Origin of the sequence: Micromonospora coxensis, from assembly GCF_900090295.1 — a bacterium.
GTDB lineage: Bacteria > Actinomycetota > Actinomycetes > Mycobacteriales > Micromonosporaceae > Micromonospora > Micromonospora coxensis.
Genome location: NZ_LT607753.1, coordinates 6526866 through 6757551 on the forward strand (window position 1 = coordinate 6526866; position 230686 = coordinate 6757551).

The 230686-nt window shown below is 71.9% G+C and carries 201 protein-coding genes and 5 pseudogenes (2 of these 206 only partly in view); 125 read left to right on the forward strand and 81 right to left on the reverse strand.

What is annotated here, in order from left to right; genetic code table 11:
* The 6 genes from GA0070614_RS28935 to GA0070614_RS28960 all read right to left on the reverse strand — a co-directional run.
* Positions 1-353, reverse strand: partial view of a protein kinase domain-containing protein gene (locus GA0070614_RS28935; protein ID WP_088978916.1) — the 5' portion only. It extends 1261 nt beyond the left edge of the window; only the first 353 of its 1614 coding nucleotides appear in the window; the start codon lies at positions 351-353; its stop codon lies off the left edge, out of view.
* Positions 334-720, reverse strand: coding sequence for a hypothetical protein (locus tag GA0070614_RS28940; RefSeq protein ID WP_088978917.1), 387 nt, complete (start codon positions 718-720; stop codon positions 334-336). Before GA0070614_RS28940 ends, GA0070614_RS28935 begins: the two co-directional genes overlap by 20 nt.
* Positions 721-1042: 322 nt before the next feature.
* Positions 1043-2032, reverse strand: a complete 990-nt coding sequence (locus tag GA0070614_RS28945) for a BtrH N-terminal domain-containing protein (RefSeq protein ID WP_088978918.1) — start codon at positions 2030-2032, stop codon at positions 1043-1045.
* The gene (locus GA0070614_RS28950) at positions 2029-2886 is read right to left on the reverse strand and encodes a MerR family transcriptional regulator (RefSeq protein WP_088979732.1); all 858 of its coding nucleotides are present in this window, start codon (positions 2884-2886) and stop codon (positions 2029-2031) included. The genes GA0070614_RS28945 and GA0070614_RS28950 overlap by 4 nt, the downstream gene beginning before the upstream one ends.
* A gap of 146 nt (positions 2887-3032) precedes the next feature.
* A complete protein-coding gene (locus GA0070614_RS28955) occupies positions 3033-3710 on the reverse strand; it encodes a response regulator (RefSeq protein WP_088978919.1) in 678 nt (225 codons plus the stop codon).
* A complete protein-coding gene (locus tag GA0070614_RS28960) occupies positions 3707-4936 on the reverse strand; it encodes a sensor histidine kinase (RefSeq protein WP_197701364.1) in 1230 nt (409 codons plus the stop codon). The genes GA0070614_RS28955 and GA0070614_RS28960 overlap by 4 nt, the downstream gene beginning before the upstream one ends.
* Positions 4937-5166: 230 nt before the next feature.
* Between GA0070614_RS28960 and GA0070614_RS28965 the strand changes: the two genes are divergently transcribed.
* Positions 5167-7350 carry an MMPL family transporter gene (locus GA0070614_RS28965; protein WP_088978920.1) on the forward strand — a complete coding sequence of 728 codons (2184 nt, stop codon included), beginning with the start codon at positions 5167-5169 and terminating at the stop codon, positions 7348-7350.
* Positions 7351-7499: 149 nt separating this feature from the next.
* On the opposite strand, the gene GA0070614_RS28970 is transcribed toward GA0070614_RS28965, so the two are convergent.
* Positions 7500-7871, reverse strand: coding sequence for an ArsR/SmtB family transcription factor (locus GA0070614_RS28970; protein WP_088978921.1), 372 nt, complete (start codon positions 7869-7871; stop codon positions 7500-7502).
* 157 nt (positions 7872-8028) lie between these two features.
* Here GA0070614_RS28970 and GA0070614_RS28975 point away from each other — a divergent pair, with 157 nt between their 5' ends.
* A complete protein-coding gene (locus GA0070614_RS28975) occupies positions 8029-8580 on the forward strand; it encodes a hypothetical protein (RefSeq protein ID WP_088978922.1) in 552 nt (183 codons plus the stop codon).
* 118 nt (positions 8581-8698) lie between these two features.
* Here GA0070614_RS28975 and GA0070614_RS28980 read toward each other — a convergent pair whose 3' ends face one another.
* Both GA0070614_RS28980 and GA0070614_RS28985 read right to left on the reverse strand, forming a co-directional pair.
* A complete protein-coding gene (locus GA0070614_RS28980; protein WP_231933428.1) occupies positions 8699-10270 on the reverse strand; it encodes a family 43 glycosylhydrolase in 1572 nt (523 codons plus the stop codon).
* An 86-nt stretch (positions 10271-10356) separates the two neighbouring features.
* Positions 10357-11874 carry a glycoside hydrolase family 27 protein gene (locus GA0070614_RS28985; protein ID WP_231933789.1) on the reverse strand — a complete coding sequence of 506 codons (1518 nt, stop codon included), beginning with the start codon at positions 11872-11874 and terminating at the stop codon, positions 10357-10359.
* A 703-nt stretch (positions 11875-12577) separates the two neighbouring features.
* Between GA0070614_RS28985 and GA0070614_RS28990 the strand changes: the two genes are divergently transcribed.
* The 3 genes from GA0070614_RS28990 (at position 12578) to GA0070614_RS29000 (ending at position 17831) form a co-directional block, all read left to right on the forward strand.
* On the forward strand, positions 12578-14659 hold the full coding sequence (locus tag GA0070614_RS28990) for a family 43 glycosylhydrolase (RefSeq protein WP_088978925.1): 2082 nt from the start codon (positions 12578-12580) through the stop codon (positions 14657-14659).
* 435 nt (positions 14660-15094) lie between these two features.
* A complete protein-coding gene (locus tag GA0070614_RS28995) occupies positions 15095-17104 on the forward strand; it encodes a putative bifunctional diguanylate cyclase/phosphodiesterase (protein ID WP_172892527.1) in 2010 nt (669 codons plus the stop codon).
* Between the two features lie 25 nt (positions 17105-17129).
* Positions 17130-17831 (forward strand): VOC family protein, encoded by a 702-nt coding sequence (locus GA0070614_RS29000; protein WP_088978927.1) that lies wholly within the window; start codon positions 17130-17132, stop codon positions 17829-17831.
* A gap of 256 nt (positions 17832-18087) precedes the next feature.
* Here the strand turns inward: GA0070614_RS29000 and GA0070614_RS29005 are convergent, their stop codons facing one another.
* Positions 18088-18393, reverse strand: coding sequence for a glutaredoxin family protein (locus GA0070614_RS29005; RefSeq protein WP_088978928.1), 306 nt, complete (start codon positions 18391-18393; stop codon positions 18088-18090).
* Between the two features lie 154 nt (positions 18394-18547).
* On the opposite strand from GA0070614_RS29005, the gene GA0070614_RS29010 reads away from it, so the two are divergent.
* Together GA0070614_RS29010 and GA0070614_RS29015 are read left to right on the forward strand one after the other, a co-directional pair.
* Positions 18548-19990, forward strand: coding sequence for an MFS transporter (locus GA0070614_RS29010; protein WP_088978929.1), 1443 nt, complete (start codon positions 18548-18550; stop codon positions 19988-19990).
* A gap of 215 nt (positions 19991-20205) precedes the next feature.
* On the forward strand, positions 20206-21468 hold the full coding sequence (locus GA0070614_RS29015; RefSeq protein WP_157745120.1) for an LVIVD repeat-containing protein: 1263 nt from the start codon (positions 20206-20208) through the stop codon (positions 21466-21468).
* 157 nt (positions 21469-21625) lie between these two features.
* Here the strand turns inward: GA0070614_RS29015 and GA0070614_RS29020 are convergent, their stop codons facing one another.
* The gene (locus tag GA0070614_RS29020; protein ID WP_088978931.1) at positions 21626-22507 is read right to left on the reverse strand and encodes a transglutaminase-like domain-containing protein; all 882 of its coding nucleotides are present in this window, start codon (positions 22505-22507) and stop codon (positions 21626-21628) included.
* A 385-nt stretch (positions 22508-22892) separates the two neighbouring features.
* Here GA0070614_RS29020 and GA0070614_RS29025 point away from each other — a divergent pair, with 385 nt between their 5' ends.
* The 22 genes and pseudogenes from GA0070614_RS29025 (at position 22893) to GA0070614_RS29130 (ending at position 44387) form a co-directional block, all read left to right on the forward strand.
* Positions 22893-23696, forward strand: coding sequence for a sugar phosphate nucleotidyltransferase (locus tag GA0070614_RS29025; protein ID WP_088978932.1), 804 nt, complete (start codon positions 22893-22895; stop codon positions 23694-23696).
* 5 nt (positions 23697-23701) lie between these two features.
* A complete protein-coding gene (locus tag GA0070614_RS29030; protein ID WP_088978933.1) occupies positions 23702-24694 on the forward strand; it encodes an alpha/beta hydrolase in 993 nt (330 codons plus the stop codon).
* The gene (locus tag GA0070614_RS29035; protein ID WP_088978934.1) at positions 24691-26037 is read left to right on the forward strand and encodes a nucleotide sugar dehydrogenase; all 1347 of its coding nucleotides are present in this window, start codon (positions 24691-24693) and stop codon (positions 26035-26037) included. The genes GA0070614_RS29030 and GA0070614_RS29035 overlap by 4 nt, the downstream gene beginning before the upstream one ends.
* A 60-nt stretch (positions 26038-26097) precedes the next feature.
* Complete coding sequence (locus tag GA0070614_RS29040) at positions 26098-27030, forward strand: 3-oxoacyl-[acyl-carrier-protein] synthase III C-terminal domain-containing protein (RefSeq protein WP_088978935.1); 933 nt, start codon at positions 26098-26100, stop codon at positions 27028-27030.
* Positions 27030-28391 (forward strand): preATP grasp domain-containing protein, encoded by a 1362-nt coding sequence (locus tag GA0070614_RS29045; protein WP_088978936.1) that lies wholly within the window; start codon positions 27030-27032, stop codon positions 28389-28391. The genes GA0070614_RS29040 and GA0070614_RS29045 overlap by 1 nt, the downstream gene beginning before the upstream one ends.
* A complete protein-coding gene (locus tag GA0070614_RS29050) occupies positions 28388-29641 on the forward strand; it encodes a type III PLP-dependent enzyme (protein ID WP_088978937.1) in 1254 nt (417 codons plus the stop codon). The genes GA0070614_RS29045 and GA0070614_RS29050 overlap by 4 nt, the downstream gene beginning before the upstream one ends.
* On the forward strand, positions 29638-29904 hold the full coding sequence (locus tag GA0070614_RS29055) for an acyl carrier protein (protein ID WP_088978938.1): 267 nt from the start codon (positions 29638-29640) through the stop codon (positions 29902-29904). The genes GA0070614_RS29050 and GA0070614_RS29055 overlap by 4 nt, the downstream gene beginning before the upstream one ends.
* Positions 29905-29907: 3 nt before the next feature.
* A complete protein-coding gene (locus tag GA0070614_RS29060) occupies positions 29908-30876 on the forward strand; it encodes a beta-ketoacyl-[acyl-carrier-protein] synthase family protein (RefSeq protein WP_088978939.1) in 969 nt (322 codons plus the stop codon).
* Entirely contained in the window at positions 30825-31466 is a 642-nt protein-coding gene (locus tag GA0070614_RS29065; RefSeq protein WP_088978940.1) for an acyl-CoA dehydrogenase family protein, read from the forward strand. The genes GA0070614_RS29060 and GA0070614_RS29065 overlap by 52 nt, the downstream gene beginning before the upstream one ends.
* Complete coding sequence (locus GA0070614_RS29070) at positions 31459-32610, forward strand: acyl-CoA dehydrogenase family protein (RefSeq protein WP_088978941.1); 1152 nt, start codon at positions 31459-31461, stop codon at positions 32608-32610. Before GA0070614_RS29065 ends, GA0070614_RS29070 begins: the two co-directional genes overlap by 8 nt.
* Positions 32607-33992 carry an MATE family efflux transporter gene (locus GA0070614_RS29075; RefSeq protein WP_088978942.1) on the forward strand — a complete coding sequence of 462 codons (1386 nt, stop codon included), beginning with the start codon at positions 32607-32609 and terminating at the stop codon, positions 33990-33992. Before GA0070614_RS29070 ends, GA0070614_RS29075 begins: the two co-directional genes overlap by 4 nt.
* A 5-nt stretch (positions 33993-33997) precedes the next feature.
* A complete protein-coding gene (locus GA0070614_RS29080; RefSeq protein WP_231933430.1) occupies positions 33998-34798 on the forward strand; it encodes a 4'-phosphopantetheinyl transferase family protein in 801 nt (266 codons plus the stop codon).
* 32 nt (positions 34799-34830) lie between these two features.
* Positions 34831-35733, forward strand: a complete 903-nt coding sequence (locus GA0070614_RS29085) for a hypothetical protein (protein ID WP_088978943.1) — start codon at positions 34831-34833, stop codon at positions 35731-35733.
* 55 nt (positions 35734-35788) lie between these two features.
* A complete protein-coding gene (locus GA0070614_RS29090; RefSeq protein ID WP_088978944.1) occupies positions 35789-36070 on the forward strand; it encodes a phosphopantetheine-binding protein in 282 nt (93 codons plus the stop codon).
* A 40-nt stretch (positions 36071-36110) separates the two neighbouring features.
* Positions 36111-38517 (forward strand): annotated as a pseudogene (locus tag GA0070614_RS29095) (SAM-dependent methyltransferase).
* A 6-nt stretch (positions 38518-38523) separates the two neighbouring features.
* Complete coding sequence (locus tag GA0070614_RS29100) at positions 38524-39636, forward strand: alpha-hydroxy acid oxidase (protein WP_088978945.1); 1113 nt, start codon at positions 38524-38526, stop codon at positions 39634-39636.
* A gap of 51 nt (positions 39637-39687) precedes the next feature.
* On the forward strand, positions 39688-41760 hold the full coding sequence (locus GA0070614_RS29105) for a glycosyltransferase family A protein (RefSeq protein ID WP_088978946.1): 2073 nt from the start codon (positions 39688-39690) through the stop codon (positions 41758-41760).
* A gap of 53 nt (positions 41761-41813) precedes the next feature.
* Complete coding sequence (locus tag GA0070614_RS29110; RefSeq protein ID WP_088978947.1) at positions 41814-41999, forward strand: hypothetical protein; 186 nt, start codon at positions 41814-41816, stop codon at positions 41997-41999.
* Positions 42000-42004: 5 nt separating this feature from the next.
* The gene (locus tag GA0070614_RS29115) at positions 42005-42931 is read left to right on the forward strand and encodes a hypothetical protein (protein ID WP_088979734.1); all 927 of its coding nucleotides are present in this window, start codon (positions 42005-42007) and stop codon (positions 42929-42931) included.
* A gap of 180 nt (positions 42932-43111) precedes the next feature.
* Complete coding sequence (locus tag GA0070614_RS29120; RefSeq protein WP_088978948.1) at positions 43112-43573, forward strand: SRPBCC family protein; 462 nt, start codon at positions 43112-43114, stop codon at positions 43571-43573.
* Positions 43570-43920, forward strand: coding sequence for an ArsR/SmtB family transcription factor (locus GA0070614_RS29125; RefSeq protein ID WP_088978949.1), 351 nt, complete (start codon positions 43570-43572; stop codon positions 43918-43920). The genes GA0070614_RS29120 and GA0070614_RS29125 overlap by 4 nt, the downstream gene beginning before the upstream one ends.
* 23 nt (positions 43921-43943) lie before the next feature.
* The gene (locus tag GA0070614_RS29130) at positions 43944-44387 is read left to right on the forward strand and encodes an SRPBCC family protein (RefSeq protein WP_088978950.1); all 444 of its coding nucleotides are present in this window, start codon (positions 43944-43946) and stop codon (positions 44385-44387) included.
* Between the two features lie 102 nt (positions 44388-44489).
* Here the strand turns inward: GA0070614_RS29130 and GA0070614_RS29135 are convergent, their stop codons facing one another.
* Positions 44490-45539, reverse strand: coding sequence for a saccharopine dehydrogenase family protein (locus GA0070614_RS29135; RefSeq protein WP_088978951.1), 1050 nt, complete (start codon positions 45537-45539; stop codon positions 44490-44492).
* Positions 45540-45610: 71 nt separating this feature from the next.
* Between GA0070614_RS29135 and GA0070614_RS29140 the strand changes: the two genes are divergently transcribed.
* The 4 genes from GA0070614_RS29140 to GA0070614_RS29155 all read left to right on the forward strand — a co-directional run bounded on the left by GA0070614_RS29140 (position 45611) and on the right by GA0070614_RS29155 (position 50714).
* Positions 45611-46573, forward strand: a complete 963-nt coding sequence (locus tag GA0070614_RS29140; RefSeq protein ID WP_088978952.1) for a helix-turn-helix domain-containing protein — start codon at positions 45611-45613, stop codon at positions 46571-46573.
* A gap of 201 nt (positions 46574-46774) precedes the next feature.
* On the forward strand, positions 46775-47068 hold the full coding sequence (locus tag GA0070614_RS29145; protein WP_088978953.1) for a hypothetical protein: 294 nt from the start codon (positions 46775-46777) through the stop codon (positions 47066-47068).
* 165 nt (positions 47069-47233) lie between these two features.
* Positions 47234-48445 carry a low temperature requirement protein A gene (locus GA0070614_RS29150; RefSeq protein ID WP_088978954.1) on the forward strand — a complete coding sequence of 404 codons (1212 nt, stop codon included), beginning with the start codon at positions 47234-47236 and terminating at the stop codon, positions 48443-48445.
* Positions 48446-48596: 151 nt separating this feature from the next.
* Entirely contained in the window at positions 48597-50714 is a 2118-nt protein-coding gene (locus GA0070614_RS29155; protein ID WP_088978955.1) for an AfsR/SARP family transcriptional regulator, read from the forward strand.
* Positions 50715-50780: 66 nt separating this feature from the next.
* Here the strand turns inward: GA0070614_RS29155 and GA0070614_RS29160 are convergent, their stop codons facing one another.
* A complete protein-coding gene (locus GA0070614_RS29160; RefSeq protein WP_088978956.1) occupies positions 50781-51335 on the reverse strand; it encodes a murein hydrolase activator EnvC family protein in 555 nt (184 codons plus the stop codon).
* 218 nt (positions 51336-51553) lie between these two features.
* Between GA0070614_RS29160 and GA0070614_RS29165 the strand changes: the two genes are divergently transcribed.
* Complete coding sequence (locus GA0070614_RS29165; RefSeq protein ID WP_088978957.1) at positions 51554-52285, forward strand: alpha/beta fold hydrolase; 732 nt, start codon at positions 51554-51556, stop codon at positions 52283-52285.
* A 344-nt stretch (positions 52286-52629) separates the two neighbouring features.
* Here the strand turns inward: GA0070614_RS29165 and GA0070614_RS29175 are convergent, their stop codons facing one another.
* From GA0070614_RS29175 to GA0070614_RS29185, 3 genes are all read right to left on the reverse strand, one after another.
* A complete protein-coding gene (locus tag GA0070614_RS29175) occupies positions 52630-53181 on the reverse strand; it encodes a hypothetical protein (RefSeq protein ID WP_231933432.1) in 552 nt (183 codons plus the stop codon).
* Between the two features lie 109 nt (positions 53182-53290).
* Positions 53291-53749, reverse strand: coding sequence for a DUF1801 domain-containing protein (locus GA0070614_RS29180; protein ID WP_088978959.1), 459 nt, complete (start codon positions 53747-53749; stop codon positions 53291-53293).
* 98 nt (positions 53750-53847) lie between these two features.
* Positions 53848-54303 carry a carboxymuconolactone decarboxylase family protein gene (locus GA0070614_RS29185; RefSeq protein WP_088978960.1) on the reverse strand — a complete coding sequence of 152 codons (456 nt, stop codon included), beginning with the start codon at positions 54301-54303 and terminating at the stop codon, positions 53848-53850.
* Positions 54304-54467: 164 nt separating this feature from the next.
* Here GA0070614_RS29185 and GA0070614_RS29190 point away from each other — a divergent pair, with 164 nt between their 5' ends.
* From GA0070614_RS29190 to GA0070614_RS29200, 3 genes are all read left to right on the forward strand, one after another.
* Positions 54468-56714 carry an ATP-binding protein gene (locus GA0070614_RS29190; RefSeq protein WP_231933433.1) on the forward strand — a complete coding sequence of 749 codons (2247 nt, stop codon included), beginning with the start codon at positions 54468-54470 and terminating at the stop codon, positions 56712-56714.
* Positions 56715-56820: 106 nt separating this feature from the next.
* A complete protein-coding gene (locus GA0070614_RS29195) occupies positions 56821-57045 on the forward strand; it encodes a hypothetical protein (protein WP_157745121.1) in 225 nt (74 codons plus the stop codon).
* Positions 57046-57116: 71 nt separating this feature from the next.
* Positions 57117-58046 carry a diacylglycerol/lipid kinase family protein gene (locus GA0070614_RS29200; RefSeq protein WP_088978963.1) on the forward strand — a complete coding sequence of 310 codons (930 nt, stop codon included), beginning with the start codon at positions 57117-57119 and terminating at the stop codon, positions 58044-58046.
* An 18-nt stretch (positions 58047-58064) separates the two neighbouring features.
* Here GA0070614_RS29200 and GA0070614_RS29205 read toward each other — a convergent pair whose 3' ends face one another.
* Entirely contained in the window at positions 58065-59096 is a 1032-nt protein-coding gene (locus GA0070614_RS29205) for a GlxA family transcriptional regulator (protein ID WP_088978964.1), read from the reverse strand.
* A 71-nt stretch (positions 59097-59167) separates the two neighbouring features.
* On the opposite strand from GA0070614_RS29205, the gene GA0070614_RS29210 reads away from it, so the two are divergent.
* Positions 59168-60526 carry an APC family permease gene (locus tag GA0070614_RS29210; protein ID WP_088978965.1) on the forward strand — a complete coding sequence of 453 codons (1359 nt, stop codon included), beginning with the start codon at positions 59168-59170 and terminating at the stop codon, positions 60524-60526.
* 338 nt (positions 60527-60864) lie between these two features.
* Positions 60865-63534: a pectate lyase family protein gene (locus GA0070614_RS31570; protein ID WP_408630789.1), complete on the forward strand. Its 2670-nt coding sequence runs from the start codon at positions 60865-60867 to the stop codon at positions 63532-63534.
* A gap of 73 nt (positions 63535-63607) precedes the next feature.
* Here the strand turns inward: GA0070614_RS31570 and GA0070614_RS29220 are convergent, their stop codons facing one another.
* Both GA0070614_RS29220 and GA0070614_RS29225 read right to left on the reverse strand, forming a co-directional pair.
* Complete coding sequence (locus GA0070614_RS29220; protein WP_088978967.1) at positions 63608-63817, reverse strand: hypothetical protein; 210 nt, start codon at positions 63815-63817, stop codon at positions 63608-63610.
* 134 nt (positions 63818-63951) lie between these two features.
* Positions 63952-64266, reverse strand: coding sequence for a rhodanese-like domain-containing protein (locus GA0070614_RS29225; RefSeq protein WP_088978968.1), 315 nt, complete (start codon positions 64264-64266; stop codon positions 63952-63954).
* Positions 64267-64436: 170 nt separating this feature from the next.
* On the opposite strand from GA0070614_RS29225, the gene trxA reads away from it, so the two are divergent.
* From trxA to GA0070614_RS29260, 7 genes are all read left to right on the forward strand, one after another.
* Positions 64437-64805, forward strand: coding sequence for a thioredoxin (gene trxA, locus GA0070614_RS29230; protein ID WP_088978969.1), 369 nt, complete (start codon positions 64437-64439; stop codon positions 64803-64805).
* A 268-nt stretch (positions 64806-65073) separates the two neighbouring features.
* A complete protein-coding gene (locus tag GA0070614_RS29235; protein ID WP_088978970.1) occupies positions 65074-65820 on the forward strand; it encodes a DsbA family protein in 747 nt (248 codons plus the stop codon).
* Positions 65817-67169, forward strand: coding sequence for a cytochrome c biogenesis CcdA family protein (locus GA0070614_RS30815; RefSeq protein WP_088978971.1), 1353 nt, complete (start codon positions 65817-65819; stop codon positions 67167-67169). Before GA0070614_RS29235 ends, GA0070614_RS30815 begins: the two co-directional genes overlap by 4 nt.
* Positions 67166-67561 carry a BlaI/MecI/CopY family transcriptional regulator gene (locus tag GA0070614_RS29245; RefSeq protein ID WP_088978972.1) on the forward strand — a complete coding sequence of 132 codons (396 nt, stop codon included), beginning with the start codon at positions 67166-67168 and terminating at the stop codon, positions 67559-67561. The genes GA0070614_RS30815 and GA0070614_RS29245 overlap by 4 nt, the downstream gene beginning before the upstream one ends.
* Positions 67558-68565, forward strand: coding sequence for a M56 family metallopeptidase (locus GA0070614_RS29250; protein WP_088978973.1), 1008 nt, complete (start codon positions 67558-67560; stop codon positions 68563-68565). Before GA0070614_RS29245 ends, GA0070614_RS29250 begins: the two co-directional genes overlap by 4 nt.
* A 59-nt stretch (positions 68566-68624) precedes the next feature.
* A complete protein-coding gene (locus tag GA0070614_RS29255) occupies positions 68625-69899 on the forward strand; it encodes a M48 family metallopeptidase (RefSeq protein ID WP_088978974.1) in 1275 nt (424 codons plus the stop codon).
* A 226-nt stretch (positions 69900-70125) separates the two neighbouring features.
* Positions 70126-70617 carry a hypothetical protein gene (locus GA0070614_RS29260; protein ID WP_088978975.1) on the forward strand — a complete coding sequence of 164 codons (492 nt, stop codon included), beginning with the start codon at positions 70126-70128 and terminating at the stop codon, positions 70615-70617.
* Positions 70618-70729: 112 nt separating this feature from the next.
* Here GA0070614_RS29260 and GA0070614_RS29265 read toward each other — a convergent pair whose 3' ends face one another.
* The 3 genes from GA0070614_RS29265 to GA0070614_RS29275 all read right to left on the reverse strand — a co-directional run bounded on the left by GA0070614_RS29265 (position 70730) and on the right by GA0070614_RS29275 (position 73131).
* Positions 70730-71302: a hemerythrin domain-containing protein gene (locus tag GA0070614_RS29265; RefSeq protein WP_088978976.1), complete on the reverse strand. Its 573-nt coding sequence runs from the start codon at positions 71300-71302 to the stop codon at positions 70730-70732.
* Complete coding sequence (locus GA0070614_RS29270; RefSeq protein WP_197701365.1) at positions 71295-72509, reverse strand: hypothetical protein; 1215 nt, start codon at positions 72507-72509, stop codon at positions 71295-71297. The genes GA0070614_RS29265 and GA0070614_RS29270 overlap by 8 nt, the downstream gene beginning before the upstream one ends.
* A 97-nt stretch (positions 72510-72606) precedes the next feature.
* Positions 72607-73131 carry an STAS domain-containing protein gene (locus GA0070614_RS29275; protein ID WP_157745122.1) on the reverse strand — a complete coding sequence of 175 codons (525 nt, stop codon included), beginning with the start codon at positions 73129-73131 and terminating at the stop codon, positions 72607-72609.
* A gap of 423 nt (positions 73132-73554) precedes the next feature.
* Here GA0070614_RS29275 and GA0070614_RS31360 point away from each other — a divergent pair, with 423 nt between their 5' ends.
* The 10 genes from GA0070614_RS31360 (at position 73555) to surE (ending at position 84014) form a co-directional block, all read left to right on the forward strand.
* Complete coding sequence (locus tag GA0070614_RS31360) at positions 73555-73692, forward strand: DUF4383 domain-containing protein (RefSeq protein ID WP_231933434.1); 138 nt, start codon at positions 73555-73557, stop codon at positions 73690-73692.
* Positions 73693-74144: 452 nt separating this feature from the next.
* Positions 74145-75125 (forward strand): ABC transporter substrate-binding protein, encoded by a 981-nt coding sequence (locus GA0070614_RS29285; RefSeq protein WP_157745124.1) that lies wholly within the window; start codon positions 74145-74147, stop codon positions 75123-75125.
* The gene (locus GA0070614_RS29290; RefSeq protein WP_197701366.1) at positions 75122-76129 is read left to right on the forward strand and encodes a FecCD family ABC transporter permease; all 1008 of its coding nucleotides are present in this window, start codon (positions 75122-75124) and stop codon (positions 76127-76129) included. The genes GA0070614_RS29285 and GA0070614_RS29290 overlap by 4 nt, the downstream gene beginning before the upstream one ends.
* Positions 76126-77100: an iron chelate uptake ABC transporter family permease subunit gene (locus GA0070614_RS29295; RefSeq protein ID WP_157745125.1), complete on the forward strand. Its 975-nt coding sequence runs from the start codon at positions 76126-76128 to the stop codon at positions 77098-77100. The genes GA0070614_RS29290 and GA0070614_RS29295 overlap by 4 nt, the downstream gene beginning before the upstream one ends.
* On the forward strand, positions 77097-77891 hold the full coding sequence (locus GA0070614_RS29300; protein WP_088978981.1) for an ABC transporter ATP-binding protein: 795 nt from the start codon (positions 77097-77099) through the stop codon (positions 77889-77891). Before GA0070614_RS29295 ends, GA0070614_RS29300 begins: the two co-directional genes overlap by 4 nt.
* A complete protein-coding gene (locus tag GA0070614_RS29305; RefSeq protein ID WP_088978982.1) occupies positions 77888-79612 on the forward strand; it encodes an ABC transporter ATP-binding protein/permease in 1725 nt (574 codons plus the stop codon). Before GA0070614_RS29300 ends, GA0070614_RS29305 begins: the two co-directional genes overlap by 4 nt.
* Positions 79609-81351 (forward strand): ABC transporter ATP-binding protein, encoded by a 1743-nt coding sequence (locus GA0070614_RS29310; RefSeq protein ID WP_088978983.1) that lies wholly within the window; start codon positions 79609-79611, stop codon positions 81349-81351. Before GA0070614_RS29305 ends, GA0070614_RS29310 begins: the two co-directional genes overlap by 4 nt.
* A gap of 223 nt (positions 81352-81574) precedes the next feature.
* A complete protein-coding gene (locus tag GA0070614_RS29315) occupies positions 81575-82045 on the forward strand; it encodes a hemerythrin domain-containing protein (protein WP_088978984.1) in 471 nt (156 codons plus the stop codon).
* A 198-nt stretch (positions 82046-82243) separates the two neighbouring features.
* Entirely contained in the window at positions 82244-83194 is a 951-nt protein-coding gene (locus tag GA0070614_RS29320; RefSeq protein WP_231933435.1) for a 1-phosphofructokinase family hexose kinase, read from the forward strand.
* Positions 83184-84014: a 5'/3'-nucleotidase SurE gene (gene surE / locus GA0070614_RS29325; protein ID WP_088978985.1), complete on the forward strand. Its 831-nt coding sequence runs from the start codon at positions 83184-83186 to the stop codon at positions 84012-84014. The genes GA0070614_RS29320 and surE overlap by 11 nt, the downstream gene beginning before the upstream one ends.
* Positions 84015-84099: 85 nt before the next feature.
* Here the strand turns inward: surE and GA0070614_RS29330 are convergent, their stop codons facing one another.
* The 3 genes from GA0070614_RS29330 to GA0070614_RS29340 all read right to left on the reverse strand — a co-directional run bounded on the left by GA0070614_RS29330 (position 84100) and on the right by GA0070614_RS29340 (position 85669).
* A complete protein-coding gene (locus tag GA0070614_RS29330) occupies positions 84100-84330 on the reverse strand; it encodes a hypothetical protein (RefSeq protein WP_088978986.1) in 231 nt (76 codons plus the stop codon).
* A 74-nt stretch (positions 84331-84404) separates the two neighbouring features.
* A complete protein-coding gene (locus GA0070614_RS29335; RefSeq protein WP_088978987.1) occupies positions 84405-84821 on the reverse strand; it encodes a RidA family protein in 417 nt (138 codons plus the stop codon).
* Positions 84818-85669 carry an NAD(P)-dependent oxidoreductase gene (locus GA0070614_RS29340; protein WP_088978988.1) on the reverse strand — a complete coding sequence of 284 codons (852 nt, stop codon included), beginning with the start codon at positions 85667-85669 and terminating at the stop codon, positions 84818-84820. Before GA0070614_RS29340 ends, GA0070614_RS29335 begins: the two co-directional genes overlap by 4 nt.
* Positions 85670-85749: 80 nt before the next feature.
* Here GA0070614_RS29340 and GA0070614_RS29345 point away from each other — a divergent pair, with 80 nt between their 5' ends.
* Positions 85750-86646 carry a LysR family transcriptional regulator gene (locus tag GA0070614_RS29345; protein ID WP_231933436.1) on the forward strand — a complete coding sequence of 299 codons (897 nt, stop codon included), beginning with the start codon at positions 85750-85752 and terminating at the stop codon, positions 86644-86646.
* 29 nt (positions 86647-86675) lie between these two features.
* On the opposite strand, the gene GA0070614_RS29350 is transcribed toward GA0070614_RS29345, so the two are convergent.
* The 9 genes from GA0070614_RS29350 to GA0070614_RS29390 form a co-directional block, all read right to left on the reverse strand.
* Entirely contained in the window at positions 86676-86993 is a 318-nt protein-coding gene (locus GA0070614_RS29350; RefSeq protein WP_088978990.1) for a hypothetical protein, read from the reverse strand.
* Between the two features lie 20 nt (positions 86994-87013).
* Positions 87014-89167, reverse strand: a complete 2154-nt coding sequence (locus tag GA0070614_RS29355; RefSeq protein WP_231933437.1) for a M43 family zinc metalloprotease — start codon at positions 89165-89167, stop codon at positions 87014-87016.
* Positions 89168-89541: 374 nt separating this feature from the next.
* On the reverse strand, positions 89542-89814 hold the full coding sequence (locus tag GA0070614_RS30420; RefSeq protein ID WP_157745126.1) for a hypothetical protein: 273 nt from the start codon (positions 89812-89814) through the stop codon (positions 89542-89544).
* Positions 89815-90017: 203 nt separating this feature from the next.
* Positions 90018-90383 (reverse strand): DUF4190 domain-containing protein, encoded by a 366-nt coding sequence (locus GA0070614_RS29360; RefSeq protein WP_088978991.1) that lies wholly within the window; start codon positions 90381-90383, stop codon positions 90018-90020.
* A 2-nt stretch (positions 90384-90385) separates the two neighbouring features.
* Entirely contained in the window at positions 90386-90778 is a 393-nt protein-coding gene (locus GA0070614_RS29365; RefSeq protein WP_088978992.1) for a hypothetical protein, read from the reverse strand.
* Positions 90775-93237 carry an ATP-binding protein gene (locus tag GA0070614_RS29370; protein WP_088978993.1) on the reverse strand — a complete coding sequence of 821 codons (2463 nt, stop codon included), beginning with the start codon at positions 93235-93237 and terminating at the stop codon, positions 90775-90777. Before GA0070614_RS29370 ends, GA0070614_RS29365 begins: the two co-directional genes overlap by 4 nt.
* Before the next feature lie 86 nt (positions 93238-93323).
* Complete coding sequence (locus GA0070614_RS29375; RefSeq protein ID WP_088978994.1) at positions 93324-94142, reverse strand: ribonuclease HI; 819 nt, start codon at positions 94140-94142, stop codon at positions 93324-93326.
* A gap of 126 nt (positions 94143-94268) precedes the next feature.
* Complete coding sequence (locus GA0070614_RS30425) at positions 94269-94874, reverse strand: hypothetical protein (RefSeq protein ID WP_157745127.1); 606 nt, start codon at positions 94872-94874, stop codon at positions 94269-94271.
* Positions 94875-94961: 87 nt separating this feature from the next.
* Positions 94962-95495 (reverse strand): DUF4352 domain-containing protein, encoded by a 534-nt coding sequence (locus GA0070614_RS29390; RefSeq protein ID WP_088978997.1) that lies wholly within the window; start codon positions 95493-95495, stop codon positions 94962-94964.
* 212 nt (positions 95496-95707) lie between these two features.
* On the opposite strand from GA0070614_RS29390, the gene GA0070614_RS29395 reads away from it, so the two are divergent.
* From GA0070614_RS29395 to GA0070614_RS29415, 5 genes are all read left to right on the forward strand, one after another.
* Positions 95708-97828 carry a hypothetical protein gene (locus tag GA0070614_RS29395; protein ID WP_088978998.1) on the forward strand — a complete coding sequence of 707 codons (2121 nt, stop codon included), beginning with the start codon at positions 95708-95710 and terminating at the stop codon, positions 97826-97828.
* A complete protein-coding gene (locus GA0070614_RS29400; RefSeq protein ID WP_231933438.1) occupies positions 97825-99486 on the forward strand; it encodes a class I SAM-dependent DNA methyltransferase in 1662 nt (553 codons plus the stop codon). Before GA0070614_RS29395 ends, GA0070614_RS29400 begins: the two co-directional genes overlap by 4 nt.
* Positions 99479-100732 (forward strand): restriction endonuclease subunit S, encoded by a 1254-nt coding sequence (locus GA0070614_RS29405; RefSeq protein ID WP_157745128.1) that lies wholly within the window; start codon positions 99479-99481, stop codon positions 100730-100732. The genes GA0070614_RS29400 and GA0070614_RS29405 overlap by 8 nt, the downstream gene beginning before the upstream one ends.
* A 17-nt stretch (positions 100733-100749) precedes the next feature.
* The gene (locus GA0070614_RS29410) at positions 100750-103920 is read left to right on the forward strand and encodes a type I restriction endonuclease subunit R (RefSeq protein WP_231933439.1); all 3171 of its coding nucleotides are present in this window, start codon (positions 100750-100752) and stop codon (positions 103918-103920) included.
* A gap of 88 nt (positions 103921-104008) precedes the next feature.
* Positions 104009-105898: a GmrSD restriction endonuclease domain-containing protein gene (locus tag GA0070614_RS29415; RefSeq protein WP_088979002.1), complete on the forward strand. Its 1890-nt coding sequence runs from the start codon at positions 104009-104011 to the stop codon at positions 105896-105898.
* A 112-nt stretch (positions 105899-106010) separates the two neighbouring features.
* Here the strand turns inward: GA0070614_RS29415 and GA0070614_RS29420 are convergent, their stop codons facing one another.
* Together GA0070614_RS29420 and GA0070614_RS29425 are read right to left on the reverse strand one after the other, a co-directional pair.
* A complete protein-coding gene (locus tag GA0070614_RS29420; protein ID WP_088979003.1) occupies positions 106011-106217 on the reverse strand; it encodes a DUF397 domain-containing protein in 207 nt (68 codons plus the stop codon).
* Entirely contained in the window at positions 106210-107100 is an 891-nt protein-coding gene (locus GA0070614_RS29425; protein ID WP_088979004.1) for a helix-turn-helix domain-containing protein, read from the reverse strand. Before GA0070614_RS29425 ends, GA0070614_RS29420 begins: the two co-directional genes overlap by 8 nt.
* 265 nt (positions 107101-107365) lie before the next feature.
* Between GA0070614_RS29425 and GA0070614_RS29430 the strand changes: the two genes are divergently transcribed.
* Entirely contained in the window at positions 107366-107653 is a 288-nt protein-coding gene (locus tag GA0070614_RS29430) for a DivIVA domain-containing protein (RefSeq protein ID WP_088979005.1), read from the forward strand.
* Positions 107650-107901: a hypothetical protein gene (locus tag GA0070614_RS29435; protein WP_088979006.1), complete on the forward strand. Its 252-nt coding sequence runs from the start codon at positions 107650-107652 to the stop codon at positions 107899-107901. The genes GA0070614_RS29430 and GA0070614_RS29435 overlap by 4 nt, the downstream gene beginning before the upstream one ends.
* Before the next feature lie 60 nt (positions 107902-107961).
* On the opposite strand, the gene GA0070614_RS29440 is transcribed toward GA0070614_RS29435, so the two are convergent.
* On the reverse strand, positions 107962-108447 hold the full coding sequence (locus GA0070614_RS29440; RefSeq protein WP_088979007.1) for a hypothetical protein: 486 nt from the start codon (positions 108445-108447) through the stop codon (positions 107962-107964).
* A gap of 1034 nt (positions 108448-109481) precedes the next feature.
* On the opposite strand from GA0070614_RS29440, the pseudogene GA0070614_RS31725 reads away from it, so the two are divergent.
* Together GA0070614_RS31725 and GA0070614_RS29450 are read left to right on the forward strand one after the other, a co-directional pair.
* Positions 109482-109556, forward strand: a pseudogene (locus GA0070614_RS31725) (hypothetical protein); the annotation flags it as partial.
* A 330-nt stretch (positions 109557-109886) separates the two neighbouring features.
* On the forward strand, positions 109887-110903 hold the full coding sequence (locus GA0070614_RS29450; protein ID WP_231933440.1) for a mechanosensitive ion channel family protein: 1017 nt from the start codon (positions 109887-109889) through the stop codon (positions 110901-110903).
* Between the two features lie 246 nt (positions 110904-111149).
* Here the strand turns inward: GA0070614_RS29450 and GA0070614_RS29455 are convergent, their stop codons facing one another.
* A complete protein-coding gene (locus GA0070614_RS29455) occupies positions 111150-111449 on the reverse strand; it encodes a hypothetical protein (protein WP_231933441.1) in 300 nt (99 codons plus the stop codon).
* A gap of 220 nt (positions 111450-111669) precedes the next feature.
* On the opposite strand from GA0070614_RS29455, the gene GA0070614_RS29460 reads away from it, so the two are divergent.
* Complete coding sequence (locus GA0070614_RS29460) at positions 111670-112353, forward strand: TMEM175 family protein (RefSeq protein ID WP_197701369.1); 684 nt, start codon at positions 111670-111672, stop codon at positions 112351-112353.
* 205 nt (positions 112354-112558) lie between these two features.
* Here GA0070614_RS29460 and GA0070614_RS29465 read toward each other — a convergent pair whose 3' ends face one another.
* The 3 genes from GA0070614_RS29465 to GA0070614_RS29475 all read right to left on the reverse strand — a co-directional run bounded on the left by GA0070614_RS29465 (position 112559) and on the right by GA0070614_RS29475 (position 115436).
* The gene (locus tag GA0070614_RS29465) at positions 112559-113401 is read right to left on the reverse strand and encodes an aldo/keto reductase (RefSeq protein ID WP_088979008.1); all 843 of its coding nucleotides are present in this window, start codon (positions 113399-113401) and stop codon (positions 112559-112561) included.
* Positions 113402-113682: 281 nt separating this feature from the next.
* The gene (locus tag GA0070614_RS29470) at positions 113683-114285 is read right to left on the reverse strand and encodes a response regulator transcription factor (RefSeq protein ID WP_088979009.1); all 603 of its coding nucleotides are present in this window, start codon (positions 114283-114285) and stop codon (positions 113683-113685) included.
* On the reverse strand, positions 114282-115436 hold the full coding sequence (locus tag GA0070614_RS29475; RefSeq protein WP_088979010.1) for a sensor histidine kinase: 1155 nt from the start codon (positions 115434-115436) through the stop codon (positions 114282-114284). The genes GA0070614_RS29470 and GA0070614_RS29475 overlap by 4 nt, the downstream gene beginning before the upstream one ends.
* A 107-nt stretch (positions 115437-115543) precedes the next feature.
* Between GA0070614_RS29475 and GA0070614_RS29480 the strand changes: the two genes are divergently transcribed.
* The 3 genes from GA0070614_RS29480 to GA0070614_RS31730 all read left to right on the forward strand — a co-directional run bounded on the left by GA0070614_RS29480 (position 115544) and on the right by GA0070614_RS31730 (position 117839).
* Positions 115544-116425 carry an ABC transporter ATP-binding protein gene (locus GA0070614_RS29480; protein ID WP_088979011.1) on the forward strand — a complete coding sequence of 294 codons (882 nt, stop codon included), beginning with the start codon at positions 115544-115546 and terminating at the stop codon, positions 116423-116425.
* Between the two features lie 26 nt (positions 116426-116451).
* Entirely contained in the window at positions 116452-117171 is a 720-nt protein-coding gene (locus GA0070614_RS29485) for an ABC transporter permease (RefSeq protein WP_088979012.1), read from the forward strand.
* 188 nt (positions 117172-117359) lie between these two features.
* On the forward strand, positions 117360-117839 hold the full coding sequence (locus GA0070614_RS31730; RefSeq protein WP_408630721.1) for a GPP34 family phosphoprotein: 480 nt from the start codon (positions 117360-117362) through the stop codon (positions 117837-117839).
* On the opposite strand, the gene GA0070614_RS29490 is transcribed toward GA0070614_RS31730, so the two are convergent.
* Both GA0070614_RS29490 and GA0070614_RS29495 read right to left on the reverse strand, forming a co-directional pair.
* Positions 117779-118624, reverse strand: coding sequence for an LLM class flavin-dependent oxidoreductase (locus tag GA0070614_RS29490; RefSeq protein WP_231933442.1), 846 nt, complete (start codon positions 118622-118624; stop codon positions 117779-117781). The two genes, GA0070614_RS31730 and GA0070614_RS29490, sit on opposite strands and share 61 nt — an antisense overlap.
* A 147-nt stretch (positions 118625-118771) precedes the next feature.
* The gene (locus GA0070614_RS29495) at positions 118772-119791 is read right to left on the reverse strand and encodes an aldo/keto reductase (protein ID WP_088979014.1); all 1020 of its coding nucleotides are present in this window, start codon (positions 119789-119791) and stop codon (positions 118772-118774) included.
* A 156-nt stretch (positions 119792-119947) separates the two neighbouring features.
* On the opposite strand from GA0070614_RS29495, the gene GA0070614_RS29500 reads away from it, so the two are divergent.
* The 5 genes and pseudogenes from GA0070614_RS29500 to GA0070614_RS29520 all read left to right on the forward strand — a co-directional run bounded on the left by GA0070614_RS29500 (position 119948) and on the right by GA0070614_RS29520 (position 124382).
* Positions 119948-120529 (forward strand): TetR/AcrR family transcriptional regulator, encoded by a 582-nt coding sequence (locus GA0070614_RS29500; protein ID WP_088979742.1) that lies wholly within the window; start codon positions 119948-119950, stop codon positions 120527-120529.
* A 184-nt stretch (positions 120530-120713) separates the two neighbouring features.
* Positions 120714-121319 (forward strand): annotated as a pseudogene (locus GA0070614_RS29505) (transposase); the annotation flags it as partial.
* A 233-nt stretch (positions 121320-121552) separates the two neighbouring features.
* Positions 121553-122326, forward strand: a complete 774-nt coding sequence (locus GA0070614_RS29510; protein WP_088979743.1) for an arsenate reductase/protein-tyrosine-phosphatase family protein — start codon at positions 121553-121555, stop codon at positions 122324-122326.
* A 12-nt stretch (positions 122327-122338) separates the two neighbouring features.
* Positions 122339-122734, forward strand: a complete 396-nt coding sequence (locus tag GA0070614_RS29515) for a VOC family protein (protein ID WP_088979015.1) — start codon at positions 122339-122341, stop codon at positions 122732-122734.
* A 532-nt stretch (positions 122735-123266) separates the two neighbouring features.
* A complete protein-coding gene (locus GA0070614_RS29520; RefSeq protein WP_088979016.1) occupies positions 123267-124382 on the forward strand; it encodes a MerR family transcriptional regulator in 1116 nt (371 codons plus the stop codon).
* Between the two features lie 318 nt (positions 124383-124700).
* On the opposite strand, the gene GA0070614_RS30825 is transcribed toward GA0070614_RS29520, so the two are convergent.
* The 4 genes from GA0070614_RS30825 to GA0070614_RS29540 form a co-directional block, all read right to left on the reverse strand.
* A complete protein-coding gene (locus GA0070614_RS30825; protein ID WP_197701370.1) occupies positions 124701-127529 on the reverse strand; it encodes a hypothetical protein in 2829 nt (942 codons plus the stop codon).
* A 33-nt stretch (positions 127530-127562) separates the two neighbouring features.
* Positions 127563-128843 carry an extracellular solute-binding protein gene (locus GA0070614_RS29530; protein ID WP_088979017.1) on the reverse strand — a complete coding sequence of 427 codons (1281 nt, stop codon included), beginning with the start codon at positions 128841-128843 and terminating at the stop codon, positions 127563-127565.
* 93 nt (positions 128844-128936) lie between these two features.
* A complete protein-coding gene (locus tag GA0070614_RS29535) occupies positions 128937-129857 on the reverse strand; it encodes a carbohydrate ABC transporter permease (RefSeq protein WP_088979018.1) in 921 nt (306 codons plus the stop codon).
* Positions 129854-130648 (reverse strand): carbohydrate ABC transporter permease, encoded by a 795-nt coding sequence (locus tag GA0070614_RS29540; RefSeq protein WP_231933443.1) that lies wholly within the window; start codon positions 130646-130648, stop codon positions 129854-129856. The genes GA0070614_RS29535 and GA0070614_RS29540 overlap by 4 nt, the downstream gene beginning before the upstream one ends.
* A 248-nt stretch (positions 130649-130896) precedes the next feature.
* Here GA0070614_RS29540 and GA0070614_RS29545 point away from each other — a divergent pair, with 248 nt between their 5' ends.
* Positions 130897-132054, forward strand: coding sequence for a mandelate racemase/muconate lactonizing enzyme family protein (locus GA0070614_RS29545; RefSeq protein WP_088979020.1), 1158 nt, complete (start codon positions 130897-130899; stop codon positions 132052-132054).
* On the forward strand, positions 132051-132935 hold the full coding sequence (locus GA0070614_RS29550; RefSeq protein ID WP_088979021.1) for a dihydrodipicolinate synthase family protein: 885 nt from the start codon (positions 132051-132053) through the stop codon (positions 132933-132935). Before GA0070614_RS29545 ends, GA0070614_RS29550 begins: the two co-directional genes overlap by 4 nt.
* 51 nt (positions 132936-132986) lie before the next feature.
* On the opposite strand, the gene GA0070614_RS29555 is transcribed toward GA0070614_RS29550, so the two are convergent.
* Positions 132987-133781: an IclR family transcriptional regulator gene (locus GA0070614_RS29555; RefSeq protein ID WP_088979745.1), complete on the reverse strand. Its 795-nt coding sequence runs from the start codon at positions 133779-133781 to the stop codon at positions 132987-132989.
* 93 nt (positions 133782-133874) lie between these two features.
* On the opposite strand from GA0070614_RS29555, the gene GA0070614_RS29560 reads away from it, so the two are divergent.
* From GA0070614_RS29560 to GA0070614_RS29570, 3 genes are read left to right on the forward strand one after another with little or no spacing between them, the layout of a single operon-like run.
* Positions 133875-134597 carry an SDR family NAD(P)-dependent oxidoreductase gene (locus GA0070614_RS29560; protein WP_088979022.1) on the forward strand — a complete coding sequence of 241 codons (723 nt, stop codon included), beginning with the start codon at positions 133875-133877 and terminating at the stop codon, positions 134595-134597.
* Positions 134590-135480: a sugar kinase gene (locus GA0070614_RS29565; RefSeq protein WP_088979023.1), complete on the forward strand. Its 891-nt coding sequence runs from the start codon at positions 134590-134592 to the stop codon at positions 135478-135480. Before GA0070614_RS29560 ends, GA0070614_RS29565 begins: the two co-directional genes overlap by 8 nt.
* Positions 135477-136076, forward strand: coding sequence for a bifunctional 4-hydroxy-2-oxoglutarate aldolase/2-dehydro-3-deoxy-phosphogluconate aldolase (locus GA0070614_RS29570; protein WP_231933444.1), 600 nt, complete (start codon positions 135477-135479; stop codon positions 136074-136076). Before GA0070614_RS29565 ends, GA0070614_RS29570 begins: the two co-directional genes overlap by 4 nt.
* Before the next feature lie 19 nt (positions 136077-136095).
* On the opposite strand, the gene GA0070614_RS29575 is transcribed toward GA0070614_RS29570, so the two are convergent.
* A complete protein-coding gene (locus tag GA0070614_RS29575) occupies positions 136096-137043 on the reverse strand; it encodes an SMP-30/gluconolactonase/LRE family protein (RefSeq protein ID WP_088979024.1) in 948 nt (315 codons plus the stop codon).
* Positions 137044-137304: 261 nt separating this feature from the next.
* Between GA0070614_RS29575 and GA0070614_RS29580 the strand changes: the two genes are divergently transcribed.
* Positions 137305-138495 (forward strand): glycoside hydrolase family 16 protein, encoded by a 1191-nt coding sequence (locus tag GA0070614_RS29580; protein WP_231933445.1) that lies wholly within the window; start codon positions 137305-137307, stop codon positions 138493-138495.
* 635 nt (positions 138496-139130) lie between these two features.
* Here the strand turns inward: GA0070614_RS29580 and GA0070614_RS29585 are convergent.
* Entirely contained in the window at positions 139131-140063 is a 933-nt protein-coding gene (locus GA0070614_RS29585; RefSeq protein WP_172892530.1) for a DeoR/GlpR family DNA-binding transcription regulator, read from the reverse strand.
* Between the two features lie 219 nt (positions 140064-140282).
* On the opposite strand from GA0070614_RS29585, the gene GA0070614_RS29590 reads away from it, so the two are divergent.
* The 12 genes from GA0070614_RS29590 (at position 140283) to GA0070614_RS29645 (ending at position 155515) form a co-directional block, all read left to right on the forward strand.
* Positions 140283-141224, forward strand: a complete 942-nt coding sequence (locus GA0070614_RS29590) for a carbohydrate kinase family protein (protein ID WP_088979748.1) — start codon at positions 140283-140285, stop codon at positions 141222-141224.
* Positions 141221-142108, forward strand: a complete 888-nt coding sequence (locus GA0070614_RS29595) for a hypothetical protein (RefSeq protein WP_197701371.1) — start codon at positions 141221-141223, stop codon at positions 142106-142108. Before GA0070614_RS29590 ends, GA0070614_RS29595 begins: the two co-directional genes overlap by 4 nt.
* 2 nt (positions 142109-142110) lie before the next feature.
* On the forward strand, positions 142111-143511 hold the full coding sequence (locus GA0070614_RS29600; RefSeq protein WP_088979027.1) for a hypothetical protein: 1401 nt from the start codon (positions 142111-142113) through the stop codon (positions 143509-143511).
* A gap of 25 nt (positions 143512-143536) precedes the next feature.
* Positions 143537-144838 (forward strand): ABC transporter substrate-binding protein, encoded by a 1302-nt coding sequence (locus GA0070614_RS29605; RefSeq protein WP_088979028.1) that lies wholly within the window; start codon positions 143537-143539, stop codon positions 144836-144838.
* A 128-nt stretch (positions 144839-144966) separates the two neighbouring features.
* Positions 144967-145830: a carbohydrate ABC transporter permease gene (locus GA0070614_RS29610; protein WP_197701372.1), complete on the forward strand. Its 864-nt coding sequence runs from the start codon at positions 144967-144969 to the stop codon at positions 145828-145830.
* A gap of 10 nt (positions 145831-145840) precedes the next feature.
* Positions 145841-146656, forward strand: coding sequence for a carbohydrate ABC transporter permease (locus GA0070614_RS29615; RefSeq protein WP_088979029.1), 816 nt, complete (start codon positions 145841-145843; stop codon positions 146654-146656).
* Positions 146653-148986, forward strand: coding sequence for a glycoside hydrolase family 31 protein (locus GA0070614_RS29620; RefSeq protein ID WP_088979030.1), 2334 nt, complete (start codon positions 146653-146655; stop codon positions 148984-148986). Before GA0070614_RS29615 ends, GA0070614_RS29620 begins: the two co-directional genes overlap by 4 nt.
* Positions 148979-150058, forward strand: coding sequence for a M24 family metallopeptidase (locus tag GA0070614_RS29625; protein WP_088979031.1), 1080 nt, complete (start codon positions 148979-148981; stop codon positions 150056-150058). The genes GA0070614_RS29620 and GA0070614_RS29625 overlap by 8 nt, the downstream gene beginning before the upstream one ends.
* A 15-nt stretch (positions 150059-150073) precedes the next feature.
* Positions 150074-151495: an NAD-dependent succinate-semialdehyde dehydrogenase gene (locus GA0070614_RS29630; protein ID WP_197701373.1), complete on the forward strand. Its 1422-nt coding sequence runs from the start codon at positions 150074-150076 to the stop codon at positions 151493-151495.
* Between the two features lie 21 nt (positions 151496-151516).
* Positions 151517-152284 (forward strand): sulfite exporter TauE/SafE family protein, encoded by a 768-nt coding sequence (locus GA0070614_RS29635; protein WP_197701374.1) that lies wholly within the window; start codon positions 151517-151519, stop codon positions 152282-152284.
* Positions 152281-153801, forward strand: a complete 1521-nt coding sequence (glpK, locus tag GA0070614_RS29640; protein WP_088979033.1) for a glycerol kinase GlpK — start codon at positions 152281-152283, stop codon at positions 153799-153801. The genes GA0070614_RS29635 and glpK overlap by 4 nt, the downstream gene beginning before the upstream one ends.
* Before the next feature lie 7 nt (positions 153802-153808).
* The gene (locus GA0070614_RS29645) at positions 153809-155515 is read left to right on the forward strand and encodes a glycerol-3-phosphate dehydrogenase/oxidase (protein WP_408630790.1); all 1707 of its coding nucleotides are present in this window, start codon (positions 153809-153811) and stop codon (positions 155513-155515) included.
* Positions 155516-155844: 329 nt separating this feature from the next.
* Here GA0070614_RS29645 and GA0070614_RS29650 read toward each other — a convergent pair whose 3' ends face one another.
* Together GA0070614_RS29650 and GA0070614_RS29655 are read right to left on the reverse strand one after the other, a co-directional pair.
* Positions 155845-156501 carry a response regulator gene (locus tag GA0070614_RS29650; protein WP_088979035.1) on the reverse strand — a complete coding sequence of 219 codons (657 nt, stop codon included), beginning with the start codon at positions 156499-156501 and terminating at the stop codon, positions 155845-155847.
* Entirely contained in the window at positions 156498-157631 is a 1134-nt protein-coding gene (locus GA0070614_RS29655; RefSeq protein WP_088979036.1) for a sensor histidine kinase, read from the reverse strand. Before GA0070614_RS29655 ends, GA0070614_RS29650 begins: the two co-directional genes overlap by 4 nt.
* Positions 157632-157818: 187 nt before the next feature.
* Here GA0070614_RS29655 and GA0070614_RS29660 point away from each other — a divergent pair, with 187 nt between their 5' ends.
* On the forward strand, positions 157819-158295 hold the full coding sequence (locus tag GA0070614_RS29660; protein WP_088979751.1) for a DUF6326 family protein: 477 nt from the start codon (positions 157819-157821) through the stop codon (positions 158293-158295).
* Positions 158296-158442: 147 nt separating this feature from the next.
* On the opposite strand, the pseudogene GA0070614_RS29665 reads toward GA0070614_RS29660, so the two are convergent.
* A pseudogene (locus GA0070614_RS29665) lies at positions 158443-158868 on the reverse strand (low temperature requirement protein A); the annotation flags it as partial.
* 414 nt (positions 158869-159282) lie between these two features.
* A complete protein-coding gene (locus GA0070614_RS29670) occupies positions 159283-159726 on the reverse strand; it encodes a DUF305 domain-containing protein (protein ID WP_088979038.1) in 444 nt (147 codons plus the stop codon).
* A 290-nt stretch (positions 159727-160016) separates the two neighbouring features.
* Between GA0070614_RS29670 and GA0070614_RS31575 the strand changes: the two are divergent.
* The 3 genes and pseudogenes from GA0070614_RS31575 to GA0070614_RS29685 form a co-directional block, all read left to right on the forward strand.
* Positions 160017-160355 (forward strand): annotated as a pseudogene (locus GA0070614_RS31575) (DUF421 domain-containing protein); the annotation flags it as partial.
* A gap of 180 nt (positions 160356-160535) precedes the next feature.
* Positions 160536-161192, forward strand: a complete 657-nt coding sequence (locus tag GA0070614_RS29680; RefSeq protein ID WP_088979040.1) for a hypothetical protein — start codon at positions 160536-160538, stop codon at positions 161190-161192.
* A 183-nt stretch (positions 161193-161375) separates the two neighbouring features.
* On the forward strand, positions 161376-161891 hold the full coding sequence (locus tag GA0070614_RS29685; protein ID WP_088979041.1) for a DUF421 domain-containing protein: 516 nt from the start codon (positions 161376-161378) through the stop codon (positions 161889-161891).
* 42 nt (positions 161892-161933) lie between these two features.
* Here GA0070614_RS29685 and GA0070614_RS29690 read toward each other — a convergent pair whose 3' ends face one another.
* The gene (locus tag GA0070614_RS29690; RefSeq protein ID WP_088979042.1) at positions 161934-162158 is read right to left on the reverse strand and encodes a hypothetical protein; all 225 of its coding nucleotides are present in this window, start codon (positions 162156-162158) and stop codon (positions 161934-161936) included.
* Between the two features lie 226 nt (positions 162159-162384).
* On the opposite strand from GA0070614_RS29690, the gene GA0070614_RS29695 reads away from it, so the two are divergent.
* Both GA0070614_RS29695 and GA0070614_RS29700 read left to right on the forward strand, forming a co-directional pair.
* Positions 162385-163314 carry a mechanosensitive ion channel domain-containing protein gene (locus GA0070614_RS29695; protein ID WP_088979043.1) on the forward strand — a complete coding sequence of 310 codons (930 nt, stop codon included), beginning with the start codon at positions 162385-162387 and terminating at the stop codon, positions 163312-163314.
* Positions 163315-163345: 31 nt separating this feature from the next.
* Positions 163346-164539, forward strand: a complete 1194-nt coding sequence (locus GA0070614_RS29700; RefSeq protein ID WP_157745131.1) for a DUF2254 domain-containing protein — start codon at positions 163346-163348, stop codon at positions 164537-164539.
* A gap of 484 nt (positions 164540-165023) precedes the next feature.
* Here the strand turns inward: GA0070614_RS29700 and GA0070614_RS29705 are convergent, their stop codons facing one another.
* Genes GA0070614_RS29705 through GA0070614_RS29715 form a run of 3 tightly spaced genes read right to left on the reverse strand, consistent with a single transcriptional unit; the run spans position 165024 to position 167007 of the window.
* Positions 165024-165656 (reverse strand): class I SAM-dependent methyltransferase, encoded by a 633-nt coding sequence (locus tag GA0070614_RS29705; protein WP_088979045.1) that lies wholly within the window; start codon positions 165654-165656, stop codon positions 165024-165026.
* Positions 165653-166336 (reverse strand): TIGR04282 family arsenosugar biosynthesis glycosyltransferase, encoded by a 684-nt coding sequence (locus GA0070614_RS29710; RefSeq protein WP_088979046.1) that lies wholly within the window; start codon positions 166334-166336, stop codon positions 165653-165655. Before GA0070614_RS29710 ends, GA0070614_RS29705 begins: the two co-directional genes overlap by 4 nt.
* Positions 166333-167007 (reverse strand): glycosyltransferase family 2 protein, encoded by a 675-nt coding sequence (locus tag GA0070614_RS29715; protein ID WP_088979047.1) that lies wholly within the window; start codon positions 167005-167007, stop codon positions 166333-166335. The genes GA0070614_RS29710 and GA0070614_RS29715 overlap by 4 nt, the downstream gene beginning before the upstream one ends.
* A gap of 145 nt (positions 167008-167152) precedes the next feature.
* On the opposite strand from GA0070614_RS29715, the gene GA0070614_RS29720 reads away from it, so the two are divergent.
* Entirely contained in the window at positions 167153-168568 is a 1416-nt protein-coding gene (locus GA0070614_RS29720; RefSeq protein ID WP_088979048.1) for a hypothetical protein, read from the forward strand.
* Between the two features lie 47 nt (positions 168569-168615).
* On the opposite strand, the gene GA0070614_RS29725 is transcribed toward GA0070614_RS29720, so the two are convergent.
* Positions 168616-169677 (reverse strand): NAD-dependent epimerase/dehydratase family protein, encoded by a 1062-nt coding sequence (locus GA0070614_RS29725; protein WP_088979752.1) that lies wholly within the window; start codon positions 169675-169677, stop codon positions 168616-168618.
* 318 nt (positions 169678-169995) lie between these two features.
* Here GA0070614_RS29725 and GA0070614_RS29730 point away from each other — a divergent pair, with 318 nt between their 5' ends.
* Together GA0070614_RS29730 and GA0070614_RS29735 are read left to right on the forward strand one after the other, a co-directional pair.
* Entirely contained in the window at positions 169996-171288 is a 1293-nt protein-coding gene (locus GA0070614_RS29730) for a molybdopterin-dependent oxidoreductase (RefSeq protein WP_088979753.1), read from the forward strand.
* Positions 171281-171775: a hypothetical protein gene (locus tag GA0070614_RS29735; RefSeq protein ID WP_088979049.1), complete on the forward strand. Its 495-nt coding sequence runs from the start codon at positions 171281-171283 to the stop codon at positions 171773-171775. The genes GA0070614_RS29730 and GA0070614_RS29735 overlap by 8 nt, the downstream gene beginning before the upstream one ends.
* Positions 171776-172352: 577 nt before the next feature.
* Here GA0070614_RS29735 and GA0070614_RS29745 read toward each other — a convergent pair.
* On the reverse strand, positions 172353-172610 hold the full coding sequence (locus tag GA0070614_RS29745) for a transcriptional regulator (RefSeq protein ID WP_088979050.1): 258 nt from the start codon (positions 172608-172610) through the stop codon (positions 172353-172355).
* 355 nt (positions 172611-172965) lie between these two features.
* On the opposite strand from GA0070614_RS29745, the gene GA0070614_RS29750 reads away from it, so the two are divergent.
* Entirely contained in the window at positions 172966-173304 is a 339-nt protein-coding gene (locus tag GA0070614_RS29750) for a hypothetical protein (RefSeq protein WP_231933446.1), read from the forward strand.
* A 438-nt stretch (positions 173305-173742) separates the two neighbouring features.
* On the opposite strand, the gene GA0070614_RS29760 is transcribed toward GA0070614_RS29750, so the two are convergent.
* Genes GA0070614_RS29760 through GA0070614_RS29770 form a run of 3 tightly spaced genes read right to left on the reverse strand, consistent with a single transcriptional unit; the run spans position 173743 to position 175490 of the window.
* The gene (locus GA0070614_RS29760; RefSeq protein ID WP_088979053.1) at positions 173743-174492 is read right to left on the reverse strand and encodes a hypothetical protein; all 750 of its coding nucleotides are present in this window, start codon (positions 174490-174492) and stop codon (positions 173743-173745) included.
* Positions 174493-174510: 18 nt separating this feature from the next.
* Positions 174511-174828, reverse strand: coding sequence for a hypothetical protein (locus GA0070614_RS29765; protein WP_088979054.1), 318 nt, complete (start codon positions 174826-174828; stop codon positions 174511-174513).
* Positions 174825-175490 (reverse strand): hypothetical protein, encoded by a 666-nt coding sequence (locus GA0070614_RS29770; RefSeq protein WP_157745132.1) that lies wholly within the window; start codon positions 175488-175490, stop codon positions 174825-174827. The genes GA0070614_RS29765 and GA0070614_RS29770 overlap by 4 nt, the downstream gene beginning before the upstream one ends.
* A gap of 864 nt (positions 175491-176354) precedes the next feature.
* On the opposite strand from GA0070614_RS29770, the gene GA0070614_RS29780 reads away from it, so the two are divergent.
* The 5 genes from GA0070614_RS29780 to GA0070614_RS31735 all read left to right on the forward strand — a co-directional run bounded on the left by GA0070614_RS29780 (position 176355) and on the right by GA0070614_RS31735 (position 180946).
* Positions 176355-176750, forward strand: coding sequence for a GntR family transcriptional regulator (locus GA0070614_RS29780; RefSeq protein ID WP_088979057.1), 396 nt, complete (start codon positions 176355-176357; stop codon positions 176748-176750).
* Positions 176747-177646 carry an ABC transporter ATP-binding protein gene (locus GA0070614_RS29785; RefSeq protein ID WP_088979058.1) on the forward strand — a complete coding sequence of 300 codons (900 nt, stop codon included), beginning with the start codon at positions 176747-176749 and terminating at the stop codon, positions 177644-177646. Before GA0070614_RS29780 ends, GA0070614_RS29785 begins: the two co-directional genes overlap by 4 nt.
* Positions 177643-178620, forward strand: coding sequence for an ABC transporter permease subunit (locus GA0070614_RS29790; protein ID WP_088979059.1), 978 nt, complete (start codon positions 177643-177645; stop codon positions 178618-178620). Before GA0070614_RS29785 ends, GA0070614_RS29790 begins: the two co-directional genes overlap by 4 nt.
* Positions 178621-178852: 232 nt before the next feature.
* The gene (locus tag GA0070614_RS29795; RefSeq protein WP_157745133.1) at positions 178853-179836 is read left to right on the forward strand and encodes a hypothetical protein; all 984 of its coding nucleotides are present in this window, start codon (positions 178853-178855) and stop codon (positions 179834-179836) included.
* Positions 179837-180370: 534 nt separating this feature from the next.
* Positions 180371-180946, forward strand: coding sequence for an SLATT domain-containing protein (locus GA0070614_RS31735; RefSeq protein ID WP_408630722.1), 576 nt, complete (start codon positions 180371-180373; stop codon positions 180944-180946).
* Positions 180947-181861: 915 nt separating this feature from the next.
* Here the strand turns inward: GA0070614_RS31735 and GA0070614_RS29800 are convergent.
* Positions 181862-183076, reverse strand: a complete 1215-nt coding sequence (locus tag GA0070614_RS29800; protein ID WP_088979061.1) for an MFS transporter — start codon at positions 183074-183076, stop codon at positions 181862-181864.
* A gap of 292 nt (positions 183077-183368) precedes the next feature.
* Here GA0070614_RS29800 and GA0070614_RS29805 point away from each other — a divergent pair, with 292 nt between their 5' ends.
* Positions 183369-186632: a BTAD domain-containing putative transcriptional regulator gene (locus GA0070614_RS29805; RefSeq protein ID WP_231933447.1), complete on the forward strand. Its 3264-nt coding sequence runs from the start codon at positions 183369-183371 to the stop codon at positions 186630-186632.
* 49 nt (positions 186633-186681) lie between these two features.
* Positions 186682-187323 (forward strand): NAD(P)H:quinone oxidoreductase, encoded by a 642-nt coding sequence (gene wrbA / locus GA0070614_RS29810; RefSeq protein WP_088979063.1) that lies wholly within the window; start codon positions 186682-186684, stop codon positions 187321-187323.
* A gap of 372 nt (positions 187324-187695) precedes the next feature.
* Here the strand turns inward: wrbA and GA0070614_RS29815 are convergent, their stop codons facing one another.
* The 14 genes from GA0070614_RS29815 to GA0070614_RS29875 form a co-directional block, all read right to left on the reverse strand.
* Positions 187696-188187 (reverse strand): PaaI family thioesterase, encoded by a 492-nt coding sequence (locus GA0070614_RS29815; RefSeq protein ID WP_088979064.1) that lies wholly within the window; start codon positions 188185-188187, stop codon positions 187696-187698.
* Entirely contained in the window at positions 188093-189844 is a 1752-nt protein-coding gene (locus tag GA0070614_RS29820; RefSeq protein ID WP_088979065.1) for a beta-ketoacyl synthase N-terminal-like domain-containing protein, read from the reverse strand. The genes GA0070614_RS29815 and GA0070614_RS29820 overlap by 95 nt, the downstream gene beginning before the upstream one ends.
* A 3-nt stretch (positions 189845-189847) precedes the next feature.
* The gene (locus tag GA0070614_RS29825; protein ID WP_088979066.1) at positions 189848-190933 is read right to left on the reverse strand and encodes a branched-chain amino acid aminotransferase; all 1086 of its coding nucleotides are present in this window, start codon (positions 190931-190933) and stop codon (positions 189848-189850) included.
* Complete coding sequence (locus GA0070614_RS29830) at positions 190930-192219, reverse strand: beta-ketoacyl-[acyl-carrier-protein] synthase family protein (RefSeq protein WP_172892531.1); 1290 nt, start codon at positions 192217-192219, stop codon at positions 190930-190932. Before GA0070614_RS29830 ends, GA0070614_RS29825 begins: the two co-directional genes overlap by 4 nt.
* Entirely contained in the window at positions 192212-194326 is a 2115-nt protein-coding gene (locus GA0070614_RS29835) for an oxidoreductase (RefSeq protein WP_088979067.1), read from the reverse strand. The genes GA0070614_RS29830 and GA0070614_RS29835 overlap by 8 nt, the downstream gene beginning before the upstream one ends.
* Complete coding sequence (locus GA0070614_RS29840) at positions 194319-195137, reverse strand: SDR family oxidoreductase (RefSeq protein WP_088979068.1); 819 nt, start codon at positions 195135-195137, stop codon at positions 194319-194321. Before GA0070614_RS29840 ends, GA0070614_RS29835 begins: the two co-directional genes overlap by 8 nt.
* The gene (locus GA0070614_RS29845; RefSeq protein ID WP_088979069.1) at positions 195134-196279 is read right to left on the reverse strand and encodes an acyl-CoA dehydrogenase family protein; all 1146 of its coding nucleotides are present in this window, start codon (positions 196277-196279) and stop codon (positions 195134-195136) included. Before GA0070614_RS29845 ends, GA0070614_RS29840 begins: the two co-directional genes overlap by 4 nt.
* Before the next feature lie 58 nt (positions 196280-196337).
* On the reverse strand, positions 196338-199289 hold the full coding sequence (gene aroA, locus GA0070614_RS29850) for a 3-phosphoshikimate 1-carboxyvinyltransferase (protein ID WP_088979070.1): 2952 nt from the start codon (positions 199287-199289) through the stop codon (positions 196338-196340).
* Positions 199290-199299: 10 nt separating this feature from the next.
* Positions 199300-200133, reverse strand: a complete 834-nt coding sequence (locus GA0070614_RS29855; protein WP_088979071.1) for an SDR family oxidoreductase — start codon at positions 200131-200133, stop codon at positions 199300-199302.
* A 58-nt stretch (positions 200134-200191) separates the two neighbouring features.
* Entirely contained in the window at positions 200192-200443 is a 252-nt protein-coding gene (locus GA0070614_RS29860; RefSeq protein WP_088979072.1) for an acyl carrier protein, read from the reverse strand.
* Between the two features lie 18 nt (positions 200444-200461).
* Positions 200462-201601, reverse strand: coding sequence for a radical SAM protein (locus tag GA0070614_RS29865; protein ID WP_088979073.1), 1140 nt, complete (start codon positions 201599-201601; stop codon positions 200462-200464).
* The gene (locus GA0070614_RS29870; RefSeq protein ID WP_088979074.1) at positions 201601-202347 is read right to left on the reverse strand and encodes a Phenylacetic acid catabolic protein; all 747 of its coding nucleotides are present in this window, start codon (positions 202345-202347) and stop codon (positions 201601-201603) included. Before GA0070614_RS29870 ends, GA0070614_RS29865 begins: the two co-directional genes overlap by 1 nt.
* A gap of 162 nt (positions 202348-202509) precedes the next feature.
* The gene (locus tag GA0070614_RS30440; RefSeq protein WP_157745135.1) at positions 202510-202695 is read right to left on the reverse strand and encodes a hypothetical protein; all 186 of its coding nucleotides are present in this window, start codon (positions 202693-202695) and stop codon (positions 202510-202512) included.
* A gap of 44 nt (positions 202696-202739) precedes the next feature.
* Positions 202740-204572, reverse strand: a complete 1833-nt coding sequence (locus GA0070614_RS29875) for an AMP-binding protein (RefSeq protein ID WP_088979075.1) — start codon at positions 204570-204572, stop codon at positions 202740-202742.
* A 186-nt stretch (positions 204573-204758) separates the two neighbouring features.
* Between GA0070614_RS29875 and GA0070614_RS29880 the strand changes: the two genes are divergently transcribed.
* From GA0070614_RS29880 to GA0070614_RS29890, 3 genes are all read left to right on the forward strand, one after another.
* Positions 204759-205991, forward strand: a complete 1233-nt coding sequence (locus GA0070614_RS29880; RefSeq protein WP_157745136.1) for a cytochrome P450 — start codon at positions 204759-204761, stop codon at positions 205989-205991.
* Between the two features lie 163 nt (positions 205992-206154).
* A complete protein-coding gene (locus GA0070614_RS29885) occupies positions 206155-208053 on the forward strand; it encodes an ABC transporter ATP-binding protein (RefSeq protein WP_088979077.1) in 1899 nt (632 codons plus the stop codon).
* Entirely contained in the window at positions 208053-209849 is a 1797-nt protein-coding gene (locus GA0070614_RS29890) for an ABC transporter ATP-binding protein (protein ID WP_088979755.1), read from the forward strand. The genes GA0070614_RS29885 and GA0070614_RS29890 overlap by 1 nt, the downstream gene beginning before the upstream one ends.
* A gap of 57 nt (positions 209850-209906) precedes the next feature.
* Here the strand turns inward: GA0070614_RS29890 and GA0070614_RS29895 are convergent, their stop codons facing one another.
* Complete coding sequence (locus tag GA0070614_RS29895; protein ID WP_088979078.1) at positions 209907-211625, reverse strand: condensation domain-containing protein; 1719 nt, start codon at positions 211623-211625, stop codon at positions 209907-209909.
* A 1416-nt stretch (positions 211626-213041) separates the two neighbouring features.
* The gene (locus tag GA0070614_RS29905) at positions 213042-215174 is read right to left on the reverse strand and encodes an amylo-alpha-1,6-glucosidase (RefSeq protein WP_088979080.1); all 2133 of its coding nucleotides are present in this window, start codon (positions 215172-215174) and stop codon (positions 213042-213044) included.
* A gap of 147 nt (positions 215175-215321) precedes the next feature.
* On the opposite strand from GA0070614_RS29905, the gene GA0070614_RS29910 reads away from it, so the two are divergent.
* The 6 genes from GA0070614_RS29910 to GA0070614_RS29935 all read left to right on the forward strand — a co-directional run bounded on the left by GA0070614_RS29910 (position 215322) and on the right by GA0070614_RS29935 (position 223050).
* Positions 215322-216314, forward strand: coding sequence for a LacI family DNA-binding transcriptional regulator (locus GA0070614_RS29910; RefSeq protein ID WP_088979081.1), 993 nt, complete (start codon positions 215322-215324; stop codon positions 216312-216314).
* 46 nt (positions 216315-216360) lie between these two features.
* A complete protein-coding gene (locus GA0070614_RS29915; protein ID WP_088979082.1) occupies positions 216361-217608 on the forward strand; it encodes a sugar ABC transporter substrate-binding protein in 1248 nt (415 codons plus the stop codon).
* A 65-nt stretch (positions 217609-217673) separates the two neighbouring features.
* Complete coding sequence (locus tag GA0070614_RS29920) at positions 217674-218804, forward strand: carbohydrate ABC transporter permease (protein ID WP_088979083.1); 1131 nt, start codon at positions 217674-217676, stop codon at positions 218802-218804.
* Entirely contained in the window at positions 218801-219682 is an 882-nt protein-coding gene (locus GA0070614_RS29925; RefSeq protein ID WP_088979756.1) for a carbohydrate ABC transporter permease, read from the forward strand. The genes GA0070614_RS29920 and GA0070614_RS29925 overlap by 4 nt, the downstream gene beginning before the upstream one ends.
* 148 nt (positions 219683-219830) lie before the next feature.
* Positions 219831-220784 (forward strand): FAD-dependent oxidoreductase, encoded by a 954-nt coding sequence (locus GA0070614_RS29930; protein WP_088979084.1) that lies wholly within the window; start codon positions 219831-219833, stop codon positions 220782-220784.
* Between the two features lie 430 nt (positions 220785-221214).
* Positions 221215-223050, forward strand: a complete 1836-nt coding sequence (locus tag GA0070614_RS29935) for a PQQ-binding-like beta-propeller repeat protein (protein ID WP_088979085.1) — start codon at positions 221215-221217, stop codon at positions 223048-223050.
* Between the two features lie 130 nt (positions 223051-223180).
* On the opposite strand, the gene GA0070614_RS29940 is transcribed toward GA0070614_RS29935, so the two are convergent.
* Complete coding sequence (locus GA0070614_RS29940) at positions 223181-224440, reverse strand: Gfo/Idh/MocA family protein (protein WP_088979086.1); 1260 nt, start codon at positions 224438-224440, stop codon at positions 223181-223183.
* Between the two features lie 150 nt (positions 224441-224590).
* On the opposite strand from GA0070614_RS29940, the gene GA0070614_RS29945 reads away from it, so the two are divergent.
* The 6 genes from GA0070614_RS29945 to GA0070614_RS29975 all read left to right on the forward strand — a co-directional run.
* Positions 224591-225832 (forward strand): ABC transporter substrate-binding protein, encoded by a 1242-nt coding sequence (locus tag GA0070614_RS29945; protein WP_088979087.1) that lies wholly within the window; start codon positions 224591-224593, stop codon positions 225830-225832.
* A 64-nt stretch (positions 225833-225896) separates the two neighbouring features.
* Positions 225897-226796 carry a carbohydrate ABC transporter permease gene (locus GA0070614_RS29950; RefSeq protein ID WP_088979088.1) on the forward strand — a complete coding sequence of 300 codons (900 nt, stop codon included), beginning with the start codon at positions 225897-225899 and terminating at the stop codon, positions 226794-226796.
* Positions 226793-227692, forward strand: a complete 900-nt coding sequence (locus tag GA0070614_RS29955) for a carbohydrate ABC transporter permease (RefSeq protein WP_088979089.1) — start codon at positions 226793-226795, stop codon at positions 227690-227692. The genes GA0070614_RS29950 and GA0070614_RS29955 overlap by 4 nt, the downstream gene beginning before the upstream one ends.
* A complete protein-coding gene (locus GA0070614_RS29960; RefSeq protein ID WP_088979090.1) occupies positions 227689-228699 on the forward strand; it encodes a hydroxyacid dehydrogenase in 1011 nt (336 codons plus the stop codon). Before GA0070614_RS29955 ends, GA0070614_RS29960 begins: the two co-directional genes overlap by 4 nt.
* Before the next feature lie 88 nt (positions 228700-228787).
* Positions 228788-229669, forward strand: coding sequence for a Gfo/Idh/MocA family protein (locus tag GA0070614_RS29970; RefSeq protein ID WP_157744843.1), 882 nt, complete (start codon positions 228788-228790; stop codon positions 229667-229669).
* Positions 229670-229815: 146 nt separating this feature from the next.
* Positions 229816-230686, forward strand: the 5' portion of a protein-coding gene (locus GA0070614_RS29975) for an NAD-dependent epimerase/dehydratase family protein (RefSeq protein WP_088979091.1). 146 nt of this gene lie beyond the right edge of the window; only the first 871 of its 1017 coding nucleotides appear in the window; the start codon lies at positions 229816-229818; the stop codon falls past the right edge of the window.

The following is a 230686-nucleotide window of genomic DNA, read 5'->3' on the forward strand; positions in this document are numbered from 1 at the left end:
GGCCCACCTCGCAGGGCCTCCCGCAGCGAGCCGGGCACGTACTCCAGCACCAGCATCGGTGGTTCGTGCGGTGCCTTGTGAGCCGAGATCGCGGTGACGATGTTGGGATGCCGTCCCAGTTGCAGCCAGAGGAAGCACTCCCGCATGAAGCGGGCGACGTCATCCTCCGTGGAGAACAACTGGGGGCGAAGCCGTTTGACCGCGACGACTCCGTCGTCGTGAACGGTGCTCCTGCACAGGTAGACGAGCGACATTCCGCCGGCCAACACCCGTTCCGGGGTCAGCCCGGTCAGGCGGACCCGAGGGTTGTTCTCGGGCCGCTCCTGCGGCGCCTCAGGTGAGAGTGCCATCATCGGCGATACCGGCCGGACCGGGCGGGCTGGGCACGCTGTAGAACGACTTGCCGAACTCCCAGTGCGCCAGGACCTGGTCCTCGGCCTCGATCTGACGGGCGAGATTTCCCAGGCTGCCCCGGAGGACCCGCGCGATGTTCTGTAGCTCCACTACGCTCACATCGTCCTGTTTGGAGCGCTGCACGATGAGATCTGCGGCGCCGAGGCAGGAGGACGTTGTCGCGAGCGCCATGCGCAGCCGCTCTTGTTGGGCCGCCACCCGGCTGCGCTCGGTCGCCGCCTTCCGGCGCTGTTCGACGTACACCCATACGGCGAAGGCGGCTGAGGCGAAGCCGACGATCGCGGCCAACACGTTCAACACGTCCACCTGGTTCTGCCGCTCCTCACCTAGCTCATGCGGTGCCGGATTCGGGTTTGTGACGCAGCCACAAAGCTTTCACGATCGGCACACTGCGCCGCTCGGATGGTCATCATTACGACAGCAGCAGGACCCCGAGGGGCTGAGCGGGGCGTCGTGGTGCAACGACGGATCGGACATGGCGCAGGCGCAGGCGCCGGGCGACGCTCGTTCGGGTCGGAACCCGGGAGGTGGGCCGCGCCCTTGCCTGCGGGGCGACGCGTCGGGATGTGAGGATCCGCACGTGCCGAGATAGCGGTGTCCAGCCAGATGTTGCCGCGGCAGGTGGTGGTCATCCGGCGTGCACGCCGGTCAACACTCGCATGGCACGGTGCTCCCGGTCGGCGAGGTCGGTGAGGACCGCCGAGGCGCGGGTCAGCCGGTCCGGGTCGCCGGTCTCTCCGGCGGCCGTGATGTGGCCGGCGACCTCGGTCCACAGCGGGGCGATCTCGGCGTACATCCGGTGCCCGAGGCGGAGGTTGTCGTCGTCGACGATCGTGGCGCACTCGGCGAGGAAGTCGCGGTACATGGCGCGGAACAGGGCGCCGCCGGTCCCGCCGTGCTCCATCAGCGACGCGGCCAGCGGGAGGTCGCGTGCCGGGTCGGCGGCGCGCTCCAGCCACCGCGTCACCTGGCGGGCCGCCTTGCCGATGCCCCGGTGGCCGAGGTTGGCGATGGGCGGGTTCAGGAAGGCGTGCGCGGTGTGCCGGACGGCTGTCCGGATCGGGCCGTCCAGGCCGGGCCTCTCGGCGGGGCCGACGAGGGTGTACGACAGGTTGCGGGCCGTCATCGGTCCGCGTTCGGCGCGGGCTCGTGCCAGGCTCGGCAGGGTGGTCGACACGGCGCCGCCCTGCTGGGCGGTGTCGATCAGGTAGGCGTGGGTGTCGTCGTAGCCGTACATCGCGACGAAGTGGCCCCCGAAGTGGACCTTCGTGGTGAAGTAGTCCAGGTGGTAGGAGTCGAGCTGGAGACCGACCGGCCGTCCGGCGGTCAGGGCGGTGGTGACGTTCTGCCATGCCCGGCGGGGCGAGGCGGTCTCCTGGACGTGCAGGGTCAGGCCCAGCCGCTCGGCCACCGTCCGGGTGATCGTGGCCGGCCTGGTACGGCCGCCGAGGAACGGAAAGTCCATGTTCTTGGCGTCCCAGTAGACGAAGCTCAACCCTTCGCCGAGGCCGAACAGCATGGGCTCGGACAGGTCGACGCCCTCGTGGCGCAGCAGGGCGCCGAGCGTGGTGGTCTCGCAGTGTCGTCCGCCGGGGAACGCCACCTTCTCGATGATCATCTGACTTCCTCGTCTGTTGGTCGGGCCGGGCCGGACCGGGGCCGGACCGGCCAGGCGATCTCCGTACGGAGCGCGGCCGCAGGTACGCCGGACGCGGGCGCGACGAGGTAGCGCTCCTCGGCCGGGCCCGCCAGCACCCGGTCCTGCTCGGCGATCCACCGCCCCAGTGACCGGTAGGCGGTGTCGATGGCGTCGTAGCCACCCTCGTGCACGGTCGCGGCGAGCAGGCAGGCCGGCAGCTCCCCGGCCGCGACCGTCGCGGTCGTGCGGGGCGCTCGCGCCACGGGCACGAACAGCTCGACCTCCACCTCCGCCGCGTCGAGGTCGTCGCCGAGGTAACGGGTCCCGGCCGGCCCCGCCGGGGCGATCCCCTGCTCGGCGAGGCCGGCGAACAGCCGCGCGAACCCGGGCGCCAGCACCTCGCCCAGCCCGCTCAGCGGGGTACGCACCAGCATGCGGGCGGTGGGCTGGGCGGCGCGCCACCGTTCGTACACCTCCAGCCAGCCCGACATCCGCCCCGGCTCGGCCAGCACCACCTCCAGCCGTCCGGCGATCTCGTCGAGCCGGGCCGCCCGTGCGGCCACCCGTTCCCGGTGCCGCGCGATGACCGCGCCGGCCTGCTCCGGGCTGTCGGCCGCCAGGATCTCGGCGATCTCGGGCAACGGCACCTCCAACTCTCGCAGCCGTCGGACCAGCCCCGCTCGCGGAAACTGGTCGACGCTGTACCGGCGGTAGCCGGTGTCCGGATCGACGCTCGCCGGGACGAGCAGACCCAGCCGGTCGTAGTTACGCAGCACCCGTACGGACAACCGGGTCGCTCGCGCGAACACCCCGATCGGCATGAAGTCCGTCACCGACACCTCCGACAGCCTCGACCCTCCCCTCGGGGGAGAGTCAACCCGGCCCGGTCCCCGCGGCACCGGCCACGGAACGAATCATGGCGCACCGAGTCCGGTGAGCCAGGCGCCGACCGCGCGTGCTCCCGGCGACCCCGTCCGGCTCATCGGCCGATGTCGTGGTCGCCGGCCTTGACCAGGCCGCTCTCGTACGCGAAGACGACGACCTGGGTGCGGTCGCGCAGGCCGAGCTTGGTGAGGATGCTCGACACGTGCGACTTGACGGTCGCGGGTCCGATGAAGAGCTGTCGGGCGATCTCGGTGTTGCTGGCTCCCCGGGCGACGGCGACCATCACATCGCGCTCCCGGTCGGTGAGTCGCTCCAGCCGACGCGAGACGGCCGGGGCGACGGTGTGGTGCTCGGTGAACCGGCCGATGAGCCGCCGGGTGATCGACGGCGCCAGCAACGCCCCGCCGTCGGCCACGGTGCGCACGGCGGTGGCGAGTTGGTCGGCGGGGATGTCCTTGAGCACGAAGGCGCTCGCACCGGCGCGTAACGCCTGGTAGACGTACTCGTCCGGGTCGAACGTGGTCAAGATCAGCACCCGTACGTCCCAGTCGGCCTCGGCCAGGATCCTGGAGGTCGCCTCCAGGCCGTCCATCTCCGGCATCCGGATGTCCATCAGGATCACGTCCGGACGATGCCGGCGGGCCGCCTCGATCGCCTCGACTCCGGTCCCGGCCTCGGCCACGACGGTGATGTCGCGGTGGACCCGCAGGACCATCGCGAAGCCCCCGCGCACCAGCGCCTGATCGTCGACGACGAGCACCCGGATGCTCACGTCGGCTCACCGGTGATCGGCAGCCGGGCCCGTACCCGGAACCCGCCTTCCGCCCGCGGCCCCACCTCGAGGCTGCCGCCCAGCAGCAGTGCCCGTTCACGCATCCCGACGATGCCGTGGCCGGTGGCCGAGGCGCCCTCCGGCTCGGACCCGAGCGTGCTGCCGCGACCGTCGTCGCGTACCTCGATGACGAGCGCGGCCGGCTCGGCGCGCAGCCGGACCTCGGCGCGGGCGCCGGGACCGACGTGCTTGAGCACGTTGGTCAGCGCCTCCTGGACGATGCGGTACGCGGACAGCTCGGTGCGGGCCGCGAGCCTCTCCGGCAGCGCGTCCGTCACCAGCGTGACGTCGACACCCGCACGGCGGATCTGCTCGACGAGGCGGGGGAGACCCGTGAGTCCGGGCTGAGGGCCCAGGCCGTCGCTGTCGCTCTCCGGGCGCAGCACGCCGAGCAGATGACGCAGCTCGTCGAGCGCCTGACGTCCCGCTTCCTCCACCGCTCCCATCGCTTCGTGGGCAGCCTGCGGGTCCTCGGCCGCGACCGCCCTGGCCGCGCTGGCCTGCACGGTCATCAGACTCACCCGGTGGGCGACCACGTCGTGCAGCTCCCGCGCGATGCGCGACCGCTCCTCGGTGACGATCCGGCGGGACTCGGCCTGCTGGTCCCGCAGCAGTTGAGCGGCGCGTTCCTGGCGCAGCCGCAGGCGACGCCCGACATACCAGGCCCCCACCATCACGACGCCGCCGGTGACGACCTCGCCCACCGGGGTGGGGCGGGTGAGGCCGTCGACGACGACCAGGGCGACGGCCGCGGCAAGGCCCAGGTGGTTCCACCGGTCGGGGGCGCGGTACCGCCCGACGCCGTACAGGGCGACGATCGCCACCCCGCCCAGGTCCGCATAGCCGGTTCCGAGCGTCGTCGTCCAGGCGAGCACCGCCACGCCCAGCACCAGCGTGGGCGCCCGCCGGCGCCAGTACAACGCCGCGCCGGCCAGGGCGAAGATCAGGAGAGCGGGAACCGGGACGTCGCCGACACCTCGGACGGCGATCGTGTCGCCGGGGCCGTCCACCAGGAACACCGTCGCGAGGCAGACCAGCACCGCGAGGACGCCGTCGGCGACGCGCGGCCAGCGCGCGAACGGGCCCCGGAACCCCTTGGAGGTGCTTCCGGGCGCCGTACGGAAGGGCAGTTTCGCACGGCTCGCCGGCACTGCGTCAGCGGACACCGGCTCACCGTACGGGAGGGCCGACGTCGTGGTCACCCGCCGTCGGACGCATCCCGGCCTCCGCCGCGAGGCGGAGGCCGGTGGCGGATCCGCCCGCCAGGAACCCGCCCCACGGGGGATCACCGCACCCTCTGCGGGCGGGCGACAGCACCGGGTGCCGACGCGCACAGTCGACAACCACGGCGCGGTACCCGATGAGCGGGCGCCGCCTGTCGCACAGGAGCGCTGCCATGAATCAGCTCGTCCGCCGCGTCGGTGACGCGAGCGCCCGTAGACCGAGGCTCACGATCGCCGTCTGGGGGCTGCTCACCGCAATCGTCCTGGCCTTGGCCGGTACGCTCGGCGGTCCGTTCGTCGACGACCTCGTCGCTCCCGGCAGTCAGAGCGAGAAGGCCGTGGAACTGCTCGAGGAACGCTTTCCCGACGCGTCGCGCGGCAGCGCCATGGCGGTGTTCGCCGTACCGGCGGGACAGCGCCTCGAACAGCACCGACCCGCCGTCGACGCCGCGGTCGCCCGGATCGCCGACCGTGCGCACGTCACCGCGGTGGCCGATCCCTTCACCACCGGCGCGGTGTCCCCGGACGGACGCATCGGCTACGCCGTGATCACCTTCGACAGGTCGGCGGCGGAGGTCGACCCGCAGACACTCGCCGCGATCGTCGACGCGATGGGCCCGGCCCGGGACGCCGGCGTCGTGGCGGAGCTGGGTGGCGACGCCGCGTTCATCAACGCCGAGACCCAGACGTCCGGCGCGGAGCTGGCCGGCCTGCTGGCCGCGCTGGTCGTCCTGGTCGTGGCGTTCGGTACGGTCGTGGCCGCACTCGTCCCGGTCCTGCTGGCCCTGGTGGCGGTCGCCACCGGCATGGGCGCCATCGTGCTGCTGACCGGTGTCATGGACGTCTCCACCGCGGCGCCGACGATCGCCGCGATGATCGGGCTCGGTGTGGGTATCGACTACGCCCTGTTCATCGTGGCCCGCTACCGCGAGAACCGGGCCGCCGGCCAGGAGAACCGCCTCGCGCTCTCCGACGCCATGGGCTCGTCGGGCACCGCCGTCCTGTTCGCCGGCGGCACCGTCGTCGTCGCCATGGCCGCCCTCACCCTGACCGGGGTGGGTTTCCTCGCCTCGATCGGCCTCGGCACGTCGCTGGTGGTGCTGTTCGCCGTGGCGACCGCCCTCACCCTGCTGCCGGCGTTGCTGTCCCTGCTCGGCGAACGTATCGACGCGGGACGGCTCGGACGGCGCCGCCGGGCGACCAGGCCGGTCCAGGACACGGTGTGGTGGCGCTTCGCCCATCGCGTCTCCCGCCGGCCATGGCCCTATCTGGCCGTGGCCGCCACCGCGCTGCTCGTGCTCGCCGCCCCGGCGCTGCAGATGCAGACGGGTTTCCCGGACGCCGGCGACGACTCGACCGGCACCACCCACCGCCGCGCCTACGACCTGCTGGCAGCGGGCTTCGGCCCCGGTGTCAACGCCCCGCTGCTGCTCGTCGCCGACCTGCGCGCCCCGGGCGTCGACCTCGAGACCATCCCGGAACTCTCCCGGCGCGTCGCCGCCGACCCGGGCATCGCCACGGTCGGCGAGCCGCGGATCTCCCCGGCCGGGGACACGGCCGTGCTGCCCGTGCTGCCCACCACCGCGCCATCCGACGCCGCCACGGCCGACACCCTCGCCCGGGTGCGTGACCTCGTCCCCGGCAATGTCGCGGTGTCGGGCCTGACCGCCGTGACCGACGACCTCACCCGTCAGCTCGCCGACACCCTGCCGATCTTCGTCACCGTGATCCTGGCCGCGTCGTTCCTGCTGCTGATGGTGGTGTTCCGCTCCATCGCGGTGCCGCTGAAGGCCGTCACGGTGAACCTGCTGTCGATCGGTGGCGCGTACGGTGTCGTGGTCGCCGTCTTCCAGTGGGGCTGGTTCAGCGACCTCTTCCGGCTCGACGGGACCTATCTGATCGTCTCCCCGATGCCCACGATCTTCTTCGCGGTGCTCTTCGGCCTGTCCATCGACTACGAGGTGTTCCTGCTCTCGCGCATCCGCGAGGAGTACGACGCCACCGGCGACAACACCCGGTCGGTGGCGCGCGGCATGGCGGGCACCGGGCGGGTGATCACCTCCGCTGCGCTGATCATGACGGTGGTGTTCCTCAGCTTCGTCGCCAGTCCCTCCCCGCTGACCAAGATGATGGGCCTCGGACTGGCCGCGGCGATCGTGCTCGACGCGACGATCGTCCGGATGGTGCTGGTCCCGGCGACCATGGCGCTGCTGGGCAACGCGAACTGGTGGCTTCCCCGCTGGCTCGACCGGCGACTGCCGCACGTGAGCGCGGACCGCGTCGACCTCCCACCGCCACCCGGGCCCTCGTCACCTGACTCACCCGTGGCTGCCGCTTCGATGCACGTTCCCGGGTAGTGGTCCGGGTGAGTCCGCCGGGTCGCCGGTGAGGTGGCCCGGCGACCGCGTCGCCCGGTCGTCCACGGTGACGCGGCGGTGGAGCGCCCGCCGCCACACCGCCCCCGGCCCCGGCACCGCCGCCGTGAGTGCCGCTCCGGCGGCGTCGCTCAGCGTGCCTTCTTCGTCGCCCGCTTGCGCGGCGGTGTCAACAGGTCGGCGATCGCCGCGATCGCGGCCGGCACGATGCGGTAGTACGCCCACACGCCGCGCTTGTCGCGCTCGAGCAGACCGGCCTCGGTGAGGATCCGGAGGTGATGACTCACGGTCGGCTGGGAGAGCCCGAGCGGCGCGGTCAGGTCACTCACCGACGCCTCGCCCTCCGGAGCGGACTGGATCAGACTGAGCAGTCGCAGCCGGGCCGGGTCGGCGAGGGCCTTCAGCACACCGGCGAGCCGCTCGGCGTCGGCACGCTTGATCGGCTCACCGGTCAGCGGCGAGATGGTAGGCGAAGCAGTTCTGGCAGTTCCCACGGCACCCATCGTTGCACCCACCGCATCGATTGACCGGCGGTTCCGGCACCGTGTCGCCGTCAGTTCACAGATGAGAAGCCGCACCGACCGGTGACTTGCCGCCGTGGCACACACTGGGCGGCACCGCCCGCCACTGCCATCGGCGGGCCCGGCAGCAGGAGCCGCCATGCGGGTCAGAACCATCGTCTCCGCCGTCACCGCCCTCACCGTGGCGCTCACGGTGACGGTGCTGCCAGCCGGTCCGGCGGCGGCCGACACCGCCCTGGACAGCTGCTACGACTCGACCCCCGCGCAGCACCAGGACCCCGCCGCCTGGTTCGCGCCGGGGCACCGGCAGACGCCGTGGGCGTCGCCCATCGGCATCGTCCACGGCGACGCCTTCCGGGTGAAGGCGCAGGGCAGCGTCCGGATCGACGCGTGGGGCACCACCAAGAGCATCGCCGGCGAGCTGCCGGCCGCGCCCACCGCCGGCGGGTGGCCGGCGCCCGGTGCGCCCCGGTACGCGCTCATCGCCCGGGTCACCGGCGGTTCGATGTGGGTGAAGAAGACCAGCCGGAGCTACGGGCCCAGCTCGTGGTTCCCGGTCGGCACCGACAGCGGCTGCATGCTGTTCTCCGGCAACGGTGACCCGGCGCCGCAGCTGGTCTTCACCGTCAACGACGACAACCTGGGCGACAACGGCGGCGGCGCCGGTGTGGTCGTACAGCAGTGGTTCTGAACCGGCCGGCGGGCTCCCGGCCGGGCGTCGAGAGGCGGGGCGGCGCGACGGGACGACACCGACGTGACCCCGGCCGACCGCCCCGGCCGGGATCACGTCGGGGTGTCACCGCCCACGCTCAGCCGCGCGACCTCTGCAGGCGTACGGCGCCGTTGCCGGCGTCGAGGAAGCGCCACTGTTGCCAGGCGGCGCCGTTGCCGGTCCACTGGCCGATCACGGCGAGGTCGTCGAGGTGGGGTTGCTGGACGTCGACGACCTGCCCGCTGTTGCCGTTGGTGATCCGGTACGCCGTCGCGGCGCCGCCACCGCCGAACTGCCACCAGTTGATGTTGAACAGGCTTCCGCTGCCGCCGGCGAACCGCAGGTACAGGTCCCGGGTGCCGGTGGCGCCGCCGACCGCGCAGGTGGTGGTCGTCCAGTTCTGCCAGCCGCCGGTGCCGGTGACGGCGCAGGTGCCGACGGTCGGGCCGCCGGGGCTGTCCAGCCGCACCTCGATCCGGCCGCCGGCGGTGGCGGAGGCGACCCGCGCGGAGAAGGAGGTCGCGCCGGCGCCGAACGCGACGCCCTTGACCTTGATGTAGTCGCCGTTGTCGATCCAGCCGACGTTCATGCCGCCCTCGCCGGCCGGTTCGGTCTCGATGCCGGACCCCCAAGCGATCGTCTCGGCCTCCTGGCGTACGTACGGGTCGAGCGTGCCCACCTGCGGGGCGCCCGCGGTGGTCATGGTGATCGTCGGGAACATGCCGTTGGCCCGGTAGGTGAAGCGCTCCACCGCGACGGAGCGGGTGTAACCGCCACCGCCGGGCAGGGCCCCGTTGTGGTAGAAGAAGTACGATCCGCCGTTGAAGTCGATCACGCCGGCGTGGTTGGTGAAGCTGCTGCCCTGTCGGGGCATGATCGTCCCCCGGTAGGTCCACGGCCCCGTCGGGCCGGGCGCGGTCGAGTAGGCGAGGAACTCCGCGCAGCACTCCGCGGCGAAGACGGTGTAGTAGAGCCCGTTGCGCTTGAAGACCCACGGCCCTTCCTCGTAGAGGGTCGGGCGGCTGGGGTTGCCGGTGCGGGCGCCGAAGCCGGCGGTGGTGAGCGGGATCCGGGTCGGGCCGCCGGAGAACGAGATCATGTCCTGGTTCAGGCGCACGTACCACAGGTTCGGGTTGCCCCAGTACAGGTACGCCTGGCCGTCGTCGTCGATGAAGGCGTGCGGGTCGATCTCGCCGTTGCCGACCAGGGGCCTGCCGATGGCGTCGCGGAAGGGGCCGGTCGGGCTGTCGGCGACGCCGACCCCGATGACCATCTGCCCGTTCGAGCGTTGCCGCACCGGCACGTACCAGTAGAACTTGCCGTTGCGGGGGATCACGTGCCCGGCCCAGGCGTGGGCGTCCGCCCAGGAGAAGGTGCCCAGGTTCATCGGCGAGCCGTGGTCGGTCCAGTTCACCATGTCGGCGGAGGAGAACACCCGCCACTCGCGCATGGTGAAGTACGTGGAGCCGTCCTCGTCGCGCCCGGTGTAGAGGTACACCCGGCCGTTGTGCACCATCGGCGCCGGGTCGGCGGTGTAGAGGTGTTGGACGATCGGATTGTCGGCCCGCGCGGGGCCCGGGAGCAGGGCGACGGCGCAGATCAGCGCGGCGAGCGCGGCGACGACCGACCGGAGTGTCGTTCCGGCCCGGCGTGCGACTGTCGGCGTCAAGGCGTACCTCCACGGTGTCGTGAGCGATGTCCGGGTCCGGTGATCAGCGGACGGTGGTCGCGGGCGGGTGCTGCGTGGGCCGCCGGTCATACCCGGGTCCACCGCTGGTTGGCGCCGCCGTGGCAGGACCAGAGGATCACCGTCGTGCCGTTCGCGGTGCCGCCGTTGGTGACGTCCAGGCACAGTGCGGGGAAGCGGCCGTTGCTCACCGTGCCGTTGCCGTTGAACGTCCACTGCTGGTTGGCGCCGCCGTGGCAGTCCCAGATCTGCACCCGGGTGCCGTTGGCCGCGTCGGTCGGCACGTCCAGGCACTTGCCGAGGATCCGGAGGGTCTGGCCGTCCCGGCTGATCTGCTGGTTGGCGTTGCCGTGGCAGTCCCAGATCAGCGTCCCGGTGCCGTTGGCGGTGCGGGCGTTGTCGACGTCCAGGCACCGCCCGGCCGACTCGCTGCGCAGTCGGAACGTGGTGGGGGCCGGTGGGTCGGTGGTGCCGCCGCCGCTGACCCGGTACACCACGGTGCCGTGCGCCGGGACGCTCGCGGAGATGGCCCCGGTGGTGGTGGAGGTGGCGTCGGTCCACGCGTCGCGCAGGGTGAACGAGGTGCCGGTCTTGCCGATCGCCGCCGCCGTCGTGGAGATCGTCGTGGTGGCGCTGCCCTGGTTGAACAGGGCGACCGCGACGTCACCGTCGGCCAGCCGCTTGGCCAGGACCCGCCGGGTGCCGTCGTGGGACACCTGGACCGCCTGCCGGCCGAGGCTGTCCTGGTCGATCGCGACGAGGTTCCGGTTCTTCAGGATGCGCAACGTCGCCGCGTCGGCCGAGCGCAGGTCGTTGCCCATCATCAGGGGCGCCGCCATCATCGCCCAGAGCGCGAAGTGGCTGCGCATCTCGGTGTCGGTCATGCCGCCGTTGCCGACCTCCAGCATGTCCGGGTCGTTGAACCCGCCGGGTGCGGCGTAGCCGGCAAGTGGCACGTTGACGTCGACGATGTTCTGGATGCCCATCGGGTAGCCGTTGGTCTGGCCGGTGTTCCACGCGTTGGTGATGTCCTCGGTGGTCCGCCAGAGGTTCGCCACGTCGTTCCAGTTGCGCTGCGGCCCGGTCTTGGCGTGGATGCTGTTCGGGTTGATGCTGTAGACGATGGGCCGGCCGGTGGCCGCGAGCGCGTCGCGCATGATGCCGAACCGGGCCACCTGGTCGTCGATGGATCCGGTGGGGGAGCACCAGTCGTACTTCAGGTAGTCCACGCCCCAGGCGGCGAACTGCCGGGCGTCCTGGTACTCGTGACCGAGGCTGCCGGTGGAGCCGGGGAAGGCGTCGAAGTACTGGGCGCAGGTCTGGTCGAGCGGCGCCTGGTAGATGCCGAACAGCAGGCCCCGGGAGTGCAGGTAGTCGCCGAGGGCCTTCATCCCGCTCGGGAAGCGCTGCGGGTGGGCGCGGAGGTTGCCCTGCGCGTCCCGGTTCGGGTCGAACCAGCAGTCGTCGACGACCACGTACCGGTAGCCGAGGTCGCGCAGGCCGTTGCCGACGATCGCGTCGGCGGTCTGCCGGATGAGCGTCTCGTTGATGTTGCAGCCGAAGGTGTTCCAGGTGTTCCAGCCCATCGGCGGGGTGCGGGCGACGCCGTTGTCCAGCGCCTGCGCGATGCCGGGGGACACGATGGTCCCGGCGGTGGTCGAGGCGAGTGTCACCGCCAGCACCCCCAGGACGGCGGTGAGCCATCTGCTCGGTCTACCCACGTGCTCCTCCTCGTCGATTCGTCGGTGTTGGTGGCCGGCTCCGGAAGTGGCCGGCGTGGGCCGGCGGACGCGACGGCTGCGTGCCCGGCGCGGCTCGCCGGCGGTGACAGTGGTGGCCGGGCGTCGGCGGGGACGACGACGTCGAGTCGTGCCGGTCGTCGTCCGGCGGACCCTGGCGACCGGCTGCCCTGACCGGTCGCGCCTGGCGATGGCAAGCATGTTAGCGCTGACATCCATCAATGTAAATCGATGGCGGGCGGGGTGTCCTGAGGTGGTGAGCCTTCCGGAGCGGCATTCGTCCGCGCCGGTCGTGACCGTACGCGCGCCTCGGCCGCCGACGTGATACGCCTTGACTAACGGCATGTTATCGCTCACAGTCGATGGACGGGTTGGTCGGCGTCGACGGCGAGCCGGGCCGGAGGCTGATCCGGCGCCGCCGTCCCGCCATGCGCCTCCTGGGCAGGGGCGCCACCCCGTCAGCGATCACACCTCACGGGCCGCCACCCCGGCCGGTCCGGGCGCCCGGATGGCGCCCCGTGGATCCCGTCCCTGTCAGCGAAGGAGAGTCATGGTTGCCATCGGTGGGCTCCCGCGGGCCGTGCCGCGTCGACGCGGATGGCGGTGGCGGGTCGCTGCCGCCGCCGCGGCGATGGTGACGGCTGGTGCCCTGGTGGGCATCGCGCCGTCGCCGGCGTCGGCGGCGACGGTGGATACGAACGCCTGGTACGTGTTGGTGAACCGCAACAGCGGCAAGGCCCTCGACGTGTACAACCTCGCCACGAACGACGGGGCGCGGATCACCCAGTGGTCGCGCAACGACGGGTACCAGCAGCAGTGGCAGTTCGTCGACTCCGGCGGCGGGTTCTACCGGTTGAGGTCGCGGCACTCGGGCAAGGTGCTGGACGTCTACAACTTCTCCACCGCCAACGGCGCGAGCATCGTGCAGTGGGCCGACCACAACGGGACGAACCAGCAGTTCCGGCTGGCGGATTCGGCCGGCGGGCACGTGCGGCTGATCAACCGGAACTCGAACAAGGTGGTGGAGGCGCAGAACGCCTCGACCGCCGACGGCGGCAACATCGTGCAGTACGACGACTTCAACGGCGCCCACCAGCAGTGGCAACTGGTCCGCGTCGGCGACACCGGCACCCCGGGCGGCACCTTCACCAACCCGGTCGTCTGGCAGGACTTCGCCGACGTCGACATCATCCGGGTCGGCGACGTCTACTACATGTCCGCCTCCACCATGCACTACTCGCCCGGCGCGCCCGTGCTGCGGTCCTGGGACCTGGTGAACTGGGAGTTCGCCGGACACTCGGTGCCCCGGCTGGACTTCGGATCGAAGTACGACATGGCCACCGGCAGCCAGGCGTACGTGGACGGCATCTGGGCCTCGACGTTGAACTACCGGCCCAGCAACCGGACCTTCTACTGGGCCGGCTGCATCGACTTCGCCCGGACGCACATCTACACCGCCTCGGCCGTCGACGGCGCCTGGAGCCGGCACACCACCATCCCGAACTGCTACTACGACGCCGGGATGCTGATCGACGACAACGACACCATGTACGTCGCGTACGGCAACGGCACGATCAGCGTGGCCCAGCTCTCCGCCGACGGGCGTACCCAGGTGCGGGCCCAGCAGGTGTACCAGACGCCGTCGAGCATCGGCACGCTGGAGGGGGCCCGGTTCTACAAGCGCAACGGCGCCTACTACATCTGGCTCACCCGACCGGCCAACGGCCAGTACGTGCTCAAGAGCACCAACGGTCCGTTCGGCCCCTACGAGCAGCGGCAGGTGTTGTTGAACATGCCGGGCCCGATCGCCGGCGGCGGGGTGCCGCACCAGGGCGGCCTGGTGCAGACCCCGAACGGCGCCTGGTACTACATGGCCTTCACCGACGCGTACCCGGGCGGCCGGATGCCGACGCTGGCGCCGATCACCTGGACCAGTGACGGCTGGCCGCAGGTGCAGACGGTCAACGGCTCCTGGGGCGCCAGCTACCCCGACCCGCTGCCCCTGCGCCCGGTCAAGCCGCTCACCGGCACCGACACCTTCCCCGGCACCACCCTCGGGGTCCAGTACGAGTGGAACCACAACCCGGACAACGCCCGGTGGTCGGTGAACAACGGCCTGCGCCTGCAGACCGCCTCGGTGACCAACGACCTCTACCGCGCCCGCAACACGCTGACCCACCGGATCCAGGGGCCCACCTCGACCGGCACCATCGAGCTGGACTACTCCACCATGCGCGACGGCGACCGGGCCGGGCTGGCGATGCTGCGCGACACGTCGGCCTGGATCGGCGTCAGACGCGACAACGGCGCCACCCGCGTGGTCATGACCAACGGCCTGACCATGGGCGCCGACTGGAACACCACCGGCACCGGCACCGAGATCACCGGCGCCCCGGTGTCCGGCGGGCGGATCTGGTTGCGGGCCAACGCCGACATCCGGCCCGGCGCGGGCCGCCAGGCGCGGTTCTCGTACAGCACCGACGGGGTCACCTTCACCCCGCTGGGCAACGCGCTGACCCTCAACAACGCCTGGCAGTTCTTCATGGGCTACCGGTTCGGCATCTTCACCTACGCGACACAGGCACTGGGCGGAGCGGTGACGGTGCGCGCGTTCACCCTGACCACACCCTGACCCCGGTCACGGCCCCGGGGGCGTACGGCGGCGCCGGGATCCGCCCGGGACGCGCCGGGGGAGGAGCGCTCCGCTCCACGGCGCAGGGCCGTACCGGTGCCGACAGGCCTGTCCGCGCTCGCGACAGCAGGCAACGGGCCTCTCGGCGGTCCTGCTCATGCCACCGTCATCGGAGTCCGCCGGCCTCGGCCCGTCGCTGCGCCCGCCAGACGCCGGCCACCGGCTGCGATCAGCGCACCCGGTCCGACGTCCACCGCGGGCGCGGCGGCCCGCCGAGGCATGGCACATCCATCCGGACGTCGCAACCCCTACTCGTAGCGATGCATGGCTCGCGTCGGCGGCTGCGGTGGGTAGACTGCCCGTCGCGCCAGGATGACCGTCCGTTGGTGGTCGTCGGTCTACGCCCGTTCGGCGAAGGAAGTGGGTGGCCCACAGGTGAGCACCTTGCCGGCACTCGCGGCGGACACCACCTCCACCGCCCTGGCGATCATCGCCCCCGACGGCCGGTGTCTCTGGTGCAACCTGGCCGGTCGCCGGCTGCGCGCCCGGCTGGAGGACCTGCCCCTGGGGCAGGTCGAGCCCGGCGAGTCCGCTGTGGAGCTACCCGTGCAGGGCTCCGACGGGGCGACCCGGTGGTTGCAGGTGCGCTGCCAGGGCGTGGAACACGAGGGACAGCCGCTGCGACTGTACGAGCTGCGCGACGTCAGCGCCGAGCGCCAGGAACGCGACCGGGGGCGCAACTACCGGTGGCGGCTGGCCCACATCGAACAGCTGGCCAAGGTGGGCACCTGGGAGTGGGACGTGCTGACCGGCGTGGTCGTCTGGAGCGACGTGCTGCTGCAGATGTTCGGCCTGCCACCCGGCACGAGTCTCGACTACGACGCCTACCGGCAGATGCTGTACCCGGACGACGTCGCCATGATCGAGCAGACGCTCGAGACGGCGCTGCGCACCGGCGGACCGTTCTCCTACACCCATCGGATGTACCTGGCCGACCGCGTGACGTTGCGGGTCTTCGAGTGCTACGGCGAGGTCTTCACCGACCCCGCCGGGGCGCCGGTGCGGGTGCTGGGCACCGCCCACGACATCACCGCGACGCAGCGCGTGCAGGACGAGCTGACCCGGCTGGCCGAGCGTGACCCGCTGACCGACCTGCCGAACCGGCGCGCCCTGCTGGCCCGCCTCGACGACCTGCTCGCCGAGCCACGGGAACGGCCCGGAGCGCTGCTGCTGATCGACATAGACAACTTCAAGGACATCAACGACGTGCACGGGCACGCGGTGGGCGACGACGTGCTACGCCTGCTGGCCCGGCTGCTCCTGCGCGAGCTGCCCGCCGGCACGGTGCTCGGCCGGCTGGGCGGCGACGAGTTCGCCGTCGTCCTGCCCGGGGCGTACGCCGAGGACGCCCTCGCCATCGCCGACACGCTGTGCAACGCCACCGTCCGTACCCCGGTGCCGTTGGCCGGCACCGGACTGCGGGTGACCCTGAGCATCGGGGCCGCGTCGCTGGAGCCCGGCGACACCCGCGACACCATGCTCGCCCACGCCGACCTCGCCCTGTACGAGGCGAAGAACGCCGGCCGCAACCGTGCCCGGCTGTACCTGCCGGAGCAGTACCGGCACGCCGTGCAGCGCGTCAACGTCGTGACCCGGGTCCGCAAGGCCCTCGACGAGAACCGGATGCGCCTCGACGCCCAACCGATCATCGACCTCTCCACCGGGGACGTGGTCAGTCACGAACTGCTCATCCGGCTGCGCGACGGCGAGGAACCGACCCTGTCGCCGGCCGAGTTCCTGCCGACGGTCGAGCGTGACGACCTCATCGGCGACCTCGACCGCTGGGTGGTGGCGACCGCCACGGCGGCGCTGGCCCACCCGGCGGCGATGGCGGCGCGGATGCGCTTCGACATCAACATCTCCGCCCGCTCCCTGGAGTTGCCCGGCTTCGGCGACTGGGTGGTGCGGACGCTGCACGCCGCCGGCATCGAGGCGAGCCGGCTGGGCCTGGAGATCACCGAAACCGCGGCGATCACCAACGTCGCCGCGGTACGGCACCTCGCCGGCACCCTGCGCGACGCCGGCTGCCGGCTGAGCCTGGACGACTTCGGCGCCGGCTTCGGCTCGTTCGCCTACCTCAAGCACCTGCCCTTCAGCACCGTCAAGATCGCGGGTGACTTCGTGCGCCAGGCCGACCACGGCGGCGCCGACCCCGTGCTCATCGACGCGATCGTCCGCGCCGCGCACGGCCTGGGCATGCGCACCGTCGCCGAGTCGGTCGAGCACGCCGGGCTGGTGCCGGCGCTGCGCATGCTGGGCGTCGACGCCGGGCAGGGCTACCACCTCGGACGGCCGATCCCGTTGGACGAGTTGCTGTGCCGGGATCCTGACGAGTGGCGACGCGCAGCACGGCCGAGGCTGTCCATAGGGCATCCTGAAGCCTGATCAGCCGTCGGTTTTGGAGAATCAGGTGAACGCACCCCGCACGTCGCCGGTCCCCGCCGGCGCCGAACTCGTCACGGACGACCTCGACGCCGCCCGCTCCTTCTACCGTGAGTTGCTCGGCTGGACGTACACCGACACCGCCGACGGCTGCGTCGCGGTCGCCGACGGGGCGCCCGCCGCCGCGCTGCGGTCCGGCCCCGCCCCGGCCCGTTGGTGGACCCTCTTCGGCGCCGCCGACCCGGCGGCCGTGCACGCCGCGGCCCGCCAGGCCGGGGCCCGGCTGAGCGGCGACGAGGTGCACGACCCGCTCGGCGGGAGCTTCCAGCTGCGCGCCGGGGTGACCCCGGTGGTCCCCGGTCCCGGCCGGCCCTGCTGGTACGAGTACATGACCACCGACCCGGGCGCGGCCGACCGGTTCCACGCCGACGCCCTCGGCCTGCGCGCCGACCTGCCGCCCGGCGCCCCCGACGACTCGTACGCCCTGCTCACCGCCGGCGGCGCCCCCGTCGCCGGCCGCCTCGCGACACCTGCGCCGCTGGACACCCTGCTCCCCGCCGGGTGGATGCTCTACCTCGCCGTGGCCGACCCGGACGACGTCGCCGAGCGGGCCCGGCAGCAGGGCGGGCGACTGCTGGTGCCACCGCGAGACGTGGTGACCGGCCGGGTCTGCGCGCTCGCCGACCCGACCGGGGCGGTCTTCACCGTCATCCGACCGGCGGGTGGCTGACCACCGCGCCACCGACCGTGCCGCCCGGCACGGTCGATCGACACGGCGACCCCGTCGACGCTGAACCCGATCCGTCCGAGGGTGCCGATCCGGTACCTGCGCACCGCGCAGAGCCGGCGCGGTGTCCACGGGCGACGTTCAGCGCGTACGGGACACCCCTGGTCCGGCCGGCTCCTCGACGGTGGACAGGCCCGGCGACCGGTCGCGGGCCGGCAGGGCGGACGGGTGCGCCGCCGGCATGTCGGGACCCGGCGGGTCAGCCGGCGAGGTCGCCGACCGGGCGGGCGGCGCGGGCCAGGTGCGCCCGGAGCTGGTCGTCGGTGGGCTCGACGAGGAAAGTGCCGTCGGGCCACAGCAGGGTGGGGACCCGTCGCGCCCCCTGCTGGAGTCCACGGACGAGTTCGGTCGCGGCCCGGTCCTCGTCGAGGTCGACGTAGTCGTAGGCGATGCCGGCGGCGTCGAGCAGGGCGCGGCTGCGTCGGACGTCGGGGCACCAGCCGGTGCCGTACACCACCAGTTCGGGCTCGGCCTCGATCCGGTGCGCGGGGTCTCGGGTGGGCATGGCGGCACAATACCCCTCCCCGGTATTCCGGTTCAAGTCCCAGAGGTTACGGCGGCAGCTGCCATGGGCGATGGAGTCCTTGACAGCGCATACGGGTGGGGGGTATCAATCTGTCGTTACCCATACCCCCTAGGGGTACTAAGGAGTGATTACGATGTCATCCGCCCCGAAGCGCTGGTGGGCCCTCGGACTCATCGCCCTCGCCCAGTTCATGGTCATCATGGACACCTCGATCATCGGTGTCGCACTACCACGCATCCAGGAGGATCTCGGCTTCTCACCGGAGAACCTGTCCTGGGTCTTCAACGCCTACGTCGTCGCGTTCGGCGGCCTGTTGCTGCTGGGCGGCCGGCTGTCCGACCTGCTCGGCGCCCGGCGGATGTTCGCCGCCGGCTGGTTGGTCCTCCTCGTCGCCTCGGCGGTCGCGGGGCTCGCCGACACCGTCGCCGTGGAACTGGCCGCCCGCGCCGGACAGGGCGTCGGGGCAGCGCTGATCGCCCCGTCGGCGCTGACCCTGCTGATGACCCTCTTCGGCGCCGACCCGAGGGAGTTGACCCGGGCGCTGGCCCTCTACGGCGCCGCCGCGCCGGCCGGTGGCACCGCCGGGGTCTTCCTCGGTGGCGTCATCACCGAGTACGTCAGCTGGCCCTGGGTCTTCTACGTCAACATTCCGGTCGCGGCCCTCGCGTTGCTGGCCACCCCGGTGCTGATGCCCGCCGGTGGGACGCGGCGCGGCTCGCTGGACGTCGTCGGCGCCCTGACGGTGACCGTCGGTCTCGGTGCGGCCGTCTACGGCATCGTCCGGGCTCCCGAGGTCGGCTGGACCTCCGGGCAGACCTGGCTCGTCCTGATCGGAGCCGTCGTCGCGCTGGCCACCTTCGTCGCCGTCCAGGCGGCCCGCCGCGAGCCGCTGATGCGCCTGTCGATCTTCCGCGCGCCGAACCTCGCCGCGGCCAACGTCGCCCAACTGCTGCTCGGCGCGGCCTGGATCCCGATGTGGTTCTTCCTCAACCTCTACCTGCAGCAGGTGCTCGGCTACCGCGCCTTCCCCAGCGGTGCCGCCCTGCTACCGATGACGATCCTCATCATGGTCGGCATGATCGCGCTCGCCCCACGGGCCATCGCCCGCTTCGGCGCGAAGCCCATGGTGGTCACCGGCCTCGCGGTCCTCGCCGTCGGGCTCGGCTGGCTCGCCCTGGTCCGCCCGGACGGCTCCTTCGTCGTGGACGTCCTGCCGGCCTCGCTGGTCGCCGCGTCGGGCATGTCCCTGGCATTCATCCCGTCGCTCGGCATCGCCATCTCCAGCGCCCGCCCGGAGGAGGGTGGCCTCGCCTCGGGCATCGTCAACACCAGCTACCAGGTCGGTTCCGCGCTCGGCCTGGCCGCCATGACCGCCCTCGCCTCGGCCGCCGGCGCCGACCGGCTCGGCGACCTGCCCGCCCTCACCGACGGTTACTCCACGGCGTTCGTCGGCGCCGGGGCCGTCGCCGCCGCAGGCGCCGTCCTCGCCGGACTCACCCTGCGTACGCCGAGGCGGCAGCCGGTGGGGAAGGCCGAGCCGGTCGAGGAGCGGGCCCAGGTCGCCGGAGGGCGGTGACCTCCGGTCGCCGGCTGGCGGGGGCGACCGGACTCCGGTCACCCCCGCCGGCCTCGACGTACCAGGGCTAGCGACGGACCTGAATATTGGACAGTGTGACGCTGGCAGCGTGATCGCGCCATGTGGCGACACGCCCGACGTGAGGGGACGCCGTGCGGAGACCTTCCCGAATCCGATCACTCGCACTCGGCGGCGCAGCGCTCCTGCTGGCCGTGATGTCGACTCCCGCCCACGCACACGAGCCGTGGGACGACGGGGCGGTGCCCCCGCCCCCGCCCAGCAGCCCTGCCGACGGCTACAGCCGCGACATGCACCTGCTCGCCACCGCCGGCCACACCGGTGGCGTCAACTCCGACCTCGCCTTCGCCGGCGACCTCGTGTTCGCCGGCCACTACGGTGGGTTCCGCGTCCTCGACATCTCCGAGCCCGGCGCGCCCCGGGAACTGGCCGACGTGCACTGCAACGGCCCGCAGGGCGACGTGTCGGTCTGGGGTGACCTGCTGTTCCTGTCGGTGGACACCCCGCAGAGCACGCCTGGCTGCGAGGGCTCCCGCAACGTCACCGCGTCCACCCCCGGGGCGTGGGAAGGGGTGCGGGTCTTCGACGTCAGCGACCCGGCCGCGCCCCGCTTCCTCCAGGCGATCCGCACCGACTGCGGCTCGCACACCCACACCCTCGTCCCGCGAGGTGACGGCGGCACCTACCTCTACGTCGCCTCCTACCCGCTGAGCGCCAGCGCCATCGGCCCGGACTGCCGGGCGCCGTTCGAGCGGATCTCCGTCGTCGACGTGCCGGGTGACGACGCCACCGCCGGCCTCGCCGCGAAGGTCGTCGCCGAGCCGACCGTGACGGGGGTGGACCGGTACGCCGGCGCCTCGGGAGACTTCTTCGCCTGCCACGACATCCAGGTGCTGACCCCACGCCACCTCGCCGCCGCGGCCTGCCTCTCCCAGGGTCAGCTGTGGGACATCAGCGACCCCCTGGCGCCCCGGGTGACCGCGAACATCGACACGCCGGACGTCGACATCTGGCACAGCGCGGCGTTCACCCACGACGGGAAGCACGTCACCTTCGGCGACGAGTACTTCGGCCCGGCGCGGGAGCCCTTCGGCGCGATCTGGACCTACGCCGTCGACGACCCCCGTACGCCCCTGAGCCACCTGCGCATCCCGCGCGCCGAACCCAGCACCTACCACAACTTCAACTACGTGCCCGTCGCCGGCCGCAACATCCTGGTCTCCTCCGCGTACGGCTCGGGAACCTCGGTGGTCGACCTGACCGATCCGCGCGCTCCGAAGGAGATCGCCTTCTACGACATGCGCTCCAACCAGTGGTCGACGTACTGGTACAACGGGCTGATCGTCGCCAACGACATCTCCCGGGGCGTGGACGTGATCCGGTTCAGCGGTCGGGAGACCGCCGGCGCGCGCCACCTGCCGATGCTGAACCCGCAGACGCAGACGTTTTTGCTCGACTGACAGCACCGCCGGAAGCGGGCGGGTGCCCTGGCATCCGCCCGCTTCCGTACCCGGACCGCTCTCGGGCGTTCGGCGCGCGCCGGATGTTCACCGGTGCCGCCGCCGACAGGGCCGGGCAACTCGGCGACGGGCGGGCGTGCGGACGGGCCCGGTGGCCTCAGAGCTGCTCGGTGCGCTGCCGCAGCGAGTTGAAGACCTTCTGCGGCACGTGCAGCCGCTGGTCGGCGAAGAGTTCGCGCATCTCGTCGAAGGAGGCGTCCGGGTCGCGGCTGAACCCGGCGATCCGGTCGAACAACGCCAGCTGCTCGTCGTCGAGCTGCTCGTCGGGGCCCGGCTGGGCGCCCCAGACATCCCACGGCAGCAACTCCACCTTGTTCAACGCGGCGAGGTCACGCACCAGGTCCCCGGCGACGAACCACAGCCCCCGCATGTTCGCCAGTTCGATGCCGAACAGTTCGGGATCGACGCCCTCGGTCCGGCAGCGCCGCCAGGCGTCCCCGGCGACGAGGAACGCGTCCCGGGGCACGTCCAGGTGGTCGTGCGGGAAGGAGAGCTTGGCCCGCCAGACCTCGTCGAGCTGCGCGTCGACCAGCACCCACCGCTGCTGGTCGGTGTTCCAGTACTCGCAGACCCAGTGGTCCTCGAACTTCCCCGGGATGAAGTAGGCGCCGAAGCCGCACCGGGCCCGGGCCGGGATCCCGTGGGCCCGCAGCAGCGACACGAGCAGCAGGGTGTAGTGGTGGCACCGGCCGGCCAGTCGTCGCTCGGCCGGACGCTCGACGGTGAGCGGCCGGTTGTCGAGCGCCAGGATCTGGTCGAGCTTGCGCTCCGCGGGTCGGATGTGGATCTCTTCCTGGCGCTCCTCGGGGATCTCCGCCCCGTAGAAGTCTCCCGCCACCGCGTCGTACACCACGAGGTGCTGGACGGTGCGGACCAGCGTGTCGAGGTGCGAGGGCAGTCCGTCGAGAGTGGCCAGGTGGCGTCCCACCGCGCTCATCTCCGACGGTCGCGAGTAGAACTCGAGCATGTGCCGATCCATGAGCCCGACTCCTTGCAGTCTCGAGGGCGCGCCGTCGGTCACCGGGCCGAAGCGCTGAACCGGAGTCGATCGGCGTCGGACTGAGCCGGCGCCGGAGCGGACCGAAGCGCGGGCACGATCTGGAACGTACCCAAATCAGACCTTACTCCCGATCGATGCCTCGCGGGTGGATTCCCCCCGCGCGTCGGCGCTGCCGCCGGGGGTGCGGGCGGGTGGATCGCCGCGTCGCCCGCGTTGCTCTGCTGAGCACTTCGGTGATACCCCGCACCAAGTCGTCCTACACGGGGACGAGCCAGGAAAACCGACGCAATACGCGAGATGCCGCGCTCGGCGGCCGGGTGGCACGGTGGGCGCAGGGTCCACCATCGATGGGAGGCCACCGGCCATGCACGCAATCGTCCTGGTTGGCGGGAAGGCCACACGCCTCTGGCCACGTACCCGGTCGCAGCCGAAGGCACTCGTCAAGATCGGGCAGTACCCGATCCTGGAGATCATCATCCGGCGGCTGCGGGACTGCGGGTTCGACCGCATCACCCTGTGCATCGCCCACCTCGGCGAGATGATCAGACGGGAGTTCGGTGACGGCCGCCATCTCGGCGTCACCGTGGACTACTGCACCGAGGAACGCCCCCTCGGCACCGCCGCGCCGCTGCACCTCGTGCCGGAATGGACCACACCGGCGGTGGTGATGAACGGCGACATCCTCACCACCGTCGACTTCGCCGACCTGTACCGACGACACACCACGAGCGGGAACCTGCTCACCGTGGCGTACCACCAGAGCGTGCTGTGCGCCGGCGTCGGCGTGCTCCAGGTACGCGACGGTCTGGTCCAGCAGATCTGGGAGAAGCCGCACGTCGAGTGGAACATCAGCGCCGGGGTCTACGTCGCCGACCCACGGGTGCTCGACTACATCCCCCGCAGCGACGCCGCCGACATGCCCGGCCTGATCAACGCCCTGCTCGCCGACGGCCGGCAGGTGACCGGGTACGGCTTCCGTGGGCAGTGGTACGACATCGGCACGCCGTTCCGCTACCAGAAGGCGATGAAGGAGTTCCTGGCCCACCCGGACCGGTACCTCACCGCCGACGCGTCCCGCCGGGCCAACGGCGCCGGGCACCGGGTCGAGGTCGCCCTGGAGCCGGACGGGGACCGGCTGTCCGTCGCCGAACTCTCCCCCTGGAGTTGACCGCGATGGCGCTGGATCCGTACACCGAGGGCGTCCGGCGGCTCATGTCCGCGGCGTACCCCGACGTGGGTGGCGCGGTGACCGACGCCGCCGAGGCCCGCCGCCGGCACGAGCGCGCCCGGTTCCCCCGGGGCCCGCACGTCGGCGAGGTCCGCGACATCGTCATCCCCGGCACGCCGGACGTGCCGGCCCGCGTCTACCGGCCGGCGGAGGCCGGGCCGACGCCACCGGTCGTGGTCTACCTGCACGGCGGTGGATTCGTCCTGTGCGACCTCGACTCGCACGACGGGATCTGCCGCATCCTGGCCGACGGCACGCCGGCGATCGTCGTCTCGGTCGACTACCGACGTGCCCCCGAGCACCCGTACCCGGCGGCGGTCGACGACGCGTTCACCGCCGTGCGCTGGGTGCACGCGGTCGGCGCGGCGGCGCTCGGCGGTGACCCGGACCGGATCGCCGTCGCCGGGGACAGCGCGGGCGGGAACCTCGCCACCGTGTGCTGCCTGCGCGCGCGCGACACCGGCGGCCCGCCGATCCGCTTCCAACTGCTCGTCTACCCGGTGACCGACTGCCTCGCCGACTGGTCCGACGACCCGGACGGGCAGCTCATGACCAGCCGGCACATGCGCTGGTACGTCGCGCAGTACCTGTCCGAGCGCGCGCACGGCGAGCAGGCGTACGCCTCGCCGCTGCGCGCCGGCAGCCTCGCCGGACTGCCACCGGCGTTCGTCCTGACCGTGGAGCACGACCCGCTGCGTGCCGAGGGCGAGGCGTACGCCGCCCGGCTCGCCGCCGACGGCGTCCCCGTGCAGGCGCACCGGGTGACCGGGCTCTTCCACGGCGCGTTCGGCCTCGGCGCGCTGCTGCCGGCGGCGCGCCGGTGCGAGGAACTCGCGTGCGACGCGTTACGTGCCGGCCTGGCCGCGCCGCACGACCTGACCACACCGACCGGTCCCGAGCCGGGCCGGATGAGCCAGCCGAGAAGGGTGGGCAGATGAACCCGCACAGCGAACCGGGGCCGGTGGCCGTCATCGGGCTCGGCTACGTCGGACTGACCTTGGCGGTCTCGCTGGCCCGGGAGGGGACACCGGTCATCGGCGTGGAGGCCGATCCGGCGGTCCGCGCCGCGCTGGCACAGCGCCGCAGCGTCCTGTTCGAACCCGGTGTGGACGACCTGCTCGCCACCCTGCCGGCCGACCGGTTCACGGTCACCGACCGGCTGCCCGACACCCCCGTGCGCGCGATCGTCATCTGCGTCGGCACCGCCGTCGATCCGCACACCCGGCGGCCCGACCTGCGGCACCTGGAGGCCGCGGTGGAGCAGATCGCCGCCCATGTGGACGAGGAGACGCTGGTGGTGCTGCGCAGCACGGTGCCGGTGGGCACGACCCGCAGCCTCGTCCTCGCCCGGCTGCGGGCGCGGGGGATCGCCCACCCCCTGCTCGCGGTCTGCCCGGAGCGCACCATCCAGGGTCGCGCACTGGCCGAACTGGCGGCGCTGCCCCAGGTCATCGGCGGTCTCGACGAACGATCCGCCCGCCGGGCGGCCGACCTGCTCGGCCGACTCGCCCCGGACCAGGTGATCGTGTCCGGCCCGGAGGCGGCCGAGATGGTGAAGCTGGTGTGCAACGCGCACACCGACCTCATCTACGGATTCGGCAACGAGATGGCGCTGATGGCGCACTCGCTCGGCGTCGACGCCCACGAGGTGATCGACGCGGCCAACCTGCGCTATCCCCGGCCCGACCTGTCCCGGCCCGGCTTCGTCGGCGGCAGTTGCCTGACCAAGGACCCGTACCTGCTGATGCACGCCGCGGACCGGGCCGGCTACCACCCCCCGATGGTGGCGGCGGCGCGGGCCGTCAACGAGCGGCTGCCGCTGTTCGCCGTCGAGCAGCTGCTCGACGGGCTCGCCACGGCCGGGCGCGACGCCGCGCAGGCCCGGGTGCTGGTCTGCGGCATCGCGTACAAGGGCTCACCGGAGACCGACGACATCCGCGGCTCGGCGGCGGTCGAGGTGGCCCGGGCGCTGCGCGGCCGGGTGGCGCAGCTGCGCGGGCACGACTTCGTGGTGGCGCCCGAGCGGATCGGCCGGGCCGGATTCACGCCGGTCGGCCTCGACGACGGCCTCACCGACGTCGACGCGGTGCTGCTGCTGGTCGACCACCCGGGCTACCGGCAGGCGCTGAGCCGGCGCGTGCTGCGCGAGCGGCTGCGCCCGCCGGCGGTCGTGTTCGACATGTGGGGGGTGCTCGCCGAGGAGCTGGCCGGCGCCGACGACATCGACTACCGACGCCTGGGCGTGCCCGGCCGCACGCGCGGCACCCCCGTCGCGGTGTAGGCCGGGCCCGCGCGGAACACCGGCACCCGAGACGGACGCGACCCGACGAGAGGACGGACCATGACGGCGCTGGAGGAGGTCTCCACCCACCTGCCGGCGGAGCGGACGCCGGTCGCGCAGATCCTGACCGAACTCGACCACAGCCCGGCGCAGATCGGGCTCTACCGGCGCTACTACGGCTTCGCCGAGGTCCGCCGGGACCCCCGGGCCACCGTCGGCGACCTGCTGCTGGCCGCCGCGCGCAAGCTGGAACACCTGCGGGGCCGCGAGGAGCAGGTGCGCTACCTGGCGTACGCCCCGACGATCCAGCTGGCCGCGCCGTACCCGACCGACGTCCTCGGCCAGGTCCGCGACGCGCTCGGCCTCACCCACGCCGCCGCGTTCTCGCTGACCCAGCACGCGTGCGCGTCCGCCCTGCTGGCCGTGGACGCCTGCGGGAAGCTGCTGGCCGCCGACGGCGACCCGGACGCGCTGGCGCTGGTGCTCGCCGGGGAGAAGACGTTCACCCGGGTCACCCGGCTGATGCCGAACTCGGCGGTGATGGGGGAGGCGACCGCCGCCGTCCTCGTCCGGCCCGGCGGCGACCGGGACCGGGTGCTCGGGTACGCGACCCGTACGTACAGCGAGTTCCACGTCGGCCCCTTCGAGCCACCCGACCTGGCCGCGCGCTTCGACGAGCTCTACCCGACGGCGCTGGCCGAGGTGATCGAGGCGGCCCTGGACGCGTCCGGACTGACCGCCGCCGAGCTGACGCTCGTGCTGCCGCACAACGTCAACAAGATGTCCTGGTACCGGGTCGCCCGGATGATCGGGCTGCCGGTGGAGCGGATCCTGCTCGACAACGTGCCCGTGCTCGGCCACTGCTTCGGCGCCGACCCGTTCGTCAACTACCGCACCGCGCAGGAGCTGGGACGGTTGGACCCCGGCGACCACTATCTGATGACCTCGGTCGGCGTCGGCGCGACCTTCTCGGCGATGGTGTTGCGGCGCTGATGACGATGACCGAGGACTTCCGCGCCACGCTGCGCACCGCGCTGACCGGCCGGCCCGACACGCCGCTGGTCCTGCTCGGCAACTTCGAGGTCGAGGACGAGTGGGCCCGCACCGAACGGGGCCTGCCCCGGCTCACCGTGGGTGGCTCCGGCCGGGCCGTGGTCAACCGGATGGACGAGTTCGCGCTGCTGCTCGCCGCCGAGGGCGACCGGGTGGTGCTCAAGGCCGCCCCCGACCCCGACCACCTCGCCCAGTTGGCGGAGCTGGGCCTCACGCTGCCGCACATCCTGGTGCCGCGCGCGCAGGATCCGCAGCGTACGGTCGGCGCCGACGCGCTCGCCGACGACGCCCTGGTCGCGATGCTCGGCACGCTGGGTCGCGCCGGCTTCCGGCTCGCGCCGCACGGGGTCTCCGCCGTCGAGGAAGAGCTGTCCGGTCGGGCGGGGCTGCCGCTGGCCGCGCCGTCCGCCGCGATCTGCAAGGCGGTGAACAGCAAGGTCTACAGCCGCCGGCTCGCCACCGACCTCGCGCTGCGGCAGCCGCCGGGGCGTACCTGCGTCACCCTCGACGAGTTGGCGGACGCGCTCGCCTGGGCGGCCCGGGTGATCGACGCCGGCGGTCGGGTGGTGGTCAAGGACGCGTTCGGTGTCTCCGGCAAGGGCATCACCGTGGTCGACGCCGGCCGCCGGCTCGACCAGGTACGGCGGATGGTGCACTCCCGGGCCGCCCGCAGCGGCCGCACCGACGTGGCGCTCGTCGTCGAGGAGTGGGTGGCCAAGCGCACCGACCTGAACTACCACTTCGTGGTGGGCCGCGACGGCACGGTCAGCGTCGACTTCGTCAAGGAGGCCCTGACCGACGACGGCGTGCACCAGGGCCACCGCTTCCCGGCCCGCCTCAGCGCGACCCAGGTCGCCGAACTCGTCGCCGCCGCCGAGGCGATCGGCGGGCGGCTGGCCCGCGACGGCTACTTCGGTGTCGTCGGCGTCGACGCCATGGTGGACCCGGACGACGGCCTGTATCCGATCGTCGAGATCAACGCCCGCAACAACATGTCCACCTACCAGATCGTGGTGCAGGAGCGGCTCGTGCCGCCCGGCGCCGAGGTGCTGGCCCGGCACTACCCGCTGCGGACACCCGGGCCGCTGCCGTTCGCGGCCCTGCGCCGGCTGCTCGACGGTGTCCTGCTCACCCCGGGCCACCGGACCGGCCTGGTGGTGACCGCCTTCGCCACGGTCAACGCCGCCCCGCCGGACGGCCGCCTGTACGCCCTGCTCGTGGCCGACACGACGGCGCGGTTGACCGCGCTCGACGCCGAGGTCACCCGGCGCCTGACCACCGTCACCGAGGAGACGAGATGACCGACCACGCCGCGCTGGCCGAGGAGTACGGCACCCCGCTGTTCGTCTACGAGGCCGACACGATCGCCGCGCAGTACACGGGCCTGCGGCAGCGGCTGCACCCGGCGATGGACGTCTTCTACTCGCTCAAGGCCAACCCGAACCTGGCGCTCTGCGGCCAGCTGCGCGCGCTCGGCGCCGGCGCCGAGGTGTCGTCGCTGCTCGAACTGACCACCGCCCGCGAGGCCGGCGTGCCGCCGGGCGACATCGTCTTCCCCGGTCCCGGCAAGAGCCGCGAGGAGATCGCCGCCTGCCTGGACGCGGGGATCTACGCGATCATCTGTGAGTCGTTCGAGGAGCTGGAACTGGTCGACGAGCTGGCCCGGGAACGCGGCGTCCGGGCCCGGGTCGCGCTCCGGGTCAACCCGGCCTTCGCCGTCAAGGGCTCCGGCCTGACCATGGGCGGCAAGCCCCGGCAGTTCGGCATCGACGAGTCGCAACTGTTCGCCCTGCCCGGTCTGCGCCTGGCCCACCTGCGCGTGGTCGGGGTGCACGTCTACCTGGGCACCCGGATCCTCGACGAGGCGGTGATCGCCGAGAACACCCGGCGCATCCTGACGCTCGCCGAGCGCCTCGCGGCGCACCTGGACTTCCCGCTGGAGTTCGTCGACGTCGGCGGCGGGCTCGGCGTGGCCTACTTCGACGGCGAGCGCGACCTGTCCGTGGCGCGCCTCACCGACCTGGTCAACCCGGTGGTCGCCGACTTCCACGACCGGCACCGCTCCACCCGGCTGATCATGGAACTCGGCCGGTACCTCGTCGCGCCGGCCGGCACGTACCTGGTCCGGGTGCGGTACGTGAAGACCTCGATGGGTGAGCGCTTCGCGGTCACCGACGGCGGCACCCACCAGCACATGGCGGCGGTCGGCATCGGCTCGTTCGTCAAGCGCGACTTCCCGCTGCGCCTGCTCGGCCGGCCCGCCGACGGCCCGCTCGCCCGGTGGACGGTGACCGGCCCGCTGTGCACCCCGAACGACACCCTGGCCCGGGCCGCCGAGCTGCCCGACCTGCGCCGGGGCGACCTGCTCGGCGTGCTCCGCTCCGGCGCGTACGGCCCGAGCGCCTCGCCGACGCTGTTCCTCGGACACGGCCATCCCGCCGAGGTCCTGGTGCGCGACGGCGTCGGGCACCTGATCCGGCACCGCGACCAGGTGGCGGACCTGCTCCGCCAGCAGAGAAGCCTCGTCACCACGGGAGGAGACCCACGATGACCACAGCCGACATGGACCGCGACCAGCTCGCCGAGCGGACGGTCCGGGTGCTGGCCGGCGTGGTGCAGCGCGACCCGCAGACGCTGCACCAGGACACCCGGCTCTTCGCCGACCTCGGCATGGACTCGACGAACGCGCTCGAACTGCTGATGACGCTGGAGGACGAGTTCGGTTTCGAGTTCGACCCCGAGACGCTCGAGTCGCGGCACCTGGAGACGGTCGGCTCCCTCACCGACTACATCGTCGAGCAGGCGGGCGGCTGAGCCGTGTACGTCACCGGGGACCACGCGCCGCACGCGCACCGGCCGGTCGACGCGGACACGGCCCGCTCGACCGGGCGGCGCGCGCCGCGCGCGCCGCTGCGGCTGGCTCGGGTGATCACCGACCCGGCCGGCGCCACCGGCTCCGGTGGCCGCTACAGCCCGGCGCTGGCCGACTACCTCGCCGACCTGGCGCGACTGCACGGCCTGCGCCGAGGGCCGGACGACTTCGCGGGCGTCGCGCGCACCACCTTCACCGACCTGGTCCGCCCGCTGGTGACCGAGGTCGCCGACGCGCCCGTCGACCTGATCGTGCTCGCCCACGTCACCCCCGACGCCGAGCCGGGCTGGCCGGCGAGCTTCCTGACCGGCGCCCTGCCGGGCGAGCCGCTGGCGTTCGCGGTGGCCGACCAGGGGGTCGCCGCGCCGTTCACGGCGCTGCGCGTCGCCGCCGCGTACGCCCGTGCCGACCGGTTCGAGCGGGTGCTGGTCGTGCTGCTGGACCAGGGCACCTTCCTCACCGCCGGGCCGCCGCCGCAGGTCGGCGCTGGGCTGGTCGCGCTGGTGCTGGACCGGGGCGGCACGCTGGGGGAGATGTCCACCCGGGTCGTCGCGGGGGTGCCGCCACCGCGGGCCCGGTCCGTCCTCGCGTCGTCGCTGGCCGACTTCGCCGGCACGCTGGTCACCGGCGCCGCGCTGTCCCCGCCGGACGGACCACAAGGGACCGCGCCGGGCCCGGTCGGGCTACCGGGGAGCGGGCTCGGCCCGGTCGGGCTGCCGGAGACCGCGCCCGGCCCGGTCGGGCTACCGGGGAGCGGGCTGGGCCCGGTCGAGCTGCCGGGGACCGGGCTCTGGCGGGAGCTGACCGACCGGCTGGCCGGCGGCGGGCCGGTGGCGCTCGCCGACTACGACCCCGCCGCCCGGTGCCTGGGGATCTGCGTCGTGGCGCCGCCGGACGCGGAGCCGGCGTCGTGAGCGCGCACGGCTGGCGGCGGTGCCGGCAGGTGGCCCGTACCGGGAGCGTCGCCGACGCCCTGCGGGTGATCGGCCCGCACCGCACGGGGTGGGGCCGCCACCTCATCGTTCCGGCCGGCCCGGACCGGCCGCCCGCCGTCGCCGACCCGCTGCTCGCCGCCGAAGGGCTCGCCGTGGTACGCCGAGCGGCCGGCCCGCACCCGCCGGGCGCCGCCGAGGTGGCCGCCGCGCGGGAGGTGACGCTCGCGACGGCCTGGCTGCGGCTGGGGCTCTCCGAGCGGCTGCTCGACGACTGTCTCGGGTACCTGCACGGACGCACCACCGGCGGCGAGCCGCTGATCGGCCAGCAGTTGGTCCGCGGCGAACTCGCCGAGATCCGGATGGACCACCTGGAGGTCGCCGCCGTGCTCGACGACGCGCCACCGAGCGACGCCCAACTCCTCGACGCGCACCGCCGGATCACCGGCGCCGACCGGTCGCTGCTGCGCCTGCTCGGCGCGAGCGGCTTCGTCGCCGACGGCCCGGGCCGGATCGCGTACGTCTCCGAACTGCTCGCCGACGCGTACGCCGGAGGGGACCGCGATGTATGAACTGGACGGACGGCTGACCGCGCTGCGTACCCTGGCCGCGGACTGGGCCGGCGACCTCGCCACGGTCGCGACGGACCTCGACCACGACCCGGACGCCGTGCACCGCGTGCTCGACACGCCGGTGATGCGCCACCTCGCCACCGCCCGGTACGCCCCGAGCGCCGACACGCCGCCGCTGACCGCTGCCGGGCACCGGTTCCACCTGGACAGCGTGCTCGAACAGGTAGTGTTCTTCGAGGAACTGGCCGTGGTCGACGTCGGCGCCGTCCTCGCCGCTCCCGGAGCGCCGATGGCCGGCCCGCTGGTGGACCTGCTGGGGGACGAGGAGCAACGTGAGTGGCTCTTCGCACAACTGCGCAGCACACCGACCTGGGTCTTCTTCGCGCTCACCGAGCCGGCGCACGGCTCCGACGCCGCCGGTCTGACGACCCGGTTGGACCCGGACGGCGACGGCTTCCGGCTGACCGGCGTCAAGCGGTACGTCGGCAACGCCCCGCGCGCCCGGCTCGGCGTGGTCTTCGCGCGGGTCCGGCCCGGGCCGCTGGGCCTGCGGGCGGTGCTGGTCACCGCCCCGGCGCCAGGTCTGACGATCGAGGCGCTGCCCACCATCGGGCTGCGCGGCGCGGCGCTCGGTGCGATCACCATGTCGTCGGTCCCGATCGCCGAGGACCGGGTCCTCGGCCGCCACCTGCCCGCCAGCCGGCGTGGTGTGCTCGGCTGGGTGCGCGTGTTCAACCGCATCCGCCCCCGGGTCGCCGCCATGGGGATCGGCATCGCCCGCGCCGCCTGCGAGTACGTGCGCGAACACCGGCGGACCCTGCGGACGGCCGAACGCGACCGGCTCGACGCGCTGTGCCGACGCGTCGAGTCGGTCCGACAACTCAACCTGGCCGCCGCCACGGCGGTGGACGCCGACCCGGCGGACGGCCGGCTGGCCTCCGCCGCCAAGGCCCGGGCCGCCCGGCTGGCCGAGGACGTCACGCTGGCCGGCCTGGAGTTCTTCGGCCCCGGCGCCCGCCTCGACCACCCGCTGCTCGGCAAGCTGGCCCGCGACGCCCGCGGCGTGGAGTTCATGGAGGGCGCGTCGAACGTGCAGAAGCTGATCGTCTCCCGAGACCTGATCCGGAGGGGTCGTCCGACATGACACACGAGACCTGGGACGTGCCGGGCGCGAACGGCGCCTCGGTGCGACGGGCCATCGTCCGACTGGCCGTCCCGATGGCGTTCGCCGAGGTGGCGGGCCTGGTGGTGCTGGTCGGCGTGATGGCGCTGATGGGCCGGATGGGCGAGGAGGCGCTCTACGTCCGGGCGCTGTACCTGCCGATCGGCCACCTGTTCATCGCGGTCTACGTCGCCTTCGGCTTCAGCAACCAGGTCGCGGCGGCGATCAGCCGGGGGCGGGGCCGACCCGAGGACGTCGCGCCGATGGCGATGAGCTTCGTGCGCATGTGGGCGGTGGCGTCCGTGGTGCTGGTGGCCGCCACCCTGCTGGCCGCCCCGCTGCTCGCGGACGCCTTCGACGTGCCGGACGCCTCCCGGCCCGACTTCGTGGCGTTCCTGCGCTGGATGGCGGTGGCGGAGCTGCTCCAGGTGGCCTCGATCCTCTGCTCGTCCAGCCTGCGCGGCTTCGGGCACGCGGGCGCCGGCGCCGCCGTGGTGGTGGTGAGCGCCGTCGTGCAGTTCGCCGGGGTGGCCCTGCTCGGGCTGGCGGCCGGGATGGGCGCGATGAGCGTCCCGCTGTCCATCGCGGTGGGCGCGGTCGTCGGCGCGCTGCTCGGGGTGGGGCTGATGCGCCGGCACGGCCTGATCCGCTTCGGCGCGGAGCTGACCCGCTGGCACCCGGAGTCGGTGCGCCACATCCGGTCGGTCGGCCTGCCGGTGGCCACCACGCAGCTCATTCTCTTCGGCGCCAACTTCGGTCTGCTCTGGGTGCTCGGCGACTTCGGCCCGCGGGTGATCGCCGGCTTCTCCAGCGCGGTGACCCTGCAGTTCCTGGTGCTGATGCCGGCGATCGTGCTGGGCTCGGCGACGGCGATCGTGCTCAACCAGCAGCGCGGCGCGGGACGCGCCGACTGGCTGCCGGGCACCATGCACCACGGGCTGGCCATCACGGTCGGGGTCTACCTGCTCGTCTCCGTCGTCATGTGGGCCGGCAGCGACCTGTTCGGCCGGCTGATGACGGACTCGCCGGGCATCGCCGACCAGACCGCGCTGTACCTGAGCACCGTCGGCCTCACCTACGTCCTGATGGGACCGGTGCTCACCTCGCTGACGGTGATGGAGCAGATCGGCTCGGGCCTGCTCGCGGTCGTGCTGAACCTGGTGTACTTCGCCGCGATCGTCGTGATCGGCGCGCTCGTCGTGGCGGCCGTGCCGGAGCCGGTGGCGCTCTACCGGACCATCGCCTGGTGCAACCTCGCCGGCGTCGTCGTGGTGCTGGCCGGTCTGCACGCGGTGCGCCGGGCGAGCCGGCTGCCGGCTCCCACCGGGCCGGCCCCGGCGCCGGTCGGTGGTGGCCCGGCATAACCGGCGTGCACCCGACGCGCGGGGTCTGCGGCGAGTCCGTCGCAGGCCCCGGCCCGTCCACGCCGTCCGACGGGGTGGTCCACCTCTGGCCGATCGCGCTGGACCAGCCGCCGTCGGTGGTGGCGGCGCTGCACGCCAGCCTGGACCCGGGGGAGCGCCGCGCGGCGGACCACGGCGACGCCGCGCTGCACCGCCGGTTCGTCGTCGCCCGGGGCGTGGCGCGGGCCGTGCTCGGTGCGTACCTGGACCGGCCGGCGGCGTCGCTGCGCTGGTCGACCGGCCGCTGGGGCAAGCCGGCCCTGGCCGACGCGCCGGCGCTGCGCTTCAACCTCGCGCACACCGCCGATGTCGCGGTGCTCGCGGTCAGCGGAGGACGCCCGGTGGGCGTCGACATCGAGCGTCGACGGCCCGAGCTTCCCGCCGTGGCCCTCGCCGAGCGGTACTTCCCTGCGGTCGAGCGGGATCTCGTCCGTACCGGTGGCCGGGACGCCTTCCTGCGCCTGTGGACCCGCAAGGAGGCCTGGACCAAGGCGGCGGGGGACCGGATGGGGCGGGGTCTGGCCCTGCCGGTCGCCGGCGCCGGCCCCGTCCTGCCGGTGCGGGACCCGACCGGGCGGATCCCCGGGAGTTGGCTGTTGCACGACCTGCCGGCCCCGCCCGGGTACGCCGCCTGCGTCGCGCTCGCCGGGGCCCTGCCGGTCCGTCCACTCTGGCCTGCCACAACCGTTTCGACATCACCATTCTGGCATTTAAACATCCCGGATCGGTGTTTCTTTCACGTTGCGGAGCCCTTCTGTCCGACGTGACGACTCCTTGTCCGGATGGCAGGATCGGCGACATGGCGCTTCGTTATCTCGGCAACGGCCCCTATTGCACGGCGAACTCGCTCTCCATCATTTTCGGGGATGACGGACCGGGGCCCGCGACAATTGAGGTGCTGACCGGCTCGCCGTATGGGATTTCCATTCACGGCGATGACGAGCACACATATTTCACGCCGGACCGGTGGAATCCGGAGTTCGGCATGACCAGGGCGCTCGACCTGCTCGGGTGGGAGTGCGACCGCAGCGCCGGCTCGGCCGACGACGCCGTCGCGGTCCTGCGCCGGGCCAGCCGGGAGTCGCCGGTGCTCGTCGGTCCGGTCGAGATGGGGCTACTGCCGTACATCCCCGGTCTCGGCCGGGCGATCGGCGCCGACCACAACGTGGTGGTCGTCGGCATGGAGGGCGACCTGGTGCGGGCGCACGACGTGCAGGGCTGGCCGTTCGTCACGATGCCGCTGGAGAGCCTGCTCAAGGCGTGGCAGGCGGACACCTTCGCGTACCGGGTCGAGGCGTACGCGGTGCGCGCGAACTTCCGTCGCTCCCGGCGGGTCGACCCGCACACCGCGCTGCGCCGGTCGCTGCCGACCGCGATCGACCTGCTGGACGGGCCGGCGTCGGCCGCCGCCGCCGAACGGTCGGCGCGGATCGTCGAGGCCGGCCTGACCAACATGCAGTACAAGTACCTGGTCGAGTACCAGGTGCAGGCCGGCGCCCGGCGCCTCGCCGACGCCACGGTGCTGCTGGAGGAGATCGGATGCCGCCGCGCGGCAGCGGTCACCGACCGGCAGGCCCTGTTGATCGGCTCGCTGCAACTGCAGCTGGTGACGCACCAGACGGCCCAGGCGGCGGCGACCTTCCGGGAACTGGCGCCCACCTATGCCCGGCTCCGACGGGCACTGATCGAGGATCTCGATTAGCCGCGCTGCGGACGGCGCGAATTCGGAGATTCAATCCCAGCGAAAGGTTGGTTTCATGTCCACGTCCATGGCACAGGATTCCGCCGCCCTTTCCGCCGCCATCGGAAAGGTGATGGGCGACGTTCTCCAGCGCGGTGCGCTGGCCCCGAACGACGATTTCTTCGACAGTGGCGGCGATTCGCTGCGCGCCATTGAAGTGCTGCAGCGGATGGTCTCCGCGGACGGAATTCCGTCCGCCGTCGGATCGACCGACATGCAGGCGATCCTGCTGGAGGAGATCTTCGAGAAGCCGACGCCCTCGGCACTGGCGGCGGTGGTGAGTGAGCACCTGCGCTGACCGACGACCCGCCGACCGGCCGGCTACCGAGGGAGGGTGGATGTTCATCGAACCGCGTGACGCCCACGCGCCCGCCGTGCGGGTGGCCACGCCGGGCGGCGCCGGGACCGACACCAGTTGGGCGGCCCTCCGCGACACCGCCGCGGCCGTGTCCGACCGGGCCCGACGGCTGCGCCGCGACGCCCCGGTCGTCGTGGTGGTCGACGGGACGGCGGAGAGCATCGCGACCGTGCTCGGCCTGGTCGACGCCGGCGTGGACGTCCTGCTGCTGGAGGAGCGCAGCTCGCACCTGGCCGATCCGCGGTCACCGGTGCACCGCCTCGCGAGCCCGGCCGTCATCGGCCCACCGTCGATGCCGGACGCCTCGACGCCGCACGGGCCGGTCCGGCTCAGCTACGAGGCGGTGCGGCAACCGGGCCGGCTGCCTGCCGGGGCGGTCGGCGGATCGGCCGGGGCGACGACTCCGAGCCGTCCCGGCGAGATCCTGCAACTCACCTCGGGCTCCACCGGTCAACCGCGTATCGCCCGGCAGACCCTCGACAACGTGCTCGCCGGCGCCCGGGCGTACTGCGAGCTCTTCCGGATCACCGGCGCGGACGTCGTGCTGGTCGCCGTGCCGGTGGCGCACTCCTACGGCCTGGCCGGCACGCTCGCCGCGCTGCTCTCGCAGGCGCTGCTGGTCACGCTGCCCCGGTTCAGCATCCGGTCGCTGGTCGCCGGGCTGGACGAGGGAGCGACCGTGCTGCTCGGCACGCCGCTGCTCTACAAGCTGCTGGTCCCCGTGCTGGCGGCGCGACGACGACCGACCCGGGTGCGGACCGCGCTGTCCGCCGGCGGGCCGCTCGACGCCGACACCGCCGCCCGCATCGGTGACCTGCTGGGCAGCCCGATCCGGCAGATCTACGGCATCACCGAGGCGGGACTGGTCGCCTGCGTGCCGCAGGCGCTCACCGACTGGCCGGCCGGGTCGGTCGGGCCCGCCGCCCCCGGCGTCACCCTGCGCATCGAGGGTGAGGCCGCCACCGACGCGGCGGACCCGACGGCGACCACCGGCGTCGGCGGACCGGCCCGCACCGGCCGTCTCCTGGTGCGCACCCCGGCGCTGTTCCGCGGCTACTGGGGCACACCGGAGCGGGGGCTGACCGACGACGGCTTCTACGACACCGGCGACGTCGTCCGCCTCGACGCGGACGGGCACCTGTTCGTGCTCGGCCGCAAGGACAGCTTCGTCAACGTCGGCGGCCGCAAGGTGAACCCGCGCCGCGTCGAACAGGTGCTCACCGGGCACCCGCACGTGCGGGAGGCGTTCGTCTACGGCGCGGAGCGGCCCGACGGCGAGCAGGAGATCCACGCGGCCGTGGTGCTCGACCCGGCCAGCACGGCCGAGGAGGTGCTGGCGCACTGCCGGGCCGCCTCGCTGATGCCGTACGAGGTGCCGCACCACGTCCACACCATCGACCGGCTGCCGCGCAGCGGCATGGGCAAGGTCGACCGGCAGCGGCTGCTCGCCCTGGTCGCCCGGCCCTCGCCCGGCCCGGCAGCACCCGTCCATCCGTGAGACACACCTACCTGGGGGTGACCCGATGACCACCACTGCTTCCCGCGAACCGCGCAGCATCGACGGAGTCGGCGAGACCGCGCTGTGGATGGCCGCAGCCCGGGCCCGCGAGAGCCGGCGACCCGACCGGCTCTTCGAGGATCCGTACGCCGAGAAGCTCGCCGGCCCGCGCGGACCCGACCTGCTGCGCTACTACCACACCTCGCGCGGCGCGGACACCGGCAACCCGTACCTGGCGATCCGGCACCGCTGGTTCGACGAGTTCCTGCTCGAGTCGGCGACGCCCGGCTGCCAGGTCGTCGGGCTCGGCGCCGGGCTGGACACCCGCGCCTACCGGCTGGACTGGCCGGCCGACACCGTGCTGTACGAGGTGGACAAGGCCGCGGTGCTGGCGTACAAGGCCGAACACCTGTCGGCGGGCGACGACGCGGCGCGCTGCGAGCGCCGGCTGGTGCCGGCCGACCTCAGCGAGGACTGGCTGGCCGCGCTGCGCGAGGCGGGCTTCGACCCGCAGCGCCCCTCCGTGTGGTTCGCCGAGGGCGTCTTCTTCTACCTGCCCGAGGAGAAGGCCGCGCAGGTCCTGCGCGACGTGCAGGGCGTCTCGGCGCCGGGCAGCCGGATCGCCATCGACGTCATCGGCACCGGCATCTTCCGGTTCCCGTACATGCAGGACTACCTGCAGCGGCTGGCGGACGCGGGCGCGCCGTGGCGGTGGGGCACCGACGACCCGGCGGCCTGGATGCGCGCCTGCGGCTGGACGGCGGACGCGGTCCTCGAACCGGGCAACAAGGGAGCCAGCTTCGGCCGGTGGAGCGAGGACGCCTCACCGCCGGACGTGCCGAACCTGCCCCGGATCTACCTGATCAGCGCCCGCCCGGGCACCGACTGACCGGTGATGGCCCACGAACCTGCGGCGGCGGCCGGGATCGCCAGCGTGGACGACCTGCGCCGACTGGCCCGTGCGAGACTCCCCGGCCCCGTCTGGGACTACGTGACCGGCGGCGCCGGGGAGGAACGGACGGTCCGGGCCAACCGCGACGCGTTCCGCCGGCTCACGCTGCTGCCCCGGGTGCTCGTCGACGTGGCCGCGCGGGACCCGCGCACCACCGTCCTGGGCACCGGGGTGGCCGCGCCGGTCGGCATCGCGCCGACGTCGTACCAGAGCCTCGCGCATCCGGACGGGGAACTGGCCACCGCCCGGGCCGCCGGCTCGCGTGGTCTGCTCGACGTGGTGAGCGTCTTCTCCAGCGTGTCGCTGGAGGACGTCGCCGGGGCGGCCACCGGACCGCTGTGGTTCCAGCTCTACTGCCTGCGGGACCGGGGGGTGACCCGGGAGCTGGTGCAGCGGGCCGCCGCGGCCGGCTACCGCGCGCTCGTGCTCGGCGTCGACCTTCCGGTGATCGGCTACCGAGACCGGGACATCCGCAACCGGTTCCAACTGCCCCCCTCGGTGGCCCCGGTCAACCTGCCGGCCGACGTCGCCCCCGGCGGCAGCGTCCTGGACGAGCTGAACCGGGCCCTGGTGGACCCGGCGCTGACCTGGCGCGACGTCGAGTGGATCCGGGAGATCAGCCCGCTGCCGCTGGTGGTCAAGGGGATCGTCGCCGCCGACGACGCCGACCGGGCCGCGCGCATCGGCGCCGACGCGGTGCTGGTCTCCAACCACGGCGGACGGCAACTGGACGGCGCCCCGGCGAGCATCACCGCGCTGCCGGACGTGGTGAGCGCGGTGGCCGACCGGTGCGAGGTGTACCTCGACAGCGGCGTCCGCCGGGGCACCGACGTGCTGGCGGCGGTGGCCCGGGGCGCCCGGATGGCGTTCGTCGGCCGCCCGGTCATGTGGGGGCTGGCCGCCGGCGGGGAGGACGGGGTGCGCGCCGCCCTCGACCTGTACCTGACCGAACTCGACCTGGCCATGGCGGTGTGCGGGTGCCCGGACGTGCCGAGCATCGGGCCGCACCTGCTCGGGCCGACCGACCCGCCGGGCGACCGCCCGGCCGACAGGTAGGACGACCGCGTCCCGACGGACCGTCGTGCCGACGATAGCGAGGGGTTACTGGTGGATCCGTTTGTCCGTACGGCCGACAAGGCGCCGTACCACCGTCTGTGGACCGAGCAGAACCAGAGCCAGCCGCCGGAGACCGCCATCGACAGTCCGCTGCTGACCCTGGAACACACCTCGGACGTCAACCCGCTCGAACCCGAGCAGGTCAGCGAGGCCCGGCGGGTGCTGCGACAGCGCCGCGCCCTCGTCGACGGCTCCCATGCCGAGCTGCGCGAGTCGGTGATCCAGGGCCAGCGGCACGTGGTGGAGCGGTTCCTCGCCGGCCGGCGGGCCCGCTTCGGCATCGCGCAGAGCCGCCCGCTCGACGACGTGCCGGCGCTGGTGCGCGAGGGCCGCGACATCTTCATCGTGGTCAAGTTCATGGACGAGCGGCCCCACCTCGCCGCCACCCTGGCGTCGCTGGTGCACCAGCGCGACGTCGACCTCGGCCGGGTGGTGATCCTGGCGGTGGACGGCAACTCGACCGACGGATCCGACACGGTCGTGGCCGACGCCATCGCGCGCAACCCCAGCGCGGCGCGCATCGCGTACCTCAACCAGAGCATGCCGGGCGCCGGCAACGCCGCCCGGCTCGGCATCGACACCTGCATCGCCACCGTGTACGAGATGTGCCGCGCCGACGGCCGCTGGGACCGGCTGCAGACCGCGACGATCGCGGTCTCCGACGGCGACACCGTCTACCACCCGTCCACGGTGGGCACGATCCGGCGGATGCTGGACGAGGACCCGACGGTCGACGCCGTCATGCCGTTCCTGACCTACAAGTTCACCGCCGCCCTGCGGTTGTTCCAGGACTACCGGCCGGCGGACCCGGAGGAGCTGCGCCGGTGCGCCGCCGGCACCGAGCCCGTCCCGGTCGACGTGGACCTGTCCGACCTGCACGCGCACCGGGCGCTGCCGCGCGCCGGCCGGCGGACCGACGGGGAGACCGTGCGGCTGACCGGCGCCGACGGCACGACGGTGAGCGTCGGGCTGTCGGCGGTGGACCCGTACGGGCGGCGGTTCGGCGTGCTCGCCGACCGGGCCGGCCGGCGCGGGTACCTCTTCGAGGACCGCAACCTGGTGCTCGCCGAGGCTCCGGTCTCCGGCTTCGACGCCGCCCTGGTCTTCCTGGAGAACGGTGGGGTCCGGCCGGACGAGAAGTGGCGCTGGCACACCGTGATCGGCCACGACCTCTTCCTGTACTGGTCCTTCGCGGGCATGGGGCTGCCGGAGCGCATGGTCTTCCCGGACACCAGCGACGCCCTCAAGACGGCCCGGGTGTGGAGCCTCGCCATCGGTGGGCAGCACCAGCTCCGCAGGCCGGGGCTGCGCATCGCCACCGGCAGCGACTACCAGTCCGGGCGGGTCCTGCAGGCGGTCGGCTGCACGGTGCGGCTCGGGCCGGCCGAGGTGTTCACCGAGACGGAGACCGACCGGCTGATCAAGATGATCCGCAACTTCGTCCGCCGGCAGTCGGTGTTCTACGGCGAGACGCGCAGCGCCGCGCTGGAACGCGCCACCGGCCTGTACGTGCACATGACCCGGATCCAGAACGAGATCGAGCGGGAACTGCGCGACGACTACGACGACGAGGTGTTCGCGCAGACGGCGTTCCCGGAGCGGGTGATCTTCCCGCTGCGGTGGATGCTGCAGAACGCCGTCCGGTACGCCGCGCACGGCGAGCCGGAGCACGAGACCGTCCGGGCCCGGGTGCTGCGGGTGATGTTCCGGCCCGACACGGCCGCCCGCATCGACCGCGACCTTCTCACCCCGGCCGCCCTGTCGGCGGTGGCCGACGCCACGTACCACCGGAAGCAGGAGCTGGCCGAGCGGGTCGCCGAGGCGATCATCACCGACCACTACGTGGAGATCATGGAGTTCTACCAGGCGACGCTGCGCGACTTCTTCGCCGCCCACGAGGTGCCGGAGCGCTGCTGGGCGTGGCTGCTCGACGGGGTGGGCGAGTCCCGCAACGCGCTGCGGGAGCAACCGCCCAAGGTGGACCCGGCCGCGGTCTGGGACGGCGCGGAGTTCGACATCGACGTCGCCCGGGGCCAGGTCGTCGGGCTACGGGAGCGACGCTGACGGGGATCCGGGGGACCGTCGGCGATGGACACGACGACAGGACAGGAGGAGCCATGAGGGCGGTTGTCACCGCCGGCCCCGACGGCACGCGGGAGGTCCACGACGTGTCGACCTCCGGCCCGGGGTCGGGGCAGGTGCGGATCAGGGTGCCGGCCGGCGGGCGGCCCGCCGTCGCGCCGGCGGACCGGGTGGTCGACGACCACGCGTCGCTCCCGGCCGGCCGCGGCGGGCGACGGTGACCGGCATGGTGGTCCGCTACGTCGGCGACGGTCCGAACTGCTACGCCGCCGCGCTGACCATGGCGCTCGGCCCGGCCGGTCCCGGTCCCGCCGCCATCGAGGTGCTCACCGGATCGCCGTACGGCCTGTCGCTGCACGGTCCGGACCTGCCGGTCTTCTCCCCGGCGGGGTGGAATCCGGAGATCGGCGTCGCGGCGGCGCTCGACCTGCTCGGCTGGACCTGCGAGCGGACCAGCGGTTCGGTCGACGAGGCGATCGCCCGCATCGCGCGGGCCACCCCGACCGATCCGGTCGTCACCGGCCCGCTCGAGATGGGGTTGCTGCCGCATCATCCCGGCCTGGGGCAGGCGATCGGCACGGAGCACTACCTCCTGGTCCTCGGGCTGGAGGGCGACGTCGTCCGGATGCACGACCCGCGCGGGTTCCCCTACGCGACGCTGCCCCTGGACTCGCTGCTCGCCGCGTGGCAGACCGACGCGTTCGTGTACCCGGTGGAGCCGTTCATCACCCGTAGCAGGTTCCGCCGGGCCCGCGAGGTCGACCTGGCCACCGCGCTGCGCGCCTCGCTGCCCGCGGCGCTGGGGTGGCTCACCGGCGCGGACGCCGCGTCCACCGCCGAACGGATCGCCCGGATCGTCGAGGACGGGCTCACCGACTCGCAGTACAAGTACCTCGTGGAGTACACGGTCAGCGGGGGCGCCCGCCGGCTCGGCGACGCTGCCGTGCTGCTCGCCGAGATCGGGTGTGTCGGCCCGGCCCGGGTCCTGGAGCACCAGGCCCGCCTCGTCGGAGCCCTTCAGCATCCGCTGGTGGCCGGGGACCGGGCCGCGGCGGCCGCGCTGTGGCGGGAGCTGGCGCCCACCTACGCGCACCTGTGCGACGAGTTGTCGCGGGTCCCGGCGGGGGGCCCCGCCGTGGCGGCCCCGTCCTGACGCCGCCGTACCTGCCGCAGGTGGTGGCGCCGGGCCTGATGCGGCGGAGGCGGCCGATTGCTGCCGGCGGCCTCCGCCCTCACCGCTCCGAGCCGTACCCGACCTAAGTGCAACCGATGGTTGCGTGAGGCGCCCTGCCCGGGTAGCGTCATGCGCAACCAAACGTTGCAGGAGGGTGTCATGGAGTACGGGACCATCGAGCGCGAGATCTACGTCGAGGCGTCGCCCGAGATCGTCTTCGAGGTGGTGAGCAGCCCCGAACACCTCAAGCAGTGGTGGCCCGACGACGCCCGGTACGACCCGACACCCGGCTCGACCGGGGAGATCGTCTTCGGCGACCGCGACGCCGGCGGGACGGTGGTGCCGTTCACCGTCGTCGACGCGCAACCGCCCCGGATGTTCGCGTTCCGCTGGACGCACCCGGCCGACCAGGTCGCGGCGGAGGGCAACTCGCTGCTGGTCACCTTCGCCCTCACCCCGTCCGGCAGCGGCACCCTGCTGAGGATGACCGAGACCGGCTTCCGCGAGATGGGCTGGGAGGCCGCGCTGCTGGAGCAGCAGTACCAGGACCACGTCAGCGGCTGGGACTTCTACCTGTCCCGGCTGGCGCCGTACATCGGGACCCTGGAGCTGCGGCCATGAGCACCACCCTGGCCCCGGAGGTCGACGACGACCTCTGGTCCGCGATCGGGGACCCGACCCGACGCCGGATGCTCGACCTGCTGCTCATCGAGGGCGACGGCACCGCGACCACGCTGAGCCAGCAGATGCCGGTCACCCGTCAGGCGGTGGCCAAGCACCTCACCGTCCTCGACCGGGTCGGCCTGGTCCGGGCGACGCCGGCCGGCCGGGAGAAGCGGTACCAGGTGGACGACGCCCAGCTCGCCCGCGCGGTGGCCCAACTGGCGTCGGTCGGATCCACCTGGGACGCCCGACTGCGGCGGATCAAGCGGATCGCCGAGGCGATCCAGCGCACCCGACAGGACTGACGACGAGATCGAGGAGAACCGAGATGGTGGACATCCTGCACAGGGTCGGGGTCGAGACCCCGACGACGGAGAAGGTCTACGACGCGCTGACGACCGTCGAGGGCCTGGCCGGCTGGTGGACCGACGACACGAAGGGCAGCGCGGACCTCGGTGGCGTCCTGGAGTTCCGGTTCCCGGCCGGTGGCTTCGACATGGAGGTCGTCGAGCTGAGGCCGTCCGAGCGGGTGGTGTGGCGGGTCGTCGGCGGCCCCGAGGAGTGGATCGGCACCACGATCGACTGGCAGCTGCGCCGTGACGGCGACTACACGATCGTGCTCTTCCGGCACCAGGGCTGGCGGGAGCCGGTCGAGTTCATGCACCACTGCAGCACCAAGTGGGGCACGTACCTGATGAGCCTCAAGTCGTTGGTGGAGACCGGGAAGGGCGCGCCGGCGCCACACGACGTGCGCGTCAGCGACTGGGACTGAACCGGAATCCGCGCGACCGGCTCCGGCCGACCCCGCCGACGGGGAACCGCCCCGCCGGTGGGGTCGGCCGACGCGGCGCGGCGTGCCGAGGGCGCGGGCGACCTAGCCGATGTCGAGGGTCAGGTGTCGCGGGCTGAGTGATCCCAGGAAGTCCCGCGCGTCGAAGAGCGCCCCGGCGGCGAAGACCCCCGCCGGGGCGTCCGGGCCGGTCAGGACCCGATGGGTCGCCTCCACCACCAGGGGCGCGGTGACGGCGTAGATGTCCTGGCCGCGGGCCACCGCGCGACGCGTCTCGCCGGCACGAGCGACGACCACCTCGACGACGAAGGTCTGTGCCGACCGGCCCTGCTCGTCGACCGCCACCGGCGGCGACGCATCCGCGGCGCGCAGGTCGGCGACCGCCGCCACCGACATGTACGTGCGGATGTCGGGCGTCTTCAGGTGCGTGGGGATGGTGGCGCTGTCGGCCATCGTGAACTCCGCGACGACCGCCTGGGTTCCGGTCGGCGCCGGAAAGGTCCACTGGGTGACCGGCGCCTCGCCGGTGCGGTACCGCATCCGGTGGTCGGCGTAGACGACCCGCCGGCCGTCGCGGCGCCGGGCCGAGACCTGGCCCGTCACCCGGGTTCCCCGGGTGGGATGCCAACTGCTGAGCGCGTACGCGATGCTGATCCGGTCGGCCGCCGGCCAGTCGTCCATCGCCGCGGTGGCCAGCAGGTCGCCCAGGCCACCGTAGAAGGCCATCGCCGGCACCACCACGACTCCGGCGTCCCGGGCGGGCCCGGCGTATCCGGCGAACGTGTCGGCGACGGCCTCGAGTTCGGCCGCGACGTCCAGGTAGGGGATCCGGGCGCGCAGCGCGGCGTCGAGCACCGGGGCGGACGTCGAGGCGAAGGGCCCCGCGCAATTGATCACCGCTGCCGCGCCGGCCAGGGCCCGGTCGAGCGAGGCCGGATCGTCCACCGACGCGGGCCGTACCTCCGAGCCGGGCTGCGTCGTGGCGAGGGCGTGCAGCCGGTCGGCGTCGCGGCCGGACAGGATCGGGACGAAGCCGCGCCGTCGAAGCTCCGCGACGACGAACCGGCCGGTGTGCCCGTACGCGCCGACGACGGCGACGACCGGGTTCGATACCTTCGTGTTCTGCGTGGTCACGACGTCCAGCTTCGTGATCGCGACGACGGCGTGCCAGTGGCCGCAACGACATGCCCCGTACAGTTTCGGACATGCACTCGGTAGCGCTGGCGGTCGCCGACGGAACGCCGCTGTTCGAACTCGCCGCCGCGTGCGAGGTCTTCGGCACCGACCGTGGCCTCGCCGATCCGTGGTACGCCCTCACCATCTGCGGCCCGGACGACGACGCCGAGGTGGGCGGCTGGTTGCGAGCCGGCGTCCGGCACGGACTCGACACCCTCGCCACCGCGGACACCGTCATCGTCCCGTCCATCCGCGACGTCGACGACCCGCCGCACACCGGACTGGTCGACGCCGTCCGGGCGGCCCACGAGGGCGGGGCGCGGGTCGTGTCGCTGTGCACCGGCGCATTCGTCCTGGCCGCGGCCGGCCTGCTCGACGGGCGACGCGCCACCACCCACTGGGCCCACACGGCCCTGCTGGCCGCGCGACACCCCCGGGTGCGGGTGGACCCGGACGTGCTCTACATCGACGACGGCCGCGTCCTGACCTCCGCCGGCAAGGCCGCCGGGATGGACCTCTGCCTGCACATCGTCCGGACCGACCACGGCGCGGCGGTGGCCAACACGCTGGCCCGTACCCTGGTCGTGCCGCCACACCGGCCGGGCGGGCAGGCCCAGTTCATCCCCGCCCCGCTGGCGCAGAGTCGGGAGCCCGTCCTCGCCGACCTGCTGGCGTGGGTGAGCGCCCGGCTCGACCAGCCCCTGACCGTGCAGGACCTGGCCCGGCAGGCGAACATGAGCTCCCGCAACCTGGCCCGGCACTTCCACGCCGTCACCGGCACCAGCCCGCTGCGGTGGCTGCTGACCCAGCGGGTGCACCGCGCCCAGGAGCTGCTCGAGACCACCGACGCCGGCATCGAGTCGATCGCCGTCCGCACCGGCATGGGCACCGCCACCACCCTGCGCCGGCACTTCCACCGCCTGCTCGGCGTACCGCCCGAGGCGTACCGTCGCACCTTCCGATCGACCGGACCTCCCGCCCGCTCGGGGTGACGCGGCCGCCGTCCGCCGGCCCGACCGCGCGTCGACCGGCTGCCGCGAATCTTGCCACCGCGCGGATGACGCGGCTGCCCACCCTCGCACCGTGGCCAGGATCCGGCCGGCCGTTGCGCTTCGCGCTCAACCGGGCCGGGTGGCTGCCCGCCTGACGTGCGCGGGATCAGCCGGCGCCGGCCCGCGTGCGATCATGCCGTCATGAGTGGCGACGTACCTCCCGAGGTCAGCGCCCTGGCCATCAACGTCACGGTCCCCGAAGAGCTCCGCTGGACCGACACGCGACGCGGCGAGGAGTTCCAGCTGACCACACTCAACGTCCGGCTGCTCCCGGACGGGCGCCTCGCGGCCAAGGCGTACGGCCGACCGACCGCCGGCGGCCGCGGCACGTACGTCTCCTTCCCCCTGCCCGACCGGCCCGAGCTGGCGGCCCTCGTCGACCAGGCCGCCCGGCGCGCGGGCGCGATGTGGGCCGCTCACCGCGGGCTCGGCTGACCGCCCGACGACCGGGTTCGGGCGGGCGGCGGACCCGGGGGGCGCGGCAGGCGCTCCGGGACCATCGTGGTGACCGGAGGTCCGCAGCCGGACACGCCGACTTCCACCGGGTGGACCACGGCGAAGTGCGCGTGCCGCCGGGACGGCAGCCGGGAGCATGGCGGCATGGGGCGTCGGAGAGGGGGAGCGCGGGACCTGCTGGAACGCCGGGAGAAGGTGCGGCAGGCGAACTTCCTGGAACTCTTCGTCGACCTGGTGCTCGTGTTCGCCCTCTCCGGGGTGGTGGGCCGCGTCGTGCGGGACATCACCGCCGAGTCGCCGGTCGTGCGGTGGCGTTCCCTGGTGTACCTGCTGGTGCTGTCCATGCCGCTGATCTGGTTGTGGATCACCACGGCACACATCACCAGCTGGTTCGACCCTCGCCGCCGCAAGATCCAATGGGTGGTGCTGGCCAGCGCGTTCGGTCTGCTGGTCATGGCCTCCGCGTTGCCGGGCGCGTTCGTCGACCGGGGGTGGGCGTACGTGGTCCCGTACGTGGCCCTGCACTGCCTGCGTCCGCTGGTCCTGCTGCCCAGTGTGGCCGGACACGCTCTGCGCGACCTGTACCTGCGGTCGCTGCCCTGGTGCGCGGGCGTGGGCATCCTCTGGTTCGTCGGCGCGACCACCGCCGGCGGCGCCCGCGCCGTCCTGTGGGCGCTCGCCGTGACGATCGACATCGTCGCCGCCCAGCTGCGGTGGCCGCTGCCGGGCAGACCCCGCCCGCCGGTCAGCGCCTGGGCCATGGACAGCGGACACCACCTGCCCGAGCGCTACCAGCAGCTGCTGATGATCGCCCTCGGCGAGACCGTCCTGGCCGCCGGGGTCACCTTCACCAACCAGACGATCACCCCGGCGACCTCGGCGGGGCTGGTGGTGGCGTACCTGTCCACGGTCCTGCTCTGGCGCATCTACTTCTACCGCTCCGGGCAGGTCCTCGCCGACGCCGTCGCCGCCGCGACGGACCGGCTGGCCGCCGGGCGTGCCACCGGCATCGCCCACGTCGTCATGGTCATCGGCATCGTCACCACCGCGGTCGGCTACGAGATCGTGCTCACCCACCCCGGCGATCCGCCCGAACAGGCGTGGCTGGCGGTGATCCTCGGCGGGCCGGCGCTGTTCCTCTACGGCCGTATCCGCCTGGAACGGGTCGTGTTCGACCGGCTGTCGTTGCGGCGGGTGGTCGCCATCGCCACCCTGGCCGTCGCGTCCGTGCCGCTGTACTTCGCCCCGCCGCTGGCCGCCGCGGTGGTGGCCGCGCTCGTGCTGACCGGCGTCGCGCTCGCCGACGCCCAGCACGCCGCCGGCCGACCGCCCGAGGCCCCCTCCCCGGCGCACTGACCGGCTCGGACGGCGCACGGGCGCGACCGGCGCGTGCCGGAGCCCGGGGAACGGGTCGGCCCCGTGAGCAGGTCGACATCGACGGTCTTCACCGTCGACGTGGTATACCAGCGGTAGGGATGACGTCACTGGCAGGCTGGTCGAAGACGACATGACGGAACCGTCGACGCTGTGGTGCGCCGTTCTGGGTCCGCTGCTGGTCCAGGTCGGCCCGGCACCCCTGAGCCTGCCGGGCAAGCGCCAACAGGCCCTCCTGGCAGCCCTCGCCCTGCAACCGAGGGTCCACCTGCCCGCGAGAGCGCTGTCCGCCCGGGTCTGGCCCGACGAGAGCGACCCCCCGGACGCGGCGCTGCACGTGCTGGTGCACCGGGTGCGTCGGCGGCTCGCGGCGGCGGATCCCGGGGCGGCACGACTGCTCCGCCACTCCGCCCGCGGCTACCTGCTCGACCTGCCTCCCGGCGGCAGCGACCTGGACACCTTCCGCGACCACGCCCGGCGGGCCCGCACGGCGGGGGTGGACCATCCGGCCCTGGCGGCCGAACACGCGCGCCGCGCGGTGGAGCTGGTCCGTGGCGAGCCGGGTCAGGAGCTGTGGCCGGACCCGCAGCGCTGGCCGGAGGTGCGGGCGGTGGGTGAGGAGATCACCGAGGTACGCCGGATCGGGCTGCAGGCGCGGCTGCGTACCGGTGACCATCTCGCCGTGCTGTCCGAGCTGACCGCCCTGGCCCAGCGTGAACCCCTCACCGAATGGATCCACGACCTGCTCCTCAGGGCCCTGTACCTGGCCGGGCGGCAGCACGAAGCGGTCACGGCGTACGCCCGCTTCCGGGCCGCGGTCGCCGCCGAGCTGGGTCTGAGCCCCGGACCCGGGATCAGCGCCACCTATCGGATGGTCCTCGGCCACCATCCGGCGCTGCTGCCGGCCGGCCCACCCACCGCCCACCCGGGCAGGGCGCCGGGTCCCGGGGTGGGCCCCCGGGCGACGGTCACCGACTCCCCGCTGCGCGACAGCATGCGGGCGCTGGACCGGGCCGGTGACTTCGCCGCCGCGCAGGGCGGCTACGACCAGGCCGTCGACTGCTATCGGAGCCTGCTCGGCCTGCAGGCCGAACCGGCCGAGCGGGCCCGGATCCTGCTGCGCCTGGGCGAGGCCCGATACCACGCCTCCGGCACCGGGCACGAGGAGCTGGCCGGGGCCGCCGCGATCTTCCACCGCGACGGTGACCTGTCACGGGCGGCGGAGGCCCTGTCCTGGCGAGCCCGCGCCCGGTGGCTCATCCCCGACGACGCCGACCCGGTCGGCCCGCAACTGGCCCGGATCCTCGACCTCGTCGATCCTCGCCGGCCCGGACCGGCCGGTACGGCCGCGCTGGTCAACGCCTGCGGCCTGCTCGCCGTGACCGGCCAGCCGCGGGCCGCCCGGCGGGCCGGACTGCTCGGCCTGGCCTGGGCACGCCGCCTGGCGCTCACGCCGCTGGACCTGCGGGCGCGCAGCAACCTGGCGATGATCGCCGTGGACGACGGTGACCTGGGCGCGGTGGACGAGCTCGCCGCCGTCCTGGCCGCCTACCGGTCGCGGGGGGTCTGGGTGCCGCCGGCGCTGCTGGTGACCCTCGCCGACGCCGAGGAGCGGGCGGGGCTGCTCAGCGCGGCCCGGGCGCACCGCTCGGCGGCGATGCGGGTGACCCGGTCGCGGGGCGCCACCGCCGACCTCGCCTGGCTGGAGGCCGAACAGATCCGGGAGTCCTTCCATCGCGGCCGGTGGCAGGAGGCGACGGACTCGGCCCGGGCGTTCCTGGCCGGCCCGCAGCAGGAGCACCGCATGGCCGGGGAGGTGCACCTCGTGGTGGGCCGCATCGCCGCCACCCGGGGCGACCTGTCCTCCGCCCTGCGGCACGCCGACGCCGCGGTGCGGCTGGCCCGCCGTGGTGGCGGCCGGTCCACCCTCGGCCCCGCGTTGACGCTGCGCCTGCACCTCGCCGTGCTCACGGGCCAGCCGGCGGCGCGCGTGCGGGCACTGCGCGACGAGGTGCTGGGCACGATCGAGGGACGGTCGCTGACCGCGAGCTTCGGCGCTCAACTGCCCCTGGCGCTCGCCGCCGCCGGGCTGCGCACCGCCGACCTCGCCGGACACCGACCGGCGGACTCCGCCTGGCGGGACGCCCTGGACGCCGTGCTGGCCGGGGAGCCGGACCGGGCCCGTGAGCGGTACGAGCGGCTCGGCAGCTCCGGCGACGCGCGGCAGGTCGCCGGGGCCTTCCCGGCCTGAGCCGTGCCGGCCCACCACGCGCGCCGGTCCGGGCGGTCGACGCGGCGACCACCCGGACCGGGTCTTTCAGTTCAGGCCGACGAAGTCGAACGGGATCGACGTGTTGCGCGTGACGCTCTGGCCGCAGGTGCCGGCCGAGTTCCACACCTGCGGCGAGTTGTAGCGCAGCATCTCGAAGTGCAGGTGGGTGCCGCCGATGCCGGGCGGGGACACCCCGCCGGTGTAGCCCATGTAGCCGATGCCGTCGCCACGGTTGAAGTACTCGCCGACCCGCATCCGGGAGACGTAGCCGTCCATGTGCGCGTAGAGGGTGCTCCAGCCGTTGACGTGGGAGATGATCACGTACTTGCCGTACCCACCCGGATCGGTGCCGATGAAGCTGACGCTGCCGCTGTAGGCGGCCGACACCACCGACCGGTAGTTGCCGGCGATGTCGTAGCCGTCGTGGTTGTCGTAGCCGGGGCACCGGTCGTTGACCTTGCTGGTGATGACACCGGTGGCGGGCCACTTGACCGCGCCGTAGGCGGCCTGGGCCGGCGCGATCACGGCCGTCGAGCCGACGCCCACCGTGGCCACCGCGAGAGCGACGGTGGTGAGCAGTCGAAGGAATGTACGTCGCATCGAGGATGTGCTCCTTCCAGCCGGACCAGGGATGGCCGATGCGCGCGCTACATCGACGGCGTCACCATAGAGCGGCCCCGCTTACGTCCGACTTACATCTGCGGGCGGCCCGACCGAGCGAGACAGTTGGCCGCTCGGGCACCGTCCGAAATCTCCCTTGATCGTGATCGGGGCCGCACCGCTAAGGTCGGCCGGACGGTAGAACATGGGGGGAACTGATGACGGCAGTGGATGCAGTGCCCATCGTCTTCGTCCACGGCACGCGCTTCAGCGCGGGACAGTGGAGCATGCAACTCGCCGCGCTCCGGGACGAATTCCCGGTAGTCGCCGTCGACCTGCCCGGCCACGGGAAGCGCTCGGCGCAGCCCTGGAGCCTGAGCAGCGCGACCGAGATCATCGCCTCCGCGGTGGAGTCGCTCGACCGCGGGCCGGCTCTGGTCGTCGGGCACTCGCTCGGCGGATACGCCGCGCTGGAGTTCGCACGGCGTCGCCCGGAGAGATTGCGCGGGCTGGTCCTCGCGGGAGCCAGCGCCTCCACCCGCAGCCCCTGGGCCGCGCCGTACCGATGGGTCGCCGGGCTGGTTGCTCGGATACCGGCGGATCGGCTGGCCCGGTGGAACGACCGGTTGCTGCAGCGGCTCTACCCGCCGGAGGTGGTGGAGGCGACCATCCGTTCCGGCTACGCCTTCCATACCCTGCCCGCAGCCTGGGACGAGGTACTGGGACGCTTCGACGCGGGTGCGATGCGCTTCGTGGAGGCTCCGGTACTGATCCTCAACGGCGAGAAGGACACCGTGTTCCGGGCCGGTGAGGCGGACTTCGCCCGCGCACATCCCCACGCCCGCGTCGAGGTGATCCCGCGAGCGAGACATCTCGCGAACTTCGACGCCCCGGACGCCTTCACTGATGCCGTCCGCCGCTTCGCTCGGCAGCTCACTGCCGTCAGCTGATCGCACCGGCACCGAGATCCTGGCCCGCTGGATCCCCGCGTGCTCGGCCACAAGGCGACGAACCACATTGGAGTGCCAGACGGCGACGACACCGTCGAGGTGAGGGTGGTAGCGACGCAGCTCGGCTTCGCAGCGCCGCGTCCTGGGGTCCTGCCGAGATCGGCGGTCGCCGCCTGGTCAGGTGTCGTCGTGGTCGCGGCCGAGGGTTCGGCGTGGGCGCGCGTCGCGACGCCGGTGAGGATCTCGGCGAGCAGCGGGTAGCTGCGCGCCGCGGTGGTCGACGGCCGGTGGATCACCCGGGGACGCCCTCGCCGGAGGGGCGCGGCCCGCGTCGGGCGTCGGGTTCAGCGGTGGCGGGCCAGTCGCTCGACCTCGGCCAGACCGGTGACGAGATCGCACTCGTCGTCGGTCAGCTTGATCAGCGCCTTGGCCGCCTGGGCCTGCGCGGTGGTGGGCAGCGTGCCGGCGAGCAGATCGGGCAGTACCAGCTCGTAGCCCACCCGGGCCCGGGGCGAGTACCGGTGACGGCCCCGCGCCACCGCCGTCGCCACCCGCAGCCCGTGCTCGTTGCCCGGCGGGACGTGCGGCCGGTCGACCTCGCGCGCCCCGAACCGCATGCGGTGGTGCAGCTCGCACGTCTGGCAGCTCACCGGCCCCCTGGTCAGGGGCGACGCGCAGGCCGGGCAGGTCAGCCGGTCGAGGGCGGCGTCGACCGTCCGCCAGTCGTACCCGGCCGGATCGTCCACGACGAGCCGGGCCACCTCGATCTCGTCGGCGCTGCCGGGGGTGACGTCGAGGTCGGCCAGCAGGCGGTGCCACGACTGGCGCAGCTCGACCTCGATGGTCGCGACGACCCCGGCGAGCAGCGGACTGCGCCATCCGGTCACGATGCTCATGGTGGCAGCCGCCCCTGCGCGTCGCGAGCCGTTTGCCGCCGTGGCCCGCCTCGGCGCGCGCTGCCCGGGGTCGGCCGACGCCGCGCGGCGCCGGCCGACCCGGCGATCGTCAGCTCACCGCCTGCCGCACCAGCGCGCCGATCCTCGCCTCGTCATCGGCGGTCAGCGCCGTCAGGGCGAACGAGGTCGCCCACATGGCGCCCTCGTCGAGGTTCGCCTCGTCGCTGAAGCCGAGGGTGGCGTACCGCGTCTTGAACTTCGCCGCGCTCTGGAAGAAGCAGACCACCTTGCCGTCGCGGGCGTACGCGGGCATCCCGTACCACAGCTTCGGCGACAGGACCGGCGCGTTGGCCTTGATCACGGCGTGCAGCCGCTCGGCGATCGCCCGGTCGGAGTCCGACATCTCGGCGATCTTCGCGAGCACGTCGACCTCCGGATCCGGCTTGGGGCCGCGCCGCGCGCGCGTCTTCAACTCCGTGGCGCGTTCCTTCATCGCGGCGCGCTCCTCGTCGGTGAAACCGTCGTACTTCTCGCTGCTGGCGGCGGTGTTCTTCGTCGTGTTCGACATGACGTCCTCTTCCTGTCGGTTCTGGCTACGGGGTGGTGCTGGTCAGTGGGTCAGGTCCGCCGTGGCGGTTCGGCCCCGGCTGCCGGGCTCGATCGATGTCACCACGAGCCCGCCTGCTGGCGGGTCGGCGCGTTGAGCCGGTTGACGGCGTTGGTGTTCGCGATGGCGAGCAGCAGCGCCGCCAGCTCAGTCTGGTCGAAGTGCGTGGCGGCCACGTCCCACAGCCGGTCCGGCACCGGGTCCGGCCGGTCGGCGAGCCGGGTCACCGCCTCGGTCAGGGCCAGCGCGGCGCGCTCCTCGGCGCTGAACCACGGCGTCTCCCGCCACGCGGCGACGGCGTGCACCTGCTCCGTGGACGCCCCGTGCCGGCGGGCCTGGTGCGCGCCCCCGGCCACGCACGGTCCGCAGCCGTTGATCTGGCTGGCCCGCAGGTGGCTCAGCGCCAGCAGCCTGCCGTCCACCCCGACGCCCGTGACGGCCCGGTTCACCGCCGTCAGGGCCTCCATCGCCTCGGGGATCAGCACCGCCGGGTGCGGCATGCGCTCGGTCGACATCGCTCCTCCTTCGTCACCGGTGTTGCTGACGGGAGTCATCCGACCATCGGCGGGCCGGCGCCCGCGCGGTCCGTGGGACACCGTGGGACAGCGGAACCGGGGCTGAGCAGCGCGAACGCCGCACCGTTCCGGTCGTCGACGGCGGGACGGGTACGGTGTGCCACGTGTCCAGCCCCCAGGAACAGCTGGTGGCCCAACTCTCGCGGATCAAGGAGCTGAGTGGGCTCAGCCTGCGCGCCCTCGCCCGACAGGCGGGACTGAGCAGTTCGTCGCTGTCGCGGTACCTGACCGGTCGGCTCGTGCCGCCCTGGGACGCCGTCGTGGCGCTGTGCCGGGCCGTCGGCCGTGACCCCCGGCCCCTGCGCGCGGTGTGGGCCGAGGCGTCCAGGGCCGGCGCGGCGCCCGCCCCGCGCCGCAACGACCTGCCCGCCGACCTGTTCGACTTCACCGGGCGGGAGGCGGAGGCCGCGCTGGTCGAAGAGCTGCTGCGGGCCGTCGGCGCGGTCGCGATCGACGGCATGGCGGGGGTGGGCAAGTCGAGCCTGGCCGTGCACGTGGCCCACCGGCTCGCGCCGACGTATCCCGACGGCGGGCTCTACCTCGACCTGCACGGCTTCACTCCGGGCCAGGAGCCGCTGACGCCGCAGGCCGCGCTGGGTCGCCTGCTCGGCGCGCTGGACGTCCCGCGTCCCCCCGAGGACGCGGCCGCACGCGCCGCGCTGTGGCGCTCGGAGCTGTCGCGCCGGCGGGTGCTCGTCGTGCTCGACAACGCGGTCGACGCCGAACAGGTGCGTCCGCTGCTGCCCGGCGCGGGGAAGTCCGGGGTCCTGATCACCAGCCGCCACCGGTTGGTGAGCCTGGACGGGGTGCCGCCGGTGGCCCTGGAACCCCTGGCCGACACGGACGCGGCGCGCCTGTTCGCCCGGGCGGCCGGACTCGCGCTCACCGGAGAGGACGCCGCCGGCCAGGTGCTGCGACTGTGCGGCGGGCTCCCGCTGGCGTTGCGGATGGCGGGGGCGCGGCTGCGCCACCGTCCCGGCTGGACGGTGGCGGTGCTGGCCGAGCGGCTGCGCGACACCGCCAACCGCTTCGACGCGGTGTTCGGCATGTCGCTGCGCCAACTCGATTCCGCCCAACGCCGCGTGTTCCGGCTGCTCGGCGTCCTGCCGGGCGCCGACGTCGACGCCGCGGCGGTGGGCGCGCTCACCGACCTGCCCCCCGGACGGGTCGACGCGGCGCTGGAGGAACTCGTCGACGCCCACCTGCTCCAGGAGCCCGCACCCGGGCGGTACCGGATGCACGACCTGATCCGCCGCTACGCCGCCGACCTCGCCGCCGACGAGGAGCCACAGGCCGACGCCGCCCTGCGCCGGGTGCTGAGCCACTACCTGGCGCAGGCCGTCGCCCACGACGAGACGCTGCCCTCGCCGCACCGCCGGCGACCCGCACCGGGCGACCCGGCGAAGGCCCTGGCCTGGTTCGACCTCGAGTACGTCAATCTGGTGCCCTGCGTCGACGCCGCCGTCCGGCTCGGCATGGACGAGGTGGTCGCCGAGCTGCCCCGGGCCATGCGGGTCTGGTTCTTCCGCCACCGGGGCACCGACGACCAGGTGCGCCTGCTCGACGCCGCCGCGGCGGCCGCCGCACGCCTGGGCCGCGACCAGCAGCACGCCTCGCTGCTGGCGGACCTCGGCTTCGCCCACGCCGCCGCCGGGCGGCTCACCGACGCGCTCGCCGCCTACGAACGGGCCGCGCGGTGCGCGTCGGACGACGACCTCGCCGCCGCCCTGGCGCTGCGCCTCGGCTTCGTACGCCGCGACCTCGGTGACCTGCCGGCGGCGCAGGCGCAGTTCCGGCGGGCCCGTGACCTGTTCGACGGACTCGGCAACCGCGCCGGGCAGTCACAGGCGCTGGCCTTCGACGGATGGGTGACCCTGCACCTCGGCCGGCCCGGCGAAGCCGTCGAACTCGCCCGGGCATCCGTCGCGCTGGCCGACGGGCCCGCCCGGATCACCGGGCTGGTCACCCTCGGTGTCGCGCTGACGCCCGACGACCCGGCGGAGTCGCTGCGCACGCTGCACGACGCGTTACGCCTGTCCGAGCAGCACGACCTGGCGCACCAGCAGGCGTGGTGCCACAGCCACCTCGGCGTCGCGCTGCGCGTCACGGGCTCGCCCGAGCAGGCGCTGGAGCACCACCGGCGCGCCTGCGAGCTGCTGGAACCGTTGGCCGAGGTGCAGCTGGAGATCGACGTCCTGTACGCCTACGCCGAGACGTGCCGCGCGGTGGGCCGCCACGAGGAGGCGCTGACGCTGCTCGACCGGATCATCGAGTTCGCGCGTCGGCTGGACCGGCCGTACGACGACGAGCGCGCCCGCGCGGCGCGGGAGACCGTGCTGGCCGCCCGCTGACCCGGCGGCGCGGTGACGCCGGCGGGTCGGGCTTTTGCCGGCGGCGATCGTGGGTATACGCCGCGGGCAGTTGCCGATCGTCGTGCCGCAGCGGAGGAGGCCTGTGATGGCTGTTCGTGCGTCCGAGCTGGCTGCCATGGTCATGATCGGCGACGGCGTCCTCGGCACGGTGATGCCCGAGCGTCACGTCTCCCGCTGGATCCTCGGGCCACAACGGTGGCGTCCGATGCGCGTCTTCGCCGAACGTCCCGCCCTGACCCGGGCCCTCGGCGCCGTCGAGGCCGCCGTCGGGATGTGGTGGGCGGCCCGGCTCCCGGCGACCTCGCGCTGAGGACCCCGCCTCTCCCGCCACCGGCCCCGTGAGGGCGGAAGCCGGCGTCCGTACGGATAGGGTCGGGCGCTGTGCGGACCAAACAGGAACTGGGTGCGGCGATCCGGCGGGAGCGGCGTGCCGTGCTCGTCGTCAACGCCCACTCGCGGCAGGGCCGCCGCCACTACGACGCCGTGCGGTCGCGGCTGCTCGCGGCCGGGTTCGACCTGCTCGGTGCCTACCCGGTCGAGCGTCCCCGCGAGCTGGAGCGCCACCTCGCCGCCGCCGCCGACCTCGAACCGGACCTGCTGGTCGCCGGCGGCGGCGACGGCACGATCGGCACCGCCGCGCGGCTGCTCGCCCACCGCGACATCGCGCTGGGCCTGCTGCCGCTGGGCACCACCAACAACTTCGCCCGCACCGTCGGTGTCCCGCTCGACCTCGACGCGGCCGTCGCGGTCCTCACCGACGGCACGGTGGTCGACGTCGACCTCGGCCTGGTCGGGGACATGCGCTTCACCAACCACGTCGGCATCGGCCTGTCCGCCGACATCATGCTCCGTACGCCGCCCCGGCTGAAGAAGGTCGTCGGCCGGCTCGCCTATCCGCTCACCGCGCTGGCGCTGCTCGCCCGGCACCGGCCGCTGCGCGCCACCGTACGCGCGCAGGGACGCGAGCACGAGTTCCTCACCCACCAGCTCTACGTGGCCAACGGCGGCTACCACGCCGGGCGGCCGATCACCGCCGACGCGGACGCCGACGACCGGCTGCTGGTCGCGTACCCGGTGGGCGGGCCGACCCGTCGGGGGCTGCTGCGCGACACGGCGCGCAACGCGACGACCGGGCATCGGCGCACCCTCGGCGACGAGCCGTTCCTCGCCGTCGGTCAGCTCTGGCTCGACACCGACCGGCCGGCGCAGGTCGAGGTCGACGGTGAGCCGTACGGCCGGACGCCGATCCGGATCGGCCTGGATCCCAACGCCCTGCGCGTCATGGCGCCCGCCGGCACCCTCGACCGTTAGTGACGGGGCACGTCCTCGTCAGCCCGCGGCACTGTCCGAGCGAAGGGCGGCCAGCGCCTGCCCGTCCGGGGCGGCGTGGTCCGCCGTGGCGGCGGCCCGGTACCGGAACACGTGCCGGTACGTGCGAGGGCTGACGCCGCTGACCCGACCGAAGTGCTGACGCAGGTTCGCGCCCGAGCCGAAGCCGGTGCGGTGCGCGATCCGCTCCACCGAGTCCTCCGTGGTCTCCAGCAGCTCCTGCGCCAGCCGCACCCGCTGCTCCAGCAGCCACTGCAGGGGAGTGGTGCCCAGCGTCTCCCGGAACCGCCGGGCGAAGGTGCGCGGGCTGAGCTTCGCCTGGCGGGCCAGGTCGTCGACGGTCAACGGCTGGTCGAGGCGGCTGCGGGCCCACTCCAGCGCCGGGCCCAACGCGTCCGGCGGCACACCGCGCACCGGCGGCGGCGGGTACTGCGCGTGCTCCCCGGCCCGATGCGGCGGCACCACCATCCGCCGCGCCACCTCGGCGGCGACCGCCGCGCCGTGGTCGCGGCGCACCAGGTGCAGGCACAGGTCGATCGCGGCGGCCGTCCCGGCGGAGGTGAGGACGGCGCCGTCGTCGACGTACAGCACCCGGGGATCGAGGTCCACCAGCGGGTGGCGCGCCGCGAAGTCCTGCGCGTTCATCCAGTGGGTCGTCGCCCGGCGTCTGTCGAGCAGGCCGGCCGCCGCCAGCACGTACGCGCCGGTGCAGAGGCCCACGATGCGGCTGCCCCGCGCGTACGCCACCCGCAGCGCCTCGACCAGGTCGGCCGGCGGATCGAGCTGGGTGGCCCGGGCGAGGGCCGGCACCAGCACGGTGTCCGCCTCGACGAGAGCGTCCAGGCCGTACGGCGGGTCGAGCCGGCCGCCCCCGCTCATCCGCAGCGGTCCCGGTGCGGCCGCGCACAGGCGCAGCTCGTACCACGGGTCGACGATGTCCCGGCGGTCGGTGCCGAACACCTCCTGCGGCACCGCCAACTCGAAGATCGGCAGATGGTCGGTCACGGCCACCGCGACGACGTGCCCTGCCATGGCAGAAACGTAGCGCAACCCGGCGCGAATCGGCCTGTCCCGCCCCGGCCGCCGCGCGCGAGGGTGATCTCATGGTTGACACACCCGCGCCGGGAACGACCGGTCGACTGACCGCCGCGCAGGGCGCCGCCCTGTACGTCGGCGCCGTGCTGGGCACCGGAGTCATCGCCCTTCCCGCGCTGGCGGCCGAGGCCGCCGGACCCGCATCGCTGCTCGCGTGGCTGCTGCTGGTGCTCGTGTCCGCGCCGCTCGCGGCGACCTTCGCGGCGCTCGGCGCCCGCCACCCGGACGCGGGTGGCGTCTCCACGTACGCCCGGATGGCCTTCGGCGCGCGCGCCGCAGCCGTCGTCGGCTGGTGCTTCTACTTCGCGGTGCCGCCCGGCGCCGCCGCCGCGGCGCTCTTCGGCGGCGCGTACGTCGAGGCCGCCGTGGGCGGCGGCACCACCACCGTGGCGGTCACCGCCGTGCTGCTCATGGTCGCCGTCACCACCACCAACGCCGTCGGCGTCCAGCTCGCCGGCCGGGTGCAGCTCGCGCTGGCCGGTGTCCTGGTCACCTTCCTGCTCGTCGCCGTGCTGCTGTCCCTGCCGCACGCCTCGACCGGCAACCTGCGGCCGTTCGCGCCGCACGGCTGGACGGCGATCGGACCGGCCGCCGCGCTGCTGGTCTGGAGCTTCGTCGGCTGGGAGGCGATCACCCACCTGACCGCCGAGTTCCGCCGCCCGGCCCGCGACCTGCCCAGGGCCACCGCCGCCGCGGTCGTCGTGGTCGGCGGGCTGTACCTCGCGGTGGCCGCCGCCATCGTCGCCGTCCTCGGACCGGCCGCCGCCGAGGCCGACGCCCCGCTGGGGGAGCTGTTCGCCGTCGCGCTCGGCGGTGACGCCCGATGGCCGGCCGCCGCAGCCGCGCTGCTGCTCACCTTCGGGGCGATGAACGCCTACTACGCCGGTGCGGCCAAGCTCGGCGCGGCCCTCGGCCGGGACGGGGCGCTGCCGGCCTGGCTGGCCCGCGGCGACGTGGCGGGTGACGTGCCCCGGCGCAGCCTCACCGTCAACGCCGGACTGTCCTTCCTGGCTCTGCTCGCGGTGCTGCTCGCCGCCGTCGGCCCTCGCCCGCTGGTGCTGCTGACCACCGGCTCCTTCGTCACGGTGTACGCCGTGGGCGTCGCGGCGGCGCTGCGACTGCTGCCGCGCCGCAGCCGGACCTGGTACGCCGCCGTGGCGACCGTCGGCGCGGTGCTCTTCCTGCTGGTGATGACCGGTGTCTACCTCGTGTGGCCGCTGGTCGTCACCGGCGCGGCCCTGCTCTACCTGCGACTGTCGGGGCACCGGACCTCCGGTGCCGCGGCGCCGGTGTCCACTCCCGGCGGGGCGGCCGAGGGCGGGGTCGGCACGCGGACCGCGCCGGTCGGCTCGACCGACGGGACCTGAGGGATCGGGGGCTGCCGGCAGCCGTCTCCGGCGGCATGCTCGGGCGCACCGAAGGACGGGCAGAACCGTCAGCGCCGCGCCTACACGAAGCCGCGGATACTGGCGCTCGTCGATCTGCAACAAATCTGCACGTCACAAACCCTTGCCTCGCCGGTAAGCGCTTTCCTAGCCTGTGTTACATCGATGTTAATCCTTGTCCGGGCAAGAGCCAGATTCGAAGTCACGTGCGGCGTGGGGTTGTAGGGCCCAGCCCTCCCGACGTGCTCACTCCAGAGGAGTCCACAGTGAGATCGAAGGCGAGACTCAAGCTCGTTGCGGGCGGGACCGCGGTCGCCGCGGTGACGGCGGTCAGCGCGATCCTGGCGGTGCCGCAGGCGTCCGCGGCGACCGGCGGCGTCACCGGCTTCGCGACGCAGAACGGTGGGACGACCGGTGGCGCCGGCGGGCAGACGGTGCGCGCCACCACGGGGACCCAGATCCACGCGGCCCTGTGCAATCGGGCCAGCAGCAGCACCCCGATCATCATCCAGGTCGAGGGGACCATCAACCACGGCAACACCAGCAAGGTGTCGGGCGGAAGCTGCAGCACCGCGGACGGCGTGATCGAGCTGAAGCAGATCAGCAACGTCTCGATCATCGGCGTCGGCAGCGGGGCGGTCTTCGACCAGCTGGGCATCCACATCCGCGACTCGCGCAACATCGTCATCCAGAACGTGACCGTCCGCAACGTCAAGAAGTCCGGCTCGCCCACGTCCAACGGCGGTGACGCCATCGGCATGGAGAGCAACGTCCGTAACGTCTGGGTCGACCACGTCACCCTGGAGGCCTCGGGCGGGGAGTCCGAAGGCTTCGACGGCCTCTTCGACATGAAGGACAACACCCAGTACGTGACGCTGTCCTACAGCATCCTGCGCAACTCCGGCCGGGGCGGACTCATCGGCTCCAGCGAGAGCGACCGCTCCAACGGCTACGTCACCTTCCACCACAACCTGTACCAGAACATCGACTCCCGCACGCCCCTGCTGCGCGGCGGCATCGCGCACATCTACAACAACCACTACGTCAACCTGCACGAGTCCGGCATCAACTCCCGCGCCGGCGCCAAGGCCAAGGTCGACAACAACTACTTCAAGGACTCCAAGGACGTCCTGGGCACCTTCTACACCAGCGAAGCCGGCTACTGGCAGGTCAGCGGCAACACCTTCGACAACGTGACCTGGTCCAGCCGCAGCGGCGACAACAACCCCGCCGGCCCCAACCCGCAGTCGAACACCACCGTCAGCATCCCCTACACCTACCGCCTCGACGCGGCCAACTGCGTACCGAACGTCGTCAGCCAGACCGCCGGCGCCAACAAGGGCCTGCGGGTCTCCGACGGCAACTGCACGCCGCAGACCCCGCCGCCCACCACCCCGCCGCCCACCACCCCGCCGACCACGCCACCGCCCACCACCCCGCCGCCCACCACCCCGCCGCCCGGCACGCCTGGCGGCACCAACCTCAGCCTCGGCGCGGGCGCCGACGGCTCCAGCAAGGCCGACGGGACCAGCTACGGCAACGTGCGTGACGGCGACATGAGCACCTACTGGTCGCCCTCCGGTTCGACCGGCCGTATCTCGATCAAGTGGGGTTCGTCCACCCAGGTGGGCGCGATCAACATCCGGGAGGCGGCCGGCGCCGTCGGGGCGATCGGGTCTTGGAGGGTCGTCAACAACGACAACGGCGTCGTCCTGGCCACCGGCAACGGAGCCGGCGTCATCACCTTCACGCCGACCTCACTGAAGAAGATCAACTTCGAGATCACCAGCGCCAACGGCACCCCGCGGGTCGCGGAGTTCGAAACCTACAGCTCGACGACCACCCCACCGACCACTCCGCCGACGACGACCCCGCCGCCCACCACGCCCCCGACGACCCCGCCGCCGTCGAGCAACGCGCTGTACGTGGCACCGAACGGCACCGACAGCGCCGCCGGCACGGAATCCAACCCGACGACGCTCACCTCCGCGATCACCCGGATCGCCGCCGGGGGGACGATCTACCTGCGCGGCGGCACCTACCGCTACTCCCAGACCATCACCATCGGCCAGGGCAACAACGGCACCTCGAGCGCACGCAAGAACATCTTCGCCTACCCGGGCGAGACCCCGATCCTGAACTTCTCCGCACAGAGTGAGGATCCGGCGAACCGCGGGCTCGCCATCGGCGGATCGTTCTGGCACATCCGCGGCATCGTCGTCGAGCGCGCCGGGGACAACGGAATCCTCCTCGCCGGCAACAACAACATCATCGAGCGTACGGTGACCCGGCACAACCGCGACTCGGGTCTCCAACTGTCGCGACTGATCGCCAACGCTCCCCGTGACCAGTGGCCATCGAACAACCTCGTGGTCAGCTCCGTCTCCCACGACAACGTCGACTCCGACGGCGAAGACGCGGACGGCTTCGCCCCGAAGCTCACGGTCGGCCCTGGCAACGTCTTCCGGTACACCGTGGCCCACAACAACATCGACGACGGGTATGACCTCTACACCAAGAGCGACACCGGCGCCATCGGCGCGGTCACCATCGAATCCTCTCTGGCCTACGGCAACGGCACTCTCAGCAACGGTGGCCAGGCCGGGGCCGGTGACCGCAACGGCTTCAAGCTCGGCGGTGAGGACATCGGGGTGAACCACATCGTCCGGGGCAACATCGCCTACGACAACGGCAAGCACGGATTCACCTACAACCGCAATACCGGCACGATGACGGTGTCGAACAACGCCGGAATCGGCAACGCCGAGCGGAACTTCAACTTCGACGGCGGCTCTTCGGTGTTCCGGAACAACACCTCCTGCGACAGCGGGGCGAACGACCGGATCGTCGGCAACTCCGACAGCTCGAACCAGTTCTGGTCCGGCTCCGACGGATCCCGGTGCTCGGCGTACTCCGGCGCCCTGGGCTGGTCCTTCGCCTCGGACGGCCGCCTAGTCGTGACCTTCGGGGGCAGGCCGGTGACGCCGTGACCATTCCACTCACCGCCCCGTGAACCCCGGCGGGCAGGACAGCCGACGGCGCTGTCCTGCCCGCCGGAGCGTGTCAGCTCATCTTCACCCCCGGGTGGTTCAGGGTTCGAGGCCCTGGCGGCCTTCGCGTCGACGCGTCACAGCCCACCACCGTTGTCCGGCCGACCCGCAACTCGCGGGCGTTCTGGCCGACGACCCATCCGCGGTGCACGGCGTCGCTGTCGCTGTCGATCTCCAGCCGCGGCACCACGTCGGGGTTGTGGGCGAGGATCTCGGCTTCCACCCGTGAGACGGAACCTGCCCGGGGTGGACGAGGCAGGACCGGCTCCCGGCTCGCCGTCGGGTTGCTCGCGGCCGAGGCCGAGCGCCGGGACGGGGCCGCGTCCGTTCAGGCTCCCTGATCGCAGGGTCAGAGGCTCACGTGTCCGTTCCCGTCACGACGGCGCGTCCGCTGCGGACCCACCCGCCGGTGCCGCCGGCGACCGACCGGGCGTCGATGCCGGCACGGGCCAGGAACTGCGCTGCGGCCAGGCTGCGGTTGCCGCTGGCGCAGATGACGTAGACCGGGCGGTTGCGGGGGAGAGCCGCGACCGTCGCCGGTAGTTGCCCCAGCGGCACCGGGCGGGCACCCGGCACGTGACCCTCGACGTATTCGAACGGTTCCCGCACGTCCACCACGACAGCGCCGTCGGCGTGCGCGGCGGCGAACTCCGCCAGGTTGACCTCTCGCATCTCTTCCTCCGCTCTGTATACCCTGGGGGGTATATCTCGACCATAGCGCGGTAGGTCGGCCCGCCATTGCTCCACGGGTTGCGGCGGTGAGCGACGCAACCTCCGGGAATGTATACCCCCCAGGGTATGCTGCCTGAGTTGGAAGCCAGTGCCGAAAGCGGAGGTTGGACATGGGTAGCGTGGCGCTCAGCAGCGGAAACTTCGAGCAGACCGTGACCGGCGACGGAATCGTGCTGGTCGACTTCTGGGCGAGTTGGTGCGGCCCCTGCCGCAGCTTCGCGCCCGTGTTCGAACGGGCCAGCGAGAAGCACCCGGACATCGTCTTCGGCAAGGTGAACACCGAGACGGAGCAGAGCCTCGCTGCGGCGGCCCAGATCCGGTCCATTCCGACGCTGATGGCCTTCCGGGACGGCGTGCTGGTCTTCTCCCAGCCGGGCGCGCTGCCGGCGCACGCTCTGGAGCAGGTGATCCAGGCGGTCCGTGACCTGGACATGGACGAGGTGCGGACCAAGATCTCCGGAGCGTCGTCCAGTCGGTGACGCCTCGGCCGACGGCAGGGGTGCGGGTCGTCACCCGCCCCTGTCGGAGGCTGTCGCGACCTCGCCGCATGTCGTCACCGCCACCAGCGCCGTGGGCGTCATCGCCGCACTCGGGTCAGCCGGGTGCGCTGGCGCACCGGGCTGATCTTCGGCGTGGCCGGCGCCTGCGCGGGCGCCCGGCGGATGCGAGTGCCCCGCGCCCGTCCACTAACCGGCCTAGTACTATCCGTCATAGTACTAGGTTTCCTAGTGCTGGACTGGAGGAGACATGCAGCGCCCCGGAACGCCATCGCGCACCGCCCGGCAGACGCCCCCGATCCGCCGGACGGCCGGCTGGCTGGCACCGGTCGTGGTCATCGCCATCGTCGCGGTCCTAGCGATCCTCGCCCGACCCGCCGACGAACCGGCGGACCCGGTCGGCGGCACCGCCGCCGCAGGATCCGGCGGTGGGCAGCAGGCGAACCCCTTCGCCGGCCTGGCCCGGCGCACCCCCAACGATCCTGTCGCGCTCGGGAAACCGGACGCGCCCGTTGTGATCGTCGAGTACGCCGACTTCCAGTGCCCGTTCTGCGGCCGCTACGCCCGCGAAACCGAACCCAGGCTGATCCGCGAGTACGTCGACCAGGGCCTGGTCCGCATCGAGTGGCGCGACCTGCCGTACCTGGGCGCACAGTCCCACGACACCGCCGCCGCCGCGCGGGCCGCCGCCGAACAGGGAAAGTTCTGGCAGTTCCACGACGCCGTGTACGCCAAGGAGCGCCGGGTCAACGGCGGGTCCCTCAACGACGCCGCGCTACGCGACATCGCCGCGCGACTCGGTCTGGACCTGGCCCGCTTCGACGCCGCCCGGGCGTCCGCCGGCACCCGCGACGCGATCGACCGGGACATCCAGGAGGCCACCTCGATGGGCATCACCGGCACCCCGGCGTTCATCGTCGGCGACACTCCCGTCATCGGCGCCCAGCCGTACGAGGCGTTCAAGCAGGCCATCGACAAGCAGTTGGACACCCAGTGAGCGACATCGGCTACCTCGCCGCCCTGCTCGGGGGAGTGCTCGCCCTGCTCAGCCCGTGCAGCGCGATGCTGCTGCCCGCCTTCTTCGCGTACGCCTTCCAGAACCCGCGGCAACTGCTCGCCCGCACCGGCGTCTTCTACCTCGGCCTGGCGGCGGTCCTCGTACCGCTCGGAGTCGGATCCACCGCCGTGGCCGGCGCGTTCTTCCAGCACCGCGACACCCTGATCCTGCTCGCCGGATGGGCGATCATCATCCTCGGCATCGTGCAACTGGCCGGCAAGGGCTTCGCCTTCGCCCCGGCGCAGCGGTTGATGGGACGGATCACCGGCGACTCCGCGCTGTCGGTTCTCGCCCTCGGCGCGGTGTACGGACTGGCCGGCTTCTGCTCCGGTCCGATCCTCGGTGGCATCCTGACCGTCGCCGCCACCTCCGCGCAGCCCGCGGCCGGTGGTGCCCTGCTGGCCGTGTACGCCCTCGGCATGACCGTCCCGCTGCTGCTGCTCGCCCTGGTCTGGGACCGGTGGCGCATCGGCGAGCGCCGGTGGCTGCGCGGCCGGCAGTTCTCCGTGGGCCGGCTGCGTCTGCACACCACCTCGACCATCTCAGGCCTGCTCTTCGTCGCCCTCGGCGTGCTCTTCCTGGTCTTCGACGGCACGGCGGGGCTGGCCGGCGGATTCGGCCTGACCGACCTCGAGGGCGCCGCCCAGGAGTGGGTGACGACAACCGTCGGCGGGATGTCGGACCTGGCGCTCCTGCTCGCCGTCGCACTCGGCGCGCTGGGAGTCCTGGTGTACCGGTGGCGTCGCGCCCGACCCTCCGCCGCGAGCGTTTCCGCCCCTGCCGTGAGCGTCGCATCGGATATCGTCGCCTGGCCCGCGCGCAGGTGGGTGGCGGCGGTGCTCGCAGCGGTGGCCACCGTCGTCGTGATCGCCGTGCCGACCGATTTGATCGATACTCCGTTCTTCAGCCGCGACATGGCCGTGACCTGGTGGGCATGGCCGGTGCTGCTGGTCACCGCTGTGCTCTCCGGACTGCTCGTGGCGACCTACGTCGCACCGGTCGCCGGCACCGGCGATAGGCCGAGCGGCGGCAGCGGGTCCCGCACCGGCGTGACCGGGGCGACCCTGTCGCTGTTCGCCGTCGGCTGCCCGGTCTGCAACAAGATCGTCCTGCTCGCGCTCGGTTACAGCGGCGCGATGAACTGGTTCGCCCCCGCGCAGCCGGCACTTGCCGCGGCCTCCGTCGTCCTGCTCGGCTGGGCGTTGCGGCGCCGGCTGCGTGGCGAACGCGCCTGCCCGGTCCCCGCCCGGCCGGAGCCGGCCACGGCCGGCGGTAGGGTCGCCCCGTGAACAGGCCAGGACGACAGGACTCCGGCGGCGACCGACCGCTGGGCCCGCTGGAGACCGCCGTGATGAACGTCCTGTGGGCGGCGCCCGGCCCGCTCACCGTCCGGCAGATGGTCGACGCGCTGGCAGAGCGCGACCTCGCCTACACCACGGTGATGACCGTCCTGGACAACCTGCACCGCAAGGGCTGGGCGGACCGCGACCTCGCCGGCCGCGCCTACCGCTACCGCCCCAGGGCCACCCGCGAGGAGCACGTCGGGCAGGTCATGGCCGAGGCGCTCTCCACCGCCGCCGACCAGCACGCCGCGCTGGCCCGGTTCGTCGACGCGATGACTCCGGCCGAGGCGGCCGCCCTGCGTGAACTGCTCGACCAGCGCCGGGAGGCAGCCCCGTGACCAGTCTGATGCTGCTGGGCTGGGCGGCCGTGGTCGTGGCCCTCGCCCGCCCCGCCCTCACCGCACCGCGACTGGCCTCCCTCCCGCGACTGACCATCGGACTCTGGCTCGGTGCGGAACTCTCCGTCACCGTCGCCGTCCTCACCGCCGGGCTGCTCGTCGCCGTACCACCGGCTGCGCTCGCCGCCGGTCTGGCCGGCATCATCGCCGCCTGTGCGCAGGCACTGGCGAGCCTCGGCGCCCCGAACGGCACGCTCGCCGTGATCGCGTTGCTCGCCACCACGGTCCTCGCCGCCCGCCTCGCGACCAGCCTGGCCATGACGTTCGCCGGGGCGCGCCGCTGGCGTCGCCGCCACCTCGCCGCGCTGATGCCCCTGGCCGACACCGATGCGGGCGACGGGTGGACCCTGATCGAGCACGCCACACCCGTGGTCTACTGCCTGCCCGGCCGCCCCGGCCAGGTCGTCGTCACCAGCGCCGCCCGCGACGCCCTCACCGCCGACGAGTTCGCGGCCGTACTCCGGCACGAACGCGCTCATCTCCGCGGCCGGCACCACGTCCTCGTCGCCCTCGCCGTCGCGTTCCACCGCGCGTTGCCCGGGCTGGCGATGGCCGGCACCGCGGAGGCGGAGATCCGTCGGCTGGTGGAGCACCTGGCCGACGACCGTGCCAGCGAACGCCACGGCCGGCACGCCGTCGCCACCGCCATCGTGCAGCTCGCCGACCGTAGCCCTCAGCACGCCCTCGGCGCGGGCACGGGCGCCGTCGACCGGGTACGTCGGATGCTCGCCCCGCCGGTCCGTCCCCGGGCCCTGCACCGTCTCGTCGCCGCAGGCGCCCTCGGACTGCTGCTGGCCGGACCGCCGACGGTGGCGGTGGCGTCCGCCGGCCTGACCGTGCACGACGCGACCTGTTCGCACTCGCCGTCCCCGGCGGATGAGCCCGGCGCCACCGGTGTGGCCGCGGGTGCCGAACCCGGTGCCGAGACATCTAGCCAGGAGTAGGCCAACACAAGCCGAAGGGCCGGTTCCCGCCAAGATCCGTACCGGCATGATCGGCGACCGTGACGATCAACACCGCCGGTAACGAATGTCCCCGCTGCGGGCAGGCGACCGTGTCGATCCGCGAGGCGGTGCCCTGGTGTGCCGCCTGTGAGTGGAACCTCGACACCTTCGACCGGGCCGGGCGGACGCCGGAGTTCGGCTGGGCCTGGATCGACCGCGGCACCTACCGACTGGCGGCGCGACTGACCCGCCAGCAGTACGCGGCGCTGGTCGACCGACCGCTGGAGTCGTCCGGCCTCGGCCTGGCCGGCGTGGTGACCGCGGTGGCGTCGATCCTGCTCACCGTCGGGGTGGCCGCGCTGGCGGCGACCGGGGTGTGGCTGCTGTTCGCCTTCGCGTTCCCGAACATCGCCGTCGTGGCCGGCGTCGCCATGATCGGCCTGGCGGTGGCGTTGCGGCCACGGTTCGGCCGTCTCGCCCCCGACGTGGACGTCCTCTCCCGTGAGCAGGCGCCGGGGCTGCACGCGTTGGTGGACGAGGTCGCCGCCGCCGTCGGTGCTCCGCTGCCGCACGTCGTCGCGGTCGACGACTCGTTCAACGCCTACACCACCTCGGTCGGGCTGCGCCGGCGGCGGGTCCTGGTGCTGGGGCTGCCGCTGTGGGGCGCGTTGGACGGCCAGGCGCGGGTCGCGCTGCTCGGGCACGAGTTGGGCCACTTCGTCAACGGTGACGTGCGGCGGCTGCTGGTCACCCAGCCGGCGCTGACCATGCTCGGCAACGCCGCCGACCTGTTCCGCCCGGGGCACGCCTCGGCCGGCGGCGGCATCATCGAGATGATCGGCGACGCGCTGGGCAGGATGCTGTCCTGGACGATGTCCCGCCTGCTGTTCGGCGCCCACCTGCTGCTGGTGGTGACCGCGCTGCGCGACAGCCAACGGGCCGAGTACCTGGCCGACGAGATGGCGGCTCGGGCGGCCGGCACGGACGGCGCCACCCGCATGCTGGACACCCTGTTGCACGGCGACGCGGTGTTGCAGGTCGTCCGGCAGTCGTGCCGGGACGGTGCGGGACCGGCGACCTGGCGGGCGGGTGTCGGCCGGTCGCTGACCGCCGCCGCCGACCGGCTCCCGTTGCTGCGCCAGCTCTCCATCCGCGAGCGGACCTCGTTGTTCGCCTCGCACCCACCGCAGGGTCTGCGGCACCGGATGCTCACCACCCGGGTCCGCCAGGACCCCCGGGCGAGGCTGACCGAGACGAGGGCGGAGCAGATCGACGCCGAACTGGCGCGGCACTACGAGCAGGTCGGCCGTCAGCTCGCCTGGGCGGGCGACTGATCCCTCGATCGTCTCCGCGCTCGGCACTGCGGAAGGCGGGGGAGCATGCTGTCCTCGGACAGCATCTCGATGTCCTCGGTCAAGGCCGCGACGCCGTCCTCGTCCGGTGCCCGCCGGTCGTGACGACCTGTGAGATTCGACCCGGGGACGCGGCTCGCCGGGAGCCGTGTCGGGAAACCGCCACGGACGTGCGTCGATGCGGCGATCGGCCGTAGTTTGCGGGGCCATGAGACGCACACTCGCCCTTGCCGTCGCGACCGCGGCGCTGGCGTCCGTCATCGTCCTTCCCGCCACCGCCGCCCACGCCGCGCCGGACGGCCTCGCCTGCGCCGCGGGGGGCAGCTACAGCCGCGTCGTTGACGGCACGCCGACCACGTTCTGGCTGGTCGGCTCCGTCAGCACCTATCGGTACTGGCACGTCGTCGACGCCACCTCCGACACCTATCGGCGCAGCTACGTCGTACGGTGCAGCGGCGACACCATCGTCACCGCCACGGATCTGGCCGTGACCGCCACCGGCGGTGATCGCTGCGGCAGCACCTCGACCACCCAGTACCAGTACGTCGGCGCGCGGACCGGCCTCGAGCCGAATCCGGGCTGGCCGGGGTTCAACCTGGAGTACGAGTACCACTACTGGCACGTGAAGCGCTGGGTGTGGTCGGGAATCCGCGGGTACTGGACCTACGACCACTCCGAACTCGCCCGCTGCCTCGTCTGAGAAGCGTCGGACATGCCACCCGGCGATGGTGGCGGCGGGGCCCGGCTGCTCGGCCCGGCCGGCGGGCCGAGCAGCGCGGGCGGGTCGCCGGCCCGGCCGGACCCCTACCGGTTCAGCTCTTCGACGGCTTGCGGACGGCGTCGCGGACCCGGTCGATGACGGCCAGGGCGGGACCGGCCGCCAGGTTGCCCTTGGCCGTCTGGGCGCGGGGGTGTGGCCGCGTCGGCGCGGTCGCCTCGGCGGCGCGGACGGCGGTGGCGAGGCTGCGCAGCCGGTCGGCCGGCACGTGTTGGCGTAGTCGGGGGAACTCGTAGCGCTCCTCGTAGCGGGCGTGGGTGAGCACGGCGTCGCGCAGCAGGATGATGCCGACATCGAAGCCGTCGGCGTCCACGCCGCCGGCGATCAGCGTCTTCAGTGTCTCCTTGGCCTGCCGCTCCTCGTCGAGGCGCTCGTCGACCATCGCGTCGCCCCCGCCGCCGGGCAGCGTCCGGGCGAGGGGGTGCACGACCTCCTCCTCGGCGGTCTCGTGCGCGGCGAGCAGCTTGACCAGGTCGTCGAAGGCGTCCCGCCGGGTGCTGCCGATGACCAGCAGGAAGAGCTGCTCGATGCGGGCGTGCTGGGCCAGCAGCAGGTCGACCACGTCCTCCTGTGGTCCGGGCGTGGCCGGGGCGTCGGTGTCAGGCATGGCTGCCTCCCCGGGCGCGCAGACCCTGCACCGGGTGCGGCCCCTCGGTCTCGATGCGGTACTCGTCGCCGAAGCGTTCCCGGTGCATGTCGACGACCTGCTCGCTGGGGGGCTTCTGACCGTCGTGCAGTTGCTGTTGCATCCACTCGAAACGCTCGTGGGCCTCGGTGACGTAGCCCTCGCCGAGCTTCGTCGCGTCGATCTGGGTGGCCAGCAGGTGCCGCAGGTACTCCTTGTTCGGCTCGAAGGTCAGCGGCTCGGGCAGGCCGGCGCTGCCGACGATCTCCTCCGGCTCCCGGCCGTCGTGGCGGCGCAGGAGGTCGGCGGCCTGTTGGAGGTGGGCCAGCTCCATCTGCAGGTGCAGCTCCCAGACCGCCTTCACCTTCGGGTCGGTCTCCTGCTGCAGGAAGGAGTAGTAGAGCCAGCACTCGTTGTACTCGTGGGTCAGCAGCCGCTCCCACCAGTTCTCGCCCGGGTCCAGCAGCGACTCGTAGTGGGTGACGTGCTCCTGCTCGATGAGGCTGATCTCCTGGTAGAGCTGGCGTGCGATCGGCTCCATGTACTGCGGGCCGACGTTCATGTAGTAGAACATCACCTGCTGCTCGGCCGAGAGGATGGTCAGCGCGTTCAGCTTGGAGCGCGGGTCCACCGAGTTGCGGTCGTACGGGGTGCGGACCTCGTCGAACGGGTGCCGGTGCTCCTGCGCGGTGGGCCGGCCCGGCATCACCTCGGTCAGCCCGTCGACGATCTTCTCGGCCTTGCGTCGCTCCACCATCTCGTACAGGTTGGCGTAGCGGTAGAGGTGGTCGAAGTCCTCCAGCACGCCGAACTCGTACGCCTGCCTGAGGTAGTCGTCGGGTTCGTGCCGGGCCACCCAGGCGGTGAGGTCGACGGCCACCTGCTCGTAGCCGAGCGTCGTCTCCAGCACGCTCGCCACGCCGGGCAGCAGCCAGTTCACCACACGCTGCTGCTGGCTCTCCACGTACCGCACGTACGCCAACTGGCGGCGGACGTCCTGGTCCGGGCAGTTGCGGGCAAATTGGTGCTGGAAGTTGATCGCCTCGACCTCGATGCCGTTCATCGTGATGATCCGGCAGCGGGTGTAGGGGTCGACCGCCTCCGGATCGATCGGCTCGACGTCGAGTTCGCGCCAGTTGCGGATCTGGCTCTCCAGGGCGATGCCCTTGTGGTCCAGTGGATTGAACATCATGTCTCCGTTCGCGTCGGGGTGCGCTTCGTGGTTCCTACCCGGACCATCGGCGAGGAATCACCCAAACCTGATCCTCTTGCGCGAACTGTGCAGGTCACCGCAAAGTCGTGCGGTGCTCGGTGAACTTGACGCCGGCGAAGGGGACCCGGGCCGCCGGGCGGCCCCGGCCGCCGGCCGGGCGGGGCAGCGGTGCGCGGGTGACCACCGGCGCGATCGGCGCCGCCGAGGGCGCGGTGACGCCGAGTTCGAGGTGCGATCTGACGCCGGTCACGCCCAGGACGTACAGCACGAAGGACGAGGCCCGGCCCACGGCCAGCCGCCCGCCGACCGCGGTGACCAGCTCGTGTGCGTGTAGCAGCGCACTGATCCCGTGCGCGCCGAAGTACGTGACGGCGGACAGGTCGAGGGTGACGGTCGGTGCCGTCGCGCGGCAGAGTGACTCCACCAGTTCCACGAGCAGATGCGCGTTGCTCATGTCGATCTCGCCGCTGACGGTGACCACCGTGGCCGATCCGTCGCAGCTGTACGACAGCGACATGATGGGCTCAGGGAGCGGTCCCGGCGGGGTGCGGGAGAGGTGCTGGCCCTCGGTCGACGAGGGGAAGGGGTCTGCCGGCATGACGCCTCCGCGTGGACCGAGGATGACCCGTCCACCGAAGCCGCGGCAGCGAGGGTCCGAGCGGGGCGCGCTTTTTGACCCGATCATCTGCTACCCGAAGGAGCGGGCCGTACACGCGTGAGCGCCGACTACCTGGACCCGGACGGGCCGCGGTGTGCCGGGCATGGTCGGCCGGGGCGGGGGTAGGTCGACACCCGGGATCGGGTGAGGCCGGGACATGGCGGGATCGTGGTCGCTCGGCCCGGATGCCGGCGCTCAGGCGGAACGCCGCTCGGATCCATCCGGCTTTCGGCCGACCGGTCGGGGGACATCAGTCGCACCGTCTCCACTGGAGGTAACGATGGTCAACAGGTCCCGCTCCGGCACCACGAGCGCCGGCAGACACCCGGTCCGCACCGCCGCGCAAGCCGTCGGTGGGTCTTCGTGCTGGTCGTCGACGACGACAGCGGGGCCGACTTCGTGCCGCTCAACAACGCCGACAACTGGCTGCACCTGTTCCTCGGCCTCGGCATGATCGCGCTCGGGATCGCGTTGACCCGCCGCCCCGCCGACCGGCGCTGACCAACGCCGTCGACAGCGCCGGTCGCTGACCGACCCCGCCCGCCCGACCTCGCCGGATCCTGCTGCGCGTCCCCCCGCCACCCCTCCGGGTGGCCAGTAGTGGGAACTCCTCCTTTACCCCCCAGGGTCATGATGCCGGGTGGGGCGGTGGCCGGGGCGGGGGTGGGCTGCGGCTTCCTGGTCGTGTCCGATCGTGCGGGCGGCGGGCCGAAGCCGAGGGGCGCCGGGCCGGGCCTGCGTCGCCGCGACGCCTCACCCCTCGACGGTACGACGTGCTGCCGGATCCCGGCTTCGCCATCGTCGTCTCCGGGGACGGGGTACGGCGTCGGCGGAACCGTCGTCCGGACCGGTCCCGCCGGAGGCGGACGCAGGGGTCGTACCGCCGCCTTGCCCAAACAAATGAAAACCATTATCGTTCCGGCTTGTTTCGTCCACTACCGGAAGCGCTGGTCGTGTCTCGTCATCGCCACCCCCTCACCGCCCTGCTCATCGCCGCCCTCGCCCTCACCGGCTGCGCCGACGCCGAACCCACCTCGACGGCCACCCCGAGCGTGCCCTCCGCACCACCCGTGGAACAGGTCACCCACCGGCTGAGCGTCACCGACGTCCGGGGCACCACCGTCACCCTCAAGGCCACGCCGCAGCGGATCGTCTGCCTCACCGGACTCTGCGACGACGCGCTTGTCGAACTCGGCCTCACCCCCGCGGCCACGACCACACCCAAGCTCCTGCGCCACCCCGGCTACCTCGGCGCCGCCGGCGCCTCGGTGCCGGCGCTGCCCGGCATGTTCGGCAACGAGGACGTCGCCTCCGTCGCCGCCGCCAAGCCCGACCTGGTCATCGGCCTGGCCGGCGTACACGACCAGCTCCGGCCAGCGATCGAGAAGTTCGCACCACTGTGGCTCGTCGAGGTGAAGACCTACGAGGACTCGGTGCGCTACCTGCGTGACATCGCCACGCTCACCGACCGGGGCCCGCAACAGGTCGGCGCCGAACAGCGGTTCCGCGACCGGCTCGCCGCGGCCCGGGCCACCGCCGCCGAGAAGGGCCTGGGCCGGACCACCGCGCTGGCGATGTACGGCGGCACCTCGATCGGCGTGAACACCGCCGACGACCTGCTCGGGCACCTGCTCTCCCAGGTCTTCGACTACCCGTGGCCGAGCAAGGGCGGCGGCTTCGACACCGCTCAGGCGTACAGCGTGGAGGAGATCCTGGCCCGCGACCCGGACATCGTGTTCATCCAGTCGTTCACCTTCGGCCCCGACGCGAAGACGGTCACCGCCCAGTACGCCGAGCATCCGGTGTGGAAGCGCATCCGCGCCGTGCGCGACGGTCGCGCCCACGAGGTGCCCGCGGAGCTGTGGGCCTCCGGCCGCGGCACCCGGGCGTTGGGACTGGTCCTCGACGAGGCGGTAGCCAAGGCCACCGCGTGAGCACCACCGGACACGCGCCACCCGCCTCCGGCGACACCGTCGCCGCGGCACCGCCCCGGGGCCTGCGCCGCTGGCCGGTACGCGTCGCACTGCCGGCGGCCCTGGCCGCGGCCGTCGCGCTCACCCTCGGCCTCGGCCTGCCCGCCGACCCCGACGTCGCGGGGGTGGTGCTGTGGGAACTGCGCACGCCCCGGCTGCTGCTGGCGCTGCTCGGTGGCGCCGCCGTCGCGGTGGCCGGGCTGCTGATGCAGGCCGCGCTGCGCAACCCGCTGGCCGTACCCGAACTGCTCGGCGTCTCCACCGGCGGTGCGCTCGCCGCCGCCGTCGTGGTGGTCTGGGCGCTGCCGGTCCCACCGGCGGCGCAGCCCGCGGTGGCGCTGGCCGGGGCGCTCGGCGGCGGCGCGCTGTGCCTGACCGCCGCCGGCGCCGGCCGAGGACCCGGCGCGGTCCTGCTCATCGGCGCGGCGATGTCCACGGCCCTGCAGGCGGTGCTGCTGGCGGTGCTCGCCGCCGCCGACCGCCTGCAGTACGACATCCTGTTCCGCTACCTGGTCGGCAGCCTCACCGGAATCACCTGGGAGCACGCCCGGCTGACCCTGCCGTGGCTGCTGCTGTGCGGGCCGCTGGTCCTGGCGGCCGTGCCCTCCCTCGGCGTGCTGCGCCTCGGCGACGAGGCGGCCACCGCGCTCGGGCTGCACGTCGGGCGGGCCCGCGTCGCGGTGCTCGGCCTCGCCGCCGTCCTGGTCGCCGCCGTCGTCGGACCGTGCGGTCCGATCGCCTGGATCGGTTTCGTCGCCCCCCACGTGGCCCGGCGCATCCGCCCGGACGCGGACGCGCGTGCCCTGCTGCCCTGGGCGGCGGCGTTCGGCGCGTTGTTCACCACCGTCGCCGACCTGGCGGCCCGGCACGCCTTCGCACCCGCCGAGACCCCGCTCGGCGCCTGGACCGCCGCCGTCGGCATCCTCGCCGGCCTGGCCCTGCTGCGTCGTCGGAGCCGTTCGTGAGGTGGTGGTGGGTGGGGGCGGCGCTGCTCGTGGCAGCAGCCGCGGAACTGGTGGTGGGTCGGGGCGTCGACTGGCCCCGGCTGGACCCGCTGGAGCAGCGCATCCTCGTCGAGTTGCGGCTGCCCCGGCTGGTCACCGCGCTGCTCGCGGGCGCGGGGCTCGGCGCGGCGGGGCTGCTGCTGCAGGCGGTGCTGCGTAACCCGCTCGCCGCGCCGGAGCTGACCGGCGTCAACCCCGGCGCGGCGCTGGGTGTGCTCAGCGGCATCCAGTTCGGCCTGGTTCCCGCCGACTCGGCGGCCGGGGCGCTGCTCGCCGCCCTGCTCGGCGGCGCTGCCGGCGGCACCCTGATGTGGCTGCTGGCCCGCGACGGCTCCCCGGCCCAGGTCGCCGCGTACGGGTTGCTCGGCTCGGCGGCGCTGGCCGGGGTCACCACGCTGCTGCTGGCGTACCAGCCGGGCCGGTTCGGCAACGTGCTGCGCTGGCTGGTCGGCGCGGTCGACGGGCGGGTCTGGGCGCACGTGCGTACGGCGTGGCCGTGGCTGGCCGTGGCGCTGCTGCTGGCCTGGCTCTGCTCCGCCGCCCTGGGCGTGCTCGCCGCCGGTGACGGGCACGCCGCCGCCCTCGGGTTGCCGCCCCGGCCGGTACGCGCCCTCGGCCTGGCCCTGGCCGTCGCCCTGGCCGCCGGCGCGGTGGCCCTGGCCGGAGCGCTCGCCTTCGTCGGGCTGGTCGTCCCGCACGTCGCCCGCGCCCTGTGCGGGGGCGACATGCGTCGGGCGTTACCGGCCGCCGCCCTGCTCGGCGCGACCACGGTCGTCGGCGCGGACGCGGCCGCGCAGGCGCTCACCGTGCTGGTGCAGTCCGGGTCGGCGGGACAGCGGCTCGGGGTGCCCGCCGGCGCGGTCACCGCCCTGCTCGGAGCGGCGGCGCTGGTCGTCGTCGCCCGCCGCTCGCCGCACGTGGAGGTGTCGTGACCGAGGTCTTCACCGTCGAGCAGGCCCGCTACCGCTACCGGGACCGGGTCGTGCTCGACGGGGTGTCGCTGACCGTCCGGGCCGGGGAGTGCGTCGCGCTCGTCGGACGCAACGGATGCGGCAAGTCCACCCTGCTGCGGCTGCTCACCGGCGCGGACCGGCCCGCCGACGGGAGGGTGCTGCTGCACGGGCGTCCGGCGCACGCGCAGCGGCGCCGTGACGTCGCCCGGCAGGTCGCGGTCCTGCACCAGCAGTTGCCGCCGGTGCCCGGGTTGACCGTCCGGCAGCTCGTCGCGCAGGGCCGCTACCCGCACCGGGGGCCGCTGGGCATGCTCTGGCGGCCGGAGGACGCCGAGGCGTCCGCCGCGCTCGCCGCGACCGGGGTGGCCGGGCTGGCCGACCGGCAGGTCGACACGCTCAGCGGCGGCGAGCGGCAACGTGTCCGGCTCGCGCTGGCCCTCGCCCAGCGCACACCGGTGCTGCTGCTCGACGAGCCGACCGCCTTCCTCGACGTGCGCCACCAGTTGCAGGTGCTGTCGCTGGTGCGCCGTCTGCACGCCGAGCGGGGGCTGACCGTGGTGACGGTGCTGCACGAGCTGGACCACGCCGCCCGGTTCACCGACCGGGTGATCGCCCTCGCCGGTGGCCGCGTCGCCGCCGACGGGCCCCCGGCCGACGTGGTCACCCCGGCGCTGCTCGCCGACGTGTTCGGCGTACGCGGGCGGGTGCTCGCCGACGCGCACACCGGGGCCGTGCGGGCGCTGGCCGACGACCCGCTGGAGCAGCCGTGATCGTGCATCGGGAACTGGTGCGGCTCGCCGGTACGGTCACCCGCCCGGTCGTCGGCTGCGCGGCGCTGGGCCTGGCGGTGTCGGCGGCGTACGTCGGTCAGGCGCTGCTGGTCGCCGGCGCGTTGGCGGCGGTGGCCCGACGGGACCTGGCCGCCGCCGCTCCGTTGCTGGCCGGGGCGCTCGCGGTGATCGTGGCCCGGGCGGCGCTGCTGTGGTGGCGTGAGGTGGCCACCGTGGCCGCCGGCGCCCGGATCAGGGCCCGGCTGCGCGACCGCCTGGTCGCCCGGCTCGCCGAACTGGGCCCGGCCTGGCTCACCGGCGCCCGCACCGGCCGCGCCCAGGCCACCCTCGTCGACGGGGTGGAGGGGCTGGACGCCTACTACCGCCGCTACCTGCCCCAGGTGCTGGTCACCATCACCGTGCCGACCGCCCTGGTGGCCTGGCTGGCCACCGTCGAACCGGTCGCCGCCGCGCTGCTCGGCACGGCCGTGCTGCTGGTGCTCACCGTGCCCCGCGTCTGGGACGCCACCCTGCTGCGTCGGGGACGCGGCCGGTGGGCGGCGTTCACCGCGCTGGCCGCCGACGTCCACGACACGTTGCAGGGCGCGGCCACGCTGCGGGCCTTCGGCGCGGTCGACCGGATGCGGCAGCGGATCCGGGCACGCACCCACGACCTGCACACCACCACGATGGCGCAGCTGCGCCTGTCGCTGATCGAGAGCGGGATCAGCGCCCTGCTCGTGCAGGCCGGACTCGCCGCCGCCGCCGTGGCCGCGGCGGTCGCCGCCTACGCCGGCCGCGCCGACGCGGCCACCGTCTTCCTGGTGCTGCTGGTCGCGGTGGAGTGCTTCCGGCCCGTACGCGACCTCGGCGCGCACTGGCACGCCGGCTACCTCGGCGTCACCGCGGTCGACGGGCTGACCGAGCTGCTGCGCACCCCGGCCACCGTCGTGCACCACGGCCACGTCGACCGCCGGTTCGACCACCCGCCCGCCGTCACCTTCGACGCGGTCGGGCACCGCTACCCCGGCCGGCCCGAGCCGGCGCTGCGGGACGTGACCCTGCGGCTGGCCCCCGGCGAGACCGTCGCGGTCGTCGGTCGCTCCGGCGCCGGCAAGTCGACCCTGGCCAACCTGCTGCTGCGCCACCTCGAACCGGACACCGGGCGGATCACCGTCGACGGCCACGACCTGCGCGAGCTCACCGCGGCGACGCTGCGCCGCACGGTCACCGTGGTGGCGCAGGAGACGTACCTGTTCCACGGCTCGGTGGCCGACAATCTGCGGCTGGCCCGCCCGCAGGCCAGCGACGCCGAGCTGACCGCCGCCGCCCGTGCCGCCGGCGCCCACGACTTCATCCAGGCGCTGCCCCAGGGGTACGCCAGCCCGGTGGGGGAGCGCGGCAGTGCCCTCTCCGGCGGCCAGCGGCAACGCCTGGCCATCGCGCGGGCGTTGCTCGCCGACACCCCCGTGCTCGTCCTCGACGAGGCCACCTCCAGCGTGGACAGCCGGCAGGAGGCCGAGATCCTCGGCGCGCTCGCCACGGCCACCCGGGGACGGACCTGCCTGGTCATCGCCCACCGGCTGGCCGCCGTGCGGCACGCCGACCGGATCGTGGTGCTCGACCGGGGCCGGATCGTCGCCTCCGGCCGCCACGGCGACCTGCTGACGTCCTGCCCCGTGTACGCCGACCTGGTCGCCGCCGGGCAGGTGACCGGATGAGCGACCGGCCGACCGTCACCCGGCGGCCCGGTGCGCTGCGCCGGCTGCTGCCGGCCATCGCCGGGCACCCGGCGGCGTTCCGGGGCACCCTGCTGGCGAACCTCGTCGGGCAACTCGCCGGCCTCACCGCGGCCGTGTCGGGAGCCGCCCTGGTCGGCCGCGCCGTGGCCGGCGACCCCACCCCGCTCGGTGTGGTCACGGCCGTGCTCGGCGCGCTGGTCGCGATCGTCACGGTGGTGACCTGGTGGGAGATGTACGTCTCCCACGACCTCGCCTACCGCGTCCTGGCCGATCTGCGCACCCGCGTGTACGACGCGATCACCCGGATCGCCCCCGGCGGCCTCGGCACACGCCGCAGCGGTGACCTGGCCACCGTCGCGCTGTCCGACATCGAGACCCTGGAATGGCTGTTCGCGCACACCATCGCGCAGCTGCTCACCGCCACCGTGGTCCTCGTCGCCGGCACCGCGCTGGCGGCCTGGATCGACCCGTGGCTGCCCGCCGTGGTGCTGCCCGCCGCCGTGCTGGTCACCGTGACACCCTGGCTGCTGCGCCGGCACGCCGACCGGCACGGCAGCCGGGTGCGGGCCGCCACCGCCGCGCTGACCGCCGACATCGTCGACACCGTGCAGGGACTGCGGGAGTTGACCGTCTTCGGGGCGCTGGAGCAGCGCCGCGCCCACCTCGCCGCCCGTACCCGACAGCTCGGGCGGGCGCAGCGACGCAACGCCGCCCGCGCCGGCCTGGAGACGGCGCTGATCGACGCGCTGGTCGCCGCCGCCGGGGTCGCCGCGTTGCTGGTGGTGCTCGACGGTGTCCGCGCCGGACGCCTCGACGTCGCCGCCGCGCCGGTGGCGCTGGTCCTCGCCGGCGCGGTCCTCGGCCCGGCCAGCCAGGTGGCGCTGCTGCTCAAGGAGGCCGGCACCCTGCGCGCCGCCGCCGACCGGATCGACGCCCTGCTGCAGGCGCCCACCCCGGTTCCCGCACCGGCCCGACCCGCACCGGCGCCCGGCGGTGGCGACGTGGTCTTCGACGACGTGCACTTCGGGTACCTGCCCGACCGGCCGGTGCTGCGCGGCGTCTCCTTCGTCGTCCGGCCCGGCGAGACGGTTGCCCTGGTGGGGGCCTCCGGCGCCGGCAAGTCCACCTGCGTCCACCTGCTCCTGCGTCACCACGACCCGAGCGCCGGCCGGATCACCGTCGGCGGCGTGGACCTGCGCGACCTCGACGACGCCGACCTGCGCCGCACCGTCACGGTGGTGCCGCAGGACGTGCACCTGTTTCCCGGCTCGATCGCCGACAACATCCGCCTCGGCCGGCCGGACGCCGCCGACGCCGAGGTCCGCGCCGCCGCCGACGCCGCCCAACTCACCGCGTTCCTCGACACCCTGCCCGCCGCCGCCGACACCCCGGCAGGGGAGCGGGGAGCTGCCCTGTCCGGCGGCCAACGGGCCAGGGTGGCCGTCGCCCGGGCCCTACTCACCGGCGCGCCGGTGCTCGTGCTCGACGAAGCCGCCGCCAACCTCGACACCAGCACCGAAGCCGACCTGGCCGCCGCCATCGACGCCACCCGCGCCGACCGGGCCACCCTGGTGATCGCCCACCGGCTGTCCACCATCGACCGCGCCGACCGGGTCGTCCTGATCGACGGCGGACGGGTCGTCGCCACCGGCACGCCGGAGGAGCTGCGGGAGCGGGGTGCGTGGAGCGGGCTCATGGATCCGCATCGAGTCGGATGAGCGGGGTGCGCATCCCGAGTGTGCCGGCGGGGCAGCCCGACGGGCAGCCGGGAAGTGACGGTGTCCTGATCCGGCATCACCGCCTACCCGCCCCCTGCGGATCGAGGTTTGGCGTTAGGCTGGGCCACAGCGTCGCGTACCGGTGGCAGGCCGTGTCAGGTATGGAGGCGCCGGACCGAAGGGAGCACAACGATGATGACCGTTGTCCCTTCGCTCTTCACCGGTGAGTGAGAGCGAGAAGACCAGGCTGATCGCCTGGAGCCACGAGTTACGCACCGTCCACGGCAGGCTGCGCGAAGCGCTGACCGTGACCCAGCAGGCCCTCGCCGCCGGGGCGGCGGTCGAAGCAGCGACCAGGGATCTCCTGCTGTTCTGTCACGGGTTCTGCGCCGCGCTCACCGCCCACCACGAGGGCGAGGATCGCCACCTGTTCCCGGCGATCGCCGAGCAGTACCCCCAGCTACGGGACACGCTGCGCTATCTGCAGCAGGACCACTCGATGATCGCTCATCTGCTGGGCGGGCTGCAGGCCGCCGTCGCCCGGGGTGCCCCGCCCGCGGAGCTGCACCGGCACCTGGAGGGCGTGGCGGCGATCATGGAGTCGCATTTCCGGTACGAGGAACGTCAACTGCTGACCGTCCTGGAGACGCTGGCACTGGACGCCGATCCGCAGGTGGTGCTGGGGCCGCTGTGAACGCCTCGCACACGGCGCGCGCGACCCGGAGGGCAACGAGTTCTGCATCGCGTAGGGCGCGAGCGGCGTCGACCGGACGGTGCCGCACGTCCACACGTTTCGGGACGGGCTCGGTGCAGCGCATGGACGTCCGCGAGCACGCGGCGTAGCCGCAGCTCCGAGGGGTTGGCGGGGCGAGGTCGGGGGCAGTAGGGGGCGATGGACGAGAAGGTGATGGTGTTCGCGCCCGCGCCCCTGTTGACCGTGACGATCGAGCAGCAGGCCGACGCGGTCGAGCTGCACCTGCACCCCGGCGGGCAGGGGGTGTGGCAGACCCGCATGATCAGCGCCCTCGGCACGCCGGTGACCCTCTGTGTGGCGCTCGGTGGTGAGGTCGGTGACGCGCTGCGCAAGCTTCTCGCCGACGAGAACGTGTCGGTGCGGGTGGTCGAGCGGCAGTCGGGCACCGGCTGGTACGTGCACGACCGACGCGACGGCTCCCGGACGGAGATCGCCGAGGACCCGGGTGCGCCGATGGTCCGCCACGACATCGACGAGCTGTACACGGTGACGCTCACCGAAGGGCTACGCGCGCCCGTGAGCGTGCTGAGCGGCCCCGCCGACCCGGGTGTGGTGGACCCGGACATCTACCGTCGGCTCGCCTCGGACCTGAGCGCCAACGGCGGGACCGTGGTGGCGGACCTCTCCGGCGATCACCTGACGGCGGTGCTGGCGGGCGGCGTCGCCGTGCTCAAGGTCAGCCACGAGGAGCTGATCGACGACGGGCACGCCGACGACGACAGCGTGGCGGCGCTGCTCACCGCCGGCCGCCGGCTGCAGAAGCAGGGCGCGAGGACGGTGCTGATCAGTCGGGCGGGGGAGCCGACCCTGGCCCTGCTCGACGACGGTACGGCGCTGCAGGTGCACGCGCCGCCGTTGGAGCTGGCCGACCACCGGGGCGCCGGTGACTCGATGACCGCCGGGGTCGCGGCGGTGCTCGCCCGCGGCGGCGACCTGCGGGAGGCCCTGCGCGTCGGCGCCGCCGCCGGGGCGCTCAACGTCACCCGGCACGGGCTCGGCACCGGCCGGGCCGAAGCCGTGCGGGAACTCGCCGGCTGGGTCCGCCTCACGCCGCTGGACGACGCCCCGGGCGGCGACGATGACCGCTGACCGACCGGCCCGCGTCCTGGTGACCAACGACGACGGGGTGCACGCCCCCGGCATCCGGTGGCTGGCCCGGGCGGCGTACGAACGCGGCCTCGACGTGGTGGTGGCCGCGCCACGGTCGGAGGCGAGCGGGATGAGCGCCGCCCTGTCCGCGGTGACCGACGACGGGCGGGTGGTGTTCACCCCGGCGGAGCTGGCCGGGCTGCCGGAGGTGCCGGCGTACGGGGTCGCCGCCTCGCCCGCCTACATCACCGTCCTGGCCGTGCTGGGGGTGTTCGGGCCGCCCCCGGAGCTGGTGCTGTCGGGCATCAACCGGGGAGCCAACGCCGGCCACGCGATCCTGCACTCCGGCACGGTGGGCGCGGCGCTGACCGCCGCCAACAACGGCGCCCGCGCCTTGGCCGTCTCGCTGGACGTGCTCTCCCCGGCGGCGGCGAGCGCCGGCAGCGGCGGCGCGGCCATCGCCGTGCTCGACACGGTCGACGACGAGACCCGCCACTGGTCGACCGCCGCCGACCTGGCCGGAGATCTGCTGCCCTGGCTGCGCGACGCCGACCTCGGCACGGTGCTCAACCTCAACGTGCCCGACCTGCCGGCCGCCGAGGTGGCGGGGCTGCGCCAGGCCACCCTCGCCCCGTTCGGGCAGGTGCAGGTGACGGTCGCCGAGAGCGGCCACGGCTACGTGCGGACGACGATCGAGGAGAACGGCGCCCGGCACGTGCCCGGCACCGACCTGGCCTGGCTCGCCGACGGGTACGCCGCCGTCACCGCGGTCCGGGCCCTGGGACACCTGCCCGGGGTGGAGCTGCCGGTCGGGGCCTGACGTCGACCGTTTCCGGCCAGGCGCGGGCTGGTCGTGCCCGTGGCGCCCCGCCGCCCGGATCGGCGGCGGGGCGGGCGGTGTGGGGTCAGGCTTCGTCGGCGGCGCGGTCGCGGTCGGCCTCGGCGTCGGCCCGGCCGACCGGAGAGCCGTCGCTGTCGCGGGTGGCTTCGGAGAGGTCCACGTCGGCGCCGGCGCGGGCGGCGTCGGCCGCGGCGTCGTCCGCGCCGACGATCTCCCCACCGGCGGTGGCGTCGTCCTTCTCGGTGAGTTCTCCGGCAGCGGCCAGCGCGACCGGCACGTACCTGGGTTCGGTCATCTCGTCCTCCTCGGACTCGTCCCTTCCTCTCATCGCTACCCGGGACGGCGTCCGGCACACAGGGGCGGTGAACGTCAGCGCACCGCCCCACCTGATGCGGCGGCGGTCACCTCGACCTCCAGCACCGCCCCTTCGAGGAAGAGCCTGCTCACCTCCACCGTGGTACTGGCCGGTCTGGCGTCCGGGAAGTACCGGCTGCGGACATCGGCGTAGCCGGCCAGGTCGGCGAGGTCGGTCATGAAGGTGCGCACGTGCATGACGTCGGCGAACGTGGCGCCGTGCGCGGCCAGCAGCGCACCGATCAGCTCGAAGATCCGTTCTGTCTGTGCGCGTACGTCGCCGGGGGCCACGACGGTGCCGGTGTCGTCCACGGCGACCTGGCCGGAGAGCACGAGCAGCGCGCCGCCGGGCAGGGCGAGACGGGCCACGTGGGAGAACCGGTCGCCGAACGGCGCCGACACGGTCGCGGGGTTGTCCAGGGTGACGGTCACGGTCGCTCCTCGTCGGGGGTGGTGGCATCGCGGGACGGCGCGTCGGTGAGGGTGGCGAGGTCGGCGTCGGGCCGGGGCACGGCGGTCAGCATCGCGGCGGTGGCGCTCAGGACGGGTGCCGGCACGTCGCCGAGCGCGTCGAGGGCGAGCCGGGCGTCCTTGGCGGCCAGCGCGACGGCGAACGCGGCGTCGGTGGCGCTCGCCCGGGCGACCGCGCCGCGGAGTGGTCCGGTGGCCAGCGCGTCGCAGGCCGTACGACGGTCGACGCCCACCGCGTCCGCCACCGCCAGTGCGTCGGCGACCGCCGCGACCGCCGTGACGAGGGCGGTGTTGAGCACCAGCTTCATCGCCGCGCCGGTGCCGGGGCCGCCGCAGCGACGCAGCGTGCCCAGGTTCTCCAGCACCGGTGCGACCCGGTCGACGGCCGCCTCCGTACCGCCGGCCAGGACCACCAGACGACCTTCCTGCGCCGCGCCCGCGCTGCCCGCGACCGGCGCGTCCACCAGAGGGACGCCCGAGGGGAGGCGTGCGGCCAGTTCCCGGACGGCCGACGGGCCGATCGTGGACATCTCCACCAGGTGAGCGCCGGTCCGCAGGGCCTCCAGCGCCCCGTCGACGCCGAACAGCACCTCCTGGACGGCGGTCGCGTCGGTGAGCATGGTGATCACTACGTCGGCGTCCCGGACGGCCTCCGCCGGGTCGGCGGCGGCTCGGGCGCCGGCCTCGACCAGCGGTGCGGTGCGCGCGGCGGTGCGGTTCCAGACGGTGAGCCGGTGCCCGGTGGCCAGCAGCCGACGGCCGAGCGCCGTGCCCATGGTCCCCGTACCCAGCAGTGCGATGGCGTTCATGACCGGCGACGCTACGGCGATGCCATCCATGCGACCAGCGAATGTTTGTCATCCCTGCCATTCGGCACGAGCATGGGTGCGTGCAGCCACACACCCTCCGGGTCTTCCGCGCCGTCGCCGAGCACGGCTCCATCAGCGCTGCGGCGCGGGCCCTGCGCTACACCCAGTCGGCGGTGTCCCGGCAGATCGCCGCGCTGGAGGTCGATGTCGGACACACCCTGTTCGACCGGTTGCCCCGTGGCGTCGCCCTCACCGAGCACGGCCGTTGCCTGCGCGACCATGCCGCGGCGGTGCTCGACCGCCTCGACGCGGCGCGTCGGGACCTGGCCGCGCTGGACGACCTGTCCGCCGGCCGGCTGCGCGTCGGCGCGTTTCCCACCGCGGTCGCCGCGCTCGTGCCGCGTGCCCTGGCGACGTTTCGGTCCGAGCATCCCGACGTGGCCCTGTCCCTGGTCGAGGGGCTGACGCCCGGCCTGGTGGCACGCCTCGCCGACGGCGACGCCGACGTGGCCGTGCTCAGTGCCGCACCGGATCAGCCGCTCGACAGCGCACGCGTCGACCTGCACCACCTCCTCGACGAGGCGCTGCTGGTGGCGGTTCCCCGGACCCACCGGTTGGCCCGCCGACGTACCGTCCGGTTGCGGGACCTGGCCGACGACGCGTTCATCGCCGGTTCGGCCACCGCGGAGGAGACCCTGCTGCGCGCCACACTGCCCGCCGGCTTCCGACCCAGGATCGACATCGTGGCCGCCGAATGGACCGGCAAGCTGGGCTGTGTGGCGGCCGGCCTGGGCGTCGCCCTGGTCCCGGCCCTGGCCGTCCGGGCCACCCCGCCCGATCTGGCGCTGCTACGGCTGCATCCCGACGACGCCTCCGTCCGGCGGGTCTTCGCCGCCACCGTTGCCGGTCGCAGCCGGTCACCGGCGGTCCGACGCTTCCTCGCCCACCTCGACGCGGCGGCGGCCGGACTCAGGTGAAGGACACGACCACCGGTGACGCCCGCCGGTCACTCCTCGTCGTCGCCGATGCGGACCTCGAGCCGGTCCGGCTCCAGCCGGACGATCTCCATCCGCCGGCGGGCGCCGGCGGCGGTGTCGACCCGGATCGGCCCCTCCGGCGGGCAGCGCCACCGGCCGGGCCGGCGCTCGTTGGCGTCCCCCCGCCCGATCGGCCGGTCGACGAAGGTGCCGTCGGCGTGGAACTCCATGCCGTCGCGGCCCCGCGCCGGGGGGAAGTCGTGCTCGGCCGGCCGGTACACCCGGACGCCCTCGTGGTCCTCCTCGAAGGAGTGCGTCCAGTGCCTGAGCAGCCGCTCGTCGGACATGCTGGTCCCCTTCCGCGTCGTCATGGGTGCGACATGGCTCCTGTTGCCCCCAGGGCGCGTCGCCACTCCGGGACCAGACCCTCGATGACCGAGCGGGTGGGGGCGGCACCCAGGTTCTCGGATGACGTGGCCGACGGCAACCACGACCGGCCGTCCCACCACTTGTGGTGCAGCGCCGAGTCGGCGCCGGTGACGAGGACGTCGAGGCGGTCCGGCCCTGAGCGGACCACCTGCGGGTCGCCGACGCAGACGCCGCCGAGGCATTCGTAGGCGGTGGGGGAGGGCTGCCACGCGGTGCCGTCCCACCACTTGTGGTAGAGCGCGGAGTCCGCGCCGACCATGAACACGTCGAGGCGGCCACGGCCGTCGGCGACGACCTGTGGATCCCCGACGCAGACGCCGCCGAGGCATTCGTAGGTGGTGGGGGAGGGCTGCCAGGCGGTGCCGTCCCACCACTTGTGGTAGAGCGCGGAGTCGGCTCCGACGACGAACACGTCGAGGCGGTCCGGTCCCCGGGAGACGGCCACCGGACGACCGGCGCAGATCCCCCCGAGGTTCTCGTAGCCGATGGGCGACGGCTGCCAGGCGCCGCCGTCCCACCACTTGTGGTGCAGCGCGGAGTCGGCTCCGACGACGAACACGTCGAGGCGGTCCGGACCCCACGAGGCCAGCGCCGGCTCCCCGGCGCAGATCCCGCCCAGGTGGACGTACCCGTCGGAGGACGGCTGCCAGGCGCTGCCGTCCCACCACTTGTGGTAGAGCGCCCGGTCCACGCCCCGGACCAGCACGTCCAACCGACGGGGATCCCAGCTGACGACGGCCGGATCGCCCAGGCACGCGCCGCCCAGACGCTGGAAGTCGGTGCTGGAGGGCGCCCAGCCGCTGCCGTCCCACCACTTGACGTACAGCGCCCGGTCCGTGCCGCGGACCAGCACGGCGAGGCGGTCCGGGCCGAGGCCGACGACGCGGGGAGTGCCGAGGAAGGTGCCCCCGAGGTACTCGTAGTCCAGGATCGACGGCGCCCACCCGCTGCCGTTCCACCACTTGTGGTACAGCCCCGAGTCCAGCCCGGTACGGAAGGCGTCCACCCGCCCCACGGCGGTGGCCGCGACCGGCGCGGCGGGGGTCGCGGTGCGCTCCGCGGCGACCAGGGACGAGCGGGCGGCGTCCAGGCACGCCTGCATCCGGGCCGCCTGTCCCTTCGTGAACATCATCATCGCCGCGTCGTCGACGTAGTCCATGTAGTTGACGAACAGGTCGCCGTGGGGGCCGTTGTCGCAGCTGACCTTCGGAAAGGTCGGCTTGCCGTTGTTGGGGCCCGCCTGGTTGGGCGTGTCGTCCACCTCGTCGGTGCCGCCGCAGCCGGTGCCGTCGTCACCCCAGATGTGGAACAGGTTGAGGTAGTGGCCCACCTCGTGGGTGGCCGTGCGGCCCAGGTTGAACGGCGCGGCGGCGGTGCCCGTGGTGCCGAATGCCGTGTACGTGACCACCACGCCGTCGGTCTGCGGCGGCCCGCCGGGGAACTGGGCGTAGCCGAGCAGCCCGGACGCCAGCCGGCACACCCACAGGTTCAGGTACCGGGAGGCCGGCCAGGCGTCCGCGCCGCCAGTGGCCGCCGACTTGACCCCGTCGTCGTCGGGGGAGAACGACTCCCGGGAGGTCCGGGTGCGGGTGATGCCGGTGGTCGGATTCCCCTCCGGGTCGACGTCGGCGAGGTGGAACTCGACGCCGACATCGGCGACCAGCTCCCGGAACACCTCCGGCACCCGGTTCACGTCCGGGTTCGTCGCCCGGAAGTCGGCGTTGAGCACCGCGATCTGGCTGTGGATCTGCGCGTCGGAGACGTTCTGGTCCTCGGTCTGCCAGACCACGTGCACGACGACGGGGAGGCGGGCCACGCCCGTGCGCAGCGGCCCGGCTCGCCCGGTCACCAGCGTCCGGGTGTTGTTCTCTATCACGGCCCGGGCCCGCTGGTACTCCGGGAACTGGTTCAGCAGCCGCCGATGGATGTTCATGGTGGCGCACCAGTGCGGCGAGGGCTGCGCCCCGCCGCCGCCGGCGCCGCCACCTCCACCGCCGGCCCCGCCACTGCCGTCGGGGGACATTCCGGCCATGCCTGCCGTGCCGCCGCTGCCGGGTTCCGCTGCGGCGGGCGGCGCACCGGGCGAGGTCATCCGGTCCCTGATCGACCTACCGTCCGGGCCGGTAGGAAACGGTCCGCCCATGGTGGCCCCCTCGTCGATGGAACGCCTCTTTCAATCGATGCTAAATTCCTCATCTTTCCGGTCGCAGGCGATCAGGGAATCGGCGGCCGGCGCCGCGGGCGCCATTCGCAATTTCCTTCCAGGTGCCAAATCGGGCTGCCGCAAGGGGCCGCTGCGGGCTGAGGCCGGAAAGTCGGCTCGGCGGCACACGTGCCTGGTCGGGAAGCGTCGCCATCTCGCCGACTGTCCCGATTCGCAATTGGCTGCGGAACGGATGAATGCGTGGTTGCGCCCTGTCGACGCGGTTGTCGCCCACCCAGGCAGGCCGGTCGCGCCCCCACACATCATTGATCCGCGAATCGGGCGGCGAAATTGCGGTCGTCGATGAGACGGTGCCCGATCGTACGGCCACGCCGGACGTTGTCGTCGGCGGATTCACGGTGGAGTTCGAGGTCGACGCCGTCGTGGGTGACGAGCGACTGCAGCGGACGGGGTGCCGGATGACGGATCTCGCCGTCGTAGAGGTGGCGCAGTGGCAGGGCTCGGGGTCTCCGACGGCGCGAAGGCTCCGACGCGGAGCCGCCGAGCTGGCCGCGCTGATCTCTGCGGGCGAGCACGTGGGGATCGACGTGAGCGACGAGCCCGGTACGGCCCGCGACGGGGTCGCCGCCTTGGACGTGCTGGTGCGGACCTGTCCGCGGTGCGCGCCGCCCGGACGACGATGCTCGCCGGGCTCGTCGGTGCCGTCGCTCCCCTGGTCGACAGGAGCCGGCCGCACAGCCCGTAGCGGAGGGGATGAACGCGGGCCTCGCCACCACCGTCACGGGGTGGAGGTCGGGGTGGCGGCACCGACCACACCACCGAAGAAGACCATGACGGTGAAGAGGACCATCGGGGCGACGAAGACGTACCCGAGGACCAGCCCCGCCACCGCCATGCCGCGGCCGGACCTGCGACCGTCGCGGGTCTCGTGCAGCCCGACGTGACCGAGGACGACGGCGAGCAGGCAGGGCAGCCCGAACAGGCACCAGCCGCCGAGCACACCGAGGATGCCGAGCACCAGAGCGGCGGTCGCGGTGCCCGAGGTGGGGGCCACCGCGACGAGGACCGGCGGCGGGTAGGGCGGCAGCGGCGGGTAGGCGACGGCGGGCACCGGCAGAGGGCGGGTGGGGTCGGGGTGGGTCATCGTCAGGTGTCCTCTCCGAGTCGGGTGAGCAGGGCACGCACCTCGGCGTGCAGGCGGCGCAGCTCCGCGGCGGTCGGCGCCAGCTCGTAACAGTGGTGGTGGGTGGCCGCAGACAACGTCGCCGACGCGTAGGCGACGCGGCGAGCCACGTCGCGGCCGGGACCGAGCCGGCCGCAGAGCATCAGCTGCTTGGCCCGGCTCTGCCGGCACGCGGCGACGGCCGGGCGGACCCGCCGCCAGTACGCGTCGACGCCGCGTTCCAGGGCGAGGCGGAGCAGGCACGCGCACGCCCGTGGCCACCACCCGGCGGTCACCGCGTTCGCCCCCAGCGGCCCGGCCCCGCGCAGCAGTTGGTCGGCCGCCGCCAGGCAGGCGGCCGGCGTCGGCGCGCTCACGCCAGCACCTTCACCAGGGCGCGGGCGTCGGTGACCAGGCCGGGCAGGTCCGTCAGATACGCCCCGTGCACTCCCTCCCGGCACGCCCGGTACGCCCCGACGACGGCCGCGCCGTGCCGGCCCAGCCAGCCGAGCACGTCGCCGCCCCGGTCGGCGTCGTCGAACACGGCGAGCGCGACGATCGTGGTCAACCGGCGAGACGCCGCCACGATCGCCGACTCGATGGCGTCGTGGGGCATCCCGGCCGGCACCCGGCTGCGCCAGATGCGCTGGTGACAGGCCGCTTCGACCGCCGTACGGCACAGCTCGGCCACCACCGGTCCGCGAACTTCGGCCGGCACGTCGTCGGCACGGGCCAACGCCCACGCGTCGTCGAGGTGCCGGCTGACCGGGTCGGCGCCGGCGCGCAGCGTCACCACCGACCGTTCGGCCCGCCGCACCTCCACGATCCGGGCGTTGCCGAGGTCGAGGCGGCCGACCGCGTCGGGCAGCCGACCGTCGTGGGTGAACACCACCACCTGCCGGTCCTCGGCCAACTCGGCCAGGACCCGGGCCAGGCCGTCCACCTTCGACGGGTCCATGCTCTGCACCGGGTCGTCGATGACCACGAACCGCAACGGCGACTGCGCCGCACACCCTCGGGGCAGGAACACCGCCAGCCCGAGGGCCTGCAACTCACCCTGACTCATCACGCCGAGCGCCGCGCCGTTGTCGGCGCCGTCCACGCTGACCGGGAACACCACCCGCCTGCGGGTGTTCGACCCGGCCAGGGTCATCGCCCCCAGTTCGACGTTGCTCTCCTGCCGCAGCCGCTGCCAGATCCGCTGCGAGTGCGCCGCGAACGGCCGGATCCGCTCGTCGCGCACCGCCGCGCCGGTGTCCTTCAGCCACGCCCGCGCCGCCTTCAGCCGGGCCAGCGTCGCCTCGGCCGCCGCCAGCGCACCGGCGGCGCCCAGCCAGGCGCGCAGCTGCCCGGCCGCCGCCCGCCAGCCGGTGTCCCGCTCCCGCAGGACACCCGCCGCGTACGCGCGGGCCGCGTCGGCCGCCGCCACCAGCGCCGGATACCGCGCCTGCAGGTGGTCGGCCAGCTCCACCGGATCCCCGGGTACGCGCCGCAGCTCGGTCACCGCCTCGGTCAGCGCCCGCAGCGCAGTGGCCTCCCCGTCGGCGCTGCCCTCTGCGGCCGGCCTCCGGTCTTCGGCGACGGGCAGCGGAAGGTCGTCGATCAGGTGGTGCGCCTGCCGCAGCAGAGCGGTCAACCGGGTCGACGCGGCCTGCGCGGCCAGACTGCGCCGCTGCAGCGCGGTGACCGTCGCCTCCGCCTCGACCCGCCAGCCACCGTGCAGCGCCCCGCTCCGGCACACCGGGCACGGCCCGTCACCGGCGTCGGCGTGGTGTTCGAGGGCGAGGCGCAGCAGCTCCGCGCCGCGCAGCGCCGCCCGGGACCGGCCCCCGTCGTGGCGCACCACGTCCGCGACGGCGTCGCGCAGCTCCCGCGCGAGCCGGGCCACCTCGTCCACCCTCGGCACCCTCAGCTCGGCGAGCTGCCGGCAGCGGCGTACCGCCTCGTCGGCGCCGTCCTCGTCGGGCTCGTCGAGGATCGCGGTCAGCGCCGGCAGGTCCGCCGGACCCCGGCGGCGCAGCAGGACGGCGGCCCGCGCCGCCCGCTCGTCGGCGACGCCGTCCAACGTGGCGGCCAGGGTGGCGCGCTGTCCGCGTACCTCCTTGATGCTGGCCTCGTGCGGCCCGGCGGCGCGCAGCAGACGCCGGTCGGCGTCGGTGACCGCGTCGAGGCCGACGATCGCGAACAGCGCGTCGAAGAGCTGGCTCTGCGTGCCGGCGGCGAGCCGGCCCAACTCGGCGGCGGTGAGGAACGGCCGGTACAGCTCCAGCGGCCGGTCCAGACCCAGCTCGGCGAGGCCGGCGTGCCGGCCGGCGGCGCTGGTGACGGTGACCTCGGCGTCGGCCAGGTCGGCGTCGGACCGCCAGGCGCGGGTGATCACCGTGGGGGTGGGCACCCCGTCGACGTGCAGCGCGACCGAGATGCGGCACGGGTCGGGGGTGTGCAGGTTGCGCCAGCCGGTACGCCACACGCTGGTCTTCTCCGCCCAGCGGGCGCTGTCGCCGGTCAGGGCCAGCTCGACGGCCTCGGCGAAACTCGACTTGCCGGAGCCGTTGCGGCCCACGACCAGGGTGAGCCCCGGTCCGGGGTGGATGTCGAGGGTGCGTTGCGGCCCGACGCCGCGGAACCCGGCGACGGTGATCGACTTCAGCCACACCTGCCGCTGCTCGGCGTGGCCGGTGGCGGGCGGGTCGAGGCGGGTGGGCGTGCCGGCGAGGGCGGCGGCCAGGTCGTCGTCGCCGCTGAGGGCGGCGAGGACCAGATCGGCGACGTCGGCCGGTACGGCGGGGTCGGCGGCGAGCCGGTCGAAGACCAGCTCCAACACGGGTTCGGTCATGAACGCTCTCCAGTCGCGGTGGAGGGTGAGTCGTGGAGGCTCCGCGGGCCCGCCGACGTTCGCGGCGTCGACGAGCTCGAACTGGGTCAGACGGCGGCGGTGGCGTGCCAGTCGTGCAGGAACGCCTCGGCCAGGGCACGGGCCCGGGGGCGCAGGTCGAACGTCTCCACCTGCCGGCGGCGGGCCATGTGCGACAGGGCGTCGGCGGCCTCGTTGAGCGGGTGACCGCTGTGCCCCTTGACGTGGGCGAAGACCAGGTCCGGCCGGGCGGCCACCTGCCCGGCCAGCCGCACCAGGGTCGGCTGGTCGGACCAGCGGCGTTGCCGCAGGCTGTAGCCGGCGGGCATCGCGTCGGTCTCGCCGGCCTGCCAGCGGCGCAGCCACCGGACTCCGGCCAGGCTGTCCAGCAGCACCGTCATACCGACCGGCGGCTGCTCGTACGCGGTCAGCAGGAAGTCCACCGCCCGCAGTTCGTTGATCAGAACCCGGGACACCCCGGTCGGGTCGAGTCGGCCGGTGCCCCTGCCGAGCAGCCCGTACCGGCCGTCGCTGGCCAGGTAGCCGATGCCACCCGCGCGGCCCTTCCAGCTCGCGTCGGTCGCGGCGACCAGCGGCGCCGCCGTGTGGGTCCACTGGGTGATCCAGCCCCGGCCGCGCTGGCTGCTCTGGGCCGGCTTGCGGTGGGTGTCGTGGGCGGCGGCCAGCGTCTCGGCGGTGTCGAGCAGGTCGGCGGCGCTGGCGAACTCGTCGTAGCGGGCGGCGGTGACGGCCAGGATCACCGCGTCGCCGATGCGCTCGCAGTCGGCGCAGCGGGTGGGGCGGGTGTAGGCGCGCAGGGCGGCGGCGCGGTCGTGCAGGGTGGCGGGGAGCAGGGTCAGGCCGTGGAGGAACTCATCGGGACGCACGACGCCTCCTGACGTCTCGGGGAGGATGTGTGCTGCGGCGGGTGGCGCAGCGTGGGGGAGCTGTCGAGGCGCTACCGACTTGATGGCGTGGATGGATCGGCCAGTCGGGTGGGGCGGCGCAGGTAGCTAGAGTTCGGCGACGTCGGTCACGACAGCGGTCAGCTTGTCGCCGGAGCGCCTGGTGCTGCCGTGCTCCTCCTGCGGAACGGAGGCGGTGTCGCCGGTGACTTCGAACGTGTTGATCATCGGGTCCTCGCCACCGCGTACCTCGTAGGTGACCTCGTACGTCTTCGCCGGGTCCAACCCGCTGCCGGTGTAGGTGACGTCGATCCGGTAGCTGATGTTGCAGCCGGCGCTGCCGAAGCACTGCTTGCGCAGCACCTTCACGGCGAGCTTGAAGTCCTTCTTGGTGGGCTCGTCGTACAGGGCGAGAGTGGGCGTGGGAGCCATGGTCGTCGCGGCGGCGGTGGTGGGCGCGACGGTCGTCGACGCGGCGGAGGTGGGGCTGGCCGACATGGGGGGACGACCTCCGGCGGCGGTGTCGGTGTCGTCACCCGACAGCGCGGCGATCCCGACACCCCCGCAGCACAGGGCGACGATCAGAGCGGCACCGCCAACTGCCCACGCCTTGACGTTGCTGGCCTTCCTACCGGGCGCCGGCGTGACGGCGGGCTTGATGGGGGAGGGCGCGGCGGACTGGTCGGCCGGCGGCGGGGTGGTCGGGTCGGACATGGCGAGGCTCCTCCAGGGTGTGAACAGGTGGGGGGTGTGAACAGCCGGGGCGGGCGACCTGCCCGCCCCGGAGCGGACGGGGAGCGGTCAGCCGAGCGCCACGTCGACGCCGCCGGAGAACGGCGAGTCGTGCAGCTCGAGCTTGGCGAGCTTGACGTTCTTCGGGATGTCGAAGACGACGACGCCGGTGACCTGGTTGCCGGGGTTGATCTCGTTGAGGAACGTCTCGGCGTTCTTGTTGGCGTAGATGGCGGCCCCGCCGTCGGCGGAGTACTCGGTGCCGTCGGCCGCGTACGCCTTCTGGCTGCTGCCGTCGAACATCTGCGATTCCTTGCCGATGTTCTTGACGTTGATCGTGACCAGGCAGAACTGGCCCTGCGCCTTCTCGCCGAGCACGCTGTCGCCGACCTTGGCGACGCCGCACTTGGTCGACTTGACGGTGAACTCGAACTTCCCGTCCCGGGCCGGCTGGCCGATCTTCGCGGTCTTCGCCGCCTTGTCGTCGCCCTTGGCGGCACCGTCGCCACCGCTCGAGCTGCTGGTCTCGTCGGTGGAGCCGGCGCCGCAGCCGAGTGCCACGAGGGCGGCGGCGGCCAGAGCAAGGGCGGTCGTCCTACGCATGATGAGCTCCGATTGCAGAAGGGATGCGGCGGCTCGGATCGGCCGTCGCTGATGCCGATGAATCACAGCAGCCCGTTGCCGGCGAAGGCGAGCGGATTGCGATGCGTACTCTGGTAACCCGGGTTATCAACACGGGGCCTAGAGAGCCGGTGCGCCGACGTTTACTGTCGACTCATTCGCCCGCGTGATCGTCGAGTGCAAGGAGGTGACCAATGGCCGGCACCACGGACCTCATCTCCCTGCCCGAGATCGCCGAGCTGGCCGGGGTGCAACGCCCCGTCGTCACCACCTGGCGTCGCCGCTACCCGGGATTCCCCGCCCCGGTGCAGACGGACCGTGGGCGGCCACTGTTCAAGGCGCACGAAGTCGTCGACTGGCTGGTCGACACCGGTCGCGCCGAGCGTCGGTCCATCGAGCCGGACCTCCGACTGCACGTGCTCTCGTGTCTGGCACTCCAGACAGGGGCGCCGTCAGGCGCCGGCCGGCGTCGGGCCCTCACACCGCAGGAGCTGGTGAGTCTCACGACCGCGCTGATCTGCCTGCACCACCTCGACGACGAGCCGCTACGCCCCGACGGCTACACCGACCGGCACGTCGTCGAGGCGCTCCGGGAACGCGCCGCCGAGGCCGACTGGGACGACGAGTTGCTCCGGTCCGAGATCGAGGCACTACCGCCGGACGCGGCCTGGCTGGCCGGGGTGGTGGACGAGCTGATCGAGGCAGCATGGGGCACCGCGCAGGCGTACGAGCGGGTCCTCGCCGCCCGGCACCGCTTCGGCGTGCCGCAGCTCTACGAGGACGCGGTCGTCCCGCAGTTGGCCCGTCTGATGGTCGAGCTCTCCGGCGTTCGGGAGCACGCTGATCTGCACGGCCTCGTCCAGGTCGCCGATCCGCACGCGGGCACGGGCGACCTGCTGATGGCAGCCCGGCAGGCACTCGGGGAGCACGAGCCGGTCATGTTCGCCGCCGAGGCCGACCCGTTGCTGGCCCGCCTCGCCCGCCGCCGGCTGGTGGTGCACGGCGTCTCGCGAGGCAGTTGGCAGCTCGACATCGCCGCAGGCCGGCCGTCGGGCTCGCCCGCCGCCGACGTGGTGCTCCTGCGGCTGCCCTACCAGCCGGCCGAGGCGCGCACCGATCTCGATCCATTCGCCGAGCTCGTCGAGGTGACCAAGGCGCTCGCGCCGGGGCAGACCGCAGTGGTGTTCGGCCCCGCCGAGCTGCTCGTCGGCGCGCTGCCGCCCTACAGGCCGGCCGCCCGCTCCCGCAACGAGCTGCTGGCCACCGGGAGAGTCGAGGCAGTCGTCCAGCTCCCCGGCGGGGTCATGCCCTTCCGGCCCGGCTACCAGAGCGCGCTGTGGGTGCTCAGGCACGAGGAGACGCCCGAGTGGCAGGGGCGGGTCCTGCTGGCGGACATCTCCGACCGGCCGCTCACCGATCGCGTGGTCGAGGACCTGGTGGTCGACGTCGCCACCTGGCGGCGCGAGGGGCACCGGCCCGACCAGCACCTTCGGGCGTACGCCAGTCAGGTGCGGATCGCGGACCTGACGGTGCCCCGACGCCCGCTGACCGCTCGCCGGCCCGCCACGCTGCGTGAGCTGGCGTACGACGGACGGGTGACGGTCGCGGAGCTGGCCGACACGGAGGCCGAGCTCGACCGGCTGGCCGATCCACGCCGCCGGCTGCGCACGCACGTGGCCGCGCGGGACGAGATCCACCGGGCGCCGACGAAGTCCATCGCCGCGCTCGTCCGGGACGGCCATCTCGCCCTGCTCAAGGGCAGCCGGATCGCCGCCGACCACGTCGGCACCGACGGCCACATCCGGGTGATCGGGCCGCCCGAGTTGGCCGCCGGCGCCCGGATCGGCGCCCGCCGGATCGACCGGGCCGTCTTCGCACAGCGGTATCCTCGTGCCCGGCTGACCGAGCCCGGGGACGTCCTGGTGACGGTGACGCCCCGACTGCGGGCATACCGCGACGAGCAGGGCTTCTCGGTTGTCGACTATCCGACGCGGGTCCTCCGCATCCGCCCGGACGGTCGCGACCAGTTCACGCCCCGGGTGTTGGAGGCACTTGTCAACGCCGTGCAGAAGCAGCGACCCAACGGCGCGGTGCGCGCCGCGACCCGGCTGGCTGACCTGCAAGTTCCGCTGCTACCTACCGCCGACGTGGCGCGCCTCGACGCGCTGCTCGCGGCGATGGAGGCGCGCCGTAACCTTGCCCGCCGTGAGCTCGACCTGCTCGACGACCTCGGGCGTCGCGCTGTGGCCGGGCTCACCGACGGCACCCTGACCATCACCGAGGGTCCGCCGCTGGCTGGACCACCCCCATCGTGACCAGCAAGACTGATCGCACCGCACGAACGGATACGAGGAGCACCATGCCCCCCAGGAAGAGGGCGGCCGGGCAGAACGCACTGCCCGGCATGCCGACCATGGCCGACCTTCGCGACACCCTCTGGAAGGCCGCCGACAAGCTCCGCGGCTCGATGGATGCCGCGCAGTACAAGGACTTCGTCCTGGGCCTGGTCTTTCTCAAGTACGTCTCCGACTCGTTCGAGGAGCGGCGCGCGCAGATCAAGCAGGAGGTGCTCGATCAGGGCATCCCCGAGGCCCGGGTGGACGCCTTCCTCGACGACGTCGACGAATACACGGGCCACGGCGTGTTCTGGGTACCGGCGGAGGGCCGCTGGGGGCACCTGGCGGAGCGGGCCAAGGGCGGCGAGATCGGGCTGCTGCTCGACAACGCCATGGACGCCATCATGAAGTCCAACCCGGCGCTGCTCGGCGTGCTGCCGAAGATCTTCAACCGCGAGAACGTCGACCAGCGGCGGCTCGCCGAACTGGTAGACCTGATCAGCGACGCCCGGTTCACCGGCCACGGCGACCGGCCCGCGCGCGACGTGTTGGGTGAGGTCTACGAGTACTTCCTGGAGAAGTTCGCCCGGGCCGAGGGTAAGCGCGGCGGCGAGTTCTACACCCCGCGCAGCGTGGTCAAGCTGCTGGTCGAGATGCTGGAGCCCTACTCGGGCCGGGTCTACGACCCGTGCTGCGGATCGGGCGGCATGTTCGTGCAGGCCGAGAAGTTCGTGCTCAGCCACACGGGCCGCCGCGACGACATCGCCGTCTACGGCCAGGAGTCGAATGAGCGCACCTGGCGGCTGGCGAAGATGAACCTCGCCATCCACGGCATCTCCGGCAACCTCGGGCCGCGCTGGGAGGACACCCTCCACGCCGACAAGCACCCCGACCTGCGCGCCGACTTCGTGCTGGCCAACCCGCCGTTCAACATGTCGGACTGGGCGCGCAGCGTCGAGGACCCGCGCTGGCGCTACGGTGTGCCGCCGGCGGGTAACGCCAACTTCGCCTGGCTCCAGCACATCGTGGCGAAGCTCGGGGAGCGGGGGACGGCGGGCGTGGTGCTCGCCAACGGCTCGATGTCGTCGAAGCAGTCGGGCGAGGGTGAGATCCGGGCGGCCATGGTCGAGGCGGATCTCGTCTCGTGCATGGTGGCGCTGCCGCCGCAGCTCTTCCGTACCACCCAGATCCCGGCCTGCCTCTGGTTCTTCGCCAAGGACAAGGGACCGCAGGGCGCGAAAAGGCTCGCGGACCGGCGTGGTGAGGTGCTCTTCATCAACGCGCAGAACATGGGCACGATGGTCGACCGCACCGAGCGCGTCCTGACCGAGGAGGACATCGCAAGGATTGCCGGCGTCTATCACGCATGGCGCGGCACGGCGTCGGCCCGGACCGATGATCGGAAGTACGAGGACGAGCCTGGCTTCTGCTACTCGGCGACTCTGGACGCGATCCGCGAACACAATCACGTTCTTGCCCCTGGTCGCTATGTCGGAGCCGCCGAGGTCGACGCCACGGGTGAGGAACCTCTTCCCGAAAAGATCGAGCGCCTAAAGAAGGATCTGTACGCCCTCTTCGATGAGTCGGCTCGGGTGGAGCAGGTTGCTCGTATGCAGCTGGAGCGCCTTGATGTCTGAGTCATTCCGGAGGATTCGAGCTGCCGATCTAATCTCCGCCGGCCTCCTTCGCGTCGAGGACGGTAACCATGGAGAGTATCGGCCTCGCCGGGACGAATTCTCAAATGTCGGGACGGCATTCATTCGTGCGGCCGATCTAACTGCTTCGGGCATCAACTTCGCTGGGGCGGAGAAGATTAACGAAGCGGCGCGATCGCGTATCCGTAAGGGGGTTGGCGCACCCTGCGACACAATCCTTTCTCACAAGGGGACCGTCGGTAAGGTCGCCTTCGCCTCGGCTGATTCTCCTAATTTCGTCTGTTCACCACAAACCACAGTCTGGCGAAGCTTGGATCATGCGGAAATAGATCCGAGGTTCCTTTTCTATGAGTTGCAGGCTAGTGGCTTCCAGGGTCAATTGACGGCCCTAAAGAGTGAGTCTGATATGGCTCCCTATGTGTCCCTAACCGAGCAGCGTAAGCTTTGGCTTTCGCTACCGCCTGTTCCAGTGCAAAGGGCAATCGCAGAGATGCTCGGCGCACTGGACGACAAGATTGCCGTTAACGAGCAAATCTCGCGAACGGCTAGCGCGCTTGCTTCCGTCTATGGTCAGCAGTTTCTCTCACGGGCTGACGGCGATTACGTAACGCTCGGGGAGGTCGCAGACATTGCCAAGGGCGTCTCGTATCGAAGTGCTGACCTTGAAAGTGGTAATGACCGACTGGTCACGCTGAAATGCGTTGGGCGTGATGGTAGGTTTCAGGTTGAAGGATTGAAGCGCTACTCGGGTGACTATAAGCAATCCCAAGTCGTCAAGAACGGTGACATCGTCGTTGCTCAGACCGATCTGACTCAACGGGCTGAAGTCATCGGTCGACCCGTCCGCGTCTCCGTTTCTGGTCATGCCGGCCGCCTTGTAGCGAGTCTCGACCTCGTTGCCGTGAGGCCGGGCCCATATTTGTCGCGTGAGACCTTGCTCGCTCTTCTCTCGACGCAAGCATTCCGCGAGCACTCGCTTTCATATTGCAACGGCACGACGGTTCTTCATATGGGAGCACGAGCCCTTCCGGAGTTCCGGTTCCGGCTACCATCCAACAAGATCGTTGAGGCAGCCACTGACGTAATGGCTCCTCTCCTTAGCCGATCAGACGGCGCGCGGTGGGAAGGCAAGGCGCTGGCAGATCTGCGGGATACCTTGCTACCAGGGCTGATGTCGGGAGCGATCCGGGTGCCGAGCGCCGAGAAGGCAGTGGAGGACGCCATATGACCCCGCATCTGCGTGATATGACCGAAGCGCAGTGGGAAGCGTTGGCGCTGGATGCAATGGCCGAGATGGGCTGGGAGTTCGCAGCCGGATCCTCGATCGCGCCGGGAACTGGTGAGCGGGAGTCGTGGGCGGAGCTGATCCTGCCCTGCCGGTTGCGCGACGCCGTCGCCCGGCTCAACCCGCAGCTTCCACCCGCCCAAGTCGACGAGGCGGTCGCCCAAGTGCTCAGCGCCCGGTCTCGTGACGCCGTCACCGAAAACCGCCGGCTGCACGAGCTGATGGTCAAGGGCATCCGGTCCATCGTCTACACCGACCGGCACGGTGCCGAGCACAACCCGACCATCCGACTGGTCGACTTCCGCGACGAGGCCGCCAACGACTACCTGGTCGCCAACCAGGTGACCGTCACCGAGGGCGACCACAAACGGCGGTTCGACGTCGTCTGCTACCTCAACGGCCTGCCGGTCGGGATGGTCGAGCTGAAGAAGGCCGGCGACGCGTACGCCGATCTGCGGGGTGCCCACCGCCAGGTCAGCACCTACGTCGAGGAGTTGCCGTTGGCCTTCCGGGCCAACGTCGTCTGCGTCGTGTCGGACGGCATCACCGCTCGCTACGGGACCGCCTTCACGCCGTTGGAGCACTACGCGCCGTGGAACGTCGACGAAAATGGCGAACCGGTGCCGCAGCCGCCACAGAGTGACGACGACCTGGCGCTGAACCTGGCCCTGTATGGGCTGTTCACCCCGCGCCGGTTCCTGGACCTGCTGCACGGCTACGTCGCCTTCGCCGAAGCGCGGGGCGGGGCGCTCAAGCGCATCGCCAAGCCGCACCAGTATTTCGCGGTGGAGAAGGCCGTCCGCAAGACCGTCGAGGCGACCCGCAGCGACGGGAAGGCCGGCGTCGTCTGGCACACGCAGGGCTCCGGCAAGTCGATGGAGATGGAGTTCTACGCCCACCAGATCGCCACCCATCCGAGCATGGGCAACCCGACGATCGTGGTCATCACCGACCGTACCGATCTGGACGAGCAACTCCTGGAGGCGTTCGCCGCGAGCGAGCTGCTGCCGGAGCGGCCGGTGCAGGCGGTCACCCGGGAGAGCCTGCGTAACGAGCTGACCAACCGGCGCACCGGCGGGATCATCTTCACGACGCTGCAGAAGTTCGGCCGTACCCGCGATGAGCGGGACGCGGGCCGCAAGCATCCGCTGCTGTCGGACCGGCGCAACATCATCGTGATCGTCGACGAGGCGCACCGCAGCCATTACGACAGCCTGGACGGCTACGCCCGGCACCTGCGTGACGCACTGCCGCACGCGACGTTGATCGCCTTCACCGGCACGCCGATCTCCGAGGCGGATCGTGACACCCGGGCCGTCTTCGGCGACTACATCGACATCTACGACCTGACCCGGGCCGTCGATGACGGTGCGACGGTCCGCGTCTACCACGAGAGCCGGCTCATCCCGGTGGACCTGCCGGCGGACATCGACCCGGAGACGATCGACGAGCGGGCCGACACGCTGACCGCCGGGCTGGACGACGCCGAGAAGGCCCGCATCCAGCGCACGGTCGCGGTGATGAACGCGATCTACGGCGCCCCCCACCGGGTCGAGGCTCTTGCCGCCGACCTGGTCGAGCACTGGCAGGCGCGCTCCGAGCAGATGCGCAAGTACATCGGCGGGCCCGGCAAGGCCATGATCGTGTGCGCGACTCGGGACATCTGCGCGAGGCTCTACGACGAGATGATCGCGCGGCTGCCCGAGGGCTGGCACTCCGACGCCGACGACCTCGGCAAGATCAAGGTGGTCTACACCGGCGGCCCTGACGACGAGCCGCACATCCGCAAGCACGTGCGGCGGCCCTCGCAGACCAAGGTCATCCGGAACCGGGCGAAGAACCCCGACGACGAGCTGGAACTCATCATCGTCCAGTCGATGCTGCTCACCGGGTTCGACTCTCCACCGCTGCACACGCTCTACCTCGACAAGCCGATGCGCGGCGCGGCGCTGATGCAGGCCCTCGCCCGGGTCAACCGGACCTTCCGCGGCAAGCAGGACGGCCTGCTGGTGGGCTACGCGCCGATCACTCAGAGCCTGCACGAGGCGCTCGCCGAATACACCAAGAGCGACCAGGACACCAAGCCGGTCGGTCGGGACACCGGCGAGGCGGTCGCCAGCGTCCGGGACCTGCACGGCGTCCTCTGCGGGACGATCCTGGCCGGGTACGACTGGCGCGGCGTGCTGAACTCCGACGCCAAGAACGCCTTCACCAACGCGGTCCTCGGCACCATCGACCACCTGCGCGACCCGAGCCTGCCGGAGAACCAGCCCGAGCCGGGCGAGCCGACCCTCGCCGAACGCTTCCGGCAGGCCGCCGCCAAGCTCGACCGGCTCTACGCGCTCTGCGCCAGCAGCGGCGACATCAACGACCTCCGCGACGACATCGCCTTCTTCCAGGCCGTACGCGTCTGGATGGCCAAGTACGACGTGGAGGACCGCCGGTCCCGGGGGATGCCCATTCCCGCCGAGGTGGCACTATACCTGCGGGAACTCACCGCCGGCGTCATCGAGGCCGGTGGGGTCACCGACATCTACGCGGCCGCCGGCATCGACCGGCCCGACCTGTCTCATCTGGACGAGGCGTACCTGGAGAAGCTGCGTGCCTCCAAGACGCCGAACCTCGCCATCGAGGCGCTGCGGCGGGCCATCGAGCAGACCATGCGGAAGGTCACCCGGCACAACATCGTGCGCCAGGAAGCCTTCTCCGCGCGTCTGGTCGAGCTGATGCGCCGCTACACCAACCAGAACCTGACATCCGCCGAGATCATCGCCGAGCTGGTGGCCATGGCGAAGGAGGTGAGCGCGGAGGCCAACCGTGGGCAGCAGTTCAGCCCGGCGCTCACCGACGACGAACTCGCCTTCTACGACGCAGTCGCGGACAACGCATCGGCCCTGGCCGAGATGGGGGAGGGGCAGCTCGCCGGCATCGCCCGCGACCTGGTGGCGTCCGTCCGCCGGTCCATCACCGTCGACTGGACCTCCCGCGACGACGTACGCGCCAAGCTTCGCTCCACCATCAAGCGCCTGCTCGCCGTTCACGGCTACCCGCCGGACGCCGCAGAGGAGGCCATTCGACGGGTGCTCCAGCAAACCGAAACCTTCGCCGAAGAGTGGTCGCCTGCGGCTTGAACGGGCCCAGCGGTCGAACGCCTCCGTCCGTGAGCACGTCGCACCAGACGCTGCAAGGAAACTGTCCACCCACCTATCAGGGAGCATCGTGGGGTTCCAGACGCCGCAGTACAAGCTGTCCAAGCTCTTGGAGCAGGCGGGCAACGGCACCATCCAACTGCCCGACTTCCAGCGTGGTTACAAGTGGGACGAGGAGCGCGTTCGGTCGCTGCTCGTCACGGTGACGCTGGGGCACCCGCTTGGCGTGCTGATGCTGCTGCAGACAGGTAACGACCAGGTGCGGTTCAAGCCGAAGGCGATCGAGGGTACGCCGCCGGAGGCGGGACAGGAGAGTCCCGACCTGCTTCTCCTCGACGGGCAGCAACGTCTCACGTCGCTGTACCAGTCGTTGACCGGCTCGGGCGTGGTCGACACCGAGGACACGAGGAAGAAGCAGGTGAAGCGGCGCTTCTACATCGACATCGCACGCGCCCTCGAAGACCCGGCGCGCCGGGACGAGGCGATCGTCACCATGCCGGGTGACGGCATCGAGCGGACCAACTTCGGTAAGGACATCCGCCTCGACGTCTCCACGCCGGACAAGGAACGCGTGCACGGCTTCTTCCCGTTCCGGCTCGTCTACGACACTCCTGGGCAACTGGACTGGCTGTGGAAATTCCCGGGCGCGACGGGGGACGGGGCCGCCCGAATGGCGCTCATCCACCGCTTCCAAGCCGAGATCCTCACGCCCATGCAGAGCTACGAGATCCCGGCCATCGAGCTGGACAGGTCGACCACCAAGGGCGCGGTTGCCACCGTCTTCGAGAAGGTGAACACGGGTGGCCTTCCCCTCAACGTCTTCGAGCTGCTGACGGCGACCTTCGCCGGCGACGCCGCATACTTCGCCCAGCACGGCGACGACTTCCGTCTCAACGATGACTGGCAACTGACGGATCAGGTCATCGCCGCGCATCCGGTGCTGCACGGGATTCGCAACACCGACTTCCTCCAGGCGGTGACGCTTCTGGTGACTGCGCACGGCAAGTCGTTCACGTCCGCTCGGAAGGAGGACGTGCTGCGGCTGGAGCTGAGTGACTACCTCGCCTGGGCCGACAAGGTTAGAGCCGCGCTGGTGTGGGTGGCCCAGTTCCTCCGCGACGAGCACATCCACCGCGCGCGGGACATCCCGTACCCGACACAGCTCGTGCCGCTGGCCGTGATCCGGGTGATCCTCGGCGAGGAGGCGGATGTCTACGGCGTCCGCAACCGTCTCCGCCAGTGGTTCTGGTGCGGCATCCTCGGTGAGTTGTACGGCGGTGCCACCGAGACTCGCTTCGCGCGAGACGTGGACCAGGTCCCCGGCTGGGCGAGAGCGGGGATATCCGGCAACACCGACGTTCCGGTCCCGGCCACCGTATCGGCCGCGACCTTCGCCGAGTCTCGTCTGCTGTCCCTGCGCACCCGGCAGTCAGCCGCCTACAAGGGTCTGCATGCGCTGCTGATGGCTCAGGGAGCCAAGGACTGGCGCTTCAACAAGTCCTTCGACTACACCCAGTACCTGGCCCTCGATGTCGACATCCACCACATCTTTCCCAAGAAGTGGTGCAACGACAACGAGGTTCCGCGGAACCTGCGCGAGAGCATCGTCAACAAGACGCCGTTGGCGGCGAAGACCAACCTGCTCATCGGCGGTGCTTCGCCCGCCACCTATATGCGGAAGCTCGAAACCGCCGCCGGCCTTGATTCCGACGAACTGGACGCGATCGTCGGTGCCCACCTGATCGACACGAAGGCGCTGCGGCACGCCGATTTCGAGGCGTTCTTCCTGGCTCGTCGGCGTGCCTTGCTCGGGCTGGTCGAGCAGGCAATGGGGAAGCGGGCGCAGCAGGACGTCGAGGCGGGAGCGTTGACGGGCGGTGAGGAGGCACCGGAGGCGTTCGCCGACGAAGCCGACGACCCGGAGGACACTGACGTGATCGTGTCGGTTGTGAGTAGCTGACTGACCGGCGTCGTCGACCTCGGCAGCGCACTCGACAGTTCTGTCGGGTGCGCTGCCGAGCCTTACCGTCCGATCGCGCTGTCATCCGGTCCGGATGCGGATCCGCACACCGTCACTGGCGCGCGGCCGCGTCGTGCTTCGTGCCGTTGACGAAGGCCGTCCAAGCCTGTGGGTGCAGCGTCAGCGTTGGCCCGTCCGGGTCCTTGGAGTCGCGCACGGCGACGATGCCGGGGAGGTTGGTGGCGACCTCGACGCACTCGCCGCCGTTGCCGCCGCTGCGGGTGCTCTTGCGCCACACAGCGCCGCTGAGGTCAGTCATGCCGCATCTCCCCGGTGATCCTCTTGATCGTGTCTCTCGATTCTGCCTCACCTTGTGCCAGGCGAGCGACACTCGCGAACGCGGCCTCGTAGGCCTGCAGTTCCGCAGGCTTGTCGAGGTAGAGCGCCCCGGTGAGCGATTCGCTGTACACGACGGACGGCTCGGGTGTGGCCCGGCCGCCCTTGGTGGCGGGGAAGTCGAGGATGACGAACGAGCCGGCCACGGCACCGACGTGCGGACCCGCAGCCAACGGCACCACCCGGAGCGAGATGTTGGGACGTTCGGAAGCATTCACGAGCGCGCTGAGCTGACCAGTCATGACCGTCTCTCCGCCGACCCGGCGTCGAAGGACGGCCTCAGAGACGATCACGTCCAACCTGGGTGGCTGCGGCAGGCGACGGGTCAGCAGGCTCTGTCGCTGGAGGCGTACCTGAACCGCGTGGTCGCGCTCCTCGTCGGTCGCGGCCGGCTGGTCAATACGGGCGAGCGCTTGGATGTATTCACGGGTCTGCAGCAGTCCCGGAATTACAGTTTCCTGGTACTGACGCAGTGAGGCGGCCGCGGACTCCAACCCCACGTACAGCTCGAACCAGCTCGGCACCGCGTCCCCGTACGCGTGCCACCAGCCCTTGGACTTCGTCTCCGTGGCGAGCCCGCGCATCGCTTCGGTCATCTCCGCGGATACCCCGTACAGCTCGCACATCGCCTTGACGTCGAGCACCCGGACCGGGCCCATGCCGCACTCGATCCGCCAGATCTTCTGCCGGCTGTATTCGAGAGCTTCGGCGGCGGCGTCAAGGGTCACGCCGGCCTCGGTGCGGTACTGCCGCAGCAGCCGGCCGAGTTGCCGGCGCGGCACGGTCGATCCGACGTCCTCGGTCACTCGGGCACTCCTCGATTCCATGTCGCAACACTGCGTCGCCTGCCCATGCAACAGATATCGATAGCAACAAAGAAAGTCAATGCTTCTGGGCAGAATTCTGCTGTGGAACGTTGCATCGATGATGCGGTCGGTCACAGGATGACCACAGGCCCTGGTGTCGTACCGCTGATCGCAAGCTGCGGCGGCAGGGCGGGGTGAGCCCGTGCGTGCGGGGAGGGCGGTCGGGTTCACCCCTTCCAGTCCACGAGGGGGAGGCAGGCAGCAGATGAGCGGCCGCAACCAGCGACCGGGGGCGACCTACCGCTCCTTGGCGTACACCAGTCTGCTGCCGTGGCAGGTGCGCGAGCGCCGTTTCAAGTCGGTCGGGCTCGGACGCCGCGGCTTGGACCCGGCCGATGTGTACGACTTCCTCGACCGGGTCGCCGGTGACATGGCCACCGTCTACGCGGCCCTGGCCGCCAGCCGCCGGGAGACCGCCGTCATCAAGGACGCGCTGCGTCGCTGGCAGTCCGAGCAGGCCCGCACCCGCGCCGCCCAGGGGCCCGAGGCATGACCCGGCGCTACGTCATCCACCTGCCCGTCGTCGCCCCCGACCTGCCGGCGGCGCAGCGGCTTGCCCGGGTGGCCGGGCGTTGGCTGCAGGTGCTGCCGCAGACCGACCCGGGCGAGATCACCGTGTCCGACGAGGACAACCAGAACGTCCGTCATCGGGTCTTCTGCGACCTGCTGATGCCCGGTGGCCGGCGCTGCCTGCTCCGCGCCGACCACGACGGCACCTGCTCCCGCCGCCTGCGCCGCTGAGCACGGTGTAGACCGGAGATGCCCAGCGGAGCCGACGGCCGAGTGCGGGGGAGGGATCAGTCAGCCGGCGAGTGGGCCGTCGAGCACGTTGATGAGCTTGTCGTCGCGGGTGACCTCGTAGCCGCGCTCGCGCAGCGCCGCCACCAGATCGCTTTCCCGGTCGAGCGGGATCTCCAGATAGTCGCCGTTGAGCGCAGTGCCCTCGCGGCTGCCGAACTGGCGCTGCAGGTCCCGGGGGAGCAGCTCGGAGGCGCGTGCGGTGACCATCGGCGGCCAGTCGCCCTCCACCACCGAGCCCACCTCGTTGATCTCGAAGGGCCGGTCGTCGGGGTATCCGTCCTCCGGCTCGTAGCACTCCGGGCCGGCGGGGTTCCACAGGTGCGTCATGCGGACCTGGCGGGCTTCGCCCCAGGTGCGGGCGGCGGCGAGCGCCTGGATCTCCGCCGCCTCTTCGGCGGCGGTGCTGGCGTCGGCGAAGGCGAGGCAGTCGTGCAGCTGAGCGTGGCCGTAGACCAGGCTACGGGTGGTGGGGTGGTGCGTTGTCATGCCCAGATCCTGCCCGAGGTGTACGACAGGCAAGATCAGGTGTTCCGAGCAAGATCATGCCCGTTCGGGCCAGCTACGCGCGTCGCCGCCGCTCCTAGCCTGATCCGCACGGCATCCGTCAGCGCCGTCGCAGGTCCGGCGCGGGGAAGGCGGCGTTGCCACCAGGCGGAACCGTCGCCGGGACCGTGGGCGACGGGGGTCGATGTGGGGTCGGGACGGAGCGCAGGCTCATCAAAATCGTGACATCCACGACGACCTGTTCGACCTGGGCAGGCATTCGCTGACCGTGGCGCGCATACGTGGCCAATTCAAAGGTGTCGGGTAGGTCGCACAAAGCGCGCCGACTTCCCGCAGTGAGAAGACGTCCTAGCCATCACGCTCGGTCAGCGTCAATGGTTCTGTCGAGGGGGCGAGGCGTTCGGAGCGGCAGGGTCCGCAGTTGGAGGCCGGATCGCCCCGGTGCTGTGGGCACTGGCGGGCTTTGGTGGTGACGGACAGTGCGGCGCCGCGCGGTGGTGTGCCGTGGGGTTGGCCTGCGGGCCGGTTGGTGGGGAGTATGCGTCGCCATCTGCGTGCGGCGGTGCGGCCGGTGGTCTTTGATGTTAGGGGTTCGAGTCCCTTCGGGCGCGCAAGATCAAAAGAGGCCTGGCCTGCCGGATCGGCAGTCGGGCGCCGTCTCATCGGCGGCCGGACGGCGACAGTCTGGCTCATCGAGCATCGTATGCGGGACCAGCCGCGAGGCGCCTTCGAGCGTGGATCGCCGTCGACTCGCCACCCTCGGGCGCAGCCCGATCCGGTGATCGCTCGGGGTTTGCCCTGCGCCACCCGGTCGAGCCGGAACGCTGAACAGGTGGAGCAGCGATCGGGAGGACCGGCGTGGGGACGCCTGCAGTCGGTCAGGCGTGCCCTGTGGTCGTCGGCCGTCGGTGTCGTCGCCGGGGCGGCCACCGCGCTGGTCGGGGCGCCGGAGCTGACACCGCTGGTGATCTGGACGATCGCGGCGGGCACGATCGTCGTCTGGGGGTGGGGCGCTGGTGAACAAGGTCTTCGCGTTCACGTACGCCCGGCTGTACTACCGCGACGACGGCGGCATCGACTGCAAGCGGGACGACCCACCGGCGTACGCCGACTTCGCGTACGCCGCTTTTGCGGTCGGCATGTCCTACGCCCCCGGGCGAGAACGAACCGACCAGCAGTCGCATGCGCCGGATCCCGCTCGGGCACGCGCTGCTCTCGTACACCTTCGGAACTGGCATCCTGGCCGTCGCCGTGAACCTGGTCACCAACCTGGGCCAGTCGTGACCCACGCAGCATGACATGCGCCCGCCGCTGGAACGGCTCCGCGAGGGGCTCCGCGAGGGCGAGAACGACGCGCCATGTGACCGCGAGCGGAACGGACGGGAGTGCCCGATGACGGTCGCCGGTGGCAGGAGAGTCGGTTGATCACCACGAGGATCGTCCTGGTAGTCGCGGTGGCCCTGGTTGTCGCAGCGGGCCTGCTGGCCGGCGTGCTGGTCCAGCGTCGGGCCGGTGGTCGTAGCTACCGTTGGCTGCTCGCGCCGCTGTACCGCGCATCCCGACGCCCCGCCGTCGCCGTGCTGCTCCTCGCGGCGCTGTATGTCGGAATCCGCGCGTACCCCGGCGCGGAACCCCACATCGTCCGGCGCGTCGTCATGGTGCTGTTGATCGCGAGCGTGACGTGGCTGGTGCTTCGCGCCCTGCACATCGCCGAGATGGCCGCGTTCAGCCGGCTGCCGAACGAGACGCGGGCCGACCGCCGGATCCGCCGCGCCCGCACCCAGATCCGACCGGTACGGCGCCTTACCTCGGTCGTGGTGACGGTCGTGGCGATCGGCCTGATCCTCACCACGTTCCCTCCGCTGCGCACCATCGGGCTGTCCGTGCTCACCTCGGCGGGTGTCGTCGGCGCGCTGCTCGGCCTGTCCGCACGCACCGCGCTCGGCAACGCCTTCGCCGGCATCCAGGTCGCGTTCGCCGACGGACTCCACGTGGGGGACGTGATCGTGGTCGACGGGCAGTGGGGGCGCGTCGAGGAGGTGAAGCTGACCAACGTGGTCATCCGGCTCTGGGACGACCGGATGCTCATCCTGCCCACTACCTGGTTCACCGAGCACCCCTTCCAGAACTGGACCCGGCATGAGACGCGGGTGGTCGGCGAGACCCGGCTCCACATCGATCACACCGCCGACCTGGACGACCTCCGCGCCGAGACGAGGCGGATCGTCGAATCGTCACCCCTGTGGGACCGGCACCAGTGGGTGCTGCAGATGGTGGATGCGACGCCCCAGACCGTCGTCGTCCAGGTCCAGGCATCGGCGGCCGACGGGCCGAGTGCCTGGGACCTCCGGTGCGACGTCCGCGAGGGCCTCATCCGGTACCTGCGCGACCACCACCCCGAGTGGCTGCCCCGCACCCGCAGCGAGTACCACCCCTGAGCCCGCACACCGCCGGCTCACTCCTGTTCCCGGTCACCGGTCAACACGGCGCGGGTGCGGCGGGCACCCGGAGGTGCGACCGGCTACCCGCCGTCGCGGGTCCTGCGCCCGCTTTCCGGCCGGCGCCGGTCAGCCGTCCACCCCCGGTAACCTGCCGCGATCCCCGGACCTCGTCCATTCCCGAGGAAGGAGCAGGTCATTGGCAAGCTGTTCCGCAGGCCTTCGATGACGACAGACGGACGGGCATCATGTGCCGGCCGGCACGGCGGCGGGCCGGATCGAGAGGTCGAGTTCGCCGCCGACGACATTGACCTCGATGGTGTCGCCCGGATTCGCCCCGTCATCGAGCAGCAGCGTCGACAGCCGGTCTTCCCACTCACGCTGGATGCTGCGCCGCAGTGGCCGCGCCCCGTACTCGGGCTGGTAGCCCCGGTTGGCCAGCCACTGCGTGGCGTCCGGGCTGATCTCGAGGTTGATGTCCTGTGCGTGCAACTGGCGGGGTTCGTACTCGCTGCGTGCGCGGGCGGGCATGGTCGCCGTCGTCACCCACCGCCGTAAGACCGTCGGCGATCTCGTGCCCGAGCACCGTGTCTGGCTGCAGATCCGTGCGGCCGTCGTCCATGCGTAGAGGTCGGACTTCGCCCACGGTCGTCGTCGTGATGCGTACCAAGGCGTCTGTCGGTCGCTCGGTCCTGGCCAATGTTCGTGCTACAGGTCCGGTTGCGAGGAGCCGGTTATCGTGGGCGTCGGTGGGTAGCCACCGGCCGTGAAGAGGCCAACCGACGACCTCGGCACCCGGTCGGACACCAGCCGTGCCATAGCGTTCAGCGACGCCGTCCTGGCCATCATCATCACGCTACTGGTGGTGGATCTCCGGGTGCCGGACGTACCGCCCGGTCGCCTGCTGTCGGGGCTGCTGGAGCAGTGGCCCGGTTACGCCGCCTATCTCGCCTCGTACGCCTACGTGGCCGTCGTCTGGCTGAACCACAAGGGCGCGTTCAATCGCCTCAAGGAGAGCGATCGGGGGCTGCACTGGGTGAACCTCTTCGTTCTGTTCACCACCGCGCTGCTGCCGTTCCCGACCGCCGTCGTCTCGGACGCCTTGCAGGAGCACGACCAGCAGGACCAACGCGTGGCCGTCGCCTTCTACGCGCTGGTCGGCGCGCTGCTCTGCGCGAGCTGGCTGGCGTTCTTCCACTATCTGTCCCGGCGCAAGGACCTGCTCAGGGAAGGGGTGAGTGAACGGCACTTCCCCGCCGAGCGGGTGCGGGCACTCGTCGGGATCATCCTCTACGTCGCCGCAGGGCTCATCGGTTACCTGGTCGCACCGCTCGCCGGCCTGGCGATCTTCGTCGTGCTGCCGGTGTTCTACGCCGTCACCAGCGCCGGTCTGACCCAGGTGCCTCTCGCCCGCCGGTTCGCGCATCGCCCCCCGGCGTCGGGGAGCTGACGGTCAGACGACCGGCTGGGAGCCCTCGTCGGGATCGCCCTCTGCCACCCCCGGCTGCGGGCGGGCGAACCGCCGTTTCACCCCGGCGGGCGCGGGTATCCGCCGTAATCCGTGCGAAGGGGGAATCCGGGTGGACTACCGTCGGATCTCTCGAGCCGATGGCGCCGACCTCGACCGGTGCCGTCCGCCGAAACGGTCGGCGACGCTACAACATCTCCAGCGGTTGCGGGCCGGCCGGCGGCGGGAACGCCGTGTCGAGTGCCGCCACGTCCTCCTCGCTCAGTTGCAGGTCGCGCGCTTCCGCGTTCTCCCGGGCGTGTTCGGGGTTGGACGACCGAGGGATGGCCGCGACCCTCTCCTGCCGCAACAGCCAGGCCAGCGCCACCTGAGCGGGCGTGACCCCGTGCCGGGCGGCGGTCTCGGCGACTTGGGGGTGGCCGAGCAGTCGGCCCTGCTCGATCGGCGAGTACGCCATCACCGGGATACGGTGCTCGCGTAGCCACGGCAGCAGGTCGTACTCGGGACCGCGGCGGGTGAGGTTGTACAGGATCTGGTTGGTCGCGCAGGCGCTGCCGCCCGCCTCGAGTAGGTCCGTCATGTCGGAAAGATCGAAGTTGCTCACGCCCCACTGCCCGATGTCGCCGGCGTCGACGAGTTCGGCGAACGCCTCGATCGTCTCCGCGAGTGGATTCGTGCCACGCCAGTGCAGCAGGTAGAGGTCGATGTGGTCGACGCCGAGTCGTCGCAGGCTGCGGCGGCAGGCTTGCACGGTACCCCGTCGGCTGGCGTTGGACGGGAGCACCTTGTCGACCAGAAAGACCTCCGGGCGTCGTCCGACGATTGCCTCGCCGACGAGCTCCTCGGAGGCGCCGTCACCGTACATCTCCGCAGTGTCGATCATGGTCATGCCCAGGTCGAGCCCGGTGCGTAGGGCGGCTATCTCGTCCTGCCGACTCGCGGGGCGCTCGCCCAGGTACCAGGTTCCCTGGCCGAGCACGGGCATCGTCTGGCCGGACGGCAGTTCGATCGCGTCGGCAGCGAGGGTCATGTCGTGACCTTTCCGGAGCCTGGGCACCCAGTGGGTTGCCTGCGTTACCCGCTGCGACAGGCAGCACACCTCGTTGCGGACCTCTCCGCGAGGCCCTCGCTGTGCAGAGGGCAGGTGGCCGCATTTCGTCACCGCAGGAACCTCCTCAGGAACCCGCGTGACGTGCCCGACGAGCGCTGGGACGCTGTCCTGATCGCCACTGGCCGGTCGGTGCTGGCCGCCACGCCGTAATGCGGACCGGCCGTCGGTCGGTCAGGAGTTGCGCTCGGCGAAGGGTCCGCTCACAGCCAGTCGTGTTCGCGGGCGTAGCGGGCCGCTTCGTGGCGGGTCCGGGTCTGGGTCTTGCGCATGGCGTTGGAGAGGTAGTTGCGGACGGTTCCCGGCGCGAGGTGGAGTCGGGTGGCGATGTCGGCGACCGAGTAGCCCTCGCCGGTGACCCGTAGGACGTCGGCTTCGCGGTCGGTGAGGGGGGAGTCGTCGGTGACGGCGAGCGCGGACACGTCCGGGTCGATCCAGCGCTTGCCCGCGTGCAGGGTGGCGATGACGGAGGTGATGTGGGCCGGCTCGGCGGATTTGCTGACGAAGCCCTGGACGCCGAGTCTCAGGGCCTTGCGGAGCACGCCGGGGCGGGCGTGCCGGGTCAGCATGAGGACCACCTGCTCGGGTCGCGTACGGCGGATCTCCGCGACCGCGCCGAGACCGTCCACGCCGGGCATCTCCAGGTCGATGACCAGGACGTCGGGGCGGTGCCGCAGGGTGGCCTCGATGGCGCTCTCGCCGTCCTGCGCCTCGGCGAGGACGGTGATGTCGCCTTCCAGGGGCAGCAGTGCGGCGAGGGCCGTACGGAGCAGTACCTCGTCGTCGGCGAGCACGATGGTCGTCATCGACCGTCCTTTTTCGGGGTCGGTGGGGTCGCGGCGCCACGAGCGGGCGGGAACGTCGCGGCTGTCCGGAAGCGTCCCTCGTGCTGCTCCACGATCAGCTCGCCTCCGTCTCCTGCCACCCGCTGTCGCAGCGCGGACAGTCCCCTGAGCTGCGGCGGCGTGTCGGCGCTCGCGCCGTCGTTGACGATGGTGATGCCTGAGTCGCAGAGCGTGATCTGCACGTGGGTGGCTTGGGCGTGGCGCAGGATGTTGGTGGTGGTCTCGCGCAGCACCTGGCCGAGCAGTTCGCTGACGCGGGCGTCGACCTCCGCCTCCCGGGTCACCCGGACCCGGATGCCGGCGGCCTCGAACAGGTTCTTCGCGTTCTCGATCTCCGCGGTGAGGTTGAGCCGCCGTTGGGCGTAGGCGAGTTCCTTGGTCTGCGCAATGGTGTCGCTGACCAATGCGTACGTCTCCCGCAGCTCCTTCTCCGCGCGTGCGGTGTCGCGGAGCAGCAGCCGCTGGGCCAGCGCGATCTTCAGCTTCACCACGTGCAGCGTGTGGCCCTGGATGTCGTGCAGGTCGCTGGCGAACCGGACGCGCTCCCGGACCACGGCCAGCTCCGCCTCGCGTTCCCGGGTCTGCTCGAGTTCCCGGATGAGGTCGTAGAACCGCTCGCCCACCACGGTCAAGACCGTCACCACGACGGTGAGGACAGTCGGAACGAGGACGTAGGTGACCAAGACACCGCCGACGTCATCGCGCTCCACGAGCAGCCGCGCCGCGCCGATGACGGCGACGTAGGTGAACAGCCCGCCGATCGCCAGAGCCCGATACCGCCGTACCTCGCGCAGGGCGAGCGAACCGACGGCGCAGACCCCCCAGTAGGCGTTCGGACTGCCGGTCACCAGCACCCCCAGCGGCCACACCACTCCCGCTACGAGCATGCAGGGCGGTGCGAACCGGGCGAGGTCGTTGGCCGTCCACCGCTCGAAGGCCACCACGGCCGCCACGGCTCCCGGGGCCAGAACGAGGAGGTGCCACCAGGTACGCGCGTCGGTGTAGAGCAGGACCACAGCGGCGATGACGACCGGCGGCAGGGATGTCGCCAAGTTGAGCCGGCGCAGCCTCCCCTGCGTCGACTCGGTGAAGCGCGGCGATCGTGCGGTCACCTTCTCAGTATCCGGCGGCTATGGGCCACGACCAGTGACACCGCGTCACTTGTAGCCGTGACGTGGTTGCACTGACGGCCGGCCGTGATCGCTGCTGTCATGGGGACATGACCACCACCCCCGTCATCGACGTCGACCGACTGAATCTCACCTACGGCGACTTCCACGCCGTCAAGGACCTCTCCTTCGAGGTTCGACCCGGAGAGCTGTACGCCCTGCTGGGCACCAACGGGGCCGGGAAGACCTCGACCCTGGAGGTCATCGAGGGACACCGCAGGTCGACGTCCGGCACGGTGCGCGTCTTCGGGCACGCCCCGGGCGACCGGCGCGTGGTACGTCCCCGGATGGGGGTCATGCTTCAGGAGAGCGGATTCTCCCCGGACCTCACCGTCCGTGAGTCCGTCGGTCTGATCGGCCGGCTCAGTGGGCGTACCGACGACGTCGACCGGGTGCTCGACCTCGTCGACCTGACCGGCCGGGCCGGCCGGAGGGTGGCCCAGCTGTCCGGCGGGGAAAAGCGAAGGCTGGACTTCGCCACCGCCGCCTACGGCACCCCGGAGCTGCTCTTCCTCGACGAGCCGACCACCGGCCTGGACATCCAGTCCCGCGACGCCGTCTGGGCGACCGTCGATCGGCTGCGTGAGAACGGCGCGACGATCGTGCTCACCACCCACTATCTGGAGGAGGCGCAGCAGCGCGCCGACCGCATCGGACTGATGCACCAGGGCACCCTCCACCGGGAGGGCACCGTGGCCGAACTGACCCGCACCTTGCCGGCCGTCATCCGCTTCTCCCTCCCGACCGGGGCACCGGTGTTACCGCTACAGGCTGCGGTCAACGCCGAGGGAGAGGTCGTGGTCGAGACCTTCGGACTGCAGAAGGACCTGCACGTCCTGCTGCGGTGGGCCCAGGACCACGCCGTCGAGCTGCAGGGCTTGGAGGCTGGGCCGACCCGCCTCGACGACGTCTTCCGCGCCCTCAGCAACTGACCCGCCACCCCGACAGGAGTGCCACTGTGCTGTCCATCGCTGCAAGCGAGCTGATCCAGATCTTCCGCAACCGGCTGGTACTGATCACCAGCCTCATCATCCCGGTAGTCGTTAGCGCGTTCTTCGTCCGCCAGCACGAGACCTACGCCGCCCTCGGCAGCCTCGGCTACATCGCCGCGATCGTGATGTTCACGATCGCCGCGTTCGGGCTCTACGCCACCGCCGTCACCACCCTGGCGTCCCGGCGGCAGAACCTCTTCCTCAAGCGGCTGCGCTCCACCGCCGCAAGCGACACCGGCATCCTCGCCGGCCTGCTGCTACCCGCCACCGTTCTCGCACTGATCCAGGTCACCGCGATCCTGACCGCCCTGGCCATCGTCGCCGGGAAGCCGGCGAACATCGCCTTGCTCGTAGTGGCGACCATCGCCACCCTGGCCATGATGATCGGCCTGGCCCTGGCCACCGCCGGGCTGACCAACTCACCTGAACACGCCCAGGTCACCACTCTGCCCGTCACCCTCGGCGTGATCGCCGTGTCCAGCTGGATCGGCATCACCGGCACCGAGGACCTCACCTGGCTCAAGCGACTCCTGCCCGGCGGCGCCGCCACCGAGCTGACCATGAACGCCTGGAACGGTGGCGTCGCCGTGACCGAATCCCTCGCCCTGCTCGCGCCCACCCTGGCCTGGGTCGCCATCGCCGTCACCCTCGCCACCCGACTCTTCCGCTGGGAGCCCCGCCGATGACCCACCGAACCTCGAAAGCATGCGGACCCATCGACGCTGGTGGAAGATCTCCTGCTGCTTCTGCTCCCACCCAGGCCCGGGACCGTCGCGGGGGAGAACACCCACTTCTACGTCCTCGGGGAGCCGTCCGCGCGGACCTCGTCGTAGGCGAGTGACTGACCACTGTGGACCAATGCGGGGCCAGGAGCGTGGGGGGTCACCCACCGTCGGATGACCTCCTGAGCCCGGCGGGGGACTACCTCTCCGCAAAGCCGAGGGGCGTGCAGACCGCACTCGTGGCAGTCGGCCCCCCGCTGCGCGAGCCGGTGTGGGACAGGCTCATCGCACGGGGCGACATCGATCAGGAGCCGCACACGGTGCTAGGCCTGTTCCGCACGACAGCCCTGCCCGAGGGTGGGACCGGACGCCGGGCGCGTCTCTCGCCGACATCCGGCAGGTCCTCGTGGACGGTGCGCAGCCGCAGACCCGCATCGCCGTGCTCGCGGCACTGCTCGCCGCGAGCGGCCCCCCCGCAGTTCCACCGCGGGATCCCGTGGACGCCATCGGTGACGGGCACCGCCGCCGTTGCCCGGGTCGGAGATCACCCCGGACCGAACCGCCACGGCCGCTATGTGGTCGACGGGGTGATGAGCTCGTCGGCGACCCAACGCGCGACGCCAGCGGGGTAGGGCGCCGGCAGCACGAGCACGATGTGCCCGAAGCCGGCGCCGATCGCCCTGCCGACGGCGTCCTGGGTGAGCCCGGGCTGGTCGTAGGAGACGGGCAGGTTGATCGAGCGGGTGATCGACGCGGGGTCGCGGCCGATTTCGGCGCAGTAGCGTTCCAGGAGGGCACCGCGGCTCACGGCGTCGTCGACGTCCCCGCTGGCGATGTTCCAGATGTCCGCGTGCTCGGCGACCACCCGCAACGTGGCGGCTGAGCGGCCACCGATCACGATCGGCGGGTGCGGGCGCTGCATGGGCTTGGGGCTGGCGAACGCCCCGGTGAGGTCGACGTACGTGCCGTGGAAGTCGAACGGCTCGTTGTCGGTCCAGAGCCGCCGGATGACCGTGAGCGCCTCGGCGAGGCTGCCCACGGCGTTGGCGGTGTCGGCGAAGGGCAGGCCGTGCGCGGCGTACTCCCGCCGGGCCAGGGGGTGACCGGGCCGCGACCCGACGCCGATGCCGAAGTCGAGGCGCCCCCCGGAGACGATGTCGACGACCGTGGCGATCTTGGCAAGCATCGCGGGAGGCCGGAAGCGGTTGCTGGTCACCATCACGCCCAGGCGCAGCCGCTCGGTCTGCGCGGCGAGGGCGGAGAGCAGGGTCCAGCCTTCGTACGCCGGTCCGCCAGGGTCGCCACCGATGGGCATGAGGTGGTCGAACAGCCACGCGTGCTCGATCTCGGCGATGGCGTCCGCGTCCTGCCAGACCCGCAGGATGTCGTGGTAGTCGACGTGCATCGGGGCGGTCATGAGCCCGAAGCTGGGCGAGGGCTTGCTTGGCATGGGTCCGTTCGTCCCTTCGACGCGAGCCTGGGAAGACCTGGCTGTGCGGCGGGTCAGGCGGCAGACGGACGCGCAGGCGTACGTCTGCCGCCCGGTCACCGACGTGCCGAGTGATCAGCGGCGGCGCAGCGCCGGCTCCAGCAGAGCGGGCGGGGTGTCGTTCTTCTCGTGGGCGGCGAGGTCGACGCCGGGAGCCACGATCGCGTCGATCGCGTCCAGCACGTCGGCCGAGAGCACCGCGTCCGAGGCGGCGAGCTGCGAGCGGAGGTGGTCCATCGTGCGGGGGCCGATGATCGCGCTGGTCACGCCCGGGTGCGCGGTGACGAAGCCGAGCGCGAGTTGGATCATGCTCAGGCCAGCCTCGTCGGCAACTGTGGCGAGCTGCTCGACGGCGTCGAGCTTGGCGCGGTTGGCGGGGATACTGATGTCGTAGCGCTGCTGCATGAAGCCCGCGCGGTTCGTGCTGATTTCCTGTCCGGCGCGGATCGCGCCGGACAGCCAGCCCGACGCCAGCGGGCTCCAGGCGAGCACGCCCATGCCGTACTGCTGCGTCGCGGGCAGCACGTGGGTCTCGATGCCACGCTGCAGGATCGAGTAGTTCGGCTGCTCGGTCACGTAACGGCTCAGACGTCCCTCGCGGGCGGTCCACTGCGCCTGCACGATGCGGTAGGCCGGGAAGGTCGAGGAGCCGAAGTAGCGGATCTTGCCCGCGCGCTGCAGGTCCGTCAGCGCCGACAGCGTCTCGTCGTCGCTGGTCGTCGGATCCCACCGGTGCATCTGGTAGAGGTCGATGTGGTCGACGCCGAGGCGGCGCAGGCTGTTCTCCAGCGCGGTGACCAGCCAGCGGCGCGAGCCGCCCCGCTGGTTGCGCTCGTCGCCCATCGGCAGGGTCGCCTTGGTGGCCAGGACGACGTCGTCCCGGCGGCCGGCGATGGCCTTGCCGACCATCTCCTCGGACTGGCCGCCGCTGTAGGCGTCAGCGGTGTCGATGAGGTTGATCCCCGCCTCGAGCGCTGCGTCGACGATGGCCGTGGCTTCCTCCTGGGTGGTGTTGCCGATCTTGCCGAAGTTCATCGCGCCGAGTACGAGGGTGCTGACCTGCACACCAGTACGACCCAACGTGCGGTACTGCATGACTGTTCTCCCTTACCGACGTCCGGCGGTACACGGTTTGGTGGTAGCCCGTCCGGTCAGTATCCTGAGCAAGCGGAACACTGTTCCGATAAACAACATACGGAACAGTGTTCCGGATGCCAAGCGGAGTGACGGAGGTAACGCGACGTGGCCGACATCGACAGCGGCACGGAGCAACCGGTCCCGCGCAAGCGGGCCGACGCCCGGCGCAACGAGAGGGCCCTGCTCGACGCCGCCGCCGCGGCGTTCGTCACCTCCGGCGTCGACGTGCCCGTGCGGGACATCGCCGTCAGGGCGGGCGTCGGCGTAGGCACGATCTACCGCCACTTCCCGACCCGCGCCGACCTCATCGTCGCCGTCTACCGGCACCAGATCGAGGCGTGCGCCGAGGCGGGACCGGCCCTACTGGCCGACAGCGACACACCACACGCCGCCCTGGCACAGTGGATCGACCTGTTCGTCGACTTCCTGGTCACCAAGCACGGTCTCGCTGCAGCGCTACAGTCCGACGACGCCGCCTTCCAGGCCCTGCACGCCTATTTCCTCGACCGGCTCGTCCCGGTCTGCGACCAGCTCCTCGACGCCGCCGTCACCGCCGACGAGATCCGCCCCGACGTGGACGCCTACGGGCTGCTGCGCGGCGTCGGCAATCTCTGCATCGGCGCGGGCAGTGATCCCCGTTACGACGCACGCCGCCTGGTCGGCCTCCTCGTCGCCGGGCTCGCATCCGCCAGGTGACGCTGCTGGTAGACGACCGGATCGAACGCGGGCGGCCGGCCGCCTCCGGATCCCTTGGCCTGACGGCGGTGGCGTCCACGGACGTGGTGTACGACTCCCCGTGATGGGCGTGTTGCGTAGATGAGAGACGGCCATCGCGTCGATCCTTCATGACGACCAAGTCGGGGAAGGAAGTGAGGACGCGATGGCCGCTTCAGAGAGTGTGAACCCTGTTGGCCTGTGCGCGAGCAGATCGAGGGCGAGTCGCCGGACGTGTTGCGGGCGTTGATCAAAACGTTCGCGCAGGCGGTGATGTCCGCGGAAGCGGACGCGATCCGCGGTGCCGGTTACGGGCAGCGCAGCGATGAGCGGGTGAACTCGCGCAACGGCTACCGGCAGCGTGAGTGGGACACCCGGTCGGGACGAATCGACTTGGCCATTCCCAAGCGCGCCAGGGCTCGTACTTTCCGGACTGGCTGTTGACGCACCGGCGGCGGGCCGAGCAGGCCTTGGTGTCGGTCGTGGCGACCTCGTATCTGCTCGGGGTGTCGACGCGGCGGGTGGAGAAGCTGGTCGAGCAGCTCGGGATCCGACAGCTGTCGAAGTCGCAGGTCTTGGAGAAGGCCGCCCACCTCGACGCCCAGGTCGAGGCGTTCCGCAACCGGCTCCTCGACGCCGTCCACTACACGTTCGTGTGGATGGACGCTCTGACGATGAAGGTCCGCGAGCACGGCCGCACGTCAACGTCCATGGCCTGATCGCCGTCGGGGTCGACGCCGACGGAGGGCGCGAAGTCCTTGGCGTGGACGTGGACCGAAGGACGCCGCTACATGGGCCTGGAACTACTCACCAAGGCCCGCATGGTCACGATCAACACCGCCGCTGATGGCGGGGTGTCTATTTGTCTCTGGTCAGGCTGGCCGATTCTTACGGCTGGCAGTCACCGTGCTTGCCGCTCGGACACCCCACCCACATCCTCCATCCATGACACTTCATCAAATCTGCTTGATGCATCACATTCATTTGATGTAACTTGCAGTCGTGATGCTGTCGAGTCAGAGTGCCCCGGCGTTCGTACGCCTGGCCGCCCATCCGCTGCGCTGGCGGCTACTGACCGAGCTCGCGGCCAGCGATTACCGGGTTCGGGAGTTGGTGACGCTGGTGGGCGAGCCACAGAATCTGGTTTCGTACCACCTGCGGCTGCTGCGCGACGGCGGGCTCGTCACGGCCACCCGCAGCAGCTTCGACGGCCGCGACAGCTACTACCACCTGGATCTGGACCGCTGCGCGGACGCACTCGCCGACGCCGGGGCGGCCCTGCATCCGACGCTGACCCGGGGGCACGTCGCGCCGAGTGTGTCCACGGCTGGTCCGCTACATTGGCCCCGCGTCGGCGTGCTGTTCCTGTGCACGGGCAACAGCGCCCGCTCACCGATCGCCGAAGCCCTGCTGCGCCACTCTACTGACGGCCAGGTCGAGGCAATGAGTGCCGGTAGCCGGCCCAAGCCGCACCTGGACGCCAACGCCGTTCGGGTGCTCCGCGAAGAGTTCGACATCGACATCACCGGCCGGAGCCCTCGGCACTGGGACACCCTGTCCGGTCGACGGTTCGACTACGTCATCAGCCTGTGCGACAAAGCCCGTGAGGCGTGCCCCGACTTCCCGGGTCGGCCTCGGCGAATGCACTGGAGCATTCCCGACCCCGTCGCCACCGGCGGCACCGCTCGGGCTGACTACCTCGCCTTCCGGCGCACTGCGGCTGACATCGAGACCCGCGTCAGGCACCTGCTGCCGGTCGTCAGCGCCATGCGATCCTGAAGGAGACCACCTGTGACAGCGTCCGAACAGTACGCCAGCGTCCGCTACATCGTCGACGACGTTCAGGCCGCCGTCGACTTCTACACCACCCATCTCGGCTTCGCCCTGAAGACCAGTGCCGGGCCAGCCTTCGCAGACGTTGTACGCGGCCCGCTGCGGCTGCTGGTGTCCGGCCCAGCCAGTTCCGGCGCCCGCGCGACCCCCGACGACGCCGCCACCGCCGGACGCAACCGCATCCACCTCGTCGTCGACGACCTGGATGCCGAGATCGACCGACTACGCAGCGCCGGGTTGTCGTTCCGCAGCGACGTCATCGCCGGCCCCGGCGGACGCCAGATCCTGCTCACCGACCCCGCCGGCAACCTCGTCGAACTCTTCCAACCCGCCCACCGACAAGCCACCCCCTGACGGAAGCCCACCCCGGGGCGCCATCTTCCGGCAGCAGGGACCGTCGGCGACGATCGGCGAAGGTCAAGGCCGATGTGCCAGCTCGGCGGTCGTGATGCCACCCGAGCCGAGCCTCGTCGCCTATCGGGAAGCACGAAGTCGCCGAACCAGGTCGGCCCCGGGCCGTCGACAGCGGCGAGGTGCGGTCCGGATGGCGCACAGCTCAACAGGGGGTAGCGGTGGTAAGCGGCTCGTGCGGGATCACGCAGTGACGAAGAGCCCGTCGATGTCCACGCAGTCGGTGAAGGTGGCGCCGGTTTCCTCGTCGAGCGGGCGCCACCGCAGGGGGATTGACACGTGGTGACCTTGACCGGCCGGCACGCGTTGCGACCGGCATGCATACCAGCGGTGGTCGACGGCGGATCGGCGAGATAGCCACTTCTGTCGCAGGCCGCGCCGATCAGCGTCCGGTCGGGCCGAAGAGCGGAAGCTCGATCATGCCGGCAGCGAAGCGCTTGCTCCTCACGCGGCGTCATGTCACATAGTCGGTGGCGTGGAGGAGCACCTGACCGTGGGGCGTGTGGCGGAGTTGGCCGGCGTCAGCGTCCGCACACTGCATCACTATGACGAGATCGGCCTGCTGGAGCCGTCCACGCGGACCGCGGCTGGGCACCGTGCCTACTCCGCGGACGACGTGGAACGACTCCGGGAGGTGCTCGCCTACCGGCGGCTCGGCTTCGGATTACGGGAGATCGCGGATCTGGTTGACAACCCCGCTGCCGACGCGGTCGCCCACCTGTGCCGGCTGCGCGGCCTGCTGGTGGACCAGCGCGACCGCGCTGCTGCCATGGTGACGGCCATAGACAGGGAACTGGAGGCACGAGCGATGGGAATCAGGACGACGCCGGAGGAGCAACTGAAGATGTTCGGCGCGCAGTTGTACGACGCCATCGGATCCGCTTACCCGGCGACGCGCTGCACCGAGCCGCGGATCGCCGCGCGCATCTGGGATGCGCTGGGGGACGCACGAACGGTACTGAACGTCGGGGCCGGCACCGGCTCCTACGAACCCCCCGACCGTGACGTCACGGCGGTGGAACCGTCGGCGGTCATGCGGGCGCAGCGTCCCCGGGGCGCGGCCCCGTGCGTGGCCGCCGCTGCGGAGAGTCTGCCGTTCGAGGACCAGTCCTTCGACGCCGCGATGGCGGTCAGCACCGTCCATCACTGGCCGGACCCGGTCGCCGGGCTGCGTGAGATGCGGCGCGTGGCCCGCCGCGTCGTGGTGTTCACGTACGACGCCGATGACACCGGCTGGCGGCAGCGGTTCTGGCTCACCCGCGATTACCTGCCCGAGTTCGCCCAGCTTCTCGTCGGCTGGCCGTCCCTGGCCGACCTGACCCGTGCGATCGGAGGACACGCGGAGCCGGTGCTCGTTCCCTGGGACTGCGCTGACGGCTTCTTCGAGGCACACTGGCGCCGGCCTGAGGCGTACCTGGACGAACATGTACGCCGCGCGGTTTCGGTATGGACCAGAGTGGGACCGCAGGCCGAGCAACGGGCAGTCAGCACACTTCGCGAAGACCTCTCCTCAGGCCGGTGGGCCGAACGCAACCGCGATCTCGTCGCCCTCGACACGGCAGAGCTCGGCCTCCGCCTGCTCGTAGCCTGATCCACTGTGGCGCGCGCCGCCGGAGCGCGGGCCGCCGGGGATTGGCAGGTAGTGCCGCGGCGACGTCTGGCATGAAAAAGCGACACACGGATCCGGTGCACGCTCGTGCCGCTGCGAGGCTAGTGCGCTGTCCATCAACGATCGTCGGGTTGGCGGCTGCCGGGAAGTGTCGTACCCGTGAGGTGGGGTGTTGTAGAGGTGCCGGTGGTGGTGTCGGGCAACGGTGGACGTCCGGCGACCGTGGTGTGGTCGCCGGACGTTCCGTTCATGGTCGTGCAGTTGTCCGCAGCGGTCCGATCACCGCGACGAGGCCGCCGGTCAGCCGTCCTGGGAGATCACGTCGTCGCCGTCGTTGCCGTTGACCAGGTCCGTTCCGGGGCCGCCGAAGAGCCGGTCGTCACCGTCGTTGCCGTTGATGACGTCGTTGCCGGCGCCGCCGCAGATCACGTCGTCGCCGTCGAGGCCGAGCAGGACGTCGTTTCCGCCGAGCCCGGAGATGACGTCGGCCCCTGCGGTGCCGCGCAGCACGTCGTCTCCGTTCGTTCCGACCACGGTGGCCACCCGGCCGTCGCAGCCGTGCACCACGGTGAAGCCCACGTGCCGGGTGAAGTCGCCGTACCCGTACCGCACCTCTACCCGGTCACCTGGTACGACCCCCAGCGCAGCGAGGTCCAGCACCCCGGTCAGCACGTCGGTGTTCTCCACCACCTGGCGCACCGGCACGGTGCCCCGGTCGGCGCCGTTGACCACCAGCCGCAGTTCCGCGGTGTCCAGCGCGGCCGAGTCCAGGTTGAGCGGCGCCTCCAGGGTCAGTGACACCGGCGTCCCGGCCGGTACCCGGGTGGCCGGCTGCCCGTGCAGGTCCCGGGCACGCAGGGTGGTGTTGGCCACCGCCATCCAGGCCAGTGACTCGTTCCAGGCGGTGTTGAAGGTGACCCATCCCTCGGTCCAGCCGATGTTGCCGAGCTGCGGGTTGTACGGGTAGTGATCGTTCTTCGGGCTGCCGTCGAGGACGCCGCGTGCTCCCTGGAGCTTGCCGTAGCCGCCCTGCAGTTCGGAGAACCAGCCGAGTTCGACCCCTTCGAAACCCCACTCGTCCGTGGCGGCACGGTAGGTGGCGTGGCGGCCGGTCGGGTTGCGGCCGAAGAGGTTGTCGACGTGCGCGGTGGCGATCTGCCGCAGCCGTTCGCTGGTCGGTCCGGTGCCGAGCAGCGTCGCGGCGGCCAGGGCGGGTGCGGCGAAGCCGGCCACGTTGCCGGTCTCGTTGGGGTCGGCCGCGGCGCCGCCGGTGAACGAGGGGATCGTCCAGCGGCTGTCGGAGTACCGGCGGAAGTCCCACATGTTGTCCGACCGTTCGACGGCGATCTCGGCCCACTGTTGAACGAACGCTCGGATGCCGGCCGGTGCCTGGTCCGGGTACGCCAGGGCGAAGCGGGTGAGCCCGGTGATCAGGTGGTACTCGCCCTGCCGCTGTCCCTTGGTGGTCTGCGGCGCTGCCAGGTCGAGGTTGGCCACCAACCAGGCGGCCTGGTCCCGGGCGGCGGTCAGGTACCGGCCGGCATCGGCGCGTGCCTCCCTCTTGGCCACCTCGTGCATCATCAGGTTGGGCCAGACCGAGTGACCGGGCGGGAACTCGCCCTTGCCGGTGCCGACCTGGGTGTAGACCTGGAACAGGTTGGCCGTGTGCGGGGTGTACTCGTGCCAGGCGAAGCGGTCCTTGGCGTCCTGTCCCCACAGCGGGAAGAGGTGGTCCCGGGCCCGCTCGTAGACCGACCGGGGGATGTGGTCGGACAGGTGCGGGTAGGCGTAGAGGAAGGCGGCCAACTGCTCCTTGAAGAAGGTGTGGTCGACCCTCGCGTCGAGGTAGATCTCCACCGCCCAGTGGATCAGCCGGATGATCTCCGGGGTGTCGGCGGGCAGGGTCACCGGCAGTCCTTCGTACACCGCGGTGGGGTCGGTGATCCGGTCGAACGCCGCGGGGTTGGACAGGTAGAGGTCGACCAGGCTGGACAGTTCGAAGGAGAACTGGTGGCCGTCGCGCCAGCCGACGCCCAGCTTGCAGTCCGGGTGGGTGCCGCCGGACGTCCGCTGACTGAACCGGCCGTAGTAGCAGCGCACGTCGGTCATGAAGTTGATGGCACGTTCGTAGGACACCCGTTCGGTCCAGCTCGCGCCGATGCCGAACGGCACCGAGTCGCCGGTGCCGGCCGCCCCGGTGACCCGGATGGTGAACGGGCCGGTGTCGGTGGGCGTGAAGGTGGTGAAATCGCCCACCTGACTGTTGACTGTGCCGGTGAAGCGGCTCGCGCCGGACGCGTCGGTGATGACGAAGGCGTCACCGTCGGCGGCCCGGGGAGCGGTGAACCGCTTCGGCCGGTCGATGTCGTAGCCGCTCTGGTTGACCAGGATCGGCTGGTCGACGTCCGGTGTTCCGGGCGGTGTCCACTGGCATCCGCCCGCCTGGGTGGGGTGGCCGGTCGGCACCTGGTCGAGTTCGTACACCGCGAGCGCGGCGAAGGACGCCTTCACGTGGTACGCGCCGAGCGCCAGGGTGCCACCGGCCGCCGGCGCCGCCACGGAGGCCACCCGCTGCCCGTCGACCTCCACGACCGAGATGCCGTTGGCCCGTCGGATGACCAGGTTGTGCCACTCGCCGGTCTTGACCGGCGCGGGTCCGCGGCAGACCACGCTGGCGTTGGGGCGGGAGACCTGGATGCTGCCAGGGCCGAGGATCTGGGCGGCCAGGTTGCGCTGGCTGACCACGAGCGGGTCACCCTGGAAGTCGGTCAGCAGATTGAGGCTCGGGCTGCTCGAGGCGGCCTCGAAACGGACCCGGGTCCGCAGTTCGTACCGCTCCGGCAGGTTCAGCGCCGTGGTCGGCACGATGTACCGGCCGGATGTCTGGGTGCGGGCGTCGATGGTCAGGTAGTCGATCTCCGCACTGGCCGGCTGCCACTCGGTGAGGGCGCCGGTGACGGCCCGCCAGTTCGTCGTGCCCGCGCCGAAGTCGTCGGCGAAGAGCTGTCGTCCGGGTACCGGCTGCTCGTTCGCCGCAGCGGTGGGGGAACCCGGGCCCGGCACGGCAACACCCAGCAGCGTCACACACAGCACGCCGGCCGCGAGTCGCCGCAGGTTCGGTCGTCGCATCGTTCTCCTCCAGGTGAGCGGGAGCTGGCCGGGTTACTTCTTGATCAGGGCCTGCATCGCGGAGGCGGCCGCGTCCAGCGCCGGCTTGGCCTTCTCCCGACCGGCCAGCACCGACCCGATGGCGTCGGTGAGCACCTTCTCGACCTGGGCGAAGTTCGGCAGGACCCAGAACGGGTCGGCGGAGGCGGTCCGGGTCACCTTTTCGGCGAAGTCCATCTGGTACGTGTCCGCGGTGAACCACGGCGACTGGAGCGCCTTCGTGGCGGCCGGCGGCAGGCTGGTCCCCTCGAAGAACGTCTTCAGGCTGTCCGGGTCGGCGGTGAGGTACTCGGCGAACTGCCGGCCGGTCTCCGCGCCCTTGCCCTTGAACACCGCGACGCAGTGCCCGTGCGACATCGCCTGCGGCTTGTCCCCGGCGGTCAGCACCGGCCGGGAGACCGGGCGGGTGACCGCCGCGACCTCCTTGCCCTTCGGTGCGGCCAGCAGGAACTGCCGGGCCAGCGTGGCGTCGTCGTAGAGGGCGGCGTCGCCCCGGCCGAAGATGACCCGTGACTCGGTACGGGAGATGTCGCGCAGGATGAGGCCCTTGTCCAGCAGGCCCTTATACCACTCCAGGGCCCGGACCCCACCTTCGTCGTTGACCTGGACCCGGCCGTCGGCGTACACCGTCGAGCCGAAGGTCCACATCCACGGGATCAGGTCCTTCAACGCCGGGTCCTTGGTCGAGCCGAGGTAGGGCGCCTTGCCGGTGGCCTTCTTCAGTTCGGTGAGCAGGCTCTCGAACTCGGTGACCGTGGCCGGTACGTCCTTGACGCCGATGCGGTCCAGCCAGGTCTGGTTGACGAACATGCCGATCGCGCCGGAGTAGTGCGGCAGGGCGACCTGCTGGCCGTTCGCCTGCGCGATCAGCAGGGTGGCCGGGGTGTAGTCGTTCTTCTTCGCCAGGTCGCCGAGGTCCTCCAGGACGCCGAGTGAGGCGAACGTGGTGAGCTGGTCGATCGGCATCTGCAGGGCCCCGAAGGTCTGTCCGTTGCGGGCCGCGAGCAGCATCGGCTCCAGGAAGCCGGTCCACGGGTAGACCACCGGGGCGATCTTCACGTCCGGCTGCTTCGACTGGTACGCGGCGAGCAGCTTCTCCCAGGCGGGCTTGTTGGCCTCCTCGGACATCGACCAGTTGTAGAAGTTGATCTCCTTGGCGGCCTTGTCGCCGGCCGCCGGGGCGGCGCCGCGGGAGGCGCAGGCGGACAGGGCGGCGACACCGGCGCCGGCGCCGAGGGCGCGCAGCAGGGTACGACGGCTGAGGATGGCGCTCATCGGTTTACTCCTGAACGGGGGAAGGGATGCGGGTGGTGAGGGAGTGGCGGTGGCCGGGAGGTCGTTCGTCCCGGCACCCGGGGGTGCGCCCGGTCAGCCCTTGACCGCTCCGGCGGCCAGACCGGTGACCAGGAATCGCTGGAGCAGGATGAAGACGACGACCACCGGCGCGGAGACGATCAGCGACGCGGCCATCAGGTCGGGCCAGTTCGCCTGCGCCTCGGTGATGTAGGTGCGGACCAGTCCGGGGGGCAGGGTCTGGGTGTCCGGCCCGCCGAGGGTGAGGGCGAAGATGAAGTCGTTCCAGCCCCGGATGAAGGCGAACAGTCCGGCGGCGACCAGACCGGGTCCGGTTATCGGCAGGACGACCCGGTGGATGACGGTCCACTCGCCGGCGCCGTCCATCTTGGCCGCCTCGATCACGTCGTCGGGGATGGCGTCGAAGAAGCCCTTCAGCACGAAGACGCAGAGCGGCAGCGTGAAGGTGGAGAACGACAGCACCAGCGCGGTGTAGGTGTAGAGCAGCCCGAGGTTCTGGAACATCACGTAGAGCGCGATCAGCAACAGTGACGACGGGAAGAGTTGCGAGACGAAGACCATCGTCATCAGCGAGCCACGTCCCCGGTAGCGGAACTTGCTGAACGAGTACGCCATGTAGGTCGCGGCGGCCACCCCGAGCAGGGCGGTCACCCCGGCCACGACGAGGGAGTTGACCAGGTAGCGGACCAGGGTCGCGTCGGTGAAGAACGCGGCGAAGTGCGCCAGGGTCGGGCGGGCCGGGAACAGCCGGAAGTCGCCGCCGATCGCGTCCGCGTCCGGGGTGAAGGCGGTGACGGCCATCCAGTAGATCGGGAACAGTCCGAAGCCGAGCAGGAGCACCAGCAGAGCCCAGCCGAGGACGCCGGGACGCTCGTCACCCACCCGGTCGCGGACCCGGCGGCGTCGGCGGGCGGGCCGGTCGGGTGCGCCGCCGGCCGGCGGTGCGGATCGGGGTGTGTCCAGGACGGTGCTCATGCGTTCTGACCTTCCACGCGACGGTCGAGCCACCGGTACACGGTGAAGAGGGCGGCGAGCAGGACGAGTCCGCAGAACCCGAGCGCGGCGGCCCGACCCAGGTCGAAGCCGCGGAACGCCTCGTCGTAGATGCGGATCGCGAGGGTGGAGGTCGCCTTGCCGGGGCCGCCGCCGGTGAGGACGTAGATGATGTCGAAGTGCTGGAAGTTGTAGATGATCTCCAGCATCGCGACGACGAGCATGACCCCCCGTACCTGCGGGAGTTTGACCCGCCAGATCCGCTGCCAGCGGGTGGCGCCGTCGATCTGGGCCGCCTCCAGCATCTCCACCGGCACGCTCTTGAGTGCCGCGAGGAGGGTGACCATCACCCAGGGGAACGTCGTCCAGGTCTTGGCGATGATCACCGTCAGCATCGCGGTGGAGACGTCCCCGGTCCAGGAGTGGTCCGACGGCAGCCCGAGAGCGCCGAGAAGTTCGTTGAGCAGGCCGTAGTTGCTGTTGAAGATCCACGACCAGAGGAATGAGACGACCACCCCGGGGATGACCCAGGGCAGCAGCATCAATCCGCGCAACGTGTTCCGCCCGGGGACACGCATGTCGAGCAGCAGGGCGAGGGCCAGCCCGACCACGAACGGGACGAGGGTGGCGCCGGTGGTGAAGACCAGGGTGGTCCAGATCGTATCGACGAACCCGCTGTCGAGCACCGCGGCGTAGTTGGCCCAGCCGGCGAAGGTCCGTCCCGGGTAGACCAGGCTCTCGTTGGACAGGCTGGTGATGAAGGACGCAACCAACGGATACACCGACACCAGGCCCAGGAGGCCGAGGCCCGGTAACAGCAGCAGGACCGCAACGACCCCATTGGACAGGGCCCGCGGCGAGCGGGGGACAGGGGAGGCCACGGGTTCACTCCTCTCGGGTTCGACTTGCGCTAGCTGAAGAGTCAGAACCACATCTTGCAATTCACTCTCGTACTGCGGAAGAGTAGGCGTGCCTGTTGCACACCGTCAACAGGCTGGAAACATCTATCCCGCGAGGCACCATGAAGATCAGCCACGTACGCACGTACGTAGTCCGACAGGCCGCGGCGACCTACCTGGGCGACCGCCCCGAGCGCGCCCTGTCCGGATGGCCCGACTACCGGGTGCTCCCACCGAGGAACACGCTCTACCCCCGTGACCTGGAAACCCTGATCGTCTCCGTGCACACCGACGAGGGCCTCATCGGCTGGGGAGAGGCGCTGACCCCGGTCGGCACCGAGGCGGTCGCCACCCTCGTCGACCAACTGCTCACCCCGGCCCTGCTCGGCGAGGACCCGGCCGGCGTCGCGGTGCTCCAGCACCGGCTGCGCCAACTCATGCGGGTCCGTGGGCACCTCAGCGGGCACCAGGCCGACGCGGTGGCCGCCATCGACATCGCACTGTGGGACCTGCGTGGCCGGGCCCTCGGCGTACCCGTCCACGAGCTGCTCGGCGGCGCCTTCCGCACGGTCGTCCCGTCATACCGCTCGGGACTGCCGGGCGGCACCGACGCCGAACGTGCCCAGGCTGCCAGCCGCGCCGCCACCGAAGAAGGCATGACCGCGGTCAAGCTGCACCTCGGCGCCGGCGTCGAGGCCGACCTGGCCACCTACGACGCGGTCGCCGCCGCCGTACCCGGGGTACGGATCGCCCTCGACGCGCACTGGGCGTACCCGCTGTTCGACGCCCGTCGGCTCGCCCACGGCCTCGACGAACGGGGCGCCTGGTTCCTGGAGGCCCCGCTCGCCCCCGAGGACATCGAGGGCCACCGGGACCTGGCCCGCGCGGTCCGCACGCCGATCGCCGTAGGCGAGGCGCTGCGCAGCCGCTACGAGGTGGAGCACTGGCTACGCCGCCGGGCCCTGCACATCTGCCAGCCCGACATCGGCCGGACCGGAATCACCGAGGGGATGGCATTCGTGCAGCTCTGCGACGCCGCCCACGTGCCGATGGCACCGCACCACTCGGTCGCCGGCTCGATCGCGCTCGCCGCCGCGCTGCACGTCTGCGCCGCGACCCCTGATCTGGTGGCCATGGAGTACCAGCCGAACCCGTTCCCGGTCGGTAACCGGCTGCTGCGGGAACCGCTGCGGCACGGCCCGGACGGCTTCGCCGTACCGGACGGCCCCGGCCTCGGCATCGACATCGACCCCGACAAGCTCGCGGAGGTGACCCGGTGACCTTCCCCGTGACCGGCCTCGTACCCATCCTCGCCACCCCGTTCGCCCCCGACGGCGCCCTGGCCGTCGACGACCTGCACCGGCTGCTGGAGTTCCAACTCGCCTGCGGGGTGGACGGCATCGCCCTGTTCGGCTTCGCCAGCGAGACGTTCGCGCTCTCCGCCCGCGACCGGGAACAGATCCTCGACGCCGTGGACACCGTCGTCGGTCGCGCCGTACCGGTGGTGGTCGGGGTCAACGCCACCGGCCTACCGGCCGCCGTGGAACAGGCCCGGCAGGCCGCCGAACGCGGGGCAGCCGGGTTGATGGTGCTGCCGCCGTACATGGTCAAGCCGTCGCCGACACAGCTGATCGACTTCTACGGCACGCTCGCGGCGCAGGTGCCGGTACCGGTCATGGTGCAGGACGCGCCGAACATGACCGGGGTGCAGATGCCGGTGCCGCTGCTGGCCGAGTTGGCCGCGCTGCCGGGGGTGGACGCGGTCAAGGTAGAGGCGCCACCGACCGCCCCGAAGTGTGGCGCGGTTGGCCGTGCGGCACCCGGGTTCGCCGTCTTCGGTGGGCAGAACGCGCTGTTCCTGCTCGAGGAGTACGCGCGCGGTGCGGTCGGCACCATGCCGGCCTGCGAGTTCGCCGATGCGCTGCGTCCGGTGCTCGACGACTGGTCCAAGGGGCTGCGCGACGACGCCCGCCAGGGGTTCAACCGGTTGCTGCCGCTCATCCGCTACGGCCTGCAGCCGGGGCTGGCCTGGGCCATCCACAAGCACGTGCTGGTCCGCCGAGGTGTCATCGCCACCGCCACGGTGCGCGCCCCCGCCCAGCCGATCGACGACGTGACGGTCGCCGAGTTGGACGCGATCCTGGCCGTGACCGGCCTGTGAGCCGTCGCTGCCCGGTGCCGTGCCGTCGGCACGGCACCGGGCAGCGGCCTGTCAGACCAGGGTGTTCAGGGCGGTCGGAGCGTGGTGACCGAGGCTGACGCTCACCGCGTCGGCGGCCTCGATGGCGGCCGAGGCGAGCTGCGCCTCGCGCTGGGGCAGATCGATGGCCGACAGCGGTCCGGAGATGGACAGCGCGGCCACGATCTCCCCGGAGCCGTCCCGGATCGGGGCGGCGACACAGGCCCGGCCGAGCGCCAGTTCCTCCAGTTCGGTCGCGTACCCCCGGCTGGAGATCCGGTCCAGCTCCACCTCGAGGGTGGCCAGGTCGGTGATCGTCCGGTGGGTGAACGCCGGTAGCGGATCCGGCAGCAGCGACTGGCGCACCGCCGGGTCCAGGCCGGTGAGCAGGCTCTTGCCCAGACCCGTGGCGTGCAGCGGGTTGGTCTGCCCGACCAGCGTGAACGACCGGGGGGAGAGCGGCCCCTCGAAGTTGGCCACGTAGAAGACCCGGTCGCCGCGGCGGATCGCGACGTTGGCGCCGAGGCCGTGTTCGCGGGCCAGGTTCTGCACGATCTGCCGGGTGGCCCGGTGTACCGGCATCTGGTTGACCGCGATCCCGCCGAGGGTGATCGTCTTGGCGCCGAGCCGGTAGAGGTTCGACATCGGATCCCGCTCCACGAACTCCAACGACTCCAGTGTCGCCAACAACCGTGAGGTGGTCGACAGACCCAACCCGGTCGCCTTGGCCACGTCGGTGACCCGCAGCTCGGGGCGCCCGTGGGTGAAGGCGTCGAGCACTGCGGTGGCGCGGAGCACGCTCTGGTTGGAAGCGTTATCGGAAACCACGTGCACCCCTTGAAAGTCAGTTGCCGGCTATGACACTCTAGCCCGTGTTGCCGCCCACGTCACGAGCCGGCACATCGACCGTTGAGGAGCAGGATGCCCGATCATCGTGGCGCGCTGGTCGTCGGCGCATCATCCCCGCTGGGCCGTGCCGTCCAGGCCCGGCTCACCGACACCGGCCACACCGTCACCGGCGCCAGCCTGGCTCCCACCGCAGGTCATCACGACGTGATCGGCGACTGCGCCACACCCGACGGGGCACGGCAGGCGGTCGACGCCGCACTCACCGCCGCCGGGCGTCTCGACGTCCTGATCCTCGCCGCCGCCGTGATGCCGGTCGCCCCCATCGCCGAGACCAGCGACCAGGCGTGGCAGGCCGCCCTCGACGCCACTCTCGGCACCGCCTTCCAGGTCACCCGGGCCGCCCTGCCGCACCTGGAAGCAGGCGCCGCCATCGTCGCTGTCTCCAGTGTCAACGCCACCCTGGCCGCACCCGGCGTGCCGGCATACGCCGCAGCCAAGGCCGGGCTGGAAGGGCTGGTCCGCCAACTCGCCCTGGAGTACGGGCCGCGCGGGGTACGGGTCAACGCGGTCGCCCCCGGCATGATCGCCCCGGCCGCAGTGCCGGACGCCGCAGCCGGCTACCCGCTCGGCCGCATCGGCACCCCGGAGGAGATCGCCTCGGTGGTCTGCTTCCTCGCCTCACCGGCCGCCTCGTTCGTCACCGGCACGGTCCTCCCCGTCGACGGAGGGCTCTCCATCGCCTCACCGGCCGCCTTCCTCCGCACCGACCTGCGGCGGAGGTTCCTCGATGACTGACGCGTACTGCATCGGCGAAACCATGGCACTGGTCGCCCCGGCCCCCCCGGCCCGGCTGCACCACGGGGGACCGGTGCAGCTCGACGTGGCCGGCGCCGAGTCCAACGTCGCGATCGGCCTGGCCCAGCTCGGGGTGAGCGTCGCCTGGCGCGGGCGGGTCGGCGCCGACCCGCTCGGACGGCTCGTACTCGACCGCATCGCCGCCGCAGGCGTCGACATCGACGGCGCGGAGACCGACCCCACCCACCCGACCGGGGCCTTCTTCAAGGACCCCGCACCGGAGGGCACCACCGTGCACTACCTGCGCCGCGGCTCGGCCGGGGCCCGCCTGCACCGGGGAATGCTGCCGCCGACCGCGCGGCTGGTCCACCTGACCGGGGTCACCCCGGCGCTCTCCCCGCAGGCCCGGGACCTGGTCCGGCACACCCTTGTCGACCGGCCGGTCCGCGGCGCGCTCGTCAGCTTCGACGTCAACCACCGCCCGGCGCTCTGGTCCGGCCCGGACGAGGCGGCAACCGTCCTCGCCGAGCTGGCCGACCGCGCCGACATCGTCTTCGTCGGCCTCGACGAGGCCAACCGGCTCTGGGGCTGCACCGACCCCGCCGAGGTACGAGCCGTGCTGCCCGGGGCGGGAGCGGTGGTGGTCAAGGACGGCGCGGTCGGCGCCACCGAAGGGGACACCTTCGTACCGTCGGTCCCGGTGCCGGTGCTCGAACCGGTCGGCGCCGGGGACGCGTTCGCCGCCGGCTACCTCGCCGCGCTACTGGGCGGCGCGGACGTGCCGGCCCGGCTGCGGCTCGGCCACCGGGTCGCTGCTGCCGTGCTCGCCACGGTCGGCGACACCGTCCGGCTCGCCGCCGACCTCCAGGAGATTCGACCGTGAAGACCCTCGACGAGCTCTTCGGCGGCGCCCGGGTGATGGCCATCCTGCGGGGCTACGACCCGGAGGACACCGTGGCCCTGGCCACCGCGGCCTGGGACCTCGGGGTGACCGCCCTGGAGGTGCCGATCGGTGAACCGGGGCAGCTGCCCGCCCTCGCGGCCGCGGTGGCCGCCGGCGCGCGTCGCAACCTGGCCGTCGGAGCCGGCACCGTGGTCACGCCGGAACAGGTCACCGCGGCGGCGACCGCCGGAGCGGCGTACACCGTGGCCCCCGGCTTCGACCCGGAGGTACTGGGCGCCAGCCTGCATGCCGGGCTGCCGCACCTGCCCGGGGTGGCCACCCCGACGGAGGCCCAGCGGGCGCTGCGCGCCGGGTGTCAGTGGGTGAAGGCGTTCCCCGCCTCGGCGCTCGGTGCCGAGTGGATCACCGGGATCCTCGGTCCCTTCCCCCAGCTGCGCATCGTGGCCACGGGCGGGGTGCGGCCGGCCGACGCGCCGGGCTACCTGGCGGCCGGGGCGGCGATGGTGGCGCTCGGCGCGGCGCTGGCCGACCCGGCGGCGCTGCCGGCCCTGCGGCCGTTGCTGCCGTCGACCTGAGCGCCGCGTTCCCCGGGGATCAGCGGGTCGGCTCATCTGTGCCGCCGGCAGCCACCGCTACCGCGGCGGTCGTCCCCTGCCGCAGCGGCGGTTGTCCACGCCACGGGTAGGCCGCCGGCCCACCGACCCCGGCATCGACCGCGAAGATCCGGCCGGCGTCCGGCTGCGCGGCCCGCTGGGCGGCGTCGAGACCGTGGTACGCGGTGGTGACCAGCAGTGTGGAGCCGGCGAACGCCACCGCGGTGGGGCGGGCCACCGGCAGCCGCACCTCGGCGAGCAGCCGGCCGTCCGGCGCGTACCGGTGCACTGCCCAGCCGTCCCAGACCGCCACCCAGACGCAGCCCTCGTCGTCGACCGCCAGCCCGTCCGGGTTGCCACCCGACACCGCGGTCACCGTCCGGCGGCGGCCCAGGCTGCCGTCGGGGTTCACGTCGAACGACTCGAGGCTGCGGGCGGGCAGGGTGTCGATGTAGTACATGGTGGCGCCGTCGGCGGTGAAACCGATGCCGTTGGAGACGGTCACGCCGGTCAGGGCCACATGCAACGACCCGTCGGTGTCGAGCCGGTGCAGCCGGGCCACCGGTCGGCGCAGCCGGCTCTGTGAGCCGCAGTGGAACCGCCCGGCGGGGTCGCAGGCGCCGTCGTTGAGTTGCCCATGGTCGGCGGCCAGGCCGGTGTGCAGCAACGTGCGGGTTCCGTCCTCGGCGAGGTGGACGACGTCATCGGTGACGGCCACCAGCCAGCCGGCGCCGGGCGCGGCGAGGGGAGCGACGGTGCCCACCGGCTCACCCAGGTCGTACGTCCCGACCGGCACCAGTGTGCCGCCGGACAGACGGCTGCGGTGCACGGCGTGCCCGGCGATGTCAACGAAGATCAGCTCGCCCGTCCGGGGGTCGAGGCGTGGCCCTTCGCCCTGCTGATACGCGTGCAGAGAGACGGGGTCGGCGGTCAGCATGTGCAAGAGCATTGCACGGATGATGGTGCCGGGAAAGGTGGGCAGGGCGGTCCTTCCCGGTGGCCGGCCTCTCGAGGTACGCGCCGACGAGCGTCATCGGCCACCCGGCCTCGATTGACCGCTTGCAATATGCGCGATACCTTGCCGTATAGAGCAAGTAACTTCCGTTACCGCTGTCGACGGCGGTCGGAACTGGAAGCAACCAGCGCCTTGCTCGTACGTGCCCCCGTAGCCCCACCTCCGGCACACCCCACCCCCGAAGGAGGCACCACCGTGCGATACCCCCACCACCGCCGGCTGCTCGCCGGCGCCGTCCTGCTCGGCACCGGGCTCGGCGCGCTCACCGCCGTGGCCACGCCGCCGGCGCCGGTCATGGCGAACCCGCCGAGCAGCGCCTACACGTTGGTGTTCAGCGATGAGTTCAACGGCACCGCCGTCGACACCACGAAGTGGCACTACCGCACCGACGTCAAGGCCAACAGCGCCCAACGACCGGAGAACGTCAGCGTGGCGGGCGGCTACCTGAACGTCCACCACCGCAAGGAGAGCTACGCCGGCAAGAGCTACACCGCCGGCGGCGTGGTCAGCAAGACCACGTTCCGCTACGGCTACTACGAGTCGCGGCTGCGGGTCACCGACGGCGCGGGCTGGCACGGCGCGTTCTGGCTCCAGGCCGGCGACGGCAGCACCACCTACCCCGCCGAGCAGCGCACAGAGATCGACATCTTCGAGAACGACTCCGTGAATCCGACCGGCACCACCCAGAACGTGCACCTGTGGGCGGGCTCGGGAGTCAAGGCGGCGCCGAGCAAGAACGGCTGGTACGGCCCGGCCGGCTTCGACGTGCGGCAGTGGCACACGTACGGCGTCGACTGGTCGGAGACGTCCGTGAAGTTCTACGTCGACGGACAGCTCACCCGCACCACGTCGTACCTGCCGAGCGAGAACACCCACGACTACGTGGCGATGTGGCTCACCAGCATCGGCTACGGCGCACTGCCCGACGACTCGAAGCTGCCGTCGTCCACCCAGTTCGACTGGGTGCGCTACTGGCTCAAGGACGCCTACGTCGACAACGACGGCCCGGCCGCCTACGGCTACACCGAGTCCGGCTCCTGGCTCAACTCGACGCTGTCCGGCTGGACGGTCGACTCGACCACCCGCTACGCCGGCTGCTCCGTCGCCGGAGCCACCGCCACCTGGCGACCGAACCTGCGCGCTGCCGGCACGTACGAGGTCTTCTACCACAACATCGTCCAGTCCAACGGCGACCCGGCCGCCCGGCTCACCGTGGTGCACAGCAGTGGCACCACGCCCACCACGGTGAACGGCCGGTCCGGAAGCACCGGTTGGGTGTCCCTCGGCCAGTACCACTTCGGGGCCGGCACCGCCGGCTACGCCAGACTGACCGGCAGCGGCGGTGGCTGCGCCCGAGCCGACGCGGTCAAGTTCGTCCGGCGCTGACCAGCCGCAGACAAAGGCTGCGACCGGCGCCGGGCGGATCCCACCGCTGCTCCGCCGTGCCACACGGCCGCGACACCGGTGGCATCGAAGGCCGGGGCGTCACTCGCGGCGGTGAGGGCAGCCCTCCACCGGTGAGGCACCTGAGTTGGCGCAAGGGCTCGAACTACACGTCGATTCGCTTCGCGCAACGCTTGGCCGACAACGGGATCCTGCCCTCCATGGGGTCGGTCGGCGACAGCTACGACTGTGAGACTGGCGGGTGCCGGCAGGCGGCCTGACTCTTGTTACGACCGCCCCCGTGGTTTGGGTGTCCTTGCTGTTGATCTTCGTCCGCCTGCCGGTGCAGCACCCAGTGGTGCTGGCCGGGCGGGCAGTGACCTCAGAGGAGCCTGATCGCAGCAGGTCCCGTCACAGTCCCGTCCACCCGGCCGGCCAGCGTCACGAACCCCTGTCGCCCTGGTCTGAGCGGGAGCCCGCGATGTCAAGCATGGGTCCCGACCCCCGCCGACGTCGAGTCGTCGTCGGTGTCGACACCCACAAGCACGTTCACGTTGCCGTCGCCCTGAACGACATCGGCGGCCGCCTCGACGCCCGCTCGTGCCGCCTGCCGCTACGTGCGCGAGACCGGTCGGTGCTCAACCGGGACAGACGATGAGGTCCACGTCGGCGGCGCGCAGCGCGGCGGCCACCGTGGCCGGTGGCGGCTGGTCGGTCACCACCACGTCGACCAGGTCGAACGTGACCAACCGGATCGGGGCGGAGGTGCTGAACTTGGTGTGGTCGGCGAGGACGACCACCCGGTCGCAGATGTCGATCAGGGCACGTTTCGTGGGGCGTTCCACGTCGGCGGCGACATAGATCCCGCCGGCGTTGATGGCGGCGGCGGCCAGGAAGAAGATCTCCGCGTGCAGGCCCTCCAGGCACCGGATGGTGATTTCGCCGACCAGTGCCTGGCTGTCTGCGAGCAGTTGACCACCGAGCGCCACGACCTGCACGTCGGGCAGGCCGAGCAGGTGCTGCAGTACCGGGATCGAGTGGGTGATGACGGAGCCCTGGAAGCCGGTCGGTAGGTGGGTGGCCAGCTCGTAGGCGGTGGTGCCCGCGTCGACGGCGACGGTCGCGTGGGGTTCGATCAGGGTGGCGGCCCGCTCGGCGATGCGTCGTTTGCTCTCCGCCTGCTGCCCGGCGCGGCTGGCGAAGCTGGCCGTGCGCAGGGTGCCGTGCGGCAGGCTCGCTCCACCGTGGACCACCCGCAGCTCGCCGGTCTCCGACAGCCGCTTCAGGTCCCGGCGGATGGTCATGTCGGAGACGCCGAACAACTGACTCAGGTCGGTGATGGAGGCGAAACCGGTGGTGTGCAGTTGCCGCATGATCGCCTGGCGCCGGGCCGCTGCGGTCGTCGGCGTGGTCACCTCGCTCGTCACCGCCACCGCCCCCTCCTCGTCGCGGTCGTCCGCGCTGCTGCGCCGGGCCCGCGCGGCCGCCAGGTGGTCGGGCGCGGGCGCGTCGAGCGCCGGTTCGGCCGCGGGGCCCCCAACTCTACGGTCGCGCCGGCCGTGCGGACGCATCGACCGTCGCGGGTACCGCGGCGTGCCCTGGGCTCCGCCGCTCGCGCTCTGCTCATCCCGCCTCCCGGTCCGGTGCCGGCCCCTGCCGTCGCGGATCAGCGTCGAGACTACCGCAGGTGTTGACTTCCGAACATCTCTGTGTTTTGTTTTTAACACAGCGGTAGTGTTGTGGGTCACTCTACCGCCCATGACCAGCACAAACACGTCGTGGAGGTCGGGATGGCGAACAGCGCGTCACCGCACCCGATCGTGTTCGTCGGGGCCGCCACCTTCGACGCGATCACGCTCGTCGATCACTTCCCCAAGCCGGACGAACGCCAGGTCGCCGACGAGGTTCGGTACGCCGGCGGGGGCCCGGCCGCCACCGCGGCCGTCGCCGCGGCCCGGCTGGGTGTGCCGGCCGCCTTCGTCGGGACGGTCGGCGAGGACGACGAGGGGGAGCGGATCGTCGGCGGGCTGCGCGCCGAGGGCGTGGACGTCACCGGCGTACGCGTCGTGCCCGGGCAGCCGTCCCAGGCCAGCGTCGTGGTCATCGACCGGTCCCGGGCCACCCGGGCCATCTGCACCCGCCTGGTGCCACCCCTGAGGCTCGACGACGACCCGACGCTGCCGGACCGGCTCGCCCACGCCGCGTGGGTGCACGTGGACCACCTCGGGTGGCCGGTGGCCCGAGCGCTGCTGGACCGGCTCCCGGCCGCCACCCGACCGCGCATCTCGGTCGACGGCGGCAACCCGATCCCCGGCCTGCGACTGGACGACGTCGACCTGTACGTGCCCACCGTCGAGGCGCTGACCGCCCGCTACGGGGCGATGCCGGTGGCCGACCTGCTCGGCCGCGCGCTGGCCGAGGGCGCGAGGACCGTGGTGGCCACCCGCGGCGCCGAGGGATCGGTGGCGGCCCGGGCCGGGCGACCGCCGACGGAGGCGGCCGGTCTGCCGATCGACGTGCTGAGCACGCTCGGCGCGGGGGACGTCTTCCACGGTGCCCTGCTGGCGGCGTGGTCCCGCGGCCTGCCCCTGGCGCAGTGCCTTCGTTACGCCAACGTCACCGCCGCGCTGTCCTGCCGTGGGATCGACGGCCGATCGGCCATCCCGAACCACGCGGAGGTGCTGTCCGCCCTGGACGGTGTCCTTCCCGACCGACAGGAGGAGAACCTGTGAGCTCAGGACCCACCACCGCGCCGGACCTGTCCGTGCTGCGCCGACCGTCAGGTGGGTACGCCATGCTCGCCATCGACCAGCGCGAGGCGATGCGGGCCATGTTCGCCGAGCACCAGGCGGAGCCGGTCAGCGACGAGCAGGTGACCGCCTTCAAGCTCGCCGCGGCCCGCATCCTGACCCCGTACGCCTCCGCCGTGCTGGTCGACCGGCAGTTCGCCTTCGACCGGGTGGTCGCCGAACGGGCGGTCGCTCCCGGCTGCGCTCTCATCGCGGCGGCCGACCGATTCCGCAGCGCCCACGGGGAGCTCGTCGGCGAGGTCGACATCGACCCCGACGTGGTGCCGGAGCGAGTCCGGGACCAGGGCGCCGTCGCCCAGAAACTGCTGGTGCTCTACCGGCCCGACACCGACCCCGGTCCCCGGATCGCGATGGTGGAGGAGTTCGTCGACCGGTGCCGGCGCGCCGGTCTGATCAGCATCGTCGAGCCCGTCTCCCGTCGGCCGCTCGACGGGCGGGCCTGGGACTGGGACGAGGGCGTGCTGGCCGCCGCCGCCGAACTCGGGTCGCTCGGCGCCGACCTGTACAAGGCCGAGGTGCCGCTGCGCGGCCAGGGCGACCCGGGCGAGATTCGACGTCGCTGCGCGCGGATCACCGAGACCGTCGCCAGTCCCTGGGTGGTGCTCTCCTCCGGCGTACCGCAGGACGTCTTTCCCGACGCGGTCCGGCTGGCCTGCGCCGAGGGCGCTTCCGGCTTCCTGGCCGGACGGGCGGTCTGGGCATCCTGCATCGGAACCGCCGACATGGAGACCGAGCTGGCCACCCACGCCGTCGCGCGGCTGCGCCACCTCTGCGACGTCGTCGACACCGCGATCGGGGAGCGATGACCATGCCCCGCGTCGTGATGGTCCCCACCGCCCGCCCGACCTTCGTGGTCGACGTGGCCCGGCAGCGGGCGGAGCAGGCCCGTGCGCTGCTGACCGACCTCGGCGCCACCGTCACCGGCCCGACCGATCTGGTGATGACCCCCGAGGACGTCGCCGACGCGGCCCGTTACGTCGACCCGGACGCCGACCTCGTCCTCAACGTCTGCGCCTCGTTCTCCGACGCGTCCCCGGCGCTCGCGCTCTACCGCGACCTGGACCGGCCGGTGCTGCTCTGGTCGTTCCGCGAGCCCGGCCCGGTCGGCGACCGGCTCTGGCTCAACTCGCTGTGCGGAGCCAACCTCTTCGGCCACGCCCTCGTCGGCATCGGTGGGCAGGTACGCCTGCTCTACGGGAACCCCGACGAGCCGCAGGTCCGCGAGGCGCTCCGCCGGGCGTTGGGCGGCGAGCTGCCGCCGGCGCCGCCGCAACCCGAGCACCACCGGGAACGCAGCGATCGCGCGGACGCCGAACACGCTCTGGCCACGCTGCGTGGACGACGCGTCGGCCTGCTCGGTGACGCGCCCCCCGGCTTCACCCCGAGCGAGTACGACCCGGCCCTGCTGGACCGCCTCTTCGGTCTCGACGTCGCCCCGCTGACCGTGGACGCTGCCTTCGACCGGATCGGCGCGGTCGATGAGTCGGACCGGGCGGCCGAACTGGCGGCGGTGACCGTGGCCCGGCCCAGCCTCGCCGGCCTCGATCCCGCCGAGGTGGCGCGGCACGCCGCGGTCACCTGCGCGATGCGGGACTGGACGGCCCGGGACTCCCTCGCCGCGGTGGCGGTCCGCTGCTGGCCGGAGTTTCCCACCCGGCTCGGCGTGTGCCCGTGCTCGTCGCTGTCCCGCCTGGCCGACGAGGGCACCCCGACCGTCTGCGAGCGCGACGTCTACGGCGCGGTGACGATGCTGCTGCTGGAGACGCTCGGCTCGGGCACGACGTACCTCGTCGACACCGTGGACCTCGACGCCGCCGCCAACGTGGTCCGGCTGTGGCACTGCGGATCCGCGGCGACCAGCCTGGCCGCCGACCCGGCCCGGGCCACCCAGGACGTGCACTGCAACCGCCGCATCGGGGTGGCGGGCAACTTCAGCCTGCGCACCGGTCCGGTGATCATGGCACGGCTGACGGAGACACCGGCCGGCGACGGCCTGCGCCTCCTGATCGCCGCCGGCGAGTCGCTGCCGGCGGTCAACCGGTTCCAGGGCAACACCGCCGACATCCGACTCGACACCGACGCCACCGCCTTCGTCCACGGCCTGGTCACCGGGGGATTTCCCCACCACACCGTGCTCGCCTGGCGGGACGTCCGGCCCGCGCTGCGGGCCGCCGCCGATCTGCTGAACATCCCCGTCATTGAATGGTGACGACTCCGTCCCGAGGAGATGAGTCATGGCCCCCCACCACTCCCACCCCTCCTTCAACCGTCGCGACATGCTCCGCCTGCTCGGTCTCTCCGGGCTGGCCGCCACGACGGCAGCGTGCGCCGGCCCCGGCTCCGACGGTGGTGGTTCCGGCGGATCGAAGGCCGCCCAGACCGGCAAGCCCACCGGTGAGTTCTCCTTCGCCCACTGGCGCGGCGAGGACCGGCAGGCCTTCGACGAGTTGATGGCCCGCTTCACCGCGAAGTACCCGGAGGTGAAGGCGAGCCAGGACATCGCGCCGTCCAACGACTACAACGCCCAGGCGTTGCAGCGGCTGCGTGGCGGCAACGTGGGCGACGCGTTCGCCACGTTCCGGGGCTCCCAGTTCGCGAATTTCGCCAAGGCCCAGGTCTACACCAACCTGTCCGGCTCCAGCGTGCTCAACCGTTTCGAGCCAGGGCTGTTGCAGGCCGGCGCCCAGGACGGCAAGCAGTACGGGCTGCCGTACCAGGTGGTCTTCCCGATGCCGTTGTACAACGCAGACATCTTCGAGAAGGCCGGGGTGACCGCGCCGCCCGCCGACTGGGACGGTTTCCTCGCCCTGTGCGAGAAGCTGAAGGGTCAGGGTGTGGTGCCCCTCGCCTGGCCGGGCGCCGAGGCGGGCAACTCCGGCCAGCTGTTCAACTCGATGGTGGCCAACAACGCACCCAGCGACGACATGTGCGCCAAGATCGAGAAGGGTGAGGCCAAGTGCACCGATGACTGGTTCCTCCAGACCTTGAACCAGTACGTCCAGCTCCGCCCGTACTTCCAGCCGAACGCGACCGGAACGGCGGTGGAGCCGGCGCAGCAGCTCTTCGCCACCGGCAGGGCCGCCATGCTCGCCACCGGCAGCTACCACCTCGCCGCGGTCCGGAAGCTCGGCGCGAAGTTCCCGATGGACATCATCTCGCCGATCACCACCAGCAAGGACAAGGCCCGCCACGAGGGCGTCTACAACGCCACGTTCATCCTCGGCGTGAATGCCAAGTCTGACGTGCAGCCGGCGGCCAGTGCCTGGCTGGAGTTCCTGAGCGACCCGGCGAACGCCAGCGTCTACGCCAACGCCACCGCCCAGCACCTGACGGTCAAGGGCGTGGAGTACACCAACGCCGATCTCAAGGCCATCCAGCCTTGGCTGACCCGCAAGACCCTCCTCGCTCCCCGGTTCCAGTTCCTCGACCTGGACATCCGCAACGCCGTCGAGGCCGCCTGCGTGAAGGTGGTCGGTGGCGCGGCTCCGCAGCAGGCGGCCGAGGAGGCCCAGCGAATCGTCGACCAGCGCAGGTGAGTGTCGTGACCCCACATGCCACCACCGGCCGCGCCGACTCCCCGGTCACCCCGGGGGGCGCGGCGCGGCCAGGCGCCGGGACCGGGCCGGGCCCCGCCGCTCGGCGGGCCAGGCGCCGGGCCACCACAGTGAACCCCGGGCTGTATCTGTTCCCGCTGCCGGCCGTGGCCCTGCTCGTCGTCTTCTTCGCCGTGCCGACGGTGCAGGCCGTGCAGTACGCCGTCACCGACTGGGACGGGTTCAGCGCGGACTACCGGATGGTGGGGGCGGACAACTTCACCCGGGCGTTGACCGGCGACGACCTGTTCCGCAACGCGCTGGTCAACAACCTCAAGTTCATGCTGGTGGTGGTGCTCGCGCAGACCGCGCTGTCGCTGCTGCTGGCCGTCCTGCTGGCCCGCAACTCCCGGGGCAGCGTCATCCTGCGGTCGCTGTACTTCTTCCCCACCATCCTGTCCTCGGTGTCGGTGGCGTTCATCTGGAAGTTCGTCTACGACCCGAACTTCGGCCTGGTCAACCGGTCGCTGGACGCCGTCGGGCTGGGTGGGATGCGCTCGTCGTTCCTCGGCGACGACCAGGCGATCTACTGGGTGGCGATCACCCAGGTCTGGTTCCACGCCGGGCAGATGATGGTGGTCTTCGTGGCCGGTCTGCAGGCCATCCCGGTCGAACTCTACGAGGCGGCCGGCATCGACGGCGCCGGTCGGTGGGGGAAGTTCCGGCACATCACCTGGCCGATGATCGCGCCTGCGACGGCCATCGTGGTCGCCTACACCACCATCCAGTCGTTCAAGGCGTTCGACCTGATCCTCGGTCTCGGCGGCAACCCGCCGAACTCGTCGCTGGACATCCTCTCCACCCGCATCTACACCACGTTCGCCAACTCGGACTACGGCTACGCGGCCGCCGAGTCGCTGCTGTTCATGATCCTCATCGGGATCGTCACGGTCACGCAGCGACGCATGCTCCGGGCCACGACGGCGGACACCTGAGGGAGGCCCCATGCTCGCCACACTCGGCCGCCGCGCCATCCTCGCCAGCTACGCGATCCTGATCGTCGTACCGCTGACGGTGATCCTCTTCGGCACGTTCAAGACCACCGGCGCCCTGTTCGACAACCCGTTCGCCCCGCCGACGTCGCTGTCGACGCAGAACTACCGCACGGTGCTCACCGAGCAGAACCTCAGCGGCGCCTTCGTCAACAGTGCCGTGGTGACCGCCGCGTCGGTGACGCTGACGCTGTTCCTCGGCAGCCTGGCGGCGTACGGGGTGGCCCGCATCCCCGGCTGGCGGGGCTGGCTCATCTTCGGGTTCCTGGTGCTGGGCATGTCCGTGCCCGCCCAGGCCAACATGATCCCGCAGTACGTGCTCTTCGGCCGGCTCGGGCTGCTGGACAGCCTGCTCGGCCTGATCCTGATCAACGTGGTGGTCACCCTGCCGGTCGCGGTGTTCATCCTCGGCGGGTTCATGCGCACCCTGCCCAGCACCCTCTACGAAGCCAGCTCCATCGACGGCTCCGGACCCTGGCGGACCTACCGGTCCATCATCATGCCGCTCTCCCTGCCGTCGCTGGCGGCGACCGCGATCTTCCTGTTCGTCATGCACTGGAACGAACTGCTCTACCCGTTGCTGTTCATCCAGTCCGCGGAGAAGCGGACCCTGCCGCTGGCGCTGCTCAGCTTCCAGGGCGAGTTCCAGACCGACTACCCGCTGCTGTTCACCGGCGTCGTGCTCGCTTCGCTGCCGGTGGTGGTCGGTTACGTGCTGCTGCAGCGTTACTTCGTCGCCGGCATGACCTCCGGGGCGGTGAAGGGGTGACCGGCATCGTGCGCGACGAGGAATTGGGCGCTCCCGAGATCCTGCGGCGGGTCAGTCGGATCCGTCGTGACGGCCCGGACGTCGTGGTCGACGTCGACGCCCACCCTGCGGTCCGGTTGCCCGGGACGCCGGGCTGGCTGACCGGCGAGCCCGTCACCGACCAGGGCGTGGAGACGTCCATGCCCAACCTGCCGAACCTGCGGCTGCCGCCGCTGACCGCCAGCTCCTGGCAGGTGCGGGTGGCGTTCGCCGGGCCGCGTACCGTCCGGATCGTGGTGGCGCGCGTCGGCGCCCGGGTGCTCGCGGAGGAGCCGACGTGGCTGGGGATCGTCACCGACCCCCGACCCGAACCGGTCGACCCCCGCATCGAGGAGCACCCCGACCACGTCACCGTCCACGCCGGGCAGGTGGGCGTACGGATCAGCCGGTTTCCGTTCGCCGTGGCGATCACCGACGCGGACGGGCGTACGGTGCTGCGCACCGGTGAACGACTGCGCCAGGTCGCCGGGTTCCCCGTGGCGCCGCCCGTGCTCGGCGACGGCACGCACACCACCCTGCACTGTGAACTCGGCCCGGAGGAGGAGATCACCGGCTTCGGCGAGCAGTTCAGCCGGCTGGTCAAGAACGGGCAGCAGTTGCTGCTGCGGGTCGAGGACGCGCTCGGCACCGGCACCGGCCTGGCGTACAAGCCGGTGCCGGTGTGGCACTCCACCGCCGGCTACACCGGATTCCTCAACACCGGCGCCACTGTCACCGCCGACGTCGGGCACACCCGGCCCAGCGTGCTGGCCCTCACCGCCGCCGACGAGGCGATCGACCTGTACGTCTGCGTCGACGCCGACCCGCGGACCCGACTCGGTGACTACACCGCGCTGACCGGCCGGCCGAACCGGCCGCCGCTGTGGGCCTTCGGCTACTGGATGGGGCGCTGCCGCTACCACTCCCGAGCGGAGATGGAGGGGGTGGCCCGGGGTATGGCCGACCACGACGTCCCCTGCGACGTGCTGCACCTCGATCCCGACTGGCTCGTCGTGGACCGGCTCAACACCGACTTCATCTGGAACACCGACCGCTTCGGGGATCGGGCCGCGTTGGTCAAGGCCCTTGACGACCACGGGTGCCGCCTGTCGGTGTGGGAACTGCCGTACCTCGACCCCGCCTCCCCGCGCTATGCAGAGGCGGAGGCGGCCGGCTACCTGGTACGCGACACCAGTGGGGCGACCGCCCGCATGCGCGGCACCCCCACCCCGGACGGCCGGCCCCGCGCCCTGATCGACTTCACCAACCCGAAGGCCCGCCGCTGGTGGCAGGACCTGCACGCCGACTTCCTCGACGACGGGGTGGCGGTGTTCAAGACGGACTTCGGTGAAGGGCTGCCCGACGACGCCGCCCTCGCCGACGGCACCCCGCCCCGGCACGCCCACAACCTCTACCCGCTGCGCTACAACGGCGCGGTCAGCGTGGCGATCGCCGAGCGGACCGGCCGGGACCCGCTGGTCTGGGGTCGCTCCGGCTGGGCCGGCTCGCACCGCCATCCCGGCCAGTGGGGTGGCGACGCCGAGTCGACCGTGGCGGGCATGCGCGCCACCGTCCGCGGTGGCCTGTCGTACGCGCTGTCCGCGCCGGGGTTCTGGAGCCACGACATCGGCGGCTTCTTCGGCCCCGAACTCACGCCCGCCCTCTATGCCAGGTGGACGCAGCTCGGTGCCCTGTCGCCGCTGATGCGCGCCCACGGGCTGCGCCCCCGGGAACCGTGGGAGTTCGGCCCCCGGACGCTGGACATCAGCCGGGAGTGGATCCGGTTGCGTTACTCGCTCCTGCCGTACCTGTGGCAGGTCGCCACCGAGTCCGCGGCGCGCGGCTGGCCGATGATGCGGCCGTGCGCCCTGCACCACCCGCAGGACCCGGTCGCCAACGGCCTGGACGGGCAGTTCCTCCTCGGCGCCGACCTGCTGGTCGTCCCGATCTTCGACGACGGCGACGAGCCGGTGCACCGGGTGTTCCACGTACCGGCGGGGGAGTGGACCGACCTGCTCAGCGGCGAGCGCTACCGGGGCCCCGGCTGGCACAGCGTCGAGGTGCCGCTGGATCGGATGCCCGTGCTGGTCCGCGCCGGCGCGGTCATTCCCCGCGTCGACCTGCCGGACCGGTTCCGCCGCACCGACGACCTGGTCGGCCTGCCGTGGACGCTGCACGTCTTCGGCGACGCCGATCACGATCTGCGCCTCGCCGGCTTCGACGGCACCGACACCAGGGTGCGGATCCGGGGCGGCGAGGCGGAGGCGACCGGCGGGCAGTCGGTCCGGCGGCAGGTGGTCCGACATGGGTGACGACCTGCCCGAGAAGCTGTCCCGGTTGGCCGCGCTGGTCGGCCGGCACGGCCTGGACACCGTGGTGCTGCGGGAACCGGCGACGATCAGCTGGCTCACCGGCGCCCGGTCCCACGTCCCGCAGACCCTCGACACGTCCTGCCTGGACGTGGTCGTCGACTGCCGGGACCGGCCCCGACTGACTGTGGTCGCCAACGCCATCGAGGCGCCCCGGCTGCGCGACACCGAGCTGGCCGACCGCGACGTCGACTGGATCGTCGTGCCGTGGTGGGCGGACCGGGCGGCGGCGCTGCCGACCGGCCCCGGCGTCGGCTCCGACCGGCCCGGTCCCGGCATGGTCGACGTCCGCGCCGACGTCGCCGCCCTGCGCCGACAGCTCACCGCCGCCCAGGCCGAGACGCTGGCCGGGGTCTGCGCCGACGCCGCCCGGGCCGTCACCGCCGCCGCCGGTCGCTGCCGTCCCGGCATGACCGAGTACGCGGCCGCGGCGCTACTCGCCGCCGAACTGCTCGACCGGGCGCTCGACCCGGTCGCGCTCTTCGTCGCCGCCGACCGGCGCGGCGCCGGGCACCGTCACCCGCTGCCGACGACCGCCAGCCTCACCGAGCGGGTCATGCTGGTCTGCTGCGCCCGCCGCGACGGACTGATCGCCAGCGTCACCCGGATCCGCTGCTTCACCCCGCCCACCAGCGAGGACCGTGACGCCTACCGGAGGCTGCTCGACGTGGAGGCGGCCTTCCTCGACGCCAGCCGGATGGGGACGCGGATCGGCGAGGTGGTCGCCACCGGCGTCGCGGCCTACCCGGCGCACGGCTTCGACGCCACCGAATGGCACCGCCACCACCAGGGCGGCTTCTCCGGCTGGCAGCCCCGGGAATACCCCGCCCACCCCGGCTCGGCGGACCTGCTCACCGCCGGCAGCGTCGTGGCCTGGAACCCCTCGGGCGCCGGCTGGAAGGTCGAGGACACCTGCCTGGTGACTCCGGCCGGGCCGCGTCCCCTGGTGCACGACCCGGGCTGGCCGAGCATGACCGTCGCCGGCCGGCAGCGCCCCGATCTGCTCACCGACTGAAGGAGGGTCACCGACGTGACGGGCACCATGCTCATCGACGGGACCTGGCACACCCCCGACCACCACATCGATGTCACCGACCCGGCCGACGGCAGCCTCGTCGGCCGGGTCGGCTGGGGCGACGCGACCGACGCCCGCCGGGCCGCGAGCGCGGCCGCCGCCGCGTTCGACGCCTGGGCCGACGCCCCGGCCCGGGTCCGCGCCGACCTGCTGCTGCAGGCTGCCGAGCTGATCGGCGAGCGGCAACGTTCCATCGGGGAGCTGCTGGCCCGGGAGGCCGGCAAGCGGCTGCCGGAGGCGCTCGCCGAGGTGGCCTTCAGCGCCGAGTACTTCCGCTGGTTCGCCGAGCAGGCCCGCCGGCCCCACGGGGACCTGCTGACCAGCGAACAGCCGGGCCGCCGGCAGCTCACCCTGCGCCGCCCCACCGGGGTGGTGGCCAGCCTGACCCCGTGGAACTTTCCCTGTTCCATCCAGGCCCGCAAGCTTGCGCCCGCCCTGGCCGCCGGCTGCACGGTCGTCGCCCGGGTGTCGGAGAAGGCGCCGCTGGCGGTCACCGAACTGATCCGGACGCTGACCGACGCCGGGCTGCCCGCCGGGGTGGTCAACCTCGTGCACGGCCCGGCCGCCGCCATCACCGACACGCTGCTCGACCACCCCGCCGTCCGGGTGGTCACCTTCACCGGTTCCACCGGGGTCGGCAGCCGGATCATGGCCACTGCGGCCCGCCGGATCGTCCGGCCGCTGCTCGAGCTCGGCGGCAACGCGGCGTTCGTCGTCTTCGACGACGCCGACCTCGACGCCGCCGTGGAGGGCGCCGTGCTGGCCAAGACCCGCAACACCGGTCAGTCCTGCGTGGCGGCCAACCGCTTCCTCGTGCACGAACGGGTCCACGACGAGTTCGCCGGCCGACTGGCCGAGCGGCTCGACGCGCTGCGCATCGGCAACGGCCTCGACGAGCCCTGCCCCGACGTCGGCCCGGTGATCGACCAGTCCCGGGTCGACGCGGTCACCGCGCTGGTGGACGAGGCGCTCGCCGCCGGCGCCTGCCGGGCCACCGACGATCGGGCGGTGCCCCGGCACGGGCACTACGTGCCGCCCACCCTGCTGGTCGACGTTCCCGACCACGCACGCATCGCCCGCGAGGAGGTCTTCGGACCCGCAGCCGCCGTCTTCCGCTTTCGCGACGAGGAGGAAGCTCTCGCCCGAGCCAACGCCACCGAGCTGGGCCTCGCCGGTTACGTCTACAGCCGGGACCCGGCGCGCATCTGGCGGATGGCCGACCGGATGCGGGTCGGCATCCTCGGCGCCAACGATCCGCTGCCGTCGGTGGTGTTCGCCCCGATGGGCGGGGTGAAGCAGGCCGGGCTCGGGCGGGAGGGCGCTGCCGACGGGTTGGCCGAGTTCACCGACCAGCGGTACCTCGCCTGGCGGCCGTGATCCCCGGTGACCGTGCTGCAGTTGACCGCACTCGCGGTGGCGATCTTCGTCGGCGCGGGGACGCAGCGGGTCACCGGGCTGGGATTCGCGCTGGTGGCCTCGCCGTTCGTGGTGCTGCTGACCGACCCGTTCAACGGCGTGCTCCTGGTGAACCTCTGCGGCGCCCTGACCGCCCTGGCCGTGCTCGTCCAGGTGTGGCGGGACGTGGACGTCCGGCGGGCCGGTCTGCTGCTCGGTCCGGCCCTGGTGGCCGTGCTGCCGGGCGCCTGGGTGGCCCGGAACCTGCCCGCCCCGGTGCTCGCCGTCGTCGTCGGTGGGCTGGTGCTGGCGGCACTGGCGGCGGTGCTCACGCGCGGCCGCGCCGGCCGGCGGGCCGACGGCCCGCCCGAACCGCGCGCCGCGGGCGATCGTGAGGGCGCGTCCGCCGACGGCGTCCGCGCCAGCCTGCTGGCCGGGGCCGGGTCGGGCTTCATGAGCGTCACCGCCGGGGTCGGTGGGCCGGCGATCACCGTGTACGCGGTCAGCACCGGCTGGTCGCAGCGCTCCTTTGCGGCCACCGCCCAACTCGTCTTCGCCGCCCTCGGTGTCGCGTCGCTGCTCGCCAAGGGCAGCCTGCCGGCCCTGCCGGCGGCCGGCTGGGCCCTCGTGGGCACCGGCCTCGCCGTCGGCGTCCTCATCGGTAACCGCCTGTCCGACCGGGTACCGGCGCACCGGGCCCGGCGGGCCGTGGTGGCCCTCGCCCTGACCGGTGCGGCCATCACCGTGGCGAAAGGAGTTGCACAGCTGTGAACAGGGTCGTCCCCGGTGGTCTCGTCCTGGCCGTCGACCAGGGCACCACCAGCACCCGCGCCCTGCTGGTCGACGCCGACTCCCGGGTGGTGACGGCGGCGCAGGTCGAACACCGGCAGCACTTCCCCCGGCCGGGCTGGGTGGAGCACGACGCGGACGAGATCTGGGCGAACACCCGTACCGTCATCGCCGACACGCTCGACCGGGCCGGCCGCACCCCGGCCGAGCTGGCCGCGGTCGGCATCACCAACCAGCGGGAGACGGTGGTGGTGTGGGACCGCCGGACCGGACGGCCGATCCACCGCGCCGTCGTCTGGCAGGACACCCGCACCCAGGAGCTGTGCCGCCAGCTCGCCGGCCCGGCCGGCCCCGACCGGTACCGGTCCCGCACCGGCCTGCCGTTGAGCACCTACGTCTCCGCGCCGAAGATTCGGTGGATCCTCGACCACGTGCCGGGCGCCCGGCGGGCCGCCGAACGCGGCGACCTCGCCGCCGGGACCGTGGACAGCTGGCTGGTGTGGAACCTCACCGGCGGGGTCGACGGCGGGCTGCACGTCACCGACGTCACGAACGCCTCCCGGACCATGCTGATGGATCTGGACACGATCCGCTGGGACCCGGACCTCGCCGCCGAGCTGGGCGTGCCCCTCGGCGTCCTGCCGGACATCCGCGCCTCCAGCGGCACCGTGGGCCGCGGCCACCGGGACGGTCCGCTGCCCGGCGTACCGGTCAGCGGTGTCCTCGGCGACCAGCAGGCCGCCCTGTTCGGGCAGGCCCGCTTCGCCGCCGGGGAGGCGAAGAGCACCTTCGGCACCGGCGCTTTCGTCCTGCTCAACACCGGTGCCGAACCGGTGCCGTCGAGGCACGGCCTGATCACCACGGTTGCCTACCAGTGCCAGGGGCACGAGCCGGTGTACGCGCTGGAAGGCTCCGTCGCGGTCACCGGCGCCCTCGTGCAGTGGCTGCGTGACAACCTGGGCATCATCCGGCGCGCCGAGGAGGTCGAGGTCCTCGCCCGGCAGGTCGAGGACAACGGCGGGGTGTACGTCGTACCGGCCTTCTCCGGACTGTTCGCGCCGCACTGGCGGCCGGACGCGCGGGGCACGATCGTGGGGCTGACCCGCTACGCCGACCGCCGGCACATCGCCCGGGCCGCGCTGGAGGCCACCGCGTTGCAGACCTGCGACGTGCTGGAGGCGATGCGCACCGACACCGGCCTCGACCTGCGTGAGCTTCCGGTCGACGGGGGCATGGCCGCCAACGACCTGCTGCTGCAGATCCAGGCCGACCAGCTGGGCATCCCGGTGGTGCGACCGGAGAACGTCGAGACGTCCGCGTTGGGCGCGGCGTACGCGGCCGGCCTGGCCGTCGGAGTCTGGCCGGACCTGGACACGCTGCGCCGGCACTGGCGGGCCGGGGCCCACTTCCGTCCCACCCGGGACCTCACCTGGCGGCTCAAGCAGCGCGACACCTGGCGGGCGGCCGTGAACCGATCGTTGAACTGGACGGGAAGGTAGAGACATGATCCACCCAACGAGGCTGGGACCGTCGGAGCGCGCCGAGAACTGGCGGCGACTGGGGTCCGAGCAGTTCGACATCCTGGTGGTCGGCGGTGGCGTCACCGGCACCGGTGTCGCCCTCGACGCCGCCACCCGCGGGCTGCGGGTGGCCCTGGTGGAGGCGCGTGACTTCGCCGCCGGCACCTCCTCCCGGTCCAGCAAGCTGTTCCACGGTGGGCTGCGCTACCTGGAGCAGCTCAACTTCGGGCTGGTCAAGGAGGCGCTGCGGGAGCGGGAACTGATGCTCACCCGGATCGCCCCGCACCTGGTCCGACCGGTGTCCTTCCTCTATCCGTTGAGACACCGGGTGTGGGAACGCCCTTACGTCACCGCCGGGTTGACGCTCTACGACACCCTGGCAGGCAAGCGCTCGGTGCCCCGCCACCAGCAGCTGTCCCGCACCGCCGCCCGGCGGCTCTGCCCGTCGCTGCGCCCGGACGCCCTGGTCGGGGCGGTCCGCTACTTCGACGCGCAGGTCGACGACGCCCGGCACACCATGACCGTCGCCCGCACCGCCGCCACCTACGGCGCGACCGTGCTCAACTCCGCCGAGGTCGTCGAGTTCCGGCGCACCGGTGACCGCATCGTCGGCGCCCGGGTCCGCGACGTGGAGACCGGCGCGCACACCGACGTGGCGGCGACCGTCGTCATCAACTGCGCCGGAGTGTGGACCGACGAGCTGCACCGACTCGCCGGCAGACGCGGGCAGTACCACGTGCACGCCTCCAAGGGGGTGCACCTCGTGGTGCCCCGGGACCGGATCCACTCCACCACCGGGCTGATCCTGCGTACCGAACGGTCGGTGCTGTTCGTGATCCCCTGGGGCGCGCACTGGATCGTCGGTACCACCGACACCACCTGGGAGCTGGGCAAGGCCCACCCGACCGCCACCGAGGCCGACATCACCTACCTGCTCGAGCAGGTCAACGAGGTGCTGGCCACCCCGCTGACCCGGGACGACATCGAGGGCGTCTACGCCGGTCTGCGACCACTGCTGGCCGGCGGCACCGACGACACGACCAAGCTGTCCCGGGAACACGTCATCTCCCGCACCCAGCCCGGAATGCTCTCCGTGGCCGGCGGCAAGTACACCACGTACCGGGTGATGGCGGCCGACGCGGTCGACGCCGCGGCCGTCGACCTCGACCGGCCGCTGCCCCGGACGGTCACCGACCGGATCGCCCTGCTCGGCGCAGAGGGCTACCCGGCCCTGCGCAACCAGATTCCCGTGCTCGCCCAACGGTACGGCCTGCCCAGCTGGACGGTCCGCCATCTGCTGGGCCGGTACGGCTCGCTGATCGGCGAGGTGCTGGCCGCCGCCGAGGAAGACCCGTCGCTGCTGCTGCCCCTGCCCGGCGCCGAGCGATACCTACGGGCGGAGTTCCGTTACGCCGCGACCCACGAGTCCGCCCTGCACCTCGACGACCTGCTCGCCCGCCGGTCGCGCATCTCCATCGAGGAGAGCCACCGGGGCACCGAGACGGCCGAGGCGGTCGCCGGCATCGTCGCGGACGTGCTGGGCTGGGACGAGCGGCGCCGGCGCGCGGAGGTCGAGGCGTACACCGCCCGGGTGGAGGCGGAACGGCGTTCCCACACACAGGCCGACGACCCGACCGCGGAGGCCGTGCGGGTGGCGGCACCGGACAGCCGGCTGACCACCGTGGTGGCCTGAGCGTGGGTGGCGGTCGGCGTTCGTGAGCAACGACCCCGGCGACGCGTCCCAGCTGGCACGGGTTCGCCTCGCCGATGCAGTGATCCGGTGGGTCACCGACCAGCAGGCGTACCGTTCCGGTCCGTCCACCGGTGACGTAGGCCGCGACGTATCCGTAGCCCTTCGCGCGGTACACCTGGTTGAAACGCGGACGGGACTGGGCGGCGGCCGGCCGGCTGTGGCGGCGGCGCCGGACACGGTGACCTGCACCGCCTCGACCATCCGCTGTGCCTCCGTGGCGTCGGTAGGGTTCTCGGAAAACGGGATCCGGATCCGACCAGCAATGCCGATCAGGTGTCGACGCGGCGTGTCTCGTAGGCCCACACGACGATCTCGACGCGGTTGCGGGCGTTGAGCTTACGCATCAGGGCGGCGATGTGGGTCTTGACGGTGCTGAGGCTGATGGACAGCTCATCGCCGATCTCGCTGTTGGTCCGCCCGCGAGCGGCAGCCAACAGGACCTGTTCCTCACGAGCGGTCAGCGGCTCGACAGGCTCGGGCGGCACCGAGCGTGAGCGGCTGTTCGCGAAGGAGGACAGGAGCCTCGCGGTGATGTTCGGTGCGATCAGGGCGTCACCGCGGGCGGCGGCATGGACGGCCTGGGTGAGCATCTCGGCGCCGGCGTCCTTGAGGAGGAAGCCTCGGGCGCCTGCCTTCAGCGCGCCGTAGACGTACTCGTCGAGGTCGAAAGTGGTGATGACGACGACGGCCAGAGGATCGGCGACGTCGGCCCCGGCGAGCTGACGGGTGGCTTCGATCCCGTCGACCTCGGGCATGCGGATGTCCAGCAGGCACACGTCGGGACGCAGCGAACGGGCCATGGCGATCGCCCGGCGGCCGTCGGTGGCCTCGCCGACGACGGCGATGCCCGGTTGGGCGTCCAGGATCATGCAGAGCCCTGCCCTGACGATGTCCTGGTCGTCAGCGACCAGCACGCGGATGGTCATGACGCGCGCGCTGTCCGGGGCAGCGAGGCGTCGACGCTCCAGCCGCCGTCCGGGTCAGGTCCCGCCCGGAGGGTGCCGCCGAGCAGGCTCGCCCGCTCGGCCATGCCGCGCAGCCCGTAGCCGCCGTGCAGGGAGCTGGTCGTACTCGCCTCGCCGTCATCGCGCACGCGCAGGTGCACCTGGCTGCGGGATGCGGTGACGTCGACGGTGACGTGGGTGGCGCCGGAGGCGTGGCGGGTCGCGTTGGTGACCGCCTCGGCGGCGATCAGGTAGAGGGCGGTGCCGACTGCTGGCTCAACGGCCTCGACGTCACCGCAGACCTGCACGCGGACGCCCAGCACCTCGCCGCCGGGACGCGCGAGTCGTTCGACGTCCACCACCCCTCGCCGGGGGGCGAGATCGGCGTCCGTTCCGTCGCGCAGCACGCCCACGAGGGCTCGCATCTCCTTGAGCGTCCGGGACGCCTCTTCCTCGATGGTGACCAGGGTGGCCAGCGCGCGCTTCGGATCTGCGGCGGACAGCGCGCGACCTGCCTGTGCCTGGACGGCGATGGCCAAGACGCGGTGGCCGACCGTGTCGTGCAGCTCGCGGGCGAGTTCGTTGCGCTGGTGAAGCCGCACCTGCTCGATGTCGCGGTGGTGGCTTTTGGTGCGGTAGCGCACTGCCGCGCCGAGCGCGGCCGAGAACAGGAAGAAGCCGTAACCGGCGACCTTCTCCGCGGGTGAGGTCGGCTCCGCGATGAGGGTGACGGGCAACCAGATGAGGATGATGCCGAGTCCGAGGGCAGCCTCGCGCCCTGCCCCCCAGCGCAGCAGGGCGTAGGGCAACACGAGCAGCCCTGCGATGCCCAGCAGACCGGTGGCATCGATGACCGCGATCCTCGCGATGTCGAACGCGAGGACGGCTCCGAAGGCAACGGTGACTGCGGCCAGCGGCCGTGTGCGTCGCCACAGCAGGCACGCCGCGACCACGACGCTGACACCGACCAGCAGCGGCGCCCATGCCCTGTCGTCGCGCAGCAGTACCTCGACGAGCGAGATCGCGACAAGAGCCGAGGACAGCGCCCAGTCCCGCCAGACCCGCACCGGCGGGCGTGCGGGGCGAGGCTCAGCCCAGATCCCAGCAAGCATGCTTCCCCCCTCCCGGACAACGTAAGGGGGCCGCCGCTCGGGCGGATCAGTCGAAAGTACTGCGGATGTCCCGTGCCTGCGGCCAGGACAGCTCGAGCCCGCAAGCGGAGGTGGTACCCGCCAACGCTGGTCATGGTTGAGACATCGAGTGAGCCGACCCGGCTGACGCCAGCACACAGGAGACGTGATGACCAGAACCGACAGACCAGCCGGTGCGCTCCAGCAAGCGCACATCCCGGTCCAGGCGAAGCTCGCCGCGGCCTGGGCCAGCTTCATGTTCCTCTACATCTACGTCGACTACCTCGCCCTCTACAAGCCCGGCTTCATCGACGACATCCTGGTCGGCGTCGTACATGAATTCGACACCGGCCCCACCTTCGTCGCCCTTGCGCTCACGCTCATGGCCATCCCGATCCTCATGATCCTGCTCTCCACGACACTCCCCGCCCGTGTCAACCGCGCCACCAACCTCGTCGTGGCAACGCTCTACGTCCCCGTCTCGGTGTACAACGCGCAGGGCGAGCCCTGGACCTACTTCTACTTCTACGGCCTCTCCATCGGACTCGAGCTGCTGCTCCTGGCCTTCATCCTGCGCGCCGCATGGACCTGGCCCCGGACCATTCCAGCCACCGCCGGCCGCGACCTCGCCCAGGCCCGGGCGTGACGCTCGAGGCAGGCCCGGCGTGCGGCGTCGGTGACAGCGGCTCCGGCAACAGCGACCGCGAGCAGCAGCACGATCCGGAGGAACAGGGCTTGTCGCCGCTTGAGGCCGAGTGAGCAGAGCATGATCCCGAGCGGTCGGCAGGTGCAGCTAGGTGTATACGTCGCGCACGAGCGCGGTGCGGGGGTTCCGGGTGTACTCCACCGTGAGTGCCGAGGTCCATAGGACGAGCCGGATCGCTTCGACCTCGGGACCGTGCGTGAGTCGCTGCGGTACGAACGCCGCGGAGAGGATCAACCCCGAGCTGATCAGGACCGGAACGCCGAGCGCCAGCACTGACGCCAGCGGGTTCGGGGTGACGGGCCGGGCGAGTCGGGCGACGGCCGTCACCTGGATCGTTCGGACGAGGAAGTAGGAGAGCGCGAAGACGGCGGGCCCGGGTAGGCCGCCTGGCGCGTCCACGAACGCCTGCGGCACTGTCAGGGCGAGCAGGAAAACGCCGATCATGGTGGCGAACCCGATCAGCGGTACGACCCCGTAGTTGGCGCGGACCATGTTGCCGAGGAAGGCGAAGCTTGTCCAGCACCACTACAGCAGCCCCAGGACCACCAGGCCGCTCAGGAGGGACAACGGGGGCAGCCCGCCCGGTGGCCTGCTGCAGGTCACCGACGGTCACACGCACCCTAGGTGGCAACGGAGGTGGGCAAGTCTGCAATACCGGCAACAACGGCCCGGCCGGTCTCGTCGGGCGCCCGCTTGGCGTGCCGTCAGATCCCGTCGTGGGTCCTGTCGCTGGTTGCTGCAACTGCCGGATGGCGTCCCCGAGCGCCGCCACGCCGTCGGGGAGGTGATCCTGGGTCTTCTCCCCGTGCCTCACCGTCGTGGCCGATCGTCGGGCGAGGTTCTGGCTGTCGGCGACGGCGCGGGTCAGGTGCGTGACGTCGGGGTGGCGGCGTGCAGTGCCGTGGCGCCGTGTGGTGCCGGGACCCGTCAGTACCGATCGTCGAGGATCTTCTTCATCTGAGTGATCTCCTCCTCCTGGGATTTGACGATTTGGTCGCAGAGTCGGACGACTTCCGGGTCGGTGATGTTCGATTCCTGGCAGACGAGGACCGCTCGGGAGTGGTGGGGGATCATCGACTTGAGGAAGCCCTCGTTGCCCACGAACGGTTCGGTGCGCACCGCCGCGAACCCGCCGACGAATAGGGCGCCCAGCACGGCGTAGAGAGCGATGTTGAGGCGCCGGTCGGTGAACATCTGGTGCATGACGCCCATCATGATGACGCCCATGACCGACACCATGATGATCGACATGTAGAAGTTGCTCAGGTTGAGGTAGAAGTCCGACCACCTGCGGATCTGCGACATCGTGAGGACGAACATGACCGCGAGGCTGATCAGCAGGACCAGGCCGAACCGGATGTAGTTCTTCATGTTTCCTCCGTCAGGGCGTCCTTTGCAGGTGCTTTGCTCACACTAGTGCCATTTGGCAGGGTGGTCTTCCTGCTGCAATGTGCAGGGTCACGGCAGCGGTCGAGTCACCGGGGGATGAGTTCGGCGCGTCGATGTCCAGTGGCACGGCAGCGCCGAGCGCGAGGCCAAGTTGCACGCTTGGTCGAGAGCGGACCGCGGCGAAGAGCCAGTCCGCCGCGGTACGGGCGTGTTTGGCGGGCAACGACCGGAGGTGGTAGCCGCGGGCCGCAACGCCTCGCCGCACTGCGAGCACCGTGACCTACCTGACGAGCTTCTTCCTCCTGCCGGTGCTGCTCAAGCGGGCGAGCGGCAGCACCCGCGTCACAGATCTGCTGGTGATCACGCTGCTCGCCGACGCCGCACAGAACGCGATGGCCCGTCCACCACACACCGATCGCCGGCGAGATGCTGTTGGTCGGGGTGATCATCGGCCGGGCGTACCTGCTCGACGTGCTGGCCTACCGCTGGCCCCGCGCCGCTCGGATCATCCACCCAGGGCCCCTGCTATTGGTGAGGGATGGCCGTATCCCAGCGGTGCAACGCGCCGCGAGCTGATCACCGAGGACGAGTCGTACAGCCAGCTCCGCCAGCCGCCGTATCCGAGGAGTCCTGACACACACGCGGTGACACCGTCGGTATGGCCGAAGGGTCAGCGGGTACCGGGCTATCCATGCGGAACCGACCCGAAGTATCCGGGCTGGCGTGAGCCGCCGGACAGGACGATGACCGACGACACCCGCCGAGAGGCGGGTGCGCGTCGAGCACGACAGATGGAGGACGACGCGCGGCTCAACGGTCTCGCCCGCCGGCTGGACAAGCCGATGGGGATCCTGGGCCTGCTGTTCCTGCTGTTGGTACTCGGTCAGGCCCTCGCCCGCGACGACCCCCTCACCACCGTGCTCACCGTCATCAGCTGGGTGCTGTGGGCGGTCTTCGTCGCCGAGTTCTCGTTGCGTGCCTGGTTGGCCCGTCACTGCGCCCGCGAGTTCTGGAAGCGCAACTGGTGGCAGGTGATCTTCCTCGCCGTACCCTTCTTGCGATTCCTCCGCGCCGCCACCGCTTTGAGGGCAGCACGCGGCACCGGCGTGATCGCCGCCGCCGTCCGCGGCTCCCGCTCGGCGGGGCGGCTGCTGACCGACCGGCTGGCCTGGCTCGCGGTGGTCACCGTGGCGATCATCCTCGCCGCCGGGCAGCTCCTGGTCGTCACCGGCTCCTACCCGACGTACGGGCGAGCCCTGCACGACGTCGCCCTGACCACCATCACCGGCGAGCCGCTCGACGCCACCGACACCTTCGCCCAGGTCCTCGAACTGGTCCTCGCCGCGTACTCCGTGGTGGTCTTCGGCACTCTCGCCGGAGCACTCGGGGCGTTCTTCCTCAGCCGCCAACGCGACGAGCAGGCAGCGGCTGCGAACTCGGAGCACTGAGCAGCATTCGGGCCCTGGCTCCCAGGAAGCACCATCGGCCAGCGCGGCGCAAGGAGCTGTAGCAGGCTGCGCGAAGGCCTCGAGACGCCCGTGACGGCGACGGGTACGGTCGACGAAACGGTGATCGACTCGATCGGGGAAGCCCGTCGTGTACGCACCGGACATGCCGGGTACGGATCGCTGATGGTGTTGGAGAGCCTGGGCGACCTGTTGCAGTTGGTGCTCGTCGCGGTGCTGGTCTATCCGGCACTGGTGGTGATCCTGCGGGTCTCCGGCAAGAGGACGCTGTCCAAGCTCAACGCCTTCGACCTCGTGGTCACGGTGGCGTTGGGTTCGACCCTTGCGACGATCCTGCTGTCCCGGGACGTCTCCCTGGCCGAGGGGGTCCTCGCGCTGGCCCTGCTGGTCGGCCTGCAGTACCTGGTTGCTGTGCTCGCGGTCCGGTGGCCGCCGTCGCAGCGGCTGATCAAGTCCCAGCCGACCCTGCTGCTGCGCGACGGACGGCTGCGGCATCAGAGCATGCGTCGGGTACGGGTGGCTGAGAGCGAAATACGGCAGGCCGCCCGCAGCCAGGGCGTCGGCGACATCGCCGACGTGGCGGCGGTGGTGCTGGAGAGCGACGGAAGCCTCAGCGTCATCACCCGCAGCCGGTTCGGCGACGGCAGCAGTCTGGCCGACGTACGCGACGAGCAGCGGTAGCCCGCCTCCGGGCGCCGTCGTCCTGCCGCTCGCGGTCGCCGGCTACCGACCGGTCGACCGGTCGACCACTCCCGGGACCGGTTCGCCGGCCGGGAAGGCTCCGTCGAGCAGCGCCACCCCGTCCTGCGGGTGCGCACGCTCCAACAGATCCGACCAGGCGCGCCGCTTCTCGGCGCGGTCGACGTCCATGGCTTCGTTGCGGTGCTGCTCCAGCGCGCACTGCAGGAAGTCGTCGTTGATTTGGCGGCAGTAGTGGTGCGCCTCCATCTGCTCGACGGATCGTCAAGTGACGATCGGCCGCTCCGGGTCCGGAAGCTGCTCCCGCTCGGATCCAGATGCCTCCACGCTATGCCCGAGGTCGGCCCGCCGAATCCCATCCGTGCCAACCCGTCACCGCACCCGGCGTTTCCGAGAACCTGCCGTCGCCGCCCGCCTATCCTGAGGGCGACGGACCCGCATCGGCCGGTCGCCGGCGAGACGATGGGCAAGCAGTATGGAGCGGTTCCTGGAGGCCCTCTGGGACACGAGCAGCGTGAGCGGTCGCCTGGTGACCAGCATCGTGCTGATCGTGCTGGCCGTCGTCATCGCAGTGCTCGCCGGCCGCCTGGCAAGCATCCGGGTGACCGACACCGCCAACCGTTACTACCTTCGCAAGGCGGTGCACTACCTGGCCGCGGTGGCGTTGCTGTTCGCACTGGCCCTGCTGTGGCGGCCGTTCGCCGGCCGGGTCGGCGTGGTCTTCGGCCTGCTCGCCGCCGGCCTCGCGCTGGCCATGCAAGAGGTCATCGGCGCCTTCGCCGGGTGGATCAGCATCCTCACCGGCCGGCAGTTCCGCGTCGGTGACCGCATCCAGATGTGCGGAGTACGCGGCGACGTCCTGGACATCACCCCACTGCGTACCCGCATCCTGGAGAGCGGCTCCTCCTCCGACCCGGACTCCTGGATCCGCGGCCGCCAGTACACCGGGCGGGTGGTGTCCCTGTCCAACCGCTTCGTGTTCACCGCACCGGTGTACAACAGCAGCACGGTGCTGGACCACCTGTGGGAAGAGTTGACCCTGCCCGTGCCGTACGAGGCGGACTGGCACCTGGCGGAGCGGATCCTGTGCGAGGAAGCGCAGAACGTCTCCTCGACGGTCGAGGCCCGCCGCGCCATCGAACAGATGCGCCACCGATACCCGGTCGCCGAGGCGGAGGTCGACCCCCGCGTCTTCGTCCGCGTCACCCCGAACTGGGTCGAACTCTCCGCCCGGTTCGTGGTGCCGGTGCGTGCCGCCCGGCAGGTCAAGGACCAGGTCACCCGGCGGGTGCTGGACCGCTTCGCCGACAGCGGCATCCGGGTGGCGTCGGTGACGCAGGACATCACCATCCACCCGCCGCAGGCGACGAAGACGGTTGCCGCCGCCCCGACCGACGGCCGATGACGAGCAGTGCCTCATGAGCCGGCCTCGTACGGTGTCCGCACGGCTGGCCGCGATACGGGACAGCTTCTGGCTGGTGCCGGCGATCTTCTCGATCGGCGCGGTGACAACGGCGATCGGGCTGTCGGCACTGGAACTGCAGCTGAACCTTCCCGTCGGGGGGATCGTGCCCAGCGGGCCCGCCGGCGCCCGGTCCCTGCTGTCCTCGATCATCACAGCGATGATCTCCTTCACCGCACTGGTCTTCTCCATCACGGTCGTGGCCCTGCAACTGGCCAGCAGCCAGTACTCCCCGCGGGTACTGCGGACCTTCCTGCAGGACCGGATCATCCAGGCGGCCCTCGGAACGTTCGTCGCCACCTTCCTGTTCGCGATGGTGGTGCTCGCCGCGCTGCCGGCCCAGGAGGACCAACGGCTGCCGGAACTGTCCCTCACCGTGTCGATAGCCCTCGTCCTCACCAGCAGCGCCACCTTCATCTACTACCTGCACCACATCACCACAGTGATGCGGGTGTCCCACATCATCGGTTCCATCGGGGCACAGACCCGGCGGTCGATCGCCCACCTTCCCCCACCCGCCGAGCCGCAGGCGGTGGTGCTCGGCGGGGTGACACAGACCGTGCCGGCCACGGAATCCGGCATGGTCAACAACGTCGATCTCGCCCTGCTCGCACGCCTGGGCCGCGAGCACGACTGCGCCATCACCGTCGTGCCCATACCGGGTGACTTCGTCGTTGCCGGAGCGCCACTGCTACGCGTACACCAAGCGACCGGCGGCACGCCTCGCCCGCTGCCTGCCGACCGAGCCGAGCAGTGCGTGACCATCGGCGTGGAGCGCATCCCCGGCCAGGACCTCGGCTTCGGCTTCCGGCAACTGGCCGACATCGCCGAACGCGCGCTGTCCCCGGCCGTCAACGACGTCACCACCGCCGTACGGGCCGTGCAGGAAGCGCACGACCTCCTCCGCCGCCTCGCGACCCGCCCCGACCCCACCCACGTCGCCCGCGACGACGACGGCACGGTCCGCGCCCGCATGAGCAACATCTCGTACGACACCCTCCTGGCCACGATCATCGACGACATTCGCCTCGTCGCCGGCCAGCAACCACGCGTCATGCGACTACTGGACGCGGTCGTCCGCGATCTGGCGAGCGTCGCGCTCCCCGTCCACCGAGCGGCGATCGAGCGGCGGCTACCGCCGCCGGCTGACTACCGCCACGACAACTGAACACCCGCCCACCTGTGACAGCACCCAACTCTCTTTTGGGCGGGTAGGCCTGCGGGTGCTCGGCGACGATGGGCAGCACAGGCGGTTGGTTCCAGGCACGCGCGCCAAGTGGGGCCATGGCCACGGGCTGTCCCGAAGCGGGTGATCCTCGGACAGCGATCCTGAGTCTGTGACGTCTGGCCCGGCGATGCTGGCCAAATGCCAGCATGGTGGGGCGTAGCCAGAAGGTCGCCGATGCCACGATTGGCGACGACGGGGCGTGGCCCGGTCAGCGAAGCTGAACCCCATGCGCTTGCCCACATGCGCGCCGGTCGAGGGCTATACGCCGGCCAGGGTCACGGGTAGCAACGATAGGTCAGGCGTTGTCCTGAGGCCGACGAGAGAACACCAGGACCGGGCGCGGATCCCCGGCCCCGACGCCACCTCATCGCATGCGCGCAGGGACCGGCGTGTCGACGGTCGCCGTCCGCGCACGTCGGGGCGGTCAGGGATGAGCCACCAGTTCGGCGAACCAGCGGCGGCCGGCCGGAAACATGTCCCGCACGGCAAGGCCTCCCGAGGCTGCGGCGTCGTGCACCGCGTCCGCGTCCAGCTGTGCCCACCGGAACACCGGCCCCCGGTCCCGTCCCGACACCACCTGCGCCAGACCCTGCCAGGCGCCCGTACCTGGCGGGTCCACCTCGACCAGCGCGGTGCCGGCGGGTCGGAGCAGCGACCGGCAGCGTGCCAGCAGCGCCACCGGGTCGCCGCCGATGCCGATGTTGCCGTCGAGCAGCACGACGTGCGTCCAGCGGCCCTCCGCCGGCAGTGGATCGAACAGGTCGGCCCGGATGGCGACCGCGCCCCGGGCGCGGGTCAGCGCCACCGCCCGCGCCGAGACGTCGACGCCGAGCGTGGTCCGCCCGGCCCGGGTCAGCGCCACGGTGAGGCGGCCCGGCCCGCAGCCCAGGTCCAGCGTCGGACCGGTGCAGCGAGCTACCACGGGACCGGTCGCCCGTTCCGCCGGGCCGTGCCACCGGCCGACCGGCAGACGGCGACGGACCCCGTCCGGACCCACCAGCCAGTACGTGCCGGGGTCGTGGTCGCGCAGGGCAGTGGCAAAGCCGTCGGCGCTCACCGCCGGTCGCCCGGCACCACCAGGGCGCGCCGGAACGCGGCGACCTCACGGGCGAACCGGCCTCCCGGGGTCGCCGCCGCGACGGCGAGCGCGTCGGCCCAGCCGTCCACGTCGCGCAGCACCGGCAGCGGCGCGACCCGTATGCCGGCCCGGGTCAGCGCCGCCCAGGTGAGCCGGCCGGTGTCGGGGGTGGACATCGGCACCGTACGCAGCGCGGCGGCTCGGCGGGGGTCGCGCAGGCCCAGCGCCCACCAGCCGCCGTCGGCGGCCCGGCCCAGCACCGCGTCGGTCCCGGCCAGCCGGCGTACGGCGTCGGCGAGCAACGCCGGGGCGAGCTGCGGGGTGTCCATGCCGATCTGGAGCACCGCCCGCCCGGGGAACGCGTCCGCGACGTCGGCGTGGGCGTGCGCGAGCCGCTGCGCCAGGTCGGGGCCGCGCTGCGGCAGGACGGTCCACCCGGCCGTGACGGCGGTCAGCGCGGCGCCGTCCACCCCCTCGGCGAGGCGGCCGGCCAGGGCCAGCACCGGGGTCACGCCCGGGGTGGCGGCGACCGTGTCCACGGTGTCGCGCAGCGCGGCGGCGGCGATCCGGGCCGCCCGATCGGGTGTGGCGGGCGGGCAGAGCCGGGTCTTCACCGCGCCGGGCACGGGCGCCTTCGCCACCACCAGCAGCACGGTCACCGGGGACCGTCCACGCTGCGCAGCACGGCGGCGAAGTCCCGGGTGGCGCGCAGAGTGCCGCGTACCGAGCCGGAGACCTTGGAGCGGGTGCCGGCGGCCCGCGGCGCGTACGCGACGTCCCGCTCATGGATGCGCCAACCGGCGGCGGCGGCACGGATCAGCAGTTCGAGGGGGTAGCCGAAGGCCCGGTCGGTGACGCCGAGCCCGAGCAGCGCCTCGCGGCGGGCCACCCGGATGGGGCTGAGGTCCCGCAGCGGCACGCCCCGGTGCCGCAGCAGCGCGGCGACCAGCGCGGTGCCGGCCCGGGCGTGCCACGGCCAGACACCGGCCCGCACCGGACGGCGACGGCCCACCGCCAGATCGGCGACACCGGCGGCGACCGGCGCGACCAGGGCAGGCAGCTCCCTCGGATCGAAGGAGCCGTCGGCGTCGAGCACGCAGACCAGCTCGGTCCCGGCGGCCTCGACACCGGTGTGCACAGCCGCGCCGTACCCCCGGCGGGGCTCGTGCACCACCCGGGCGCCGTGCCGGGCGGCCACCTCCGGCGAGCCGTCCCCGGAGCCGTTGTCCACCACGATCGCCCGGTAGCCGGGCGGCAGCGCGGCCAGCACGCCGGGCAAGGCGGCGGCCTCGTCCAGACAGGGCAGCACCACGTCGATCTGATTCGGCATGTCGCCGACGCTAGGTCCACACCGAGACGCCGGAGCCTCGATCGGCCTTACAGAACCCTTACCGACCAGGCATTTCTTACCATCCGATGACGCATCGGCGGTTCGGCTGACGGGTACCGACGGTGGTGCGTACCGTCCGGTCGTCATGAGACCCGCCACCCTCGCCGCCCGCCGCGACGCCGCCCGGCAGCCGACCCACGACCGGGGCGACCTGGTCGTGCTGGGCGTCGAGGCGGCGCTACTGCTCGCCGCCGTGACGGTCGGCGCGGTGCTCAACCACCGGGGCGTGGGCCTGCACGCCGACGCCGCGCCGCTCTACGCCACCTGGCAGCCGCACGTCGGCTGGGCTACGCCGGTGGCGGTGCTTGTCGCGGCCGCTGTCCTCGGGCCCGGCACGCGCTGGGCGCGGACCGCCCGGTGGGGGCCGCTGCTGGCCGCAGGCTGGCTGGCGGCGACCGCCTGGACGCTCGCGTTGGCGCTGGTGGACGGCTGGTCGGCGGGATTCACCCGGCGGCTGACCGTGCAGGCGGAGTACCTGCACGAGGTGCCCCGGGTGACCGACGTGCCCCGGATGCTCGCCGGTTTCGCCGACCGGATCCTCGACTTCCAGCCGGACTCCTGGTCGACCCACACCGCAGGGCACCCACCGGGCGCGTTGCTGGTCTTCGTCGGGCTGGACCGGGTCGGTCTCGGTGGCGGCACGGCCGCCGCGCTGGCCTGCGTCCTGGTCGGGGCGACGGTGACGGTGAGCGTCCCGGCCGCCCTGCGGGCGCTGGGCGCGGCGGACGCGGCCCGCACCGTGCTGCCGTTCCTGGTGCTGCTGCCGGGTGCGGTCTGGGTGGGCGCCTCCGCGGACGGCCTGTTCACCGGCGTGGTAGCCGCCGGGCTGGCCCTGCTGGTGGTGCGCGGCCCGGCCGTGGCGCTGGCCGGCGGGCTGCTGCTCGGCTGCGCGCTGTACCTGTCGTACGGCTTCGTGCTCGTCGGGCCGCTCGCCCTGGCGGCGTTGGCGCTGCGCCCGACGGGCCGGGCCCGGGCCCTGCTCGCCGCAGCGGTCGGGGTCGGTACGGTGACGGTGGCGTTCACCCTGGCCGGATTCGCCTGGTGGGAAGGGTACGACCGGGTGGTGCAGCGCTACTACCAGGGCTGGGCTGCCGACCGGCCGTACGCCTACTGGATCTGGGCGAACCTGGCGGCGCTGCTGCTCTCCGCGGGTCCGGTGCTCGGGCCGGCGGTGCGACGCGCCCTCCTGGCCGCCCGTGCGGCCCGGTGGGGCGCCACGGCCGACGGCGCGCGGGCCGGTCGGTGGCGGTGGTCGCTGCCCGCCGACCGGGTCCGGGCACTCGGTCCGACGGTCACGCTGCCTGCGGCCGCCGTACTGGCGGTCGTCGCGGCGGACCTGTCCGGGATGAGCAAGGCCGAGGTGGAACGAATCTGGCTGCCGTTCGTGGTGTGGGCGCTGGTGGCCACCGCGCACCTGCCCGGGCCGCACCGGCGCTGGTGGCTGGCCGGACAGGCGGCCACCGCGCTGGCCGTGAACCACCTGCTGTTCACCGTCTCCTGACCACCGCCGGCACTGCCGGGCCGGCCCCGGCCGCCCACGGTGGCGGGTCAGCCCGCCAGGGTGGCCGGCTCGCGCAGCGGGTCGGTGGCGAAGGCGGTGACCCCGTCGACGAAGCCGACCTCGGCGGTGTAGCCGAGCAGCTCCCGCGCCCGACGCGGGTCGGCGACCACGTGCCGCACGTCGGCCACCCGGGCCCCGCCCACCACCACCGGGGAGGGACCGTTCATCGCCGAGGCGAGCGCTGCGGCCAGGTCGCCGACGGTGTGCGGCTCACCGGAGCAGACGTTGACCGGGACCAGGCCGTCCGGCGCCGGCGCGGTGAGTGCCCGTAGGTTCGCCCGCGCCACGTCGGTGACGTGCACGAAGTCCCGCCGTTGCCGGCCGTCCTCGTACAGCCGGGGTGGCTGCCCGTCGGCCAGGGCGGAGCGGAAGATCGAGGCCACCCCGGCGTACGGGGTGTCGCGGGGCATCCGGGGACCGTAGACGTTGTGGTACCGCAGCGCCCAAACCCCGCCGCCGGTCTGCCGGGCCCACGCGGCGGCCAGGTGCTCCTGGGCCAGCTTGCTGGCCGCGTACGTGCTGCGCGGCTCCAGCGGGGCGTCCTCACCGACCAGGGCGGAGGTGAGCGGGCCCGCGCAGTGCGGGCAGGTCGGGTCGTACCGGCCGGCAGCCAGGTCGACGGGGCGACGGGCAGCGGGCCGGACGGCGCCGTGCCGGGCACACTCGTAGCATCCCTCGCCGTAGACCACCATGGAACTGGCCAGCACCAGGCGCGACACCCCGGCCCGGTGCATCGCGGCGAGCAGCACCGCCGTGCCGAAGTCGTTGTGGCTGGCGTAGGCGGGAGCGTCGGACGGGTCCAACCCATGCCCCACCATGGCCGCCTGGTGACACACCGCGTCCACGCCGGACAGCAGCCGGTCGAGCAGCGCGGGGTCACGGACGTCCCCGACGACCGGGTCATGCCGGCGGGACCACTCGGGCAACCCACCCCCGTGTGCCTGGGGCAGTAACGCGTCCAGGCACACCACCTCGTGCCCCTCGGCGACGAGCAGGTCCGCGACCTGGGATCCGATGAAGCCGGCCGCGCCGGTGACCAGTACCCGCATGCCGCTCACGCTAGGTCAGGCGCTGCGCTCGGCGGGCCGGTTCGGCGACGGACGTCAGCACTCCGTAAGCAACCGGCGGTAATCCTTCGGTAATGCCGCGAAGCGGACCGGCCGGCGGCCGCGCCGTCTAGCGTTCCGGGTGACGTCCTGTCCACGGCGGGCAGGAGGCGACGACCGACAGGAGGATCGGTGCCGACACCGCCACCCGAGCCACCGCCGGTCGGCCACGGCGGGTCCGGCCAGCCGGGAGACCCCGCCGGTCCGGAGCGGCCGGACGCGCCCGGACCGGGCCGCCCCGACCCGCCCAACGGGTACGCCGTGCCGGCGCGGCTGTGGCAGACGCTGGACCGGCGCCGCCCGCCCGGGGCGGACGCCGTCGCCGACGCCTGGCGCAGCCCGGTCCGCGGCCCCTGGCTGACCGCGGTGCTCGGCGCGGTGCTGCTCGCCACCCTGCCGCTGCTGATGGTCACCGGCCTGCTGGACTGGATCGCCTACGGCCCCCGCCTCGACCAGGCGTTCCCGCGCGACGTGGGCTGGCTGCGACCACCCGTCTTCGACTGGCCGACCCGCCCGGCCTGGCTGTTCCGGCTCACCCAGGGGCTGCACGTGACCCTCGGGATCGTGCTGGTCCCGGTGGTGCTGGCGAAGCTGTGGTCGGTGGTGCCGAAGCTGTTCACCTGGCCACCGGCCCGCTCGGCGGCCCAGGTGCTGGAGCGGCTGTCGCTGCTCCTGCTGGTCGGCGGGATCCTCTTCGAGACGGCCACCGGCCTGCTCAACGTCCAGTACGCCTACCTCTTCGGCTTCGACTTCTACACCGCGCACTGGTACGGCGCCTGGGTCTTCACCGCCGCCCTCGTCACCCACGTGACGATCAAGCTGCCCCGACTGGTCACCGCGCTGCGCGGGCCGGGCTTCACCGGTACCCCGGTGGCGCGGACCAGGCCGGAGCCGGCAGATCCGGACGGCCTGGTCCCCCGACGGCCCGGCCCCGCGACGATGAGCCGGCGCGGCGTGTTGGCGCTGACCGGCAGCGGCGCGGCGCTGCTGGCCGTGCTGACCGTCGGGCAGAGCCTCGACGGCCCGCTGCGCCGCACGGCCCTGCTGCTACCCCGAGGCCGACAACCCGGCGAGGGACCGAACGGCTTCCCGGTCAACCGCACCGCCGCCGCGGCCGGCATCGACGCCGAGCAGACCGGCGACGGGTGGCGGCTGACCCTGCGCGCCGCCGGACGCACGATCGAACTGGACCGCCGGGCGCTACTGGCGATGGCCCAGCACACCGCCCGGCTGCCGATCGCCTGCGTGGAGGGCTGGTCGACCACGCAGACCTGGACCGGAGTACGGCTGCGCGACCTGGCCGCCCTGGCCGGCGTGCCCGCGCCGGACACGGCGCGGGTCCGCTCCCTGGAACGCGCCGGCCTGTTCAACCAGGCCGCGCTCACCGCCGGCCAGGTCCTCGACGGCGACTCGCTGCTCGCCCTGCGGGTCAACGCGGTCGACCTCTCTCCCGACCACGGCTGGCCGGCGCGGATCGTCGTGCCCGCGCTGCCGGGGGTGCACTGCACCAAGTGGGTCCGGGAGATCACCTTCGAGGAGGCCGACGGTGGCTGACTTCCGGCGCCGCTACGGCGCGGCCCCCTGGCACCTGCTGCTCCTGTTCGGCTGCTTCGCGGTCACCGGCGGGATCGCGTTACGGCTCGCCGGGGAGCCGACCGCCGGACGCATGCTGCTCTGGTTCCTCGGCGCGGTCGTCGTCCACGACCTGCTCCTCTTCCCGGCGTACGCGCTGGCGGACCGCGTCCTGCGCGCCATCCTGCACCGAGACGTCGCGCCCGGACGGCGGGGGGAGTGGCCGGCGCGGGGCGGGCGCCCCTCGGCGCTCAACCACGTGCGGGTTCCGGCGCTCGCCGCCGGACTGCTCCTGCTGGTATATCTGCCGGGCGTGTTCGGGCTCGGCGGCGACACCTACTCGGCGGCTACGGGTCTGGCGCCCCGGCCGCTGCTGTACCGGTGGCTGGCGCTCACCGGTGTGCTCTTCGCCGGCAGCGCGGCCCTCTACACGCTTCGCCGGCAGTGGGGTCAACGGGCCGGCTCGTGACGAACGCCGTCAGGGCACACGCGGTGCCCCGACCAGGGACACATCGCGAAGTGTCAGCGTCGACTCCGGTGGCTCGACGAGCCATCCCTATGCCGGGACTCCGAGCCCCACGCGGCGAAGCAGATTCACCACGACGGGGCCCGACTACGCCACACCGAGCGCTGACGACGGCCGGCGATCCGCCTTGCTACCGACGGAGATAGGCGGCTGAGCGCCCGAGCTCTTCATTGGCGATGAACATCGACCGTACGCGCAGATGGCTTCCTCGACCGGGGCAGCCCACGCGGAGTCGCCCCACGAGCCGGCGATCTTGATCTCGGCGGGCGCGCGTGCGCATCCTTGGGCATCGCCGAGCTGGCAGTGCTTGGGTCGCGGCCTGCACGGTTGCGGCGGCTCGCATCCGCTCGGCCAGGTCCGGCGGCTGCCGCAGCGCGCTGTTCGGCCTCGGCGCGCAGCTCACGCTCCGCGCGTACCGCCCTGGCCAGCTCTTCATGGGCGGCCCTGGCATGCTCGATGGGAGGTGCAGCAAGCTGGGGCGCGCCGGCCGCCGAGGGCAGGCCGAGGTGCCGAGCGGTGGTCATCGTCTCCGCATGATCGCGTGAACGATCCTGCTGCTGGCGAACTCGGAGACGCTGACCAGCTGCCAGCCGAAGGTTTCGAGCACTTCTGCGGCGGCCAGTGCTTGGGTGACCTGGTCTCCGCCGATTCCCCGGTGGGACACGATGGAGATGAGACGGTAGGGGTAGGGGCGTAGGTCGGCGCGGTTGGCGAGGATGGCGTCGGCGGTGACAGCGCGGGTGCGGATGATGTGGTCAGGGGTTTCCTGGGCGGCCATGACCGCACCCTAATCACGGGTGCACGGACAGTGGTGTCCGGTTACCGCGGGTATCGTCGTGGTCGTGTCCGCGCCGTACCGCAAGCCTTTCCTCGTTGTCACGCTGACTGCCGTGCTGGCTCTGGCAGGCTGTAGCAGCGGGGATTCCTCGGTTGCGGCACCAACGCCTGCGGCCTCGACGCCGTCGGGTGCTCCGCGGGCATCGTCCTCGACCGGTGCCGCGTCCTACGATGCTGCCGGCTTGGATCTGTGTGCGCGTACGGATGTGGGTGTGCTTGCCGACCTGGGCTTGACGGTGCGCCGGACCGACGCGAGGCCGCCCAACGGGCGGCCTGGGGCGGCGTGTCTGTTCGAGATGCGGACCAAGACAGGCCACGAGGCGAACCTGCGCGTCGAGGCGTCGACCCCTGCGACCGCGGAGGAGGCGGCGAGTCTGTATCGGGGGACGCGGCAGGCGACCGGCATGGCGTCGGCGGGTCCGGTCGCCGGCGTGGGGGAGGAGGCGGAGGCCTTCACCAAGCAGTCCACGCCGGGGTTCAAGTACGCCGAGTACATGGTGCACTCGCGCACCGGCAACCTGGTGGTGAAGGTGTGGCTGGCGGTGGGCGGGGACTCGTTCACCCCGACGGAGACCCTCGCCGCCAGAGCCGTAGCGATCCTGTCGGCGACCCGGTCCGCCGTTCCGGTCGCCTGATCCGTCCTGCCGCTCTGCAAAGGACCATCGTCGGCAGGGCTGGCATCTCCGACAGGAGACGACACGCTCACCCTCATGGACCGCCGTGACCCTCAGCCGTCAGATGTTCAGCGACTCCTCGACGAACTCTGCAGCAAGCTGGGTTTCTGCCTGCCGCCCGAGGAGAACCTACGGATCCGCAATTCCCCTCCACGCGACCCGGACAGCTTCACCGAAGCCGTCCTCGAGGCGGAACGGATGAGCAACACGAGCAGCAGGGACCTCCGCCGCCAGGTACGAGTAATCGTCGATCGGCACATGAGGCGTGGGGCGAGAACGACCGGTCACGCAGCCAGCCAGTAGACCGGTGGCCCTTGTGTGCTCCCGGTGCCATCCGCGTCCGGCTGTGGCAGGTCCGAGTCGCGTCCCTGCAACTGCCGGCACCCGAACCTCGCGAGGTCAGCCGCGGACGGCCTCCGGCCACTTGCCACCGGGCAGCTTCGAGTAGTCACCGACCTGGGTGGCGATGTCCCGGACGTTCCCCACCGCGTCGACGAACCGCTGTCCGATGGTGAGCAGCGTGTCCAGACCTGCCTGGACCAGATCGCCGACGGAATCAGCGAGCGTCTCGACGGCCCAGGGCAGCGCGAAGACGGTCGCCGCTTCGCTCGCGGCCTGGGCCAGCTTGCCGGCCAGGGAAGTGACGATCTTGGCGAGTTGGACGGCGTAGTCGACGTTCGCCTTCGCGATCTTGAACAGCCACTGACTGATGAACTCCGCCTTGAGCACGGTCTCGTCCACCGCGGCCTTCTGCTTGCCTGCCTTCGCCTGGTAGGCGCTGGACGCGTCACCGGACCACTTGGCCAGGTTCTCATTCACCGGCTCAGTGGTGACGAATGACAGGTCGGACACGGGGGTCTTCACATCATTGACCCACCGGAAGCTGATGTTGATCAACGACAGCACCGGAAGTTGATGCTCCAGGGCGTTGTCGACCCGGTCGAGCACCGCGTCGAGCGCCCCACGCACGGTGTCCAGGTTGCTCTTGATCCACCAGACGGCAGCAGGTCCCAGCAGCCACCTCCAGTCGTTGAGGCGCTCCACGATCTGGTTGAACTCACCGACGGCCTCGTCGATGCCGGAGCGAATCTGATCGAAGGCCTTGTTGAACGGCTCGCCGTACTCGATGTCGGTGGTTCCCGGTTGCACCCGCTCGTCCCCTCGCGCTCAGGCAGAGTAGATCTTGTTGAGATCCAGCGAGATCATCTCGTCGGCACGGTCGTACTCGTCGGCTACCCGGCGCAGCGCGCCGCCCATCTGCTCGAACTCGGTCACCGCGCCCGCGAGGACCTCGACCATGAAGGACTGGAAGTTCCGGTACGCCGCCGCGTGGACATGGGTGTTGGCGTCGCCGATGAAGAACGCCGAGCTGTCGAGAGTGAGCTGCTGTGCAGCGGTCCTCGTGACGGCGATCCGATCCGACAGCGTCAGCCACTTACCGCCCTCGTCGCGCAGAGCGTCGGTGATGACCTGTAGTTCCTTCATCGGTCCCCCTCGTGATCGGCGCGTGAGCTGGCCAGGGCGTGGGCCTGCAACAGGGAGCGAGCTTCGAATCGCAGCTCACCGGCGTCGAGCCTGCCGATCCGCTCCACCGAGCCCGTGATGGCCGTGATGCCGGACCCGCGCAGGTGCAGCGTCAGACAGCCGTTCGGGCTGGTGATCGTCTTCTCCACTGGCATGTCCGGCTGGCGGGTCAACCGTTCCAGATCGGCGTCGATCTCGTGCAGCGTCCGCCAGGTGCGGCGCAGCCAGAGGTGCTCGTCAAGCTCGTCCTCGTCGTGCCCCGTCCCGGGCCTTGCCGCTGAGGCAGTGCTCCCGGTCGGGTCGTCCGTCAGCCGACGTATCGCCGCCAGTTCGACGACCGCCCGCATAGCAGTTGAATAAGCCTCGAAGAGCGCGTCGGGTACCTCACCTGGGGTCAACCGTGCGCGCCAGTCACGCAGCACTGTCACGTCCTCCACGCGCCCCTCGCGGTCGGTGTGCACCGCAATCGAACCGGTCCGGTCGTGGCCGGCAGGGGAGTCGGGCGCCGGTTGGGCCTGCGCCTCGCGGCGGACCTGTTCGGCTCGTGCGCGCAGCTCGGGGGCGGAACCGAGACCATCCAGACTGGCCAGGGACAGGCGTAGGTTCCGTCTCTCGTGCTGCATGCCCCGACCCATCACACAATCGACTCGTCCCCGTGGCTCACCGTGAAGGTGAGCATGACTACCGTACGGGAAAGACATCCAGTCGTGGGTCCCACAAGGCGCCAGCGTGCCCACGGCTCGGACCTCGGCGATCTGCGCCGCCGGTTCGGGATGCTGCCGGGCGGAGCCGGCCCAGCCAGCACAGCTGCACCCGCACCAACGCCATCTCTGCCCGAGTGAGCACCGTGAGGGCTGCGTCCGACCGCGACTGCAGCTCCACGCCGTCGCCCAGCCCCCGTCGGCCCGGCTCGAGCGGCCTGATCCGCTTACGCGCCTCCCGCCAGGAACTCTCGAGGGTAGGGCTTGGGCACAGCAACATCCTTCCAGCCCGCCGTCAGGGCAAGCCATCTCAGATGTCACCTATCGGTGCAGCAGACCCGATCTCGCGGTGATGGCGTTGGCTTCGCTGGTCCAGTGGGCTGTAGGGCGGTGAGTTCAGCGGCGCCCACGCCCCGTCACGATACAAAGATTCATGGTGTCTCCGGCGGCCTGTCCCTGGTCACTGGAGCCTCGGTCAACAACTGCGTCCTCCCGACCGAGAGCACCCCCTGGGCCGGGCAGTGGAGCAAGTTCCATCCCACCCCACCGAGGACGGCCAGACCGATACGTGCCCCAGCCGCGGCCCAGGCGGCCAGCCGCCTCATCGCGTACATCGCCGATCCGTTGTGTCGCCGCCGCGCCCCGACCACCCGGTGTCCCCGGCGGTCGGGGCAGACATGCGCCCGGATCCGGTGCCGCGGTCGTGCGGGCGCGTCGGCTCTCTTGACCCTCAATTTGCTGCTTTACTATGGTACTAGCAAAGCAGTAAGGGGCTAAGGGGCTACCGTGTTCACCTTCCGGCTCGACACCCACTCCGGCGTGCCGCCGTACCTGCAACTCGTCCAGCAGGTCCGCCAGGCGGTGCTGCTGGGCTTCCTCCAACCCGGTGACCGCCTCCCGCTCATCCGCGAGGTGGTCGAGGACCTGGCGATCAATCCGAACACCGTCGCCAAGGCGTACCGGCAGATGGAGCAGGAGAACCTGGTCACCGGTCGGCCCGGCCAGGGCACGTTCGTCAATGAACAGCAGTCGGCCGTGATACCGGCATCGACGTACACGTCGCTGCGCCGCGGCCTGGCGACCTGGCTGCGCCGCGCCTACGCCGCCGGCCTCGACGAGCAGGCGGTCAACGCGCTCTTCACTTCCGTCCACCAGCAGACGAGGAATGAGGACGTGGCGTGACAGCGACCGAGTTCGCGCTGCGCACCGACGGTGTGGGCAAGCGGTACCGGAAGGGCTGGGCGCTGCGCGACTGCACCCTGGCCCTGCCGGCGGGCGGCGTGATCGCCCTGGTCGGGCCGAACGGCGCAGGCAAGACCACGCTGCTGCGCCTGGTCGTCGGGTTGCTGGCACCGAGCACCGGCACGGTGGAGGTCCTCGGCCACGACGTCACCGCCAGCACCTCGCAAACTCTGTCCCGGGTCGGGTTCCTGGCCCAGGACCACCCGCTGTACAAGCGTTTCACCGTCGCCGAGATGCTCCGCTTCGGCCGGGCCTGCAACCTGCGGTTCGACCAGGGGCTGGCCGAGCGCCGGCTGGCGACGCTGGGCATCCCGCTCGACCGCAAGGCCGGCACGCTCTCCGGCGGGCAGCAGGCCCAGGTCGCGTTGGCTCTGGCCCTGGCGAAGCGGCCGGACCTGCTCGTCCTCGACGAGCCGGTGGCCAGTCTCGATCCGCTGGCCCGGCACGAGTTCCTGCAGGTCCTCATGGGCGCGGTGGCCGAAGGCGGGGTGACCGTCCTGTTCTCCTCCCACGTCGTGCACGAGCTGGAGCGCGTCTGCGACCACCTGGTCGTGCTCAACCACGGCCGGGTCACGCTCACCGGTGACATCGACACCCTCCTCGCCGAGCACCGGCTGCTCGTCGGCCCGCGCACGGCCACCGACCTCGACCGGGCCGGCACCGTCGTGGAGGCCGTCCACAGCGACCGGCACACGACCCTGCTGGTACGCGACGGCGCGATCCCGGCTGCGCCCGGGTGGCAGGCCCAGCCGGTCGCGTTGGAGGACCTGGTGCTGGCGTACCTGCGCCGGCCGTCCGAGCCGCGCGCCTCGGTCACGTCGGGGGTGGCGGCATGACGTGGTTGATCTGGCGCCAGCACCGGACCGAGGTCTACGTCCTGGGTCTGCTCGTCGGCATGTTCGGCATCGCCCTGCTCGTGCTCGGGACGCAGGCCCACGACCTGTTCCCCGGCGGTCCCGCCCGGTGTGCGGGAGAGGCCGGTATCAACGAGGCCTGCGCGGCCTCCTTCCGCCGGCTCGACGAGGAGTACGGGTACGTCGAGAACCTCCTGGCGGCCTTCTATCTGGTCCCCGTCGTCATCGGTGCGTTCCTCGGTGCGCCACTGCTCGCGCGCGAACTGGAGGACGGCACCTGGCAGCTCGCCTGGACGCAGGCCGTGCCGCGGATGCGCTGGCTGGCGGTCAAGCTCGCGGCACTGGCCGGCGTCACCGTCACGCTCACCGGGATGTTCACCGCGGTGCTCACCTGGTTCCGTCAGCCATTCGACGCGTGGGAAGGGCGGTTCCAGTACGACGCCTTCGACCTGGAGGGACTTGTTCCGATGGCGTACGCGCTGTTCGCGTTCGGCGTCGCCACCGCCGCCGGGGCGATCCTGCGGCGTAGCCTGCCCGCGTTCGGCGTCGCGATCGGGGCGTTCCTCGCCGCCCGGATGTCGGTGGCGCTGTTGGCCCGTCCCGCGTACGCCACGCCGCTCACCACCATGGAGCCGGTCCCCGTCGGCGGCTCGAAGGACCAGGCGGGGCACCGGCCCGTGGCCAGCGTCGCTGACTGGATGATCGAACACGGCTACGCAGACGCCACCGGGCGCAGGCTGACCTGGACCGAGTACTACGAGCTGGAGGCCGCCGCCAACCGGGCCGGCACCAACCTCAACCAGTTCCTGCACGCGCGGGGCATCCAGCAGTTCAAGGTCTACCACCCGGCCGACCGGTTCTGGACGTTCCAGCTCATCGAGGCGGCCCTGTTCATCGCCGTCGCGGCGGTCCTGATCGGTGTGGTGGTGTGGCGGGTACGGCGCCGTGTGATCTAGTGCCCTGACCACAAAAACGTTCACGGTGTTGGTTGACACGCTGTTCGGCCGAGCGGCGTGTCGGCGTTCACGCTGCGTGGCTGGCAGAACTGGGCTACCCCATGGGTCTGGACACCGGGTTGTGCCGCGATCGGTAGCAGCATAGTGGGTCGAGGGTTCGTACTCGGCAGGGCTGCGGTAGCCGAGGGCGGAGTGGCGACGGCGGTGGTTGTAGAAGGCGATCCAGCGGCAGATGTGTCCACACCTCCGGAGGAGCACAACCGTCTACCCTGATCAGGGGGCCCTGCCGAACACCTCGAACGTCAACTTCGTCGCTCAGGAGACCGTCGCGAACCTGGTAACCGTTCCGGTCACCAATGGCAAGGTCCGGTTGCGCAACAGCGGCGGCGGAACCGTCCACCTGATCGCTGACCTACAGGGCGTCTACGGCCCGCAGGGCTCAGGCTTCAAATCCCTGTCACCGGCCCGGGTGCTCGACACCCGCACCGCAGCGGCGATCCCTGCGAGGGCCGACCAGGTCCTGGACCTGTCGGCCAAGCTGCCCGCCGACGCCACCGCAGCGGTCTTGAACGTCACCGTCACCCAACCGGCGTCCCACGGGGTGCTCACCGTCTACCCCTACGGCCTGACCGCACCGGTCGCCTCCAACCTCAACTTCGTCGCCGGGCAGACGATCCCGAACCTGGTGATCGTGCCCGTGCGCAACGGCAAGATCGTCATCCGCAACGCCAGCGCGGGTAGCACCCACGTCGCGGCCGACCTGGGCGGCTACTTCGGGTCGGCAGCCTCCGGCGCAACCGAGCACTACGTGCCGATCGGTCCGAGGCGAATCGTGGACAGCCGGACCGGCACAGGCTTGCTCGGTCGCCAGCCCGGCTCCCTACGCGCGCAGGAATCGACATCGTTCTACGCCCAGTACTACGGGGACAACCCCACCAACCTCACCACCGGGTGCAACATCAACTGCCCTGTCCCGACCGCGCTCGTGGCCAACGTGACCATCACGGAACCAACCGCACCCGGCGTACTCACCGCCTACCCCTATCTCACGACGCGACCCACGACATCCAACGTCAACTTCATCGCCGGAGAAACCGCCTCGAACCTCACCCTCACCAAGGCCAACCAGACATCTCTCACCGTCTACAACGGCAGCTCAGGAAGCGCGCACGTGATCATCGACCAGAGCGGATACTTCATCACCGCTGCGCCCTGATCGAGCGCCGCGCTGCCTACCAGCCGAACTGTGGAAGCGATAGCCACGTGCAGCAGCGGAATCACGCTCAGCGGGGAGAAACCCCGCTGTTGCCGCCCGGGTCGCGGCGTCGAGCGGGACTGCCTATCTTGGTGGCCGCACGCTCCGCCGGCTTTGGTCAACGAGGCTGTGGGTGTCGTGCCAAGCACGGGGGAGCCGCAGGTGCCGGACCATCATGCGTTCCGAGTAGTCGGCCTTTCTGCGAGCTCTGCCACCGTGCTGCCGCTGGCGAACTGTCGGAGCCAGGATCGTTCCTGTCGGACGGCACGTCGGCGGCACAGAGGCCGGTCGCGAGCGACCGAACGACCTCGCGGGAGCGAGGGTCTGGTCGTCGAGCAGCGCCGCGAACACTCGCTGCAGTTCGGCCGGCGAACATGACGGCGCCACAGCGGCAGCGGTGCCGTCTTTGACTGCTCGGACGTACGACGGAAGGTCAGCAGCAGGTGTCGGACATCCGACCTTGTCACCTCTCACGCGGCCGGGCACCGTGACCTTGTGACACCAGAGGAAGCCACACCCGCTGAGCTCCGAAGCGCAGAGGATGGCCAGAAGCTTCTTCGTGGGTGGCGTATGGGTATACGCACCCTGCACATCGGCCACAACCTAGCGGGAGAAGCGTTCGACAAGTGGGCCCGCGTGACAGGGGTGGCCTCAGCAGTTGTCGGCTCTATCGTTGGTACCGCCATCTTCGCGTCGTTAGCAGCTTCAACGCGTATTGAGATCCGGATCGCTACTGGCGTCGCGAGTCTTATCGCGGCCGGCTTAAGTACTGCGCAGCTGATATGGAATTATCCACAGCTCGCTCAGCGACACAAGTACGCTGCCGTGAAGTACGGGACGCTACGTCGGAGAACCGAGGAAATCCTCGCGAGCCCGGTAGTTTCGCCCGCAATGCTTCATGAGGTATCCCGAACCTGGGAACAGGTCGAGGACACTGCACCGCCACTCCCGGAACGCTTTCGCCGCCGTGCCCGGCACATGATGGATGTGGCAGATCGAAAGATGATCGCACCTCCGGCGGCAAGCATGGGACCAACCAACCACCAGCCGGCGGTCCTCCCGAAGCCGTGAGGACGAAGGGGACGTCCTTGCCGGGCTAACCAATCGGTGATCGATCGTGCGGTCGAGTCGTGCCACCATGATCTGCGGCAGTACGAGGCTACGCCTGAGGGCCCTCGATCAACATCTGTCTGCCGCTGACATAGCGCGGCGATCTTGAGCGTGCTGCCCGATCGATCGACGCGGCTGCGTGAGCCAGCGCTGGCGCAAGTCAAGGCATTGGGCCGGTAGCTTACGATCGGTCGGCGGTCGGTTGGTCCGGTGCGGGACTGGTTCGGGGAGCAGGTTGGGAGCAGTGGGCCGCCCTGAACGGCCTTGAACTGCTTTTAACGGCATCGAACGGCGCTCAACTGCACCCACCCCTGCCTGCGGCTTCACGTTTTCGCTGGTCAGAGTCGGTGTGGCGTCCTGTTTCACACCGAAGAGGTCACTGGTTCGATCGCAATATCGCCCACTGTAGATTTCATCTACGCAGGTAGGAAGCCCGTCACCGGTTCAGCCGGTAGCGGACTTCCGCGCTGTCGCCCCCTTGATTGGAGCAGGGCGTTCGGCTCTGGGGTCCGATCGCCGTGGGGGCGCCCGTCGGCGGCCTCGGGTCAGCGGTCCGACCGGGCTGGCCGGCCAGTGGAGGCCTTGGAGCTGCCGGCACCGGGCACCACGTGACGAAAGGCCGTCCCGCTATCGCTCACCGGATCGACTGATGGTCGTCGGTCTGGTGTGCCGCCCACTCGCCGGTCCACGTCGCCAAATGCCGCCGGTGCGCCACTGGCGCCAACGTTCGACTTCGGCCGGATCGCCAGGGGCGTCGTGCTGCGCCACCCTCTGGTAGCCCGGGCCGAACTGGCCGAGCTGTGGCCGCAGTTGGCCCGCGAACTCCTGACCGAACGATCGGCGCGAGGCCGGGGCCTCACGCCGGATCTCCACCGGTCACTGCGAGAGCGTCACGGCGATCGCTGGTCCGAACGCGACGCTGAGCAGGTAGGCGAGGTTGAACAGCCCCAGGGCTTCGGCCTGGTGCGAGGCGGGCACGCCGTCGGTCGCTCGTAGGGCGAGTACGCCCTGACCGGTCGCGGCGGCCAGCGAGGCGAGCGTCATCGCCGCGAGCAGTAGCGGTACGGCGGTGGTGGCCGCCGCCAGCAGCGGCGCGGTGGTGCCGGCGACGAGCAATGCGGCGGCCACCGCCCGGTGCGGCACCCGCACGGACGCCGCGACCAGGAATCCTGAGCCGAAGCCGCCGAGCAGGTACGGTGCCAGCAGCACGACTCCGCTGCGGGTGCCGTCCCATCCCGCGTGCTCTCGCAGCAGATCCGGTGCGGCGTAGAGCAGGGCGAAGTTCACCACGCCTAACGCGAAGGCCAGCGCGCACACCGCGAGGAACCGGCCGCTACGTGCCAGCGCGGCGGGCAGGAAGCCGTCGGGGCGTACCTTCGTCCGAACCACGAGCAACAACAGCAGCGCGACGGTGGCCGGGCCCGCGACCAGCGGCCGGTGCGGAGTTAGAACCGCCGCGGTGACCAGCAGGGCGACAAGAGCCATGCCGAGGGGATCGAACGGCGCCGGCACCGTCTCCGGTGGCGGAGCGCCGCGGCGAGCGGCGGGCACGCCGACCACCGCCAGCAGCGGCAACGCCAGCGCCGCCTGCCAGGAGAGGAGGTCGGCCACCAGCGCGCCGGTCAGCGGGCCGGTGGCGCCGACGACCGCCAGCGACGCGGCGACCGCTCCCATCCGTCGAGCCGAGTCGGCCAGCTTCATGGCTGTCACGGTGAGTCCGGCAGATCCCAGTGCCTGAACCGCCGCGCCGGCCACCAACGCCGGCACGCGCGTACTCAGCACGAGCAGGACCGTCCCTGCGACCACCAGCGCGGTCGCGACGGTCAGGACCGCTCGTACGCCGCGGCGGGCCAGCAGCGCCGCCAACAGCGGCGTTCCCAACGCGATCCCCCACCCGAAGGCGGTCACGCCGGCGGCCGCTGCCTGTTGCCCGGTACCCATCGCGCGGGCCAGGTCGTCGAGGACCAAGGCCGGTGCGGAGATCCCGTACGACAGCGGGCCGGCCAGCAGGGCGAGCCAGGGCGTGGCGACCCGCCGGGGTCCGGGCTGTCCGCCGTGGCGAGCGGCCGCGCTGCGCTGTAGCTGATCCATCGCGTTCCTCCGGTGTCGGTCGGTGGGATCGAGCCTGCCCAGCGTCCTTACCGTCTACTGACGGCCGTCTGACGTACGCGTCGCAGCCCGACCGGTAGTCACCGCTCCCGTCTGGGCGGGGATGCGGTCGAGGCGGGTGGTCAGATCGTCCGCCGGAAGTCGGCGCTGGTCAGGCTCGCCCGTTTCCGGCCCCTTTGCTCATGACCGTGACGTCGGCGTGGGTCCTGATGAGCGAAGCTGCCCCGACGGCGCAGCCCGCTGCCCGGGACAGCTGGCTGGCTAGGGTGACGGTGTGCGTTTCGGAGTGCTGGGGGAGATCGCGGTATGGACGTCGGGCGGCGAACCGGTCACCGTGCCCGGGCTGAAGGTTCGTGCCCTGCTGGCTGACCTGCTGGTTCACGAGGGACGCCCGGTGAGCGCCGATCGCCTGATCGAGGATCTCTGGGGTGACCAGCCGCCGGGCAACGCGCTCGGGGCCCTGCAGACCAAGGTGTCGCAGTTGCGCCGCGCGCTGGAGGCGGGCGAGGCCGGTGGCCGTGCGCTGGTCGAGTCCGGTGATGCCGGCTACCGACTGCGGACGTCGGCGGAAGCGATCGACGCCGTACGCTTCACCGCACTGTTGGCACGCTCGCGCGCGCAGCCGGAGCCGACACGGCGGGCGGCAACGCTGACCGAGGCGCTGGCACTCTGGCGCGGTTCCCCGTACGCCGACTTCAGCGACGAGCGATTCGCCCGCCAGGCCGCCGAGCGGCTCAACGACCAGTATCTGGCCGCGCTGGAGGAGCAGGTCGAGGCGCGGCTCGATCTCGGTGAGCACCATCTCCTCGCCGGTGAGCTGGCCGACCTGGTCGCACGCCACCCGTGGCGCGAGCGACTACGGGCCGCGCACCTGCGTGCCCTGTACGCCTCCGGACGCCAACGTGATGCCCTGGCCGCCTACGAGCAGTTCCGTCGGCAACTGCGCGACGAACTCGGCATCGACCCCGGGCAGGAACTGGCCGAGCTGCATCGGGCGATTCTGCGTCAGGATCCCGCGCTGCAGCCGCCGGCACCGCCGTCCACTCCCGCCCGAACCAACCTGCCGGCACCTCTGCTGCCAGGCCCGTACGGCGGACTGATCGGACGCGACGAGGCTGTCGAAGCGGTGCGGGAGTGTCTGACGAGCGGACGACTGGTCACGCTGACCGGCCTGGGCGGAGTAGGAAAGACCAGGCTGGCGCTCGAGGCCGCGCGGCTGCTGGCCGACACGTTCCCCGCCGGAGTGTGGCTCGTCGAGTTGGCCGGCCAGCCACACTCCGGTGAGCTCACCACCTGCAACGAGGTCGTCGACATGGTGACGGCGACGCTGGAGATCCGGGACGACAGCCCGCCCGGTGACCGACCACGCGAGCCGATGGACCGGCTGGTCGCCGCGCTGGGGGATCGGCGAATGCTGTTGCTGCTCGACAACTGCGAACACGTGGTGGTGCCGATCGCCCAACTGGCCGAGAAACTTCTCGGCGCCGCAGCCGACCTGCGCATCCTGGCGACGAGCCGGGAACCACTCGGGGTCGCCGGCGAGGTTGTCCTTCCGGTGCCGCCACTGGCCCTGCCGGAGCCCGGAGCCACCGCGGAGCAGATCGTCGAGGCTCCGGCGGTTCGGCTCTTCCTGGCTCGCGCCCGCGCCATCGAGCCCGGGTTCACCGTCGAGCACGAAGACCTGGACACCATCGCCACCATCTGCCGGCGTCTCGACGGCGTGCCGTTGGCGTTGGAGCTGGCGGCGTCCCGTCTGCCGGTACTCGATCCGAGGGAGCTGGCAGCGCGGCTCGACGACCGCTTTCGACTGCTGTCCTCCGGCCGGCGCACAGCGCCCCCGCGTCAGCAGGGGCTTCGCGCCATGATCGACTGGAGTTGGGAGCTGCTGTCGCCTGCCGAACGCGCGGTGCTACGCCGGTTGGCGGTCTTCGCCGACGGCGCCACCCTGGCGACTGCCGAGCAGGTGTGCTCAGGCGGGCAGGTCACCCCGCACGACATGCTCGACGTGTTGGCACACCTGATCAACCGGTCACTGGTCATGGTGCGGCCCGGGGAGAGCCCGCGACGCTTCCGGCTGCCGGAGACGGTGGCCGCCTACGGTCTCGAACAGCTCGACGGCGCCGACGAACTGCCCACAACCCGTCGTCGTTACGCCTGCTGTTTCGCCGCCCTCGCCGCGCGTGTCGCCGGACGGCTGAGAGGCCATGACCAGAGTCGCGCGCTCGACGAGCTCGACGCCGAGAACGCGAACCTCCGAGCGGCCCTCGACGTCGCCGCCACCGACGGTCACGCCCGCGCGGCGCTGACGCTCGCCACCTCGTTGTCCTGGTACCGGCTGCTCCGAGGCCGTTTCGGGGAACTGAGCCGGTCGCTGCGAACGGCGTTGAACGTCGTCCCGACGAGCGAGGAGGACGCCGCACCGGACGCCCTTCGGCAGCAGGCGGACATGTGGCTCGTCGCTCTCGCCACCCGGGACGGCGACCCGGCCGCTGCTCGCCGGCAGATCCTGGAAGGCTACCGGGACACCGACGGGCCGGACAGGGCGTTCGCGCAGTGGTTGTTCGCCTCCATGATGCTCGGCTCCGGAGATCCGGGCGAGGCCGACGTACTGGTCAACGCGGCATTGTCGGCATTTCGCGCCCACGGCGACCGGTGGGGCATCGCTGCCGCCTCTGCCACCCGGGCCGACCTCGCGCTCGTACTACGCAGCGACCTGTCCGCCGCCCAGCGTGATTGCGAGGTCAGCCGGTCGTTGTTCGGGCAACTGGGCGACCGCTGGGGTCAGGTGCATCCGACAAGCCTGTTGGGCAGTCTGGCGGAGATCCGTGGCGACTACGATCGCGCCGAGGCGTACCACCGCGAAGCGCTGCGCATCGCCGAACACCTACGGCTATGGACGTCGATGTCCCGGCAGTTGGCGAACATCGGTCGGCTCGCCCTGCTGAGGGGCGACTACCAGGAAGCCGTTGCCTGGCACGACCGCGCCCTACAGGTGGCGCAAGAGCAGTCGAGCCCCTCCGCAGCCGCGTTCGCCGGCACAGGGCTGGCGATGGCAGCGCGGCGGCGCGGCGACCTCGACGCCGCCGAGGCCCAGCAGCAGGACCTGCTCCACTGGAACCACCGCACTGGTTATCTGCCAGGCAGCGCACTCGCGTTGGCCGAGCTGGGGTTCATCGCCGAACACCGCGGTGACGCAGTCCTCGCTGAGCGCCGCCACCGTGAGTCGCTCGACGCGGCGCTCGCCACCGGAGACCACCGAGCAGTGGCGTTGGCTCTTGAAGGCATGGCCGGCGCCACCAGCCTCGGCGGTCACCACCGCCGGGCCGCGCGGCTGCTGGGCGCCGCCCGGACACTGCGCGAGGCAGCCGGAGCGCCACTGCCCGCCGGCGAGCAGCATGACGTACGGCGTATCACCTCTCGCGTCCGCGACGCGCTCGGCGGCGAGGAATTCGCTGCCGAGCTGAGTCACGGCGCGCAGCTCGACCTCGACGAACCTGCGCTCGACGGCGTCGGTAAGAAGACGGTCAGCAGTCGGTAAGCCTGCCCGGCACGGTTGATCGGGAACTGAGCCGACCCAAGGAGGCACCATGCACGCGGACGCCAGGATCGCCGTCATCTACTACTCCGCGACCGGCACCGTGCACCAACTCGCCCGGGCATTCGTCGACGGCGCCGCCGACGCCGGCGCGGAAGTCCGCCTGCGCCGGGTGGCAGAGCTGGCGCCGGAGCAGGTCATCGATGCCAAGCCCCAGTGGCGGGCCCACCTCGACGCCACCGCCGACATCCCCCTCGCCACCCTGGACGACCTCAGGTGGGCCAACGGGTACGCATTCGGCACGCCGACCCGTTTCGGAAACGTCTGCTCCCAGCTGCGTCAGTTCCTCGACACCACGACTGCCCCCTGGCAGGCGGAGGAACTGGCCGACAAGCCGGCGACCGGCTTCACCGCCACGTACGAGGAACACGGCGGCCAGGAGGCGACACTGCTGAGCCTCTACCAGACCTTCCACCACTGGGGGGCGATCATCGTGCCGACGGGCTACCTGAACTACGACACCGCTCACGCCGCCGGCGGGAACCCGTACGGCGTCAGCCAGGTCGAGAGCCGCGCCAGCCGGGATCCCGAGTACGTCAAGGCCGTCCTCGAAGCCGCGCGCTTCCAGGGCGCACGCCTCGCCCGCATAGCGGCCGCCGTGACCGCCGTCCGCGCTGACAGTCCACTCGGGTAACTCCTGCGGACCGGCGCTCCCAAGGGCGCGCCGATCCGACAGCGCGGAGATGCCAGGGGCCGTACGACCCAGAGCGCCTGCCGGTAGCGCGACCGCCATGGAGAGCCGGTCGCGATACCGGCACGGCTGGCCACCGGCACACCGAGGCGCCCGCCGGACGGCCTCGGTTGCCCCCCACCACTGGCTCGGCGCCACTCGATGCAGGCGACTCGGTCGCGCGAACACCGTCGCGCGCGTCGGCTGCTCGACGTCTCGCCGGCCCCGCACTCGACCTCAAGGTTGCCTTCCTCCGGGTCGCGACGCTTCTGATCAAGGACGGTTCAGCGGCCACCACGACGGCGAGTTCGTGTACCCAGCACTCGCTGCTCTGCCCTATGTCCGGCTCAGGCCGTGTACCTGGCGCGACGGCAACGCGAACTGCATGGTCGCCACGGCGACGAGACGTCCGCACTGATCGTGGACGCGGCCGTTGGTCACCGCCATCCGGCGGCCCAGCTTCACCACCTCGATCACCACCTCGAGCGGACCGGGCTCGGTCGCCTCCAGCAGGTTGACGCTGCCGTGGGTCAGTACCCCGGTCAGCACCCTCCCGGCGTAGGCGTTCACCGCCAGGAATGCCGCCAGATCGACAACCTTGAAGATGGCGGGACCGGACAGCGTTCCTCCGGGGCGGCATTCCAGCCCGTCGGGGCCGGCGGTGACGACGACCCGGTGCGGCGAGATCTCCGTCACCCGCAGGCCCGAGTCGGGCAGGAACTCGGTCAGTAGCTCACGTAGCTCGGGCAGCGTCAGGCGCGGCGGCAACCCGGTGGGTACGCTCGGCTGCGTCTCGTCGCGTTCGTCCAGTGGCTCGGTCACGGTCATCTGACCCCCTGATGTCAGCCGTGTAGGTCACGTGCTCCCACGGATAGCTCGGCAGCGAGGCGACGCGCCGTGCGGCGCGCGACGCCTGCCAGGGCAGAGGTTCCGCCTCGTCGAGGAACCTTGCCGCAGGGTGCTCCACGCCGGCGGCCACGGCGTCCACCGCCTCCCGCGCCGCGGCGGCGGAGGCGGCGTCCACCCATACGGTGCGCCGGTGCCGGGTGCGCCCATGCGTGGCGCTGTAGGCGAACGCGGGGTAGTCGGCCTCGTCGAGCCCGGCGAGGTGGGTTCGGTACCGCCCGGCGAGCGCGGCTACGGCCGCCGACGTGCGCGCGGAGACCGCGAACCCCGGCGGCGGAGCCGCGACCGGGGTGATGCGGGGCGCCGGGGAGAGAACGGCATAGGCGTTGGTGCCGCTCATTCCGTAGGAGCAGACCGACGCGTGGCCGCCCGCCCCGGCCGGCCACGAGGTGGGCGTAGTGGGGATGACCACGCCGGTGTCGGTGAGATCGATGCGTGGGTTGAGCGTGGTGAAGTGGGCCTGTGGTGGGATCAGCCGGTGCTCCAGACAGAGCACCGACTTGATCAACCCCAGCACGCCGGCGGCGGACTCGGTGTGCCCGACGTTCCCCTTGACCGAGCCGACGTGCAGTGCGCCCTCACCGGGCCCGCCGCGCAGCGCGGCCGTGACAGCCGCCATCTCGACCGGGTCGCCGAGCGGGGTGCCGGTGCCGTGCGCCTCGTGGTAGCCGATGTCCGCGCCGGTCAGGCCGATCGTGGCCAGCAGGGACCGGATGAGGCGGGTCTGCGCCTCGACGCTGGGTGCGGTGAAGGCGGCGGAGCGTCCGTCCTGGTTGATCGCGGTGCCGTCGATGACCGCGTGGATCCGGTCCCGGTCGCGCACGGCGTCGTCCAGTCGTTTGAGAACCAGCATCGCGCATGCCTCGCCGCGGACGAACCCGTTCGCGGCCGCGTCGAACGGCCGGGAGGTGCCGTCCGGCGACAACGCGCCGGTGCGGGCGACGGCCCGGGTGGTCCGGGGCGCGAGTATCAGGTTCACGCCGCCGGCTACCGCGATGTCGCAGTCTCCGGCGGTCAGCGCACGGCAGGCGGTATGCACCGCGACCAGGGAGGACGAGCATGCGGTGTCCAGGGCGAAACTCGGGCCCTGCAGACCCAGCGTGTACGCGACCCGCCCCGCCGCGAAGCTGTGCCCGTTGCCGATCGTCCAGTACGAGTTGGGTTCGCCCGTGAGCCAGGACCAGTGATCCTGCCCGGTGATCCCGACGAACACGCCGGTCGAGGAGGCCACCGCACCCGGCTGGATGGCCGCGTCTTCGAACGCCTCCCACACCACCTCCAGCAGTAGCCGGTGCTGTGGGTCTACCGTCCGCGCCTCTCGGGGCGACATGTCGAAGAACCGGGCGTCGAAGTCGAAGGCACGCTCGAGATAACCCCCACGGGTGATCAGGTCGTCCCACTCCGCGCCGAACGGCGCGCGCCGATCGGCCGGCATCTCGCCGGTCAGGTCGCGGCCCTCCAACAACGCCGACCAGTACGACGCGGTGTCCACGACGTCACCGGGTGCGCGGATGCCGACGCCGACTATCGCCACGCGTTGCGGCGCCGCCCGTGCCGGGGGTGGTGGGTCCAGGGCCACTGGCTACACCACCCGGTGCAGCCAGTGGTGGCTGTCCGCGAGGCGGCCGCTCTGGATGCCGACGATGTGCTCGCGGATCGCCAGTGTGGAGGATCCCGGTTCGCCGTCACCGACGACCTGCTCGAAGCCCTCGCCCTTGATGGCGAGGATCGGCGTGATGACGGCCGCGGTCCCGGCCGCGAACATCTCGGAGATCGAGCCCGCCGCGCAGCGCTCCCGCAGCTCGTCGATGCCGATCTGCCGCTCCACCGCCTTCAGGTCGTGCTCCGCTGCCAGCTTCAGGACACTGGCTCGAGTGACCCCGTCCAGGATCGTGCCGAGGCCCGGTGTGATCAGCTCACGGTCCGCGGTGACCAGGAACAGGTTCATCGTGCCCGACTCCTCCAGGTAACCCCGGCCGGGCTCGCTGAGGTAGAGCACCTGCTGGCAACCGTTGTCATGAGCCTCGACCTGAGCGGCGAGGCTGGCCGCGTAGTTGCCGCCGCACTTGGCCCGGCCGGTGCCGCCCTCGGCCGCCCTGGTGTAGGTGCTGCTGACCCAGAGTGTCACCCCGGCCGCGCCGCCGGAGAAGTACGACGCAGCAGGTGAAGCGATGACGTAGTAACTGACCTGTGCCGCCGGGCGCACCCCCAGGAACGCCTCCGAGCCGAACATGAAGGGGCGGATGTAGAGACTCGTCCGGCCGTCGTGCGCGGGCACCCAGGACTCGTCGGCCCGCACCAGGGCCTCGATGCTGGCGATGAACGCCTCCTCCTCGAGCACCGGCAACGCCAGCCGGCGCGCGGAGTGCACGAACCGCCGTGCGTTCAAATCCGGCCGGAACAGCCAGACGCTCCCGTCGGCGTGCCGGAACGCCTTCAGTCCCTCGAAGATCTCCTGGGCGTAGTGCAGCACCGCGGCCGCCGGATGCAGCGGGATCGGCGCCAGCGCGGTCACCTTCCCGTCGTGCCAGCCCGAATCCGCTGTCCACACCGCCGACGCCATGTGGTCGGTGAAGTACTGGCCGAACCCGGGTGCGGCGAGAATCGCCTCCCGGTCGCCGTCGGGCAGCGGACTCTCGTTACGGTGCAGCGGAAACGCGATACTCATCGAATCCCCTCCTGGGCGGGCATCGAATATTTTGGCGCACGGAACACCACCACACAGTTCTGCCCGCCGAACCCGAACGCGTTGGCCGCCGCCACCCTGACAGGCAGTTTCCGGGCCACGTGAGGGACGTAGTCGAGGTCGCACTGCGGGTCGGGCACGTCCAGATTGATGGTGGGCGGCACGACGCCTTCCCGGATGGCCATGGCGCACACCATGGCTCCGAGGGAGCCGGCCGCTCCGATCAGGTGACCGACCATGGATTTGGGGCTGCTGACCGCCACCCGTTGCGCCGACTCACCCAGCGCGGCCCGGATCGCCCTGGTCTCCGTCCGGTCGTTGGCCTGGGTGGACGTTCCGTGTGCGCAGATGTAGTCCACCTCGCAGGGATGCACCTCGGCACGCCGTAACGCATCGCCGATGGCCGCCGTCGCGTGTGCGCCGTCCGGGCTCGGTGCGCTCACGTGGAACGCGTCGCAGGTCAGGGCACCACCCGAGACAGTGGCGTAGGGCACGACGCCACGCCGGGCGGCATGCTCGGCCGACTCCACCACCATCAGCACTGCCCCCTCGCCGAAGACGAAGCCGTCCCGGTCGGCCGAGAACGGCCGGCTCGCCGCGGCGGGATCGTCGTTGCGTTGCGACATCGCACCCATGGCGCTCAGGCCGGCGAACATGACCGGGGTGATCGCCGCGTCCGTTCCTCCGCACACGACGGCGTCCGCCTCACCGGCGAGGATCAGTCGCCGGGCATCGAGCAGCGCGTACAGCCCGCTGGCACAGGCCAACGCGCTGGCGTTCACCGGGCCGTGCACGCCCAGGTCGATGGCCACCTCGCAGGCCGGCATGTTGGTCAGTGACGACGGGACGAAGTAGCTGCTCGGCGAGACGGGCTGGGGCAGGGCCACCAGTCCCCGGGTGGCCGTCTCGACCGTGTCGAAGCCGGCGACGGCCGCGTTCACCACCACGCCGACCCGGCCGGCGTTGTCGGCGTCGATCTCCAGCTTCGCGTCGGCGATCGCCTCCCGCGCCGCCACCACCGCGAACTGGGAGAACCGTGCGGACCGGCGGACACGTCTGGCGTCCAGGTGGTCCGACGGATCGAAGCCAATCACCTCGGCCGCGATCCGGGTCGGGAACGCGCTCGTGTCGAACGCCGTGACCGGGCCGACGCCGGACCGCCCGGCGAGCAGATTCCGCCAGGTGGTCTCCCTGCCGACTCCCGCCGGGGTGACCGCACCGATGCCGGTGATCACCACCTCTGGACGGGTCGGGTGTCCGCTATCCATGACCGGCCTTTCCCTGAACGAGCAGCTGTCCGGACCGGCCCTGCGCCGCATCGCGACCGGCCCGCGTCGTGTGGACAGCCGGCGTGAGCTGCTCCAGCTCCGCCACCACGTCCGCCGTCACGGCGAACCCCTCGGCGAACGCCCGGACGGCGTCCAGCCCATCGGCGTCGCGAGCGCCGCCCACGACCCGGTGCCACACGCCGGCCTGCCGGGCCAGCGCGGGAACCACCCCGTCGGCCGTCTGCCCGGCCGCGATCACGACCGTGTCCGCCGGTACCACGGCGTCCGCACCGGCGGCGTCGACGATGTGCACGCCGTCCGACGTGATCCGCCGGAACCGGACCCCGGAGACGATCCGTACTCCGTGCCGGCGCAGGTCCGCCAGCACCGCCCAGCGGCTGGACCGACCGAGTCTCGGTCCGATCCGGGGACCGCGGTGCAGGATCGTCACCTCAAGCTCGGCGGCGGCCGGAGCCGGACCTGCGGCGAGCCCGTACGTGCGCAGGAAGCGCTCGATCTCGTCCGGCCGTTCCGGACCGCGAGCGGCCAGGTGGGCAAGGTCGACCGCGATGCCTCCGCCTCCGATGATCGCCACGCGTCCGCGCAGCGCGCCGCCGGCGAACGCCTGGGGGTAGGTCAGTACGTGCGGCAGGTCGGCGCCGGGGATCTCGACCCGGCGGGGCCGTACCCCGCTGGCGACGATCAGGCCGGCGAAGGCCCGCAGCAGGGGGACGTCACCGGCGCCGATCGGGCGGCCGACATGCATCCGGACGCCGAGGCGGTCCAGGTCTGCGGTGAAATAGTCGATGGTGGCGTGGTAGTCGGCCTTGCCCGGGACCCGGCCCGCCAGACGGAACTGGCCACCGAGCCCGTCCGCGGCCTCATACAGGTCGACCCGGTGCCCGGCCGACGCGAGTGCGTGCGCGGCCTGCAGGCCGGCCGGGCCGCCGCCGATCACGGCCAGCCGCAGCTGTCGGGCGCTGCGCGCCGGCAGCGCCGTCAGCTCCCGGCCGGCCCGCGGGTTGACCATGCAGGACACCTCCCCATCGACCAGCGACCGGTCGATGCAGGCCTGGTTGCAGCCGATGCAGACGTTCACCGGACGCCGCCGCCGGCTGCGGGTGATCAGCTCGGGGTCGGCCAGGAACGGGCGGGCCATCGACACGAAGTCGAGCCCGCTCGTCGCGAGGATGTCCTCGGCATGCCCGACCCGGTTCACGCGGTTGCTGGCGATCACCGGGGTCGATCCGACCGCCGCCTTCACCGCGGCGGCCACGGAAATCCACGCACCGGGCGGCACGATCGCCTGCACGCTGGGCACCGGGGACTCGTGCCAGCCGACGCCGACGTTCAGCGCGTCGGCACCGGCGGCCACCAGCGACCGGGCGAAGTCCAGCACGTCGGCGTGCGGGGTGCCACCAGCCATCAGGTCGAGCCCGGTGAACCGGACGACGATCGGGAAGTCCGCGCCGGTGGCTTCCCGGGCCGCCCGGGTGACCTCGACCCCGAAACGCCGTCGGCGCCGCGCGTCGCCGCCCCACTCGTCGTCCCGGAGGTTGGTCAGCGGCGAGAGGAACTGGTCGACGAGGTAGCCCTCCGAGCCCATGATCTCCACCGCGTCGAACCCGAGCTCGCGGCCCAGCGCCGCCGCTCGTGCGAAGTCCGCCACCGTGGCACGGATCTGCGCCGCGGTCAGGGCCTGCGGTGTGCTGCCGGAGAACCTGCTGTGCACCGCGGACGGCGCGACCGGAGACACCCCGAACGCCGTCGGCGAGGCGTACCGGCCGGCGTGGAACAACTGCAACGCGATGAGCCCGCCCGCGTCGTGGACCGTTGTCACGACCCGGCGCAGGCGGTCGCGAAAGGCGACGTCGCCGAGCACGCCGTACCCGCGCCCGCCCGCGCCGGCCACGCTCACCGCGGCGCCGCCGGTGATCATCAACCCGGCACCGCCGCGGGCCCGCTCCGCGTAGAACGCGGCCAGCGCGGCACCGCCGTCCTCGCGCGTCTCCAGCCCGAGGTGCATCGCGCCCATGACTATGCGGTGGGGGATGTGCAGCGACCCGATCCGGCCGGCCCGGAAGACGTGCCGGAACTCGTCAGCCATGCCGGCCCAGCGGTGGCGTCAGATCTTCGGCGAAGGGCGGTGCGACCACCGACAGGCCGCCGTCCACCACGATGGTCTGGCCGGTGATGTACTCCGAGGCGGGTGCGAGCAGGAACGCGACCACATCGGCCACCTCCTGGACGGTGCCCATGCGTGCCCTGGGGATCTTCGGCAGCACCCGCGACAGCGGAGCCATGCCGGGGACGTTGTAGAAATACTCCGAGGAGTCCGACTCGATGATGCCGCCGTTGACGGCGTTGACGTTGACGCCCCGCGGCGCGAACTCCACCGCCATGTACCGCACCCACGCCTCGATGGCCGCCTTGGCCGCGCCGAGATTGGCGTAGGTGGGGTAGGCCCGGATGCTGCCGTAGCTCGACAGCGCCACGACGCGCCCGCCGTTGTCCATCAGGTCCACCGCGCGCTGGGTGCCCAGCACGAAGGCACGGATGTTCATCGCGTACGAGCGGTCCAGGTGGTGCAGCTTGAGGTCGGCGATGTTCTTGAACGAGCTGGCGGCGGCGTTGCAGACGAAGTAGTCGAGCCGGCCGAAGGTGCTGCCCACGGTGTCGAACAGGCGCTCGATCTGGGCCGGGTCCTCGACGTCGGCCTGCACGGCCACGGCCTTGCCGCCGAGCCCTTCGATCTCGCCGCACACCTGGTCGGCGAGATCGGCGTTCTTCTTGTAGTTCACCACGACGGAGGCTCCGGAGCCGGCCAGCGCCAGCGCCAGCGCCCGCCCGATGCCGCGGGAGCTTCCGGTGATCAGCGAGACCTTTCCCTCGTGGACACCGGTCGGGTGGTCGGTCATCGCACATCCCCCAGCACGTCGCGGGCTATCACGGTCTTCTGGATCTCGTTGGTGCCCTCTTCGAAGCGTTGCGCCCGCGCGTCCCGGTAGACCCGTTCGATCGGGCTGGACTCCCAGTAGCCGATGCCGCCGTGCACCTGGAGCGCCTTGTCGGTCACCCGGGCGAGCATGTCGACCGCGGTGAGCTTGGCCATCGAGGACAGCGCCGCGGCGCGCGGGTCGCCGGACTCCCATCGGCCCGCCGCGTACAGCGCGAGCTGGCGGGCGGCCTCGAGGTCTGCGGCGTTCTCGGCCAGCGCGAAGGCGACGGCCTGCCGGGCGGCGAGGGGTTTGCCGAACGTACGCCGGGCGCGGGCATGGGCAACGGCCAACTCCTGCGCCCGTCGGGCCAACCCCACGCAGGTCATGGCGACCGCGATCCGGCTCGGGGTGAGGAAGCCGCCGAGCGCGACCTCGAGGCCCTGACCCTCCTCGCCGAGCCGGTGCGCCACCGGGACCGGCGTGCGGTCGAAGGTGAGCCTGGCGTGGTCGGTGCCGCGCACGCCCATCGTGTCGGGCATGGGCATCACCGTGACGCCGGGCGCGTGCCGGTCCACCATGAGGGCGAGCGTGCCGTCCTTGCCTGTGGTGCCGTGCAGCCGCGCGAACGTCAACCACCAGTCGCAGCTCACCCCGAAGGTGATCAGATGCTTGTCACCGGAGAGCAGGTAGGTGTCCCCCTCGCGCACCACGCTGCACCGTAGGTCGGCTCCGGTCCCGGCGGTCGGTTCCGTCAGCGTGAACGCGACCCTGATGTCCCCGGCGACCTGCGGCAGCACGAACTTCTTGCGCTGCTCGCCGTTGGCGAACTGGTCCATCGACCGCCACACGCCGTTGCAGACGTGCACGATCATCCGCAGCGAGGCGTGGGACATCGAGAAGAGCTCGAGCAGCTCGAGGTAGCGGACGAAGGGCAGCCCGCGGCCGCCGTACTCCTCGGGTGCGGCCAACCTGAGATAGCCCAGGTCGCGTAGCTCGTCGTAGAGCCTGCCGGGCACCGCGCGGGTCTGCTCGATCTGCGCCGCGTACTGCTCGCCGGGCCCGCGGACGAACGCCTCCACCTCCTCCCGCAGGGCCTGGAAACGGCTCTCGTCCGTGGTCATCACCGCGTTCCTCTCGTCATGGTCGCCATGGGCGTCATCGTCGGCGTCGGCCTTGGCGTCACCGGCTCGCCCACTCCCGCAGGAGGAACTTCTGCACCTTCCCCACGGGATTGCGCGGCAGCTCGTCGATGATCTCGAGTCGTTCCGGCCAGTACTGCTTGGCGACCTTCTGCTCGTCGAGGAAGTGCTGCACCTCGGCGAAGTCGATGTCGCCGGTACGCACCACGTATGCGCAGGCGCGTTCCCCGAGCCGCTCGTCGGGCATCGCGACGATGGCGACATCGGCGATGGACGGATGGGCGTGCAGCAGCTGCTCGATCTCCGCGACGGGGATCTTCTCGCCGCCCCGGTTGATCACGTCCTTGACCCGGCCGGTGATGCGCACGAAGCCGGACTCGTCGATCACCGCGAGGTCACCGCTGCGGTACCAGCCGTCGGACGTCATCGCCGCGGCGGTCCAATCCGGGTGGTCCAGGTATCCGGCGAACAGGCAATCGCTGACGACCTCGAAGACGCCCTCCTGCCCGGGCCCGAGCGCGGCGCCGGCGTCGTCGGTGACCCGGATGCCGACACCGGCCAGCGCCCGCCCGTCGGTGCCCCATACCGAGGCCGGCTCGTCACCGGGCGCGCCCAGGGTGCCGAGGCAGGTCTCGGTGGTCCCCCAGGCACCGCACACCGCGGCGTCCAACACGCGGGTCGCCCGCTCGGCCAGTGCCCGGGGGACGGCGGCGCCGGTGGCGACGAAGATCCGCAGATCGGCCGGCGGACGGCCGGTGGACTCCACCGCGGCCACCAGATCCACCAGGAACGGGGTGGCCGCCTGTACGAAGGTGCCGTGCCATCGGCGCAGGGTGGCCAGCGCGGCCGGCCCGTCCCACACCGGCTGGAGGATGTGCGGGACGCCGAGCGTCAGCGCCAGCCACATCCCGTACAGGAACCCGGTCTGGTGGGCCAGGGGTGACGGGACGAAGACGCGGTCGGAGCGGGTCAGCCCCAGATGCCGGGCCGCCATCGCGGCCGCCCTGGTCAGCGTCTCCATCCGGTGCAGCACGCCCTTGGGTTCGCCGGTCGTGCCGGAGGTGAACAGCAGCTGGGCGAGCATGTCCGGCGCCGGGCGGCGGGCGTCGAGGACCCCTCGGTCGGGACGCTGCCGCGCGAGCGCCTCGTCGAATCGGTGCCACCGGGCGCCACCGCCCTCGGGCAGCGGCCCGTCGCCGGCGACGACCAGGACGTGCCGGACCGCGGGCGCCTCCGGGCCGGTCAGCAACGCAGCCAGCTCGCGAGCGTGGTCGCGGCCGCGGTGGTGCTCCGGCACGACGACCACGCGGGCCCGGGCGCGGCCCAGCATGTACCTCAGCTCGCGCTCGCGGAAGATGGGCATGAGCGGGCAGCACACCGCGCCGATGCGCAGCGTGGCGATGGTCAGCACGACCGACTCGGTCCAGTTCGGCAGCTGCCAGGCCACCGGCTCGCCGGGCTCCACACCGAGCTCCAGCAGCATCGAGGCGGCGGCGTCGGCGCGCTGGTCGAGTTCACGCCAGGTGAGGCACCGCTCGGCACGGCCCGGGGAGGCCGCCTCGACGACCGCCGGGTCGTCGGGCCGCCGCCGCGCCCACCGCCCGACGAGGGCGTCGAGCGGCTCGGTGGCGATCCGGCCCGGGTCGATCACGTCCTGCTGCGCGTCCCGCCGGCGATCCGGCTTGCGGCCGGATTCCACCGACATCGACATGCCGATCGCGTTCATCTCGTCAACGAAGCGGGGGTAGGAGATCCGGTACGCGTTCGGGTACGTGAGCCGGCTCTCCCCCTCGGCCTGTGACGCGGCGACGGCCAGCGCCATCAGCACCCTGTGGTCGTTGAAGGACGACAGCTCCGCCGCGGTGAGCCCGGAGACCCCGTGGCAGCGCAGCTGGTCGCCGTGCAGGTCCAGCCGGGCGCCCATCTGGTTGAGCTGAAGCATCGCGGCGACCCGGTCGGATTCCTTGAGCCGCACATGGTCGACGCTGTCCAGCGTCGACGTGCCGTCGGCCTGGCTGGCCAGCACGGTCAGCACCGGCAGCATGTCCGGCACCGAACGGCAGTCGACCGAGACCGGCCGCAGCCGCAGCCCGTCGTGCTGTACCCGCACGAACCCGGTACCGGGGTCGCGCCGCAGCGGCAGGCCCATTCCGGTCAGGATGTCGAGCAGGTCCGCCTCCGGGTGATCGGTCTCCGCGGCGCCGACCGCGGACAGGCCGCGGAACAGCACGTTGGAAGGCCGCAGCGCCGAAGCCGCGAGACCGAACGCGGCCGAGCCGATGTCGGGCGGAAGCTCGATCACTGCGGGATGCGGCCGCTGGTTCGGCTCGACGGCGAACGTGCGGCCGTCCGGCCCGGTCTCGACGACCAGACCGAAGCGCCGCATCATCGCGATCGTGAGACCCACGTAGGAACGCTCGTTGAACGGACCGGTGACCTCGATCAGGCTCGGCCCGGTGGCGAACGGCGCGAGCAGCAGCAGCCCCGAGATCCACTGTGACAAGGTGCCCGGAATGCGCACCCTGCCGCCGGTGGGCACGCGCGGCGCGACGGAGATCGGCGGAGTACCGGTTGGTGCGTCGAGCCGCACCCCCAGTCCCTCGAGAGCCCCCAGCAGGGGGCGGATGGGCCTGCGCCGGAAGTACTTCTGGCCGACGATGGTGACCGGCGCGGCCGCCAGGGCGACCAGCGGCGTGAGGAAGTACAGGGTCGTGCCGGAGCTGCCCACCGACACCCGCTCCCGGACCGGCCGGTACTGACCACCGGTCACGAGGAGCGTGTCGCCGTCGTCGCCGACCTGGATCTCGGTGCCGAGCTGGCGCAGCGCCTGGATCGTGTGCTGCACGTGGCCGGCGTCGGACAAGCCCTGAATGCGGGTGGTGCCCGGTGCGAGTGAGGCGAGGATCAGGGCACGGTGAGCGTGGTACTTGGAGACCGGGACGTGAAGCTCCCCGGTCAGCGACCCGATGCGGCCCTTGACCAGCAGACGCACAGTTCCTCCTTCACTGCGGGCGAGGGCTGCGGTGCGGTGGTTCGCCCGACGACGGTGTCGGGGCTCCGACGCCGCCGAGGACGGCATGCATGCCGCCGTCGGCGTAGAGCACCTGCCCGGTGGTGTACCGGGCGAGACCGGACAGCAGAAACAGCACCGCACCGACCACCCGGGCCGGATCGTTCCGGTCCCAGCCGAGGGGTGCCCAGCGTTCGTAGTGGTCGGCCAGCTCGCCGAAGCTGGTGACGCCGCGTGCCGACACGGTCTCCACCGGGCCGGCGGCCACCAGGTTCACCCGGATTCCCTGCGGACCCAGATACAGCGCGAGGTACTGGGCGATCGACGTCAGCGCCGTCTTGTAGACGCCCATCCAGTCGTACCCCGGCAGCGCCCGCCCGGCGTCGACGGTCATCCCGACGATCGCGCCGCCGCGCTCATTGCGGCTGAGGGCGGGGGTGAGCGCGTGGGCGAGCTGCTGCAGCGAGTACGCCGAGGTGCGGAAACCCTCCAGCGCGCTGCCGGGCGGGGTGGTGAGAAATGCCGCGCCGAGCGCATCCGACGGTGCGTACGCGATGCTGTGCAGGACACCGTCGAGCCGTTCCCACCGCGCCACCTCGGCGGCCAGGGCCTCGAAGCTGGAGTCGTCGGTGACGTCCAGCTCCACGACGTCCGCGGGTGTCGGCAGGAGCTCGGCCGCCTTGCGGGTGATGCGCAGCGCGCGACCGAACGAGGTCAGCACGACCGTCCCGCCCGCCCGCTGGAGTGCCTCGGCGACGTGCCACGCGATCGACTCGGTGTTCAGCACGCCGGTGATGATGTACGTCCGCCCGGTGAACAGTTCCAACCTGCGCTGCCTTTCCGCTGCGAGCCCCTGGCGAGGCGGCCGAGCTGTGCCGTCACCGCTACGCTGCGGTGCTCTCCGCGACCACCCGCTCGACGAGCTCACGGAGGGTCATGCCGATGAGATCCCGGCGTGGGATGTCCACCCCGTAGCTCTTCTTGACGCTCGTCATCAGATCCGCCACGTCCAGCGAGTCGATGTCGAGCTGGTCGAACTTCGCGTCCGGGCGGATCGCCTCTTCCTCCACGCCGAGGTCGACGAGTTCGGTGTGGAGAAACTGCTCGACGTCGGCGGCGACGGTGTCCTGCGGCATGGGTGCTTTCCCTTCAGTTCAACGGGTGGGTGCGGGTGAGTGGCGGCGGGCGAAGTTCGGCGAGTGACGCTGTGCCCAGTACCACTGCCGCCAATAGGCCTCGGCCAGGTCGACCCACGTTTGCAGCTGGTCGGCGCTGTCGAGGAAGCGATTCTGATTGACCACGAGCCAGGTGTAGACCGCCTGGCTGTCCCGGCAGCCGCCGCAGTCGCCGGAGGTGCAGCAGAACTGCAGCGTCTCGTAGTCGGCGCCGTAGACGGCGAACCCTTCGATGGCCGGCTGGCCGTTGCCGATCCGGGCGGCGTGCTCCGGCAGGTCGACGCTGATGCTCGGGCAGACGTCGTAGCCGAACCTGCCGCCCCAGTGGGTACGCCCGGTGATCAGCGTTTCGATGAAGTACGGGTGGCTGACCACGGCGTCCGGATACAACTCCTTGACCCGGAGCGCCTCGGCCAGGGTCCGCTTCTCGTCATCGATCCGCAGGGGCTGGTCGGTGCCGTGTGCGCTGTAGAAGTTGAAGGTGACCTGGTTGCCGTTGTCGGCGATCGCCCGCACGGTCGGCTCGACGTACTGCAGGCCGTTCTCGGACAGTGCGAAGACGAACGTCACCCGGGGATCGTCGCGGTAGTGCCGCAGCGCCTTGTCGAACAGCCCCGTGAACGTGGACCCGTTCGGCCGGACCGCCCGCAGGTCGTCGTCCAGCGGCCCGCCGCCGAACAGGCTGATCGCCACCGCCACGTTCTCGAAACCGGCCACGGGCAGCGGCCGCAGCCCGTTCGAGGAGATGGTCAGGTAGGGCAGCCGCTCGACGAACGGGACGATGCGGTTCAACACCAGGGTCGGTTCTCCGCCGATGAGCGTCGCCTGAGTGACCCCGGCCGCGTCGAGCCGGTCGACGAACGCCCGGATCACGCCGATGTCGGAGGTCTCCGGGACCGCGGCGTCGAAGCCGCCCTCGAAGTACCAGCAGCCCTTGCACCTGATGTTGCAGGTGGTGGTCAGGTGGACCTCGCACGCCCTGACCCGGCGGCCCATGTCCCGTAGCGCCAGCATCCGTTCGTTCAGGTCGGGACGGGCGGCCAGGAGGTCACGTAGCTTGACTTTCGCCTCGCGCCGCGGCGGCGGAGGAGGGTTGAGGTGGAGCGGCACGACCGCCATCAGGCCGCCTCGCCGCCGGGAACCCGCAGGCCGAGTTCGATGATGCGGCGCGAGACGATGGCCGTCCACTGGTCCCGGGCCTGCGCATTGGTGGTCTTGCGAAGACCGTAGCGAATCGCCAGCTCGGCCCGCTTGGAGTGGGGGTTGCCGAAGACGCCGATGAAGGTGGGCCACAGCCGGTCGAGCGCGGTCTGCAACTGCTGCCGGCCCTCCTCGGTGGTGGCGATGTTGCGGCACACCCTGGCACCGTGTGCGATGTGGATCTTCTCGTCGAGGATGATGGTGCGGACCGCCTCCGCCCACGGCTGGTAACTGCTGTCGGCGAATTCGCGGATCATCAGCAGCGCGGCCTCCTCGCCGATGTAGGAGAACACCCCGCGCTCGGCCCACGTCGTGCACGTGTGCAGGCCCTGGTCGGCGAACAGGTTGCGGTCCTCCAGCCGCTGCGTCTCCATGTGGCTGGTGTCCACACCGAGGTCCGCGAGTATGCGTTTGCCGATCTTGTAGTGGTCGTACTCCTCGACCGCCCGCTCGGCGCAGACCTGGCGTTCCTCGGCGTTGGGCGCCATCGGCAGGAACATCATCGTGTAGTCGTCGCCGCCGGACAGCTCGCCCTCGGTGTTGATGGTGATCTGGCTGATCAGCATCTTCTGGTATTCGCGAGGTGCGCGACGGAACTCCTCCGGGGTCCGCACCACGAATGCCTCGTCGTCGAAAACTGTGACACGGTCGGTCACCGTCACCATCGACCTCCAATGCATGAGACCCGCGTGAGCGCGCAATGACCCGTTGGCCTGCGCACTTGTCAGCGCTGGTCGACTGTGGACGCACTTGTTCCGGCAGCCAGACAACGATGTCTGCTCCGGTCGATACCGCCTGATCCCTCAGTCAGGCTGCTTGCGAAGACGTCACGCGCAGCATGCGGTCGCCTGGCGGCCGGTCGCGCCGGCCTCGTTCAGCACCGCATCGGGAAGCCGCCGGTGGTGCGTCACCTCATGCCACTCGCGCAGGTCGCGGCGTACGCCGGCGTCGCTGCGCAACGGCCGCCTCGCGCCGCCGTGTCTGCGGGATGAGACCGGGGTGATGGTGGGCACGCCGCACCACGTCCCGCTGCCCACGGTGGACGACCTCCGGCGGATCATGACAAATGCTCAACGGCCAGCCGCTGCACGTCCGGCCGCACGATCTTGCCCAACGGGGTACGAGGGAATTCCTCCACGTCGAGCTCCTTGAGCGCGACGAACCGGCGCGGCACCTTGAACGTGCTCACGTGCTTCAGCAGCGTCGCCCGCCACACGTCCTCGTCGGCGGCGGCGCTGGGCAGCAGCTTGTAGACGAGGACTAGCTCCACGCCGGTCACCGGGTGGGGGAGTGCCGTGACGACCGCGTCCTCGATGCCCGCGAGGTGCGGTACGACGGACTCGATCTCCGCGGGGTAGACGTTCTCGCCGTTGACGATCACCATGCTGTCGAGGCGGTCGACGATGGTCAGCTCCCCGCCGGCGTCGAGCTGGCCCAGGTCGCCGGTGTGGATCCAGCCGTCGCGCAGCCGCTCGGCGGTCAGCTCCGGGGCGTTCTCGTAGCGGGTGAACAGGTTCGCGCCGGTGAGCAGCACCTCGCCGTTGTCGCCCGCGGGCACGTCGCTCCCGTCGAGGCCCACCACCCGCACCTGCGAGCAGGCCACCGGCAGCCCGGCGGTACGGGTGTCGCCCGGCTTGCGGTCGCGCGGCTCGACGGTGGTGATCGTCGCCAACTCGGTCATTCCGTACACCTGGTAGACCGGGATGCCGAACGTGCTCTCGAAGCGGTGGATCAGGGCGGGGCTCAGCGGCGAGCCGCCGGCGAGCACGCCCTGGAGGCTCCGCGCCGCCGGGCGCTCCGGCTTCTCGGCGAGGTGTGCCAGGTAGGCGTTGACCACCAGCGTCCAGGTGGGCTGGAAGCGGTCTACGTACGTCCAGAACCGGGCCAGTGCCGCCTCGGATCGCACGCAGACCGACCGGCCGCCGCACCACAGCGGGGTCAGCGTCGGGAACATCTGGCCGCCCGCGTGGAACAGCGGGTTGACGTTGAGGAAGACGTCGTCCTCGCCCGCCTTTGCCCACTCGGCCATGGCCACCGCGCCGGAGATGAGGCTGCGGTGCGACAGCACGACGCCCTTCGGGGTGCCGGTGGAGCCGGAGGTGTAGACGACGACCGCGTCCAGCTCGCCGCTGCTGTCGAGCGCGGACGGCCGGCCCGGCTCGCCCGCCCCCTTGGTGAGCACGTTGCCGATGAAGCCCGCCTCGTCGTCGACGGACAACCAGCTCGTGCCCGGCGACAGCTTGGTCGACGTGCTCTGCCGGCCCAGCACCAGGGCCGGCTCGGCGTGCGCCAGCTGCGCCTCCAGCTCGGCCGGTCCGGACTTGGGGTTGAGCGGCACGAGCACCCGCTGTGCGCCGACCACGCCGAGGAACAGCAGCGCGGCGAGCGAGGAGTTGTGCAGCACCATGGCGACCCGGCCGCCCGGCGGCACCCCGTGTTCGTCGAGCAGGGCGGCGCAGCCGCGGGTGAACGCCAGCACCTCCGCGAAGCTGATGTCGCGAGCCTCCCCGTCGGCCTGGAGCAGGTACGGCCGGTCGCCGTACCGATCGGCGGCGGCGGCGATGAGGTCGAGGAAGTTCCTGGTGTCCGGGGGCTGCCAGGCGGCCGGCGCCCCGGCCGCCGGGCCGGCCGATCCGTCATCCCTCGCCGACCGGCGCACCAGGGCAGCGAGCTGGCGAACCGTGGGCGTCTCGAAGATCGCGTCCACCACGTCGACGCCGAAGTCCAACTCGACGCGGGTCACTATCTCGACGGCCGCGAGGGAGTCCATGCCGGCTTCCATCAGGTCGTGATCCAGACCCAGATCGGAACGCTTCAGGACGTCCCAACAAATGGACTGTATTCGTGATTCGACATCAAGCACGGCCATCGTGAAGTTCCCCCGTTGCATCGCAGATCAATGACCTTGTTGAGCAGGTCAAGCCCTGGTCGGCGGCGTCGTGACGACTGTGCGCACCGAAGCCAACGCAGAAGATAGCCGCTCCGTGGGAGCGTGTCCATCCATTGCCATGAACGCGGTTGTGTGCCAGTCTCGCTGCCGCACGGGACATCCGGCTACGGGGGCAGGATAATGACCATGGCACCGCTCATCGGCGACTTCGATCCGTTTTCGCCGGAGATGATGGCCGATCCGTATCCCGTCTACGCCACGCTGCTGCGCGCCGACGGTCCGGTCTATCTGGACCGTCGCGGAATCTGGATCGTCAGTGGCTACGACGACGTCCGCGCGGCGGCGAAGGACCACGAGCGGTTCTCCTCGGCCGACGGAATCGCCTACGACAAATCCAGCCTTCCCATTCTGTTCGGCGTCGATCCACCCGACCACACCCGGCTCCGGCGCCTGATCAATCGTGATCTCACCCCACGGGCGGTGGAGTCCTGGCGGCCCTTTGTCGAGCAGATCTGCCGGGAACTCCTCGACGCGGCGTTGGCCGCCGAGGACGTCGAGATGGTGAACGAGGTGCTCGTGCCGCTGCCGGTGCGGGTCATCGCCGCCGTGCTGGGCATCCCGGGCGACGACGTGGCGCAGTTCAAGGCCTGGTCCGCAGGGGTGATCGAGGGCTTCAACGCCAACGCGCGGCTGCGGCCCCGCTCGGGCCTCGACGACGGTGACCCGGACTCGGCGGACCGGCGGCGGGCGGCCAAGAAGGCGCTGTCCGCGGTGGCCGGTATCTCGGTCTACTTCCAAACTCTGCTCGACCAGCGCCGCAGGCAGCCGACGGGCGACGACCTGATCTCGAAGCTGCTCGCGGCGAACGAGGACCAGCTCCGCGACGAGGAGCTGGTGTGGCTGTGCCTGGCCCTGCTCGTCGGTGGCAACGAGACGACCACCCATCTGCTCGGCAATCTGTGCCTCGCCCTGATCGACCACCCTGACCAGGACACGCTGGTGCGCGCGAGGCAGGAGCTGATCCCCGGCACCGTCGAGGAGACACTGCGGTTCGACCCGCCCGTGCAGAGCGTCTTCCGCACCGCCACCACGGATGTCGAGATCGGCGGGACCGTCATTCCCGAGGGATCCCGCGTGCAGTTGTCGTTCGCGGCCGCCAACCGGGATCCTCGCCGGTGGGAGGATCCAGAGCGGTTCCGCGTCGAGCGGCAGTCCGACGGCCACGTGGCGTTCGGCAGCGGCATTCACTTCTGCGTGGGTGCGCCGCTGGTCCGCCTCGAGACGTCGACGTTCCTCCGGCAGCTCCTCGCCCGCACCGAACGGATCGCGCTCAGCGGACCGTTCCGCAGGATCAAGAGCCCGACGTTCCGCGGGTTCGAGGAGCTGCCGCTGCACCTGACGCCCAGGGTCATGGCGTAGTCGATCAGGTCGGCGGCGGCCGGTCGCGCAGAGCGGCGCGGGCGGCGTTGTCTCGTTCGTGGACTCGGCAGTAGCCGGTCGGGGTGTTGCGCACCGTCGCGGCGCCGACAGGGGCCGGTGGTGAGCCACCCGACCGGAGCTCGAATCAGGATGGTGCCTCTCGATGAATACCTCCGGCAGATCGCTCGCCGACGCCGTCTTCGCCAGGTTCCGCATCGCCGGTCTGCTGCCGTACGCGGGGGTGGGTCCGACGGCCGGTCTGGCGGCGGTGAACCTGCTGCTCGGGCTGCTGCCGGTAGCGTTCGTCGTGGCGACCAGCGTCATGCTGGGGCGCATTCCGCCGGCGGTGGCGGTGGGCGTCGGGTCGCCGGAGTGGTCAGGTGTCGTATGGGCCTTCGTCGTCGCGTCCGGCGCGTTCGCGTTGCAGCAGTCGCTGAGCCCGTTGCAGGCGGCGCTCAGCGAACTGGTGGCCCGGCGCGTCGACGGCAGGATCTTCGACCGCCTCATGGGCGCGTCACTGCGCAGCCCGGGCATCGCCCCGTTGGAGGACCAGCGGCTGCTCGACGACCTCGCCGAGGCCAGCCACGAGCTCGAACACGGTTTCCAGAGCCCTGGCAGGGCGTGCGCGGGCCTGCTCAACCTGATCGCCCGTGTCACCGCGCTGCTCGGGTACGTGATCGTCATCGGGTTGGCATTCGCCTGGTGGGCCGCGGCGGCGGTGCTCGTCGCGGTGCTCGCGTTCCGCTACGGCCAGCGCGGCGGCCTGCGCCGGTACTCCCAGGTGGTCGTCAGGTTCGCCGCCGCCCGGCGCAAGAGCCGCTACTTCCGGAACTTGGCGATGGGCGGCGTCGCGGCCAAGGAGATCCGGGTCTTCGGGCTCGTGGAGTGGCTGCGCGACCAGTACGCCGACGCCTACCGGGAGTGGACACGCCCGGTCTGGGCGGCCCGCCGCCGCATCCTGCTGCGGCCGTACGGCTGGTACACCGTCCTCGGCCTGGCGACGACTTCGGCCGTGCTGGTCGCCACGGCCCGCGCCGGTCTGGCGGGGATGGACGTCACCAGCCTGGTGCTGGTGTTGCAGGCAGTACTGGGCGCGATGCGGCTCGGCGAGTTCTATCCCGAGGCTGACGTCCAGACCCAGTTCGGGATGAACGCCTTCCGTGCGGTGCGCGCGTTCGAACGGGCCGTGGACGAGTACCCCGCGGCGGCGGCGCTGCCCTCCGTCCCGGCCGGCGAGCGGCTCCCGACGGTGCCGGCACCGCGCCGGGAGATCCGCTTCAGCGACCTGACCTTCCGGTACCCCGGGCAGTCACAGCCGGTCTACGAAGGGCTGAACCTCGTCGTCCCGGCCGGCCGCTGCACCGCGATCGTCGGTGTCAACGGCGCCGGCAAGACCACACTGGTGAAGCTGCTGGCCCGGCTGTACGACCCGCAGCAAGGAGCGGTGACGGTCGACGGTACGGACCTGAGGGCGTTCCCGGTCGACGCGTGGCGGGCCCGGCTCGCCGTCATCTTCCAGGACTTCAACCGGTACGAGGTGTCGGCGGCCGACAACATCGCGTTCGGCGCGGTCGAGTACCTCGGGGATGTGGACCGGATTCGGGCCGCAGCGGCTGATGCGGGGATCCAGACCACCCTGGAGGGGCTGCCCGCCGGCTTCGGCACGCCGCTGGCCCGGCACGTCACCGGCGGAGCGGATCTGTCCGGTGGCCAGTGGCAGCGGGTCGCACTGGCGCGGGCGCTCTTCGCGTTGCGCAGCGGGGCCTCGGTGCTCGTGCTGGACGAGCCGACGGCGAGCCTCGACGTGCGCGCGGAGTCCCGCTTCTTCGACGAGTTCGTCCGGTTGACCGGGGACGCCACCACCATTCTGATCTCACACCGGTTCTCGACCGTGCGTCACGCCGACCACATCATCGTCCTCGACTCCGGGCGGGTGCACGAAGAGGGCTCGCACGAGGAGCTGATACGCCGCAACGGCCGGTACGCCGAGCTGTTCCGGCTGCAGGCGGACCGGTTCGCCGACGACGAGCCCCAGGACGAGCACAGCGGGGTGACGGTGTGATGCGTGGATCCTCCTCGAACAACCTGTGGGCGGCGGTCCGGCAACTGCTGGGCGCGGCATGGCGGGAACACCGCGGCAAGACGGTCGTGGCGGTCACGCTGATGCTGGCCGGTGCGGTGGCCGCGCCGCTGACCGGTCTCGCCCTGAAGTGGCTGATCAACGCCGTCGTCGAGGGGCGGACCGGGGCCGCGGTCGGGGCGGCGGTGACCCTGGCCGGGCTCGCCGTCGCCGTGCTCACCTTCGGGCACTTCGCGCACGTGGCCCACTTCGAGCTGTCCGATCTCATCACACTGAGGTACGACGAGGAGCTCATCGCGCTCACCAACGGCTCGGCCGGCCTCGAACTGCACGAGCGCCCGGAGCACGCCGACAGGATCACAGTGCTCGAGCAGGAGGTGCAGCAGGCGCGTGCGTCGCTGCAGGCGCTGCTCAACACGGGCAGCCTGATCCTGGCCGCCGTGGTCACCGGCATCCTGCTCGCGATGCTCAACCCGGTGCTCATCCTGCTGCCGCTGGCCTCGATTCCGCCACTGCTGGCCGGGCGGCGGGCGGAACGCGCCATCGACCGGGCCACCACGGCGACCGCCGAGGCGACCCGGCTCGCGCTGAACCTGTTCCGGCTGACCACCACCGCGGCGCCGGCGAAGGAACTGCGACTGTTCCGGCTGCAGTGGGAGGTCCGCTCCCGTCACGGCGAGCTGTGGACCGACGTGACCGGCCGGCTGTGGCAGGCACAGGTGAGGGCCACCGCGGTCCGCGCCGCCGGTCAGCTGCTGTTCGCCGCCGGCTACGTGGCGGCCGTGCTGCTGGTGGTCCGCCAAGCGATCGAGGGTGATCGCACTGTCGGGGACGTGGTGCTCGTCACCGTCCTCGCCGCCCAGGTCAACCAGCAGGTTGTGCAGGCTGTGGCGCTGTTGCAGGATCTGCAGCGGATGGCCGGCACACATCGGCGGCTGCGGGAGCTGCGGGCAGCCGCCGACGCGACCGCGGGGGATGTTCCCGACACCGCGGTGCCGGACCGGTTGCGCCTGGGCCTCGACCTGCGCGGCGTGTCCTTCGCGTACGACGGGGGGACACCGGTGCTCTGCGACGTGGACCTGCACCTGCCCGCCGGCGCCACCGTGGCGATCGTGGGGGAGAGCGGCGCCGGGAAGTCCACGTTGGTCAAGCTGCTGTGCGGCTTCTACCGGCCGAGTGCCGGCGAGGTGGCGGTGGACGGTGTCGACCTGGCGCGGATGTCGCTCACCGACTGGCGGCGCCGGATCGCGGCCGGCTTTCAGGACTTCGTCCGGTACGAGCTGGTGGCGCGCGAGGCGGTCGGCGTCGGTGACCTCGACCGGGTCTCGTCCACCGACGCGGTACAGGCGGCGCTGGAGCGGGCCGGGTCGTCCGACATCGTGCCCGCGCTCCGTGACGGGCTGGACACCCAACTGGGCAAGAGCTATGCCGATGGCGTGGAGCTGTCCGGCGGCCAGTGGCAGAAGCTCGCCCTGGGCAGGGCGCTGATGCGCGAGCAGCCGCTGCTGCTCGTCCTCGACGAGCCCACTTCGGCCCTCGACGCCGAGGCCGAGTACGCGCTGTTCGAGCGGTATACGGCGCAGGCCGCGCGGGTGGCCGCGAAGACCGGAGGGATCACGCTGATCGTGTCGCACCGCTTCTCGACGGTGCGGATGGCCGACATGATCGTCGTGGTGTCGGACGGTCGGGTCGTCGAGGCCGGCGATCACGCCACGCTGATGCGCTCCAGGGGCCTCTACGCAGAACTCTACGGAATGCAGGCGCGCGCCTACAGGTGAACCGGTCCGGCGATACCACGCCGGACCGGTTCCACGCGGCTGGCCGCCGCAGCCGCTCTACCGAGGCGGCCGGCCGGAACCCGAGGCCGACACCGGTTGCCGCTGCCACACGGCGAGCGGCGATCCGGGCGGCGGCGCCGACGCGCACAGCACGTAGTGGCCGGGAGTCACGGCGTCGGTCCGCTCGCCCACGGCTGCGCACAACTCGGCGTGCAGCTGCTCGACCGTCAACCCCGGCTCGGTCGGCACCGCGTAGGCGACCATAGGTCCGAACTCGCCGCCGTCGGCGAACACGGCGGAGGCCGCCAGCCGGGGCGAGGCGGCGACGACTTCCGCCACCGAGGGCACATGCGCCCAACCGGCCGCGGTACGCAGCCAGCTCTCTCCCCGGCGAACCGGCCGGACACCGATCAGGGTCTCCAGGTCGGCGAGGACGACGGGCTCGTGCACCGCACGAACCACGATCTCCTCCACCCCGCGCATGAGCATGAGGGCAGCCTCCACCGGCACATACGCGGTATCCGCCTGAAGGTGGAGCACCGCCCGGTCGGGCATGGGATGCACCGCCCAGAACGCCTTGATGCCGAGCCGCTCCCAGCGGTCGGTCACCGCCAGCCGGGTATCGTCACGTAGCCGTCGCAAGTTCTCCGGCGTCGGGTCGACCTGCGGCAGCGCGTCCCACCGGCCGTCGGGCCGGGCGTCGTTGAAGAACGCCTCCCGATCCGGGTGCGCGCCTCGTTGCACGCGCACCTGCTCCAGCAGGGCGGCCAGGTCCCGCGGGTCGTACGCGGCATGGCGGAAACAGCTCAGCGAACTCCGCAACACCTTCCGGACCGCTTCGTCGAATGGCGACCCCGCGACCGAGGTGGTGAACATTCCGTTCTGGGCAAGCGGCGCCACCGTGGTGCGCAGCTCCGGCCGCCGGTTGGCCGCGATGATCTGTAGCGTCACGTGGTCGTGATCGGTGTAGTGGCCGAGCACTGCGGCGACGGCGGTGAGCAGCACCGACGAACTGGTGACGCGGAGCCGGCGGGCGATGTGCTCGGCGGCGACCGCCAGTGCGGACGACTCGAGGGTCAGGCCCGCGTAGCGGGGTTCGTCCGGGGTGACCGTGGGAAAGTCGAAGATCGAGTGCGACGTGGCGGTCAGTGCCGCTCGCCAGTGCCGCATCGCCGCAGCGCTCTTCGCCTGCCCCCTCGGATCGGACTCAGCCCGGGCCAGCGCCAGTGGGCCGCCCGCACCGTCCGGCTCGGCCTGGGTGGGGCCGGCCGGTTCGTCCGCCGCCAGCGCCGCGGCGATCTCAGCGCAGAGCTGCCGCAGCGCGGCCCCGTCGACACAGAGATGCGAGACGACCAGGACCAGATGAAGTGGGACGTCTTGACGGCAGACCACCCCGACCCGCAGCGGCCACTCCTGCTCGTGCCGGAACAGTTGCCCGCGTAGCTGGAAAGCCAGTTCCTCGGCAGCCGAGCCGACGTCCGCGGACGCCGTCACGTCGTGGACCACCAGGTCGAGCGTTCCCTCGGGATGCAGCTCCTGCCGAGGTTCGTCGGGATAGCCGGGGAAGCGGGTCCGTAGGCCTTCGTGCCGTTCCACCACCTGGCGCAATCCTGTACAGACCTCGGACATGCTGCGTCCGTCCGGCACGGCGACCATCCGGACCAGGTTGAAGTAATGGTTGCCGTCACCCAGCCAATGCATGGCCTGCCAGATGGCGCGTTGCCCCCACGCCAGCTCGCCTTTGCCGGGGCCGGTGCCGTGGAACACCACCGGCACGTGACGATGTACTCCGACGAGCGATTGGCTCACTGCTCGACCGCCGTGCGCCGCTGAAGTCCGGCGGGGCGAGAATGCGTCAGCGCTGGCGCGGCAGGGGCGGGCGGGAGCGGAGAAAACAACGATTCAACGGTTCTGTCGGGCACATCTTCCTCCCCGTAGGTGTGGCTTTCGTAAAACATTCGGCGTTACCGGCCGAGCCTGACGCGCGGGTGCAGACAAATAGAAGAGCATCGTGCACCGGCGGCGTTCGCGTTCGAGGCAACCGTTGCATTCATCGATATCGACTTTAGTCCGGCGGCCACACACCGCGCAACGGCGTCCCAGTCGCCAGCCTGGCCTCAAAACGAACCTGACATTCGCACCGTTCGGATGCCGACCCCGTCATCAGAACTGGACTGGAGGTGCCTTTGTATTCGCGGAGGAGTCGGTCGTGTCGGTGGACACTCGAGGTGAGCTTCCACCCCGGGAGACTTTGCTGGTGGTTGATATTTTGTACTATTTAGACGTCTGTGAGCGACCTCGATGTCGGTGACGAACCGGCCGTCGAGGTCGTACGTGGAGCCGGCCCGCCGGTCCAGCTCGTCGGACCGGGACTCCACCCGGTAGTGGCTCCTGCGGGTCGCTGTCGACGGTCACATCGACGACCCGGCACCGAGCCGCGATGGCTCGCGGGCCTGGACCGTTCCCGACACCACGGCGCCGGTCACCCGGTTGGTCGAACCGTCGCGGGTGACCATGTGAACCTCGGCGCGGATCCGGCGACGGCGGAGGCTGGCCTTGGTCGACTGCCCGATCGTCGCCCTCGGCGGCAACGCCTCCGCCGACACCCAGATCGTCCGGTGGGCAACCGGTCGAGCAGTTCGGCGAACGAGCCGGCAGGGGTGCAGCCGACGAGCGTGAACCGTTCCCGTGACCGGGGCGGTAGTGCCGGTCTTGGGGGGCGATCGCCGTCCTGGCGAGTGAGGTCCCGCCACGAGCTGGGTCCGCACCGACCTCCAAGCGCCCCGCCTCGTGCGCCTGGTGGCTTGAGGTGTTTCAGGCCGGCTCACCGAGGAGACGCGGCCGGTCTTCCGTCGCGCGGTCGGGCTCGACGACGAGACGTGGCGTCGCGCCCGGGGGTGGGCGGTGTGGAAGGCCGCCATCACCCTGGCCGACCCGCACGCTCCTGGACCGCGTAGGACGGAACAGGAGCAGGCGCTGCGGGCGGCGCTGCGGGATGTGGCCGCCACCTGACGGCCGCTGCGCGGCGGCAAACCGGCACCGGCGCCAGGAACGGTGCCACTGCCGGGCGGGGACGCGGCGCCGCGGTCGCCGTTCGGCCCACCTACGGCTGACCGCCACGCCGACCGCGGCCGCAGCCGGCCGCCGCGCACACCGATGAGGGCGGGTTGCGCGTACCGAAACCCTTCCCGGTCAGCGGGGGAGCGTGACACCGTCGTCGGCGGAGCGGGGGACCGGCACCCCCGCCTTGCCGGCCGTCGGCACCGTGGTGACGCGCAACCCGGGCAGCCCGGACACGGCAGTGCTGCCGTCCCGCCGGACGGCGACGTCGACCGAGGCACCGGCCACCCGCAGTCCGGCCACGGCGACCGCGCCCAGCTCCGCACCGGCCAGCGGAGCGAGCCGTACCGTCCCGGCGGGCACGTCCGGGTAGAGCCCGGTGGCGGCCTGCAGCAGCAGCACCGCGGCCGCCGCCGACCACGCCTGCGGCCGGCAGGCGGCCGGGTACGGCGTCGGTCGGCCGAGCAGGTCACGGTCGTCACCGCCGTACAGCTCGGGCAGCCGGTAGTCGAACGCCTCGGCGGCGCCGAGCAGCCCGTCGGCCAGGCCGAGCGCGGCCTCCCGGAAGCCTGCGCGGGCCAGTCCGGCGAGCACGATGGCGGTGTCGTGGGCCCAGATCGACCCGCAGTGGTACGACAGCGGGCTGTACCCGGCGTCGTCGGTGGACATGGTGCGCAGGCCGAAGCCGCCGGCCAGTCCCTCGCCGGTGAGCAGGGCCGCCACCCGCGTCTCCTCCTCGGTCGACAGCAGGCCGGTGCCGAGCAGGTGACCGATGTTGCTGGTCAGCGAGTCGACCGGGCGCTTGTCCCGGTCCAGCGCGAGCGCCGGGCGGGGGCCGGCGGGGCCGCCGTCGACCCAGAACGAGGCGCGGAAGCGGTCGGCGAGCCGGGCGGCGTAGCCGCGCCACCGGTCGGCGCCGGGGCGGCCGAAGGCGTCGAGCAGGTCGGCGCCGTTGGTCGCCGCCTGGTACGCGTACCCCTGCACTTCGGCGAGGACGATGGGCGGAGCGGCGAGCCGGCCGTCGTGGAAGCGGACCGCGTCGCCGGAGTCCTTCCAGCCCTGGTTGGCCAGGCCGTGCCCGGTGGTGTCGACGTATTCGACCAGGCCGTCGCCGTCGGCGTCGGCGTGGTCGCCGAGCCAGCCGAGCGCCGCCTCGAGGTGGGGCAGCAGTGGCTCCACCGTCTCGGCGGGCAGCCCCCACCGCCAGGCGTCGTGCAGCAGCGCCACCCAGAGCATGGTGGCGTCGACGGTGCCGTAGTACGCCGGTGGCAGTCGTAGCCCGTCGTCGAGGGTGAAGTCGCCCCGGCGCAGCTCGTGCAGGATCTTGCCGGGGGCCTCGCCGCTGGCCGGGTCGGTCCGGGTGCCTTGGCGTCGGGCGAGGACCCGTAGCGTCCCGGCGGCCAGGTCGGTGCCGAGCGGCAGCATCATCCGGGCCGCCCAGAGGCTGTCGCGGCCGAAGAGGGTGAGGAACCAGGGCACTCCGGCGCCGAGGAAGACGTCGCCGGGGGTGGTGGTGTCGGTGAGGCGCAGTCCGCGCAGGTCGTCCAGCGAACGGTCGAGCAGCCGGACCAGGCGGCGGTCGTCGGCGTGGACCTGCGGACGGGCCCACTCCGGCTCGCCGGCCGGGGCGGCCACCACGGCGCGCGGGTCGTGCACGCGCAGCCGCCACCGCAGGGTGACCGTCTCCCGCGGGCCGAGGGTGACCGGCCAGGAGAGTCGGGGCGCGACCGCCCGGTCACCGTCGGCGTGCCCGGTGGCGCCGTCGCCGGTGACGGTGACCGTGACCCCGTCGGCGGTCCAGCTGATCTCGCCGGAGGGTCCGGTGCCGGCCTTCAGCGGCGCGGCCGTGACCCCGGACTTGACCACCTCGATCGGGGCGAGGTCGCAGGCCAGCTCGACCGCGACGGTGGCCCGCACCGGTGCGGCGGCGGCGGAGATGACGCGGACCTCCTCGTCGAGGCCGTGTGGGCCGACCCGGCGGGTCCGCTCGATGCGGACGGTGGGGTCGGGGCCGGGGTCGCCGAGCCAGCGGGCCACGCCGACGAAGCGTGTGCCGTGCGGGCCGGCCGGGCCGTGGGCGAGCGCCTCCGGTTCCCGGTCGTCGACGCGCAGCTCGGCTCGGGACAGCACCCGGGCGTCGGCGTGGAAGACGCCCTGGACGCCGGTCGGGCGGATCTGCCCGGCCCGGTCACCCAGTGCGCTGGTGGGGGCGAGGACCGTCCCGACCAGCTCGTGCAGCAGGGGTTGCAGGTGGCGCTCGGTCACGGGGGTGTCTCCAGATCCTGTGGGGGTGCGGACGACGTCTTGACAAGCCGTCCCGGGCGGTGCAAAGTGCCAAACATTCCGAGGGGTTTGAACGATCCAATACTGCCTCATCGGAATTGGATCGTTCAAGACGGCGAGAGGGATCACGTGTCCGACAAGGTCACCATCGCGACGGTCGCCGAACGCGCCGGGGTCAGCCGGCAGACGGTGTCCAACGTGCTCAACGCCCCGCACATCGTGCGGGAGGAGACCCGCCGCCGGGTGCAGGACGCCATCACCGCCCTCGGCTACCGCACCAACCAGGCCGCCCGCCAGATGCGCACCGGCCGCTCCCGACTCATCGCCGTGCGCATCGAACCCACTCGCGACGGCATCAACGGCTCGGTGCTCGACCGGTTCCTGCACGGGCTCACCGAGACCGGGGAGGCCGCCGGCTACCGCACCATGCTCTACACCGCCACCGACGCCGAACGGGAGATCGCCGTCTACGACGACCTGCTCGGCTCCTACGACCTCGACGGGTTCGTACTCACCGGCACCGACCACGGCGACCCCCGCACCAGCTGGCTCGCCGAACGCGGCGTGCCCTTCGTGACCTTCGGCCGACCCTGGGACGACCTCGACGCGCACTGCTGGGTCGACGTCGACGGCGCCGCCGGCACCGCCCAGGCCACCACCCACCTGCTCGCCTCGGGACACCGGCGCATCGGCTGGATCGGCTGGCCCGCCGGCTCCGGCGTCGGCGACGACCGCCGCGCCGGCTGGTCCGACACCCTGCACGCCGCCGGCCTCGACCCGACCGGACTGGCCCGGGAAACCGTCGACGGCATCGGCGAGGGTGAGCGCTGCGCCCGCGAACTGCTCGCCCGGGCCACCCCGCCGACCGCCCTGGTCTGCGCCAGCGACTCCCTCGCGCTGGGCGCCCTGCAGGCCGTACGCGCAACCGAGCCGGCCGTGCCGGTGATCGGCTTCGACGACACCCCCGTCGCCGCCGCGATCGGCCTGACCAGCGTCAGCCAGCCCCTCGGCGACGCCGCCGCCCGCTGCGTCGACCTGCTCACCGCCGTCCTCGACGGTCCGCACCGCACCCCCGCCCCGGTGCTGCTGCAACCCACCCTGGTCCGCCGCCGCACCGCGTGACGTCCCCCCCCCCCCCGCACCGCATCCCCCACCACCAGGAGTACCGATGACACCTCGATCCCTCACCCGCGCGGCGGTGGCCGGCCTCGCCGCCGTCGCCCTGCTCGCCACCACAGCCTGCGGAAGCGGCTTCGACGACGACAACTCCGACGTCACGCAGTCCAGCGGACCGGCCAACCTGCAGATCCTGATCGGCTCCTCCGGCGACGCCGAGACCAGGGCCGTGCAGGACGCCGCCGCGAAATGGGCCAGCAGCTCCGGCAACCAGGCCACCGTCACCCCGGCCCAGGACCTCACCCAACAGCTCGGCCAGGCCCTCGCCGGCGGCACCCCACCGGACGTCTTCTACGTCGACGCGGCCCGCTTCGCCGACTACGCCAGCGTCGGCGCCCTCGAACCGTACGGCGACCGGATCAGCAACCCCGACGACTTCTACGACAGCCTGCGCACCACGTTCACCTACGACGGCAAGCTCTACTGCGCGCCGAAGGACTTCTCCACCCTCGCCCTGCAGATCAACACCGACCTGTGGACCAAGGCCGGGCTGACCGACGCCGACGTGCCGACCACCTGGGAACAGCTCACCACCACCGCCCGAAAGATCAAGGCCAAGGGGCAGGTGCCGCTGGCCCTCGGGGACACCCGCGACCGCATCGGCGCGTTCCTCGTGCAGAACGGCGGCTGGCTGCTCAGCCCCGACGGCAAGCAGCCCACCGCCGACACCCCGCAGAACGAGGCCGCCCTCACCTACGTCAAGTCGCTGCTCACCGAAGGCCTCGCCCGCTTCCCCAAGCAGCTCGACGCCGGCTGGTCCGGCGAGGCGTTCGGCAAGGGCAAGGCGGTCATGACCATCGAGGGCAACTGGATCAAGGGCGCCCTGCAGAACGACTTCCCGAACGTCAAGTACACCGTCGTCGAGCTGCCCGCCGGCCCGAAGGGCAAGGGGACGCTCTCCTTCACCCAGTGCTGGGGCATCGCCGCCAAGTCCAGGTACAAGGACCAGGCGATCAAGTTCGTCGAGGCGATGACCACCGGCGAGCAGCAGATGACCTTCGCCAAGGCGTTCGGCGTCATGCCCTCCCGGCAGTCCGTCCGCGACCAGTACACCACCGCGTTCCCCGCCGACAAGCCGTTCATCGCCGGCGCCGACTACGCCCAGGGCCCGGTCAACGCCCCGAAGATGGACAGCGTCGTCGGCGACCTGGACACCGGCCTGCAAGGACTGGCCAACGGCAATCCCAAGACCATCCTCGCCACCTTCGACAAGAACGCCAAGGCGGCACTCGGCAGCTGACGTGACCCACGGGGGCGCCGCCCCGCGGCGCCCCCACCGGCCACGCGCGAGTCGAAGGAGGGGAGATGGCAACCGAAGCACTGGTGGCACCGGCCACCGCCGGCCACCGCCGGCCGCGCCGCGGCGGACGCGGCATCCGGAGCAACGAGAACCTGGCCGGCTGGCTCTTCGTCGCCCCGGTGATCGTGATCCTCGGGCTGTTCCTGCTGCTGCCGATCCTGATGGCGCTCTGGGTGAGCCTCACCGACTGGAACGGCCAGGGCAGCCCGTTCACCACCGGCGTGCCGTTCGTCGGCGTCGACAACTACACCACGCTGTTCACCGAGGACGGGCTGGCCCGCCGCGACTTCATGACCAGCATCCGCAACAACATCTACTACGTCGCGATCGTCGTACCGGCGCAGACCGCGCTCGCGCTCGGCCTCGCGCTGGTCGTCAACAACCGGATGCTGCGCGGCAAGGCGTTCTTCCGCAGCGCCTTCTACTTCCCCTCGGTGACCAGCTCGGTGGCGATCAGCGTGGTCTTCCTGTTCCTGTTCGCCAACTCCGGCGCGGTCAACCAGCTGCTCGGCGTCTTTGGCATCGACGGTCCCCAGTGGTTCGCCGACTCCCGTGGGGTGCTGCACGTGCTGCTCGGCGTGCTCGGACTCGACACCGCGCCGGCCGTCCTCGCCGACGGCGGCCCGTTCGGGCTGAGCTGGTGGGACTGGCTCGCCGGGCCGAGCGTCGCGATGATCTCGATCATCACGCTGGTCGTCTGGACCACCTCCGGCACCTTCATGCTGATGTTCCTGGCCGCGTTGCAGAGCGTGCCGGTGGCCCTCGACGAGGCCAGCACCCTCGACGGCGCCACCCGCTGGCAGCGGTTCCGCCACGTCACCCTGCCGATGATCAAGCCGACCACGTTCCTGGTGCTCACCCTCGGCCTCATCGGCTCCTGGCAGGTCTTCGACCAGGTGTACGTGATGAGCCAGGGAGAGCCGGCCAAGACCACCCTCACCCCGGCCTACCTGTCGTACCGGACCGCGTTCCGGGACTTCGACTACGGCTCGGGAGCGGCCATCTCGTTCGTGCTGTTCCTCATCATCATCGTGCTCACCCTGGTGCAGCGCCGGGTGATGGCCGACCGCGACACCGACGCGCCCACCGGCCGCCGGTGGTGGCGTCGGCGCGTACCGGGAGGGTCGTCGTCATGACCACCCTCACCACCCGGCCGCCGGTCGCGGCCCGCGACCACCGCGCGGCGCGCACCCTGGCCAGCCGGATCCTCGGGTACGCCGTCCTGATCTTCTTCGGGCTGGTCTTCCTCTACCCGTTCGTCATCCAGCTCGCCAACTCGCTCAAGACCGAGCCGGGCGCGGCGGCGAACCCGCTCTCCCCGTTCCCCGACCCGGTGAGCACCGCCGGCTTCGAACGCATCGTCGCCGGCACCAACTTCCCGCTCTGGCTGGGCAACTCGCTGCTGGTCACCGTGCTGGTCACCCTCGGCCGGGTCTTCTTCGACTCGCTCGCCGGCTACGCCCTGGCCCGACTACGTTTCCGCGGCCGCGCCGGCCTCTTCGCCGCGGTCATCGCGGTGATGGCGGTGCCCGGCGTGGTGCTGCTCATCCCGAAGTTCCTGGTGCTCAACCAGCTCGGCATCTACAACAGCTACGCCGGGCTGATCGTGCCGCTGCTCGCCGACGCGGCCGGCGTCTTCATCATGAAGCAGTTCTTCGAGTCGATACCGGTCAGCGTGGAGGAGGCCGCCCGCATCGACGGCGCCGGCATCTTCCGCACCTACTGGTCGGTGGTGCTGCCGATGGCCCGGCCGGCGCTGATCACCCTGACCATCCTGTCGTTCCAGGGCTCCTGGAACGAATTCCCGCACAGCCTCGTCTCCGTCCAGGACCCGGACCTGTTCACCCTGCCACGAGGGCTCGCCGACCTGGTCAGCGGCTCACTCGGCAAGGGCACCCAGTACCCGCTCAAGCTCGGCGCGGCCCTGCTGGCCACCATCCCGGTCGCCGTCCTCTTCGTGATCTTCCAACGATACTTCGTACGCGGCGGCAACGAGGGCGCCGAGAAGGGCTGACGACACCTCGACGGCACGGCGGGCCTCGCAGGCCCGCCGTGCCGTCGCCGCGCGTGCCCCTCGTCGCCGACCCGCGACCCGGCCTGGACGGTGCCCGGCCCGGACCGGCACCATCCGAACACGACGGTACGAGGAACGGGAGCGGGCGATGACGGCGACAGACGTGGTGGTGGTCGGCGCCGGGGTCGTCGGGATGACGACGGCGCTCACCCTGCAGCGGCGGGGCGCACGGGTCACCGTGCTGACCGCCGACGACCCGGCGGACACGGTCTCCGCGGTGGCCGCCGCGGTGTGGTACCCCAGTCACGCCGAGGAGGATCCCCGGGTGCTGCGCTGGGCCCGGGAGACGTACACGGAACTTCGCCGCCAGGGCGCCGACGGGGTGCCGGGCGTGGTGGACCGGCCGACCCGGATGTGGCTGCGCCGCCCGTACGCCGCGCCGCCGTGGTGGGCGGACGCCTGCGGCGACCTGGTGGCGGAGCCGGCAGCAGCGCCGTACACGGCGCTGCTGCGGTTCACCGTCCCGGCGGTGGAGATGACCCGCTACCTGCCCTGGCTACGGCAGCAGTTGGAGGCCGGCGGCGGCCGGGTCGTCCGCCGTCGCCTGGACCGGCTCGCCGACGCGTTCGACACCGCGCCGACGGTGGTCAACGCCACCGGTCTGGCCGCCGGCCGGCTCGCCGACGACCCGGCCGTCCACCCGGCGCGCGGGCACGTGGTGCTGGTGGCGAACCCCGGCCTGACCGTCTCGGTACGCGACGAGGACGACCCGGCCGGCATCACGTACGTGCACCCGCGTCGGCACGACGTGGTGCTCGGCGGCACCTACCAGCCGGGGGTGGGGCACACCCGGCCCGACCCGCAGGAGGCGGCGGCGATCCGACGCCGCTGCCTCGCGCTGGTGCCGCAGCTCGCCGACTCACCGGTGCTCGGCGAGCGGATCGGTCTGCGGCCGGCCCGGCACGGCGGCCCCCGCGTCGAGGTGGAGCCGGCCGGACCGTCCGGCGGCCGGCTGGTGCACGCCTACGGGCACGGCGGAGCCGGGGTGACCCTGTCCTGGGGGTGCGGCGCCGAGGTGGCGGACCTCGCCCTGGCTGCCTGATTGGCGGTGACCGGGGAGCGCCTGGGGTCGGGCCTCTGTCGGCCGGGTCCGCGGCGAAGCTCCACCGGACGGCCTTCCGGATCCAGAGGCGACGTCGAGCGGGTAGGTGCCGGGGCCCGCGCCGAGGTCGACGTCGCCGAGCCCGCACACCCCTCGGCGGGCGTCCTGTCGCCCCGGTCGTCGGCGTCCCCGGCGTGCGGGGTGGCGTGGGCTGTTGACGGGTACGACGCTCGAACCTAGTGTCGACCCCAATAACGGGCGGGACCGTAAATGGGTCATCTGCGGCCGCCCCCAACGGAAGGGGCGAATCATGTCGGGAGTTGTGTCGCGACGAGCGCTGCTCGCCGGTCTTGGTGCGGTAACGGCAGGAGCCGTATTTCCTCGAGCAGCCCATGCGGAGACCAGCTCCGGCACGGGTGACCCGCTCGACGTGGCGATCACCGACCTCGGCCCGGCCTCCCGGGTGCTGAACTTCGGCAACGGGATCCGCGTCGGCAACGAGATCTGGTTCGCCACCCGGCAGATCCTGCCCACCCGGGTCGCCGCGTACGACCTCACCGAGCGCCGGATCACCAAGACCGCGCTGATCCCCGGCGTGCCCGGTCTGTGGGGCATCGACGCGGTCGGCACCGACCTGTTCGTCAGCTCGTACTCGCCGGGTCTGCTGTTCAAGGTGGACACCGTCAGCCTCGAGGTCACGCAGGTGCTCGACCTCGCCCAGGAGGTCGGGTGGAGCGTCAAGGCCTCGCCGGACGGCAAGGTGTTCGTCGGCACGTACCCCTCGGCCCGGCTCTGGGAGTACGACCCGGCCACCGGCCGGGCCACCGACCACGGTCGGATGGACCCGGACGACACCTACGTGCGCGACCTGGTCGCCACCGACACCACCGTCTACTGCGGCATCGGCTCCCGCGCCGGGCTCGTCGCCTACGACCGCGCCACCGGTACGCGCACCGACATCCTGCCGGACGCCCTGCGCAGCCGGACCTTCGGCGCGGTCTGCCACCTGGCCGGCGACCACCTCGTGGTCGGGATCTCGCCCACCGCCGAGATCCTGGTCGTCGACACCCGCGACCACAGCAGCCACCAGATCCTCAAGACGCCCAACGACTCGTTCGTCGTCGGCATCACCAGCCGCGGTGACGAGATCTTCTACACCACCCGCCCCAGCGGGTCGCTGTACCGATTCACCATCGGCGACACCGCGCCCACGCTGGTCGGCGTGCCGGTGGCCGAGGCGTCCAACGTGCGGATCGGCTTCCTCGACGACGGTCGGCTCTGGGCCGTGCAGGGCGCCGGAGGCATCATCTACGACCTGGCCACCCGCAGCACCGAGGCGCTGGACATGAGCTCCCCGGAGCTGGCGCCCACCCCGGAGCGGCCGATGTCGCTCTGCCACGCCGGTGACCGGATCGTCGTCGGCGGCACCCTCGGGGTCCAGGTCGTCTCCACCGAGCCCACCCCCGCCTTCGACACCTACCGGGTGCCCTTCGGCGGTGAGGCCAAGGACATGGACACCTGGCAGGGGGTGACCCACATGGGCGTCTACACCCTGGCCCGCTACCTCACCCTGCCGGTCGGGGCCCGGACCGCCACCGAGGTCGCCCGGGTCGACGCCGCCCAGGAGCAGACCCGCCCGACGTCGCTGGTCGTCGACCGGCGACGCGGCCTGGTGCTGATGGCCACCGAGCCGGACTACGGCCGGTGGGAGGGCGCCCTCAATATCTTCGACGGGCAGCGGTTCCGCAGCTGGCGCGGCATCCTGCCGGACCAGACCGTCCAGTCGCTCTGCCCGGACCCGCACGGCGTGTTCCTCGGCGGCAGCATCATCAACGGCTACGGCACCACCCCGACGACGACCCGCGCCAAGCTCGGCTACTTCGACTACCGCACCGAGCGCCTGGCCTGGCTCGTCGAACCCACGACCGGCGGGGTGATCGTCGATCTGAAACTGATCGGCCGGGTGCTGGTCGGGGTGACCCGCGACGGTGAACTGTTCGGCCTGGACCCGCGTACCCGGGAGGTGCTGTGGCGGGTCGACGTCGGCGCCGTCGGCGGCAAGCTCGCGGTCATCGACGAGCGGGTCTTCGGAACCGACGGCACCCGGTTGTGGACGGTGCGGGCCGGTCGCCGCGAGCCGTCGCCCACGGTGCTGGCCGACGGGCTCAACCAGTCCTGGTTCGGCGCTCCGGAGGTGGTCACCGACGGGGTGCGCACCCTGTTCACCACCCGTGGGACCAACCTGATCCGGGTCGACCTGACCTGACCGTCCCGGTCGGCGGGTGACCGGGACCGGTGCCGGGCGGCGCGCCGCGTGGCCCCGTGGGCCTGGGTGATCCGCCCGGGCCCACGGGGGAGCGGCGCGGCCGGGTGGCCGGCCGTCGTGAGCGCGCGGATCAGCCGAGCGGCGCGAGCGTGACGGGCGCGCCACCGGTCGCCCGGCTGCGCTCGGCGGCGAACGCCATGCGGTGGCTGTCCAGCGACTCCCGTGGGCCCGAGCGCACCCGGGACCGATCGCCGCTCGCCACCGCGTCGACGAAGGCCGCCATCAGCCCCATGTCGCCACCGCCGTGCCCGGAGGCCGCGTCGGCGCCGCCTGCCCGGGTGTCGGTGGTGACGGTGCGGCCCGTGACGAAGTCGGTGACGCTCACCTGCTCGCCGTCTCCCTCCAGGTAGCCGTGGGTGCCCATGATGCGGGTACGGCGGTGCCCGTCGGGGGTGAAGGCGCTCATGGTGAGCGTGGCCGTGGCCCCACCGGCGAAGGTGATCGTGACGCTCTGGTGGTCGACGACGTCGTTGTCGCCGCTGTAGACGCACCTGCCGTACGGGCCGTCCCGCAGGGCCGCCTCCACGCCGGCCGGGGTGAGGTCCAGGGTCACCACGGACAGCGGCCACCGGTGGCGGTCCGACGAGGCGAGGCAGTCGCGGTACAGGCGCGCGGCGGAGTAGGGGCAGTTCGGCTCCACCGGGCAGTCCAGGCAGCGGTCGGCGGCGCCCTCGGGGCGCTGCTCCGGCCGGAAGTGCTGCAACGCGCCGACGCTGCTCACCCGCACCGGAGTGTCGTCGACGATGTAGCGCAGCCAGTCCAGGTCGTGGCAGCACTTGGCGAGCAGGCTGCTGGAGGACTGCTCGGCACGGCGCCAATTGCCGCGCACGTAGGAGTGGGCGAAGTGCCACCAGCCGACGGGTTCGAGGTGCTCGACGCCGACGACGCGGCCCAGCGCGCCCGTCTCGACGTGCCGCTTCACGACGTCGGTGTAGCGGGTGTAGCGCAGCACGTGGCAGACGGCGAGCAGGACGCCGCTGCGCTCGGCGGCCTCGGCGACTGCCACGCACTCCGCCTCGGTGGGGGCGATCGGCTTCTCCAGCAGGACGTGGTAGCCGAGCGCGGCGAGGCGGACCGCCGGCTCGACGTGCTCGCGGTCGGGGGTGGCGAGCACGACCGCGTCGGCGAGTCGCGGCCGGGCCGCCAGGTCGTGCCAGGACGTGAAGCGTCGCTCTGCCGGCACCTGGTGGGCGTCGGCGAGGGCGCGGCGGTGCGCGGACCGGGGGTCGGCGACGGCGACGACGCGGGCGCGGTCGGGGTGGCGCAGGGCGTAGCCGGCGTAGGTGCTGCCGCGGTTGCCGGCGCCGACGACGGCGAGGGAGACGCTCATCGGTGTCCTTAACTATTACGGGCGTGGATCGATCTGGAGAGCCGGGCGCACGATCAGTGACGACACGACCTCGGACCTTTTCGGCCCTAGTATCGGCCCGGACCGTAAGTTAATGTACTGCCCACCTGACCTCCCCCGGAAGGATGCGAGATGCGTTTACGGAAGGGCCTGTCGGCCGTCGCGGTGGCGCTCGTCGCCGCGCTCGCGGCCTCGGGCTGCGGCGGCTCCGGCTCCGGTGACTCCGGCAAGAAGACCGTGACCATGTGGATCTACCCGGTGATCTTCGACGAGGCGAAGCACCGCGCGTACTGGGACGAGACGGCCAAGGCGTTCCAGGCGGCCAACCCGGACGTCGAGGTCAAGACCGAGATCTTCCCGTGGGCCAACCGCGACCAGGCGCTGGCCACGGCGATCGCCGGCAACAAGGGCCCCGACGTCGTCTACCTCATCCCCGACCAGCTGCCCAAGTACGCCCGCAACATCGAGCCGGTCGACAAGTACCTCGACGACGCCGCCAAGGCCGACTACCTGCCCAACGTCGTCACGTCCGTCACCATCGACGGCAAGATGATGGGCGCCCCCGTGCTCACCAGCGCGGTGACCCCGATCTGCAACAAGAAGGTCTTCGCCGCCGTCGGCCAGACCAGCTACCCGACCAGCTGGAACGACCTGCTGGCCATGGCGCCGGCGTTCAAGGCCAAGGGCTACGACGTCACCGCGTACGCCGGCGACGTCAAGAACACCCTCAACCAGACCTTCTACCCGCTGCTGTGGCAGGCCGGTGGCGACGTGTTCAGCCCCGACGGCAAGTCGGTCGCCTTCAACGGCCCCGAGGGCCGCAAGGCGCTGAGCTTCGCCAAGCAGCTCGTCGACGGCGGCTACGTGGACAAGAGCCTGCTCACCACCCTGCCGCCCATCGAGCAGACCCGCATCGCGCAGAACAAGGTCGGCTGCGTCTGGCACGTCCTGCCGGCCGAGATCGAGAAGTTCTGGGGCAAGGAGAACATCCAGGCCCTTCCGCACTTCACCGAGTCCAAGCAGATCGGCTACGGCACCGTCGGCTCCCTGTCGATGCTGCGTAACTCGAAGAACAAGGACGCGGCCGGCAAGTGGATCGCGTTCGCCTCCAACGCCGAGAACTCCAAGAAGTACGACCTGGCCGCCAGCTTCTTCTCGGCCAAGAAGTCGGTCGGCGCGCTCTACGCCTCCGACCCGGTCCTCGGTGAGCAGGAGAAGCAGGTCGCCAACAGCACCGTCGGCCCGCTCAACGAGAAGGCACGCGACGTCCAGGGTGTGCTCGCCCCGGAGATCCAGGCCGCCCTGCTCGGCAAGAAGTCCGTCGAGCAGGCGCTCGACGACGCGGCCAAGGCCGCCGACCCGCTGCTCGGCTAGTCACCACGGGCCTCGCGGTGGGTGGTGACCCCACCCACCGCGAGGGCCTCGGAAAGGTTGCCAGATGGTTGCACTACCGGTGCGTCGCCAACGACGCGTCCGTCGTCCGTCCGCCCGGGAAGCCGGGACGGCGCTGCTGTTCGTCCTGCCGTTCCTGGTGCTGTTCGCCCTGTTCCGGTTCGGGCCGGCGATCGCCGGGGTGTTCCTCGGATTCACCGACTACACCATCGGCGGGGACACCGGCCTCGTCGGCCTGGAGAACTTCCGCCGGCTGCTCGACGATCCCACGTTCTGGTCGGCGCTACGGGTGACCGTCGTGTTCACCGCGCTGTCGGTGCCCCTGTCGATGCTGGCGTCGTTGGGCGTGGCCCTGCTGACCCGCCGGGTGTTCCGCGGCGTGAAGCTGTTCCGGTCGGTGTTCTTCCTGCCGGTGGTGACCAGCCTGGTGCTGGCCGGGGTGGTCTTCACCTGGGTGTTCGCCGAGGGTGGCCCCTGGTCGCGGGCGATGGGCGCGCTGGGCCTGCCGGCCGGTTCCTGGCTGGCCGACAGTGTGCTGGTCGTCCCCGCGCTGGTGCTGGTCTCGGTCTGGTCCCGCTTCGGCTACGGCATGCTCATCCTGCTCGCCCGCCTGCAGGACATCCCCGCCGAGTTGGAGGAGGCGGCGCTGACCGACGGCGCCTCGGCCTGGCAGCGGTTCCGCTACGTCACGCTGCCGCAGTTGCGACCCGCGCTGTTCTTCGTGGCCGTCATCGAGACCACCGTGGCGGTGCAGGTCTTCGACATGATCTACGTGATGACCGGCGGCGGCCCGGTGCGCGCCAGCTACAGCCTGGTCTACCTCCTCTACGACCAGGGCTTCAAGTACTTCGACCTGGGCTACGCCAGCGCCATCGGGGTGGCGCTGTTCGTGATGACGATCGTGGTGGCGCTGATCCAGCGGCTGACCCTCGGGAGGGAAGAATGACCGACACCGTGGCACCCCCGCCCGTCGCCGTCGTCGCCGAGGCCCCCGCCGGCGGGCGTCGACGCCCGTACCGGGTGGGTCGACCCGGCCGGAGCTGGCTCGTCACCCGTACCGTGCTGCTGCTGATCGGCGCGGCGATCACCCTGTTCCCCTTCTACGCGATGGTCGTGCTGTCGTTCAAACCGACCGGCCCGGTCACCTTCCCCGACAGCCTGCTGCCCTGGCCGATCTCCACCGAGGCGTACGACCAGGTCATCGGCGCCAAGAGCGTGCTGCGCTGGATGTGGAACACCATCGTCTACTCGGTGGTGTCGGTGATCGGGGTGCTGCTGTTCGCCTCGATGGCCGGCTACGCCTTCGCCAAGAAGCGCTTCCCCGGCAAGGAGACGATGTTCTGGTCGTTCCTGGCCATGCTGATGGTGCCGTACCACGTGACCATGATCCCGACGTTCATCGTCATCTCCGAGCTGGGCGGGGTCGACACCTACTGGGGCATGATCCTGCCGACCCTGGCCAACGCCCAGGCGGTGTTCCTCATGCGACAGTTCATCGCCTCGCTGCCCGACTCACTGTTCGAGGCGGCCCGCCTCGACGGCTGCTCCGAGTGGCGGGTGTACGTCTCGATCGTGCTGCCGCTGATCAAGCCGATCCTCGCCACCCTGGGCGTGTTCGTCTTCCTCTGGCACTGGAACGACTTCCTCTGGCCGCTCATCGTGGGACAGAGCCTGGACATGCGTACCCTGACCACCGGCATCGCCTCCCTGCAACAGGAGAACGTCGCGTTGAACATGCTGCTGGCGGGCTCGGTGGTGGCCTTCGTACCGATCTTCATGGCCTACCTGATCGGGCAGCGCTACTTCCAGGAGGGCGTCGCGACCACCGGCATCAAGGGATGAGCGGCACCGTCATCGCGCTGGCGGTGTCACCACAGGTGCGGCAGATGTTCCTCGACGACGCCACGGTGGCGCAGCTGGCCCGACTGGGCCGGCTGCGGCTGCCACCGCCCGACGCCGACGTCGGCGACCCGGCGGTACTGGCCCCGTTGCTCGCCGACGCCGACGTCGTCGTCACCGGCTGGGGCACCGCCGCGCTGACCGCCGAGCTGCTCACCGCGGCTCCCCGGCTGCGTCTGCTCGCGCACACCGGGGCCAGCGTGAAACCGTTCGTCACCCCGGCCAGCTTCGCCCGGGGCGTACGCGTCACCCAGGCCGGCGACGCGATGGCCTACGCGGTGGGGGAGCAGGCCCTCGCGCTCACCCTCGCCCTGCTGCACCGGCTGCACCGCTTCGACCACGCGTTGCGTACCGGGGAGGACTGGGCGACGGCGAAGGCCGCCCCGCCGCGTCAGGAACTACGTGGCGCCATCGTCGGGGTCGTCGGCGCGTCCCGGACCGGCCGGGCCTACCTCGAGCTGGTCCGGGCGCTCGGCGCGCGGGTGCTGGTCGCCGACCCGTACCTGTCGGCCGAGCAGGCCGATCGGCTCGGTGCGACGCGGGTCGACCTGGACGACCTGCTGGCCGGCTCGCTGGTGGTCTCCCTGCACGCGCCGGTGCTGCCGGAGACCACCGGGATGATCGGCGCGCGGGAGTTGGCCCTGCTGCCCGACGGCGCCCTGCTGGTCAACACCGCCCGCGCCGCGCTGGTCGACGAGGCCGCGCTGCTGGCCGTCCTGTCCACCGGCAGGATCGACGCGGCGTTGGACGTCTTCGACGCCGAGCCGCTGCCGGTGGACCACCCGCTGCGGGCGCTGCCGAACGTGCTGCTGACCCCGCACGAGTCGGCGGGGACGGTGCAGTCGCGGCGGCGGGCCGGGGCGATCGTGGCGGCGGAGGTCGCGCGGTTCCTGCGCGGTGAGCCGCTGCGTCACGAGGTGACCCCGGACCTGCTCACCAGCACGGGATGACCAGCTCCCGTCACCGGCGCCGGCGCGCCTGTGGCCGTGCTGACCTGCGGTGGCGGGCCCACCGCGACACTGAGTAGCCTCTGCGATCATGCGCATCGCCCTCGCCGGACTCGCCACCAGCCACCCCTACACCGACGCCCGCGCGCTGCGCGACGTCGCGCAGTTGACGGTGTGGGAGCCCGACCCGCACCGGCTGGACCGCTTCCGCGCCGAACACCCGCACGCCACGGTGCTGCCCGACCTCGACGCGCTGCTCGCCGCGGACCCGGACGGCGTGGTCCTCACCGTGCCCACCCCGGACGTGCCGCCGGCACTGGACAAGGTCCTGCACCGCGGGCTGCCGTGCTTCGTCAACAAGCCCGCCGCGGCCACCCGTGAGCAGCTCGACCAGCTGGAACGGGTGGTCTCGCGGGCGCCGGAGCTGGTGCTGACCTCCTCCGTGCTGCGCTTCGCCCCGCAGTTCGTCGCGTTCGACGTGCCGCGCGAGCAGGTGCTGGCGGTCCGGGCGACGGTGCGCCACGACGTGGGCCTGTGGGCCACCGGCTACAACCCCTGGCAGGACGACCCGGCGGTGGGCGGCGGCACCCTGGTCATGATGGGCCTGCACGGGGTGGAGCTGCTGGTGGCGTTGCTGGGTCCGGCGGTACGGCTGGTCGGCGCCGCCGGCGCGGTGCGCCGCCACCACGGTCTGCGCTCGGAGGACACCGGCGTGCTCGCGCTGCGCTGGGACGACGGGGTGACCGGCACCGTCGAGGTGCTCGGGGTCAGCGCCGCCGAGACGTACGAGGTCACCGTGCACACGGTCGACGGAGAACGTCGGGTGCTCCTGCGTGGCGGCGCGGAGGAGCTGGGGTACCGGTCCACCGTCGAGGCGTTCGTGGCCATGGTGGGCGGCGCGCCGAGTCCGGTGCCGTGGTCGCAGACCCGCGCGGTGCTCGACGTGCTCACCTCCGCCCGGGCGCTGGCCTGAGATCGCCCGACGTCGCGCGCGAGGGGCGCGTCCGTAATTCACGCGCAGGGCCTGTCTCCCATCGGGAGGCAGGCCCTACGGCTCTTGACGCCCCCACAGACGGAAGTTACGGTCATGACCGTTAATCAGGAAGGGGTGTGGCTGTCATGCGTACGGTGGCGGAACTGGAGGAGCGGCTCTCGCGCCCGCGGGACGTCCTGGTGGACGACCTGCGCAAGCTCGACGGCGACATCCTCATCCTCGGGGCGGGCGGGAAACTCGGCCCGAGCCTGGTGCGGCTGGCGCTGCGCGGCGTCGCCGAGGCGGGCACCGGCGCCCGGGTGATCGCGGTGTCCCGCTTCTCCGAACCCGGACTCGCCGACGCCCTGCGCGCCCAGGGCGCGGTGATCGTCGAGGCCGACGTCGCCGACGACGCCGCCCTGGCCGCCCTGCCCGACGCGGCGAACGTGCTCTTCCTCGTCGGGGCGAAGTTCGGCACCTCCGGCCGGGAGCACGCCACCTGGGCCACCAACGCCTACCTGCCCGGGCGCGTCGCACAGCGCTTCGCCGGCTCGCGCATCGTCGCGCTGAGCACCGGCAACGTCTACCCCCTGGTGCCGGTCACCACCGGCGGCTGCGTCGAGCAGACCCCGGTACAGCCCGTCGGCGAGTACGCCATGTCCTGCCTCGGCCGCGAACGCGTGCTGAGCCACTTCAGCGTGCGCGACGACACCCCGATGGCGCTGATCCGCCTCAACTACGCCGTCGAGATGCGCTACGGCGTCCTCGTCGACGTCGCCGCCGCGGTCCTGGGCGGACACCCGATCGACCTGACCATGGGGCACGCCAACATCGTCTGGCAGGGCTACGCCAACGAGGTCACCCTGCGCGCCCTGCACCACACGGCGACGCCGCCGTTCGTGTTGAACCTGACCGGCCCGGAGCTGGTCTCCATCCGCCAGGTCGCCACCGCCCTGGCCGCCCGGATGGGCCGCGAGGCGCACCTCACCGGCACCGAGGCACCGACCGCGCTGCTGT

Bases quoted from the DNA above. Each gene is read 5' to 3' on its own strand.
- GA0070614_RS28945 (WP_088978918.1), bottom strand. From the start codon at position 2,032: ATGATCATCGAGAAGGTGGCGTTCCCCGGCGGACGACACTGCGAGACC.
- GA0070614_RS28965 (WP_088978920.1), top strand. From the start codon at position 5,167: ATGAATCAGCTCGTCCGCCGCGTCGGTGACGCGAGCGCCCGTAGACCG.
- GA0070614_RS28970 (WP_088978921.1), bottom strand. From the start codon at position 7,871: ATGGGTGCCGTGGGAACTGCCAGAACTGCTTCGCCTACCATCTCGCCG.
- GA0070614_RS28975 (WP_088978922.1), top strand. From the start codon at position 8,029: ATGCGGGTCAGAACCATCGTCTCCGCCGTCACCGCCCTCACCGTGGCG.
- GA0070614_RS28985 (WP_231933789.1), bottom strand. From the start codon at position 11,874: ATGGGCTGGAACACCTGGAACACCTTCGGCTGCAACATCAACGAGACG.
- GA0070614_RS28990 (WP_088978925.1), top strand. From the start codon at position 12,578: ATGGTTGCCATCGGTGGGCTCCCGCGGGCCGTGCCGCGTCGACGCGGA.
- GA0070614_RS29005 (WP_088978928.1), bottom strand. From the start codon at position 18,393: ATGCCCACCCGAGACCCCGCGCACCGGATCGAGGCCGAGCCCGAACTG.
- GA0070614_RS29010 (WP_088978929.1), top strand. From the start codon at position 18,548: ATGTCATCCGCCCCGAAGCGCTGGTGGGCCCTCGGACTCATCGCCCTC.
- GA0070614_RS29015 (WP_157745120.1), top strand. From the start codon at position 20,206: ATGTCGACTCCCGCCCACGCACACGAGCCGTGGGACGACGGGGCGGTG.
- GA0070614_RS29020 (WP_088978931.1), bottom strand. From the start codon at position 22,507: ATGGATCGGCACATGCTCGAGTTCTACTCGCGACCGTCGGAGATGAGC.
- GA0070614_RS29025 (WP_088978932.1), top strand. From the start codon at position 22,893: ATGCACGCAATCGTCCTGGTTGGCGGGAAGGCCACACGCCTCTGGCCA.
- GA0070614_RS29030 (WP_088978933.1), top strand. From the start codon at position 23,702: ATGGCGCTGGATCCGTACACCGAGGGCGTCCGGCGGCTCATGTCCGCG.
- GA0070614_RS29035 (WP_088978934.1), top strand. From the start codon at position 24,691: ATGAACCCGCACAGCGAACCGGGGCCGGTGGCCGTCATCGGGCTCGGC.
- GA0070614_RS29040 (WP_088978935.1), top strand. From the start codon at position 26,098: ATGACGGCGCTGGAGGAGGTCTCCACCCACCTGCCGGCGGAGCGGACG.
- GA0070614_RS29045 (WP_088978936.1), top strand. From the start codon at position 27,030: ATGACGATGACCGAGGACTTCCGCGCCACGCTGCGCACCGCGCTGACC.
- GA0070614_RS29050 (WP_088978937.1), top strand. From the start codon at position 28,388: ATGACCGACCACGCCGCGCTGGCCGAGGAGTACGGCACCCCGCTGTTC.
- GA0070614_RS29055 (WP_088978938.1), top strand. From the start codon at position 29,638: ATGACCACAGCCGACATGGACCGCGACCAGCTCGCCGAGCGGACGGTC.
- GA0070614_RS29070 (WP_088978941.1), top strand. From the start codon at position 31,459: ATGTATGAACTGGACGGACGGCTGACCGCGCTGCGTACCCTGGCCGCG.
- GA0070614_RS29075 (WP_088978942.1), top strand. From the start codon at position 32,607: ATGACACACGAGACCTGGGACGTGCCGGGCGCGAACGGCGCCTCGGTG.
- GA0070614_RS29085 (WP_088978943.1), top strand. From the start codon at position 34,831: ATGGCGCTTCGTTATCTCGGCAACGGCCCCTATTGCACGGCGAACTCG.
- GA0070614_RS29090 (WP_088978944.1), top strand. From the start codon at position 35,789: ATGTCCACGTCCATGGCACAGGATTCCGCCGCCCTTTCCGCCGCCATC.
- GA0070614_RS29100 (WP_088978945.1), top strand. From the start codon at position 38,524: ATGGCCCACGAACCTGCGGCGGCGGCCGGGATCGCCAGCGTGGACGAC.
- GA0070614_RS29110 (WP_088978947.1), top strand. From the start codon at position 41,814: ATGAGGGCGGTTGTCACCGCCGGCCCCGACGGCACGCGGGAGGTCCAC.
- GA0070614_RS29115 (WP_088979734.1), top strand. From the start codon at position 42,005: ATGGTGGTCCGCTACGTCGGCGACGGTCCGAACTGCTACGCCGCCGCG.
- GA0070614_RS29120 (WP_088978948.1), top strand. From the start codon at position 43,112: ATGGAGTACGGGACCATCGAGCGCGAGATCTACGTCGAGGCGTCGCCC.
- GA0070614_RS29125 (WP_088978949.1), top strand. From the start codon at position 43,570: ATGAGCACCACCCTGGCCCCGGAGGTCGACGACGACCTCTGGTCCGCG.
- GA0070614_RS29130 (WP_088978950.1), top strand. From the start codon at position 43,944: ATGGTGGACATCCTGCACAGGGTCGGGGTCGAGACCCCGACGACGGAG.
- GA0070614_RS29140 (WP_088978952.1), top strand. From the start codon at position 45,611: ATGCACTCGGTAGCGCTGGCGGTCGCCGACGGAACGCCGCTGTTCGAA.
- GA0070614_RS29145 (WP_088978953.1), top strand. From the start codon at position 46,775: ATGAGTGGCGACGTACCTCCCGAGGTCAGCGCCCTGGCCATCAACGTC.
- GA0070614_RS29150 (WP_088978954.1), top strand. From the start codon at position 47,234: ATGGGGCGTCGGAGAGGGGGAGCGCGGGACCTGCTGGAACGCCGGGAG.
- GA0070614_RS29155 (WP_088978955.1), top strand. From the start codon at position 48,597: ATGACGGAACCGTCGACGCTGTGGTGCGCCGTTCTGGGTCCGCTGCTG.
- GA0070614_RS29160 (WP_088978956.1), bottom strand. From the start codon at position 51,335: ATGCGACGTACATTCCTTCGACTGCTCACCACCGTCGCTCTCGCGGTG.
- GA0070614_RS29165 (WP_088978957.1), top strand. From the start codon at position 51,554: ATGACGGCAGTGGATGCAGTGCCCATCGTCTTCGTCCACGGCACGCGC.
- GA0070614_RS29175 (WP_231933432.1), bottom strand. From the start codon at position 53,181: ATGAGCATCGTGACCGGATGGCGCAGTCCGCTGCTCGCCGGGGTCGTC.
- GA0070614_RS29180 (WP_088978959.1), bottom strand. From the start codon at position 53,749: ATGTCGAACACGACGAAGAACACCGCCGCCAGCAGCGAGAAGTACGAC.
- GA0070614_RS29185 (WP_088978960.1), bottom strand. From the start codon at position 54,303: ATGTCGACCGAGCGCATGCCGCACCCGGCGGTGCTGATCCCCGAGGCG.
- GA0070614_RS29195 (WP_157745121.1), top strand. From the start codon at position 56,821: ATGGCTGTTCGTGCGTCCGAGCTGGCTGCCATGGTCATGATCGGCGAC.
- GA0070614_RS29205 (WP_088978964.1), bottom strand. From the start codon at position 59,096: ATGGCAGGGCACGTCGTCGCGGTGGCCGTGACCGACCATCTGCCGATC.
- GA0070614_RS29210 (WP_088978965.1), top strand. From the start codon at position 59,168: ATGGTTGACACACCCGCGCCGGGAACGACCGGTCGACTGACCGCCGCG.
- GA0070614_RS29225 (WP_088978968.1), bottom strand. From the start codon at position 64,266: ATGCGAGAGGTCAACCTGGCGGAGTTCGCCGCCGCGCACGCCGACGGC.
- trxA (WP_088978969.1), top strand. From the start codon at position 64,437: ATGGGTAGCGTGGCGCTCAGCAGCGGAAACTTCGAGCAGACCGTGACC.
- GA0070614_RS29235 (WP_088978970.1), top strand. From the start codon at position 65,074: ATGCAGCGCCCCGGAACGCCATCGCGCACCGCCCGGCAGACGCCCCCG.
- GA0070614_RS29260 (WP_088978975.1), top strand. From the start codon at position 70,126: ATGAGACGCACACTCGCCCTTGCCGTCGCGACCGCGGCGCTGGCGTCC.
- GA0070614_RS29265 (WP_088978976.1), bottom strand. From the start codon at position 71,302: ATGCCTGACACCGACGCCCCGGCCACGCCCGGACCACAGGAGGACGTG.
- GA0070614_RS29270 (WP_197701365.1), bottom strand. From the start codon at position 72,509: ATGTTCAATCCACTGGACCACAAGGGCATCGCCCTGGAGAGCCAGATC.
- GA0070614_RS29275 (WP_157745122.1), bottom strand. From the start codon at position 73,131: ATGCCGGCAGACCCCTTCCCCTCGTCGACCGAGGGCCAGCACCTCTCC.
- GA0070614_RS29310 (WP_088978983.1), top strand. From the start codon at position 79,609: ATGAGCGACCGGCCGACCGTCACCCGGCGGCCCGGTGCGCTGCGCCGG.
- GA0070614_RS29320 (WP_231933435.1), top strand. From the start codon at position 82,244: ATGGACGAGAAGGTGATGGTGTTCGCGCCCGCGCCCCTGTTGACCGTG.
- surE (WP_088978985.1), top strand. From the start codon at position 83,184: ATGACCGCTGACCGACCGGCCCGCGTCCTGGTGACCAACGACGACGGG.
- GA0070614_RS29330 (WP_088978986.1), bottom strand. From the start codon at position 84,330: ATGACCGAACCCAGGTACGTGCCGGTCGCGCTGGCCGCTGCCGGAGAA.
- GA0070614_RS29340 (WP_088978988.1), bottom strand. From the start codon at position 85,669: ATGAACGCCATCGCACTGCTGGGTACGGGGACCATGGGCACGGCGCTC.
- GA0070614_RS29350 (WP_088978990.1), bottom strand. From the start codon at position 86,993: ATGTCCGACGAGCGGCTGCTCAGGCACTGGACGCACTCCTTCGAGGAG.
- GA0070614_RS29355 (WP_231933437.1), bottom strand. From the start codon at position 89,167: ATGACCTCGCCCGGTGCGCCGCCCGCCGCAGCGGAACCCGGCAGCGGC.
- GA0070614_RS29360 (WP_088978991.1), bottom strand. From the start codon at position 90,383: ATGACCCACCCCGACCCCACCCGCCCTCTGCCGGTGCCCGCCGTCGCC.
- GA0070614_RS29370 (WP_088978993.1), bottom strand. From the start codon at position 93,237: ATGACCGAACCCGTGTTGGAGCTGGTCTTCGACCGGCTCGCCGCCGAC.
- GA0070614_RS30425 (WP_157745127.1), bottom strand. From the start codon at position 94,874: ATGTCCGACCCGACCACCCCGCCGCCGGCCGACCAGTCCGCCGCGCCC.
- GA0070614_RS29390 (WP_088978997.1), bottom strand. From the start codon at position 95,495: ATGCGTAGGACGACCGCCCTTGCTCTGGCCGCCGCCGCCCTCGTGGCA.
- GA0070614_RS29395 (WP_088978998.1), top strand. From the start codon at position 95,708: ATGGCCGGCACCACGGACCTCATCTCCCTGCCCGAGATCGCCGAGCTG.
- GA0070614_RS29405 (WP_157745128.1), top strand. From the start codon at position 99,479: ATGTCTGAGTCATTCCGGAGGATTCGAGCTGCCGATCTAATCTCCGCC.
- GA0070614_RS29410 (WP_231933439.1), top strand. From the start codon at position 100,750: ATGACCGAAGCGCAGTGGGAAGCGTTGGCGCTGGATGCAATGGCCGAG.
- GA0070614_RS29420 (WP_088979003.1), bottom strand. From the start codon at position 106,217: ATGACTGACCTCAGCGGCGCTGTGTGGCGCAAGAGCACCCGCAGCGGC.
- GA0070614_RS29430 (WP_088979005.1), top strand. From the start codon at position 107,366: ATGAGCGGCCGCAACCAGCGACCGGGGGCGACCTACCGCTCCTTGGCG.
- GA0070614_RS29435 (WP_088979006.1), top strand. From the start codon at position 107,650: ATGACCCGGCGCTACGTCATCCACCTGCCCGTCGTCGCCCCCGACCTG.
- GA0070614_RS29440 (WP_088979007.1), bottom strand. From the start codon at position 108,447: ATGACAACGCACCACCCCACCACCCGTAGCCTGGTCTACGGCCACGCT.
- GA0070614_RS29465 (WP_088979008.1), bottom strand. From the start codon at position 113,401: ATGACCCTCGCTGCCGACGCGATCGAACTGCCGTCCGGCCAGACGATG.
- GA0070614_RS29470 (WP_088979009.1), bottom strand. From the start codon at position 114,285: ATGACGACCATCGTGCTCGCCGACGACGAGGTACTGCTCCGTACGGCC.
- GA0070614_RS29480 (WP_088979011.1), top strand. From the start codon at position 115,544: ATGACCACCACCCCCGTCATCGACGTCGACCGACTGAATCTCACCTAC.
- GA0070614_RS29490 (WP_231933442.1), bottom strand. From the start codon at position 118,624: ATGACCGCCCCGATGCACGTCGACTACCACGACATCCTGCGGGTCTGG.
- GA0070614_RS29495 (WP_088979014.1), bottom strand. From the start codon at position 119,791: ATGCAGTACCGCACGTTGGGTCGTACTGGTGTGCAGGTCAGCACCCTC.
- GA0070614_RS29510 (WP_088979743.1), top strand. From the start codon at position 121,553: ATGCTGTCGAGTCAGAGTGCCCCGGCGTTCGTACGCCTGGCCGCCCAT.
- GA0070614_RS30825 (WP_197701370.1), bottom strand. From the start codon at position 127,529: ATGCGACGACCGAACCTGCGGCGACTCGCGGCCGGCGTGCTGTGTGTG.
- GA0070614_RS29530 (WP_088979017.1), bottom strand. From the start codon at position 128,843: ATGAGCGCCATCCTCAGCCGTCGTACCCTGCTGCGCGCCCTCGGCGCC.
- GA0070614_RS29535 (WP_088979018.1), bottom strand. From the start codon at position 129,857: ATGAGCACCGTCCTGGACACACCCCGATCCGCACCGCCGGCCGGCGGC.
- GA0070614_RS29545 (WP_088979020.1), top strand. From the start codon at position 130,897: ATGAAGATCAGCCACGTACGCACGTACGTAGTCCGACAGGCCGCGGCG.
- GA0070614_RS29560 (WP_088979022.1), top strand. From the start codon at position 133,875: ATGCCCGATCATCGTGGCGCGCTGGTCGTCGGCGCATCATCCCCGCTG.
- GA0070614_RS29565 (WP_088979023.1), top strand. From the start codon at position 134,590: ATGACTGACGCGTACTGCATCGGCGAAACCATGGCACTGGTCGCCCCG.
- GA0070614_RS29575 (WP_088979024.1), bottom strand. From the start codon at position 137,043: ATGCTCTTGCACATGCTGACCGCCGACCCCGTCTCTCTGCACGCGTAT.
- GA0070614_RS29585 (WP_172892530.1), bottom strand. From the start codon at position 140,063: ATGCGTCCGCACGGCCGGCGCGACCGTAGAGTTGGGGGCCCCGCGGCC.
- GA0070614_RS29590 (WP_088979748.1), top strand. From the start codon at position 140,283: ATGGCGAACAGCGCGTCACCGCACCCGATCGTGTTCGTCGGGGCCGCC.
- GA0070614_RS29600 (WP_088979027.1), top strand. From the start codon at position 142,111: ATGCCCCGCGTCGTGATGGTCCCCACCGCCCGCCCGACCTTCGTGGTC.
- GA0070614_RS29605 (WP_088979028.1), top strand. From the start codon at position 143,537: ATGGCCCCCCACCACTCCCACCCCTCCTTCAACCGTCGCGACATGCTC.
- GA0070614_RS29615 (WP_088979029.1), top strand. From the start codon at position 145,841: ATGCTCGCCACACTCGGCCGCCGCGCCATCCTCGCCAGCTACGCGATC.
- GA0070614_RS29625 (WP_088979031.1), top strand. From the start codon at position 148,979: ATGGGTGACGACCTGCCCGAGAAGCTGTCCCGGTTGGCCGCGCTGGTC.
- GA0070614_RS29650 (WP_088979035.1), bottom strand. From the start codon at position 156,501: ATGACCATCCGCGTGCTGGTCGCTGACGACCAGGACATCGTCAGGGCA.
- GA0070614_RS29655 (WP_088979036.1), bottom strand. From the start codon at position 157,631: ATGCTTGCTGGGATCTGGGCTGAGCCTCGCCCCGCACGCCCGCCGGTG.
- GA0070614_RS29660 (WP_088979751.1), top strand. From the start codon at position 157,819: ATGACCAGAACCGACAGACCAGCCGGTGCGCTCCAGCAAGCGCACATC.
- GA0070614_RS29670 (WP_088979038.1), bottom strand. From the start codon at position 159,726: ATGAAGAACTACATCCGGTTCGGCCTGGTCCTGCTGATCAGCCTCGCG.
- GA0070614_RS29680 (WP_088979040.1), top strand. From the start codon at position 160,536: ATGGAGGACGACGCGCGGCTCAACGGTCTCGCCCGCCGGCTGGACAAG.
- GA0070614_RS29685 (WP_088979041.1), top strand. From the start codon at position 161,376: ATGGTGTTGGAGAGCCTGGGCGACCTGTTGCAGTTGGTGCTCGTCGCG.
- GA0070614_RS29690 (WP_088979042.1), bottom strand. From the start codon at position 162,158: ATGGAGGCGCACCACTACTGCCGCCAAATCAACGACGACTTCCTGCAG.
- GA0070614_RS29695 (WP_088979043.1), top strand. From the start codon at position 162,385: ATGGAGCGGTTCCTGGAGGCCCTCTGGGACACGAGCAGCGTGAGCGGT.
- GA0070614_RS29715 (WP_088979047.1), bottom strand. From the start codon at position 167,007: ATGCCGAATCAGATCGACGTGGTGCTGCCCTGTCTGGACGAGGCCGCC.
- GA0070614_RS29720 (WP_088979048.1), top strand. From the start codon at position 167,153: ATGAGACCCGCCACCCTCGCCGCCCGCCGCGACGCCGCCCGGCAGCCG.
- GA0070614_RS29725 (WP_088979752.1), bottom strand. From the start codon at position 169,677: ATGCGGGTACTGGTCACCGGCGCGGCCGGCTTCATCGGATCCCAGGTC.
- GA0070614_RS29745 (WP_088979050.1), bottom strand. From the start codon at position 172,610: ATGGCCGCCCAGGAAACCCCTGACCACATCATCCGCACCCGCGCTGTC.
- GA0070614_RS29750 (WP_231933446.1), top strand. From the start codon at position 172,966: ATGCGGACCAAGACAGGCCACGAGGCGAACCTGCGCGTCGAGGCGTCG.
- GA0070614_RS29765 (WP_088979054.1), bottom strand. From the start codon at position 174,828: ATGAAGGAACTACAGGTCATCACCGACGCTCTGCGCGACGAGGGCGGT.
- GA0070614_RS29770 (WP_157745132.1), bottom strand. From the start codon at position 175,490: ATGCAGCACGAGAGACGGAACCTACGCCTGTCCCTGGCCAGTCTGGAT.
- GA0070614_RS29790 (WP_088979059.1), top strand. From the start codon at position 177,643: ATGACGTGGTTGATCTGGCGCCAGCACCGGACCGAGGTCTACGTCCTG.
- GA0070614_RS29795 (WP_157745133.1), top strand. From the start codon at position 178,853: ATGTGTCCACACCTCCGGAGGAGCACAACCGTCTACCCTGATCAGGGG.
- GA0070614_RS29800 (WP_088979061.1), bottom strand. From the start codon at position 183,076: ATGGATCAGCTACAGCGCAGCGCGGCCGCTCGCCACGGCGGACAGCCC.
- wrbA (WP_088979063.1), top strand. From the start codon at position 186,682: ATGCACGCGGACGCCAGGATCGCCGTCATCTACTACTCCGCGACCGGC.
- GA0070614_RS29815 (WP_088979064.1), bottom strand. From the start codon at position 188,187: ATGACCGTGACCGAGCCACTGGACGAACGCGACGAGACGCAGCCGAGC.
- GA0070614_RS29825 (WP_088979066.1), bottom strand. From the start codon at position 190,933: ATGAGTATCGCGTTTCCGCTGCACCGTAACGAGAGTCCGCTGCCCGAC.
- GA0070614_RS29830 (WP_172892531.1), bottom strand. From the start codon at position 192,219: ATGGATAGCGGACACCCGACCCGTCCAGAGGTGGTGATCACCGGCATC.
- GA0070614_RS29835 (WP_088979067.1), bottom strand. From the start codon at position 194,326: ATGGCTGACGAGTTCCGGCACGTCTTCCGGGCCGGCCGGATCGGGTCG.
- GA0070614_RS29840 (WP_088979068.1), bottom strand. From the start codon at position 195,137: ATGACCGACCACCCGACCGGTGTCCACGAGGGAAAGGTCTCGCTGATC.
- GA0070614_RS29845 (WP_088979069.1), bottom strand. From the start codon at position 196,279: ATGACCACGGACGAGAGCCGTTTCCAGGCCCTGCGGGAGGAGGTGGAG.
- GA0070614_RS29860 (WP_088979072.1), bottom strand. From the start codon at position 200,443: ATGCCGCAGGACACCGTCGCCGCCGACGTCGAGCAGTTTCTCCACACC.
- GA0070614_RS29865 (WP_088979073.1), bottom strand. From the start codon at position 201,601: ATGGCGGTCGTGCCGCTCCACCTCAACCCTCCTCCGCCGCCGCGGCGC.
- GA0070614_RS29870 (WP_088979074.1), bottom strand. From the start codon at position 202,347: ATGGTGACGGTGACCGACCGTGTCACAGTTTTCGACGACGAGGCATTC.
- GA0070614_RS29875 (WP_088979075.1), bottom strand. From the start codon at position 204,572: ATGCAACGGGGGAACTTCACGATGGCCGTGCTTGATGTCGAATCACGA.
- GA0070614_RS29880 (WP_157745136.1), top strand. From the start codon at position 204,759: ATGGCACCGCTCATCGGCGACTTCGATCCGTTTTCGCCGGAGATGATG.
- GA0070614_RS29885 (WP_088979077.1), top strand. From the start codon at position 206,155: ATGAATACCTCCGGCAGATCGCTCGCCGACGCCGTCTTCGCCAGGTTC.
- GA0070614_RS29890 (WP_088979755.1), top strand. From the start codon at position 208,053: ATGCGTGGATCCTCCTCGAACAACCTGTGGGCGGCGGTCCGGCAACTG.
- GA0070614_RS29915 (WP_088979082.1), top strand. From the start codon at position 216,361: ATGACACCTCGATCCCTCACCCGCGCGGCGGTGGCCGGCCTCGCCGCC.
- GA0070614_RS29920 (WP_088979083.1), top strand. From the start codon at position 217,674: ATGGCAACCGAAGCACTGGTGGCACCGGCCACCGCCGGCCACCGCCGG.
- GA0070614_RS29925 (WP_088979756.1), top strand. From the start codon at position 218,801: ATGACCACCCTCACCACCCGGCCGCCGGTCGCGGCCCGCGACCACCGC.
- GA0070614_RS29930 (WP_088979084.1), top strand. From the start codon at position 219,831: ATGACGGCGACAGACGTGGTGGTGGTCGGCGCCGGGGTCGTCGGGATG.
- GA0070614_RS29940 (WP_088979086.1), bottom strand. From the start codon at position 224,440: ATGAGCGTCTCCCTCGCCGTCGTCGGCGCCGGCAACCGCGGCAGCACC.
- GA0070614_RS29945 (WP_088979087.1), top strand. From the start codon at position 224,591: ATGCGTTTACGGAAGGGCCTGTCGGCCGTCGCGGTGGCGCTCGTCGCC.
- GA0070614_RS29950 (WP_088979088.1), top strand. From the start codon at position 225,897: ATGGTTGCACTACCGGTGCGTCGCCAACGACGCGTCCGTCGTCCGTCC.
- GA0070614_RS29955 (WP_088979089.1), top strand. From the start codon at position 226,793: ATGACCGACACCGTGGCACCCCCGCCCGTCGCCGTCGTCGCCGAGGCC.
- GA0070614_RS29960 (WP_088979090.1), top strand. From the start codon at position 227,689: ATGAGCGGCACCGTCATCGCGCTGGCGGTGTCACCACAGGTGCGGCAG.
- GA0070614_RS29970 (WP_157744843.1), top strand. From the start codon at position 228,788: ATGCGCATCGCCCTCGCCGGACTCGCCACCAGCCACCCCTACACCGAC.